The sequence below is a fragment of the Ruicaihuangia caeni genome, from assembly GCF_040536845.1.
Lineage (GTDB): Bacteria > Actinomycetota > Actinomycetes > Actinomycetales > Microbacteriaceae > Ruicaihuangia > Ruicaihuangia caeni.
Map to the genome: position 1 here is coordinate 2,342,794 of NZ_CP159582.1, position 230,686 is coordinate 2,573,479.

The following is a 230,686-nucleotide window of genomic DNA, read 5'->3' on the forward strand; positions in this document are numbered from 1 at the left end:
TGCTCTTCACCGACGGTCTTCCTGAGCTCGACGACGCAGCCGGCTATCGCGGGGCCGTGGCTGCGCGCGCGGCGGGCATCAGCTACCGGCAGCTCGACTACTGGGCACGCACCGACCTGGTGCAGCCGACAGTCAGGGGAGCAGCCGGCTCGGGTTCGCAGCGGCTCTACGGGTTCCGCGACATCCTCGTCCTGAAGCTCGTGAAGCGACTTCTCGACACCGGCATCTCGCTGCAGCAGATCCGCGTGGCGGTCAACCAGCTGCGCGAAGCCGGCATCCATGATCTCGCACAGACGACGCTCATGAGCGACGGTGCGAGCGTGTACCTCTGCACGTCCAACGACGAGGTGATCGACCTCGTCAGCCGCGGTCAGGGAGTGTTCGGCATCGCCGTCGGCAAGGTGCTGCGAGAGGTCGAGACGAGCCTCGTGGAGTTCGACACGGCGCGCGAAGACCCGATGGACGAACTGGCCGCACGCCGCGCGTCACGCTCGAAGACCGCCTGACACACGCCACCCACGAGACGGATGCTTCGGCATCCGTCTCTTTCGTTGCGGCGATGCAGACTGGGTCTGTAAGGCCCTCAGGCCGAAAGCTCGCCAGCGCTGATCGCCGTCGCGGCGATCAGACGAGTGAAACCCCCGCGCAGAAACCGGATGCCGAGACGGCATCCGGCGCTGTCGTCGCGGCGAAGGCCAGAAATGGCCTTCGCTCCAAGCTCCAGCGCGCTACGCGGAAAGCTCGATGCGCCCCGTCCGCACGATTCGCTCGAGCAGCTGGTCGAAGTTATGCGCCATCTCCTGCGCGCTCTCGCCCGGCCACACGTGGAGCGGCTTCGCCGCGCCCTGCGCCTGCTGCAGCGAGGTGCGCTCAGGCAGCTGCGGGCTCAGCACGAGCGGGCCGAACATATCGCGCAGCTCCTTGATGCGGAACTGGTGCTCGAGCGACTGCACGCGGGCGCGGTTCACGATGATGCCGAGCGGCTGCAGCCGAGGGGAGAGGCCCCGGCGGATCTCCTCGATCGCGCGGAGGGCGCGGTCTGCTGCTGCGACCGAGAACAGGCCGGGCTCGGTCACGACCGCGACTCGGTCGCTCGCAGCCCACGCGGTGCGTGTCAGAGCGTTGAGGGAAGGCGCGCAGTCGATGAGAACCAGGTCGTACTCCGACTCGACGTGCGCGAGCGCCTCCTCGAGCTTCCAGATGTCGCGGATGCTCGGGTGGGGTCCGTCGAAGTTGATCGCGGAGGGACTGCCGATCAGCACGTCGACCTTGCCCGGGCGGCCACGAGTCCAGCCGCTCGGCGCGATGGCCTGTCGCACCGTCTTCTCCTTGGGAGAGGTCAGCACATCGGCGATGTTGAGGTGGCCCGCAGCCTGCACGTCCATGCCGGTCGAGACATCCGACTGCGGGTCGAGGTCGACCACGAGCGTGCGAAGACCCTTGGCGAACGCCGCCGACGCAAGGCCCAGCGTGACGGTGGTCTTCCCGACGCCCCCCTTGAGGGAGCTCACGCTCAGTACATGCACGAGAAGAGACGATACCTTCCCGAGACTTAAAAGCCCTAAATCTTGCTGGGAGCGCGTGCGAAACGCGGGGTTCGCCCGATCAGTATGCTCAACCCGACTGGAAGGGGCTCAATGTTCAAGAAGATTCTTGTCGCGAACCGCGGCGAAATCGCTATTCGTGCATTCCGCGCCGCCTATGAACTCGGTGCGCGCACTGTCGCGGTGTTCCCATATGAGGACCGCAACTCGATGCACCGGTTGAAGGCGGACGAGGCGTATCAGATCGGCGAGGTGGGGCACCCTGTGCGTGCATACCTCGACGTGAACGAGATCATCCGCGTGGCGAAGCTCAGTGGCGCAGACGCCATCTACCCGGGCTATGGATTCTTGTCAGAGAACCCCGACCTCGCGCAGGCGGCCGCCGAGCACGGCATCGCGTTCATCGGTCCACCGAAGAGCGTGCTCGACATGGCCGGCAACAAGGTGACCGCCAAAGAGCACGCCGTCGCTGCGGGCGTGCCGGTGCTCAAGTCGTCTCCCGCGACGACCGACGTCGGCGTGCTGCTCGCTGCGGCCGACGAGATCGGCTTCCCCGTCTTCGCGAAGGCCGTGGCCGGTGGCGGAGGCCGCGGCATGCGCCGGGTCGACACGCGTGAGGAGTTGCGTCCCGCACTCGAAGCCGCGATGCGCGAAGCCGGGAGCGCGTTCGGCGACTCCACCATGTTCCTGGAGCAGGCAGTGCTTCGCCCTCGGCACATCGAGGTGCAGGTGCTGGCCGACCAGACCGGCGAGACCGTGCACCTCTTCGAACGCGACTGCTCCGTGCAGCGTCGCAACCAGAAGGTCGTCGAGATCGCTCCCGCGCCGAACCTCAGCGATGAACTGCGGCAGGCGCTCTACCGAGACGCTGTGGCGTTTGCGAAGTCGATCGGCTACGTGAACGCCGGAACCGTCGAGTTCCTCGTCGACACGATCGGCGACCGCGCCGGCCAGCACGTCTTCATCGAGATGAACCCGCGCATCCAGGTCGAGCACACCGTGACCGAAGAGATCACCGACGTCGATCTCGTGCAGTCGCAGATGCGGATCGCGGCAGGGGAGACCCTCGACGATCTCGGCCTGCATCAGTCGGCGATCTCCATGCACGGGGCAGCGCTGCAGTGCCGTATCACCACTGAAGACCCGGCGCAGGGCTTCCGGCCCGACACCGGCAAGATCACCACGTACCGGTCGCCCGGTGGCGCCGGCATCCGTCTCGATGGCGGCACGATCGCCTCGGGCGCCCAAGTGAGCCCGCACTTCGACTCGATGCTCGCGAAGATGACGACCCGCGGCCGCGACTTCGCGTCGGCGGTGCGCCGGGCCCGCCGCGGCCTCGCCGAGTTCCGCATCCGCGGCGTGTCGACGAACATCCCGTTCCTGCAGGCCGTGCTCGACGACCCGGCCTTCATCGAGGGTGACCTCTCCACCGCGTTCATCGATGAACGTCCGCAGCTGCTGAGCGGCAATCGCTCGCGAGACCGCGGCACCAAGATCTTGAACTGGCTCGCCGATGTCACCGTCAACCAGCCGTACGGCTCTGGCGAGGGCCTCATCGATCCCGCCGAGAAGCTGCCCGCCGTCGACTTGGAGGCACCCGCGCCCGCCGGTTCGCGTCAGCGGCTGCTCGAGCTCGGCCCGGTGCGGTTCGCGGCAGACCTTCGAGCGCAACGAGCGCTGGCCGTCACTGACACGACGTTCCGTGACGCCCACCAATCGCTGCTGGCGACGCGCGTGCGCACCAAGGACCTCGCGGCGGTGATGCCTCATGTCGCTCGCCTGACTCCGCAACTGCTGTCGGTCGAAGCCTGGGGCGGTGCGACCTACGACGTCGCGCTGCGCTTCCTCGGCGAGGACCCGTGGGAGCGACTCGCGCTCTTCCGGGAGCAGCTCCCGAACATCAACCTGCAGATGCTCCTGCGCGGACGCAACACCGTCGGCTACACGCCGTACCCGACCGAGGTCACCGACGCGTTCGTGCGAGAAGCGGCGGCCACCGGCGTCGACATCTTCCGCATCTTCGACGCGCTCAACGACGTCGACCAGATGCGCCCCGCGATCGATGCCGTGCTCGCCACGGGCTCCACGGTCGCCGAGGTGGCCCTGTGCTACTCGGGCGACATGCTGAGCCCTGACGAAGATCTGTACACGCTCGACTACTACCTCCGGCTCGCCGAGCGGATCGTGGAGGCCGGCGCGCACATCATCGCCATCAAGGACATGGCCGGGCTGCTGCGCGCGGGCGCAGCGTCGGTGCTCGTCAGGGAGCTGCGAGCCCGCTTCGACCTGCCAGTGCATGTGCACACGCACGACACTGCGGGCGGGCAGTTGGCGACGCTGCTCGCAGCGGCACAGGCCGGCGCGGATGCCGTCGACGCAGCGAGTGCTCCCATGTCGGGCACCACGAGCCAGCCGTCGATGTCGGCGCTGGTCGCGGCGGTCGCGCACACGGATCGCGACACCGGCCTCTCGCTCGACGCGGTCTCCGACCTGGAGCCGTATTGGGAAGCGGTGCGCCGCGTGTACCGTCCGTTCGAATCCGGTCTGCCCGGCCCCACCGGCCGGGTGTACCGCCACGAGATCCCCGGCGGGCAGTTGTCGAATCTGCGCCAGCAGGCGATCGCGCTCGGGCTCGCCGACCACTTCGAGAAGATCGAGGACTGGTACGCCGCAGCGAATCGGATGCTCGGCCGGCCGACGAAGGTCACCCCGTCGAGCAAGGTGGTCGGCGATCTCGCCCTGCACCTGGCCGCCATCGACGCCGACCCGGCCGACTTCGAGCAGAACCCGCAGAAGTACGACATCCCCGACTCGGTGATCGGATTCATGGCCGGCGAGCTGGGCGATCTCCCGGGAGGTTGGCCGGAGCCCTTCCGCTCGAAGGTGCTCGAAGGGCGCACCGTGAAGCTGGGCGTCACCGATCTCACCGACGACGACCGCGCGGCGCTCGGCGGCGAAGCCGCTCAGCGTCGCAGCACCCTCAACCGTCTCCTATTCCCGCAGCCCACCAAGCAGTTCGAGCAGCTCCGCGAGGAGTACGGCGACCTCTCGGTCGTGAGTACGGTCGACTATCTGTACGGGCTCAAGCCGGAGGCCGAGCACGTCGTGCAGATCGAGCCGGGCGTGAACCTCTTCGTGAGCCTCACGGCGATCGGCGAGGTCGACGACAAGGGCCAGCGCAGCGTCATGGCCTCGCTCAACGGTCAGCTGCGTCCGGTTCCGGTGCGCGACCGCTCGGTGAAGGTCGAGGAGCGAGCCGCAGAACGCGCGGATGCGTCGAAGCCCGGCCACGTGGCCGCACCCTTCGCGGGTGTGGTCACGATCCAGGCCACGCCCGGCGCACTGGTCAGTGCGGGGCAGGCGGTCGCGACGATCGAGGCGATGAAGATGGAGGCGTCGATCACCGCCCCCGTGGCCGGCACCATCGTCCGCATCCCGATCGCCGGAACACAGCAGGTCGAGGCGGGTGACCTGCTCGTCGAGATCGAGCCGGCGCGGACCGATGCGCAGTCCCCGGAGCGCGCTGACGGGCAGGAGACCCCGTCGCAGCGGGCATCGTAACTACGATTGGATAGCGGTGGATGCCGTTCGCTTCGGTGAGCGGCGTCCACCGCGACCCGCGTGGATCGCTCGCCGAGTCGGCGAACGTTGCTCGCATCGCCGCGCCGGCCGGGATCGGCTTGCGCTCTCAGTTCCATCGCGCTGCTGCACGGCGGCGAAGGCTCCACACGCCCTCGCCCGATGCCCAGCGCGTTCGCTCGTTCGGAGGACCAGACACCCATGGCTGTGCGCGACATCCGTGTATTCGGAGACCCGGTACTCCGATCACCATCCGATCCGGTCGACCCTGCCGACCCCCGGGTGCGCGCCCTCGTCGACGACCTCGTCGACACGGTGAAAGTGCCTGGCCGGGCGGGCGTCGCCGCCTGCCAGATCGGCGTCAATCTGCGGGCATTCAGCTACAACGTCGACGGTGAGATCGGCTACATCCTCAACCCCGTCATCGCGGAACTCGCTGGTGAGCCCGAGCTGGTCGGCGAGGGCTGCCTCTCAGTGCCGAACCTGTCGTTCCCGCGCCGTCGCTATCCCTTCGCGCGCGTCACCGGCATCGATCTCGACGGCAATCCGGTGGAGCTGCAGGGCGAGGGCCTCATGGCACAGGCACTGCAGCACGAGTGCGATCACCTCGATGGTCACCTCTTCATCGAGGGACTCGAGGGCGAGACGAAGCGCGAAGCGATGCGGCAGATCCGCAACGCGCCCTGGTACTGACGCGGGTACCGGCGCGCCGCGGCTGGCGCCTTCACAGGGAGACGAACGGGCCCGGGCACAAGAAACCTCGTGCCCGGGCCCGTTCGTCGGTTGAGCCGGAGCTCAGTGCGCCAGGGAGTGCCCCTGCGTCTCGGGCTGCGCCGAGTACATCTGCTCGATGACGTCGGCGTAGTCGGCGAGGATGCGGTCGCGCTTGATGCTCAGCTTCGGCGTGAGGTGTCCGGTCGCTTCGCTGAGCTCATCGGTGAGCACCGTGAACTTCCGCACCGATTCCGCCCGCGAGACGCGCTGATTCGCGTCGTCGATCGCGCGCTGCAACTCGGCGAGCACCTTCGGGTGCTTCGCCGCGGTCTCGACGCTCATTCCGGCATCCTCACCATTGTTGTGCAGCCACACCGGGAGCATCTCGGTGTCGAGCGTGATGAGCGCAGACACGAACGGCTTGCGATCGCCCACGACGATGACCTGCCCGACCAGCAGGTTCTGACGGATCGGATCCTCGAGCGCGGCCGGGGCGACGTTCTTGCCGCCGGCGGTCACGATGAGCTCCTTCTTCCGGCCCGTGATGACCAGGTAGCCGTCGTCGTCGAGCTCACCGATATCGCCGGTGTTGTACCACTCGCCGTCGAACGACGCTGCAGTCGCCTCGGGGTTGTTCCAATACCCGGCGAAGACATTGACGCCCTTCACCCAGATGACACCGTCGTCGTCGACACGGATGCCGGTGCCCGGCAGCGCCGGGCCTGTCGTGCCGATCTTGAACTTCGTCACCAGATTCACCGTCGCCGGTGCGGTCGTCTCAGTCAGCCCGTAGCCCTCGAGGATCTTGATGCCGAGGCTCCGGTAGAAGTGGCCGAGGTACAGGCCGAGCGGCGCCGAGCCCGAGACGGCATATTTCACGCGCCCGCCGAGCGCTGCGCGCAGCTTGCTGTACACGAGCTTGTCGAAGAGCGCGAACTGCAGCTTGAGGCCCAGTGGCACCTTGCCGGCGTCGAGCGCCTTCGAGTGCTCGACCGCGACGTGGGCCGCCTTGCGGAAGATGCGGCCCTTGCCGCCGGCCTCCGCCTTCTGCTCCGACGAGTTGTACACCTTCTCGAACACGCGCGGCACGGCGAGCAGGAAGGTCGGCTTGAAGGTCGCGAGCGCCGGGAGCAGCTGCTTGGTGTCGGGCTGGTGCCCGACTCGGACGCCGGCGTGCACCGCGAGGATCGAGATGAAGCGGGCGAAGACGTGCGCGGTCGTGATGAACAGCAGCGTCGATGCGCCCGGGGCCACGACCTCCTTCATCGCCTCCGCGGCGTTCCGCGAGAGCTCGACGAAGTTCGAGTGAGTCAGCACGCAGCCCTTGGGCTTGCCGGTAGAGCCCGAGGTGTAGATCAGGGTGGCCATGTCGGAACCCTTTGCGAGCGAGCGACGGCGCTCGACCTCGGCGTCGTCGACCTCGCTGCCGCTGGCGATGAGCTTGTCGAGATCCCCGAGGTCGATCTGCCAGACCTTGCTGACCTGCGGCACATCGCCGGCGATCTCGTCGAAACGCGCGAAGTGGTCGGCGGTCTCGAGGATCGCCGCGGTCGCACCGGCATCGGTGATGCTGAACTTCATCTGGCTCGGTGACGAGGTCTCGTACACCGGCACCAGCACAGCGCCGGCGAACCAGACCGCGAAGTCGATGAGCGTCCACTCGTATCGGGTCTTCGACATGAGCGCGATGCGTTCGCCGGGCTGGATGCCGGCAGCGATGAACCCCTTCGCGAGTGACCGCACCTGTGCGAGGAACTCGCGCGCCGAGATGTCGTCCCATTCACCGTCTTCCCGCTGCAGCGCGAACAGCGGAGCGTCCGGGGTCTCCTCGACGCGCTTCAGGAGCAGGTCGGTGGTGTTCGCCGCGGGGTCCGCGGGGATGACTGCGGGTACGGAATATTCCTTCACGGGGACTCCTTCGGCACCGTTTCGGCGATAGGGGTACGTACTCTCAACTGTACCGTCCCACTCTTCGCGCGCGCCCGAGGCGCTGGCGCGCGGAGAAGCGGTCAATAGACTCGGTCGGGTGCTGACCATCGGGATCGATATCGGCGGGACCAAGATCGCCGGCGCCGTCGTCGCGAGTGACGGACGCATCGTGGAGGAACGCCGACGAGCCACCCCGGCCGACGACGTCGACGCGGTGCTGGAGGCGATCGCCGGCGTCATCGAAGAATTGGCCGCCACGCATCCCGCCCGCGCGGTCGGAGTGGCCGCCGCCGGCTTCCTCGATGCCCAGCGTTCCCGTATCGTGCAGGCGCCGAACCTCGCCTGGCGGAACGAACCGCTGCGAGAGCGCCTCGAACAGCGCGTGAGCCTGCCGATCGTGCTCGAGAACGACGCCAATGCGGCGGGCTGGGCCGAGTACCGCTTCGGCGCCGGCCGAGGTGTCGCGCATATGACGATGCTCACGATCGGCACGGGCATCGGCGGCGCGATCGTCATCGACGGCAAGCTCTTCCGCGGCGGTTTCGGGGGAGGGGCGGAGCCCGGGCACACTCTCTTCCAGCCCGGCGGACTTCCGTGCGGGTGCGGCGCGGTCGGGTGCTTCGAGCAGTACGGCTCGGGCAGCGCGCTGTTGAGAATGGCAGACGAGGCGGCGGATGCCGCGGGCCCCGGTTCGGCCCTCGCGAGCGCGCGCGGAAGTGAGCCGGTGCTCCCGGCATCCGCTCTCATCCGCCTGCTCGAAGACCGAGACCCGTCGGCGCTCGCGGTGCTCGAGCGTCTCGGAGAGAACATCGGGCGCGGCTGCGCGTCGCTCGGGGCAGTGCTCGACCCGGAACGATTCGTGATCGGCGGGGGAGTCTCCGTCGCGGGCGAGCTGCTGCTCGAACCGATCCGCCGCGCCTACTTCGCGGCTGCGCCGGCCGCAGAGTGGCGGCCACGGCCCGACTTCCGCGTCGCGCAATTCGCGAACGACGCGGGCGTCATCGGAGCGGCTGAGCTCGCCAGGGCAGAAGCACCGCCCTCATAGCGAGGCGTCAGCGCCGCAGTACAGTTGAGCCGTCCGCCGAGAGCAGCGAGGAAACCCGGATGTTCTACTGGTTCATGAAGAACCTGATCGTCGCACCGATTCTGCTCACGCTGTTCAGGCCGTGGGTCGTCGGGCGGGAGCATGTGCCGTCCAAGGGCGCCGTGATCATCGCGAGCAACCATCTCTCGTTCATCGACTCGATCATTCTGCCGATCGTGCTCGACCGGCGAATCTCGTTCCTCGCCAAGAGCGACTACTTCACAGGGCGCGGGTTGAAGGGGTGGCTCACTCGCTCGTTCTTCCTGGCGGCCGGGCAACTGCCGATCGACCGCTCCGGCGGCAAAGCCTCTGAAGCGGCGCTCAACACGGGGCTCCAGGTGCTCGCTGCAGGCGAGCAGCTCGGCATCTACCCGGAGGGCACACGCAGCCCCGACGGCCGGCTGTACCGCGGTCGCACCGGCATCGCGCGCATGGTGCTCGAGGGGCGCGTTCCCGTGGTGCCCGTCGCCATGATCGCCACCGACGAGGTCATGCCGATCGGCAGCCGTTGGCCGAAGATCCGCCGTCTCGGGGTCGTGTTCGGCGAGCCGCTCGACTTCAGTCGTTACCGCGGGCTGGAGGGCGATCGGTTCATCCTGCGCGCGGTGACCGACGAGATCATGCACGAGCTGCGCAAGCTGAGCAATCAGGAGTACGTCGATGTCTATGCGTCGAGCGTCAAGGAGCGCACGCCCTCGTCGAAACGGTGACGCTCCCTGCTCGCGAGTTCGGGGAGGTCGCTCGGGGAGGTCGCTCGAGCCGGCCGCTTGAGCCGGCCGCGGCCCGAATGCTGGGCCACTGAGTGGGACGCGCTCCTATAGGCTTGCTCGAACGTCGCCAGTGCGCGCACGCGTCAATGGGCGCGGCGCCGTCGGCATCCCACCACTCACTCACTGAAGGAATACCCGTGTCGAAGTCCGTACCCGCCATGCTCGCAGATCCGGATCTGTTGGCGGGGCTCGACTATTGGCGCACGCTTCCCATCAAGCAGCAGCCGGCATGGCCGGATGCGGATGCCGTGGGAGCCGTTGTGGCCGAGCTCGCCACCATGCCGCCGCTGGTCTTCGCCGGCGAGGTCGACAACCTTCGAGAGCGCATCGCCAAGGCCGCACGCGGCGAGGCGTTCATGCTGCAGGGCGGCGATTGCGCCGAGACCTTCGCCGGAGCCACAGCGGATCAGATCCGCGACCGGGTCAAGACCATGCTGCAGATGGCCGTCGTGCTGACGTACGGCGCGTCGATGCCCGTCGTGAAGGTCGGTCGCATGGCCGGGCAGTTCGCCAAGCCCCGCTCGAGCGACACCGAGACGCGCGGCGATGTGACGCTTCCGGCATACCGCGGCGACATCGTGAACGGCTACGACTTCACTCCCGAGTCGCGCCAGGCCGACCCCTCGCGAATGCTCCGCGGCTACCACACCTCGGCGTCCACGCTGAACCTGATCCGCGCATTCACGCAGGGCGGGTTCGCCGACCTTCGCGAGGTGCACAGCTGGAACCGGGGCTTCGCGGCGAACCCGGCGAATCAGCGCTACGAGGGGCTCGCCCGCGAGATCGATCGCGCCATCCGTTTCATGGAGGCCGCCGGGGCCGATTTCGACGAACTGCGCCACGTCGACTTCTACTCGAGTCATGAGGGACTGCTCATGGACTACGAGCGGCCCATGACCCGCATCGATTCCCGCACAGGCACGGCGTACGACACCTCCGCGCACTTCATCTGGATCGGCGAGCGCACGCGCGATCTCGACGGCGCGCATGTCGACTTCTTCTCGCGCGTGCGGAACCCTATCGGCGTCAAGCTCGGACCGACGACGACGCCCGACACCATGCTGCGGCTCATCGACAAGCTCGACCCGCAGCGCGAGCCCGGGCGGCTCACGTTCATCACGCGCATGGGCGCCGGCAAGATCCGGGAGGCGCTGCCACCGCTCCTCGAGGCGATCAAGAACAGCGATGCGCAACCGCTCTGGATCACCGACCCGATGCACGGGAACGGCATCACTACGCCGACCGGCTACAAGACACGACGGTTCGACGACATCGTCGACGAGGTCAAGGGCTTCTTCGAGGCACATCGCGCGGTCGGTACGCATCCCGGCGGGCTCCACGTCGAACTGACCGGCGACGACGTCACCGAGTGCATGGGCGGTTCCGAGTTCATCGACGAGGCGACGCTCGCGACGCGCTACGAGTCGCTGTGCGACCCGCGGCTCAACCACAAGCAGTCGCTCGAGCTCGCGTTCCTGGTGGCGGAGGAGCTCTCGAAGCGCTGATGCAGGCGTGCTGCCGGGCCGAGCGGGAACGCCTCGTTCCGGCCCGGCGGCAGCGCGTCAGCTTCGCGGGTCCGCTTCGCCTCCGGCCTCGATGATCGGAATGCTCGAGGTGTGCTGGTACGCCTGAGTGCGCCTCGGGATGAACAGCGCGAGCAGGATGCCGACGACCACGACCGCCGCCCCCATCACGAAGACGGTGCGGTATGCGTCCTCGGTCGGCAGCGGACCGTGCGGCGTATCGATGCGCGACCCCGCCAGGATGAGCCCCACGACGGTGGCAGACACAGCGGAGCCCAGCGTGCGCATCACGGCATTCAGACCGTTCGCCGCGGCCGTCTCAGTGGCCGGCACCGAGTTCATGATCAGCGTCGGCTGGGCTGCGTAGGCGAAGCCCACGCCGATCCCCATGACGGTGCTGACCAGCAGCACATGCCACACCTCGGTGATGAGCAACGCGCCGAGCACGAACGCGAACGCGATCACGGTTGAACCGAGCACCAGGCTCGTCTTGGGGCCGCGAGCGGTCGACAGACGCGCGGCGAGCGGCGAGACGAAGAACATCATGAGGCCGCTCGGCATGAGGCAGAGGGCTGTTATGAGCAGAGGCTGGCCGAGACCGATGCCGTTCACCGTCGGCGCCTCCAGCAGCACCGGCAGCGTCGCTGAGGTCACGAAGAACGCGAAGCCCACGGTGATGGAGGACAGATTTGTGAAGAGCACCGGGCGCCGAGAGTTGACCCGAAGATCGACGAGCGGCGAGGGGTGGCGCAGTTCGTATGCGGCCCAGCCCACCAGCACGACCGCCCCACCCACGAGGAGCGCGAGCGTCGGTGCGCTCGTCCAGCCCCAGTCCGCTCCCTTGGAAACCGCGAGCAGCAGGCAGGTCAGACCGATCATGAGGCCCACTGCACCGAGGTAGTCGAAGCGTCCGGCCGTGCGCAAGGTGCTCACCGGAATGATCCACAGCACGACCACGAAGAGCACGACGCCGGTGAGGGCTGCGGCCCAGAAGAGCACATGCCAGTCGAAGTTCTCAGCGATCATGCCCGCGATCGGCAGGCCGACCGCACCGCCGACACCCAGCGTCGCGCTCACGAGCGCGACCGCTCCAGGCAGGTTCTTCGGATGGATCACGTCGCGGAGCACGCTGATCGAAAGAGCGATCACCCCCAGCGAGATGCCCTGCAGCACGCGGCCCACCAGCATCGGGATGAGCGTGAAAGAGAGTGCCGAGATGAGGGAGCCGGCGACCAGGATCGCCAGCAGCACCAGCACCATACGGCGCTTGCCGTACATATCGCCCAGGCGCCCGCTCACCGGGGTCGACACCGCAGAGGCGAGCAGGGTCGAGATGAGCACCCACTGAGAATCGGCAACCGAGGTGTCGAGCAGCTCGGGCAAGCGGGGGAGCACCGGCACGATGATCGTCTGCATGAAGGCTGCCAGCAGACCGGTCGCGGTCAGCGCCGCGATCATCGCCCGGTCGCTCGGCCTGCGGGTGAGTCGCCTTCGTTCCGCCTCGCTCAGGACCGACTCGCCGGATGGCAGGGATGCCGTCGGCGGAAGTCGTTCCCCCATGCCGGCCGTCACCCGCGGAAGGTCAATTGCACCGTGACCGTGGCGCCCTTGTCGACGCTCGTGCCCCCGGCGGGATCAGTGCTCTCCACCCTGAACTGCCCCGGCGCGACATCGGCGATCGGGCTGTACTTCACCTTGAAGCCCGCGTCTTCGAGCACCTTGCGTGCCTTCGACCACGGCTCTCCGGCCACGTCTGGCACTGCCACCTGCTCGACCCCGCGTGAGGTGATCAGCGTGAGCTCGGCACCCGTGGATATCGGTCCCTCGGGGATGATGGCGCGGATGACGTTCCCCTTCGGAACGGTGTCGCTGTACTCCGAGTCGCCGAGCACGCTGCGCAGCCCCACGGCCTCCAGCGCCTGCTGCGCTTCCTCGGGCGACAACCCTGCCACGTCCGGGATCGGCCCGAGTGAGACGACGAGGGTCGTCTGCTGCAGCTCGCCGTACTCAGTGGCTGAGGCGAGGCTCGAGCCCGCGGCATCCAACAGGTCGATGACCTGCCCGGCGGGCGCCTCGGCATTGAAGTACGTGATGCTCTCCTCGGCGACGGTGAACCCGGCGCCCTCGAGCGCGGGGCGAGCGACGTCCTCCTGCGTGCCGATCACGGTCGGCAGCGGCAGCATCTGCGGCCCGATCGAGAGGAGCAGGGTCACAGTCGTCCCGCGGTTCACGGTGCTGCCGAACGCGGGGTCGGTCGCTGCCACAAGACCGGGTTCGATGAGCGGATCGTGGATCTCGCCGGTCGCCTCGGTGGGCTCGAGTCCGAGTTCGGTGAGAGCATCGCGGGCGGCGTCCGGCGTCAGGCCGGCGAGGGAGTCGGGAACCACAACCTGCGAGCCCGGGCCCGCACCGAACCACCAGCCGGCGCCGACTCCGGCTCCCGCGAGCAGGAGCACGAGCAGCAGCGCGATCCACCCGCGCCGGCGCCGAGCGCGCGTGCGCGTGCCGAGGCGCGCGGCCGGCTCCTCTGCACGGGTCTCCGGCGCGGCCGTCCTCGCGGTTCGGCGAGGACCGAGCACCTGCGTCTCTGCTGTGCTGGGCCCGGTGGCGCCGAGCACGGTCGTGGCGGATGCCGGGAGCACCATGGTCGGTTGCGCGCCGGTCACGGGCTGCGGCGATGACTGCAACAGCTGCTGGACCTCCGTGAGGTGCAGCAGCAGTTCTCCGGCATCCGCGGGGCGCTCGTCAGGGTCTCGAGCGGTCGCCCACAGCACGAGCTCATCGAGCTCGGCCGGCACCCGGTTGTTGACGCTGCTCGGAGCGGGCACCGTGTCGTTCGCGTGCTGGAACGCGATCTGCATCGGCTGCTCGCCCTTGAACGGCTGTTCGCCGGTGAGCATCTCGTACATCATGATTCCCGCCGCGTAGATGTCGCTGCGGGTGTCTGCGATGCCACGCGTCACGAGTTCGGGGGAGAGGTACGCGACCGTGCCGAGCAGTGCCGCGCCGGTGGCGGTGTTGGCCGAAGCGGCGCGCGCGAGGCCGAAGTCGCCGATCTTGATGCGGCCGTCGTCGGCGAGCAGTACGTTCTCGGGCTTCAGGTCACGGTGCACGATGCCGGCCCGGTGCGCCGCCGCGAGCCCTGACAGCACCGCCTCGGCGATGTCCATCGTCTGCTCGGCGGTGAGCGTCGAGTACTCCTGCAGCAGTTCGCGCAGCGTGATGCCGGGCAGGTACTCCATCACGAGGTAGGCCGAGTCGGCATCCTGCCCCTGATCGAACACGTTCACGACGTTGGGGTGCGAGAGCCGGGCCGCGGAGCGCGCCTCCTGAATGAAGCGCTGCGTGAACTGCTCGTCGTCGGCGAGGTGGTGGTGCATGATCTTCAGAGCCACCTGGCGCTCGAGCCGGCGATCGATCGCCAAGTACACGGTCGCCATGCCGCCGCGAGCCACTCGCGAGCGCACCTCGTAGCGCCCATCGATGAGCCGCCCGATCATCGGATCGGTGGTCTGGCTGCTCGTGGTCACCCGTCGAGTCTACGGGCGAGGCACTGATGATACGGGGAGCGACGCTGTGCGCTGAACGGCACTCATGCGCGCCCCGTTCAGCGCAACTCGGAGTACCAGGCGCGGGCGCTCGTCTCCCACTTGGCGTACGCCTCCGGGTGAGCCGAGACCTGCACCGCCTGGGCGGCCTTGGTGAGGGTCATATCCTGCCAGCCGGGGATGTCGAGCAGGCCACGCGTCACGCCCCGGTTGGGGTTCTGCGGGCCTCCGTAGAACAGCTTCGCGGAGTGGGTCGCGTTGAGAATCTGGGCGGGAGTGCCCCACCCGGCGCTCGGCCGCTGCTGGAAGAGGCCGAGCGAGTCGCGGTCGCCGTAGTCGATGTTGCGCAGGCTCGACTCCTGCATCGCGGCGGCGAGCGCGATCACGATGCCGTACTCGGGCACGCCGAGCGAACGGCCGACATCGACGATGATGCGCGCGTTGGCTCGCATCTCGGCGGTCAGCGGGGTCACGGTCTCGCCGGTCTGAACCACCGCTGCAGCCGGGATGGTCAGAGTGCGACCGGCATAGATCATGCTCGACGACGTCAGACCGTTGGCGTCGAGAAGCGCACGAAGCGTCACGCCGGTCTTCTGGGCGATCGCGGTGAGCGTGTCGCCCCGAACGATCGTGTACGTGCCTCCCGCGAGGGTCGAGGGTCCGCTCACGACGGGCGTGGTGGGCTCGGCGGGGGTCGGCGCCGAGACGGTCGGAGCGGCGACCGAAGCGGCGCTGAGCCCCGGGATCGCGATGGTCTGGCCCGGGTAGATGATGCTCGACCAGCTCAAGCCATTGGCAGACAGCAGCGTCTGCGTCGACAGCCCGTGGCGGGCGGCGATGCCGCTGATCGTGTCGCCGGTCCTGATCGTGTAGCGGCTGCCGGAGGAGACGGCGGCGGTGGGCGCCGGCGCCTGCTTCGGCGCGGCGGTCGTTCCATTGGCGAGCTTCAGCACCTGGCCGGGGAAGATCAGCGACTTCCATCCCAGACCGTTCATCGCCAGTACGGATGCCGTGGACAGCCCGAACTTCGCGGCGATACCGCTCACCGTGTCGCCCGACACGACGCGGTAGGTCGAGGGGGCGGCAGCAGCGGCGAGGCTTCCCGTCGTGACCGAGTCCGGTGCGACAGCACCCGCGATCGCCTGGTCGAAGGCCTCGCGCAGTTGCTGCTTCGCGCGTGCACGTTCGGCGGCGGAATCGACGGATGCCGAGGAGGTGCCCCGCTCGGAGTGCGCGTGTCGTTCGTGGTCGCGCTGTTCCAGCCCGTGGGCTGCGCTGATGCCCGTGACGGCGACTGAGCCGGCCACCACGATCGGCACGGTGTTCAGCAGGCTGCGACTCAACGCGTATGAGTCGATCCGCGATGAGCGAGGGAGTGGCTGCGACGCAACGCCCGGCGTGAGGCCGGCGAACACACGGTGCGCATTCGTCGTCGAGTGCTGGTTCTGCTCCATGTCGCGTCCCTTGCTCCTGCTCGCGGCCCCGAGTCGGCGCACGACATCGAATCGGCGCACACGCTCAAACGTGTCACAGAAGATTATTCAAGTCAATCAGAGTGCCTATTGATACCGATGTGATTTGAGTTAACGCGTTCGTAACATAAAGAGGCTCGCCGTGCCCGGGGTACCGCGTGGCACCCTTGTGTTGTGACCGAAACACCCAGTGCAGTCGACCCCGACGTCACCGAGAGCAGCATCCCGAACCCCGAGCCCACGGCATCCGAGCACCGATCGTCTGAGGCGACCGACGGCGACGCGTGGCTGACCGTCCCTGACCTCGTCGAGCTCCTCGGCGTCTCGCCCGGCCGCGTGCGACGGCTCTTCGAGGAGAAGATCCTGCTCGCCACGCGCGTCGACGGCGTGCTCAAGGTGCCCGCGCTGTTCCTTGACGGCGCGGCTCCGCTCAAGGAGCTGCGCGGCACGCTGCTCGTGCTCGCCGACGCCGGCTTTTCCGACGACGAGGCCATGCGCTGGCTGCTGGAGCACGACGAGGTACTCGGCGCGCGGCCGATCGACGCGCTCCGAGCCGGGCGTCGGTCTGAGGTGCGCCGCGTCGCTCAAGCGCTCGGCTTCTGAGCCCCCGGTAGACGTTTGACGCGTCTGTGAGGAGCTGACGCGCCAATGGGGATGCGGGCGTCCGCGTGGAGGATGCGGCCGCCCGCGTGCTTCCTGGGCGGACAGAGCGGCACCTCGGGTTGCGCGCGTCGGAGGCGCCAGTCGGCCTTGGAAGTGTGGTGAGGCGCCGGCCGGCCTTGGAAGTCGCGTGCCTCAGGACTCGCGGCTGGCGACCGAGTCGGCGAGGCGCCTGAACTCACGAGTCGCCGCGGTGCTCAACGGTGCGCCGTCGAGTGCAGCGACGGCTTCGGAGACGTGATCGGCGATCAGGTGCTCCACATCGGCGAGCGCGCCGCTGTCACGAATGGTGGTCTGCAGCATCTCGATCTGATGCTGGTCGAGCGACGGGTCGCCGAGCAGTTCATCGAGCAGTCTTCGAGCCGGTGAGGGGAGCCGGCGCCGTGCGATCGCGATCAGCGTCGTGTGTTTGCCCTCGCGCAGGTCATCGCCCGATGGCTTCCCTGTGATGTGCTCGTCTCCGAACACGCCGAGCACATCGTCGCGCAGCTGGTAGGCCACGCCGAGCGGGAGCCCGAAGTCCCGCAGGGCCGCGAACTGGGCGAGCGAAGCGCCACCGAGACTGCCGCCGATGGCGAGCGGGGCCTCGACCGTGTACTTGGCCGACTTGTAGACGATCACGCGCCTGGTGCGCTCGAGGGAATCCGCTTCGTCGCCGTGCCGCCAGCTCACCTCCTCGAGCATGTCGAGGTACTGGCCCGCGGTGACCTCTGCGCGCATGCGGGTGAACTCCGCGCGTGCCGAGTGCGCGGCATCCGGGCTGCGCAGTGATCGTAGGCCGTCGTCGAGCAGTTCATCGCTCCAGCCGAGCAGCAGGTCGCCCAGGAGCAGGGCTCCTGACTGTCCGAAGTGTCGCCCGTTGCCTTGCCACTCGGCGCCCGCGTGCAGCGACTCGAAGCGCCGATGCGCGGAGGGCATGCCCCGGCGGGTGTCGGAGTTGTCCATGATGTCGTCGTGCACGAGAGCCGCCGCGTGGAACAGCTCGAGCGCGGCCGACGCCTTGACCGCGGCATTGAGATCTGGGTGCTCCGAAGGCTCGGCGAGCGGGTCGAACTCGTCGTAGCCGGTGACCGCCTGCCAGCCCCAATAACAGAACAGCGCGCGGAACCGCTTGCCTCCGCTGAGCAGCGCCCGGCTGAACTCGATGAACGGGTCGAGGTCGGGGGAGATGGCCTGCAAACGGTCGTGGTGGTCGGCGAGGAAGCGGTCGAGTTCGCGCTGAACAAGGTCAACTAACCGCGTACTCTCAGCCACCTGCCTAGCCTAGCCTTGGGGGCGCGCATACAATTGGGTGCACAACACCACGCGTCGAGCCCGAGCAAGAGGGGGTGCGAGATGCCACTGTCTGAGCAGGAGCAGCGTCTCCTGGAGGAGATGGAGCGAAGCCTCTACCAGCACGACGCGGATTTCGTCGCGACGGTCGGGTCGCACCGAGGCAAGCCGAACTACACGATCATCGTGGTCGGCGCGCTCATGGTGCTCGCCGGGATCGGCGTGCTCGTCGCGGGCGTCGCACTGAGCCAACCCATCGTGGGCGTGCTCGGCTTCATCCTCATGTTCGCGGGCGTGCTGCTGATCGTCGCGCCGCCGCGGAAGCTGCAGCGCAAGCCTTCCTCCGGATTCAATGCGTCGAAGCCCGGTGGCTCGGGCAAGTCAGGGTCCAGCTCGTTCATGGACAACCTCAACGATCGGTGGGACCGTCGCGCTGACGGGCGCTGACCCGCATCCCTCCACTTCGAACCACGCCGGCCTTCGGGCCGGCGTTCTGGTTTAACACGCGGCCTCGGCGCGGCCCGACCCGGCCCGGCCCGGCCCGGCCTTGCCGGTAACCCCATATGCCGATAACCCCTTGCCGCTAACGCCTTGCCGTGCGGGTTCGCTGCACACGCGATGGTTGCATCCCGCGCGGCTGCAGCAAACCCTCGCGTGCGCTTGACCGTCGCGCGCTGTGCTGCCTCCGGACGTGCGAGCCCAGCTCCGCGTTCGGCCGCATGCCCCTCCACCGCGCTCCACCGCGCCAATCCAGGGCTAAACCCCAAATTGGGGCGGCGAAAACAGTGAAAACCCTAGAGTTGTGGTTGAGAGTGGAGTAAAGTGGAGGCATTGAATCCCGTGGGCCGGCGGAAGGGGGTGACGCAGTGCTCCTCGGTACGTACGCCCCCAAGCTCGACGAGAAGGGCCGCATCATCCTTCCCGCGAAGTTCCGAGACGAGCTCGGCGACGGAGTCGTGCTGACCCGTGGCCAGGAGCGCTGCATCTACGTCTTCTCGAACGAGGGCTTCGAAGCGCAGCACGACAAGATCCGCGAGGCACCGCTCACGAGCCGCGCGGCGCGAGACTTCTTGCGCCTGTTCCTCTCGGGGGCGAGCTCGGAGGTGCCTGACAAGCAGCACCGCATCACGATTCCCCCGATGCTGCGCGACTATGCGCAGCTCGACCGTGACCTCACGGTCATCGGCGCCGGCAACCGCGCCGAGATCTGGTCGACCGAAGCCTGGAACGAGTACTACGCGGCCCAGGAGGAAGCCTTCTCCAACACCGAGGAGGAGGTGATTCCGGGACTCTTCTGACCCTGTGAGGTGACTCCCAGCCGTTCAGCGCCCTGTCGCACCTTCCCCGGTGACAGGTCGGAATGGATGGGGATCACTCCACAGGATCACGACCCGAACGCTATGGCCCAGTTGCATATCCCCGTACTGCTCGAGCGATGCGTCGAGCTGCTCGCGCCCGCCCTGCAGCACGAGGGCGCGGTCGTCGTCGACGCGACGCTCGGGATGGGCGGCCACTCCGAAGCCCTGCTCGAGCGTTTCCCCGGGGTGACGCTCGTCGGCCTCGACCGCGACCCCGACGCCCTTCGGCTCGCAGGTGAACGGCTCGCTCGCTTCGGCGACCGCGCGCGCCTCGTGCACACGGTGTACGACCGGATGCCTGAGGCCCTCGACTCTCTCGGCATCCGCGCGGTCGACGGCATCCTGTTCGACCTCGGTGTCTCATCGCTCCAGCTCGACCGCGTCGACCGCGGGTTCTCCTATTCCAAGGACGCGCCGCTCGACATGCGCATGGACATGACGAGCGAGCTCACGGCGGCGCGCGTCCTCGCTGAGTACAGCGAGGACGCGCTGCGCCGCATCTTCTTCGAATACGGAGAGGAGCGCCTCGCCGGCCGCTACGCCCGGCGCATCGTCGAGCAGCGCCAGACTCGCCCGTTCACGACCTCGGCGGAACTCGTCGAACTGATCCAGGCGGCGACTCCTGCAGCCGTTCAGCGCGCGGGGCACCCTGCCAAGCGCGTGTTCCAGGCCTTGCGCATCGAGGTCAACCAAGAGCTCGAGGTGCTCAAGCGCGCCATTCCCGCCGCGCTCGACTCACTCGCCGTGGACGGACGCATCGTCGTCATGTCGTACCAATCGCTCGAGGACCGCATCGTGAAGCGCGAACTGCAAGCGCGCACGACCTCGAGCGCACCCGCGGGGCTGCCCGTCGAACTGCCCGAGCACAAGCCGGCGTTCCGCCTGCTCACGCGAGGGGCTGAACGGGCCAGCGCCGAAGAACAGCAGCTCAACCCGCGCGCGACCCCGGTGCGCCTGCGCGCGGCAATGAGGATCAGGAGCACCGCATGAACCTCGCACGCGTACTCGCCGAGCCGCAACCCACGACTCCCATTCCCGCGATCCCCGGCCGCGCGCCGCTGCGCGCCGTCGAGGTTGCGCCCTCGCGGGACCAGCGGAAAGCGAGGCCGCGGACGCTGTACGCGGCGATCACCGTCGCGGGAGTCTTCGGCATCCTCATCGCCCAATTGCTCATGAGCATCGCGCTGGGAGAGGGCGCGTACCAGATCTCGGCGCTGCAGGGCGATCAGAAGCAGCTGGATCGCCGGGCCGAGACGCTCACCGAGCGACTCGATCTGCTCAGCTCGCCGCAACTGCTCGCGACCAGCGCCGAGTCCCTCGGCATGCGCAACGCCACCACCCCGGCGTTCCTGCGCTTGAGCGACGGCGCCGTGCTCGGGGCACCTGCAAGCGCGGGCGTTGCCGCTGGAGCGGTGACCGGCCCGGATGGTCAGCTGCTCGTTGCCAACTCTCTGCTCGAGCAGGGAGTGCTCGCCGGCCAGGGCGTCGCCGCGGCGGGCGCGCTCGACGAGGCGCCGCCGGCAGCGCCCGCTCCCGGCACGTGGGTCGTCGTCGGTGACGCATCTGCCTCAGGCGCGGCAAGTGCATCCGGCGCGGCTGCGACCTCCGATCCGGCGGCCGCAGGCGCGTCGAGCGGCTCGGCAGTCGCCGGCTCAGTATCGTCGAGCACCAGCGGCTTGCCGACGCCGAACACCCACTGACCGGTCGCTTCGTCATTGCGCGAGGCGCGATCAAGTCGGCCGAGGGCCGAACGCCCACGTCGCTCGTCGGTCGGGGCACACAACACGACTACCGATGACGGCACGATTCAAGCACCCGGGAGGCGGAGTCAGGTGAGAGTTCAGGCCAGCCCTGCACGACGGAACCGTGCTCGACTCGCGGTATCGCTGCTGGCCGTGATGATCCTCGCTCTCGGGTTCGTGGTGCGACTCGTCGATATCCAGGTCGTGCGCGCCGCAGAACTCAACTCTGAGGCCGAGGGCAATCGTTCGATCCCCGTCACCACCTACGGCACGCGCGGCGACATCATCGATCGCAATGGCGTGCCGCTCGCAGCGAGCGTGATGCGCTACGACATCACCGCGGCACCGGCGAACATCAGGGACTTCAAGCGCCGGCTCGATGACGGTACGACGCTGACCATCAGCGTCGATCGCGCCCTCGAGGAGATCGCCGCGATCACCGGGCAGGATGCCGCGGCGCTCAAGACGCTCGTGCACGATGCGCTGCGCGACACACCCGACTCGCTCTGGATGCTCGTCGAGAAGGGCATCACCGGCGAGCAGCTCGGCAAGGTGCAGGCACTCCGCATCCCGTGGGTGTACTTCGAGAACCGGCCGAGCCGCACCTACCCGAATGGCGCTGTGGCCGGGAATCTCGTCGGCTTCATCGGCACCGATGGGCCGCAGGCGGGGCTCGAGTACAGCGCCGACACGTGCATCGCCGCGACCAACGGGAGCTCCACGTACGAGCGAAGCGGCGACGGCGTGAGGCTGCCCGGGAGCACCGTCGTGCAGGAGGAAGCGGTCGACGGCGGAACACTGCACCTCACGATCGACTCCGATCTGCAGTGGTTCGCCCAGCAGGCCCTGGCCGAGCAGGCGATGGCGGTCGGCGCGGAGTGGGCCACAGCGACCGTCGTGCAGGTCGACAACGGGCACATCCTCGCCGCCGCCGACTGGCCGAGCGTCGACCCGAACGATGTCAACGCGAGCAACGTGAACGACCTCGGCTCGCGCCTGTTCACCGCACCCTATGAGCCCGGCTCGACCTTCAAGGCGATGACCGTAGCGATGATGATCGACGCGGGGCTGGTCAGCCCGACCACCAAGCTCATCGCGCCCGGACGGTTCACCATCCCCGGCGGCTACGGCGAAATCACCGACGCGTGGGCGCACGACGACCTGCCGTACACGGTTGCAGGCATCCTCGCGAACTCCTCGAACACCGGCATCTCGGTGCTGACCGACATGATGAGCGCGGAGAAGCGCCACGCATACATGGAGGCCTTCGGCGTCGGTTCGAAGACGGCCGTCGGGTTCCTCGGGGAGGATGCCGGCAAGATCACAGACCCCGCGGCCCTCGACGTCATCACGAACTACACGGAGATGTTCGGTCAGGGCATCACCGCGACGAGTGCGCAGGTCGCGAGCATCTACCAGACGCTCGGGAATGGGGGAGTGCGGATGCCACTGACCCTCGTCACCGGATGCGAGCACCCGGACGGCACGATCGATCATCTTCCGCCCACAGACGGTGTGCGGGTGGTCTCGGAGAAGGCCGCCGACGAGACGGTGCAGATCCTCGAGAACGTCATCTCGCAGGGCGGCCTCAGGCATAACGCACAGATCCCCGGGTATCGTGTTGCAGCCAAGACCGGCACCGCCGAGGTCGCGGAGAACGGGCGCTACGGCGGCCAGCGGATCGTCTCGGTCGCCGGGCTGGCCCCGGCCGAAGACCCGAAGTACGTCGTCGTGGTGACTATCGGCAAGCCGGATACGATGAAGACGTCGGCTGCTGCGGCGCCGACGTTCAAGAAGATCATGACCCAGGTGCTCACGACGTACCGCGTCACCCCCTCCACCGTGCCGGCCCCGAACATACCGCTGACATGGTGAGCAGCAGCCCAAGAAAGTGAACGACGTGACCTCACGGATACCACCGGTCTTGCGACCGGAGCATCCTTCATCCTGTTCTCTCTCTCAACTCGTCATCGAGTTCGGTCTCGAGCACCGGGGTTCGCTCGCCGGCCTCGAGGTGACCGGTGTCACGCTGAGCACCGACGATCTGCAGCCCGGCGACCTCTACGTCGGCGTGCAGGGCGCGCACGCGCACGGCGCGTCCTTCGCCGAGAAGGCTCGGGATGGGGGAGCGGTCGCCATCCTGACCGATGAGCGCGGAGCGGAACTCGCCGCGGGCAGCGGGCTGCCGATCATCCTGGTCGACTCGCCTCGCGCGGCACTCGGTGCCGTCTCGGCGTGGGTGTATCGAACGGCCGAGAACCCGCCGCTGCTCTTCGGCACCACGGGGACGAACGGCAAGACCTCCGTCTCATACCTGCTCGAGGCGATCCTGAAGCAGCTCGGGCTGATCACGGGGCTGAGCTCCACCGCAGAGCGCCACATCGGCGAGACGACCGTCGTGAGCCGGCTGACCACGCCCGAGGCGAGCGAGATGCACGCGCTGCTGGCACGGATGCGCGAGCACGAGGTGCGCGCCGTGGCCATCGAGGTCAGCGCACAGGCCCTCAGCCGGCACAGGGTCGAAGGCATCGTGTTCGACGTCGTCGGCTTCACCAACCTCAGCCACGACCACCTCGACGACTACGCCGATATGGAGGAGTACTTCGAGGCGAAGCTCGAGCTCTTCACGCCCGAGCACGCGCGCCGCGGGGTGATCTCACTCGACACGCCATGGGGCCGCCGGGTCGTCGAGGGCTCAAGAGTGCCGGTCACGACCATCACCTCGCTGCCTGACACGGATGCCGAGTGGCGTCTGGAACTGCTCGACGAGCGTGCCGAGTACACCGAATTCACGCTCCACGGTCCGGAGGGTCGTTCGCTGACCACACGGGTTCCGCTCATCGGACGCCACATGGCGGCGAACGCGGGCCTGGCCATCGTCATGCTGGTCGAGGGCGGATTCGAGCTCGAGGCGATCGCCCACGTGCTCGACCGCGACGGCGGGATCGTCGCCTACCTGCCCGGTCGCACCGAGCGTGTCTCGGGCGATCGCGGCCCGACCGTCTACGTCGATTTCGGGCACAGCGCTGACGCGTTCGAGAACACGCTCTCCTCCGTTCGCCGGTTCACCACCGGCCGCACGATCATGGTCTTCGGAGCCGACGGCGACCGCGACCCGAGCAAGCGACTCGAGATGGGACGCGTCGCGGCGGAAGGCTGCGACATCCTGGTGATCACCGACCACCACCCGCGATTCGAGGACCCGGCCTCGATCCGGGCGACGCTCATCGAGGGTGCGCGCATGGCGGAGAACCGGCCGGAGATCCACGAGGTCAGCCCCCCGGAGCAGGCCATCAGGGTCGCCGTGTCGCTCGCTCGCGAGGGAGACTCCATCCTCTGGGCCGGACCCGGCCACCAGGACTACCGCGACATCCGCGGCGTGCGGACCCCGTACTCCGCGCGCGATGAGGCTCGTCGCGCCCTCGCCGAGGCGGGTTGGGCGTGATCGCGCTCACCCTGCACGAACTCGCCGCCGCCATGAGCGGCCGCATCGTGCTCCCCAAGGGAGCAGAACGATCGTCGGTGCTGCACGCCGCTGCGCATGCGGCCGCGACCGAGACTCACCGTGACGAGGCCCACGCGCTCGTTTTCGACGGCTCGGTCGAGACCGACTCACGCCTCGTCGGCCGCGGCTCGATCTTCTTCGCGCTGCCCGGCGAGACCACCGACGGTCACCGCTTCATCGAGCAATCGGTGGATGCTGGGGCCGCATTGGTCGTGGTCGAGCGGGAGCAGGAGCACCTGGAAGTGCCACAGATCGTCGTCGCTGACGGCGTGGTGGCACTCGCTGCGCTGGCGTCGGCCGTGGTCCGCAGGGTGCGCGCCGAGGGCCGGCTGAGCGTCATCGGGATCACGGGCTCGAACGGCAAGACGTCGACCAAGAACATGTTGCGCGCGATCCTCTCCGCAGAGGCGCCCACGGTCGCGCCCGAGGGGTCGTTCAACAACCACGTCGGTGCACCGATCTCCATGCTGCGCATCGACCATGGCACTCGCTACCTCATCGTCGAGATGGGCGCGAGCGGCGCGGGCGAGATCGCGAGGCTCGCGGCGATCGCAGAGCCGGATGTCGGCGTGGTCCTGAAGGTCGGACTCGCACACGCCGGCGAGTTCGGCGGCATCGAGGCGACCCAGCGTGCGAAGCAGGAACTCGTCGAGGCGCTCGGCGAGGACGGAGTCGCGGTGCTCAACGCCGACGACGGTCGAGTCGCGCAGATGGCCGACCATACGCGCGCTCGGGTCGTCTGGTTCGGGCACAGCGCGACGGACGGTCTGACCGCCCGCGACGTCGAGACGTCGGCCGCCGGAACCGGTTTCACCCTGCGGGGCGTCGGCTCCGCAGCCGATGCCGGTGAGCACCACGTGCAGCTCCGCATCATCGGTGAGCACCACGTCATGAACGCTCTGGCCGCGTTGACCGCCGTCCGAGAGCTCGGGGTGCCGCTCGATCGAGCGATCGAAGCGCTCGAAGGGATGCCGCGGGCCGAGCAGTGGCGGATGGAGCTGCTGCCCGAGCGCAACGGCGTGACCGTCATCAACGACGCCTACAACGCCAGCCCCGATTCGACCGCCGCCGCGCTCAAGACGCTCGCGCAATTGACCGCTGACGGTGCGGGACGCTCGGTCGCGGTGCTCGGTGAGATGGCCGAGCTCGGCGAGTTCGCCGACGAGGAGCACGACCGCATCGGGCGGCTCGTGGTGAGACTGAACATCAAGCAGCTCGTGGTGGTCGGCCAGGCAGCACGGCACATCCACAACGCGGCGGGCCTCGAGGGGTCGTGGAGCGGGGAGTCGATCCTCGTCGACACCATCGACGAGGCCGAACGGGTGCTGGAGACCATGCTGCGGCCAGGAGATGTCGTGCTCGTGAAATCGTCGAAGTCTGCCGGGCTCCGGTTCCTCGGCGACCGGATCGCGGGAGTCGAGCGATGATCGCACTACTGCTCGCGGCCGCGTTCGCGCTGACGTTCTCGCTCTTCATGACGCCGCTGTTCGTGCGCCTCTTCCACCGCCTGGAGTGGGGCCAGTTCATCCGCGACGACGGACCGCAGAGCCACCACACGAAGCGCGGCACGCCCACCATGGGCGGCATCGTGTTCATCCTCGGCGCGGTGCTCGGCTATGTGTTCGGGCACGCGTTCGCGCCGAGCGTCCCCTACACGGCGAGCGGCTGGCTCGTCGTGCTGCTGATGGTCGGCCTCGCCATCGTGGGGTTCATCGACGACTTCATGAAGGTACGCAATCAGCGCAGTCTCGGGCTCACCGGGTGGGCGAAGGTCGCCGGACAGGTCATCGTCGCGGTCGTGTTCGCGGTGCTGGCGCTCCAGTTCACGAACGAGCACGGACTCGCACCTGCCTCAACCGCGGTGTCGCTCGTGCGCGACATCGAATGGCTGGACTTCGCGTTCTTCGGCACCGTCATCGGCGGCATCCTGTTCGCCATCTGGGTGATCGTCATCGTCGTCAGCACCTCGAACGGCGTCAACGTCGCCGACGGCCTCGACGGACTTGCGACCGGTGCGTCGATCCTCGCGATCGGCTCGTTCGTCTTCATCGCCTTCTGGCAGTTCAACCAGGCGTGCCACAACCCCGGTCTCGACCCGACAGTCGCCTACAAGTGCTACGAGGTGCGTGATCCTCTCGATCTCGCGGTGATCGCCGCCGCCATCGCGGGGAGCCTCATCGGCTTCCTCTGGTGGAACACGTCTCCGGCTCAGATCTTCATGGGCGACACCGGGTCGCTCGGCCTGGGCGGCGCGTTGGCGGCGCTGGCGATCCTCACCCGCACGGAGCTCCTGCTGGTGCTTATCGGCGGACTGTTCCTCATCGTGACCGGATCGGTCATCGTGCAGCGCGTGTACTTCAAGCTCACCAAGGGCAAGCGCATCTTCCTGATGAGCCCGCTGCACCACCACTTCGAGCTCAAGGGCTGGGCCGAGGTGACGGTGGTCGTGCGCTTCTGGATCATCGCGGGCTTGTGCGTCGCAGCCGGTGTGGGCCTGTTCTACCTGGAGTGGGCGAACCGGTGACCGAGCTCGACGACGGCGCCCGCGAGCCCCGCGACCTGAGCTCGCTCACCAGCTGGCACGCCGATTGGCGAGGCCTCCGGGTCGCGGTCTACGGGCTCGGTGTGACTGGATTCGCCGTGGCGGACACCCTCACAGAGCTCGGCGCTGACGTGCTGGTGCTGGCGGAGCGGGCGTCGGACGACCACCGTCGGCTCCTCGATGTGATCGGTGCGCGACTCTTCGAAGGTGCGCTCTCGGCCCCACCGGCGGCCCTTGTCGACTTCGATCCCGAGTTGGTCGTCGTCTCACCGGGATTCCATCCCGATCACCCCCTGCTCGAATGGGCGGAAGCACAGCGCATCGCGATCTGGGGCGATATCGAACTCGCATGGCGCCTGCGCGACAAGAGCGGCATCGCGGCCGAATGGCTCTGCGTCACAGGCACCAACGGCAAGACCACCACCACGCAATTGACCGCGACCATGGTGCAGCAGTCGGGGCGCCGCGTCGCCCCGGCGGGGAACATCGGCATCCCGGTGCTCGACGCCATCCGCGATCCGCAGGGATTCGATGTGCTCGTCGTCGAGCTGTCGAGCTATCAACTGCACTGGATTAACCGCAACCCAGGCGGTGAGCTCTCTCCGTGGTCGAGCGTGTGCTTGAACATCGCAGACGACCACTACGACTGGCACGGCTCCGCCGAAGCGTATCGTGACGCCAAGGCGAAGGTCTACGACAACACGAAGGTGGCCTGCGTCTACAACAAGGCCGACGTCGCGACGCTTCGCATGGTGGAGAACGCGGATGTCGTCGAAGGCGCGCGTGCCATCGGCTTCGACCTCGGCGCGCCCGGGCCGAGCGATTTCGGTGTGGTCGACGGCATCCTCGTCGATCGCGCGTTCCTCGAGGAACGCCGCACGTCCGCGCTCGAATTGACGACGGTGGGGGAGTTGCAGGCGCTCGGTCTCGGCGCGCCTCATACGGTCGCCAATGTGCTCGCGGCATCAGCGCTTGCTCGATCGGTCGGCGTGACGCCGGCCGAGATCCGCGACGCGCTGAGACGGTTCAAGGTCGACCATCACCGCACCGAGGTCATTGCGGTCGCTGATGAACTGCGCTGGGTCGACGACTCGAAAGCGACGAACCCCCATGCGGCGGATGCGTCGCTGAGCGCGTACCCGTCGGTCGTCTGGGTCGTCGGCGGGCTGTTGAAGGGCGTCGACATCGCACCGCTTGTGCAGCGGCACGCGGCACGGCTGACCGCCGCCATCGTGATCGGCGTCGACCGAGCGGCCGTGGTCGAGGCGTTCGGGCGACACGCGCCGGCGCTCCCGGTCTACGAAGTGGATGAGCCGGAGACTGAACAGGTCATGCGGCACGTCGTGGAGTTCGCAGCGGCCGCCGCCCGACCGGGCGACACTGTGCTGCTCGCTCCCGCCGCCGCATCGATGGACCAGTTCACCGACTACATGGACCGCGGTCGGCGCTTCGCCGAAGCGGTCCGCCGCCATCTGGAAGGGGGCTCGGATGACAACCTCGGCCGAACAGCCCCGCACCCGGAGCACTGAGCCCGAGCAGTCGAGGGGGCGCGGGAGCGAGCCACGTACCGCCGTGGTCGCGATCAAGCGGATCTTCGCCGCCGAAGGCGCGAACTACTTCCTGCTGCTCGGCACCACGATCTTCCTGGTCGTTCTGGGCCTGGTCATGGTGCTCTCATCGTCTGCCGTCGAGTCGTTGCGAGACGGCGGCGGCGGGTTCAGCGGCTTCACCAATCAGGGCCTCTACGCCCTCATCGGCGTGCCGCTGATGCTCGTGGTCTCACGCCTGCCGGTGTCGTTCTTCAAGCGATGGGCACCGATCGGGATCGCCGTCGGCATCGTGCTTCAGCTGCTGGTGTTCACGCCCCTCGGCTGGGGCTATGGCGGCAACAGGAACTGGCTGAGCCTCGCCGGGTTCTCGATGCAGCCCTCCGAGCTCGTCAAGCTTGCGCTCTGCCTCTGGCTCGCCTGGGTGCTCTCGGCGAAGCCCGAGCGGCTGCACGACTGGCGGCAGCTGCTCAAAGTCGTGGCCCCGGTGGCGGCGGCGTCGATCGGCCTGGTGCTCGTGGGCAACGACCTCGGCACGGCGGTGATCATGCTCGCCATCGTGTTCGGCAGTTTGTTCTTCGCCGGCGTGCGGCTGCGCTTCTTGGTGGTCCCGGGCATCCTCATCGGAATGTTCGGCGTGCTGTTCGCGCAGCTCAGCGCCTCGCGCCGCGCGCGTATCGAAGCATGGCTCAGCGGCTGCGAGACCGACTATCTCGACACGTGCTGGCAGGTGCAGCACGGCACGTGGGCGCTCGCCTCCGGTGGTGTGTTCGGTGTCGGTCTCGGAAACTCGCGCACGAAATGGTCATGGCTGCCCGAAGCCGAGAACGACTTCATCTTCGCCATCATCGGGGAGGAGCTCGGCCTGCTCGGGGCCGCTGTGGTGCTCCTGCTCTTCGTGGTGCTCGCCATCGCCTTCGTCCGCATCATCCGCCAGCAGCGCGACCCCTTCTCCCGCATCGTCGCCAGCGGGATCATGGTGTGGGTGATCTCGCAGGCCTTCGTCAACATCGCCGTCGTGCTCGGCATCCTGCCCGTGCTGGGGGTGCCGTTGCCGCTCATCTCGGCCGGGGGTTCCGCGCTCATCACGACGCTCCTCGGCATCGGTGTGGCCCTCGCTCTCGCGCGCAATCGCGCCATGCCCACCGGAGCCGTGGGCGCACCCGCCTCGGAACGGGGCGGCGCTGCATGACCACCTACCTGCTTGCCGGAGGCGGGACCGCCGGCCACGTGAATCCGCTGCTCGCCGTCGCCGACCGGCTGCGCGAGCGCGAACCCGACGCGGAGATCCTCGTGCTCGGCACCGCCGAGGGGCTCGAGGCGCGTCTCGTGCCGGCGCGCGGCTACGAACTGCTCACAATCCCCAAGCTGCCGTTTCCCCGCCGGCCGAATCGGGCCGCGCTCGGCTTCCCGAAGCGGCTGCTCGCGACCGTCGAGCAGACCCGGCGGATCATCCGCGAGCGCCAGGTCGACATCGTGGTCGGTTTCGGCGGGTACGTCTGCCCGCCCGCGTACCTCGCTGCGCGGCGCGAGAGGATCCCGATCGCCATCCACGAGGCGAACGCGAAACCCGGCATCGCCAATCGCCTCGGCAGCCTGCTCACGAAGCATGTCGGCGTCACCTTCCAGCACACCAGGCTCCGCCACGGAACGGTGGTCGGGATGCCGCTGCGCAGCGAGATCGAGACGCTCGACGCGCGTGAGGCCCGCGGCGAGGCGCTCGCGTTCTTCGGGCTCGACGCCGAACGGCCCACGCTGCTGGTGACCGGTGGTTCGACGGGTGCGCGTCGCATCAACGAGACCGTGCGCGAATCGGTCACGCTGCTGCTCGGAGCCGGATGGCAGGTGCTGCATCTCACCGGCGAGCGCGCCCAGCTCGATGACCCCGGCCTCGACGGGTACCGATTGGTCAAGTACGTCGACCGCATGGAGCTTGCGCTCTCGGCCGCGAGTCTTGCGGTGTCGCGGTCTGGAGCGGCGACCGTCACGGAACTCGGGGCGCTCGGCATCCCTGCCGTCTTCGTTCCCTACCCGGTCGGCAACGGCGAGCAGCGATACAACGCCCTCGACATGGTCGAGGACGGCGCTGCCCTGCTGGTGCGCGACGAGGAGTTCACTCCGGCATGGGTGCGCGACCACCTGGTGCCGCTGCTGCTCGACCCGGCGCGCGTCGCCGATATGACAGCACGCGCTCACGCCGCCGGTCGACGAGACGGAGCCGATCGGATGGTGGAGCTCATCCGGAACGCCTTGGCCGACCGCCGAGGCCTGAGCGCGTAAGTTAGTGGCGATGATCAAACCCGACCTCTCGCTCGAACTGCCCGAAGACCTCGGCGCCATCCACTTCGCCGGCATCGGCGGCTCAGGCATGAGCGGCATCGCCCGCTTGTTCATGGGTGCCGGTCACCGCGTGACAGGCTCCGACGTGCGCGATAGTCAGGCGATCGCCGAGTTGCGCGCGATGGGCGCCACCATCACGATCGGCCACGATGCCGCCAACGTGGGGGATGCCGACACGCTGGTCGTCACCGGGGCCCTCTGGGAGGACAACCCCGAGTATCAGTACGCGCTCGCCCACGGCATCCCCGTTCTGCACCGTTCGCAGGCGCTCGCGTGGCTGATCAACAAGCAGCGCCTCGTCGCCGTCGCGGGCGCCCATGGCAAGACGACCTCCACCGGCATGATCGTCACCGCGCTGCTGGCCCTCGGACGGCATCCGAGCTTCGTCAACGGCGGTGTCATCCAGCGTCTGGGCGTGAGTGCCGCGTTCGGAACCGACGAGCTCTTCATCGCGGAGGCCGATGAGTCCGACGGCTCGTTCCTGCTCTATGACACCGCTGTGGCGTTGATCACCAATGTCGACGCCGATCACCTCGATCACTTCGGCACCCACGAAGCCTTCGACGACGCCTTCGTGCAGTTCGCCGCGGGAGTCGACGAGTTCGTGGCGATCTCCTGCGACGATCCTGGCGCGCTGCGCGTGAGCGAGAAGCTCCGCGCCGAGGCACCTCAGGTTCGGCTGCTGACGTTCGGCGAAGCCGCGAGCGCAGATGTGCGCGTGAGCGACATCGCTGAGCAGGGTCCGGTGTCGTTCACGATCCACTGGCGAGGCTCGGAGTACCCGGTCTCGATGCGCGTGCCCGGGCGCCACAACGCGATCAACGCCGCGGGGGCCTTCACGGTGCTGACGGGGCTCGGCATCCCGCCCCACGAGGCCGCTCGCGGCATCGGCGAGTTCGAGGGCACCGGTCGCAGGTTCGAACTGCACGGCGTCGTGCGCGGTGTGAGTGTCTACGATGACTACGCCCACCACCCGACCGAAGTCGCCGCCGCCTTGCAGACCGCGCGTTCAGTGGTCGGCGACGGCCGGATCATCGCGATTCATCAGCCGCACCTCTACAGCCGCACCCGGATGATGGCCGGCGAGTTCGCCGAGACCTACGAACGGCTCGCCGACCACACGGTGGTACTCGACGTGTTCGGTGCGCGTGAGGACCCGGAGCCCGGGGTGACCGGTGAACTCGTCTCGCGCCGATTCCAAGACCCGGAGAACGTCGACTACTTGCCGGATTGGCAGCAGGCAGCCGATCAGGCAGCGCGCATCGCGCGCGAGGGCGACATCATCATGACCCTCAGTTGTGGCGACGTGTACCGCATCATTCCTCAGGTGCTCGAGTCTCTCGAGCGGGTCGAACCTATCGAGCAGTGATGCAGGGGCCACTCACGCTGCGAGCATCGATGTTGCACCCGTCGCCCCGGGGCGCGTCGGTTCCGAGCGCATCGATGCTCTGCGCAGTCGCGCCTTGCAGCGGCACCGGAGCCCGTCGACGGATGCCCCGGTGAGACGGCCCGAGGGGTTCGACGAGGCACCGCCTCAGCCCGTTCCGCCGCAGGACTCTCCGCACGGGTCAGCTCGCGTGCCGCTGGGGGAGCGGCTGCGCCGGCTGAGATCGACGTCGCGACCGGGCCCAGACAGTCAGCGCGCCGGGTCCGAGGTCGACGGCCTGAGTGCGAACGACGCCGATACCCGAGCCCAAGCCGCGCCCATGGTGCAGCGCGACGCTCCTGCTGCTTCGAGTCGGCGAACGGGCGACCCTTCAGCGGGCTCGAACCTGCCTACCGAACCGATCCCCGTGATCGACCCGGCCGCGCAGCCCGCTGCGGCAAGCGCCGGGCGTACGGCTGAGGCGCAGTCCGCGGGCGCCGATGCTCGCGAGCATGCTGAGGCGCCACCCACAGCAGCCGAGCCCGCGGCCGGCTCGCGGCAGCATCCCCTCGCCCCAGGCGAGCGAGCGGAGCGCCGTGCGGCCCGGGCGCTCCGCCGCGCCGAGAGGGCGCGGCGACGCTACGAGCGCGCGGAGGTCCGGCGCTTCACTCGCCGCTCTCGGCGGCGTCGAATCGTCGGGATCACGGTCGGTGGAGTGTTCGCTGCGCTCGTGGGCGCCGTCGCCCTCGCCGTGTTCTCGCCCCTGTTCGCGTTGAAGACCATCACGATCGAGGGAACGCAGCGCATCGACCAAGCCGCCCTGCACGACGCACTCGAACCGCACCTCGGCACCCCGCTCGCGATGCTCGACCACAGCACTCTGCGCGACGACCTCAGCGCCTTCCCGCTCATCCGCTCATTCGTCACAGAGACCTTGCCCCCCGACACGCTCGTGGTGCGCATCGTCGAGCGGGAGCCGATCGCCGCGATCGCCACGGCCGATGGCTTCCAACTCGTCGACCCCGCAGGGGTGGGCGTGCTCTCGAGCGAGGCGCCGGTCGAAGGGATGCCGGTCGTCGACCTGCGAGGGCAGAGCACCGACTCCGTGGCGTTCCGCTCGGTGGTCGAAGTGCTGCTCGCGGCGCCGCCGGAGCTCCGCGGGCGCATCGTGGAGGTCGTTGCGGCGAGCAAAGACGACGTGACCCTCGTGCTCGACGGCATCGGCCAGACGGTCGTGTGGGGGAGCGCTGAGGAGTCAGCGCTGAAGGCCCGTGTGCTGGCTCGGCTCATCGCGACCGTGGAGCCGGGGCGTGCGGGCGAATTCGACGTCTCGGCGCCGACGATCGCGATCTTCCGCCCCGCGTAGCGGCGTCCCCAACGATTTCCTTCGCGACACGCGGCACGCCTCGCGGCGCGCAGTCGCCGTGCCGCCTACCTTCGAAATCAGGAAATGCATACTGAGCATAACTTTAGACCTCAAGTAGAGGTTGAAGGTTCCACCGGAGGCCGAACGTGACCACAAACCAGAACTACCTCGCCGTGATCAAGGTGGTCGGCATCGGGGGCGGCGGCGTCAACGCCGTCAACCGGATGATCGAACTCGGGCTTCGCGGAGTCGAATTCATCGCGATCAACACCGATGCCCAGGCGCTCCTCATGAGCGACGCCGACGTCAAGCTGGATGTCGGGCGCGAGATCACCAGAGGACTCGGCGCAGGTGCCGACCCCGAGGTCGGCCGTCGCGCTGCTGAGGACCACGCCGAGGAGATCGAAGAGGCCCTCGCGGGCGCAGACATGGTCTTCGTCACCGCCGGTGAGGGCGGTGGCACCGGTACGGGTGGCGCCCCGGTCGTGGCGCGCATCGCCAAGTCGATCGGCGCGTTGACGATCGGCGTCGTGACCAAGCCGTTCAGCTTCGAGGGCAAGCGCCGCCAGGCGCAGGCCGAGGCGGGCGTCGCCACCCTCAAGAACGAGGTCGACACGCTCATCGTCGTGCCGAACGACCGTCTGCTCGAGATCAGCGACCGCGGCATCAGCATGCTCGAGGCGTTCGCGACGGCAGACCAGGTGCTCCTCGCCGGCGTGCAGGGCATCACCGACCTCATCACCACTCCGGGTCTCATCAACCTCGACTTCGCCGACGTCAAGAGCGTGATGCAGGGTGCCGGTTCGGCACTCATGGGCATCGGGTCGGCGCGAGGTGCCGACCGTGCGATCAAAGCAGCCGAACTCGCCGTGGCATCGCCGCTGCTCGAGGCGAGCATCGATGGCGCCCACGGTGTGCTGCTGTCGATCCAGGGCGGCTCGAATCTCGGGATCTTCGAGATCAATGACGCTGCCCGGCTCGTGCAGGAGGCCGTGCACGCCGAGGCGAACATCATCTTCGGCGCCGTCATCGACGACACGCTCGGCGACGAGGTGCGGGTGACCGTCATCGCCGCCGGCTTCGACGGCGGAGAGCCGTCGCCCAAGGCGAAGGCCGCCAGGCGCTCCAGCTACCTCGAGGCGGGTCAGAGCGGCACCCAGCAGGGCGGCGGCGCACAGGCAGCAGGCGGCTCGGCCGCGCCTCGAGATGCCGCAACCAGTGCACCCTCGGCTCCCGCGGTCGCGGTGCCGTCGGCGGCTCCCGCGGCATCCGCGGCGCAGGGCAGCTCCTGGGGTTCAGAGCCTGAACTGCCGCGCACCCGCAGCTTCGACCGTGACTTCGACGACGACGGTGAGCTCGACGTGCCCGAGTTCCTCAAGTAGGCAGGTCACGTGGTCGACGAGCAGCTCGCTGCGCGCCTCGAACAGGTGCGTGCCGATATCGCCGACGCGGCACGAGCGGCGGGGAGGGATGCTGCGGAACTCACGACGATCGTCGTGACGAAGTTCCACCCGGCATCCCTGATCCGCGACCTCGTGGCACTCGGCGTGCGCGACTTCGGTGAGAACCGGCATCAGGAGGCGCAGGCGAAGGCCGCGGAGCTTCACGACCTCGACCTCCGGTGGCACTTCGTGGGGCAGCTCCAGACGAAGAAGGCCCGCCAAGTGCGACGCTATGCCGACGTCATCCACTCAATCGACCGTGATGCCCTGGTCGATGCGTTGGCCGAGGGCGACCGCGTTCAGTGCTTCGTGCAACTGAACCTCACCGACGACCCCGCTCGCGGTGGCGTGGCAGACGCCGAGCTCGAGGCGCTGGTCGAGCGCGTGCTCGCTGCGCCGGCCATCGACCTGCTCGGTGTCATGGCCGTCGCGCCGCTCGACGAGGATCCCCGTCGGGCATTCGCGCGGGTGAGGGCTGCGTCGGAGCGGGTACGGAGCCTGGCACCGAATGCCGCGGCCATTTCTGCCGGTATGTCGCACGACTTCGCCGAGGCCATCGCCGAGGGTGCGACACACCTGCGCATCGGATCGGCAATCACGGGAAACCGCCCCGAGCGCCTTTAACCTCGAAGCACGGATCCACCACGGAGGAACAATGGCAAACCCGCTGCGCAAGACCATGGTCTACCTGGGCCTCGCCGACGAAGAGTACGACGACGAGCAGCCGCAGCCCGCTCCTGCCGCCGCGTCGCAGGCTTCGACTCCGCAGCCGAGCGCGCCAGCCCCGGCACCTCAGCAGAGCGCTGCTCCCGCGGGCCGGGCACCGGTCACCCCGCTGCGCCGAGCTTCCGCACCACGACCCACCCAGGCGGCAGAGATGAACGAGATCCTCACGGTGCACCCGCGCCAGTACAAAGACGCGCAGGTCATCGCAGAGAACTTCCGTGAGGGCATCCCGGTCATCATCAACCTGTCGCAGATGACCGAGTCGGATGCGCGTCGTCTCGTCGACTTCTCGAGCGGTCTCACGCTCGGGCTGCGCGGCAAGATCGAACGGGTCACTGCCAAGGTGTTCCTGCTGTCGCCCGAGCACATCGCTGTGAGCGGCGAGCAGCCCGAGGCGGACTCGGACGTCGAGGCCTCGTTCTTCTCGCACCAGTAGTCTGGTGCGGTGATTGTGTCGATCATCGCGAGCGTTCTCTACTACGTCCTACTGGTCTTCCTCCTCGCGATGTGGGCTCGGTTCATCTTCGACTGGGTGCGGGTGCTGTCGCGCAACTGGCGTCCGAAGGGATTCCTGCTCGTGGTCGCCGAGGCGAGCTACACCGTGACCGACCCGCCCATCCGCGCGATCCGCAAGATCATCCCGCCGCTGCGCATCGGTGGGGCCGCGATCGACTTCGGATGGACCATCGTGCTGATCGCCTGCATCATCCTGATGCAGATCATGGTGGCTATCGCGTGACCCCAGACCGAGGGGTTCCGACGCGCCGACACCCGGCGGGAGCGCCTCGAGGGGTCGCGCGCGGGCGCTAGGCTTGTGCGCAGCATCCGCGCATAGGCCGGAAGCCGCTAGCCGTAGCTGGCGATACTGTCTGCGACCAAGACTTGTAAGAGGTGACGGAATGGCGCTCACGCCTGAAGATGTAGTCAACAAGCGGTTCCAACCGACGAAGTTCCGCGAAGGCTACGACCAGGATGAGGTCGATGACTTCCTCGACGAGGTCGTTGTCGAGCTGCGCCGCCTGAACCAGGAGAACGACGAGCTTCGGCAGCGCATCACCGAGCTGCAGGCCGGCGGCGCCGTCGCACCGGTTTCGGTTCCTTCCGCCGCTGAGCCGACTCCCGAACCGGCCGAGCCCGCGCCCGCGACCCCTGTTGCCGGCGACGACATGGCGGGCACGCACAACCTGCTGCAGCTCGCACGCCGTCTCCACGAGGAGCACGTGCGCGAGGGCATCGAGAAGAAGGAAGCCCTCATCGCCGAGGGCCAGGCGACCGCCGACCGTCTCGTGGCCGAGGGCGAGGCGAAGCACCGCCAGCAGCTCGACTCGCTGAACCAGGAGCGCAGCATCCTCGAGCGCCGCCTCGAAGAGCTCCGCAGCTTCGAGCGCGACTACCGCCAGCAGCTGCGCGCCTACATCGAGGGGCAGCTCCAGGAGCTCGACGCAACCAACGGCGCGCCCGCATCGCCTGTCGGGTCCGCTGCCGCACCGAGCGCACCCGTGGGCTCGGCCTCCGCCCCATCGCAGAGCTTCACCGGCTTTGGCGGAGGCGCCTGAGCCCGGGGCGGTCGCGCCGGCGACGAGGCTGAGCGTTCGCTCGCTCGTACTCATCGTCGCCGTCGCCATCGTCGCGTACGCGCTCGACCAGGGCAGCAAGCTCTTCGTCACGAGCTCGCTGCCGCTGGGCGAGGCCGTTCCGGTGCTCGGCCAGGTGCTCGAGTTCAGGTATGTGAAGAATCCGGGCGCCGCGTTCTCGCTCGGCGTGGGCTACACCTGGATCTTCTCGATCGCGGCGGCCGGCGTGGTCGTGTTCGTGCTGCTGTTCGCTCGGAAGATCCGTTCAGCGCGGTGGGCCCTGCTGTTCGGGATGCTGCTCGGCGGCACGCTCGGCAATCTCACCGACCGGCTCTTCCGCGAGCCGAGCTTCGGTCAGGGCCATGTGATCGACTTCATCCAGGTCTGGGGCTTCCCGGCGATCTTCAACGTCGCTGATATCTTCATCGTCTCGAGCATGGTGCTCTTCGTGCTGTTGACCCTGCTCGGAGTGAGCCTCGACGGCCGGCGCCATGCGAGCGAGGCCGTTGCAGGCAGCCCGACCGGGTCGCGCGAACCTGAACCGCCGTCAGGTGCAGAAGACCGCTGAGCGAGCGGTCACGGCATCCGATCATTCATCACCGAACCAGGAGTCGTCACCATGGAAACCCGAAGCCTTCCGGTGCCCGACGGGCTCGAGGGGGAGCGGGTCGACACGGCGCTCGCGCGGCTGCTCGGGTTCTCGCGCAGCTTCGCCGCTGAGGTGGCCGAAGCGGGCGGGGTGACGCTCGACGGCGCGGTGCTGGGGAAGTCCGACCGGCTGCACGCCGGGGCCTGGCTCGAGGTCAGCTGGCGGCCGCGCGAGCAGCCGACGATCGTCCCGACGCTCGTGCCCGAACTCACCGTGGTGCACGATGACGATGACATCGTCGTGATCGACAAGCCGGTCGGCGTGGCGGCCCACCCCGCAGTCGGATGGACCGGCCCGACGGTGCTCGGCGCACTCGCGGGAGCGGGGTTCCGCATCTCGACCTCCGGCGCCGCAGAGCGAGCGGGCATCGTGCACCGCCTCGACGCGGGCACGAGCGGTCTGATGGTCGTGGCCAAGAGCGAGCGCGCGTATACGGCGCTGAAGCGCGCATTCCACGACCGTCAGGTCGACAAGGTGTACCACGCGGTGGTGCAGGGGCACCCCGACCCGCTGCGAGGCACGATCGACGCACCCATCGGCAGGCACCCCTCGTCGAGTTGGAAGTTCGCGGTGGTCGCGGGCGGAAAACCGTCGATCACCCACTACGAGACGATCGAGGCGTTCCCCTCCGCGTCGCTGCTCGAGATCCACCTCGAGACCGGACGCACGCACCAGATCCGCGTGCACATGAGCGCTCAGCGGCACCCCTGCGCGGGCGACGCGATGTACGGCGCCGATCCGACGCTGTCGGCGAGGCTCGGGCTCACACGGCAGTGGCTGCACGCCATGCGACTGGGCTTCAGGCATCCGGGCACGGGCGAACCGGTGGAGTACACGACGCGGTACCCCGACGACCTGCAGCATGCCCTCGATGTCCTCCGTGGCACGTAGGCTGGGAGTCCCTCCCTCGACCGCGCCCCGACCGTCGATCGAACAGCACCACCCGGAGACGACTTGACCGCTCGCGACGATTCCTTCGTGCACCTGCACGTGCACAGCGAGTACTCGATGCTCGACGGCGCGGCGCATGTGAAGCCTCTGATCGAAGCGGCCGTCGACCAGCGGATGCCGGCGATCGCCGTCACCGACCATGGCAACGTCTTCGGCGCCTACGACTTCTGGAAGACGGCGACGTCTGCCGGTATCAAACCCATCATCGGCACGGAGGCGTATCTCACGCCGGGCACGCACCGCACCGATAAGACGCGCGTGCGCTGGGGCAATGGCGGTGAGGACGACGTCTCTGGCGCCGGTGCCTACACGCACATGACGCTGCTGTCGGAGACGACCGAGGGCATGCACAACCTCTTCCGGTTGTCGTCCCTCGCCTCGATCGAAGGCTACTACTTCAAGCCGCGCATGGACCGCGAATTGCTGAGCACCTACGGCAAGGGACTCATCGCGACGACCGGGTGCCCGAGTGGCGAGGTGCAGACGCGCCTCCGTCTGGGACAGTACGAACAGGCCCGTCAGGCTGCCGCCGACTTCCGTGACATCTTCGGTGCGGAGAACTACTTCGCCGAGGTCATGGACCACGGCCTCGGCATCGAACGCCGCATCATGGATGATCTCTTCCGCCTCGCGAAGGATCTCGGCCTGCCGCTGGTCGCGACCAACGATCTTCACTACACGCACGCTCATGACGCCGCGAGCCACGCGGCGCTCCTCTGCGTGCAGTCGGGTTCGACGCTCGACGACCCCAACCGCTTCAAGTTCGACGCCGACGAGTTCTATCTGAAGTCCGCCTCGCAGATGCGGCACCTCTTCCGCGACCACCCTGAGGCTTGCGACAACACGCTGCTCATCGCCGAGCGCTGCACCGTCGAGTTCAACGAGAGCGCGAACTTCATGCCGCGCTTCCCGGTGCCCGAGGGCGAGACCGAGGAGACCTGGTTCATCAAGGAGGTCGAGAAGGGGCTGCACTACCGCTACCCGGCCGGCATCCCCGATGACGTGCGCAAGCAGGCCGATTACGAGGTCGGCGTCATCGTGCAGATGGGCTTCCCCGGCTACTTCCTCGTGGTCGCCGACTTCATCAACTGGGCGAAGAACAACGGCATCCGCGTCGGTCCGGGGCGCGGTTCCGGTGCCGGCTCGATGGCCGCGTACGCCATGCGCATCACCGACCTCGACCCGCTGCGGCACGGTCTGATCTTCGAGCGGTTCCTCAACCCCGATCGTGTTTCGATGCCGGACTTCGATGTCGACTTCGACGACCGTCGTCGTGGCGAGGTCATCAAGTACGTCACCGACAAGTACGGCGACGAGCGCGTCGCGCAGATCGTCACCTACGGCACCATCAAGGCCAAGCAGGCACTGAAAGACGCCTCGCGAGTGCTCGGCTTCCCGTTCGGCATGGGAGAGAAGCTCACCAAGGCCATGCCGCCCGCGGTGATGGGCAAAGACATCCCGCTCACCGGCATCTTCGACCCGGAGCATCCGCGGTACCGCGAAGCGGGCGACATCCGCTCGGTCGTCGAGACCGATCCTGAAGCGAAGACCGTGTTCGACACGGCGCTCGGGCTGGAGAACCTCAAGCGGCAATGGGGAGTGCACGCGGCCGGCGTGATCATGTCGAGCGAGCCGCTGATCGACATCATCCCGATCATGAAGCGCGAGCAAGACGGCCAGATCGTCACGCAGTTCGACTACCCGGCCTGCGAGTCGCTCGGCCTCATCAAGATGGACTTCCTGGGGCTGCGGAACCTCACCATCATCGACGATGCGCTCGACAACATCGAAGCCAACCGCGGGTTCCGCCCCGTGCTCGAAGAGCTCGAACTCGACGACCCAGCCGCCTACGAACTGCTCGCTCGCGGCGACACGCTCGGGGTGTTCCAGCTCGATGGCGGGCCCATGCGCGGCCTGCTGCGGCTCATGAAGCCTGACAACTTCGAAGACATCTCCGCTGTGCTCGCGCTCTACCGGCCCGGTCCGATGGGCGCCGACTCGCACACGAACTACGCGCTGCGCAAGAACGGGCTACAGCCCATCACGCCCATCCACCCCGAGCTCGAAGAACCGCTCGAAGAGATCCTCGGGGGTACCTACGGCCTGATCATCTATCAGGAGCAGGTCATGTCGATCGCGCAGAAGGTGGCCGGGTTCTCGCTCGGCCAAGCCGACATCCTGCGCCGAGCGATGGGCAAGAAGAAGAAGTCGGAGCTCGACAAGCAGTTCGAGGGTTTCAGCGCGGGCATGAAGGAACGCGGCTATTCGGATGCCGCGGTGAAGACCCTGTGGGACATCCTCCTCCCGTTCTCCGACTACGCGTTCAACAAGGCGCACTCGGCGGCATACGGGGTGGTGTCGTATTGGACGGCCTATCTCAAGGCCCACTACCCGGCCGAGTACATGGCCGCACTGCTGACGAGCGTCGGTGATGCGAAGGACAAGCTCGCGATCTACCTCAACGAGTGCCGCCGGATGGGCATCAAGGTGCTGCCGCCCGATGTCAACGAGTCGATCGGCTTCTTCGCCGCCGTGGGCGACGACATCAGGTTCGGTCTGGGCGCGGTGCGGAACGTCGGCTTCAACGTGGTCGAGCTGATCCGCGGGGCCCGCGACGAGAAGGGCCGGTTCTCGTCATTCCACGACTTCCTGGCGAAGATCCCGCTTCAGGCCGCGAACAAGCGCACCGTCGAGTCGCTCATCAAGGCCGGTGCATTCGATTCACTCGGGGCCACTCGCCGCGCGCTGCTCGAGATTCACGAGAGCGCGGTCGAGAGCGCGGTGAAGGTCAAGCGCGACGAGGAGCACGGCAACGTCGGCTTCGACTTCGACTCGCTCTTCGACGAGCCGCAGCAGCACGAGCAGGTGCCCGACCGTCCAGAGTGGTCGAAGCGCGACAAGCTCGCCTTCGAGCGGGAGATGCTCGGTCTCTATGTCAGCGATCATCCCCTCGCAGGTCTCGAGGTGACGCTCGCCAAGCACGCCTCGCACACCATCGCCGACCTCATCGCCGGTGAGACGGTGCGCGAGGGAGAGACCGTGACGATCGCGGGTCTGGTCACGAGCGTGCAGCACCGCGTGGCGCGGTCCTCAGGCAACCAGTACGGAATGGTGCAGGTGGAGGACTTCGGCGGCGAGATCACCGCGATGTTCATGGGCAAGACCTACCAGGAGTTCGCGCCGCTGCTCGAGAACGACAGCATCGTCGTCCTCAGGGCGCGGGTCAATGTGCGCGACGACGGCGTGAACCTGCACGCGGTGAGCATGTTCGTTCCCGACGTGGGGGATGCGCTCGGCTCCGGGCCGCTCACACTGACGGTCCCGGAGCAGTACGCCACCACGACGGTCGTGCACGGTCTGCGCGAGACGCTCGGCCGCCACGCGGGGGAGAACGAGGTGCGCCTGCGAATGGTGAAGGACGACACCGCGCGGCTCTTCGAGTTGCCGTACCAGGTGCAGCTCACGCCCGACCTCTTCGGAGAGTTGAAGAGCCTGCTCGGACCCCACTGTCTCAGCTGAGCGCGGATACGATTGAATCGTCATGATTCAGCGCATCGACCTCCGCGGTCGCACCCTCGACCACGCCGAGCTGCTCGCACTCGTTCCGCGTCCGGATAGCGACGTCAGTTCGGTGGCGCCGCAGGTCGCGGAGCTGATCGCCGACGTGCGCGAGCGCGGCGAGACCGCGCTGCTCGACCAGGCTGAGCGCTTCGATCGTGTGCGACCGGCATCCGTGCGCGTCGACCCTCAAGCGCTCCGTGACGCCGAGGCCGCCCTCGATCCAGCGGTCCGTGAGGCGCTCGAGGGCGCCATCAGCCGCGTGCGACTGGCGACAGCAGCCCAGGTGCCGCCGGCGACCACCACCGAACTCGCACCCGGAGCGGTCATCGAACAGCGCTGGCACCCGGTCTCGCGCGTCGGGCTCTACGTGCCGGGCGGCAAGGCCGTGTATCCGTCAAGCGTCGTCATGAACGTCGTTGCCGCCCAGGTCGCGGGCGTGCGGTCGATCGCGCTCGCGTCGCCTCCGCAGCACGACGCGGGAGCATCGGTGCACCCGACGATCCTCGCAGCGGCCTCGCTGCTGGGTGTCGATGAGGTGTACGCGATGGGCGGCGCCGGCGCCATCGGCGCGCTCGCCTACGGAGTGCCGCAGATCGGGCTCCTGCCCGTCGACGTCGTCACCGGTCCGGGCAATGTGTTCGTCGCAGCGGCGAAGCGGGCCGTGCAGGGCGTCGCGGGTATCGACGCCGAGGCCGGGCCGACCGAGATCCTCATCATCGCCGACGACAGTGCCGATCCCGACTTCATCGCCGCCGACCTCATCAGCCAGGCCGAGCACGATGAACTCGCCTCGTCCGTGCTCGTCACCGACTCGGTGGATCTCGCTGACCGCGTCGAAGCGGCTCTCACCGGTCCTGCCGCGGCGACGCGGCACGCCGAGCGGGTCGGGGTCGCGCTCGCCGGTCGCCAGTCGGCCATCGTCGTCATGGATTCGATCGCGGATGCCGCGGCCTTCAGCAATGCCTACGGCCCCGAGCACCTCGAGCTTCACACCAGTGATGACGACTCCCTGCTCGCGATGATCGACAACGCCGGGGCCATCTTCATGGGCTCCTACTCGCCGGTCAGCCTCGGCGATTACCTTGCCGGTTCGAATCACGTGCTGCCGACCGGCGGCCAGGCTCGATACTCGGCGGGTCTCGGGGCGTACACCTTCCTTCGGCCGCAGCAGATCGTGCGCTACACGCGCGACGGCCTGCGCGAGGTGAGCGAACGCATCGTCGCGCTGAGCGGGGCAGAAGACCTGCCTGCCCACGGCGAGGCCGTGACGGCGCGCTTCAGCAAGTGATTGGCTGCAGCGGAATAGGCTGAAGCACCATGTACTGCCCGTTCTGCCGCCACCCAGACAGCCGCGTGGTCGATTCGCGCACCAGCGATGACGGCTCGTCGATCCGCCGGCGCCGCCAGTGCCCCGAGTGCGGCCGTCGCTTCAGCACGACCGAGACCGCGAGCCTGAGCGTCATCAAGCGCAACGGGGTGATCGAGCCGTTCAGCAGGGAGAAGATCGTCTCGGGCGTGCGCAAGGCGTGCCAGGGCCGACCGGTGACCGACACCGACCTCGCCCTGCTGGCACAGCGGGTCGAGGAGTCGATCAGGCAGGGCGGAGCCTCCCAGGTGGAGGCTAACGACATCGGACTCGCGATCCTGCCTCCGCTGCGCGAGCTCGACGAGGTCGCCTACCTGCGCTTCGCGAGCGTGTATCAGGGCTTCGACTCGCTCGAAGACTTCGAGCAGGCGATCGACGTGCTGCGGAGCGAGCACGCGGCGGCGGCGTCTGCCGACGCGAACGACGAGACCGACTCGACTCCGGTGGCCGGTTCCACCGGTGCGGCGAGCTGACGCATGTACAAGCTGCTCTTCCGCGCGGTCTTGACGCGCCTCGATCCCGAACGCGCCCACCATCTGGCCTTCGCGGTGATCAGGGCGTTGCCTCGTGTCGGCCTGGGTCGTATTGCCGCGCGGGCGTGCGCTCCCGATCCATCGCTCGCGGTGCAGACGCTCGGCCTCCGTTTCGCCTCGCCCTTCGGCCTCGCTGCCGGGTTCGACAAGGACGGCAAGGGCATCGCCGGCCTCGGCCAGCTGGGCTTCGGCCACGTCGAGGTCGGCACGATCACCGCCAAGCCGCAGCCAGGCAATGAACGCCCCCGTCTCTTCCGCCTGCTGGCGGATCGCGCACTGATCAACCGCATGGGCTTCAACAACGAGGGCGCGGCGGCGGCGCTTCCGCGGCTTCGGGCTGCAGCATCCGCCCCGAATCGTCCGGTCATCGGTGTGAACATCGGCAAGTCGCGGGTGGTCGACGTCGACGATGCGCTCGACGACTACCTCGAGAGCACCAGGTCACTCGCGCCGGTCGCCGATTACCTCGTCGTCAACGTGAGCTCGCCGAACACCCCGGGCCTGCGCGGCCTGCAGGAGCTCGAGCGTCTCGAACCGCTGCTTAAGGGTGTGCGCGATACGGCCGGAGCGACTCCGGTGCTCGTGAAGATCGCGCCAGACCTCACCGACGAGCAGGCGGAGCGCATCGCCGCGCTCGTCGTCCGCATCGGCCTCGCCGGCATCATCGCGACCAACACCACGCTCTCTCGTGAGGGACTGCGAACGGATGCCGCGACCGTCGCCGCGATCGGGCCCGGCGGAGTCAGCGGCCCGCCGCTCAAGCACCGCTCGCTCGAGCTGTTGCGCCTGCTTCGCTCGCTGGTACCGGCCGAGCTCTGCATCATCTCGGTCGGGGGCGTTGAAACCGCGGAGGATGTGCGTGAGCGATTGAACGCGGGGGCGACACTAGTGCAGGGCTACACCGGGTTCATCTACCGCGGCCCGCTCTGGGCGAGGCAGATCAACCGCGGACTCGTCCGGCGCGCCGCCTGACGGGTCGGCGCTGATGGCGCCTCGATTCAGTCGACGGAGTCGCTGCATCGAGCGCGCGACTCACACCGCGTAGCGACCGCTCGCTGTGGCCAGTGGCCGGTCACTCGGGGTACTGGCCGCGCTTCACCTGGGGCTTGGGCAGGCGCATCACGCGCATCTGCAGTCCGCGCATGGCCGCGTACCAGCGCACACCGCGCTCGAGGCGGTCTGCTCCGAACTTCGCGCTCAGCTTCCGCCGCACCTGCCACCCGAGGAAGATGCTGTCGAGCACGGCCAGGCCGAAGAACACCCACAGGGCGACCATCGAGATCAGCTGGATCATCGGATCCTGCACGAAGGTGATCACCAGCACGATCAGCATGAGGGGGATCAGGAACTCGCCGACGCTGAACCTCGCATCGACGTAGTCGCGCACCCATCGCTTCTGCGGGCCGCGGTCACGCTCGGGAAGGTAGCGCTCCTCACCGTTGGCCAGACCGATGCGCGCCCGTTCGCGGGCCACGTTGAGCTTCGCCCGGGCCTCGCGCCGCGCCTCTTTGCTCTGATCCGCGACCAGCGGGCGCTTGCGAGCGGCTTCCTGCTGGCGCCGGCTCGGCGTGGGGCGTCCCTTGCCCTCGACGGCCGACGGCTCGTCCGACGGCTTGTCGGCGGGGGAGTGCGAAGCGCGATCAGTTGTCTTAGCCATGAGTCCTCAGAAGTCGGGTCTCCCTAAGATTACCCGCATGACTGCCAACCCCGCCCCGGCCAGCGAGCCGGCACCGGCCGCACAGACCGAATCTTCGCACGGGGCGGATGCCGCGACATCCGGCTCTGTCGCCGACGCGCTTCGCGAGGCCGTGCACCTCGGCCTTCCCTCCACCATCGCCGACTTGAGCGCGCTGGCGCGCATCCCCTCGGTGTCGTGGGACGGCTTCGACCCGGCCGAAGTGCTGCGAAGCGCGAAGGCGGTCAAAGGCCTGCTCGACGGGCTCGGAATCTTCGACAGCGTGCGGATCTCGAGCGCTCCGATCGGAGCGGCACTCAGCGGTGCAGACGCGGTCGGTGGGATCGACGAGCGGCCACACGGGCAGCCGGCTGTTCTGGCAACCCGGGCCGCAAGGAACGGCAAGCCCACTGTGCTCCTCTACGCCCACCACGACGTGCAACCGCCAGGCGATGAGTCGCAGTGGCGAACCCCTCCGTTCCAGCCCACGCTGCACGAGGGGCGGCTGTACGGCCGGGGGACTGCGGACGACAAGGCGGGAATCATGGCGCATGTCGGCGCGATCCGCGCTCTCGTCGAAGTGCTGGGCGAGGACTTCGACCTCGGACTCGCGGTGTTCATCGAGGGCGAGGAGGAATTCGGCAGCCGCTCGTTCAAGAACTTCTTGCAGCAGCATCGTTCCGAGCTCGCCGCTGACGCGATCGTCGTCGCCGACTCGGGCAATTGGGACGCCGACACCCCTGCGCTCACGGTCGGGCTGCGCGGCAATGTGACGTTCAAGCTGCGCGTCGAGACGCTCGACCACGCGCTGCACTCGGGCATGTTCGGGGGAGCAGTGCCCGACGCCATGCTCGCCGCCACCCGATTGCTCGCGACCCTTCATGACGCCGACGGCGCGGTGGCGGTCGAGGGCATGAGTTCGCACGAGCAGCAGACACCCGAGTACTCGGAAACGCAGTTGCGCGATGAATCCGGACTGCTCGAGGGCGTGCAGCCTGTGGGACGCGGCAGCCTTCTCAGCCGCATCTGGGCCCAGCCCGCGATCACCGTCACGGGGATCGACGCGCCGAGCGTGCAGCATGCCTCCAACACGCTGCTGCCGAGCGTGACGGTGAAGGTCAGTGCACGTGTGGCGCCGGGACAGTCCGCGGCATCCGCCTACGAAGCCCTGGAGCGTCACCTGCGCGCGCACGCACCATTCGGCAGTCGGCTCGAGTTCAGCGATGTCGATCTGGGAGATCCGTTCCTCGTCGACACGGAGGGGCCGGCGGTGGCTGCCGCGAAGCAGGCCATGCATGACGCCTGGGGGCGCCCCGCTGTGGAGATGGGCGTCGGAGGGTCCATTCCCTTCATCGCCGATCTCGTCACCATGTTCCCGGATGCCGAGATCCTCGTCACCGGTGTCGAAGACCCCGATTCCAGGGCCCACGCGCCCGACGAATCGCTGCATCTGGGAGTGTTCCACCGGGCGGTCTTGACAGAGGCGTATCTGCTAGCGGCCCTCAACTCGCGCGCGTAGACTGCCAGGCGTCTTCAGAAGGAGAGATCATGACCGATACGACGATGGCTCCCGCGCATGGTGTGAAGCTCAGCACTGCCGCCGCCGACAAGGTGCGCAGCCTGCTCGAGCAGGAGGGGCGCGACGACCTGCGGCTGCGCGTGGCCGTGCAGCCGGGCGGATGCTCGGGTCTCATCTATCAGCTCTACTTCGACGAGCGCCTGCTCGACGGTGACGTGACGGTCGATTTCAGCGGCGTCGAGGTGGTCGTCGACAAGATGAGCGTGCCGTATCTCGACGGCGCGAACATCGACTTCGAAGACTCGATTCAGAAGCAGGGCTTCACCATCGACAACCCGAACGCGGCGGGGAGCTGCGCCTGCGGTGACTCATTCCACTGAGTGCTCATCAGACCTGGTGAAGGGGTGTCGGCCGCACGGCCGGCGCCCCTTTCTGGCTATAGACTGAAGTACGTCGCACTTATTCACAGCACTTTCTGAGGGGTTGACGTTGCGCTCTAATCGCCGTTACCGATGGGCTGCGATCCCGATCGGACTTGGGATCTCGATCGTTCTCGCCGGATGCACGCAGGCGCAGCTGAACGGCTTCTTGCCGGGCTCGACCGAGACCACCGATCACGCCGGGCGCATCGCCGGCCTGTGGGTCACCTCGTGGACGGTGCTCACGCTCGTCGGCCTCATCACGTGGGCGCTCATCCTCTGGGCAGGCGTCGTGTACCGCCGGCGCAAGGGCCAGACCGGTCTGCCCGTGCAGTTGCGCTACAACCTGCCGATCGAGGTCTTCTACACGATCGTCCCCTTCATCCTGGTCATCGGCTTCTTCGCCTTCACGGCGCGCGACCAGGAGGCCATCGAGGCCCCCATCGCCGAGCCCGACGTGCAGATCGAGGTCTTCGGCAAGCGCTGGGCCTGGGACTTCAACTACGTGACAGACGACGTCTACTACCAGGGCGTGCAGGCCCGCGAGACGCGCGACGACAACACGATCGACCCCGAGACGCTTCCGACGCTCTACCTTCCGGTGAACCAGAAGGTAGAGATCAAGATCGAGTCGCGTGATGTCGCCCACTCCTTCTGGATCGTGGACTTCCTCTACAAGAAGGACATGCTCCCGGGCAAGACCAACTACATGTACTTCGAGCCCCTCGAGACCGGCACGTTCGCCGGCAAGTGCGCGGAGCTCTGCGGCGAGTACCACTCGCTCATGCTCTTCAACGTCAAGGTCGTCGAGCAGGACGAGTACGAGGCTTACATCGATTCACTGCGCGCCGAGGGCAATGTGGGTCAGGTCGGTGCCGAATACGACACCAACCAGAACCAGCCCGGCAACGAGAACTTGCGTGGCGGCGAGTAGGGCGGGATAGGACTATGAGCACAACCATGACGAATGCCCCGACCGTGAGCGGCATGACGCCGCGCATGGAGCGCAAGGGCAACATCCTGGTCAAGTGGACGACCTCCACTGACCACAAGACCATCGGGTACATGTACCTGATCACGTCGTTCATCTACTTCTGCCTCGCAGGTGTGATGGCGCTCGTGATCCGTGCGCAGCTCTTCGCGCCGGGCCTCGAGATCGTGGCCACCAAGGAGCAGTACAACCAGCTGTTCACCATGCACGGCACGATCATGCTGCTCATGTTCGCGACGCCGCTCTTCGCCGGCTTCGCCAACGTGATCATGCCGCTGCAGATCGGTGCGCCGGACGTCGCCTTCCCCCGTCTGAACGCGTTCGCGTTCTGGCTGTTCAACTTCGGCTCGCTGCTGGCGGTCGCCGGGTTCCTCACGCCTCAGGGCGCGGCGTCGTTCGGCTGGTTCGCCTACACGCCGCTGTCGAACGCCACCTTCTCGCCGGGCCTCGGTGGGAACCTGTGGGTGCTCGGCCTCTTCATGAGCGGTTTCGGCACGATCCTCGGTGCCGTGAACTTCATCACCACGATCATCACCATGCGCGTTCCTGGCATGACGATGTGGCGGATGCCGATCTTCTCGTGGAACACCCTGATCACCTCGATCCTCATCCTGATGGCGTTCCCCGTGCTGGCCGCAGCGTTGGCCGGCCTCGCGATCGACCGCGTGTTCGATGGGCAGGTCTACAACCCGGCGAACGGTGGAGCGCTGCTCTGGCAGCACCTCTTCTGGTTCTTCGGACACCCAGAGGTGTACGTCATCGCGTTGCCGTTCTTCGGCATCGTCTCCGAGGTCTTCCCCGTGTTCAGCCGCAAACCGATCTTCGGATACAAGACGCTCGTCTACGCGACCATTGCGATTGCGGCCCTGTCCGTGACCGTGTGGGCCCACCACATGTACGTCACCGGCTCGGTGCTGCTGCCCTTCTTCGCGCTGATGACGATGCTCATCGCCGTACCGACGGGTGTGAAGATCTTCAACTGGGTCGGCACGATGTGGCGCGGCTCATTGACGTTCGAGACTCCGATGCTGTGGGCGATCGGCTTCCTGGTCACCTTCACCTTCGGTGGTCTGACCGGTGTCATCCTTGCTTCGCCGCCGCTGGACTTCCACGTCTCCGACACGTACTTCGTGGTGGCGCACTTCCACTACGTGGTCTTCGGCACCGTGGTGTTCGCGATGTTCTCCGGCTTCTATTTCTGGTGGCCGAAGTTCACCGGCAAGATGCTGAACGAGCGTCTCGGCAAGATCCACTTCTGGCTGCTGTTCATCGGCTTCCACACGACCTTCCTGATCCAGCACTGGATCGGTGTGGTCGGCGGTGTGCGTCGTTACGCGACCTACCTGCACGAAGACGGCATCACCTGGATGAACCAGCTGTCGACGATCGGTGCCGGCATCCTCGCCGTCTCGCTCGTGCCGTTCTTCCTGAACGTGTGGATCACGGCGCGCAACGCGCCGAAGGTGACCGTGAACGACCCGTGGGGCTACGGCCGCTCGCTCGAGTGGGCGACCTCGTGCCCGCCGCCTCGCCACAACTTCACGTCGATCCCGCGCATCCGTTCGGAGTCGCCTGCGTTCGACCTGAACCACCCCGAGGTCAACCTGCCCGCACTCGCACCTGCCGGTGCCCCGGCTCGCGGTGCGAACGACGAGAAAGACCGCTGATCCATGAAGAGCAACGTCGTCATCTACTGGACGCTGGCCGTCTTCTTCCTGCTCGTCGCCACGCTGTACACCGTGTGGGCGTACCTGTACTACGGGTACGTCGAGTGGGTGGGTGTCGTCGCGGTCTATCTGCTGGCAGTGCTGTTCGCGTTCCTCGCCTTCTACCTGGGCAAGGTCTACAAGGCTCAGGGCGGTGAGCTACCCGAAGACCGGTACGACGCAAACATCGACGACGGTGACCCCGAGATGGGCCACTTCGCACCTTGGAGCTGGTGGCCGGTGGCACTCGCGGCCGGTGCGGCGACCGTGCTGCTCGGCATTGCGGTGGGTTCGTGGATCGTGCCCATCGGCGTGGCGATCGTTCTCGTGGCGCTGCCAGGGTGGGTCTACGAGCACTACCGCGGCAACTTCGTGCACTGACCTTGGTGCGCTGACGCGAAACCGTTGAAGAGCGGGCGAATCCTTCGGGACTCGCCCGCTCTTCGCCTTTCCAACCAAGAGTCCTGTCGCGTTGCCTGTGGCGCGTTCCTTGCGCAGTGCTGCAGTCCAGGCGACCGGCACCGAATGCCAGAGCGACGGCAAGCGAACCGACCCGGCCGCGGCCAGACAGCGTGACGGGTGCGGCCAGACAGCGTGACGCGTGCGGGCAACGGGCGCGCGCGGCTCAGATGGCCTGGAAGGCGGTGCTGCGAACGCGCGCGCCTGAGAGTCAGTCTCGACGTTGCGTTGGCTCAGCAGCCGGGTCCTGTGGGATTCGTGCCGCAGTGCTCGTCGACCAGCACTGTCTGCGCACTGAGAACCGATACGACGAGGTCGTTCGCAGGAGCGCTCAGCTCTCCAGGAACCGGTTGCCAGGGGCCGCCGGCGTAGCGGTACTCGGCGCTGTAGCGGACAGTGAGCGCGACCGTGAAAGTCCCTGGGGAGCCGTAGGCGTGACTCGTCGAGGTTGGGCTGAACTCGCTGAGTTGCAGCGTGGTCCACGTGGCTCCTGGACCGTGCGCCTGGCGAGTCGCACCGTCACCGTAGCTCCAGTCGTAACGCACGGGTGTGAACCGCACCTCGGCCGGCGCTCCGAGCAGCATCGCGGAGCGCGTGTGCCGCGAAGCCGCTGCGATGAAGTTCGCGTCGAGACCGACGATCGCCCATCCGTCCGGTTCCATCGACTGCCTCGGACGCTCCACGAAGAACGACGCGACCTCCTCGATCGTCACACTCGGACGCCCCGGGATGCCGCCTCTGTCGTCGCCGGTGCTCGGGGGAGCCGCAGCACGGGGCGGCGCCGTGCTGTACACCAAGTCGCAGAGCACTCGACTCCCAGCCCTCGCCCACACCGGGCAAGGCGGCGGAGGCGGCGCCTGCCTGGGTCGCGTTGCCCAAGATGCTTCATCAGTGCCTGTCGAGCTCGGTCGCGTCTGCTGTGCTTCGGCTGCGCCGCCCGCGGCCGGCGCGGCCGCGCGGCCTGGAGAGCTTCTCTTGCCAGACTGGCCTGCGGAGATGCGAACGTCCACACGGTCGCCATTTGCGAGTGCTCGGGAGCTACAGGAGCCGAGTATTTCCGCCGCCGGTGCGCACTGGCCGGCAGTTTGTGACGCTGATGACAGTGGTGCCGATAGCAGCAGCGTGATCAACAGAAGTCTGTGCCAGGCCAACGATCCGCCTCGTCAACGAGAAGCCGCGGTGGCGTGCCGGTCGACACCATTTGGAGGCTGTAAGGCGTCTTGGCGCTGCGGTCAAGGGGCGTCACATCCTCTCCGGCATCGTTGGTAAGCGTCGTCTCCGAAATGTCGAGGCACGCATAGATCGACACATGAGCTAGCCCATCGGACTCGAAGTAGCTCTGGAGTGCCATTGACGCCCATATCGGCGCTCCCTGCATGGCTACACCGTTGCTTGCGAAGTCAGCGTAGGTACCAAGCAGAAGGTCGCTGTGCTCCGCCGTTGCGACCTCACGCATGCGCATCGCATCCTGACCGCCTTCGGAAGCGATTTCGGTTGTGACTTGGAGATATCGCTCCGCGGCTCGCTCGGCCGCAGCAAACGCCTCAGCCTCGGATACGAATACGCTCTCCGCCACCTCGCTGCTTTCGCGGATCTGCGCTGGAGCGGGGGAGCAAGCGCTCAAGAGCACGGCGAGTATCCCAAGGAGCGCCGAGACCCTGGCATTCTGACGTGCGGTGGAGTCCACGCGCTGTGATCTCGGTGGTTTGAAGCGGGGCGAACCGAAGGGCATGCGGCCACGGTAGGGGAGCGGCATCCGGGGTGCAGGAGTTGTCCACACGCACGAGAACGCCCCCGGGGAATGGATCCCGCGGGGGCGTTCTCAGTGGTGACCCGAGGTCACGGTTGCTTCATCACTCGTGGTGGTGTGCGCGCTCCAGCTCGCTCCGGGTGACCGGCTCGATGCGGTCCTCGAAGAACCAGCGCGACAGGCCCGCACGCACGCGCTGTCCGACGGTGATGCGGCCGCGCTCGTTGGGGCGGATCATCAGCGGACGGTACGTCTCGTGCGCGACCAGGCGCCAGCGGTCGTACTCGTTGAGGGGCTCGTGCACCTCGATGTACTCGCCACCGGGCAGACGCACGATGCGGCCGGTCTCGAACCCGTGCAGAGCGATCTCGCGATCCTTCTTCTGCAGCGCCAGGCAGACGCGCTTGGTGATGATGTACGCCGCGATCGGCCCGAGGATGAGCGAGATCTGCAGCGCCACGATCACGCCCTCGATCGTGAGCATGAAGTGCGTTGCCATCAGGTCGGAGCTCGCGCCCGCCCACATGACGCCGTAGAACGTCACACCGGCAGCACCGATCGCGGTACGCGTCGGAGCGTTGCGGGGACGCTCCGCCATGTGGTGCTCGCGCTTGTCGCCGGTGATCCACGCCTCGATGAAGGGGTAGAAGGTGACCAGCACGAGGAAGACCATGATCACGAGGATCGGGATCAGGATGTTCATCGACCAGGTGTAGCCGAGGAACACGAACTCCCAGTGCGGTGGCACCAGACGCAAGGCACCATCGGCGAATCCGATGTACCAGTCGGGCTGCGTACCCGCCGACACTGGCGACGGGTCGTACGGGCCGTAGTTCCAGATCGGGTTGATCGTGAAGACCGAAGCGATCAGCACGATGGCGCCGAACACGATGAAGAAGAACCCACCGGCCTTGGCCGCGAACACGGGGAGGATCGGCGAGCCGACCACGTTCTGGTTCGTGCGACCGGGCGCCGCGAACTGCGTGTGCTTATTCACGATCAGCAGCAGCATGTGCACGCCGATCAGCGCGATCAGGATCGCCGGCAGCAGCATGATGTGCAGCACGTAGAGCCTCGGAACGATGTCGTGGCCCGGGAACTCGCCGCCGAAGAGCAGGTACGAGATCCAGACGCCGATGACCGGCATCCCCTTGACCATTCCGTCGATGATCCGCAGACCGTTGCCCGAGAGCAGGTCGTCAGGGAGCGAGTAGCCGGTGAAGCCCTCGGCCATCGCCAGGATGAACAGCACGAAGCCGATCACCCAGTTGATCTCGCGAGGCTTGCGGAACGCACCCGTGAAGAACACGCGGAGCATGTGCAGCCCGATCGACGCCACGAACAGCAGCGCCGCCCAGTGGTGCACCTGCCGCATGAGCAGACCGCCGCGGATGTCGAAGCTGATGTCGAGGGTCGACGCGTACGCGACCGACATCTCGACGCCCTTCAACGGCACGTACGAGCCCTGATAGTGCGTCGCGGTCATCGACGGATCGAAGAAGAACGTCAGGAAGGTACCGCTCAGCAGAATCGCGACGAAGCTGTAGAGCGCGACCTCGCCGAGCATGAACGACCAGTGGTCGGGGAAGATCTTGCGACCGAGCTCGCGCACGAATCCCGACGCGCTGGTGCGCTCGTCGATGTAGTTCGCGGCTGCGCTCGTGAAGCGCATCCCGGGACCAGGCTTGGTCACGGTATCAGTGGTTGCAGTGCTCAACGCTCACGCTCCCAGAAGCTCGGACCGACAGGCTCGTGGAAGTCGCTCTGCGCGACCAGGTAGCCTTCTGCGTCCACGGTGATCGGAAGTTGGGGGAGGGGACGTGCTGCCGGCCCGAAGATCACTTCGCAGTGGTTCGCCACGTCGAACTCCGACTGGTGGCAGGGGCAGAGCAGGTGGTGGGTCTGCTGCTCGTACAGCGCCACCGGGCAGCCGACGTGGGTGCAGATCTTGGAGTACGCGACGATGCCGTCGTACGACCAGTCCTTGCGGTCCTCGGCTTCGTTGAGCTCCTCAGGACGCAGACGCATCATGAGGACGACAGCCTTGGCCTTCTCCTCGAGGTAGCCATCTCCGTGGCCGAGCTTCGCCAGGCTTTCGGGGATGACGTGGAAGACCGAGCCGACGGTGACGTCGGAGGCCTTGATCGGTGCGCCGCTCGGGTCGAGTGCGAGCCGCGTGCCCTTCTCCCACATGGTGTGGCGGAGCAGCTCGTGGGGCTCGTCGGCGGGTGCGAGGTCGCGGAACAGCACCACAGCGGGGAGCGGGGCCACGACCAGCGCGCCGATGAGGCTGTTGCGGAGGAGTCGACGGCGGGTGAAGCCGGATTCGGCATTCGCCTGCTGGAAGATCTCCACCGCGCGAGCGCGGGTCGCCTCGGTTCCGCGGGTGTCGTGCCGGGGCTCGACCTCCTCGTGGCCGTGCATGAGGGACTTCGCCCAGTTCACAGCACCGAGGCCGATGCCGAACAGGCCGAGCGTGATGCCGATGCCCAGCATGAGGTTGTTCATGCGGGTGGAGGTCATGTTGCCCGGCTCGATGGGCCAGATGAAGTATGCGGCGATAGCGAAGACGCTGCCGATGAGCGAGAGCCAGAACAGCCAGATGATGCGGCGTTCCGCCTTGCGCTCCTGCGCCGGGTCGAGATCGGTGACTCGCTGGTGGTCAACCGGAAGGCCGGGGTTCTCGAACCGGTCGGCCGAGATGACAGCAGTACCGGAAGTGACCGTTCGTGGCTCGCTCAACTCGACAGCCGACCCGTCAGCCGCGCTGTCGTGGTGCTCTGCCATGCTTTTCCCTTTCAAAGAACGTTCGCGGATCGAGATCGCGCGCGACTAGTTGGACCGAGCGGTCAGCCACACGGTGATCGCGACGAGGCCGCCCAGACCGAAGATCCAGATGAAGAGGCCTTCCGAGACCGGGCCGAGGCTGCCGAGGTCGAAGCCGCCCACAGAGGGGTTCTCGCTCACGTAGTCGAGGTACGTGATGATGTCGCGCTTCTCTTCGGGGGAGATGTTCAGGTCGTTGAAGACCGGCATGGCCTGCGGGCCGGTGACCATGGCGCCGTAGATGTACCGCGCGTCGAGCCCCTTGAGCTGCGGGGCCCACTTGCCCTCGGTGAGCGCGCCACCGGCGCCGGCGACGTTGTGGCACATCGCGCAGTTGATGCGGAAGAGCTCGGCGCCCTTCGCGGCATCGCCGGTCGCCTCGAGGAAGCGCTCGTCAGGGAGTGCCGGGCCGGGGCCGCTCGAAGCGACGTACGCGGCCATGGCGTCGATCTGGTCCTGCGTGAACTGCGGCGCCTTGCGGGCCGCCTGCGGGCCCTGGAATGCCATCGGCATCCGGCCAGTTCCCACCTGGAAGTCGACCGCCAGGGCACCCACGCCGACCAGCGCCGGGCCTTCCTTCGATCCTTCGAGGTTCAGCCCGTGGCAGGAGGCGCAGTTCGCCGCGAACAGCTTCTTGCCCTCCTCGATGAGCTGCTCGTTGGCTGCGGCGGCCTGGCTCTCGGCGGTCGCCGTCGTGGTGGCCAGCGCGTAAGCGCCGCCCGTCGTGAGCAGGCCGATCGCCAGGAGCGCGACGGTCGCGAGGGGAGAGCGACGGCCGGTCGACCGGTGCTTACGTGAAATCTTCGCCATGATGCTGTGTCTGTCTTCTCTTTGGTGCGCCGACTGGCTTATCTCAGGAAGTAGATGATGAGGAACAGGCCGATCCACACCACGTCGACGAAGTGCCAGTAGTACGACACGACGATGGTGGTGGTGGCTTCCTTGCGGCCGAAGTTCTTGGCCGCGTATGCCCGCCCGATCGTGAACAGCATGGCGATGAGGCCGCCGATCACGTGCAGGCCGTGGAAGCCGGTGGTGATGTAGAACGCGGAGCCGTAGGCGTTGGAGCTGAGGCTGACGTGCTCGCTGACGAGGATCGCGTACTCGTACGACTGACCGACCACGAAGATGGCGCCGAGGATGTAGCTCAGCCAGAACCACTCGATCATGCCCCACTGGCTCGGCTTCCAGCCGGTGCGGCGTGCCTGGTGGCGCTCCGCCGCGAACACGCCGAACTGCGCGGTCACCGACGAGAGCACCAGGATGACGGTGATCGTCGCCGCGAGCGGCACGTTGAGGACGGAGGTCTCACCCGCCCACAGTTCAGGAGAGGTGCCGCGGAGTGTGAAGTAGATCGCGAACAGGCCCGCGAAGAACATGACTTCGCTGCCCAGCCAGACGATCGTTCCCACAGCGACGACGTTTGGGCGGTTGATCAAGGGCGCGCCCGTCGGCCTGGAGAGAGAGGAGCTGGTCACGTCCTCCATTATGTCGGAAATCTGGGGAGGGGCTGAACCGCGATGCGGCCAGTCCTGATGTTTCCGCATGCAGCCACGCACCCGCTCCAAGAAGGGGGTGTTCGAGGCGCCTCATGGAAGCGTGAGAGGCACGCGAGTCCGGGCATATTGTTGATGCATGTCGTCATCGCCCACCTGGCCAGACCTGCTCACGACGCTGCTCGAAGGGGAGGACCTGAGCATCAGCGAGTCCGCCTGGGCGATGCAGCAGGTGATGGATGGAAAGGCGTCGGAGGCGCAGCTCTCGGCCTTCCTGGTCGCTCTGCGCGCCAAGGGCGAAACGGTCAACGAACTCGTCGGGTTCCGCGACGCGATCATGCACTCGGCGCTGCCGCTCGCGGTCGATCCGATGGCGGTCGACATCGTCGGCACCGGGGGAGACCGTCACGGCACGGTGAACGTTTCGACGATGGCATCAGTAGTCGCCGCTGCAGCCGGCGCGCGAGTGATCAAGCACGGCAACCGCGCGGCGAGTTCGGCGTCAGGCGCATCTGATGTGCTGGCGGCGCTCGGAATCGACCTCACGCTCGACCCGAAGCGGGTAGCGGAGATCCTCGATGAGGCGGGCATCACATTCGCGTACGCGGCGCTCTTCCACCCTGGCTTCAAGCACGCGGGCGCAGTGCGCAAGGAACTCGGCATCCCGACGATCTTCAACTATCTGGGGCCGCTTGTGAACCCGGCCAGAGCGGAGGCCTCAGCCGTGGGCGTCGCCTCGGCGGCGATGCTGCCGCTGATCGCGGGCGTCTTCCAGACGCGCGGCGCGACGGCCCTTGTGTTCCGCGGCGACGACGGTCTCGACGAGCTCACCACGACCGGGCACAGCCAGCTGGTCGAGGTGTCGCGCGGCATGCTCACCGAGCATGACATCGACCCGGCCGACTTCGGGATGCCGCGCGCGGAGCTGAGCGATCTGATCGGCGGCCCGCCGGAGTACAACGCGGAAGTGGCTCGTCGCACGCTGGCGGGGGAGCAGGGTCCGGTGCGCGACATCGTGCTGCTCAATGCTGCGGCAGGCCTCGTCGCATGGGATCTCGCACGCGATCACGAACAGTCGCAGCGACCGATCCGCGAACGCTTCGCCGAGCGCATCGCCGACGCCGCGTCGACGATCGACTCCGGAGCTGCGACGGCCAAGCTCCGGGAGTGGGCTTCGGCAACGCAGCGCTGACCGGCGGCGCACGCGCGCCGGGCAGCACAGACCAGGTCGATCTTGAAGAATATTCCCTGGTGAGGGCGCCAATCGCTCACGGGCGAAGGGCGGCGGATGCTCAGCATCCGACTGTTCCATTTCTGGCCCATGCGGGTTAGCCTGTACAAACAATTCAAGGTTTGGGCACCGTCCGGGCGCTGGAAGCGAATCGACGCGATGCGATGCTCATGTCCGAGCACAATGTGGCCGAGCAGGCCTCGACGACTCACCTCGATGCTGAGTCGCGGCCGGGGAACATGGACAGAGGAACCCCATCGGTTTTCCGCTCGATGAGCCGCTTTTCGCAGTCCCGCCCGGGCGGTGCTCATCCTCTGCGGTGCTCGTCCTCTTGAGTGTGGCTGCAATCGCGCGTCGCGCTTGGCTGCAGTCCGGCTGCGGGGCGTCCTCGTGCGGGGCGTCCTACCTGCGCGACACAGACGACCCGCCGCTTGTCGCCGTGGTTGGCGACGAGACGGTTTCCCTTCACCCGGTGCCCTGTGGGCAGCGCCGAGGTTCGGACGTACGCTGTCGCCATGAGCGAGAAGACGAGCCAACGAGATTCCGGCGACGGCTTCGTGCGGATGACCGATTGGCTGAATGAGAAGCTGTTGAAGGCGTTCGGGCCACCGCCTCTCGGACCTTACGACGACACGCAGGAGAGCGATGTCGTGCAGCGGATGGGGAACGCGACGTGCCCCCTGTGCGACCACCCGATGTCGGAGCACTTCATCGACCACTCCACCAGCAACGCGAAGTTGCTGTGTCCGGTCGATCACAAACCCGTGCACGAGTCGATGGAACGGTTGAACGAGGTCGGCATGCCGAAGCGAGCGAAGAGCGACGAGGCCGATTGAGCTCGACCAGGGCGCACCTATTCGTCGAGCGCCCCCGCCTTGCGCTGAAGCGTCTCGCGTTCCTTGCTGTTCGCCGTGAGCGACGCGGCCGCCAGGAACGCGGCACGCGCTTCCCGCGTCCTTCCGAGTCGCGCGAGCAGCTCGCCACGGACGCTCGGGAGCAGATGGGATGCCGGCAGCGGACTTCCTGAGGCGAGCCGGTCGACCATCTGCAGGGCCCGAGCGGAATCACCAGCCATTGAGACGGCGACCGCCCGATTGAGTTCGACCACCGGGCTCCGGCTGAGTTCTGCGAGCGCCTCGTACAGCAGCACGATCTGCTCCCAGTCGGTGGTGTCGACGGTCGTTGCGGTCGCGTGGCACTCGGCGATCGCGGCCTGCAATGCGTAGTACCCGCGACCCCGGCCCAGCGCATCCGACCGCGCAAGAGCGGCGCTGCCTCGAGCGATGGCGCTCCGATCCCACCTCGATCGATCCTGATCCGCCAGCAGCACCGGCGAGCCGTCCGCTGCCGTTCGCGCAGCGAACCGAGATGACTGGAACTCCATCAGCGCGACCAGCGCGTGGGTCTCAGGTTCGCGCGGAGCCAGACTCGCCAGCATCCGCCCCAGCCGCAATGCCTCGTAGGCGAGTTCCGGCCGCAGCCATCGATCACCGCTGGTGGGGGCGTAGCCCTCCGTGAAGATCAGATAGATCACGGCCAGCACGGCGCGGAGTCGTGGCGGCCAATCGGCCGGTTCTGGTGTCTCGAACGGGATGCGAGCGGCCGCAAGCGTCTTCTTCGCGCGCACGATGCGCTGCTGCACGGCGCTCGTTTGAACGAGGAGCAGTCGGGCGATCTCGTCGGTGGTGAGTCCACCGACGACGCGAAGCGTCAGTGCCACTTGCGCGGGTCGAGCCAGCACCGGGTGGCAGGCCACGAAGATGAGGCGCAGCACGTCGTCTTCGATCGGCTCCCATGCCCGGTCATCCAGAGTCTCGAGGTCGGCGGCGATCGTGCGGTACTTGCCCTCAAGCGTCGCCTGCCGCCTCCAGGCGTCGATCGCCTTGCGCTTCGCCACTGTGGTCAACCACGCAGCGGGATTTCGTGGCACGCCCGTGCTCGGCCACTGCGTCATGGCATCGATCAGGGCATCTTGCGCAAGATCTTCCGCGAGCGCCAGGTCACCGGTGACGCGTGCTATCGCTGCGACGATGCGCGCACCTTCGATCCGCCAGATCGCGTCGATCGAGCGCGTCGATGCGGGAGGGTGAGCGGGTGGAAGGGCCCCGTCATCCATGCCGGGTCCCGCTGCGCGCATGGATCAGGCCGTGCCCAGCTGCTCGCGCCATCCGACCTCTTTCTTCACATACTCGTTCTCGGAGTACGCCTCGAAATCGCGCTCGTCGGTGACCCGCCGCACTTCGAGCTTGGCGCCGGGGCCGAGCGGGCAACGCTTCGCCCACTCCGCCGCCTCTTCGCGGCTGGATACCTGGATGATCCAGAAGCCATTGAACAACTCGTGCGTCTCGCCGTACGGGCCGTCGGTCACGAGGGGCGGCTCGTCGCTGAAGTCGACCACGAAGCCTTCGCTCGGATCGGAGAGCCCTTCACCGGCGAGCAGCACGCCCGCCTCGATCATCGACTCGTTGTACCGCCCCATCTGGTTGATGATCTCTTCGAAGTCGACTTCCTTCGAGGCTTCGATCGCGGCATCGGTCGCGCGCATGATCAGCATGTACTTCATCGTCTGCTCCTTAGAGTCGAGGCGCCCAACACGCCCTCTTACTATTGCGTCGAACGACGGAGTGCGAAATCGACACGGCGAAGAAGAATCTCCGAAAAGACGTCTTGCAGGTGCTGCGTCATCAGAAAAGCGTCGGCTGCATGATGGCTCGGGCGGCCAGAGCAGGCATCTCAGCGGCGATCAAGCCGGTGCTGCGTGCAGTTCGTGGGGTGGCCGAGGCGGCCGGCCCGGGGGAGGGGCGACGACCGGCGGGACGCGTCTGCGCGGCATCCTGCTTGGAAAGCCGGTGCTTCTTGAGCAGAGGCGCGATTCTGGCGGCGAGCTCGGAACGGTACTCCACCGGCGCGTATGAGCTACGCGAATACAGCGACCGATAGTAGGCGACGAGTTCGGGATGCCGTTGCCCGAGCCATTGCATGAACCACTCCCGCGCCCCGGGGCGCAGGTGCAACGCGCCGTACACCACACGGCTGGCGCCCGCGGCGGCAATGCGCGAGAGCGCGTAGTCGAGGTGTTCGCGACTGTCGGTGAGCCGGGGAAGGACTGGCATGAGGAACACCGTGGGGCGCAGCCCCAACTCCGCCGCCGCCGTGATGGAGGCGAGGCGTGCCGAGGCCGTCGGGGTGCCGGGCTCGACCGATTGCTGCAACTCGTCGTCAAAGATCGCGATCGACATGGCGATGTCGACCGGCACCTGCTGAGCGGCCTCGCTCAGCAGTGGGAGATCACGTCGCAGCAGTGTGCCCTTCGTGAGCAGCGACAGGGGAGTGCCGGAGGCCGCGAGTGCCGCGATGATGCCAGGCATGAACCGGTAGCGGCCCTCCGCGCGCTGGTAGGGGTCGGTGTTGGTGCCGAGGGCGACACGCTCCCGACGCCACGACGGTCGTCCGAGCTCGGCCGCCAACACGTCGACGACGTTCACCTTCACGACGATCTGCCGGTCGAAGTCATCTCCTGAGTCGAGCCCGAGGTACTCGTGCGTGCCTCGTGCGAAGCAGTACGTGCAGCGGTGGAGGCACCCCCGCATCGGGTTGATCGTCCAATCGAATGGCATCGAGCTCGACTTCGGCACCTTGTTCAGCGCTGACTTGGCGAGCACCTCGTGAAACGTCACCCCGTCGAAGTCGGGAGTGCGCACCGTGCGCACGAACGTGTCGAGCCGGGCGAGGCCCGGCAGCGCGTTCTCGCTCTCGGTGTCAGTGGAACCGTTGACTGCTTGCCCTGCCCAACGCATACTCGTATTCGAACATACGTTCGAGTCCCTCGCAAGCGTTCCTTGAGCCGGCGGCGGGGGAGTTGGAGAGAGGATGCGCCATGCTGACACAGCCCACCGCGATCGATCCGGAAGGCATGCAGCGCAGTGCGGCGTTTGCCCACGGCATGGTCGCGCCAGCCGGGCCGACGCTGTACATCGGTGGTCAGAACGGGGTGGACGGATCGGGTCGAATGCTGGAGGGGCTCGCCGCGCAGACGCAGCAGGCGCTGCGGAACGTGCTCGCCGTGCTCGAGGCGGCTGGGAGCGGGCCTGACTTCGTGGTCAAGCTCACGATCTATCTCGCGCCGGGCGTTGACGTCAACGAGGCGTACGCGGCCGCCGGCGGAGTGTGGGGTGCGCGGCGCACATCGGTGACGGTGCTGTCGGTCGCGCCGGCGAAGCCGGGTGCGCTCGTCGAGATCGATGCGATCGCCGCGGCGCCCAGTTGATCGACGGTGTGCAGTTGATCCACGGTTGTGCAACGAATCGTGCCTCCTGGGCCGAACAGTGGCCGGCGTCAGTCTGCGCGGGCCGGGACGGGGCAGCGGTCCGCCTCGCCAGACCTGACATAATGGTGATTATCGGCGTCTGTTTCAGTGCTGGAGTTGGGCACGCCGGGCTGTGACAAGTGCACGCACGGCATCATCCGGAATCGGGTTCTCTGGCTGGAATCTGATCGTTCCTTTATCGAGACCGATGCCAGGGTGTCCGTCGAGCTCCGGCGAAACCGCTGTGACGACGTCCGCGCTGTACGGATACACGCCGATGTGCTTCTTCGTGCGCATGACCGAGATCAGCGGCTTGCCGTGCAGCGTGAGCGCCGGCATGCCGTAGCCCTCACCTTGCTCGGCATCTGGAGCGACTTCACGCGCGACTCGATACACGTGCTCGATGATCGCGCGATCGCTGTCAGACAGCGTTGCGACGTAGTCGTCGATGGTTCCCACGTCAGCATCCTGACGCCTGACAGTGCTGCGCGGCAGGCAGCTCGGGCGCAGTATCGAGGCATGAGACGCGTCCATGTGCTCGTGCGCGGGGATGTGCAGGGCGTCGGCTACCGCTTCACGATGCAATCCGTGGCACGAGATTCAGATGTGACGGGCTGGGTGAGGAATCGTCGAGACGGAACTGTCGAAGCCGAAGTGCAGGGCGATTCGCAGCACGTCGACCGCGTGCTCGAGTGGATGTCGGAGGGTCCGCCGGCCGGACACGTCGAGTCGGTCACGGTCACCGATGTGGAGCCGTTCGACGAGTCAGGCTTCCGACTGGTCGCGACGGTGTGACCGACGCAAGGTCCTCATCGTCAGCTCGCCGCCTGCTTCAGCAACGCTTGGATCCGTTTCCTCGCGGCATCCGTCAACTCCGTGATCGCGAACGACGTCGGCCACATCTCGCCGTCATCCAGGTTCGCGCCTTCGTCGAACCCCAGTGTTGAATAGCGCGTACCGAACTTCGCCGCCGCTTGGAAGAAGCAGACGACCTTCCCGTCTTTGAGATAGGTCGGCATCCCATAGCGAAGTTTGGTCGTGAGTTCTGGCACAGTCTCGAGGATCAGCTCGTGAACGCGTTCTGTGAGCGAACGGTCCGGCTCCGGAAGCTCGGCTATCGCCTCTCGTACGGCCTGCTCGGGATCTTTTTTGCTCTTTCCCGAGTGGCTCGTTCTGAGTTCGGCCGCGCGATCCTTCATCGCCTTTCGCTCCGCCTCCGAGAAACTCTCAGATGCGGTGCCATCTGACTGCTTTGCGCTCATCGTGACTCTTCCCTCTCGTGCGATGTGATTTCGCGTCGCTCCCAGTAGGGCGGACCTGCCGAACAGCTAAGCGACCTTGACGTATTCTGCGAGGTGCTTGCCGGTGAGGGTCGAGCGGTCGGCGATGAGCGCCGCGGGCGTTCCTTCGAATACCACTCGTCCACCGTCATGGCCGGCTCCCGGTCCAAGGTCGATGATCCAGTCGGCGTGCGCCATCACCGCCTGGTGGTGCTCGATGACCACGACGGATCTCCCCGAGTCGACGAGCCGATCGAGCAGGCCGAGCAGATTCTCGACATCGGCCAGGTGCAAGCCGGTCGTCGGCTCGTCGAGCACGTAGACCGACCCCTTCTCCCCCATGTGCACGGCAAGCTTGAGCCGTTGACGCTCGCCGCCCGACAGCGTCGTGAGCGGCTGCCCGATGGTGAGGTAGCCGAGGCCCACATCGACGAGCCGCTGCAGGATGGCATGGGCTGCAGGGATGCGCGCCTCCCCCTCCGAGAAGAACGACGCGGCTTCGGTCACGGGCATCGCGAGCACCTCGCTGATGTCGCGGCCGCCGAGCTTGTACTCGAGCACCTCGGCCTGGAAGCGATTCCCGCCGCACTCCTCGCAGGTGGTCTCGACGCCGGCCATCATGCCGAGGTCGGTGTAGATGACGCCGGCGCCCTTGCACGCAGGGCAGGCGCCTTCAGAGTTGGCGCTGAACAGTGCCGGCTTGACGCCGTTCGCCTTCGCGAAGGCCTTCCGGATCGGTTCGAGCAGCCCCGTGTAGGTCGCGGGGTTGCTGCGCCTGGAGCCTTTGATGGCACCTTGGTCGATCGAGACGACGCCGTCGCGTCGCGATACGGAACCGTGGATGAGCGAGCTCTTCCCCGAGCCGGCCACCCCGGTGATGACCGTGAGCACGCCGAGCGGGATATCGACGTCCACGTTCTGAAGATTGTGGGTGGATGCACCGCGCACCTCGAGCGCCCCCGATGGCCGGCGAACGGCATCCTTCACGCTCACTCGATCGTCCAAATGCCGACCCGTCAGAGTGCCGCTCCCTCGCAGGCCGTCGACGCTCCCCTCGAAGACGACCTCTCCCCCGGCTGTACCGGCGCCCGGGCCCAGGTCGACGACATGGTCGGCGATGGCGATCGCCTCGGGCTTGTGCTCCACAACGAGTACGGTGTTGCCCTTGTCGCGCAATTGCAGCAGCAATTCGTTCATGCGCTGGATGTCGTGAGGGTGCAGTCCGATCGTCGGCTCGTCGAAGACGTAGGTGACATCGGTGAGCGACGAACCGAGGTGACGGATCATCTTGGTGCGCTGCGCCTCACCTCCTGAGAGCGTTCCAGACGAACGGTCGAGACTGAGATAGCCAAGACCGATCTCGACGAACGAGTCCAGCGTCTCGCTGAGCGACTTGAGCAACGGAGCGACGGTCGGCTCATCGAGTTCTCGCACCCATTGCGCGAGGTCGCTGATCTGCATCGCGCAGGCGTCGGCGATGCTGAGTCCCTTGATCTTCGAAGACCGAGCCAATTCGCTGAGCCGAGTGCCGCTGCACTCGGGGCATGTGCTGAAGGTGATCGCGCGCTCGACGAACGCGCGGATATGCGGCTGCATCGCCTCCTTGTCCTTGCTCAGGAACGATTTCTGAATCTTCGGGATCAGGCCCTCGTAGGTGATGTTGATGCCGTCGACCTTGATCTTCGTCGGCTCCTTGTGGAGCAGATCATGCAGCTGCTTCTTGGTGAAGTCGCGGATCGGCCTATCCGGATCGAAAAACCCGCTCCCCCGGAAGATGCGCCCGTACCAGCCGTCCATGCTGTAGCCGGGAATGGTCAGCGCGCCCTGGTTGAGCGACAGATTCTCGTCGTACAGCGCACTCAGGTCGAAGTCGGTGACCGAACCGAGGCCCTCGCAGCGAAGGCACATGCCACCGGTGACGCTGAACTCGCGGCGTTCCTTGACGGTAGTACCCGCCCGTTCCATCGTGACGGCGCCGGCGCCGCTCATGGACGCGACGTTGAACGAGAAGGCCTGCGGTGATCCGATATGCGGGCGACCCAGCCGGCTGAACACGATCCGAAGCATCGCATTGGCGTCGGTGACCGTGCCGACAGTCGACCGCGGGTTGGCGCCCAGGCGCTCCTGATCGACGATGATCGCCGTCGTGAGGCCCTCCAGCACGTCCACGTCGGGACGTGCCAGCGTGGGCATGAATCCCTGCACGAACGCGCTGTAGGTCTCGTTGATCATGCGCTGCGACTCGGCGGCGATCGTCGCGAACACGAGGGAGCTCTTGCCGGATCCTGAAACGCCGGTGAAGACCGTGAGTCGCCGTTTCGGGAGCTCGACACTCACGTCCTTGAGGTTGTTCTCGCGAGCGCCCTGCACACGGATCAACTCGTGCGTATCTGCGGGGTGCGCCTGCTCGCGCTCGCGCTTCTCGCTCGGCGAGGTACTGGTGCCGGTCGAGGCAATGCTCATAGGTGTCTCCGTCGGTGAAGAAGTCGTCGCGAGGCGCTGGCCCTGCTGGGCAAAGCGCCGCCGCCGCGGTCTGTCGGGGGTCGGCGTCGCGTTCCGGTCAGTCGCGTCGCTGCTGGATGCGGAGCATGTTGCCGGACGGGTCGCGGAACGCGCAGTCCCGGATGCCGTACGGCTGGTCCGTGGGCTCTTGCACGACCTCTGCGCCGCTCGCCTCCAGCTTCGAGAAGACACCGTCGAGGTCGTCGGTTGCGAGGTTGACGCCGAAGTAGCTGCCCTTCGCCATGAGCTCCAGCAGCATCCGACGCTCATGGTCGGTGATGCCGGGTGCCGCCGTCGGCGGCATGAGCACGATCGCGGTATCGGGCTGATCAGCGGGACCGACGGTGATCCAACGCATGCCCTCGTAGCCCACGTCGTTGCGCACCTCGAAGCCGAGCGTGTCGCGGTAGAACGCGAGCGAGGCATCCGGGTCTGTGTGCGGGAGGAAGCTTTCGTGAATGGTGATGTCCATGTCGATCACGCTACTTTCGCTTCACCTGATGACGCTTCTCGATTCCTGACCGGTCTGGTCACCTGCTTCGCCACGCACGGGGCCATCCCCGCCGTCGACTGAGCGTTCCGTCGATACGCGCTGGGCGGCATGCCGACGAGTTCGGAGAAGCGCGTGCTGAACGTGCCCAGCGACGTGCAGCCGACGGCGAAGCAGACCTCGGTGACGCTGAGATCCCCGCGGCGCAGCAGCGCCATGGCACGCTCGATGCGGCGTGTCATCAAGTAGCTGTAGGGAGACTCGCCGTAGGCGAGCCGGAACTGACGGCTCAGGTGACCCGCGGAGAGATTGACCCCGAGCGCGAGTGCCTCGACATTGAGCGGCTTGGCGTACTCGCGGTCGATCCGATCGCGTACGCGGCGAAGCAGCGCGAGATCGCGCAAGCGCTGGGCCTCAGCCGGCGTGCTGGTCACGTGCGCGATGGTGCCACGGGTGGGCCGGACTTGTCCAGTGATGGCCGACGACGTGCCACCCGTCGGCTGGTGCATTTGGTTATCCCTGAGCGGCTACCGTACGCTCCCGATCAGGCGCACCGCCTCGACAACGGCGTCTTGACGGTGCAGCCGTGCGCCGGGCACGAACGGCCACGCTTGTTCGCCTCGCGACCAGAGGACGAGACGTCGACTCAGCGGTGCGGTGGGAACATCGGCAACTGGATGATGCCGGTGCGGTTCTCGTCGGTCGGCAGGTGACGGCGCCACCAATTGAGGATCAGCTCGAAGCGCTGCAGCCTGTGCCGAGGCCTGCCTGTGCGCGAGAGCTCATGGTTCTCGCCGGGGAACAGCACCAGTTCGGCATCCGTGCCGTGCTCGCGCAGAGCCTGGTAATAGCGCTCGGCCTGATCCACCGGGCACCTCAGGTCGTCTTCGGAGTGCATGATCAGCGTCGGCGTCTTCACGAGATGCGCCCGGTCCTGGGGGTTCTGCGCCGCGACCAGGGTGCGATCAGTGCCCAAGTACTCCTCCCCGAAGAACGTGCCGATGTCGGAGTTGCCCGCGAACGCCGTCGCGTCGAGGAACCCGCGCTCGACGATGGCGGCCTCGAACCGATGCTCGTGCGATGTGATCCAGGCGGTCAGGTAGCCGCCGTACGACCCGCCCATGATTCCCACGCGGCCGCGATCCAGGGTGGGGTGCCGGTCAAGCGCGCCGTCGAGGAACGCGAGCACATCCTGCATGTCGACGGTTCCCATTGCGTGCCGGATGCTGCGCCCATGCCGCTGTCCGTAGCCCGCCGAACCCCGCGGATTGCACATGACGACTGCGTATCCTGCGCTCGCGTACACCTGCGCCTCGTCGAAGAGGGAGTGCAGATACGAGGCATACGGGCCGCCGTGGATGTTCAGCAGCACCGGATGTGGTCCCTCCCCCTCCGGCAGGACCACCCACCCGTGCACCGGGTAGCCGTCACTCGATGCCACCTCGAGCTCGAGCGCACGACGGATGCCTGCCCGCCGCAGGGGGGCTGAGAAGTCTGTGCGCAGGTCGTATCCGCCGTCGCGCAACACCACCAGATCGCCGTAGGTGTGGCCGGCGGCAAGGGTCAGCGCGATACCGCGGCCCTCGGCAAGCGCCTGCGACCCGTTCACCACCACGGCTCCCGATGTCAGCGGAGCCACGCTGGTCGTCGCGGCTCGGTCGCCCTCGCGGTGCTCGACGAGCCGCAACTGCACGGTGCCGCGCGTGAGCTCGTGCACGAGCACGCGATTGTCGTCGAGCACGGTCATGCCGGATGCCGCTTGCAGGTCGACGCTTTCCGCGTCGGTCAGTCGTAGCGCGGGCGATGCGCCGTCGAAGCGATACAGTCCCGTGTTCCGCGCGACGAAGTCCCTCGCAGTGTGGCCGAGTTCCTGGGCGAGGAAGAACAGTGCTCCACCGGGCGCGTGCTCGACGAGCGAGATCGCGCGTGGGGGCTCATCGCCCGTGAGGAGCCGCGGAGTCACCGAACGCCGGTTGAGCGCGATGCGCCACAGGTCGGTTCGCAGGTCATCGTCGCGTGACTCGTGCCTCGCAGCGACCGCGACGATCGATTCGGAGTCGGATCCGAAGCAGAACGCGGTGAAGTGGTACTCCCCCGTCGTGAGTCGACGCGCATCCGGCACGGCCGTCGGATGCTTGGGCTTCGGGTCGCGCACGCCCGGTGCGACCGGGTATACCGGTTCGTCGTTCAGCGCCGGAACGTCGAGCACGAAGAGGCGCATGAACCGGTCACTGACGAACCCCACGCCATCGGCCCGATAGCGGCGCCTGGTGATGTGGCGCGCGGGCTCCGCCGACGGCGGGAGACCGTCGATCGTGCCGTAACGTCCCTCCTCCGGGTCGAACGCTCTGAACGCGATGCGCTTCGAATCGGGAGACCACCGGAACTCGATGACGCCGAGCGCGGTGTCGGTGAGCGGTCTCGGTTCACCGCCCACGGCATCCATGAGCCAGACCTGCGGGTGCTCGCCTGCAGCCGTCGAGCGCAGGAAGGCGACCATGGTGCCATCCGGTGAGAACTGCGGATCGGTGTCACGGAAGCCGCGAGTGATCCGGCGCTGACGGGCGCGGCCGCTCAACGCGACCTCCCACAACTGACCGACGTACGCGTCGGCGCCCAGGTGCGGGTACGTCGCCGAGACGATCGCGCGGTCGCCGCCCGGATGGACGCTCGGCCGCGAGATGCTCTTGAGAAGGGGCAGCTCGTCGGCTCGCAACGCGATCAGTCCTGAGCGCGCTCGGGCTCGAAGGAGGACGTGTCGCCGACAAGCCTGGTGTGGTCTTCGGGCACGGGATCGACGGCCGCCTGGGCGACCTCTGCCGCGAACTCGCTCACGTTGTACAGACGGCCCGCAGAAGCCTTGCGCTGCTCGATCGCGCCGGGGTTCAGGCGCTCGAGCAGGGTCGCGGTGATGGTGCCCTCGATCATGTCGCCTGAGACCACGACGAACTCGATGCCGGCGGCATCCAGCTCGGGGATCAACTCGCGCAGCGCATCTTCACCGGCACGCTTGCTCAGCGCCACGGGAACGTACTCGGGCATCGTCGGAGTGGTGCGGATGAAGTGCGCCTGGTGGCTCGTCACGAACACGACCCTGCTGCCGCGATCGAGCAGCGGGAGCGCACCCTTGAGCGTGTTCACCTGCGCGTCGCGGTTGAGGCGCATGGCGTAGTCCTCACCCATGCCGCTCTCCATGCCACCCGAGGCATTGAGCACCAGGACGTCAAGACCGCCCCACTGCTCCTTGATCTGCCGGAACATCTCGGCGACCGAGTCGGGGTCGGTGAGGTCGGCGCCCACGGCGATCGCGGAAGCGCCGGTGGCCTCGAGCTCGGCGACGAGCTTCTCAGCACGGGCCGCCTTGTTCCGGTAGTTGATCACGACGCTCGCGCCCGCCGCCGCGAAATACCGCGCCGTATCGGCCCCGATCCCTCTCGACGAGCCCGTCACGAGCGCGCGTTTGCCGGCCAGAGCATCGGGAGCGAGAGCAGCGTTCACAGCATCCGACCCTACCCCAGGGAGCGCTGGCGGCCCTGCGATGGCCGGGAGCCGAGGAGCGCTGTCGCACCGCTCTGGTAGTTTCGGGATCACAGCACGCGAGGTGAAGCGGAGGCACTGTCAGCGATGATCGACGTCACCTCGTACCTGTGGATCGTGTGGCTGATCTTCGTGCTGATCTGCGTCATCATCGAGTTGCTCACGCTCGAGTTCACGTTTCTGATGATCGCGTTCGGCAGCCTGGCCGGTCTCGGTGCGAACCTGCTCGGATGGCCCTGGTGGCTGCAGATCGTCGTGGGTGCGGTGGTCGCCGTGCTGCTGATCCTCACCATCAGGCCGCTGCTGCTCAGAGTCATGCGGCGCGGGGCCGACCCGACGCCCAGCAACGTTCCCGCGCTCATCGGCATGCGCGCTCGGGTGCTCGAACCGGTTGACGCGATCAGCGGGCTCGTGAAACTCGCGAACGGCGAGACGTGGTCGGCACGGCTCGCCACAGCATCCGCCGCCGCGCTCGAAGCGGGCAGCTGGGCCACAGTGGAGTCGATCGCCGGTTCGATCGCCATGGTCGCTCCGGGCGAACCGACTCCTGATCCGTCTGCGACGGAAGAGAGGCAATGACCATGCTCTCCCCTAGTGAGTTCATCGGGCAGTTCTTCATCATCGCGTTGCTGGTGGTGCTGGGCGTCTTCGTGCTCGTCGTGCTGATCCGCGCGATCCGCATCATTCCGCAGGCGTACGCCGGCGTTGTGGAACGGCTCGGCAGATATCACAAGACCCTTCAACCGGGTCTCAACGTGCTCGTGCCCTTCATCGATCGGGTGCGCCCGCTCGTCGACATGCGCGAGCAGGTCGTCTCGTTCCCTCCGCAGCCGGTCATCACCGAAGACAACCTGGTCGTCTCGATCGACACGGTCGTCTACTTCCAGGTGACGGATGCCCGGGCCGCCACCTACGAGATCGCCAACTACCTTGCGGCGGTCGAACAGCTCACCACCACGACCCTCCGCAACGTCGTGGGTGGGCTCAACCTCGAAGAAGCGCTGACCAGCCGCGACGAGATCAACAGCAAGCTGCGGATCGTGCTCGACGAGGCGACTGGGAAATGGGGGCTCCGCGTCAGCCGGGTCGAGCTCAAAGCGATCGACCCGCCGCACTCGATCCAGGACTCCATGGAGAAGCAGATGCGCGCGGAGCGCGACCGGCGCGCGGTCATCCTCACGGCCGAGGGCACGAAGCAAGCTGCGATTCTCGAGGCGGAGGGCAGCAGGCAGGCGGCGATCCTCGAGGCAGAGGGCGAGGCCAAGGCGCGCGTGCTGCGGGCGCAGGGCGAGGCCGAAGCGATCACCACGGTATTCCAGGCGATTCACGATGGGCGGCCCGACCCGGAACTGCTCGCCTACCAGTACCTGCTCACGCTGCCGAAGATCGCCGATGGTGCTTCGAACAAGCTGTGGATCATCCCGAGCGAGTTCAGCGAGGCGCTCAAGGGTGTGGGCGAAGGGCTGTTCGGGGCCTCGCAGCGCGCGGCAGCGGCATCGAGCGCGGCAGGCGCCTCGTCGACTACTCCGCCCGGCTCTACTCCGCCCGGCTCTACCCCGATCGTCTGAGCCGATGTACTTCTCACCCGAGCCACCGCGCGTGCTCGCACACCGAGGGTTCTCACTCGAGGCACCAGAGAACACCTTGCTGGCGTTCGCGAAGGCGATCGCCGCGGGTTGCACGCACATCGAGACCGACACGCGGGCGACCGCAGACGGCGTCGCCGTGCTCTGCCACGACCGCACGCTGGAACGCGTGGCAGGCGAGGGCCGGCGCGTGTCGTCGTGCACCATGGACGAGCTCAGAGCGATCGATCTCGGCGAGGGTCAGGGCTTCTGCTCACTGGAGGAGGCCCTCAACGCATTTCCGGAGACGCGGTTCAACATCGACATCAAGTCTGCGGATGCCGTTGGCCCGACCGTCGCCGCGATCATCAAGGCCAAGGCGATCGATCGCGTGCTGGTCACCTCGTTCGACGAGGGCCGGCGGCTGAAGGCAGTCAACATGCTTCCCGGCGTGGCCACCTCAGCGGCGTCGCGGAGCCTCGGTGTCGCGTTGATCGCCGCCAAACTCGGGCTCGGCCAGGTCGTGCGAATGGCGTTCAAGGGCATCGGGGCGGTGCAGGCTCCCGAACGCGCCGGAAGGCTCAAGGTCACCACGCGCCGCGTCATCCGCGCCTGGCAGCGCGCCGGGCTCGAGGTGCACATCTGGACTGTGAACGACCAGCAGCGGATGCGTGAGCTTCTCGACCTCGGCGTCGACGGCATCGTCACCGATCGGCCAGACCTCGCCTTCGAGGTGCTCCGGGAACGCGGCCAGCATCGGCCCTAACGCGATCGCTCGCGCAGCATGCCGGTCCGACGCCGCACGTCGACCACTTCAGTCACCCCTACCGCCTCCGGCCGCCGAAGCATGGAACAAACGCACAGGTGGACGCGTTATACCTATGAGTTGCGTTTCAGGAAGGAGGCCTCAGCATGGCGGATCGCAGTTTGCGAGGTATGAGGCTAGGAAGCCAGAGTCTTCAAAGCGAGGAGGGCGTCGAGTTCTCAGCGCGTCGACGGGTGACCTATCGCGCGGAAGACGGCACGACGTTCGAGGTGGTCTTCGCGGCAGACGCAGAAGTGCCTGAGACGTGGGAGTCGCCGAAGTCAGGCATCGAAGGGCGTCTGGTGGGCGAGGATGGCGAACTCGTCAAGACCGAAGCGGTCGAGGAGAAGCCCGTGCGCACGCACTGGGACATGCTCCTCGAACGGCGTTCGCGAGCAGAGCTCGAGGAACTGCTCGAGGAGCGCCTGCAGATTCTGCGCGCGCGGCGCGGCCAGCAGCAGCAGAAGCTCGGCGCGTGATGGCGTAGCAGCTTCACTCAGCGAATGAAGGGTCAGCTTCGGCTGGCCCTTTTTCGTGCCGCCACGGCGCCCGATGTGGCGAGCCGGGTCACTCCGAGCGCCGCGACCACCAGGACCGACGTGATCGCGATCGTCCACTCGAGCGGCGCTCCGAGACGCAGCGCCGGTGTCTCGGTCGAGCTCAGCGGAATCTCGCGCACCATGGCGTCTTGGGTGTACCACTCGAGTTGATCGAGAGTCGACCCGTCGGGTGCCACGATGGCGCTCGTGCCGACAGTCGAGATGTTCACGACCGTGCGCCCCAGCTCAAGGGCCCGAATGCGCGCGAAGGCGAGCTGCTGCACGCTCTCGTCGGTGCGGCCGAAGTCTGCGTTATTGGTCTGGGCGAAGATCACCTGGGCGCCGTCGCGCACCGACTCCCGCAGCAGGCCGTCGTCGACGATGTCGAAGCAGATGTTCACCCCCACGCGCACACCGGCGGGCAGTTCGAAGACCGAGTCAGTGGTGCCCGGCGTGTACTCGCGCTGGATCAGCCCGATCAGGTCAGGCGCGAGCGGCTCCCAGAACTCGCGGTCGGGAACATACTCGCCGAAGGGCACGGGGTGCCGCTTGTCGTAGATGTCCGCCAGCCCCTCCCCCGGCAGCCATAGCAATGAGCTGTTATGGATGACATCGGGCTCGCGTTCGGTGATGGTGCCGGCGATGAACGGAGCGTCGAACGTGTCGGCCACGAGATCGAACGCCATCGCGGCGTAGTCGTTTCGCAGCGGATCGAGGTCGGAGCCTCCCTCCGGCCAGACGACGAGATCGACATCCTCCCCGCGCAGCGCCATGGTCGCATCGAGCTGGTCGCGCAGGTTGTCGCCGCTGTCTCGCTGCTGAAAGTACCCGGTCTTGCCATTGCCCTGCACTGCAGCGATCCGCAGCTGACCGTCGATGGTCACAGGGAATGCGGGCGTGCCGAGCATCAGGACGAGCACGACGGATGCCGGCACGAACCGTAGCGTCGCCCGCGCCTGCTGCGTCAGCACGGCCTCGATGGCGAGCGCCACGAAGAACACCATCACGAAGCTCACGCCCGAGACCCCGAGCCACGCGAACAGCGTGCCCAGCGGACTCTCCGACTGCGACTGGGCGACCCTTCCCCATGCGAACCCCCCGTACGGCCACACGCTCTGCACCGCCTCCCGGGCGGTCCAGAGCCCGGCGACCAGGGCGGGCAGGGCGATGAGGCGCACCACGATGCGCCGCCGCAACCGCAGCAGCATCCGGTAGGCGATGCCGATCAGCGTCGCCCCGATTCCTCCGAACAGCGCCATGACCACAGAGAGCGCGGCCCAAGGCACCGGTCCGAGGAAGAGCGTGGCCCACTGGATATGCAGGAGGTAGAAGCTGAGGCTGCCGACGAGGCCGATGTGGAACGCCCAGCGCGCGGGTTGATTGCGCAGCGCGAGCAGCATCATGGCGATGCCGAGGAATGCCAGCGGCCAGACGCCCAGGTCTGGGAACGCCGCGTCGAGCACAGGGCCGGAGGCCGCCGCGAGGAGCAGTGCGACCCAGGAAGGGATCGTCGGTCGCGGGTCGAGGGGCAATGGCGTGTTCATCGGGCTCGATCGAGCCTACGCGACACTGCTGTACGCCACGACGCCGCGGCGCACCGCTTCGAGCGCCTGCCTCGCCACCCGGTCGACTGGGGTCTGCGCCACCACTGAGAGCTGGTCGAGCAGGTCGATGGTCTGCTTCGCCCAGCGTACGAAGTCACCTGCAGGAAGATCTGCTTCGCGCAGCACCTCATCGAGACGCCCGCCCTTGGCCCACCGGTGCATCGCGAGGCACAGGCCGGTCGCGAGCGGCTCACTGCCGGGAAGCTTGTGGTCGTGTTCGAGGTCGTCGAGTCTCGCCCAGAGGTCACGCGTCTCGTCGAGCGCTTCTCGGAATCGTCCGCGGGGAAGGTCGGCGTCGTGCTGCGACCCCTCATCTCGTCGAGGCTCGTACACGATGGCCGTCGCCATCGCGGCCAACGAGGGCGCGTCCAAGCCGTCCCAGGCGCCTCGCCGGAGGCTCTCGGCCACCAGGAGGTCGCGCTCTCCGTAGATGCGGCGAAGCGCGCGGCCGTGCTCGTTCAGCACGATGCGCCCGTGCTGGTCTCGTTCGAGATACCCTCCCTCGAGCAGCACATCGACCACGCGGTCGAAGACCTTCGCAACCGCGCCTGTGCGTCCTTTGATCTGCGAACTGAGCCGATCATGCTCGCGCTTGAGACGCCACCAACGCTCCGCCCAGCGGGCATGCGCCTCGCGATCGGCGCAGCTGTGGCACGGATGCTGCCGCATCCGTTTCCTCAACGAGGTCAATTGGCGCTGCCGGCGCTCCCGTTCGCCTCGGCGATCGGCGGGAACGCTCTGTCGCTCCAGGTCGCTGAGCTCGCGCCGCATGGCGGCGTACTCGCGGAAGTCGCCGAGGTGGCACTGCATGGCTTCCTCATACCCGCTCAACGACTGCTCCATCTCGCGCACCTTGCGAGCGAGGTCGACGACGGAACGGTCGGCTTGGAACTGGGCGAAGGAGCTCTCGAGAATGCGCCGAGCCCGTTCCCGACCGAATTGCTCGATCAAGTTCACGGCCATGTTGTACGTCGGTTTGAAGCTCGAATTGAGCGGGTAGCTTCGGCGGGACGCGAGAGCGGCGACGGCCTGCGGGTCGAGCCCTGACATCCATTGGATGACCGAGTGGCCCTCGACGTCGATGCCGCGACGACCGGCTCGGCCCGTGAGCTGCGTGTACTCCCCCGGCGTGATTGGTACGCGGGCTTCGCCGTTGAACTTCTCGAGCTTCTCAAGCACGACCGTGCGAGCGGGCATGTTGATGCCAAGCGCGAGCGTCTCCGTGGCGAACACGGCTTTGAGCAGCTTGCGCTGGAAGAGCTCTTCGACGACCTCCTTGAACGCGGGCAGCAAACCAGCGTGGTGAGCCGCGACTCCGCGCTGCAGCCCGTCGAGCCACTCCCAGTACCCCAGGACGGCGAGGTCTTCGTCGAGCAGGGTTCGGCAGCGCTCCTCGGCGATGGCGCGGATCTCGTCGCGCTCGTGCCGTTCGGTGAGGCTCACACCGGCTCGGAGCACCTGGCGCACCGCCGCGTCGCAGCCGGCTCGGCTGAAGATGAAGAAGATCGCCGGCAGCAGCCGTTTCGACTCGAGCAGGCGGACGACATCCGGGCGGTCCATGCGTTCGAACCGGCCGGGCCCCTGGGGTCCGCGACCGCGATGGCGCCGGTCGCGCGCCGAAGGGTGGCCTCGGCCCGTGCGATCCGCCCGGTTCGCGGCGTTGGTGAGGCGGATCAGTTCGGGATTGACACGGTTCGCCGACACGTGCGCCGGGTCGGTGTCGAAGAGGTCGACGAGCTTGGTGCGCACGAGCACGTGCTGGTCGAGCGGTACCGGACGCTCCTCGGAGACGATCACGTCGGTATCGCCTCGCACAGCCTGCAGCCAGTCGCCGAACTCCTCGGCGTTCGACACCGTGGCGCTCAAGGACACCATGCGCACCTGCCTGGGAAGGTGGATGATCACCTCCTCCCAGACGGCGCCTCTGAAGCGATCTGCGAGGTAGTGCACCTCGTCCATCACGACGAACCGGAGGTCCGGCAGCAGGTCGCTGTCGGCGTAGAGCATGTTGCGCAGCACCTCGGTAGTCATCACCACGATGCGCGCGCTGCTGTTCACCGAGGTGTCGCCGGTGAGCAGGCCCACCTCTTCCGGTCCGTACTCCTCGACCAACTCATGGAACTTCTGGTTGCTCAGCGCCTTCATCGGCGTCGTGTAGAAGACCTTCGCGCGCGCGTCGAACATGGCGAGGAAGACCGCGAACTCGGCGACGATCGTCTTGCCGGCGCCGGTCGGCGCCGCGACCAGCACGCTTCGGCCGGCCTCGAGGCTCTCGCAGGCGGCGAGCTGGAAGGGGTCGAGGTCGAAGCGCTGACGGTCGCGAAACGCCTGCAGCCGAGGGGTCGAACTGCGGCTGCGGGATGCCGCATACCGCTCCGCGGGAGAGAGCGCCTCGGTGCCGGTCATGGTGCCTCCGCAGAGCCGCGGTCGGACCGAGTCATGTGAAGCACCGTGCTCAGGCCTCGGCCAGGCCCGCGTCGAAGGCGGCCGCGTCTCGCTTCGCCATACGACGATCGTGCAGCCAGGCGACACCCGCGGCAATGAAGTAGAGCAGCACCATGGGAATCATGAGGAGGAACATCGACAGCACGTCTGCGGCCGGAGTGGCCATTGCGGTGAACACGGCGATCACGAGCACCGCGACCCGCCAGCCCTTGAGGATGGCCTGAGCGCTGAGCACTCGTGCGAAGTTCAGCAGCACCAGGAAGACGGGGAGCACGAAGGCGACGCCGACCGCGAGCAGGAGCTTGATCGTGAAATCGAGGTAGGTCTTCGCGGTGAGCAGGGAGACGTCTTCAGCCGGGGCGAAGCTCGTGAGCAGCGTGACCATATTGGGCAGCACGAGCCAACCCGCGAGGCAGCCGCCGAGGAAGAGCGGCACCGCGCTGCCGAGGAACCCGATGGCGAACTGCTTCTCGCGGCGCTGCAGAGCGGGCATGAGGAACGCCCAGATCTGGTAGAGCCAGACAGGGCTGGCGATCACCAACCCCACCGCGAACGCGATCTGGAGCCTGGTGTCGAACGCCTCGGTGACATAGGTGTAGCTGATCTCAGCAGTGCGGCCTTGTTCCTCAGCGATCCGCAGCACTGGCTCGCGCAGGCGCGCCCAGACCCAGTCGGCGACGATGAAGCCGCCGACAGCCGCCGCGACGATCGCCGCGGCCGAGATGAAGAGCCGTTTGCGCAGTTCGAGCAGATGCTCGCCGAGGGACATCCTCGCTTCGCGGTTCGAGCTCCGTTTCGCGCGACCCGCCACGCTGCCTACTGCTTCGATTCGGTCTCGGAGGTCGGCGCGTCGCCGGCGCCGGTCTCGGCGTCGCCCTTCTGCTCGGTCTTGACCTCGTTCTTGAAGATCTTCATCGATTGACCGAGGCTGCGTGCGAGGGCGGGCAGCTTGGGAGCGCCGAAGAGCAGCAGGATGATGACCAGCAGAATGATCGCGTGCCAGCCGTTGAGGTTAGCGAACATGGGAGCACATCCTTCGAGTCGTTGCGGTGCCAGCGGTCAGTCTAGCCACCATGGCTGTGGACTCAGGCGTCGTATGCCGCACGCGCGTCGCGCGCCCAAGCGCGCACCGCCTCGCGCGCCTCCGGAGGTGAGAGCACTTCGACGAGTCCGGGAAGCGCTGCAACCTGACGCTTCAAGGTGTGGAAGTGCGCGACCCGGGTCTCCACGCGAACCCGGTCGCCCGCGGCCGCGATATCCGCATCATCGGAGACGAACTCGCCCAGGAGAGGCAGCGCAGCCGGCACGACCTCGAGGGTCACCACCACGCTCGCCTCGGCATCGTTGAACAGCCTGTCGTCCACGAGCCGATGCACGGCTGCGGCTGCGGGTCGCCCGGTGTCTGCCGCCTCGTCGAGAACGCGCACCTCCGACATCCGATCGAGTCGGTACGTGCGCACCGCCTCGCGTTCGACATCCCAACCGCGGAGGTACCAGTCGTTGTCGACCGAATCGACGCGCAGCGGTTCGACCCGTCGCTCGTGTCCCTCCCCCTTGGCGTTGCGGTACCAGAACGCCAGGCGGCGGCCGTCCTCGACGGCCGACCTGATGATGGCAAGCGCCCCATCATCGGTCGAGGCCTCGATCGATACAGCACTGATGGCACCTGAAGCGCCGCGCGAGAGTTTGTCGGTCAGCGATGCGATCGCCGCTCGGTCGGATGCCTCGGGCAGCGCCGCGAGGTATTGCAGCCCCGCGATCAGCGCCGATGCCTCGCGAGCCGAGAGCCGCGGTGCGTCCTCGATCGCGACCAGATTCGTGAGCACGATGATGTCGTCCTGCTCGAAGTCGTCCCAGGCGATGTCGAAGAGGTCGTCGGGCTGGTACGCCTTGGTGGTTCCCGGGACGCCGGTCACGACGAGCAGTCGTACGGCCTCGCGGATCTGGGCCGCGTCGACATCGAAGTGCGCGGCTGCCTCCGCGACCGAGACACGGCCGCGATCACGCAGATACGCGACGAGCGAGAGCAGGAAGGCGAGCTTGTCCTGCGCGTGCGGAAGCCGTGGGTGCTCAGCCATGGTCTCCCCCGACGCGATCGAGCCGTGAGCGCACGGCGCGCTTCAACTCCTCGGGTGCGATGACGACGACCTCCGGCCCGTATGAGCAGAGCTGATCGGCGAGCACAGACAGATCAGTGAAGTGCACGACGAGCAATCCGTCGTCGCGCCTGCTCGTTCCTGGACGTCGGAGCAACCGCGACTCGGCATCCGTGGATGGCTGTGCCTCGAGGAGTGCCGACTGCTCGGCCCAGAGCTTCTCCAGTTCCGCGCGTGATTCCGCGGCGGGATCCCCATCAGGTGCTGGCAGTTCGGTCTTGGTGATGGTGACCGGCGTGGTGATTCGCGACAGCAGGAACGTCTTGCGCCGGCCGGTGCCGGGTTCTTCGGCGTACAGGTGCCAGAGCTCGGCGAACCGCGTGAGAGCGAGCGGTGCGAGCTCGCGCTGGGTCGGCGCGTCCTCGCCCGGCTTGAGGTACCCGAAGCGTACGACGCGCCGCTTCTCGATCGCGGAGCGCAAGGGTTCGAATGCGGCGTCGCGCACCCGGAGCCGAGGCGCGTACTGCAGCGCGAGCTCGGCTGTGTCGACGCCGAGCCCGGAGAGCTTCAGCATCGCGCGGCGCGCCTCGGCCGATGCCGCGCCGTCACGCCACACCATCGCGGCGAGCTTGAGCAGCGCGCTCTCCTCAGGCGTGAACGCGATGTCGTGCGGCAACTCGTACCCGACGCGCGGGATGCGATACCGCGTGTTCTGGTTGTTCCCGGGCTCTCCTGGCGGCTCGAGCGTCTCAAGAGGAACGCCGAGCTCGCGGATGTCGTCCTTGTCGCGCTCGAACTGCCGCTCGAGGTTCGTGAGGTCGCCGCCGAACTCGTAACGCTCGCGGTACCCCTGAACGGTCGAGAGGATCTCGTTCTTGGTGAGCCCGTGCTCGCTCGTGAGCAGGGCCAGCACCAGGCTGAACAGGCGCTCCTCAGCGCGAATCCGCTCGGCCATGCGGCCTCTTACTGGATGCCGAGCACGTCGACGACGTAGACGACGGTCGAATCGGCCGAGGCGCCGCCGGGGCCCGAGCCCTGAGGGAAGCCCTCGGATGGCGGGATCACCGCCACGAGCTGCGACCCGACAGGTGCTCCGACGAGCCCCTTCAGGAGCCCTGGGGCGATGCCCTGGGCGTCGTCCTCGATGTCTTCGATGAGCCAGCTGGCCGGAGCCTTCCGATCCCAGGTCGACTGGAGCACGCGGTTGCGTTCCCAATCGAGCGCCGTGAAGTGCACCACCACGCGGTCGCCCCGCTCGACGACCTCGCCGCCACCGCGCTTGGAGAGGGCGAGCCGCAGGTCGTCTGGAGCCGATTCGTTCGGAAGCGTGATGCCAGGCGTGCCGTCGGGAGCGGTGACGACTGCCGGCATCCCGTTCGTCGCAAGCTGGTCGGGCCCGTTCGCCTTACCGAGGAACGCCCGCTCGACGTCGACGACCGCGATGAGCGTGACATCGTTTCCGATCCCGATGTTCAGCAGCGCATTCTCGCCGTACACCGCTTCGACAGTCGTGGCGGAGGCGATCCGGCCTCCGGGTTTCGCGCACTCGACGATGGAGCCGAAGAAGTCTTCGTCGTCGCCGGCGACGCGGCGCACAGGCTGGTCGGGGTCATAGCTCGTCTCCGTGAGCACCTGGCCGGTCTCGCCCAGATACAGCGTGACCTGCATGTCGACGACCTGGCCCTCTTGGATGCGGTCGCCCTCCCCCTCGACGAGCACTGACCGTTCAGTGTCCTGCGCGATGAGCGGAGTCGGGAAGCTGGCGCGCGGCTGCTGACCGACGGGGCCGGTGGCTTCGACGAGCTCGGATGCCTTGCCGGGTTCGAAAGGGCCGCATCCGTTCGCTGCCGACGAGGATGCCGTGCATGCGGTGAGTGACGCGAGGAGCGCAGCGGCGATGGCGAGCGCTGGGGTCTTGCGCACGAGTCCTACTTTCGATCGAGGCAACAGGTCGTCTCAGTCGTTCAGGCGGTGACCGCCATGACGCGGCCTGGATCCGCACGCCGGCGCGGTCCTGGCTCGCATTACTCTACTGTGCCGGTTTCGTCAGCCGCGCTGCCGCCGGCGGTTGCCAAAGGGATGTGCCCGCCGCCCGACTCCGCTTCTGCGTCAGGATCGCTGTCTCCCTCGCCGCTCGGGATGTGTCGGCGGCGCTCGGCGAGCCGTTGGGCTTCGCGAGCAGCCTTGCGAAGCCGTTTGTCGCTCACGTCCCGCTCCCCGAGTGCCCCCGGCGTCCACAGCTCGACATCCTCTTCTGAGAACTCCGTCTTCGAGGCCCGCCGCTTCAATTGGGGCAGCACCGTGCCAGGGGCGAGCCGACGGGCCGTGACGAGGAAACCGGTGTGACCGACCATGCGGTGATCGGGGCGCACGGCGAGCCCTTCGACGTGCCAGCCTCGAATCAGCGTCTCGAAGGGTTCGGGGTGCGTGTAGTCGCCGCTCGCGCGCATGGCTTCGACCACCCGCGAAAGCTGCGTGACCGTCGCGACGTAGCAGATCACGAGCCCGCCGGGGGCGAGTGCGTCGGATACTGCATCGAGGCACTCCCAGGGAGCCAGCATGTCGAGCACGACGCGGTCGACCGAGCCCGGAGACACAGTGGCCGGCAGAGCCTCGGCCAGATCGCCCACCGTGATCGACCAATTGTCGGGCGCCTCGCCCATGAATGCCGTGACGTTGCCCTCGGCGACCGCCGCGAAGTCCTCGCGCCGCTCGAATGAGAGCAGCCGGCCCTCATTGCCGATCGCCCGGAGCAGCCACAGCGAAAGGGCCCCGGATCCCACACCGGCCTCGACCACGGTGGCGCCGGGGAAGATATCGGCGAACGCGACGATCTGGGCGGCATCCTTCGGGTAGACGATCGCTGCCCCGCGCGGCATGGACATGACGAAGTCGTTGAGCAGCGGACGCAGGGCCAGGTATTCGTCGCCGTTGCTGGCTGTGAGCACCGAGCCGTCGTCACGACCGATGAGCTCGTCGTGCGCGAGCACGCCGCGGTGGGTGTGGAATGAGGCACCCGGCTTCAGCGTGATCGTGTTGAGGCGCCCTTTCGGGCCGGTGAGCTGCACGCGCTCGCCCGGCCGGAACGGCCCTCTGAAGGCCCCCGGCCCGGTTCCGGGAGCCGCGGGCAGGTCAGCGGTCGGCTCGCTCATGCGGCGCGCCGGATGCCGTGCAACTCGGCGAGGTCGGCGAGCACGCGGCCCTCGAGCGTCGGCCACAGCGTGTACACCTCGCTCTCGGGGATCGGCGCGTGCGCGAGCACGCCGATCGCAGTCGCGCCTGCGGCCACCGCGGAGCGCAACCCGGGCTCGGAGTCTTCGATCGCCACCGAGTCGGCCGCGTCGACGCCGATGCTCTCAGCACCGAGGAGGTATGGCTGGGGGTGCGGCTTCGCATGTTCGACGCTGTCGCCGGTCACGATCGCGTCGAACACCTCGAACCCGATCGCCTCGACCACCTGGTCGGCCATGCGTCTGAACGACATGGTCACGAGTGCCATCGGCAGTCCCGCTTCTCGCGCCTCCGAGAGCAGTTCCCTCGCGCCCGGACGCCACGGCACGCGCTCGGCGATCTTCGCCATCACGCGGTCGGTCAACTCGTCGATGATCGCGGCCTCATCCATTGCCACGCCCTTGCTCCGGAGCAGACGGGCAGAGTGCCACAAGCCCTGACCGATGAGCTGCTTCGCGTCATCGATGCCCCATTCGCCGCCGTACTCTCGCACCAGGGCGACCTCGGCTTCCATCCAGTAGGGCTCGGTGTCGACGATGGTGCCGTCCATGTCCCAGAGGATCGCGGCGGGGTTCTGCGTGGTCACGCTCATCGAGTCTAGACGGCGCGCGTCATAGTCTTGAGGGCGCAGGGTCGACCGCGCGCGTAGTCGCCGCGCGGTGGTCCAGTCGAGGTCGCCGTAGAGATGGCGAGGCAAGGAGACCAGTGAGCGATTCACCCGACTTCACCCGAGGCCGACTGCTGGTCATCGCGTTCGAGGGGTGGAATGACGCCGGCGACGCGGCGAGCGGCGCCGTGGCTGAACTGCGCGATCGCTTTCCGCTGCAGCCGGTGTATCAGGTCGAGTCGGAGGACTACTTCGACTACCAGTTCAATCGCCCGATGCTCCAGCGCGACGACTCCGGTGAGCGCGTCATCGTGTGGCCCTCGGTGACGCTGTACGGTCCGTTCGGTGCCGCCGGCGAATTCGGCGCGGATGCCGACACTCAGCGCGAAGCAGCGGTGGTGGCTGGCGAAGAAGCCCCGAGCGCCGAGTCGGCACCCACCGACTTCCAGGGCGAGCTCTTCGTGCTGCTGGGCAGTGAGCCGTCACGCGGCTGGAAGACCTTCACCAACGAGATCCTCGACGCCGCTATCGATCATGGGATCACGGGGATCGTGATGCTCGGTGCGATGCTCGCCGATGTGCCGCACACGCGACCGATCTCGATCTTCGCGACGAGCGAGAACGACGAGACGCGTCGCCGTCTGAACCTCGAGCGCAGCACGTACGAAGGCCCGACAGGCATCCTGAGCGTGCTCGCCGATGCTGCTGAGAGAGCCGGGATTCCGAGCGTCATGGTGTGGGCGTCAGTGCCCCACTACGTGCACAATGCGCCTTCTCCCAAGGCGACTCTGGCGCTGCTTGACAAGCTGCGCGATCTGTTCGGCGTGGAGGTTCCGCGTGAGCGCCTGGTGAACGAGTCGCTCGCTTGGGAGGCGGGCATCGACGCGCTCGCCGACGATGACGACGAGATGTCGGCGTACATCGAGCAGCTCGAGCAGGCGCGTGACACTGTCGAGTCGCCGCTGGCGAGCGGTGAAGCCATCGCCGAGGAGTTCGAGCGCTATCTGCGTCGCCGCGGAGGGCCCGGAGGTGCTGCTGCTGCAGGAACCGGCGGACCGGCGACGGCGCCAGGCGGGCGGATGCCGGGGCTGCCGGATGCCGGCAGCGCCCCGTCGAGCCCGAACGCGCCCGACGACCAAAGCGCAGAGTCAGAAGGTGGTTCGCGCGACGTTGCGGCCGATGACGACAGCGCCGATGACCGCGGCGCGGATGACCGCAGTGCCGACGGCCTCAGCGGCGACGACGACGCTCGCGGCGCAGAACGCGGAGACACCGGCTCTGATGACGCCGACGGCGGCGAGCCGGGCACGGACGATCCGAGCGCCGGTCGCGACTGAGGGGCCCGCCCGCGCAGCGTCACGTCGCAGCGCAACGGGCGGTTGATGTCTTCCCTACAGCTGGATGCCGAGTAACGCCCGGATCGCGTCGAGCTCCACGATCGACGGCGCTCGCCCCGCGGCCACCTGCCGATCGATCGCAGCGATTGCGGCGGGCGTGTCGAGGTCGTGATGCAGCGCGTCGCGCAGTTCGTCGAGCAACCGGAACTCCGGTCGCGCCTCCTGCTTCGTCGCCCACTGCAGCCAGCGCTGCAAGCGGGCCAACGCATCGGCGAGCACCTCGTCGGTCCACTCCCAGTCGGACCGGTAGTGGTGAGCGAGCACCGAGAGCCTGATCGCTCGCGGGTCGACCCCGTCGCGCCGAAGCGCAGAGACGAAGACCAGGTTGCCGAGCGACTTCGACATCTTGGTGCCCTGGTACGCGACCATTCCCGCGTGCGAGTAGATGCCGGCGAGCGGCTTGCCTGTGAGCGCGGCCATGTGACCGGCGCTGAACTCGTGATGCGGGAAGATCAGGTCGGATCCCCCACCGTTGACGGTCACCGGGATGTCGAGGTACTCCCCCGCGATCACCGTGCACTCGATGTGCCAGCCAGGCCTTCCCGCGCCGACTGCGGCCGGCCAGGCAGGCTCCCCGGGTCGCTCCGCGCGCCAGAGCAGCGCGTCGAGCGGGTCGCGCTTGCCGTCGCGTTCAGGATCGCCGCCGCGTTCGGCGGAGAGCTTGAGCATGGTCTCGCGCGAGTATCCCGACTCGTCGCCGAGGCGCCATGGCGTGACCCTCGCTGCCGCAGCGCTGTCGAAGTAGACATCGTCATCGACGCGGTACCCGATCCCCTGCTCGACGAGCTGCTCGACGGCATCTGCGATGGGGTCGATCACCTCGGTCACCGCGATGAAGTGGTCGGGCGGGATGATCGCGAGGGCCGCCATGTCTTCGCGGAACAACTCCGTCTGCTCACGGGCGATCTCGCGCCAGTCGCGGCCGGTGGCGGCAGCCCGCTCGAGGAGCGGGTCGTCGATGTCGGTCGTGTTCTGCACGTAGCGCACACTGAGGCCGGCATCGAGCCACAGGCGGATGAGCGTATCGAACGCGAGGTAGGTGGCCGCATGGCCGATGTGAGTCGCGTCGTACGGGGTGATGCCGCAGACGTAGATCCCCGCCGTGCCGTCGGCCGCGGCTTCGCGCAGTGCGCTGCTCGCGGTGTCGTAGATCACCGGCACGCGGCCGGTGCCGGGCAGTCGGGGAACCGCGGGACGGTTCCAGGACTTCATGCCCCCAGCCTAGAGGGGCTGGAGGACGCCCGTGCTCAGCAGCACGAGCAGAACCGCGCCCAGGAGCACCCGATATACGACGAACGGCATGAACGAGCCGCGTTGGATGTACCGCATGAGGAAGGCGATCACGGCGTAGCCGACCACGAACGCGACGACGGTCGCCACCGCAGTTTCGGCATAGCCGTAGTAGCCGGCGGGCTCCTTCACGCTGTTGACCAGTTCGTAGAGGCCGCTGCCGAAGACGGCGGGCACTGCCAGCAGGAAGGCGTACCGAGCCGCCGCGGGACGGTTGTAGCCCAAGGCACGCCCCATGGTGGTGGTCGCTCCGGAGCGCGAGACTCCTGGGATCAGCGCGAGCGTCTGGGCAAGCCCGAACCAGAGCCCGTGCGGGTAGGTCAGGTCGTCGAGGTCTCGGTCGCGCTTGCCGTACCGGTCGGCGATGCCGAGCAGGATGCCGAAGACGATGAGCACGATGGCGACGAGCCACAGGCTGCGGAACACGGAGCGGATGCTCTCCTGCGCGAGGTATCCGACCACGACGATCGGGATCGTGCCGATGATGATGAGCCAACCCATCCGCACGTCGGGGTCGCCCGGGGCGATGGCGGTCGCGCCAGGACGGGTGGCGTGGCGGGCGCCGCCGCTGTGCACCGCGTCGCGGGCGGATGCCGTGGCATCCGCACTGCTTCTCGGTCGACGCGCACGGGAGCCGCCGAACACCGCGCGGAACCATCGCCCGATGATTCGGGTGATGTCGTTCCAGAAGTAGAGCAGCACCGCGAGCTCGGTGCCGATCTGGGTGATGGCAGTGAAGGTGGCGCCGGGGTCGGTGGCGCTCGGCAGGAGCTCGCCCACGATGCGCAAGTGGGCGCTCGAAGAGATGGGCAGGAACTCGGTGAGGCCCTGCACAAGGCCAAGGATGATCGCCTCGATAAATTGCACGCGGCTCCCGTCAGTGATGCGACGCCCGGGCGCCCGAGCTCAGTAGCTGAGGAGCAGGTCGGTGAGCACCTGCCTACCGAAGGTTAGTGCGTCGAGCGGCACTCGCTCGTCGACACCGTGGAACATCCCCGGGAAATCGAGCTCGGGGGGAAGCTTCAGCGGAGCGAAGCCATACCCCTTGATGCCGAGTGTCGCGAGCGCCTTGTTATCGGTGCCGCCGGAGAGCAGGTACGGCAGCACCTGAGCGCCGGGATCGTGGCGCTGCAGCGTCGAGGTCACAGCGTCGACGAGGGGCCCCTCGAACGGCGTCTCAAGTCCGATGTCGCGATGCAGCACCTGCACTTCGATATCGTCGCCGACGATCTCGCGTATCTGGGCGAGTGCCTCGTCTTCGCCATCGGGGAGCGTGCGGATGTCGATGAGTGCTTCGGCGCGTTCGGGGATGACATTGTGCTTGTAGCCGGCGCTGAGCACAGTCGGATTCGTCGTGGTTCGGAGCGTCGCGCGGATGAACCCGGCGGCGGTACCCGTGGCGATGGCCAGCTCGTCGGGTCCGACCTCTTGCGGGTCGGCTCCGAGCAGCCGGGCGACCTCGTGCAGCAGGCGATCGGTTGTGGCGGTCAAGCGGATCGGCCACTGCTGGCGTCCGAGTTTGGCGACTGCCTCGGCCAGTCGCGTGACGGCGTTGTCTTCGACGAGACGAGAGCCGTGGGCGGCTCTTCCCCTGGCGATGAGCTTCGCCCAGACCAGGCTCTTCTCGCCCGTCTGCAGCAGGTAGGCCCGTTGCCCGTCGAGCGTGATCGAGTAGCCGCCGACCTCGCTGATGGCCTCCGTGGCGCCCGCGAAGAGCTCTGGACGATGCTTCACGAGGTGGCCCGAGCCGAGCACTCCCCCGGCCTCTTCATCCGCGAAAAACGCGATCACGAGATCGCGAGCGGGCCGGCGACCAGACCCGATGATCTCCTGCAACGCGGTGATGATCATCGCGTCCATGTTCTTCATGTCGACCGCGCCGCGTCCCCACAGCATCCCGTCGCGGATCACGCCCGCGAACGGGTCGACCGTCCACTCGGCCGGGTCGGCAGGTACGACATCCAAATGCCCGTGCACGACGAGCGCCGGCTTCGAACGATCAGCACCCTCCACACGAGCGACCACGCTGGTGCGACCGGGCTCGGAGTCGATCAGCTCGGGCTGGAGCTCCAGCGCGCGAAGGTGGGCCGCCATGTATTCAGCCGCTTCGGTCTCGCTGTTCGCGCGGCCCTCGCCCCAGTTCGTCGTGTCGAAGCGGATGAGGTCGCGCGCGATGATGGCCGTCGCGTCGAGCAACTCGTCTGGCTGATCGTGCTCGTGGGCAGTCATACCGCTCACGCTACCGGCAGGCGGCGACACCCGGCCGGCCGCCCCTGTGAAGGCGCCAGCAGGGTCGTGGCAGGGATGCGTCTGAGGCGTCAAAAGGCCTTCGATTTCCGTGCTATCGTCGTACGTCGGCGGGTGAGCAACCCGCTGAAATCACCTGAGTCCGGGTGGCGGAATTGGTAGACGCGCTAGCTTGAGGTGCTAGTGCCCTTTATCGGGCGTGGGGGTTCAAGTCCCCCCTCGGACACCACTTGTCATGAGTCGCGACACCGTTGAGAAACGGGTCGCGACTCGGTCGTTTCGGCGCGGCTTCGGTCGGGTTCTCGAGGCATCGATGTGACCGGCGATCGGCCTGGGGCGGCTCCCACGACCGCCCTAGGGTGAAATCGTGTCTCACTCTCCTTCCTCGGCAGCGTCGGCAGCGTCGGCTCGTGCGACTGCGTCACGACTGCAGGACAACCACGCGTTCCAACTCGCCACGCGCACGGGGTTCGCGGTCAACGGTCTGCTCCACCTGCTCATCGGTGGGATCGCGTTCGGCATCGCCTTCGGCTCCGGCGGTGAAGCGGATCAGGGCGGTGCGCTGAGCGGACTCGCGGCGAGCCCCGGTGGTGTGCTCGTGCTCTGGGTCGTTGCCATCGGGTTGCTCGCGCTCGGGCTCTTCCAGGTGCTCGAGGCGCTCCTGATTCGCGGTACCGACACCACTGCCTGGACCGGCCGAGCTAAGGAAGGCGGAAAGGCGATCGCCTACCTCGCGATCGGGTTCTCCGCGGCAAGCACTGCGATGGGCAGCGGGAGCGACAGCGAGCGCCAGACGCAGGGCATGACCTCGACCCTGCTCTCCACGCCCGGTGGTGTGTTCCTCGTGGTTCTCCTCGGGCTCGGTGTTCTGGCCATTGGCGTGTACTTCATCGTCAAGGGCGCGAACAAGAAGTTCCTGCGAGATATCGCTGCGCCGGCGGGCAAGGCCGGTCGCTCGATCACGATGCTCGGTCGCATCGGATACTTCGCCAAGGGCATCGCAATCGCTGTCGTCGGCATCCTGTTCTGCGTGGCTGCGATCACTTCCGACCCGAGCGAGGCCACCGGTCTCGACGGCGCCCTCAAGTCCCTCGCCGAACTGCCACTCGGGCCGGCGATTCTCACCGTCGTCGCTCTCGGACTCATGGCCTACGGCGTGTACTGCTTCGCCCGCGCGAAGTACGCGCGGCTGTAGCTTTCGCCGGCGAGGGCCACCGGCACGCGTCGGCACGAGTCATCGGCAACTTCGCCGCCTTCGCCTTGACGGACCATCCTCGACCGACTCATAGTCGTGCACGTCATGCGAAGCACACCGTCACCGCCGCGTCGCTGGCCCTCCCTGCTGATGCGGGTTCGGAGCCTCCCTCGGTGGGTCCGCGTCGCTCTCGCGCTGGTGGCCGTCGTTCTGGGCGCCTACCTGATCACACGGCCGACAACGTCACTCGACGTGCTGGCGATCGCCGTCGGCGTCGGCTTCGTGCTGCAGGGCGTGATCGTGCTCGACAGCGAGGATGAGGGACCACCGCCCCGACGTTGGGAGTCGCGTGCACGGGTCGCGGTCGCCGTGCTCTGGGTCTCCGCGGGCGTCTTCGTGCTCTTGTTCCTCGGTCTGACGGTGCGTCTGCTCGCAGAAGTGATCGCGATCGCGCTCGTCGCCAATGGCATCCTCCAACTCATCGGCGCCTTCCGGCGCTCACTCGCCCTCGACGCTCGTATCGCGGCCATCGCATTCGGCGCCGCATCGTTCGGGTTCGGCATTCTGGCGGGCTTCTGGCCCGATATCACGTTGTTGATCGCCGCGGTCGCATTCGGGGCGCAGCTCATCATCTCGGGCATCGCCGAAGGCCGGCACGCCTTGCACGGCGCACCTCCCGAACGCACCTCGACAGCCCGACCGCTTCACAGGTTCGCTCGCACCACTGCGGCAGTGGTCAGCCTCGCGCTGGTGGGCGCGGCAGGTGTTGTGAGCATCGGTCTACGCGGTGCGACACCGGTGGTCGACGAGTTCTACGCGGCCCCACGTGACGTGCCCGACGAGCCGGGGCAACTGATCCGCAGTGAGCCGTTCAGCCGCGACGTGCCGAGCAATGCCACCGCTTGGCGCATCCTGTACACCACCACTCGGGGAGACGGCAGTCCCGCGGTCGCCAGTGGCATCGTCGTCGCGCCCACTGAGGGAATCGGCTACCGGCCTGTCATCGGATGGGCGCACGGCACGACCGGTTTTGCACAGCCGTGCGCGCCGTCACTGCTCGAGCGTCCGTTCGCGTCGGGCACGCTCTTCGTGCTGACACGGGTGATCGAGGCAGGATGGGCGCTTGTCGCCACCGACTACATCGGCCTCGGCACCGCCGGCCCGCATCCGTACCTGATCGGCAGGGACTCCGCGCACGCGATACTCGACGCCCTTCGGGCGTCCCGACAGCTCACACCCGGTTTGATCGGCGGCGAGTCGGTGATCTGGGGACATTCCCAGGGCGGCGGCGCGGCACTATGGGCGGGCGCGCTCGCCGAGGACTACGCGCCGCTGGTCAGCGTCGAGGGCGTCGCGGCACTGGCGCCGGCTTCTGAGTTGAATCGCCTGATCACCCAGCTTTCGCGGGTGCGAGGCGGCAGTGTCATCGAGTCGTTCGCGCTGGCCAGCTTCGCCGCCAACTACCACGATGTCACCTGGCGCGAATACGTCCGGCACGGCGCCGAACCGATCGTGCGAGCGATTTCCGAGCGCTGCCTCGCCGAGCCCGGGGTGCTCATCTCTGGGCTCGAGGGACTTGCCCTTCGCAGGGATCCGGCCGTCTTCAAGAAGAACCCGCTGGCTGGGCCGTTCGGCGCGCGCATCATGGAGAACATACCGCCGGCCACGGTGTCGGCTCCGCTGCTGGTCGCCCAGGGGGAAGCTGACGAGTTGATTCCACCCCGCGTCCAGCAGGCCTTCATCGAGCGGATCCGTGAGGCCGGTCAAGACGTCGACTACCGCACCTACCCGGGACGCGACCACATCACTCTCGTCTATCAGACCTCACCGCTGATGGACGAACTGTTCGCGTGGACCGCCGAACGCTTCGCGGGTGTCGAGGGTGTAGCCGACTGACGAACTACGTTGGGTCAATCAAGCGCTTCCTCTGCTCGAGGAGCCGGATGTACTCGGTGACACGGCGGGCGCGAGTCTCCGGCCGTTTGAGGCTCATGAGCCGGAAGAGGAACGCGAACCGCGCCTGGGCCGACAAGGTCGCGAAGAATTCGGCGGCGCGGGGTGAAGCGTCGAGGGCTGCCTGGAAGTCGTCGGGCACTGCGGCATCCTTCTGCCGGTAGGCCGCCTCCCAACGGCCGTCCGCCTTCGCGCGGTCGATCTCGGCCTGACCAGCGGGGCGCATCCTGCCCTCTCGGATGAGGCGCTCCGCATGCTCACGATTGAGCTGCGACCAGGGACTCCGCGAGCGGCGAGGCGTGAACGACTGAAGCATGTAGTCGTCATCGAGCCGAGCCGATTGCCCGTCGATCCATCCGAAGCAAAGCGCCACATCGAGCGCCTGCGCATACTGGATGCCGGGGGCCGTGCTGTTCTTCTTGCGAAGCTGCAGTCGCACGCCATCGGGCGACGGATCGCCGTCGAGGTAAGCCTCCCAGTCCGCGGTCGTGTGCGGGTGGAAGAGCGGCTTGTCGGCGAACGACACCATGCACGCACGATAGCGAGCGCTGAACCCTCTAGTCACCAGCGGTGACGATCGAGAGGCGCGATGACACGTCGAGGACGAGCGACTTTCGCAGGAGCGACGCGGATGCGGGTTGTCCGCTGGCGCGGCGTCAGGCCTCAGCCCGGTCCTGCCCCCTGCTCGCGGCCACGTCGCGCAGTGCCGGCTCGAGTTCGGGCCAACGGAAGACGTACCCGCTTGCGCTCAAGCGCTCGGGCAGCACCCAACGGCTCTTGAGCACGAGCTCCGGTTCGGTACGCAGCAGCCACATCGCGGGTTCCAGCATCCACCGAAACGCCGGCAGTCCGATGGGCTGCCTCACCACCTTCCGCAGGGTCGCCATCAGTGACCGGTTGTCAGAAGGGTTCGGGCTCGCGACATTGACCGGTCCATCGAGCTCGGGATGCGCGATCACGTGCCGAATCGCCCCGAGCACGTCGTCGATGTGCACCCAGCTGAACCTCTGACGCCCGCGCGTGTGATGCATCGGTGCGCTGCCGTCGCCGCTCGGGTCGGGGCCGATGCCGCGGTACCTGCGGTGCGGAAACCACCAGCCGTCATGCTGCGCGCCACCGAGACCGAGGCGTGCGAGCGCGAGCAGCATCGCAGTAGCCGGACCGTCGCCAAGGACGATCGCGATACGGAGTGCCACGCGACGCGTCTCGGGCAACTCGCCCGCGAAGAACTCCCGCTCCCAGTTGCGCGCCACATCGACCGAGAATCCGGTCCCGTACTCCCCCGCGGTCTCGGTCATCGGTCGATCCATCGCGTGCCGGTAGATCGTCGCGGTGCTGGCGTTGATCCACACTCGGGGCGGTGTCTCGCATGCCGCGATCGCCTCGCGCAGTTCGCGGGTCGTGTCGGTGCGCGAGCGGAGCACCTCGGCGCGATTGCGGTCGGTGTACCGGCAGTTGACACTCTTGCCGGCCAGGTTCACCACGGCGTCGGCGCCTTCCAAGACGCGGCGGATGGAGTCGGAGTCGCCCCAACGCGCGTGCGGCTCGCCCCGGCCGATGCGCTTCACCGTGTAGCCGTGCGAAGCGAAGTCGGCGGTGAGGCTCCGCCCGATGAACCCTGATGCCCCGGCTATCACCGCTGTCTTGGCCACGTCGCGAGCCTATCGGCCCGCCACCCGCTGGGTCAGCGTGCCAGAGTGTCGATAGGCAGTGCCGATGGTCGACAGTTCGCAGCGCCAGTGGCGTGGGAGTCCTCGATACAGTCGTGACACTTCAACCGCACCGAGCAAGGAGCACTATGTCGATGGCGACGACCGAGACCACCCTGGCGACCGTGCCGCACTGGATCGACGGCAAAGAGGTCACGGTTGACGGCGGCCGTACCGCACCCGTGTTCGACCCTGCGCTCGGCATCGCCACGAAGCACGTCGTCCTCGCGGATAGCGCCGAGATCGAGGCGGCCATCGCGAGCGCGAAGGCCGCCTTCCCGGCCTGGCGAGACCTTTCACTCGCGCGTCGACAGGCGGTGCTGTTCAAGTTCCGCGAACTGCTCGACGCGCGCAAGCACGAACTGGCCGAGATCATCACCGGCGAACACGGCAAGGTGCTCTCGGACGCGCTCGGCGAGATCTCACGCGGACAAGAGGTCGTCGAGTTCGCAACGGGCCTGGCCCACCACCTCAAGGGCGAGTTCTCCGAGCAGGTGTCGACTGACGTCGATGTGTACTCGCTCCGTCAGCCACTGGGAGTCGTCGGCATCATCTCTCCGTTCAACTTCCCCGCCATGGTTCCGATGTGGTTCTTCCCCATCGCCATCGCCGCAGGCAACACCGTTGTGCTGAAGCCGAGCGAGAAGGACCCATCAGCCGCCATCTGGCTTGCGAAGCTGTGGAAGGAGGCGGGCCTGCCCGATGGCGTGTTCACCGTGCTCAACGGTGACAAGGCAGCGGTCGACGGGCTGCTCGAGCATCCAGACGTCAAGGCGATCTCATTCGTCGGCTCGACGCCCATCGCCAAGTACGTGTATGAGCAGGGCAGCAAGCATGGCAAGCGCGTGCAGGCGCTCGGCGGCGCGAAGAACCACATGCTGGTGCTTCCGGATGCCGATCTCGATCTCGTTGCCGACTCGGCGATCAACGCCGGTTTCGGCTCGGCCGGCGAGCGGTGCATGGCCATCTCCGTGGTCGTGGCCGTCGAACCCATCGCCGACGACCTCATCGACAAGATCGTCGACCGCATGCGCGGACTGAAGGTAGGAGACGGGCGCCGCAACTGCGACATGGGCCCCCTCGTCACCGAGCAGCACCGTGACAAGGTCGCCTCGTACATCGACATCGCGGCAGCAGACGGCGCAACCGTGGTCGTCGACGGTCGCGGCATCGAGGTGGACGGCGAGGCGGACGGCTTCTGGCTCGGCCCGACTCTGCTCGACAAGGTGCCCACCACTTCGCGCGCGTATACCGAGGAGATCTTCGGCCCGGTGCTCTCGGTCGTGCGAGTGGGCTCGTACGAAGAGGGCGTCGAACTGATCAACAGTGGAGCGTTCGGCAACGGCACGGCGATCTTCACGAATGACGGGGGCGCCGCGCGGCGTTTCCAGCGCGAGATCGAGGTCGGGATGATCGGCATCAATGTGCCGATCCCTGTGCCGGTGGCGACCTTCTCGTTCGGCGGCTGGAAGTCGTCGCTGTTCGGCGACACCAAGGCGCACGGCGCCGAGGGCGTGCGCTTCTTCACGCAGCAGAAAGCCGTGACCGCCCGCTGGCTCGACCCGAGCCACGGCGGCATCAACCTGGGCTTCCCTCAGAACTGACTCAACGCCGCTCCGCCGGAACTGACCGCGAGCCGTGCTGCCAACGGCGGCCGCGGTCAGTACCGGTGGGCACGGGGCCGGCGAGTGAGGTCATTCCCTCGCTGGCGCGGTGAGTTGCAGCGCATTCCACACTTCCGCGCGAGCCGCGAAGGCGTCGAGGTCGAGTCCCAGGAGCGCGCTTGCGAGATCGACCCGGTTGCGGAGGGTGTGCCGGTGCACGCCCAGCGCTCTAGCCGATGGATCCCATGCGCCATTGTGCGAGAGCCAGACCACGAGCGACTCGCGGATCGACTCAGCACCATCAGGATGCCGGTCGAGCGGCTCGAGCAGACGATTCGCGACGGCACGCGCTCCCGATTGCTCGAGCATCCCTAGCAGCCCTTCATCGACCAGTTGGTCGAACCGCACGGCCGGATGGAATGCAGAACTGCGCCGCAGAGCCAGCAATGCCTCGCCCAGCGCATCACTGAACCGGCTCCATTCGGCCGGCGCCGAGAACCCGCTGTGAGCCTGGTGCCCCGACAGCAGTTGCTCGATCCAGCGGGTGTCGTCGGCGTGACAGACGACCAGCGTTCGTCCGTCGCGCTCGCCGAAGAACAGCCGTCCGGGGTTTCGCTCGGCGGCGAGTTCGAGCGTCGCGAGCAGTGCGTCGCCGCTGGGGTCGCCCACGGCATCCTGCCCGCCCATGCTGACGCGCGCGACGCGGATGGGCTCAGCGGGCAGTTCGCCCCATAGAGGACGGACTGAGCTGCGAGCCACGTCGATGGCGCCGGCGAGGAGCAGTTCGAGGATGCCGGAGCGAAGGGTTCTTCGCGCCGTGTCGAGGGCGCGACTCTGCTCGAGCGCGATGCTCGCGAGCGCGATGACGCTCTCGACGAGATCGACGCCTGCTCGATCGAGCTCGGTTCCGGTGCCGACCACCAGCGCACCGCGCACGCTGCCGTGATGGCCGACGGTCTGGATGGTGATCTCGGTGTCCTCGATGGTGATCCTCGCTGCGGCCGCTCGCCCCTTCGACAGCGTTCTGCGCACTGCAGCCGACACCCGTTCGTCGATCGTCGCAGGCACCTGCAGCTGCGCGGGAAAGGCGAGGCGGTCACCGGCCGCGTCGAAGAGCGCGACCCAGCATCCGAGATTGCGTTCGAGCTCCCGCAGGATCGCCGCGAGACCGTCGGGCCGGAGCGCGGCCCTCGCCACAGAGCGCTGGGCGCGCAGTGATCGCTCGAGCTGTTCGCGCTGGTCGCGGTCAGTTGCGTCGCTGACGAGACGGATGATCGCCATGAACGGGGTGCGATCGGCGACTTCGATCAGCGGCAGCCGGTGCTCAGCGCAAGCGTCGATGAGCGCGGGTGGGATGCTGTCGTGCACGATCTGCGTGGCGAACCCGAGCGCGGCGACACCGCAGTCGACGAGCCGCTCGACGTACGGCTGAGCCTCTGCCGGCGCCGGCCCAGCGAATTGGAGGCCGTCGGTGAGCAGGAGGCCATCGGGCTCGAGCCACGGCGTCGGATCGGCCAGGTCGGAGTTGTGCGCCCAGAGCAGCGGGCGCGCGAGCTGGCCGGACGAGAGCTCGGTGGCCGGTTGCAGCCGAAGCCCTTGCGTCGCGAGCAGGGTGCGAAGATCTGCTGACATGGGGCCTTTCGAATGCGGAAGTGTCGATCCGGAGTGATTGACATCGACAGTGTGGCGGTCGCTGTCGGCCGGTCGCAAACCGGAGAATCGTGATCGTCCACGAGTGAGGAGTCCCAGTGAGCATCACGACATCGAAGAGCGACCGCCCCGTCGAGCCCAGCGGCGAGACCAGCCGCGAGTCGCAGGCGGGCCGCGCGCCGCTCCCCGGTGGCAGCAGTCCGATCGTCGAGGCCGACCGCACTCACGTCTTCCATTCCTGGTCTGCCCAGGCGTCGCTTTCGCCTATCGCCATCGCCGGCGGTCTCGGCTGCATCGTCTGGGACGCCGACGGCCGTGAGTACCTTGATCTCTCGAGCCAACTCGTCAACGTGAACATCGGGCACCAGCATCCGCGAGTGGTCGCTGCGATCCAAGAGCAGGCGAGCGTGCTGGCCACCGTCGCCCCCGCGCACGCGAATGCGACCCGAGCGGAAGCGGCACGCCTCATCACTGAGCTCGCCCCTGAAGGCCTCAACAAGGTGTTCTTCACGAATGGCGGCGCCGACGCCAATGAGAACGCCATCCGCATGGCACGGCAGTTCACGGGACGCGACAAGGTCATCTCGCACTACCGCTCGTACCACGGCAACACCGGGTCGGCCATCGCGGCGACCGGTGACTGGAGGCGTGTGCCAAACGAATACGCGCGCGGGCATGTGCATGTCTTCGGCCCCTACCTCTATCGCAGCGAGTTCTGGGCCGAGACGCCCGAACAAGAGGCCGAGCGCGCGCTGCACCACCTCGAGCGCGTGATCCAGGCCGAGGGTCCTTCGAGCATCGCGGCGATGCTCTTCGAGACCGTGCCGGGCACCGCCGGCATCCTCACGCCCCCGCCTGGCTATCTCCGTGGGGTGCGCGAGATCGCTGATCGGTACGGCATCGTGCTGATCCTCGACGAGGTCATGGCCGGCTTCGGGCGCACGGGCGAGTGGTTCGCGTTCGACGGCTACGACGTGCGCCCAGACCTCGTCACCTTCGCGAAGGGCGTGAACTCCGGTTATGTCCCTGTCGGCGGTGTCATCATCAGCGACGCGATCGCGCACCACTTCGACGACACCGTGTTCCCCGGCGGGCTCACCTACTCGGGCCACCCGCTCGCGGCTGCAAGCATCGTCGCGACGATCGAGGCCATGCGTGATGAGGGCATCGTCGCCAACGCCGCTCGTATCGGCGCCGATGTCCTCGGGCCTCGCCTGCGTGAGCTCGCGTCGCGGCACGAACTGATCGGCGAGGTGCGCGGCAAGGGCGTGTTCTGGGCGGTCGAACTGGTCGCGGATCGTGTCACGAAGGAGCCGCTCGCCCCGGCGGAGATGGCACGGCTCAAGAACGAGTTGCTCGCGCTGGGCGTGCTGCCGTTCACTGCCGAGAACCGCCTGCACGTGGTGCCCCCGGCAGCGATCACGGATGCCAAGGCCGAGCGCGGCATCGCGGCGATCGACGCCGCGCTTTCTGCGCTGTCATAGGCGCCCCTGCTGCACTCGACTGCATCGCGCTGCGGCACGACCGCGCAGCGCGATGCAGCATGGGGGCATGTCGCCCGACTCCCCCGAGCACGATGCCGAGCGCGACGACCCGGTCCGGAACTCTGCGAGAGACGAGGCGCTCGACGGTCGCGGCGCCGCGGAGGCGGACCGTACCGAGGAACAGAACGCCCAACGGGCCCCCGAGCAGACCGCCGGCGTGCGGCGCGCTTCGCAGCACCTCGATCTCGCCGCGAAGACCGGTGCCGCGCTGCTCGGCAGCACGGCGCCGGCGATGGAAGTCGTCGACGCCATGCTCGACATCGTTGAGCACGGGGGTGTCGATCATGTCGATGTCGATGTCACCTACAGCCAGATCACGCTGACGCATCGCCCTCGAAGCGGACCGCACTCGGTCGAGCTCGAGCACATCCGCGCGCGTACCTTCGACTACGGACGCTACGTGCACGCCGAGATGCTGGTGCAGCGGTTCCTCAGCGGTGAGCTCGAACTCGACGACGCGCTCGCGCAAGCCGGCCGGTTGCGACGTGACGCCCACCGCTATCCCTGGTGGCTCACGCGTCTGGCTGCGGGTACGGCCGGCGTCACCGCAGCGGTGATCTTCGGCGCTGGATGGATCACCGCGGTCTTCGCGTTCATCGCGAACGTGATGGTCGACTGGCTGTTCGCCCGGCTGAGCTCACGCGCGTGGCCCGTGTTCTTCACCCAGGCGTTCGCGGGCGTCATCGCGGTCGCCGCCGCTGCCGGGGTCAACGCGATCAGCCCGGAGGTCGACTCTTCGCAGGTCGTGGTCTCCGTGATCATCATGATGCTGGCCGGCATGACCTCCACCGGCGGGGTGCACGACCTCATCACGGGCTGGTATCTGACCGGCGTGGGACGGCTCGCCGAAGGGGTGGTCAACACGGTCGGCCTCGTCGTCGGCATCCAGATCGGCATCGCGCTCGCGCATGGTGCGGGCGCCGCGCTCACCATCACGCCCGAGGTGCGGTTCGGCGCAGATCCGCTGCTGCTCACTGCGCTCACGAGCGCGGCGCTCGCTGTGTGCTTCGGCGTCTGGGCACAACTGCCTCCTCGCTCGTTCCCTCTCGCCGCCCTGCTCTCGCTCATCGGATGGGTGCTCTTCGGGGTTGCGATCGATCGGGCCGTCGATCCGGTCTGGGCCTCCGGCATCGCCGCCGTGGTGATCGGGCTCGCCTCTCCGGTCGCCGCGCAGCTCGTCCGAGTGCCGTCGTGGATCCTCGCGAGTGTCGCGATCGTTCCGCTGCTGCCGGGGGTGGCGCTCTATCGGGGGCTCTTCGCCGGCGCGGACGGCGATGTCGGCACGGGGATGCTGCTCCTGCTCTCGGCGCTCGGCACAGCGCTGGTGCTGGCGAGCGGCATCACGCTCGGGCAGTACTTGACGGCGGCGCTCCTGCGTGGACCCTTCAAACTGCGCAGTCGCTTCGTGCCGCAATTCCTCGGACCCTTCAGCACCTCCCGGGAGCGCATCGATCGGCTCAGTGAAGCGCATGACCAAGAAGAGGATGAGCGCTCCGTCGATTGAGCGACATGCGACATGGCCCCAGAGTTGGGGTGCGGAGTTCGGTGGGAGATTCACTACCCGCTACCGTGATTGATCGTGCCGCCACCGTGAAGCTCGCTGCTTCGATCCGGCTCAGCACCGGCTGCTGCGGCATCCGACCCCTTCACTCCTAGGAGCCATTCGTGAGCGAACGCGCGAACACCGCGCCCGCCGGCAACGATCTGCCCGGCGAATCAGACAGCCATCACCGCCGCGGAAGCGGCAGCAACCTGCGCGAGCGATTCGACTCGTTCTTCGAGATCAGCCGCCGAGGCTCGACTCTCGGGCGCGAGGTGCGAGGAGGCCTGGTCACGTTCATGACCATGGCCTACATCGTGATTCTGAACCCGCTGATCCTCGGCGGGTTCAGCGCCGATCAGGCGACGCTCGATGTGGCGGGCGGATGGCTCGAAGCGACGCAGGTCGCCGCCGTCACCGGGCTCACCGCCGGCCTCATGACGATCCTCTTCGGGCTCGTCGCCAACCTGCCGTTCGGCATCGCGGCCGGCCTCGGCATCAACTCGTTCCTCGCGGTGAGCGTCGTCGGCCAGGTGACGTGGGCCGAGGCGATGGGGCTCGTGGTCATCAACGGCCTGATCATCGTGCTGCTCTCGGCGACCAAGCTGCGCGAGATGATCTTCCGGGCCGTTCCCCCGCAGCTGAAGACCGCGATCACCGTCGGCATCGGCCTCTTCATCGCCTTCATCGGGCTCGTGGATGCCGGCTTCGTCCGTTCCAGCGGAGCGGCGTCCCCGCCGGTGCAGCTCGGCGATGGCGGCTCCGTCGCTTCCATCCCGACGCTCATCTTCCTGCTCGGGCTGCTGATCATGGGCATCCTGATGGCGCGCAGAGTCAAGGGTGCGCTGCTCATCGGCATCCTGGTGACCACGGTCGTCGCAGTGATCGTCGAAGCCGTCATGAAGCTCGGCCCCGGGTTCGCGAACCCCGGCGGCTGGAGCCTCAACACGCCCGTCATCCCCGAGCAGATCATCTCGCTCCCCGACTTCAGCCTCATCGGCGCGTTCAGCTTCGGCGCGTTCGAGCGGATCGGCGCGCTTGCGGCGATCATGCTCATCTTCACGCTCGTGTTCACGAACTTCTTCGACGCTGTCGGCACGCTCACAGGGCTCACTCGTGAGGCCGGCCTGCAGGACGCGAAGGGCGACTTCCCGCGGTTGAAGTCGGCGCTCATCGTCGAGGGCGTCGGCGCGGTGGCCGGTGGCGCGACCTCGTCATCGTCGAACACGATCTTCATCGACTCGGCTGCCGGAGTCGGGGAGGGTGCGCGCACCGGTTTCGCGAACGTGGTGACGGGCGTGCTCTTCCTGCTGGCGGTCTTCTTCACTCCTCTCACCCAGGTGGTGCCGCTGGAGGTCGCGGGAGCGGCCCTGGTGGTCGTCGGTGTGCTGATGGCAGCGCAGATCCGCGAGATCGACTGGAGCGAGTTCTCGGCGGCCATGCCGGTCTTCCTGACCATCATCGTGATGCCCCTCACCTATTCGATCGCGAACGGCATCGGCGTCGGCTTCATCACGTGGGTCATCCTGCGGGCGACCGCTGGCAAGGCGCGTGAGATCTCGCCCTTGCTGTGGATCGTCGCGGCGGGCTTCGCGCTGTACTTCGCGCGTGGACCGATCGAGACGCTGCTCGGAGGCTGACGCCCAGCATCCGACGAACGGCACGGCCCGGGACGAATTCCACGTCCCGGGCCGTGCCGTTCAAGGGCCCGATGCGCGTGGTGGCCTTGCAGTAGGGTCGCCTGCATGGACATCGTGCTCGTTCCCGGTTTCTGGCTCGACGGCTCGTCCTGGGAGCGGGTGACCCCAGCACTGGAGCGAGAGGGCCACCGTGTGCATCCCCTCACGCTTCCTGGCCTCGAGTCGGTGGACTCCCCGAGGAGCGGCATCGGTCTGCGCGATCACATCGACGCGGTGGTCGCGCTCGTCGACGCGCTCGATCCCGGCGTGGTGCTCGTCGGCCACTCGGGCGGCGGGGCCATCGTGCACGGCGTCGTCGACGCCCGTCCCGACCGTGTTGCGAGAGCCGTCTATGTCGACAGCGGGCCCCTCGGCGAAGGCGGAGTGATCAACGACCAGTTGCCGGTCGACGGCGACGAGATACCCCTCCCCGATTGGGAGGTCTTCGACGCACCCGACCTTCGCGACCTCGATGCGGAGCTTCGCGAACAGTTTCGGGCGCGTGCCATTCCCCAGCCGCGCGCGGTGGCTCAAGATCAGCAACGATTGAGCGATGAGCGCCGCTTCGATGTGCCGGCCACCGTGATCGCCTGCGAGTTCAGCCGAGCAGAGCTCGAGCAGTGGATCGCCGCCGGCAGCCCGTACATGGCCGAGCTCGCACGCGTCAAGGACTTCGAGATCGTGGAACTGCCGACGGGTCACTGGCCGCAGTTCACCCGACCCGCCGAACTCGCCGAGGCGATCCTTGCGGCGGTGGGCAAGGCCTCGGCTCCTCCCACGGAGGGATCCGCCGTTGCGGCACCGGCATCGGCAGATTCGCTGCGCTGGGAGTCTCGTGCCGTGGTCTCGACGGAACGTCCTGAACGATGGGCGAAGCAACTCGTATCGCACCTCGGCCGCAGAGCGGCCATCGAGGAGACGAGTGAAGGGCGGGCGCTCGCGCTCAGCAAGGGCACCGGCATCGTCGCGACCGGCGACGGCGCGCTCATCCTGATCGCCCGCGGGAGCGACGAAGAGCACACCGCGGCCGTGCAAGACATCCTGCAGCGGCACCTCCTGCGCTTCGCTACTCGCGAGCAGCTCACCATCGAGTGGGAGCCGATCGCACCGACCGACTGATCGGCTCTGCCCACGGATGCCGGTCGCAGTATCACCGAGGTGCGGTCGCGCCGCGAGGGCTACGCTGGCGGCACGTTCCCGTGCGAACTCGCGCGGCCTGAAGATCGAGGTGACCTGTATGACGACTCCAGCACCCATGCGCGTCGACGAAGGCATCGTCATCGCGAAGAATCCTGACGCGTCTCGGTACGAGCTCCGCGATGGCGATCGAGTCATCGGTTTCGCGCACTACTCCGACCGCAATGGCGAACTCGCGTTCGACCACACGGTGGTCGGCAAGGAATACGGCGGCCGAGGACTCGCCACAAGGCTTGCCGAGTACGCCTTCGCCGATGTGCGATCGATGGGTCGCACGCTCGTGCCCATGTGCTCGTTCATCGAGGCTTGGGCTCGCAAGCATCCGGAGTATGACGACATCGTCGTGTGGCCGGATGCCGACGGGCAGGAGCGGCACGAGCGGGCTGCGGAAGGCGGCGCCGCCGAGGCGGCGAGCGGCCGGTGACACTCGCTGAGCGCGTCTATCTCGACAAGCAGCACCGGTCGGCGTTCCTCGCGCTGTCGGCCCTGGCGAAGGAGGCGAAGACCGCTGCGCTGAATGCAGGGCTCGACGAAGTGCTCGTCGAGCTCGTCAACATGCGGGTCTCCCAGCTCAACGGTTGTGCCTACTGTCTCGACGTGCACCATCGCACTGCCCTGCGCGTGGGGGTCACCGAGCAACGGCTCGCGGTGCTGCCGGCGTGGCGTGACACCGCGCTGTTCGATGAGCGGGAGCGGGCGGCACTGGCGCTCGCGGAATCGATCACGCTCCTCCCCGAGCCTGCCGTTCAAGACCGCGAGTACGCCTTCGCCGCGTCGGTGCTCAGCGAGGAGCAGTTATCGGCGGTGAGTTGGGTGACCATCGCGATCGGGTCGATGAACCGCATGTCGATCGCGAGCCGGCATCCGGTGCGGCCGCGATGATCGACGCCGGCCCCTGGCCGCGCATTGAACCGCGAGCGGATCGGACAATGAGGGCGCTTCAAAGACTCCGTTGACACCGACTGGCCCCTGAGTAGCGTTGGCGCCATGGATGCGGCGATCAGCATCGAGGGGCTCGTCAAACGATTCGGCGGCACAGTGGCGCTCGACGGTCTCGATCTCGAGATCCCCGTGGGCGAGGTGCGGGGCTTCCTCGGTCCGAATGGCGCAGGGAAGTCGACCACGATCCGGGTCCTCCTCGGACTGCTGCGCGCCGACGGCGGCGACGTGCGGGTGCTCGGGCACGACCCATGGCGAGAGCTCGTCGACCTGCACCGACGCCTCGCCTACGTGCCGGGCGACGTGACCCTCTGGCCCTCGATCACCGGCGGCGAGGCGATCGACCTGCTCGGCCGACTGCGAGGGGGCCTCGATGAGCGGCGCCGCGCCGAACTGCTCGAGCGCTTCGAACTCGACCCCAGGAAGCACGGACGCACTTACTCCAAGGGAAACCGGCAGAAGGTGGCGATCGTCGCTGCCCTCGCATCGCGCGTCGAACTGCTCGTGCTCGACGAGCCGACGTCGGGCCTCGACCCGCTCATGGAAGCGGTGTTCCAGGACGAGATCCGTCGCGAGAAGGCGGACGGACGCACGATCCTGCTCTCGAGCCACATCATGAGCGAGGCCGAGGCGCTCGCCGACCGCATCAGCATCATCAGAGACGGCCGAGTCGTGCAGACCGGCACACTCGCGGAGATGCGGCAGCAGGCGCAGAACACCGTGCATGCGAGGCTGCGCCGGCCACTGGCCGGTCTTGCCAGGATGCCGGGGGTGCATCGCGTGGTCGAAGACGGCGACACCGTGCGCTTCGACGTCGACACGACCGCCCTCGCACCCGTGATCTCGGCGCTCGGCGCCGCCGACGTCGTAGCCCTGGAGGTCGCGCCACCGTCGCTCGAGGCGTTGTTCCTCAGCCACTACGAGCCGTCCGGCGCGGGTGGGGCCGCTCCTCCCCCACGTGGGACGGCGGCTGAGAGCGAGCGGCGGCACGGTAGGCACGCGGCGCACGAAGCGTCACTCGGATGAGCGCAGCCACCGGCATCCGGCACCTCGTTCCCGTCGGCATGCGCCACGACGGACCTCGTATCGCGCCGTGGGTCATCTTGATCAGCGCGCTGGTGGCCACCTCGGTGCTCGCGTACAACCTGCTCTTCACGGACGCCGCTTCCATCAGGAACCTGACGGTCTCCCTCAGCGCGAACCCCGCATTCAGTCTGCTGTTCGGCCCGGTCGAAGACCTTTCGACGGTCGACGCGTTCACCACCTGGCGCTCCCTCGCGCTCGGCGACTTCTTCGCGGGCATGATGGCCATCTTCATCGTGACGAGGAACAGCCGGGCGCACGAGGACAGCAACCAGGCGGAACTCGTGGCCTCTGGTGTGGTCGGGCGGAGTGCCCGACTGCTCGCGGCAGTCGCGATAGCGGCCGTCGCAGCCGTCGTGCTCGGAATCATCTCCTGGGTCGTGAACATGCTGTGCGGAGGCGAACCGATCGCAAGCCTCTGGCTCTCGTCGACGCTCACGGCAAGCGCTCTCGTCTTCGCGGGCGTCGCGGCGATCACGTCACAACTCGCATCGACCGCCGGCGCCGCGAACAGCATCGCGATCGTCGTGCTGGGTGCGGCCTACCTGCTGCGCGGCATCGCCGACTCGACGCCAGGACTGGAAGAGCTCATCTGGTGGACGCCGCTCGGGTGGGCCGAGCGCGTCGAGCCCGTCGGAGCTCAGGATTGGCGCCCGCTCGTCGCCTGCGTGGGACTCGCGGTCGTGCTCGTCGCGGTCGCGGCACTGCTGCAATCCAGGCGCGACTACGGTGCCGCGCTGATCCCTCAGCGTGCCGGACGCGCGCGCGGCGGACTGGTCGCGAGCAGCTGGGGGCTGGCGCTACGGCTGAACCGCGCCTCCGTGATCGGCTGGCTGATCGGATTCGCACTCATCGGCACCGTGCTCGGCAATGTCGCCGCATCGATCGGAGACGAGTTCACGAAGAACCCGGTGCTGCGGCAGATCATCACCGCGAGCGGAGGCGCGAGCGACGACCTCATCTTCGCGTACATGGCGACGCTGACGCACCTGCTGGCGATCATTGCGTCGGCGTTCGGCGTGCAGGTCATGATGCGCATGTATGCGGAAGAGAGCACGGGGCGCACCGAGGCCGTGCTCGCCGGAGCGATCACGCGCCAGCGCCACCTCGCGGGCCACGCGGCAATTGCCTTTCTCGCGCCGGCTGTCGCATTGGCGCTGGGCACGGCCGCCCTCACAGTGTCGGCGCGCGCCGCCGGCAGCGATGTCGACGCCGGCGAGCTCCTTGTGCAGGGCCTGTTGGCAGTGCCCGCGGTCTGGGTGATCGTCGCGCTGGCGGTCGCGCTGGTCGGAGCTCGCCCCGCCGCGAGGCTGCTCGCCTGGATCGCGGTGGTCGCCATGTTCGGTCTGACCATCCTCGGGCCCACATTCAACCTGTGGGAATGGGTGCTCGCGATCAGTCCCCTCTGGCACATCCCGGATGTCTCGGCTTCGGATGCCGATTGGTGGCAGCTGCTCTGGCTCGCTCTCGTGATCGTGCTCTTCACCGCGATCGGGTTCATCGGGTACCGGCGGCGCGACCTCCGCTTCGGCAAGCCCTGACCCTCGGCCATTGCGCCCCGGGTGCGCGATGGCCGATATGGCGTCGAGCGGGGTGCGCGCTGCGGCTGCAGCCGCTGAGCCGCCTGGTCTCAGGCGTGGATGACGACCACGGCGGTCGGGATATTGACGAGCACGTCGTGGCTGACCGACCCGAGCAGTACGCGGGGCAGGCCGCGACGGCCTCGGTTCCCCACGACGAGCAGGCGCGTGCTCTCGGCTGCGTCGACCAGCGCCCAGGCGGGGTACCCCCGCACGACGCTGCGCTTGATCTCCAGGTCGGGATACTGCTCCGAGAGGCCCGCCAAGGACTCCGAGAGCACGATCTCCTCATCCGACGAGATGCTCGAGACCATATCGTCGCTCGGCAGGTACTCGATCCCCCAACCCGCCGGGAGATCCCACGCGAGCACGGCATGCAGAGGCTCGCCCGAACGATCGGCCTCGGCAGCGGCGAATGCGATCGCCTTGAGAGAGGCCTCCGAGCCGTCGACGCCCACGACGACGCCGCGCCGCTCCGCGCCGTCGGTGGAGGGGATGACCGCCACGGGCGTTGTCACGCTCTGAACGATGTGCAGGCTGCGAGAGCCGAGCATGACGCGCTCGAACCGTGAGGGCTTGTGGGTGCCGATGACGAGCAGATCCGTCTCGGAGGCGCGCTGTCGCAGCTGGTCGACTGGGTCGCCGCGGAGCAGCACATCGCGGATGGCGTCTTCGGCGAGGGCGGGACGCGCCAGCTCGCGCGCGCGTGTGAGCGCCTTGCGGCTCTCGGCGAGGATGAGCTCCTCCGACCAGGTGAGGCGTCCCACCCATTCGTCGTCGATGACGTGCACGAGATCGAGGGTCGCGTGATGATCGGCTGCCCACTTCGCGGCCCAGGCGACAGCCTCGTCGCTGAGACCGGACGGGTCGACTCCGACGGCGACGGTATGAGTTGCCATGGCTCGTTGCTCCCCTCGTGCTGCGACCGCCGCGGCGCGCCGGTTCTGGGTTCAGCATACGCAGCGACCTGCTTCGAGTCTTCGCTTCGGTGATCTGCAGCCCATTGTCAGTAGGCGGTGACACACTCGAACATATGTTCGATACTTGAGAGAGGGAGGTGAAGAATGGTGAGAGCAGCGATGGAGACGGCGGATGCCGTGCGCGAACTCCGCGATCGGATACGGCGGCTTGAACAGCCCCGCTTGCGTGAGCGCACTCTTCCGACGCTTCCCGGGCTGGCTGAACTGCTGCCGGGGGGTGGATTGCGGCCGGGGGCGAGCTATTCGATCGAAGGCTCTGCCCGTCTCGCCATGTCGCTCATGGTCGGGCCTGCGTCGGCAGGCGCCTGGTGCGGGGTCGTCGGCATGCCCGAGTTCGGGGTCGAAGCAGCGGCTGGCGTCGGGCTCGAGCTCGAACGCGTGGTGCTGATCCCCCGGCCCGGCGAGCACTGGCTCGCTGTCACCGCCTCGCTCGCCGATGCGCTCTCTGTGGTGCTCGTCAAACCCACCGCGCGCGTCGGTCATGCGACCGCATCCAAGCTCAGCGCGCGGTTGCGTCAGCACGATGCGGTGCTCATCGCCTTCGGCGATTGGCCTGAGGCAGAGGCCCGCCTACGTCTTGAAGAACCCCGCTGGCAGGGGCTCGGCCAAGGCAGCGGACATCTCACCGATTGCGAGGCCACGGTGACGGCGGTCGATCGTTCCGGGCGATCTCGCAGCGCCAGGTTCTCGGTCGGAGAGGCATCCACAGGCATGTTCGCCGTCGCTTCCGATGAGGTCGTGTCCGGCCGGCTCGAATCCGACACGCTCCACTCCGGTATGCGCGGTTTGTCTGGAGCAGTGCGCGCGGCCGGCCGCTCCCGACTTCAACGGGTCTCTTGAACCGACCTCGAACCGAGTCTCCCGAACCGTCATCAACTGAACTGGGCTCCGAACCACCATGCACCGCTCCGATCACTCCCCCACCCGCACCCTGGTGCTCTGGGTCCCCGATTGGCCCGTGCTCGCCGCCGCGCAAGCGCACGGGGTGCCCGCCGATGCCCCGATCGCGCTTCGGCATCACGGCATGGTGCACGCCTGCTCGAGCGCCGCTCGCGCGGAGGGGGTGAGGCGGGGGCTGCGCATTCGCGAAGCGCAGGCCCGATGCACCTCGCTTCAGGTGTTCGATCACGATCCGGCGCTCGAAGCCAGACTGTTCGAACCCGCGATCACTCGCCTCGAAGCCTCTACTCCTGGGGTGCAGGTGCTGCGTCCGGGGGTATGCGCCATTCGCGCTCGAGGCGTCAGCCGCTACTACGGCGGCGAGCAGGCGGCGGGGCTCGCGCTCGCCGGGCAGCTGGCCGAACTCGTGCCGACAGCATCCGCCGGTGTCGCCGATGGGCCCTTCGCGGCCGAGCATGCCGCGAGGCAGGCCGGTGTCGGCCGTGTGCTGGTCATACCGCCGGGTGACAGTGCCGAGTTCCTCGCGCCCTTGCCGGTGTCGGTGCTCGGCGTGCCCGAGCTCACCGGACTGCTGCAACGGCTCGGCATCCGCACGATCGGTGCATTCGCCGAGCTCGACGCGCTCGATGTCGCTGAACGGTTCGGCGCCGAAGGCCTGCGCCTGCACGGCATCGCCTCGGGCAGTGATGGCAGGCGGGTGCAGCCGCGAGTGCCGCCGGAAGAGTTCGAGACCACGATCGCGTTCGAGCCTGCCGTCGAGCGCATCGACCAGGCGGCCTTCGCGTTCCGTGAGCCCGCCGAGCGGTTCATCGCGCAGCTCACTGCGGCGCGTCTGGTGTGCACAGCGCTGCGCATCGAACTGGAGACCGACGACGGCGGCGGTTCCGAACGCGAGTGGTTGCACCCGCGCACCTTCTCGCCCGCCGAAGTGGTCGACCGGTTGCGCTGGCAGTTGCAGGGCGGTTCGACGGGCAGCGGCCTGCTCTCAGGGCTCGTGCACGTGCGCGTCACGCCGGTCAGTGTCGACTCGATCGGCAACCACGAGCGCGCGCTCTTCGGCGATGTCTCTGATGAGCGGGTGCACCACGCGCTCTCCCGAGTGCAGAGCATGCTGGGGCATGAGGCCGTGCTCACCGCCACCATCGGCGGAGGCCGGCATCTCTCGGAGCGTGCGGTGCTGGTGCCCTGGGGAGAGCGGGCCACGGTGCCCCGCAACCCTGCGCAACCCTGGCCGGGCAGCCTGCCCGACCCGCAGCCCTCGCTGGTCTTCCCTTCCCCGCTGCCGGTCGCGGTGTTCGACGAGCGCGGTGGTGAGGTCAGCGTTGACGCACGCGGCGCACTGTCGGCACCGCCCCACCGCCTCACCACGACGACCGGCGGCACCCGACGGATCGAGAGCTGGGCGGGGCCCTGGCCGCTCGAGGAACGATGGTGGGATGCCGCAGCCGCGCGCCGAGAGTACCGCTTCCAGCTCGTCGACTCGACGGGAGCTGCCTGGCTGCTCGTGCTCGACCAGCACGGGTGGCAGATCGAAGCGAGGTACGACTGATGGGCTGGAACAATCCGCCGATCAGCTGGTCGGAGTACGAGCGGCGCCTCTCCGGGGTGCCCGCATCCGGACGCCCGCCCGGCAATGGCTCGGGCGCGACCGAGCCAGCCGGAGCTCAGCAGCCGATGCAGGCGACGGATGCTGCGAGCACGGCTGGAGCGCCGGCCTCGAGCGCGCGCTACGCCGAACTGCACGCCCACTCGACCTTCAGCTTCCTCGACGGTGCGAGCACTCCCGAGGCCCTCGTCGAGGAGGCGTCGCGGCTCGGCCTGCACGCGTTGGCCATCACCGACCACGACGGACTCTACGGAGCGGTGCGCTTCGCCGAGGCGGCCGAGGAGACATCGCTGCAGACCGTCTTCGGCGCGGAGCTCTCGCTCTCGCTCAGCGCGCCGCAACTCGGGGCCGCCGATCCCGAGGGCGACCACCTGCTCGTACTCGCCCGACGTGATGAGGGCTACCACCGGCTCGCCGCCGCGATCACCGACGCCCAGCTCGCCGGTGGCGAGAAGGGGCGCCCGAGCTACGACCTCGACCAGCTCGCCGAGCACGCCGGCGGCCATTTCAGCGTGCTCACCGGCTGCAGAAAAGGAGCATTGCGTCGCGCGCTCGACCGCGGCGACCACGATGCCGCAAGCGCCGCTCTGGCGAGCCTCGTCGACCGGTTCGGTCGTGACCGCGTCGTGGTGGAGCTCATCGATCATGGGCACCCTCTCGATTCGAGGTGCAACACCGAGCTCGCCCAGCTCGCCGGCGCCTTCGATCTCTCGCTGATCGCCACGGGAAATGTGCACTACGCGACGCCGGCCGAACGGCGCATCGGGGATGCGCTGGCCGCGGTGCGCGCCAGGCGCAGCCTCGATGAGATGGACGGCTGGCTGCCGGCATCCGGTGGGGCCTTCCTGCGCTCCGGCCGCGAGATGGCGGCCCGTTTCGCAGATTTCCCCGGTGCGATCGAGCGCACCGTCGAACTTGCCGACGACCTCGCGTTCCGGCTGCGCAGTCTTCGTCCGGGACTGCCCAAGCAGCAGGTGCCGGAGGGGCACACTCCGATGAGCTGGCTTCGCCACCTCGTCTGGGAGGCCGTGCCGTTGAAGTATCCGAAGCTCACGGATGACGACCGCGCTCGTATCGAGCGCGAACTCGCCGTGATCGAGGAGAAGGACTTCTCCGGCTACTTCCTCATCGTGCATGACATCGTGCGGTTCGCCCGCAGTCGGGGCATCCTCTGCCAGGGTCGCGGGTCTGCAGCGAACTCGGCGGTCTGCTACCTGCTGGGGATCACAGCGGTTGACTCGATCTTCTACCGGCTGCCGTTCGAGCGCTTCCTCTCGAGCATGCGCAACGAGGAACCCGATATCGATGTCGACTTCGACTCCGACCGCCGCGAGGAGGTCATCCAGTACGTCTATGAGAAGTACGGCCGCCGAAACGCTGCGCAAGTGGCGAATGTCATCAGCTATCGCCCGAAGTTCGCCGTGCGAGACATGGCGAAAGCGCTCGGGTTCAGCCCGGGGCAGCAAGACGCATGGTCGAAGCAGGTGGATCGCTGGGGCGCACTGCAGCGCGAGCACACCGACATCCCCGATCAGGTGCTCGACCTCGCCGACGCGGTGCTCACCTTTCCGCGGCATCTGGGCATCCACTCCGGCGGCATGGTGCTCACCGATCGTCCGGTGGGCGAAGTGGTGCCCATCGAGCACGCCCGCATGCCCGGTCGCACAGTGCTGCAGTGGGACAAGGACGATTGCGCATGGATGGGTCTGGTCAAGTTCGACCTGCTCGGCCTCGGCATGCTCGCCGCGCTGCAGTACACGATCGACCTGGTGGCCGAGAGCACGGGTGAGCAGTGGACGCTCGACACCCTGCCGCGCGAAGAGCCGGGCGTGTACGACATGCTGTGCAGGGCCGATGCGATCGGGGTGTTCCAGGTCGAGAGCCGCGCGCAGATGGGGATGCTGCCGAGGCTTCGACCGCGCTGCTTCTACGATCTCGTCATCGAGATCGCGCTGATCCGTCCGGGGCCAATCCAGGGCGGCGCGGTCCACCCCTACATCCGGCGGCGCACCGGTGCCGAGCCGGTCACCTACCCGCATCCGCTGCTCGTCGAATCGCTGGAACGCACGCTCGGCATCCCGCTGTTCCAGGAGCAGCTCATGCAGATGGCGATGGCGGTAGGCGGCTGCACCGCCGAAGACGCCGATCATCTGCGCCGGGCCATGGGCTCCAAACGGGGCATCGAGAAGGTGTCGAAGCTGCGCGACAAGCTCTACGCCGGCATGGCTGCCAATGGGCTTCCTCGCGAGGTCGCCGACAGCGTGTACGCGAAGATCGAGGCGTTCGCGAACTTCGGCTTCGCCGAGAGCCATTCGATCAGCTTCGCCCTGCTCGTCTACGCCAGTTCCTGGTTCAAGCTGCACTACCCGGCGGCCTTCCTCGCAGCATTGCTGCGTGCACAGCCCATGGGCTTCTACTCGCCGCAGAGCCTTACAGCCGACGCCCGACGCCACGGGGTGCGCGTGCTCAGAGCCGACATTCTCCGCTCCGGGGTCGATGCCGGGCTCGAACCGCTCTCGGGGACTGCGGATGCCGCGTCCGCCACCGGCGACGACGCCTGTCTCGCGCTCGAGCAGCCACCCGTCGACGAGTTCGACGAACACGCCGCGCCCGATACGGAACGGCACCGCCGAGACGGGGCCTTCGCGGTGCGACTCGGCCTGGCCGATGTGCGCTCGCTCGGACGGCCGGTGGCCGAGCGCATCGTGTCGGAGCGCACCCGTGGCGGCCCCTATCGATCGATGGAAGACCTGGTCGCTCGCACCGGGCTGAACACCAAACAGCTCGAGGCGCTCGCCACCGCCGATGCGTTCGAGGTGTTCGACCTCAACCGCCGGCAGGCGCTCTGGAACTCCGGCACGGCGTCGCAGCACCGGCCCGAGTATCTCACCGGCGCCACCGCCACCGTGCAGCCGCCGCTCTTCGCCTCCCCTGATCTGCTCGACGATCTTGCCGCCGACCTCAGCAGCACCGGCATCTCACCGGATGATCACCCGCTCCGCCATCTGCGAGAGGCGCTGCAGCGCCGGGGCGTGCTCTCGAGCAGCGACCTCGGTCTGGCCGAACCGGATCGTCGCATCGAGGTCGCAGGGGTGGTCACCCATCGGCAACGCCCCGCAACCGCGAGCGGTGTGACCTTCCTCAACCTGGAGGACGAGCACGGATTGATGAACGTCGTGTGCAGTGTCGGCGTGTGGCAACGGCACCGAAGGGTCGCCCGGGAATCCGGGGCGCTCATCGTCCGCGGCATCCTGCAGCGCAGCGCGGAGGGGGTCACGAGCGTGCTCGCCGATCGTTTCGAGCAGCTACCGCTGGTGACGCCTCATCGTTCGCGCGACTTCCACTGACGCCGCGCGAACGAGGCCCGCGCGCGCGGCGTCAGTTGGTCAGCTGGTCAGCGAACGCTACTCCTCGGTGCTGATACCGAGTTCTTCGAGCACCGCCTCGATATCGGCGACCGAGAGCGGTGTCCAGGGCGAGCCGTCAGGGTTCGAGGAGGCCGCTGCCGGGCTCTCTCCCTGGTTCCACCATTTCGCCTGGAACGGGATGCCGTCGAAGAGCACGCGCGCGTCCTTCTCGTACACGGCCGCGCCGGCCCACTCGGGGTAGGTGCCGTCGGGCAGCGTCGGCGGCTCGACCGGCGTCTCGCCGGGCAGCACCGGACCGATGAGCTCCCACGGCGTCTCCCACTCGACCAGCACGGGGTTATCGGGCAGGTCGCCGCTCGTCCACCACTTCGCGCGGTAGACGTTCCGGTGCCAGACCACCTTGGTCCCCGCGAGATAGGTGCCCTCTTCCGACCAGATCTGGTAGGGGCTCGTCGCCGGGTCGTCGACCAGGTCATCAGGATCGACAGGCTCGAAGGTGGTGATGAGGCCGGCGGCGCGCTCGGCAGTGCCCGAGAGCCCCTTCGCGAGCGCCTGAGCGAAGCGGAAGTCCTTCTGCTCGATACCGCTGCAGGAGTCCGACACCACCGATAGGGTCACGTAGTTCGCGCCGCAGGTTGTGTCGCGATTGAGCGACCACATGCTCATGCGCCCCACGCCCTTCTCGAGCGCGAACGTGTTGAGCATCTCCGCATCCGCCGGCAGGAACACCTCTTCGGCGTTATCGTTCTGCCCGATCATCGGGGTTATCCCGATCTTCGCCCAGACGGCGGCGTCACTCAGAGGGGTGCCCGCGCGAGTGTAGAGCGCACTCAGCTGGCGGTGCGCAGCCTCTGCAGCCCGGATCGAGGCCTCGCCGAGAGTCTCGCCCTTGTCGCGACTCGCGCCGAAGTTCATGGTCATCACGTTCACGCCCGCGAGGTCGACCCCCGCCTCTAGGAACCGGGCGACCGTGTCAGTGCCCTCCTCGGTGAGCCCGAAGGTCGCGCCGGGGAGCGTCAGCCAGACGGCCAGCTCGTCGCCCCCCGCGCGGCGCTCGCTCTGCAGTTCGGCGACCGCCTCCGCGCGGCGCTCTCCGCCGGCGGTGTCGGAGAGGTCGTTGGCCTCGATGTCGAAGTCGACCGTGGTCACCTTGTACCGGTCGATCACCGCTCGATAGGCGTCGCGCAACTCGTCAGGGTCGGTGCACGAGGTGGAGAGCTCGTCATTGTTGAGACCGCCGAACGACACCGTGTACCCGCCACCGGCTTGCTCGAGGCGCACCAGCCTGCGGTCGAGGTCGAGCTGCTCGGCCGCCTCGTCCAGTGAGTAGGCGCCGCCCCAGCTCGGCTCGCACCCCTCTGTCGGATCAGCGACGATGAAGGCGAGCACGACGTCGTTCGCGGCGGCGTCGATGGGCGATTCGAAGGCGTATGACGGAGTCGCGGTGACATCCGCGTACCCAGCGAACCACGCCTCTGCTCCATCGACGGTCCGAGCAGAAGCCCACGCCTTGTACACGAAGAAGCTTCCCGCGATGAGTGCTGACAGCACGATCACCGCGACGATCACCCGCCAGAATGACAGGCGCAGCGTGCCCCCGGCCGTCATGACTTCGCTCCGCTCACCGCTGGCGCGAGGGGCGCGATCCGCAGGTCGCTCGTGCGGTGGACGACCTCGTCGGCTCGGCCGTGATAGAGCACAGCGCGCCAGTCGAGGGTCTCGTCGGATGCGTCGGCCTCCGCGACCGGTGCCTGCTTCGGCTCGCGCGCGATGAAGAGCCAACGCAGCACTCCGCCGAAGAGATCGACCATCGAGGTGCCGATGCCGATGTAGGCCACCGTGATCCAGATCGCGAGCGCGGCGTTGAAGGCCGCGAACAGGGCGTTGCCCCAGTTACCGGCGGTCGCGTCACGCCACAGCGTGAACAGCGAGAAGGCGATGATCAGGTAGGGAGCAAGCACGTACAGCGCCGGCGCCGCGGTGCGGTTCCGCACCTTGGGTGTGCGAGCGAACGGGATCTTGCGGTTGGTGATCGCCTGTTCGATCGACTTGAGCACGCCGGCGAGGTTCACCGGCAGCAAGATCAGATTGAACCCGTAGATGCGCAGCACATCGAGTCGCTTGTAGCCGCAGTATCGCAGGTCGCTCGCCATCGCGATGAAGTACGGAAGAGCGGCGAGCACCACCACGGGGCTCAGCAGCCTGCCGTCGTAGGGGTACGCGAGGAGGAACACCAGTCCGAAGCTCGCCCAGGCGATCGAAGCCATGTAGTTCACGCGGAGGGCGAGCTCGAGCAGGCCCATGTGCTGGCCGCTGCGCCGGCGGTCGCGCACTTGGCGCCACAGCTTCGGCATGATGAGGAGTCCGCCGTTGGCCCAGCGGCGCCGCTGCACGATGAGCGAGCCGAAGTCGGGCGGCGTCGCGCTGTAGCTCAAGCGCTCGGGGTAGTTCACGAGCGTCCAGCCGTGGCTTCCCAGGTCGATGCTCGACTCGGTGTCTTCGATGACCGTGCGGTCCTGCACGAACCGCCGCACGGTGAAGCCGCCGACGGTCTCGGTCTCCACGATGTCAGCGAGCGCTGCCTTCCGGATGACCGCATTGGCGCCGACCCAGAAGGTCGCATTGTGCTTGGTCATGCCCTGGTGCAGCAGGTGCTGCAGATCGGTGGTGGCGCCTGCGAGCCGCTCGATTCGGGTGCTCGCACCGCGGAAGGAGGAGTAGGGCGTCTGCACGACCGCAACGCGCTCGTGCTCCGGCTGCTCCAGCAGGTAGACGAGGCGGAGGCAGTACTCCCGAAGCAGCAGGGAATCCGCGTCGAGCGTCAGCACATAGTCCGAATCCGGAACGCAGAGGTCGCCCGGCCCCGGTTCGTCCACGGGACGGAGGATGGTCCCATCCGGGGTCTCCTCCGGGCGATAGTGGCCGCCCATCAGTCCGAGGTAGGCGTTCAGGTTCATCGCCTTGTTCGCCTCGTGCGATACCGAGGAGTACAGCTTGCGCTCGAAGGTGCCGAGCGAGGCGGTGAAGATCCAGACCAGGCGCCGGTGCAGTTCGCCCATGCGTTCGGCGGTCGGCGCAGAGCGCTCGAGCACCGCCGCGTCGAGCGCCGATGCCGTGAGTTCGAGGTCGTCGGCGAGCCCGCCGAGCACCTGCTCGGTGAAGAACACATCGACGTGGTCGACGATCGGCTCGTTCTGGGCGCGCTGGCGAAGCCATCCGGCCGACCAGCGGTACAGCTCGGCGAGGGTATCCACCGCCGGCGCCTCCACCCAGCCACGATCCGCATACTTCGACTCGAAGTCGCGCAATGCCGACTCGGCGCGGAACCGCGGCTCCTCGAGGGCCGTCTCGATCTCCTCGGCGAGGCGGCGCGACCGCTCGAGTCGTTCCGCCACCGCGGGGTCGGTCGGGTAGGGCGGGTCATCGAGGAGAAGCACGACCCGCATCGAGGGGTACTCCTGGAGCGCTGCAGACCAGAGGGTGGCTCGCACCACCTCGGGCTCCTCGGCGTACGAGGGCACGAGCACCGTGAGGTCGCGGTCCGAATGGCTAAAATGGCGGTCGAGCTCGGCGCGGGGAACGCGTCGGTGGGCTTTGAACCGCTCGAGCGCCCCCTGTCGGGCCACGAGGTACATCAGCGCCGAGAACGTGAGGAACGTCACGACGATCACGTAGCCGATGGCTTCTGTGGTGAACCGGAAGCCACCGTTCCCGTTGTTGATGAACTCGCGCATGATCGTGTAGATCACGTACACCAGCCAGAACACGACCGTCATCACGATCGCGATCCGGCCGAGCGCGATCTTGCGGTCGCTCGGGATCGGGTGCTGCGAGGGCAGCGGGGCGGTCGAGCGCTCCGCACCCCACTGACGGCGACGTGCCGACTTGCCGCCTACGGCGGAGGGGCGCTCCGGCGCCGAAGACGCGCCGGAAGAGGGGTAAGCGGACGGATTCTGGGCAGGGTGGAGCGTATCGGTCAAGGTTCGGGTTCCTTGTTGAACAGCGCCTCTCGAGGAAGCGCCTTGCGATTTTCGGGTGTGTTCGGTTATCGATCTGCGGCACTCGGGGCAGTGCCACCGGACGGGCGTAGAACTTCGGGTTCCGCCCGTCCGTCGTGCTTCGGGTTCAGTGAGGGTTCTGCCATCGCTCGGCTTCGGGGGCCTTTGCGACAGCGATCACGCTACCGTTCCTGAAAGCGTTTCGCGTCCCCTATTCTGCCGACATCGGGCGAAAACGGGGTACAAACATGCCCCCAGTAGGGGGGACCGTGATGGGTCAGTCTCGGGTCAGTCCCGGGTCAGCCACTTCCGAAGCAGGTCGATGCGCGCTTGCAATTGCGCAACGCTCGCCTGCGCGACAGGCGGCCCGCCGGTCGCCCGCCGCACTTCGGCGTGCACCATCGCATGAGGCTGATTCGTGTGCTTCGCCCGGATGCCGACGAGGCTGTTCAGTAGAGCCCGTTGCTCCTTGAGCGTGCGATAGAGAGGCTGCGGCACGTCGTCTTCCCGCTGCTGCGCGGGCCGCTCGCGCATCCGCTTCGACTGCCGCCGCTGCCGGTGCCGGAGCAGATCGCTCACCTGCTCGGGATCGAGCAGCCCAGGAATCCCGATGAAATCGAACTCCTCGGGCGTGCCGGGCACCGCCAGCTGCCCGAACTCGTCACCGTTGTACACGGCCTTCTCGAAGGTGGCGCTCGACTCCAGGGCCTGCCACGTGAACTCCTGCTGGAGCTCGGCCGAGGCCCTCTCCTCGCGGTTGGCCTCGGCGAGCATGGCGTCTTCTTCCGCGAAGAGATCGCCGTCGTCCGACCGCTCACGGTCGAGTGCGTGATCGCGTTCGAGCTCGAGACGGGTGGCGAGCGCGAGCAGCTGCGGCACGCTCGGAAGGAATACGGTCGCGGTCTCGCCCCGGCGCCGGGTGCGCACGAACCGACCGATCGCCTGGGCGAAGAACAACGGGGTGGAGGCGTTCGTCGCGTACACCCCGACGGCCAGGCGTGGCACGTCGACGCCCTCTGACACCATGCGGACCGCGACCATCCATCGCGAGTCCCCCGCCGAGAACTCGTCGATGCGCTCTCCGGCTGTCGCGTCGTCGCTCAGCACCACCGTCGGGGCCTCACCGGTGACCTCGCGAAGGATCGCCGCGTAGGCCTTGGCCGCTGCGTGGTCGGTCGCGATGACGAGGCCTCCGGCATCCGGAACCGCTCTTCGCACCTCGCTCAGTCGCACATCCGCGGCGCGCAGCACGGCGGGGATCCACTCGCCCTCGGGGTCGAGCGCGGTGCGCCAAGCCTGTGAGGTGACGTCCTTGGTGTCCGGCTCGCCGAGGCGAGCCTCCATCTCGTCGCCCGATCGCGTGCGCCAGCGCATGGTGCCCGCGTACGACATGAAGATCACGGGCCGCACGACCCCGTCTGCAAGGGCGCGCCCGTAGCCGTAGTTGTAGTCGGTCTGCGAGGTGCGGATGCCGCGCTCGTCGCGCAGATATCGCACGAACGGGATCGGCGCCGTGTCGGACCGGAAGGGAGTGCCGGTGAGCGAGAGTCTCCGTGTCGCCTGCTCGAACGCCTCACGGATGGCGTCGCCCCAGCTCAGCGCGTCTCCGCCGTGATGCACCTCATCGAGAATGACGAGGCTTCGGCCGGACAGCGTGAGACGTCGATGCACGCTCGCGTTGGTCGCCACCTGCGCATAGGTGATGGCGACGCCGTGATAGTGCCGGCCGTGCGTGCCGTGGCTGTTGCGGAACTCAGGATTGAGACGGATGCCGACGCGGTGCGCCGCGTCGGCCCACTGCTTCTTCAGGTGCTCCGTCGGGGCGACGACGGTGATGCGATCGACCGTGCCGCGCCTGAGCAGCTCAGTGGCGAGTCTCAACGCGAAGGTCGTCTTGCCGGCGCCCGGAGTCGCAGCCGCGAGGAAGTCGCGGGGCTCGCGCTCGAAGTAGGCGTCGAGGGCTTCCACCTGCCAAGCGCGCAGCTTGTCGGCGGTGCCCCAGGGCGCACGTGCCGGGAAGCTCGGAGAGAGGTGCTCGGCCGCGAAATTCCCCATTTGGGGTTGGAGCTGCGGCTGGGCGTTCACTTCAGCAAATGGTAGCCGCGACCGCCGACAAGGTCACACCGGACGGTCTCGATCCGCCTGCTCGCGCGCGTGGTGACGTCTGGCGCCCCCGGGGCCGAGCAATGCCGCGGGCCGCAGAGCGCCCTCCCCGAACTTCGCATTGAGCGCGTCGACGGCGGCTTCGGTGTCGCGCCACGATTCGTCGTCGTCCCAGAGGACGGCGCCGCCCCCGGCATCCGCGGAGAGCTGCTCCGCGCGAACCCCGATCAGGCGTACGCCCTCGCCATGTCGTCCGAGCGCCTCGAGCAGGGTGACCGCCTCCTCGTAGACCCGCCTGCCGAGATCGGTCGGCTCGTTCAGGGTGCGCGACCTCGTGAGCGTCGTGAAGTCGTGAAGGCGCAGCTTCAGGGACACCGTGCGGGCCGCGACATCGCTGCGTCGCAGGCGCTCACCCACGCGGAGCGACAGTCGGAGCAGTTCCCGCTTCAGCGTCTCGGCATCCCTCACGTCAGTCTCGAAGGTCGTCTCATGGCCGATGCTCTTCTCGGCCGAGGCGGTGTCGACGATGCGCGGATCGCGACCCCACGCCAAGGCGTGCAGCCGCGTGGCCCCCGCATCTCCGATGGCCGCGCGCAGCGTCTCGATCGGTACCGCGGCGACATCCGCGACCGTTCTGAGGCCTAGCCTCGTCAGGTGCTCCGCCGTCTTCGGTCCGACACCCCACAGGGCGGAGATCGGCTGCGGATGCAGGAATCGATGCGTGTCGGGCTCGGGCACGATCAGCAGCCCATCCGGTTTCGCCCGGGTCGATGCGAGCTTCGCGAGGAACTTGGTCGGCGCCGCGCCCACGGAGCACGTCAACCCGGTGCGATCCAGCACGCGCCGACGCAGTTCGGTGCCGATCGCGTAGGCGCCGCCGAACAGCGCGCGGGCGCCGGTGATGTCGAGGAACGCCTCATCGATGCTGAGGGGCTCGACGCGCGGGGTGAACTCTTCGAAGATCGCGCGCACCTGACGTGAGAAGTGCTGGTAGCGGTCGAAGTGCGGTTCCAGCACAACGGCATGCGGGCAGCGGCGCAGCGCGACGGCCATGGGCATCGCCGAGTTCACGCCGTAGCGCCGCGCTTCGTAGGTCGCCGCGGTCACGACCGAGCGCGCGCTCGCGTGGCCCACGATCACCGGCTTGCCACGGAGGTCCGGCCGCTCGAGTAGTTCGACGGAGGCGAAGAACGCGTCCATGTCGACGTGCATGATGGTCGCGGTGCGATCGTCGAGCGGCGCTGTGGTCACCTGCCTCGACGAGCCGTCTTGCTTGCTCACGCGAACATCTTCGCACCCGTACGACGCAGAACACCGGGGGCGGGTGCCGGTCGAGCCGGCCACCGCCCCCGGTGTCGATGGCTGTTGCGGACTACGCTCGCTTGCGAGTGAGAGCGCCCCAGATGAGCAGCACGATGATGGCCCCCAGAATGGCGAGCAACCATGTGCCGAGGTCGAAGAATTCGGTGAGGCCGCGGTTGAAGAACAATGAGCCGATCCAGCCGCCGAGGATCGCTCCGACGACGCCCAGCAGCAGCGTCACGAGCCAACCGCCGCCCTGCCGACCCGGCAAGATCAGCTTGGCGATGGCGCCCGCGATGAGTCCGAGGATCAGGAATGCGAGGAATCCCACGGTGTCCTCCCTTTCTCCGGGGTCCGTCGTTGTGGTCCCCGCCTGTGCAAAGAGTGACACGCCGGAAAACATGCGACAAGGGACGCCGTCCCCGCGTATTTGGGAGGCTTGACCCATGACGCAAGTGCACCCATGGACGCGGTACGTCGCGATCGGCGACTCGTTCACCGAGGGGATCGGCGATCCCGAGCCGCGGAGCGTCGGCGGCCATCGCGGGTGGGCCGACCGCGTCGCGGAGGTGCTCGCCCGCAGCCATGACGACTTCGCGTACGCCAATCTGGCCGTGCGCGGCCGCCTGCTGCAGCAGATCATCGACGAGCAGGCCGGCGCAGCCGTGGCACTGCAGCCGGATCTCATCACCGTGTCGGCCGGCGGCAACGACATCATCCGGCCCGGCACCGACCCGGACGAAGTCGCGAGCCGGATGGATGGCCTGGTCGAGACCCTGCGCTCCTCGAACGCGACCGTCGTGCTCTTCACCGGTCCTGATATCGGTCATACGCCGGTGCTCGGCAGGCTTCGCGGCAAGGTCGCCATCTATAACGAGAACCTGCACACGGTAGCTGCCAAGCACGACGCGATCATCGCCGACATGTGGGCGTTGCGCGAGCTGCGCGACGCGCGCATGTGGGCTCCCGACCGGCTTCACTTCTCGCCGCTTGGTCACCACACGATCGCGCGCATGGTGCTCTCGGCGCTGAACGTGCCCAACGATCTCGAACCGATGCAGCCGGAACCGCTCCCCCGGTCCAGCTGGCGGCGCGCGCGTGCCGACGACATCGTCTGGGCCCGGGAGCACTTCGTTCCGTGGGTGATCCGCCGCATCCGGCAACAATCCTCCGGTGACTTCATCACCCCGAAGCGGCCGCTCCCGGGCTTAGTGCGACTCGAAGACGACTGAGCGTCAGCGCGCCGCCCGCGAAGGGCGAGACCGGCTGGATGCCGCGGACGCAGACGATGTGCAGCCCACGTGGAGCGAGGGACTCCCGCCGTTCAGAACAGCTCAGCCGGGTTGGTCAGCCGCCACCAGGGGTCGGGCTCGGAGAGCGCCTCGTCGAGCACGAGTGGCACTTCGACGGTCTCGCCGCCCACAACGAAGGTCGCGACGCCGACCCTCGCCCCGGCCTTTGCACTGCTCAGCGGGGTCGAACTCACCAGCACCGACACGGGGGTGTTCGACCACGCCACGATCGATGCGTCAGCGGCGGCAGTCAGCCGGGTGCGCTCGTCCCAGGCGGTCGAGTACGTGCCGAAAGCTTGTCCTGCCTGCGTCAACGACAACTCCTGGAACCCGCTGCCGGCGCTCGCGAGCGCACTGCGAACCGCGTCGCTCAAGGCCTGCCGCCCCGGTGCTCCGAGTACGACCCCGTGCACGCGCACGCTGTGCTCCCCCACCGGGATGTCGGCCGCGAACAGGAGATTGTGGCCGAAGTCCATGAGCGTGCCGGTCTTCACGCCGATGACGCCAGGGTCGCCGAGCACGGGGTTCGTGTTCTCGTACGGCCCGATGTCGTGCATGCCTCCTTGAGCGATGCCGACGATCTCGGCGATGACCGGATGCTGCATCGCGAGTTCCGCGAGCGGCAGCAGGTGCGCGGCCGACGCCCGATTCGCCGGGTCCAGTCCGGTGCAGTCGACGATCGTGATGCCGGTGAGACCATTGGCGGACAGCCACGCCCCAGCAGCATCCACGTACGCGGCTTCTGAGCCGAACGCCCACGTGACGAGTGTCTCCGCGTAGTTGTTCGCCGAGACCACCAGGAGCAGTTCGAGCAGTTCGTGCTGCGTGAACGCCAGACCCGGGGCGACCGGCCGGACGGACCCATTCCAAGCGAGTTGCTTGTGGTAGTGGTCGAGGTCGGCCGCGGTGGTGGCGATGACCGGTCCCGGCTGCCCTGCTTCGAGCGGGTGCGCATCGAGCACGACGAGCGCCGTCACGACCTTTGCGATGCTGGCGATCGGCAGGGCCTCGGCGCTCCCCGCCGAGGCGAGCAGGCCGACAGGATCGGCATCCGTCGGCACCCCGGCACCCTCCGGCGCGACCGCTGCGCGATCGCCGAACCCCTCGGCGCCGATCGCGCTCGCTCCCCACTCAGGCAGTGCCACCTGGGCCGCGGGGCCGCTCTCGACGGAGTACGGCGCGAGGGTCGCTGCGGCCTCGGGAAGCGGAGCCAGCAGCGTCGCGGGAACATAGGCGCCGACGCCGAGCAGCACCGCGAGCGTGCCGAAGACGGCGAGCCTGCGTCGGAAGTAGATCTGTCGACGGGTCAGCGGCACCGCAACAGTCTAGGCACGAGCCCGGTCGTCAGCGGGTACGCAACTCCCAGAGCGCGACAGCCGCCGCAGAGGCGACATTGAGCGAGTCGACGCCGTGGTGCATTGGGATCCGCACCGCACGGTCTGCCGCAGCCATCGCCGCCTCGCTGAGCCCGTCGCCCTCTGAACCCATGAGCAGTGCGACGCGCTCGGGCGCTTCGGCCGCATACTCATCCAGCGCCACCGCGTCGTCGGTGAGCGCCAGGGCCGCGATCTCGAACCCGGCGCGGTGCAGCACCTCGCCGGCATCCGGCCACTCCGGAAGCCGAGTCCACGGCACCTGAAGCACAGTGCCCATGCTCACGCGCACGCTGCGGCGGTAGAGCGGATCGGCGCAACGCGGCCCGATCAGCACCGCGTCGGCCCCGAGGCCCGCCACAGCACGGAAGCCGGCACCCACGTTCGTGTGGTCGACGATGTCCTCGAACACCACCACACGGCGCGCTCCCTCCAGCAGTTCGGCCGGGTCGGGAAGCCGCGGGCGGTGCATCGCGGCAAGCGCGCCGCGGTGCATCTGGAACCCGGTGATCTGCTCGAGCAACTCGGCGTCCGCCATGAACACCGTCACGTCATGGCCCTCGAGGAATGGCGCGATGTCGCCGAGCCACTTGTCCTGCAGCAGCACCGACCGTGGCCGGTGACCGGCCTCGAGTGCCCGGCGGATGACTTTGGCGGACTCTGCGATGTAGAGCCCTTCGAGCGGTTCACGAACCCGGCGGAGCGCCACGTCGGTGAGGTTCCGGTAGTCGTCGAGTCCCTCGTGCTCGAGGTCGTGCACTTGCTCGATCCGCACCCGCGGCCTCCGCTTCCTCTGCCTGTGACGCCGCTCGGCCGATGGCCGTTCGCCCGCGGCGGCGCCGCGAGCGCGTCCCCGCCGTGCGGAACACTATCGCGCCCTCCGGTGTTATGACTGGTGACCATGAGACACCACGCGCACGCACCGGGCCTCGACGCTTCGCTCGGCGCGCAGGCTGACGCCGCGGCCGACTTGCTCGCCGGGCACCTCGTCGCGGTGCTCACCGGTGCCGGGCTGAGCACCGACTCGGGCATCCCCGACTACCGAGGAGAGGGCGCGCCGAAGCGTGCTCCGATGACATGGCAGACCTTCAGCGGGAGCGAGAACGCGCAGCGCAGGTACTGGGCGGGCGGCCATCTCGGGTGGCGCCGCTTCGCGGCCGCGCAGCCGAACGAGGGTCACCGAGCGCTGGCCGAGCTCGAGCACGAGGGCGTCACCAATGGAGTGATCACCCAGAACGTCGATGGGCTGCACGTGCGCGCCGGTTCGAAGCGCGTGGTGGCCCTCCACGGCAGCGGCGACCGGGTGCGCTGCCTGGCCCACGGCCATGAGCTGCCGCGGGCCGAGATCGAAGCCCAGATCGGGCGGAGCAATCCGTGGCTCGACGCGATGTCGACGGATGCGGCGCTGAACCCCGACGGCGATGCCGAGGTGGCGGCGTACGACAGGCTGGTGCTGCCCCGGTGCCCCGTCTGCGGCGCTGCGATCCGGCCCGATGTCGTCTTCTTCGGCGAGCTCGTGCCGGCAGAGCGTTTCGCCAAGGCCGCGGCGATGGTCGAAGAGGCCAGCGCATTGCTCGTGGCCGGGTCGTCGCTGGCGGTGAACTCCGGCATCCGCATCGTCGAGCGCGCACGGCGCGAGCACAAGCCGATCGTGATCATCAATCGCGGCATCACGCGGGCCGACGGCAGATCGGTGCTCAAGCTCGATGCCGGCACCAGCGAGCTGCTCAGCGCGATTCGCGACCGCTTGCGTCGCTGACGGCGTTGCCGCGCTCGATCGAGCCGAGGCGCTCGACCCTGTCGCCCACTCTGACCGTCTCACCGCTGCTCACCCGTTGGAGCAGCTCCAGCAGGATGCCCGCGGAGCGTTCCCAATCGAACAGGCGGGCCTGCTCGGTTCCCGACTTCGAGGCGGACAACCATGCCGCGTCGTCCTCGAGGGCCCGCAAGGCGGAGGCGACCCCCTGGGCATCATCCGGGTCGAAGTACCGTCCGGCATCGCCGGCGATCTCCCTGAAGATCGGGATGTCGCTCACGACGACGGGCGTGCCGTGCGTCATCGCCTCGACGAGCGGGATGCCGAATCCCTCGTCGCGCGAAGCGTGCACGAGCGCAAAGGCACGCGAGAGCAGCTCGTCGTACTCCTCGTCGCTCACTCCGTCGTGGAACACGAGTGCGCCGGCCGGGGCGAGTTCTTCGTAGTGCCCGCGATCGACATCCGTGATCCCGCTGAGCAGGTGCAACCGATACCCGGGCAGAAGCCGCAGCGCGCGGGCGAGCACCTCGACGTTCTTGTACGGCATGAACGATCCCATGTACACGAGATCGCGGTTCGCCGGCGGTTGGCGCCTCGACCCCTGCTCAGCACCGTCGGGTGCCGTGTCTGCGGCGTTCGGTACGACCGTGATCGAGCGCTTGGTGAGCCGATGCTCGATCATCGAGCGCTTGGTCGTCTCTGAGACCGTCACCACGGCGTCGGCGCCGTTCAGCAGCAGTCGTTGCGGCCACCACGCCAGGTGGTACAGCCGCCACAGCACCCGAACGAACCACGGCAGGTTCCGCGGCGGCATGGGATTGGAGTAGTAGATCAGGTCGTGCAGTGTCGAGACCAGTCGGTAGCGTCGCCCGAGCGAGCCCATGGTCTGCATGGGCGTGAAGACGACGTCGGGCCGCAGCCTGTTCACCTGGAGCGCCACGAAGGGCTCCCGCCACGAGGTCGGCGATGACACCTTGCGCCAGGCGAGCGGCGGCAGCTTCTCCAACTGGCGTTCGTCGCTGATGAGCATGACGAGCGGATGCCGCTTCGCGAGTGCCGCGACGAGGCCCGCCGTGAAGCGGCTGATGCCGTCGTGACGGCCCACGCGCACATACCGGCAGTCGACGATGAGCCTCATCCTTCTGCCATCCGCTCGGGTTCGGCGTGGGACTCGAGACCGAGGAACGACGCGATCTCGCCCGCTGCGAACTGCGGTGCCTCGTAATGGATCAGATGCCCGACGCCGTGCACGACGGCCAGCCGCGGCTCCGCGAAGAGCCGAGCGAGGGTGTGCTGCTTGGGCAGCGGTGTGATCTGGTCGCGATCGGCGGCGATCAGAAGCGTCGGGGCGGCGATCTTGTCGGCGAATTCGCGAACGTCGTGCGACACCGACGCCTTGAATGCCTCGAGCACCACGGCGCGATCTCCGAACGCGCTGAAGTATCGATCGTGCTGGTCATGCACGAACCGGCGAAGCGCAGGATCCCTGCGTGTCGCCATGGCGATGCTCATGACTCGCACGATGAGGCGGTTGCGCAGCAGCGCGAAGCCGAGCCGTTCGGGCAACGCGGCGGCGACCCGGTAGTAGAGCACCGCGAGCCGTGTGAGCACCCCGTTCGGTCCCTCGAGCGCGGGCGCCGCGATCGGGTTCACGAGCATGAGCCTCGATGCGCCGAGGCCATCAGCCGCGGCGGCCGCGACGACGATCGAGCCGAAGGAGTGCCCGAGCACGGGAGAGCCGCCGGCGCCTGCTTCGGCGACGAACGCGCGAAGCCACGCGGCGTAGCCGGCGATGTCATGGCGCCCATCCTGAAACGGCTGCGACTCGCCGAAGCCGGGAAGGTCTGGAATGACGACGCGGAGGCGCCCTGCTCGGATCGATGGCGCGAGACCCGCGACGATGGGCTCCAGGCCGTGGTGGTCGCCTCGGAACCCGTGCACGAAGACCACGGAGGTCGCGGCATCCTCGTCGCCGTACTGCCAATACGCGGTGCGGGCGCCCCTCACCATCGCCTCCCCCCGGAGCACCGGGAGCGTAGCGAGCGCAGCGGCGTAGGGCGAGGGAACGGACATCCGTCAAGTGTATGAGTCGAGAGACGGGGCCACCTGGAGGGGCTCAGCATGCGCGCCTAGACTCGGCGGATATGAGCTTCACCGCGCCCATCACGCTGCCCGGCCTCGCGCTCGACCCTCTGTGGTACAAGCGGGCGGTGTTCTACCAAGTGATGGTGCGCTCCTTCGTCGACAGCAACGCCGACGGCACCGGTGACCTCGAGGGCCTCCTGTCGAAGCTCGACTACCTGCAGTGGCTCGGCGTCGACGCGCTCTGGCTGCCGCCGTTCTTCACGTCTCCGCTCCGCGACGGCGGCTACGACGTGGCCGACTACATGTCGATCCTGCCGGAGTTCGGAACCATCGAGCAGTTCCGCGAACTGGTCACCAAGGCGCACGAGCGGAACATGCGCGTCATCATCGACCTGGTGCTGAACCACACCTCCGACCAGCACGAGTGGTTCAAGCAGTCGCGCAGCGACCCCGACGGGCCGTACGGCGACTTCTACGTGTGGAGCGATACCGACGACAAGTACAAGAACGTCCGCATCATCTTCACCGACTACGAGGACTCGAACTGGGCATTCGACTCCGAGCGGCGCCAGTTCTACTTCCACCGCTTCTTCTCGCACCAGCCCGACCTCAACTTCGAGAATCCAGCCGTGCACGAGGCGATCTTCGAGATCGTGCGGTTCTGGCTCGATATGGGCGTCGACGGGTTCCGCCTCGACGCGGTGCCGTACCTCTACGAGTCGGAGGAGGGCAACGGCGAGGGCGAGCCGCCGACTCATGAGTTCCTGAAGCGGCTCCGCGCGCTGCTCGATCACGAGTACCCCGGTCGCATCCTCATCGCCGAGGCGAACCAGTGGCCCCGCGAGGTCACGGCGTTCATGGGTACGGAAGAAGAGCCCGAATGCCACATGGCCTTCGACTTCCCCGTGATGCCGCGCATCTTCTATGCGCTTCGCTCGCAGCAGGCGGACGAGCTCGTCAAGGTGCTGTCGGAGACGACCGACGTGCCGCCCGGCGCGGGCTGGGGCGTCTTCCTGCGCAACCACGATGAACTCACCCTCGAGATGGTGAGCGAGGAGTACCGCCAGGCGATGTACGGCTGGTACGCGTACGACCCGAGGATGCGGGTGAACGTCGGCATTCGTCGGCGTCTCGCGCCGCTTCTCGACAACTCGCGTCCTGAGCTCGAGCTCGCGCACGCGCTGCTGTTCTCTCTCCCGGGCAGCCCGTTCCTCTACTACGGCGATGAGATCGGCATGGGCGACAACATCTGGCTGCCCGACCGCGACGCGTCGCGCACGCCGATGCAGTGGACTCCCGACCGCAATGCGGGATTCTCGAGCGCCGACCCCGGCAAGCTGTTCCTGCCGGTCGTGCAATCGCTCGTGTACCACTACGGTCACATCAACGTGGAGTCGCAGTTGGCGCAGTCGCGCTCACTGCTGCACTGGGTGCGCAATGTGATCCACGTGCGCAAGGCTCACCCCGCCTTCGGACTCGGCACCATCAGGGTGCTGGAGACGGATCACCCCGGCGTGCTCGCATTCCTCCGCGAGTACGAGGGCTCCGACTCCACCCCGGGAGATGAGCCCGAGCGGATCCTGTGCGTGTTCAGCTTCGTTCACAACCCGGTCTCGGTGCGGATCACGATGCCCGACGAGCCCGGAACCCCGACCTTCGACCTCTTCGGCGGGGCGCGCTTCCCCGACGTGGGCGAAGACGGAGCGCTGTCGTTCACGCTGGGCACGCAGAGCTTCTACTGGCTGCACGTCGGCCAGCCGCGATTCAGCGCCGCGCGCCTCTGATCGCGCGGCCCGGTTGCGGCGCACCGCCTGTCGCGGCGCGGCGATGACGGAGGGCTTCGATACGGTGCCCGTATGGGCGCATCGTGGTTGCAGCAAGTGGGAGTATTCGACCTCGAGACCACGGGCGTCGACGTGGAGACGGCGCGCATCGTGTCCGCGCACGTCGGCGTGCTCGACGACGACGGCAACGTGGTCGAGCAGTTGGAATGGCTCGCCGACCCGGGCGTCGAGATCCCCGAGGGAGCCGCGCAGGTGCACGGCATCACTACGGAACGGGCGAGAGCCGAGGGGCGTGCCGCTGCTGAGGTCGTCGCCGAGATCATCGACGCGCTGCGCGGCCTGTTCGCGCGCGGTGTGCCGGTGACCGTGTACAACGCGCCGTACGACTTCACAGTGCTCGATCGCGAGGCCAGACGGCACGGGATCGAGCCGCTGGCCATCACCGGCACCGTCATCGACCCGCTCGTCATCGACAAGCAGGTCGACCGCTACCGCAGGGGAAAGCGCACGCTCGAGGCCGCCTCCGCGGTGTACGGCATCGAGTTGCTGCGCGCACATGACGCAGGATCCGACGCCATCGCCGCGGGCCGCGTGGCACTCGCCATCATCCGCGCACACGCCGCGCTGCTACCCGCCGACCCCGCCGAGCTGCATCGCTCGCAGGCGATGTGGTCGTCGGAGCAGGCAGCGAACTTCCAGGCGTACATGCGGCGCGTGCGAGACCCTGAGTTCGTCGCGCGAGGCAGTTGGCCGAGTTACTGAATCAGGTGCGGCGAGGGCGACCCCGAACGGGATCGCCCCGCTGCATCAGACGCGAAGAGGCGACCCCGAGTGGGATCGCCCTGCTGCACCAAATGCAAAGAGGCGACCCCGAAGGGGATCGCCTCTTCTGTGCTGGTGCTGCGGCTTACTTGCTGCTGCCGAAGCCCTTGAAGCGCTGGTTGAACTTCTCGACGCGGCCCGCGCTGTCGAGGATGCGCTGCTTGCCCGTGTAGAACGGGTGCGACTCCGAGGAGATCTCGACGTCGATCACCGGGTAGGTCTCACCGTCGAGCTCGATGGTCTTGTCGCTCGTCGCGGTCGAGCGCGTGAGGAACGTGGCGCCCGACGCGAGGTCGCGGAAGACGATCGGCTGGTATTCCGGGTGGATGTCGGTCTTCATGGTGATCCCTTGAGGTTGTGGTTCGTGCTGCGATCGCTCTGCCGAGCGCTTGACCGGAACGCGGTGCAGCGAAATCTACGGCTGTGGAGCCAGCGATCTACATTACCAGATCGAAGGCATAAGGATGCGGTCAGGCAGCGCGGGCGCTGAAGCGTCCGTCGCGCTTGGTGACCTCCAGGTCGAGCCCGAAGGTACGGCCGAGGTGCTCGGCCGTGATCACCTCGTCGACCGGCCCAGAAGCTGTCACGTGACCATCTGCCAGGAGCAGGGCATGCGTGAACCCTGGCGGGATCTCCTCGACGTGGTGCGTGACCATGACGAGCGCGGGCGCCTCCGGGGCGCTCGCGTAGCCGCCGAGCAGTTGCAGCAGCTCTTCACGCGCGCCGAGGTCGAGGCTGGCGGCAGGTTCGTCGAGCAGCATGATCTCCGGGTCGGTCATCACTGCGCGAGCGATCTGCACTCGTTTCTGCTCGCCATCGCTCAGGTCGCCGAAGCGACGCGAAGCAAGCCCGGCGAGGCGCCACTCCTTCAGCACGCGCTGCGCGCGGCGCACGTCGAGATCCTCGTACTGCTCGTTCCACCGGCCGGTGACCGAGTATGCCGCGGTCATGACCGCATCCAGCACCGTCTCGCCAGCGGGGATCCGCCGGGCCATGGTCGACGACGCGAACCCGATTCGGGGACGCAACTCGAACACATCGGTCTTCCCGAGCACTCCTCCGAGCACTTCGGCGCGACCCTGCGTCGGGTGCAGCGCAGCCGCGGCGATGCGGAGCATGGTGGTCTTGCCGGCGCCGTTCGGCCCGAGAATGACCCACCGCTGGTCTTCTTCCACCTGCCAATCGACTGTGTCGAGGATCGCATTGCCCTCGCGGATGACCGAGACACCGGAGAAGTCGAGTACGCGTGACATGGTGCCTCAAGCTTAGGGTGCGCCAGGCGAGCAGGGCCGGAACGACGGACCCGCGATCGTCACGGGGCGCGGCCGTCCTGACCGTTCAGTCGGTTCCGCCCATGAGCGAGCGGTACACCCCAAGCGTTCGGTCGGCGATCCGGTCCCAGCCGAACTCCGCCTCGGCTCTCGCTCGGCCTGCGCTGCCCATGCGCGCAGCGGCCTCGGGGTCGCCGACGACCTCGTCGAGGGCGTCAGCGAGGTCGTGCTCGAAGCGCTCGGGGTCGAGCGGTGTTCCGGTGCCGTCATCGAGCTGCTCCACGGGCACGAGGCGCCCGGTGACACCATCATCCACAACCTCCGGGATGCCGCCAGTGGCCGTCGCTACGACCGCTGCGCCGCAGGCCATGGCCTCGAGGTTCACGATGCCGAGAGGCTCGTACAGCGAGGGGCACACGAACACCGTGGCCGCCGTGAGCAGCGCGGCGAGCTCACGCTGTGCCAGCAGCCGTTCGTGCCACACGACGCCGCCTCTCGATGCCTCGAGTTCCTGCACCTCGCGCTTGACCTCCTCGAGCAGTTCTGGTGTGTCAGGGGCCCCGGCGCAGAGCACGAGCTGCACGTCGGCGGGCAGGTTGCGGGCGGCGCGAAGCAGATGGGGAAGGCCCTTCTGCCGCGTGATGCGGCCCACGAACACGACGCTCGGGCGCTGAGGGTCGACACCGAGACTCCGCACGAGGTCGGGGTCGTCGATGGGCCTCCACCGATCGGTATCGATGCCGTTGTGCACCACGTGCACGCGGTCCTCCGCGATCGCAGGGTAGGAGCCGAGGAGGTCGCGACGCATGCCGTGGCTCACTGCGATCACAGCGTCTGCCGACTCGATGGCAGCGCGTTCGATCCAGCTCGAGACTCGATAGCCTCCCCCGAGCTGCTCGGCCTTCCACGGTCGAAGCGGTTCAAGACTGTGGGCGGTCATCACATGCGGCACACCGTGCAGCAGCTTCGCGAGGTGTCCGGCCCCGTTCGCGTACCAGGTGTGCGAGTGCACCAGATCGGCGCCGCCGGCATCCTGGGCCATCAGCAGGTCGACTCCGAGCGTGCGCAGGGCCGGGTTGGACTGCGAGAGCTCTGCCGGTGCTGCGTACGCGCGTACATCCTCAGCGTGGCGCTCCGCGCCGAAGCATCGGACCCCGACCTCGAACCCGCTCGGGGCCCCGTTGCGGAGCGCCCGCACCAGTTCGTCCACATGCACGCCCGCGCCGCCGTAGATCTCGGGCGGGAACTCGCGGGTGAACACTTCTACGCGCATAGCCAGAACCTAGTCCGCCGGCACGCTCGGGCCTACTGTGGGCGCATGGGGGCGCCCAAGGTGTTCGGCATCGTCCTCGCCGGGGGCGAGGGCAAACGGCTGATGCCACTGACCGCCGACCGCGCGAAGCCGGCCGTGCCCTTCGCGGGCAGCTATCGGCTGATCGATTTCGCGCTCTCGAACCTCATCAACTCAGGGCTGCTGCAGATCGTCGTGCTCACTCAGTACAAGTCGCACAGCCTCGACCGTCATGTATCGCAGGTGTGGCGGTTGAGCGGTGTGCTGAATTCGTACATCGCATCGGTCCCTGCGCAGCAGCGGCTGGGGAAGCGCTGGTTCTCAGGCTCTGCCGACGCCATCTTCCAGAGCCTCAACCTCATCCGCGACGAACGACCGGACATCGTCGTCGTCGTCGGCGCCGACCATGTCTACCGCATGGACTTCGCACAGATGGTCGACGCGCATATCGATAGCGGCGCGGGCGTGACCGTCGCGGCCATCCGACAGCCGATCGGCTTCGCAGACCAGTTCGGCGTCATCGAGGCGGAGCGCGACGACCCGAGCCGGATCGCCCGCTTCCTCGAGAAGCCGAGGGATGCCGCCGGTCTTCCAGACTCGCCCGACGAGATCCTCGCCTCGATGGGCAACTATGTGTTCGACGCCGACGTGCTGATCGACGCTGTCACACGCGACGGCGCGAGGCCGGGCTCGGGGCATGACATGGGCGGCGACATCGTTCCCGATTTCGTCTCGCGCGGTGACGCCGCTGTGTACGACTTCAGGAACAACGAGGTGCCCGGTTCGACCGACCGCGACCGCTCCTACTGGCGCGATGTCGGCACGATCGAGTCCTTCTTCGAAGCGCACCAGGATCTCGTGTCGAAGCTCCCAGTGTTCAACCTCTACAACCGTGCCTGGCCGATTCATAACCAGCAGCTCAATGCTCCCCCGGCGAAGCTCGTGCGCGATGCTTCAGGAGTCGCCGGAACAGCGATCGACTCCCTGGTGTCGCAAGGATGCGTGGTGTCGGGCGCATCGATCAAACGCAGCGTGCTCGGCCCCTGGGTGTCGCTGGACTCGGGCACCGAGGTCGCTGATTCAGTGCTGTTCGAACGGGTCGAGGTCGGCGCGGGGGCCAGAGTGCGCAACGCTATCCTTGACAAAGAGGTCGTCGTCGCGCCCGGTGCCGAGATCGGCTTCGACACCGCCGCGGATCGCGCACGCGGATTCACCGTCACGGAGTCGGGAATCACCGTGGTGGGCAAAGGCTCGCTCGTCGGTTGAGCCGCTCCGCGGTCGAGTGCGGGCGGATGCCGGGGCGACCCGCGGCATCCTGACCACAAGTGAAAGGCCCCTCCCGAATGGCGCGACCCGCCCGGTTCCTCGTCGTGCTCGATGTCGATTCGACGCTCATCGAGAACGAGGTGATCGAACTGCTCGCGGAAGAGGCGGGTTCGCTGGATGAGGTCGCCGACATCACCGAGCGCGCCATGAACGGCGAGCTCGATTTCGCCGCCAGTCTTCGGGCGCGGGTCGCGACGCTCACCGGGCTCAGCACCGGCGTGTTCGAGCGTGCCCGGCAGCGCGTCACCGTGACCAACGGTGCCGAGCGGCTCATCGAGGGCGTGCACTCCGCCGGGGGTCGCGTGGGCGTCGTATCGGGCGGGTTCCACGAGGTGCTTGACCCGATCGCCGAGGAGCTCTCGTTGTGGAACTGGTCGGCGAACCGGTTGGCGGTGCTCGACGACCGGCTCACTGGCGAGGTCGACGGGCCGATCATCGATGCGGAAGCGAAGGCGGAAGCACTGCGCCGCTGGGCGGGCGAGCTCGGCGTGCCGATGTCGCGCACGGTCGCGATCGGCGACGGCGCTAACGATCTGAAGATGATGGCCATCGCCGGGCTGTCGGTCGCCTTCGACGCCAAGGAGCCCGTGCGGCGGGCAGCAGCGGTCTCACTCGATCAGCGAGACCTCGGCCAGGTGCTGCCGCTCCTCGGCTTGCGCTGACGCGCTTCCCCAGCGCTGTGCAGGCCCGCGGTCGTCTTGGAACGGCCTCGTCGAGCCGATGCTCACGGCCGGCCTGTTGATCAGACGCGCCGGCGCTTCGTGGAGGTTCGGGGGTCGCTCAGTGCCCCATGCCGAGGCCACCGTCGACCGGAATGACGGCACCCGAGATGTACGCCGCGTCGTCGCTCGCCAGCCAGGTGATGGCCTTCGCGACCTCTTCCGGCCGGGCGAATCGGCCGGCGGGGATGTTGCGCTTGTACTCGGCCTGCGTCGCCTCCGGGAGCACCGCGGTCATCTCTGTCTCGATGAACCCCGGCGCGACGACATTCGCGGTGATCCCGCGGGAGCCCAGTTCGCGAGTCAGCGAACGTGCGATGCCGATGAGCCCGCTCTTCGACGCCGAGTAGTTGATCTGGCCTGCTGAGCCGTACAGGCCCACCACGCTCGACACGAGCACGACCCGGCCGAACTTCGCCTTCAGCATGCCCTTGGCGGCACGCTTGACCACGCGGAAGGCGCCGCTCAGATTGGTGTCGACCACATCGGTGAAGTCGTCCTCGCTCATGCGCAGCAGGAGCGTGTCGCGCGTCACACCCGCGTTGGCTACGACGACCTCGACCGGTCCGAACTTCTGCTCGACCTCGGTGAACGCGGCGTCGATCGACGCGGCATCCGTCACATCGGCACGCACAGTGAGGCTCCCCTCGGGGCCCTCACCAGAGCGCGCGGTCACCGCGACGCGGTGGCCCTCCGCGAGGAACGCCTCGGCGATCGCGAAGCCGATACCGCGGTTGCCGCCGGTGATGAGCACGGTGCGAGGAGTCGTCGTCATGGATTCGAGCCTATCGTCGGGCCAAGCGGTGCCCTCCCTTCTCTCGGTTCAGCCAAGAGCGCCGAGCGCGAGGTCCCGGCGATCTCGCTCAAACAACAAGGGGTCTGCACGCAGCGCGGCGGCGTACCCTTGGAGCAGACCATGGATCACATCCCCCGATGAAGCACCGCACCGCGATCACGACGCTTCCGCTCTCCCCGGACGAGGAGCGCGGCATCCGCATGCTCAAGTACGGCATTGCGATGGGCGTCAGGCTCGCGTGCGTGATCGCGTGCTTCTTCACCCCGGGCTGGTGGATCCTCGTACCGGCGGTCGGAGCGGTCGTGCTGCCCTACGTCGCCGTCGTGATCGCCAATGTGCAGCGCACGGCTCCAGGCGCTGTCGAACGTCCTGGAGGACTCGTGCGACATGACGACGGCCGGTGGTTCACCGCCGATCAGCAGGATCAGCAAGACCAGCAAGATCAGCCAGGTCAGCAGGGCGCTTCTGGTGAGGGCGATCGATCGTGATCGGACTCGGGGGCGGCCCGGCGGGCCGCGTCTGCTCACGCGCGGGTTGCGGTGCGGCCGCTGCGTGGTGCATCAATTGGCGCAACCCACGCATTCATCCTGAGAGCCGGGTGAAGATCTGGCTCGCCTGCGACGACCATCGGGATTGGTTGCGCGACTACCTCGCCGCACGTGCGTTCCCGGTCGTCGTCACCCCGATCGATGAGCCGCTCGAGCGGCTTCCTGAGGAGACGCCTGCGTGAACCGGCTTCGTTTCGTCATGAATCGCCGCTGGGCCGGGTACCTCGGCGTGGCCGTGCTCTTCGCGATCGCCTGCGTGCTGTTGAGCCGTTGGCAGTGGGCTCGGCTCGACGAGGTGCGCGCCGAGAACGAGCGCGTCGCCCAGAACTGGGATCGCGACGTGCAGCCGGTCGATGAGGTGCTGCCGACGCTCGATGACTGGCACGATGACCTCAAGTGGACACCCGTGGAGCTTCACGGGCGCTACCTCGCCGACGAGCAGTTGCTGGTGAGGAACCGCCCCATGAACGGCCAGCCGGGCTTCGCGGTGGTCGTCCCGTTCAAGACCGACGCCGGGGCGGTCTTCGTGGTCGACCGCGGATGGGTTCCGACCGGCAGTGAGCAGGACGCGCCGGATGCCGTGCCCGCCCCGCCCGCCGGAGACGTCACCGTCGTCGCCCGGCTCAAGCCCGGTGAGCCCACCCTTCCAGGACGCAGCGCGCCCGAGGGTCAGCTCGCTACTGTGCACCTTCCCACGGTCGAGGAGAAGGTCGGTGAGCCGACGTACACGAACGCCTACGGCTTGCTCGCGAGCGAGAGCCCTGCCCCCGCAGAGTCGGCTCCCCTGGCGACGCCGAAACCGCCAGAGGACGAGGGCCCCCACCTCTCATACGCGCTGCAGTGGATCGCCTTCGCCGTGATGGGCTTCATCGGGCTCGGCTGGGCGGTGCGCACCGAGTACCGCATCCGGAACGCCGACGACCCGAAGGTCCGCATGCAGGAGGAGCGCCGCAGCGAGCGGCGCAAGGCCAAGGGCCCGAGCGACGCCGAGATCGAGGACGCGCTCATCGATTCGCACCGCTGACCGGCGGCATCCGAGGTCGCAGCCGGCAGCCCAGCACCAGCCCCGCCCAGCGGCACGTCGCCGCGCACGGGTTGCACGACGTCTCCGTCGGCACTGAACGGCGTCAGGCAAGTTCGACGAGCTCGGCGTAGTCCTTGTTCCAGTGGTCCTCGACGCCGTCCGGCAGGATGAGCACCCGCTCTGGGTTCAGTGCCTCCACGGCGCCCGCGTCGTGGGAGACGAGCACCACCGCGCCGGTGTAGCCCGCGAGCGCCCCGAGGATCTCTTCGCGGCTGGCCGGGTCGAGGTTGTTCGTCGGCTCGTCGAGCAGCAATACATTCGCGCCCGAGACCACGATCATCGCGAGGGCGAGACGGGTCTTCTCGCCGCCGGAGAGCACCCCGGCCGGCTTGAGCACATCGTCGCCGGTGAAGAGGAACGATCCGAGCACACGCCGCGCTTCTGTCTCGGTGAGCTGAGGAGACGCGGAGACCATGTTCTGCAGCACCGTGCGCTTCACGTCGATCGTCTCGTGCTCTTGCGCGTAGTACCCGATGCGCAGGCCGTGGCCGGGCTCGATCGCGCCCGTGTCGGGCTCGTCCACACCGGCCAGCATTCGCAACAGGGTTGTCTTGCCTGCGCCGTTCAGCCCGAGCACGACCACCTTCGACCCGCGGTCGATCGCGAGGTCGACGGCAGTGAAGATCTCGAGCGAGCCGTAGCTCTTGCTCAGATTCTTGGCCTGGAGCGGCGTGCGGCCGCACGCGGCCGGTTCGGGGAAGCGCAGCTTGGCCACGCGGTCGACGGCCCGCACCTCTTCGAGGCCGGCGAGCAGCTTCTCCGCGCGAGCCACCATCTGGTGGGCTGCGGCGGCCTTGGTCGCCTTGGCACCGAAGCGCGCCGCCTGCAGTTGCAGCGCGGTCGCCTTCTTCTCGGCGTTGAGCCGCTCCTTCTTGCGCCGTTCCTCATCGGCTTCGCGCTGGCGGAGGTAGTGCTTCCACCCCATGTTGTAGATGTCGATGACCTGGCGGTTCGCGTCGAGGTAGAAGACCTTGTTGACCGTCTCGCCGACGAGCTCGATGTCGTGGCTGATGACGATGAACCCGCCCGAGTATCCCTTGAGGAACTCCCGGAGCCACACGACCGAGTCCGCATCGAGGTGGTTGGTCGGCTCGTCGAGGATCATCGTGCTCGCATCCGAGAACAGGATGCGGGCGAGCTCGATCCGTCGGCGCTGCCCGCCCGAGAGCGTCTTCAGGGGCTGATCGAGAATACGGTCGGGCAGGTTGAGGTTGCTCGCGATCGAGGCGGCTTCGGCCTCAGCGGCGTACCCGCCGAGGGCGAGGAAGCGGTCGGTGAGCCGTCCATAGCGGTGCATCGCGGCATCCGCGATCGAGGCATCGTCGCTGGCCATCTCCTCGGTCGCCCTCTGCATGCCGAGCACGATCTGGCCGAGCCCGCGGGCATCGAGGATTCTCGTTCGCGCGAGCTGTTCGGGATCGCCGGAACGAGGGTCCTGCGGCAAGTAGCCGATCTCACCCGAGCGGGAGATCGTTCCCCCGGTGGGCAGGGTCTCGCCCGCGAGGGTTCTGGTGAGGGTGGTCTTGCCGGCACCATTTCGGCCGACGAGCCCGATCTTGTCGCCGCGATCGACCCGGAAGTCGACGCCCTCCATCAATAGGCGGGCGCCGACGCGGATCTCGAGGCCTTGTACGGCCAGCACGTCAGATCGAGAAGCCGAGCGCGCGCATCATGTCGCGCCCGTCTTCGGTGATGCGCTCCGGGCCCCACGGCGGCATCCACACCCAATTGATGCGGAACCGCTCCACCACGCCGTCGAGCGACTGCGCGGTCTGCTCCTCGATCACATCAGTGAGCGGGCATCCGGCCGACGTCAGCGTCATGCTGACGACCAGCGCGTCGGCTTCGTCGTCCCACGTGAGGTCATAGATGAGCCCGAGGTCGACGATGTTGACGCCGAGCTCGGGGTCCATGACGTCCTTCAGCGCCTCTTCGACCTGGTCGAAGAGTGCCGGTGCGAGAGCCGAGGTTGCCATGGGCTCAGTTTACGCCGCTGCCGCTGAGGAACCGGTCATAGCCCTCTTCCTCAAGGCGCTCGGCGAGCTCGGGACCACCCTCCTCGGCGATGCGGCCGTCGACGAAGACGTGCACGAAGTCGGGCTTGATGTAGCGAAGGATCCGCGTGTAGTGCGTGATCAGCATGATGCCGAGGCCGTTCGCTTCGCGCGCTTTGTTCACACCGTCGGAGACGATCTTCAGCGCGTCGACGTCGAGTCCGGAGTCGGTCTCGTCGAGCACCGCGAACTTCGGCTTCAGCAGCTCGAGCTGCACGATCTCGTGACGCTTCTTCTCGCCGCCGGAGAAGCCCTCATTGAGGTTGCGCTCCGCGAACGAGGAGTCCATGCGCAGGTTCTGCATGGCTTCACGCATCTCCTTGATCCACGGCCGCAGCGCCGGGGCTTCCCCGTCGATGGCGGTCTTCGCGGTGCGCAGGAAGTTCGCGACCGTCACCCCTGGCACCTCGACCGGGTACTGCATGGCGAGGAAGAGACCGGCGCGGGCGCGCTCGTCCACGCTCATCTCGAGCACGTCCTCACCGTCGAGCGTGATGGTGCCGCTGTCGACGGTGTAGCGCGGGTGACCGGCGATCGTGTAGGCCAGGGTCGACTTGCCGGAGCCGTTGGGGCCCATGATGGCGTGGATCTCGTTGCTGTTCAGCGTGAGGTCGACGCCCTTGAGGATCTGCTTCGCACCCTGATCGGTGTCGATGCTGACGTGAAGGTCCTTGATTTCGAGAACTGACATGTCGTGTGTACTCAATCCTGTTGTTCAGACGGCGACAGTGTCGCTCGGGTCGATGTAGATGGCACCGTCGCGAATCGTGACGACGTAGACGGGCACGGGTTCGTAGGCGGGCAGCGTCAGAGGACGGCCGGTGGTGAGCTCGAACTTGGAGCCGTGGGCCCAGCATTCGAGCGTTCCGTCTTCGACGAAGCCCTCGGAGAGCGAGATGTCGCCGTGGGTGCAGGTGTCTCCGATTGCGTGGATGTCACCCGCCGAGTCCTTCACGACGGCGATCGGCACGCCGTCGATCACGACGCGTTTCGCTTGATTGACCCCGACCTCGTCGAGGCCGCAAGCGCGCGTTGCCGCCATCACGCTCTCCCGCTCGCGGCGACCTCGGCCTCGAGCAGCGCTTCGAGTCGCTCTTCGAGCTCGGCATCACCGATCTGCTGCACGATCTCGAGCAGGAAGCCGAGCACGACGAGGCGTCGGGCCTCGTCCTCCGGCACGCCGCGCGACTGCAGGTAGAAGAGCTGCTCGTCGTCGAAACGGCCGGTGGTGCTGGCGTGGCCGGCGCCTTCGATCTGACCGGTCTCGATCTCGAGGTTCGGGATCGAGTCGGCGCGGGTGCCGTCGCTGAGCACGAGGTTCCGGTTCTGCTCGTAGCTGTCGGTGCCGGGAGCGCTTCGAGCGATGAGGACATCGCCCACCCAGACCGTGCGCGCGCCCTCGCCGTTCAGCGCGCCCTTGTAGTTGACGCGGCTGCGGGTGTTGGGCGCATCGTGGTGCACGAACACGCGCTGCTCGAGGTGCTGCCCGGCATCCGCGAAGTACAGACCGAGCAGTTCGCCGTTCGCGCCCTGCTCTGCGAGGTGGGCCGACGGGTTCACGCGAACCACGCCGCCGCCGAGCGATACCTGGATGTGGCGCAGAGTCGCGTCGCGGCCGATGCGGGCGAAGTGGCTCGCCAGGTGGTGGGCGCTGTCGTCCCACTCCTGCAGCGTCACGACGGTGAGGTTCGCGCCGTCTTCGACGACGATCTCGACGTTCTCGCTGAGCCGCGCGTCGCCGGTGTTCTGCAGCAGCACGAGCGCCTGGGAGTTCGGCTTGGCCGTGATCACGGTGTGCGCGGCACGAGGGGTATCGCCGAGCTGCGAGCGGTCGAGCTTGAAGCGCGAGGGCTCCTCACCCGACACCGTGATCGCGAGCGCCTTGGCGAAATTCGTCCAGGCGTTGGCGGAAGCGCGCTCTTCGGGGATGCCGGCGCGGCCGATACGAGCGTCATCGCGGCCGATCCACTCGACGGTCACGCCGTCGACCGAGGCGTGCTCGATCGGGTATTCGGCTCCGTCGAGCTCGCCGTCGATGAGCTCGCGAATCCGGTCGACCGGCGTGAGCTTCCACTCCTGCTCGCGGCCGGTGACCGGCGGATGCTGGTCGTGCTGCGTCGAGGTGAAGCGCTCCGAGCGCGTCTGAACAGGGACCAGTCCCCATCCGCCGTCGCTGTGCTCCTTGAAACCGTGCTGTCCGGGGGCGGTGGTCGTAGGGGCGGTCATATCAGCCGACGGATCCTTCCATGCTCATCTCGATGAGCTTGTTCAGTTCGAGCGCGTACTCCATTGGCAGTTCGCGCGCGATCGGCTCGATGAAGCCGCGCACGATCATCGCCATCGCCTCGGCCTCTTCGATGCCGCGCGACTGCAGGTAGAACAACTGCTCCTCGCTCACGCGCGACACAGTGGCCTCGTGCCCGAGCTGCACGTCGTCGACGCGGATGTCGATCGCCGGGTACGTGTCGGAACGCGAGATCGTGTCGACGAGCAGCGCATCGCAGTTCACCGTGTTCGCGGAGTGGTGCGCCTTCGCGTCGATCCTCACCTCGCCGCGGTATCCCGTGCGGCCGCCGCCGCGGGCGATCGACTTCGACAGGATGTTCGAGCTCGTGTACGGAGCCATGTGGATCATCTTCGCGCCGGCGTCCTGGTGCTGGCCGGGACCGGCGAAGGCGACCGAGAGCGTCTCGCCCTTCGCGTGCTCGCCCATCAGGAAGATCGACGGGTACTTCATGGTGACCTTGGAGCCGATGTTGCCGTCGACCCATTCCATGGTGGCGCCCTCGTGGGCGACCGCGCGCTTCGTCACGAGGTTGTACACGTTGCTCGACCAGTTCTGGATGGTCGTGTACCGCACCCGCGCGTTCTTCTTCACGATGATCTCGACGACCGCCGAGTGCAGCGAGTCGCTCTTGTAGATGGGAGCGGTGCAGCCCTCGATGTAGTGCACGTAGCTGCCCTCATCGGCGATGATCAGCGTGCGCTCGAACTGACCCATGTTCTCGGTGTTGATCCGGAAGTAGGCCTGCAGCGGGATCTCGACGTGCACGCCCGGTGGGACGTACACGAACGATCCGCCCGACCAGACGGCCGTGTTCAGCGCTGCGAACTTGTTGTCGCCCGACGGGATGACCGTGCCGAAGTACTCCTCGAAGAACTCGGGGTGCTCCTTGAGCGCGGTGTCGGTGTCGAGGAAGAGGACGCCCTGCTCCTCCAGATCCTCGCGGATCTGGTGGTACACGACCTCCGACTCGTACTGCGCGGCGACGCCGGCGACGAGCCGCTGGCGTTCGGCCTCGGGGATGCCGAGGCGCTCGTAGGTGTTCTTGATCTCCTCCGGAAGCTCTTCCCAAGAGCTGGCCTGCTTCTCGGTGGAGCGCACGAAGTACTTGATGTTGTCGAAATCGATCCCGCTGAGGTCGGCGCCCCAGGTGGGCATCGGCTTGCGGTCGAAGATCTTGAGCGCGTTCAGGCGGCGCTGCAGCATCCAGTCCGGTTCGTCCTTCAGGCGCGAGATGTCTTCGACCACCTCATTCGACAGCCCGCGACGAGCTGAAGCGCCCGCCACATCCGGGTCGGACCAACCGAACTCGTACTGTCCAAGACCGTCGAGTTCTGGCCGTTCGATGAGCACGTCAGACATAACTCCCTCTCTTCCCCCGGTTACAACCGATGGGGCTGCTCCGGCATTCCTGACACAGCGAAGCAGCGGGAGCAGACGGTGGCCAGCGCCGGTGCGCGGTTGCTTAGACTTGACGACGACGCTCGGCCCTGATCGGCACGGCGTCAACCCTGACTCCCGGCGATGGCTGTGTTCTTGGAACCCGGCCAATTCTACAGAGAATGCGCTGAAAAGGAACGGAAGGACATCCGGCACGTGACCACGCCCGCCGTGCGGCCCTCACTCCCCCGCCGAGGCCTCGCCGCCCGGTTGCCCGCGACGGTCGACCGGCGCGTGCGGCTGTTCGCCTGGCTCTCGTTCCTGAGCGAGGTGCTCATCATCGGCACCGGCGGCGCAGTGCGTCTCACCGGTTCGGGTCTCGGCTGCCCGACCTGGCCCACGTGCACGCCCGAATCCCTCGTGCCGACCCCCGAGATGGGCATCCACGGGGTGATCGAGTTCGGCAACCGAACCATGACGGGCCTCGTCGGCATCCTGGCGGTCCTGGTGCTCGTGCTCATCTGGCGCTTCCGGCGCCAGCGGCGCGACCTCTTCGTGCTCGCCTGCATCGTCCTCGGTGGTGTGGTTGCGCAGGCGGTCATCGGCGGCATCACAGTGTGGACGGGGCTCAACCCGTTCATCGTGGGCTTCCACTACGTCGCGTCTCTGCTCCTCGTGTGCGTGACAGCAGCGTTCCTCGTCTTCGCCTATGAGCCGGCCGGTCCGAGGGTGCGCACGGTGCAGCGGGGCTTCGCCGCGCTCGCGCACGCGACGAGCGCGGCACTCGCGCTCACCATCGTCTTCGGTGTGATCACCACCGGCGCCGGCCCGCACTCCGGAGACGCGGATGCCGGGCGCAACGGATTCAACGCAGAACTGCTCGAGCATGTGCACGCGTGGCCGAGCTACGCGCTGTTCGCGCTCACTGTCGCGCTGGTGATCGCCTCGTACCGCACGCGCTTCGGCGGTCGTCGTTGGGTGGTCGCCCTGCTGGCGATCGAGCTCGTGCAGATCGGAGTCGGCCTGTACCAGGCGAGAAACGGCTTGCCTGCGCTCTCCGTGGGTGCGCACATGGTGCTCGCGGCGCTCACGGCCGCTGCGATGACCGTGGTGCTGCTGCGCATGAAGCGCCGAGAGCCGCTCGAGCAGACGGCCGCGGCGTAACCCCGCTCGAGCAGACGGCCGCGGCGTAACCCGGCTCGAGCAGACGGCCGCGGCGTAACCCGGCTCGAGCAGACGGCCGTGGCGTTACACCCCGGTCCCCGCTTGACGGTAGGCGCCGCCTGAGCACTTGCGGGCCGCGCCCGCTCGCCAGCGGTCGCCGGCGCCGCTCACGAACCGTGGGTGGCCGCTCATCACTCGCGGGAGCACTGCCGACCCTCCTACGGTCGCGCCATCGACGGCTTCAGGCAGCGCCTGCTCGGCACTTCGGGCAGCATCCGCGCACGGTTCGCCGAAGCCCGCGTCACGAGCCAGGGCAGCGCCAGCCACTGCTTGCGACCAGCGCCGCCCGTTCACCACTGCGGCGGCGTTGTCCCACTCGGTGCGCTAGTGAGGGGCTCCCGTCAGAAGGGCAGTAGCGGGTCGACGCCGACGGCGACGAAGAGCAGCGTCAGGTAGGTGATGCTGGCCTTGAACACGAGCATGGGCTTCGGCTCTTCGCCACGGATCGCCCTGTTGTACAGACAGTGGGTCTCGGCGATGAACCAGAAGCCTGAGCCTGCGGCGACGACGGTGTAGACGATGCCCATGGGCGCGACCGGAACGAGCAGCAGCGAGGCGGCCACGGTGGCCCACGCGTACAGGATCGTCTGCAGCCCCACGGCCGCGCGACCGCGAGTGACCGCCAGCATCGGCACGCTCGCGCTCTCATAGTCGGCGCGGTACTTCATCGACAGCGGCCAGTAGTGCGGTGGCGTCCAGAGGAAGACGACGAGGAACAGGATGAGCGGCGCCCAGTCGACGCGTTCGGTGACCGCGGCCCAGCCGATGAGCACCGGGAAGCAGCCGGCGATGCCGCCCCAGACGATGTTCTGCTCGGTGCGGCGCTTGAGCACCAGGGTGTACACGACCACGTAGAAGAAGATGGCCGCGACCGACAGTGCGGCGGTCAGCGGGTTCGTGAACACCAGCAGCCACACGGTGGAGAGCACCGTGAGCACCCACGAGAAGATCAGCGCAGCTCGAGGGGTGATCTCGCCCGTGACGAGCGGCCGGTTCTCGGTGCGATGCATCAGGCGGTCGATGTCGCGGTCGATGTAGCAGTTGAACGAGCTCGCCGCGCTCGCACTGAGCGTGCCGCCGATGAGCGTCGCGACCACGAGCCAGAGGTTCGGGATGCCGCGCTCGGCGAGGATCATCACGGGCGCAGTCGTCACGAGCAGCAACTCGGTCACCCTGGGCTTGGTGAGCGAGACGTATGCCTTGAGGGTGCGGCGGAAGCCGATGCTCGGACGCTCGGTCGTGCTGGAAACGGCTGCGCTCATTGCTCCTCGAAAACTGCTGATCCGGGTGGCCCGAGTCTAGTCGATGCGTATGTGGGCCTTCCCTATACTTGAGGTTGCTCGCCCGATGGGGTGCGGCATCCCTCGAGGCGGAGTACACCGTCCTCGACGACACCAGCGCCGTGCTGAGTGGAATCCGTGCTGATACCCGTAGGTGGCCGCACGCGAGGATCGACACCGCTCCGGCGCCGCAGAGAAGGGTTGTTATCCAGTGGCAGCACTCGAGTGGGAGTCCATCGACGATCAGGCGGTCGATACGGCGCGCATCCTCGCAGCCGACGCCGTTGAGAAGGTGGGCAACGGACACCCGGGCACCGCGATGAGCCTGGCACCCGCTGCGTATCTGCTGTTCCAGAAGGTGATGCGCCACGACCCCTCCGACCAGCACTGGCTCGGCCGCGACCGGTTCATCCTCTCCGCCGGGCACACATCGCTGACGCAGTACGTGCAGCTCTACCTCGGCGGATACGGCCTGGAACTCGATGACCTCGAGGCGCTGCGCACCTGGGGCTCGAAGACCCCCGGACACCCTGAGTACGGGCACACCGACGGCGTCGAGATCACCACCGGACCTCTGGGCCAGGGCCTCGCGTCGGCTGTCGGCTTCGCGTACGCGCAGCGCTTCGAACGCGGTCTCTTCGACCCTGAGGCCCCTGCCGGCACCAGTCCCTTCGACCACCACATCTACGTGATCGCCAGCGACGGCGACCTGCAGGAGGGCGTGACCAGCGAGGCCAGCTCGCTCGCGGGACATCAGCAGCTCGGCAACCTGGTCGTGATCTACGACAGCAACCAGATCTCGATCGAAGACGACACCGACATCGCGTTCACCGAGGACGTCGCGAAGCGGTACGAGGCCTATGGCTGGCAGGTGCTCACGGTCGACTGGAAGAAGACCGGCGAGTACGTCGAGGACGTAGCCGAACTTCACCGGGCCATCGAAGAGGCCAAGGCGGAGACGAGCAAGCCCTCGCTCATCGTCCTGAAGACCATCATCGGCTGGCCGTCGCCGCACAAGCAGAACACCGGCAAGATCCACGGCTCCGCCCTCGGCGCCGACGAACTCGCCGCGGTCAAGCGAGTACTGGGGTTCGACCCCGAGAAGCACTTCGCTGTCGCCGACGACGTGATCGCGCACACTCGCAAGGCGGTCGACCGGGGCCGCGCGGTACGCGCGGAGTGGCAGAAGGACTTCGACAGCTGGGCCGCCGCCAACCCTGATCGGAAGCAGCTGCTCGATCGTCTGCTCGCCGGTGAGCTGCCCGCCGACATCGACGACGCGCTCCCAGTATTCGAAGCGGGCAAGGACGTGTCGACTCGCGCAGCATCCGGCAAGGTGCTGGGCGCGCTCGGCGCCGCGCTTCCCGAGCTCTGGGGTGGTTCCGCCGACCTGGCGGAGTCGAACAACACGACCATCGAGGGTGCGGCGTCGTTCGTCCCAACCGAGCGCTCGACCGAGCTCTGGAAGGGCGACCCCTATGGCCGGGTGCTTCACTTCGGCATCCGTGAGCACGCCATGGCCTCGATCCTCAATGGCATCGTCCTGCACGGCCCCACCCGCCCCTTCGGCGGCACATTCCTGATCTTCAGCGACTACATGCGGCCTGCGGTGCGCCTGGCAGCGCTCATGAAGGTGCCGTCGATCTTCGTGTGGACGCATGACTCCGTCGCACTGGGCGAAGACGGGCCGACCCACCAGCCGATCGAGCAGCTCTCCTCCTTGCGGGCCATCCCCGGGCTCGACGTGGTGCGGCCCGCTGATGCCAACGAGGTCGCCTGGGCCTGGAAGACGATGCTCACGCGTCGTCACGCCCCGGCAGGCATCGCTTTGACGCGCCAGAACGTGCCCGTGTTCGAACGGGGTGACGGCGATGCTCACGGCGACACGCTCGCCTCCGCGAGCAACGTCGCCAAGGGTGCATACGTGCTCGCCGAGGCCCCAGGCGGTGCGGCTGACGTCATCCTCATCGCCACCGGTTCGGAGGTGCAGCTGGCGCTGGAGGCGCGCGAGCGCCTTGCCAGCGAGGGCATCAACGCACGTGTGGTCTCCGCTCCTTGCCTCGAGTGGTTCGAGGAGCAGAGCGGCGAATATCGCGAGTCGGTGCTGCCGGCATCCGTTCGCGCTCGGGTCTCGGTCGAAGCCGGGCTCGGACTCAGCTGGAGGGGCATCGTGGGAGATGCGGGCCGCAGCGTCTCGATCGAGCACTTCGGTGCCTCGGCCGATTACAAGACGCTGTTCCGCGAGTTCGGAATCACGACGGATGCCGTGGTGTCCGCAGCCAAGGAGTCGCTGGCGGCGCTCTGAGCCCCGCCGGTCAGGAAGGAACCGAGATGTCCGCAACCACCCCCACCCAAGCCCTCTCCGAACTCGGAGTCAGCATCTGGCTCGATGATCTCTCGCGCGAGCGCATCCTCTCGGGAGACCTCAAGCGCCTGATGGACGAGCGCAATGTCGTCGGCGTGACGACCAACCCCACGATCTTCGCCAACGCCCTCTCCAAGGGGCACGCCTACGACCAGCAGGTCGCCGAGCTGGCGAAGCAGGGCGCGGATGTCCAGACGGCGGTGTTCGAGATCACCACTCACGACGTCGCCAGCGCCTGCGACATCATGCGTCCCGTCTACGATGCGACCGACGGCCGTGACGGCCGGGTGTCGATCGAGGTCGAGCCGGGGCTCGCCCACGATGCCGCCGGCACCATCGCCGAGGCCAAGACGCTGTGGGAGAAGGTCGACCGGCCCAACGTCATGATCAAGATCCCGGCGACGGATGCCGGGCTCGAAGCGATCACCGCAGCCACCGCGGCCGGGATCAGCGTCAACGTCACGCTGATCTTCAGCCTCGACCGCTACCGCCAGGTCATCAACGCCTACCTGCTCGGTTTGGAGCAGGCGCGACAGGCCGGTATCGACCTCTCGACCATCCGCTCGGTCGCCTCGTTCTTCGTGTCGCGCGTCGACACCGAGATCGACAAGCGGCTCGAGACGATCGGCACCGACGAGGCGCTGGCGCTCAAGGGCAAGGCCGGCGTCGCGAACGCTCGGCTCGCCTATCAGGTCTTCGAGCAGTCGTTCGAGACCGAGCGGGCTCGAATGCTGCTTGACGCCGGAGCTCACCGCCAGCGCCCGCTGTGGGCGTCGACAGGCGTCAAGGACCCTGCTCTCCCCGACACGCTGTACGTCGTCGAGCTCGCGGTGCCCGACACCGTGAACACCATGCCCGAGAAGACCCTCGAGGCCACCTTCGATCACGCCGAGGTGCTCGGCGACCGCATAACGGGCGAGTACGACGACGCCGAGCGCGTGCTCGACGCCATTGCGGCGCTCGGCATCTCCTACGCCGACGTGACGCAGTTGCTCGAGCGCGAGGGGGTCGAGAAGTTCGGCGCCTCCTGGGATGAGCTCCTGGCGGATCTCGAGGCGGCGCTCGAGGCAGCACGATGACCGTCGAGATCGCGGCGCGGGGCGCCGCCAAGGAGGCCATCGACCGCATCGTGCCGCAACTGGTGGACGATCTCGTCGCCAGCCGGATCACGGCCCAGGACGAGACTCTCTGGGGCCCGGATGCCGAGGCGGAGGCGTCGATCAGGCTCGGCTGGACCGAGGCCGTCGCCGTCTCGGAGCCCCTCGTGGAGGAGATCATCGAGCTTCGCGATCAGCTCCGCGAAGCGGGCGTGAACCACATCGTGCTCGGTGGAATGGGCGGTTCGTCGCTCGCGCCCGAGGTCATCACACGCACACAGGGCGTCGACCTGACGGTGCTCGACTCGACCGATCCCGGTCAGGTGCGAGCGGCCCTCAGTGACCGCCTTGCGACGACTGCGGTGGTCATCTCGTCGAAGTCGGGCAGCACGGTCGAGACCGACAGCCAGAAGCGCGTGTATGAAGCGGCCTTCCGCGAGATCGGGATCGACCCGGCAGAGCGCATCGTCGTCGTGACCGACCCCGGCTCGCCGCTCGATCGTTCCGCCCGCGAAGACGGATACCGCGTCTTCAACGCCGACCCGAACGTCGGCGGCCGCTACTCGGCGCTGACCGCCTTCGGGCTGGTGCCGTCGGGGCTTGCGGGGGCCGACATCCGCGAACTGCTCGACGAGGCCGAGGCCGTGACGCTGCAGCTCGCCCAGGACTCCCCCACCAACCCGGGGCTCATCCTCGGCGCCGTGATGGCTGGGACGAAGCCGCTCAAGGACAAGCTGGTGATCGTCGCCGACGGCACCCATATCCGCGGTTTCGCCGACTGGGCCGAGCAGCTCATCGCCGAGTCGACGGGCAAGCACGGAACCGGCATCCTGCCCGTCGTGGCCGGACCGGACGCGCCTGAGGTGACGCACCCGCCTGCTGATGTGCAGGTCGTGCGCCTGGTGGCGGATGCCGCAGCAACCCGCGAGGTGAACGAGGGCGAAGTCGAGATCTCGGGCTCGCTCGGCGCTCAGCTGCTCGTATGGGAGTACGCGACGGCGGTGGCCGGTCGCCTGCTGGGAATCAACCCGTTCGACCAGCCCGATGTTGAGTCGGCGAAGGCGGCGGCCCGCGGCATGCTCGACGATCGTCCGGCTCCTACTCCGCCGCTGTTCACGGATGACGGCATCGAGGTCCGCGGCGACATCGGTCAAGGGCAGCAGACCCTCGACGGCGCGCTTCAGGCGCTGCTCGGCTCGCTCGGCAGCGACGGATATGTGGCTATTCAGGCCTACACCGACCGCACCGCGTACCCGGAGCTCGAGTCGCTCCGCGACGCCGTCGCGCGTCGCACGGGCCGCCCGGTGACCTTCGGCTGGGGACCCCGCTTCCTGCACTCGACCGGGCAGTTCCACAAGGGCGGTCCAGCAGTGGGCGTGTTCCTGCAACTGCTGGCGCCATCGGCGGATGACGTCGAGATCCCTGGCCGGCCGTTCACCTTCGGCGAGCTCATCGCAGCTCAGGCTGCCGGTGATGCCACGGTCCTGGCCGAGCACGGCGGGCCGGTGCTCACGCTCACGCTGACCGACGTCGCCGCGGGCGCAGCAGCGCTGCGCCGGCTGCTCGGCTGAGTCTGCGCGCGGCCCGCGCCGGACGGCATCCGTTTTCAAGGAGTTCAATGCCCCCCGTGGAGATCACGGCGCAGCACAATCCGCTGCGCGACCCCGCCGATCGGCGACTCAACCGCATCGCCGGCCCGAGTTCGCTCATCATCTTCGGCGTGACCGGAGACCTGTCACGCAAGAAGCTCATGCCGGCGGTCTACGACCTCGCCAACCGCGGATTGCTGCCCGCGGGGTTTGGCCTGGTCGGGTTCGCCCGCCGCGAGTGGGCCGATGAGGACTTCGAGAAGGTCGTGCACGATGCCGTCAAGCAGTACGCGCGCACACCCTTCGACGAGGACGTGTGGCGCCAACTCCGGCAGGGCGTGCGGTTCGTGCAGGGCACGTTCGACGACGACGACGCGTTCGAGCGTCTGAGGACCACGCTCGAAGAGCTCGACCGCACTCGGGGAACGATGGGGAACCACGCGTTCTATCTGTCGATCCCGCCGAAGTCGTTCCCGCAGGTCACGGAGCAGCTCCGCCGCTCAGGGCTCGCGCATGCCCGCGAGGGCGCATGGAGCCGGGTCGTCATCGAGAAGCCGTTCGGCAGCGATCTGCGGAGCGCGCGCGAACTGAACGATGTCGTCGAGTCGGTGTTCCCCTCCGAGTCGGTGTTCCGCATCGACCACTATCTCGGCAAGGAGACGGTGCAGAACATCCTGGCGCTGCGCTTCGCGAACCAGCTGTTCGAGCCGATCTGGAACGCCAACTACGTCGACCACGTGCAGATCACAATGGCCGAGGACATCGGGGTGGGCGGCAGAGCCGGCTACTACGACGGCATCGGCGCGGCGCGCGACGTCATCCAGAATCACCTGCTGCAGCTGCTCGCGCTCACGGCGATGGAAGAGCCCAACTCGTTCGACGCGGCCGACCTGCGCACCGAGAAGGAGAAGGTGCTGGCTGCGGTGCGCCTGCCCGCCGATCTCGCGCTGGGAACCGCTCGCGGCCAGTATGCGAGCGGCTGGCAGGGCGGCGCGAAGGTGGTCGGGTTCCTCGAAGAGGACGGCATGAACCCCGAGTCGACGACCGAGACCTATGCGGCGATGCGACTCGACATCAACACCCGCCGCTGGGCGGGGGTGCCGTTCTACCTCCGTGCCGGCAAGCGGCTCGGCCGCCGGGTCACCGAGATCGCCGTGGTGTTCAAAAGGGCACCGCAGTACCTCTTCGCCGAGGCGCAGACCTCCGAGCTCGGCGAGAACGCGCTCGTCATCCGCGTGCAGCCCGACGAGGGCGTCACGATCCGCTTCGGCTCGAAGGTGCCGGGCGCCGGCATGCAGGTGCGCGACGTGACGATGGACTTCGGCTACGGTCACGCGTTCACCGAAGCGAGCCCCGAAGCATATGAGCGGCTGATCCTCGATGTGCTCCTCGGCGATCCGCCGCTCTTCCCGCGGCACGAGGAGGTCGAGCTCAGCTGGCGCATCCTCGATCCCATTGAGGAGTTCTGGGCGACGCAGGGCCGGCCCGAGCAGTACAGCCCCGGCACTTGGGGCCCCGACTCCGCCGACGCGCTCATGGCGCGCGACGGCCGCAGCTGGAGGCGACCGTGATCATCGATCTGCCCGACACCACCGTGAGCGCCGTGTCGAAGGCGCTCGTCAACATCCGCGAGGAGGGTGGCGCCGTCGCGCTGGGCCGCGTGCTCACACTCGTGATCGCCGCTGCGCTCGGCGAGGAGGAAGAGGCCATCGAGGCCGCCAACGATGCGTCTCGCGAGCACCCGATGCGCGTCATCGTGATCTCGACCGATCCGCAGCGCACCGACGACGGGCAGCCGCAGGCCCGCCTCGATGCTCAGATCCGCGTCGGCGGTGACGCGGGCGCGAGCGAGGTGCTCGTGCTCAAGGCCTACGGCGAGATCGCCGACGACGCTGCGGGGCTCGTGATGGGCCTGCTCCTGCCCGACGCCCCTGTCGTCGCATGGTGGCCCTACAACGCGCCGGAGACGCCGAGTGCATCTCCCCTGGGCCGGATCGCGCAACGGCGCATCACGGATGCCGCGACAGCTGCCGACCCGGCCTCAGCCATCCGCGACCTGGCCGATTCCTACCGGCCCGGTGACACCGACTTCGCGTGGACTCGGCTGACGCTCTGGCGAGCCCAACTGGCGGCAGTGCTCGACCAGCCCCCGTACGAGCCGGTCACCGCGATCGAGGTCGTCGGCGCGGCCGACTCCCCCTCGACGCAGTTGCTCGCCGGCTGGCTCACGCTGCAGCTCGACGCTCCGGTCGAGGTGACGGTGACCGATCCTGCACACGGCCCGAGCGGCATCCGTCGCGTGCAATTGCACCGGCCCTCGGGCGTGGTCACGCTCGAGCGGCCCGGTGCCGGTGTCGCCGTGCTCACGCAGCCCGGTCAGCCCGCCCATGACATCTCGTTGCCTCGCCGATCCCTGCGCGACTGCCTCGCCGAGGAGTTGCGGCGGCTCGACCCCGACGAGGTGTTCGGGGCCGTCATCCGTGAGGGTCTGCCGAGATGCTCCGTGACCACGGTCGCACAGGAAGGAACTACCCCATGAACGATCGCCGAGTAGTCGTGCTCGACGACGCCGATGCGCTGGTCGCAGCGGTCGCGGCCCGGTTCGTCGAATTGCTGAGCGAGGTGCTCGCCGAGCAGGAGATCGCGCACGTGGTGCTCGAGGGCGGGCGGGTGCACCTGCGCACGCTCAGCGCCATCGCCGAGTCGCCAGAGCTCGAGGGCATCGATTGGAGCCGCGTGCACATCTGGTGGGGCGACGAGCGCTTCGTGCCGCACGATGATGCGGAGCGGAATGCCGGGAAGGCGCAGCAGCTGCTGCTCAACCGCATCGACATCCCCCAGTCGAACGTGCACGCCATGCCGGCCTCGGACGAGATCCAGTCGCTCGACGAGGCGGCTGAGCGGTACGCGCAGGAACTCGCCCGCTTCTCAACCGGCGACGACCCCTTCCCCCACTTCGACATCACGTTCCTCGGCGTGGGACCGGATGGCCACACGGCGTCGTTGTTCCCTGGCAAGGATGAGGTGCTCGACAAGGAGTCGACCGTGCTCCCGGTGCGCAACTCGCCGAAGCCTCCGCCCGAGCGGATCACCCTCACCAGGCGAGTGCTCAATGCCTCGCGTCGCGTGATCGCGTCGCTCTCCGGTGACGACAAGGCTGCCGTGCTTGGACTCGCTCTCGCCGGTGCTTCGTACGCCGAGGTTCCCATTGCGGGCGTCAAGGGCCGGCTGTCGACGACGTTCTACGTCGATGAGGCCGCGGCAGCGCAGGTTCCGGAAGAGCTCATCGCCCCCGGTGCCTACTGGACGGCTTCGGATGCGGGCGAGGAGCCGGGACCTGAGGATTCCGCCGACTGAGCGCGGGCCTCTGCTCGAAACGTGAAAGGGCCGGTATCCACACGGATACCGGCCCTCTTCGTGCTCGGCTCGGGCGCTGCGTCGGCGAGACGGTTCGCCGCGCGGCCCTGCGTGACACGCGACGATGCGTGTCAGTGGCCGATCGTCAGGCCGTCGCGCCGCCGGAGCGACGGGCACGGAGCTTCTGCAGAGCCTCCTCGAGCAGCGATTCGGCTTCCTCGTCGCTGCGACGCTCCTTCACGTAGGCGAGGTGCGTCTTGTACGGCTCGTTCTTCGCCAGCTGCGGCGGATTGTCACGGTCGCGACCCGCGGGCAGCCCGGTCGACGGCGAGTCGATGACCTCCGGGATCTCGTCTTCCGGCAGGTTCGCCGCGAAGTACCGCACGGTCTCGTTTCCGAGCGCATCCCAATACGACACGGCGACGCGCTCCGCGTGCACGCCGTGGTCCTGCTCCCCCATCGGTCCGGCGCCGACGCGCGAGCCGCGGATTGCACTACCCCCGATAGCCACGATTCCCTCTCCCGCCGGTCAGACGCCGGCTTCGAACTTGGTGATGAGCCCCAGCAGCACGATGGCCGAAACCCACACGAGCCCGAGCACAACGGTCAATCTGTTGAGGTTGCGCTCAGCCACGCCCGACGATCCGAGGTTCGAAGTGACGCCACCGCCGAACATGTCGGAGAGTCCTCCGCCTCGACCGCGGTGCAGCAGGATCAACAGCGTGAGCAGAAGGCTCGAGATGCCCAGGAGCACCTGGAGCACGACCTGCAGAATTTGCACGCGGAACAGCCTTTCGGGTTGAGGGGCGTGTACCAGTATAGGACGGGCGCGTCGTCACGCCCGGATCACAGGCCGACGTGCTGCCGGTACCGCGCGATGCTTGCGAACTCGGCCACGTCGAGACTCGCTCCGCCGACCAGTGCGCCGTCGATATCGGGCTGTCGCATGAACCCCGCGATGTTGGCGGCTTTCACCGATCCGCCGTAGAGGATGCGAGTGGAAGCTGCGGCATCCTGCCCGAGCGCTTCCTCGAGCGCCGTTCGCAGCGCCTTGCAGACGGTCTGCGCCTGCTCCGGGGTCGCGGGTGTTCCCGAGCCGATCGCCCAGACGGGTTCGTAGGCGACGACGAGGTCGGCGGTCTTCGGCAGGCCCGCGATAGCGGCCTGAAGCTGCGCGACGGGAACGGCACTCGGTCCGTGCTGCTCGAGGTCGTCAGCCGTCTCGCCGACACAGAGCACCGGTACCAGGCCGTTGCGACGGGCCGCAGAGACCTTTGCGGCGACGACCTCGTCGGTCTCAGCGTGGTACTGCCGGCGCTCGGAGTGCCCGACGATGACGTACTTGCACTCGAGCGCCCGCAGGAAGGCTCCTGAGATCTCGCCCGTGTACGCGCCCGAGTCGTGCTGGCTCACGTCTTGCCCGCCGAACTCGAGCGGAAGCTTGTCGGCGGCGATCAGCGTCTGCACGCTGCGCAGGTCGGTGAACGGCGGGAACACCGCGACCTCGACCTGGTCGAAGTCGTGGCGCGCATCCTTCAGACTCCACGCGAGCTTCTGCACGAAAGCGATCGACTGCAGATGGTCGAGGTTCATCTTCCAGTTGCCCGCAATGAGCGGGGTGCGGTTCACTGCCATCCGAGTGCCTCCAGTCCGGGCAGTCGCTGGCCCTCGAGGAACTCGAGGCTCGCGCCGCCGCCGGTCGAGATATGAGAGAAGTCGTCGTCGGCGAAACCGAGTGCGCGCACGGCCGCGGCGCTGTCGCCGCCGCCCACGACGGTGAACCCGCTTGCCGAAGCGAGTGCGCCGGCGACGACACGGGTGCCCTCCGCGAAGCGTTCGAACTCGAACACGCCCATGGGTCCGTTCCAGAACACGGTGCGTGCCGCCTCGATGACGTCAGCGAATCGTTCCGCTGTTTCCGGGCCGATGTCGAGACCGATGCCCGCGGTTCCGAAGCTCGTCTCCTCGATGGCGTCGGATGCCGCGATCTCCGACTGCGCGTCGGCCGCGAACCGCGATGCCACCACGACGTCGCTCGGGAGCACGACCTCGACGCCGAGCCGTTCCGCTTCTGCGAGGTAGCCGCGTACTGTCTCCAACTGGTCTGCCTCGAGGAGGCTCGACGCGACGCGGTGCCCCTGCGCGGCGAGGAACGTGAACAGCATCCCGCCGCCGATGAGCAGGGAGTCGACGCGGGGCAGCAGGTGCTCGATCACACCGAGCTTGTCGGCCACCTTCGACCCGCCGAGCACAACGGCGTAGGGGCGCTCCGGGCGCTCGGTCAGACGCTCGAGCACGGCGAGCTCTCGCTCGATGAGGCGCCCCGCCGCGCTCGGCAGCGCCGCGGCGAGCTCGAAGACGCTCGCCTGCTTGCGGTGGACGACGCCGAAACCGTCGGAGACGAATGCATCGCCGAACGCGGCGAGACGACGCGCGAAGGCTTCGCGCTCGGCATCCGTCTTGCTCGTCTCCTCCGGGTTGAAGCGTAGGTTCTCGAGCACCGCGACCTGACCCGGTTGCAGGGCCTCGACGGTCTGCTGAGCGGATTCGCCGACCGTGTCTCGAGCGAACGCCACATCGTTGCCGAGCAGCTCGCCCAGGCGGTGAGCTGCAGGAGCGAGGCTGAATTCTGCTTGGACCTCGCCCTTCGGCCGGCCGAGGTGCGAGATCACCACGACGCTCGCGCCCGCTGCGATGAGCTCACGAATGGTGGGGAGGGAAGCGCGGATGCGGCCGTCATCGGTGATGAAGCCGTCGCTCAGCGGCACGTTCAGGTCGCAGCGGACCAGTACGCGCTTGCCGGCGAGCTCGCCGAGCGATTCGATGGTGCGCAGTGTCACGCGGGTCTCCTCCTGGTTCGGGCCCCGAGGCACAGGAATGGGGCCGCCTCGCGACGGCCCCATTCATGTGATCAGAGGCGTTCTGCGACGTACTCCGTCATGTCGACGAGGCGGTTCGAGTAGGCCCACTCGTTGTCGTACCAACCCGAGAGCTTCACCTGGTCTCCCACGACGACGAGCATGCCGGCGTCGAAGATCGACGAGTGCGAGTCGCCGACGATGTCGCTCGAGACGATCTCGTCCTCGGTGTACAGCAGGATGTTCTTCAGCGGACCGGCGGCGGCGTCGCGGTATGCCGCCTTGACCTCGTCGGGGCTCACGTGACGCGAGGCGACGACCGTCAGGTCGGTGATCGAGCCGACCGGCACGGGCACGCGCAGAGCGAAGCCGTCGAGTTTGCCGGCGAGTTCAGGCAGCACCAGGCCGATCGACTTCGCGGCGCCGGTGGAGGTCGGGATGATGTTCTCGGCCGCGGCGCGGGCGCGACGCAGATCGCGGTGCGGCCCATCCTGGAGGTTCTGGTCAGCGGTGTAGGCGTGAATGGTCGTGAGCAGGCCGCTCTCGATGCCGAACACGTCGTTGAATACCTTGGCGAGCGGGGCCATGCAGTTCGTGGTGCACGACGAGTTGGAGATCACGTCCATGGTGCTCGCGTCGTACAGGTGGCTGTTCACGCCGTAGACGAAGGTGCCGTCGATCTCGCCCTTGGCGGGCGCGGAGATGACGACCTTCTTCGCGCCGGCCTCGAGGTGCTTCGCCGCATCCGCACGCTTGGTGAAACGGCCAGTGGACTCCACCACGATGTCGACGCCGAGCGCGCGCCAATCGAGCTGGGCGGGGTCGGGGTTCTCGAGCACCTTGATCGAGCGGCCGCCAACGATGATTTCGTCGGCGCTGTGCTCGACGGTCTCGCTCAAGCGGCCGAGCACGGTGTCGTACTTCAGCAGGTGCGCGAGCACGGCGTTGTCGGTGAGGTCGTTCACGGCGACGATCTCGAGATCGCTGCCCTTCGCGAGTGCCGCGCGGAAGAAATTACGGCCGATACGGCCGAAGCCGTTGATGCCGATGCGGACGGACAATGTTTCTCCTGTTGCTCAGGCGCCAGGTGGCGCAAGGGTGGTAGATGCAACTGGCGAGAGGGCCGGGGCGCCGGAGCACCCCGGCCAAGACGCACGCTTACGAAAGTATCAGCAGACCTTGGGTCTTCTCGCGGGCCGCGTCCAGACGCTGCTGCACGTTCTCCCAGTTCACGATGTTCCAGAACGCCTTCACGTAGTCGGCGCGAACGTTCTTGTAGTCGAGGTAGTACGCGTGCTCCCACACGTCGAGCATGAGCAGCGGGACGGTACCGATCGGGAAGTTCGCCTGCTGGTCGAAGAACTGCACGATGATCGGCTTCTGGCCGAGCGAGTCCCAGGCGAGCACTGCCCAGCCGGAGCCCTGCACGCCCATCGCGGTCGCCGTGAAGTGCGCTTGGAACTTCTCGAAGCCGCCGAATGCGTCGTCGATCGCGGTCGCCAGCTCGCCGGTGGGCTTGTCGCCTCCGTCGGGCGACATGTTCGTCCAGAACACCGAGTGGTTCACGTGGCCACCGAGGTTGAAGGCGAGATCCTTCTCGAGGCGGTTGACGTTTGCGAAGTCGTTGTTGTCGCGGGCCTCGGCGAGCTTCTCGAGTGCGGTGTTCGCGCCGGTGACGTAGGCCTGGTGGTGCTTAGAGTGATGCAGTTCCATGATGGCGCCGCTGATGCTCGGCTCGAGCGCCGAGTAGTCATAGGCGAGGTCGGGCAGGGTGTACGCAGCCATCTGTATCTCCTAGCGATTCGAATCCCGCACGTCGAAGCGGCGGGGCGCGTCTTCGAGTCTACTGAGGCGTGCTCGGCTGCGACCGGAATTGGGCGGGAATGCCCAGCCGCTCAGGCCCCGTCGAGGTCGCTGCCCAGTACGGCCTCGGTGCTCGGCACGCCGAGCTCGGCGGCGCGCTTGTCGGCCATCGCCAGGAGACGGCGGATGCGCCCGGCGACTGCGTCCTTCGTCATCGGAGGCTGCGCCTGGTGACCGAGCTCGTCGAGGCTCGCCTCGCGGTGCTGGAGACGCAGCTCGCCCGCGTATCGCAGGTGCTCGGGCACTTCGTCGCCGAGGATCTCGAGGGCGCGCTCGACGCGAGCGCACGCCGCCACAGCGGCCTGCGCCGAGCGACGCAGGTTCGCGTCGTCGAAGTTGACCAGCCGGTTCGCGTTCGCACGCACTTCACGACGCTGGCGCAGGCGCTCCCACTCGTCGACCGTTGCGCTCGCCCCCATGAGCCGCAGCATCGACGCGATCGCCTCGCCGTCGCGGATCACGACGCGGTGCACGCCGCGTACTTCGCGCGCCTTGGCGGGCAGTTCGAGACGGCCGGCTGCGCCCACAAGCGCCATCGCGGCTTCATTGCCCGGGCAGACGAGCTCGAGCGACGCTGAGCGACCCGGGTCGGTCAGCGAACCAGCGGCGAGGAAAGCGCCGCGCCACACGGCTGCGAGCTCTGGCCTGGCGCCCGTGGTCAATCGGTTCGGCAGGCCACGGATCGGTCGACGCCGCGCATCGAGCAGTCCCGTCTGCCGTGCGAGCGTCTCGCCGCCCTCGAGCACGCGCACCAAGTGCGTGCCGCCCCGGCCTACGCCCGGTGTTGAGATGAGGCGGAGCTCGCTGCGCACGCCGTAGAGCTCGGCGATGCTCTGGCGCACTCGGCGCGCAAGCTCGGCGGAGTCGAGCTCGGCTTCGATGGCGATTCGGCTCGAGATCACGTGAAGTCCACCGGCGAAGCGCAGGATGGTCGCGAGTTCCGCTGCCCGCTCCGCTGTCGCAGCGGTGCGCGTGGTGAGCAGTTCTGCTTTGACGTCTGCGGTGAGTGCCACTGGTCTTCCTTTGCTGAGAGCGCGGGTGCGGGATCGGCCGAAGAGTCTATTCTCGGCCAAGATCCCGGTGACGGATGCTGACTCCCACCCCGGGCAGCCCGCGCAGCATGGTCGCGAGCTCCTCGACGAGGGCCACGGAGCGGTGCTTTCCGCCGGTGCAGCCGATGGCGATGGTCGCGTGCCGCTTGTTCTCCCGCTGGTACCCGGCGAGGACCGGTTCCAGCGCGGCCGCGTAGGTGTCGATGAACTGGCGAGCGCCATCCTGCGCCAGCACGTAGTCGCTCACTTGGGGCTCGGTGCCGTTATGGTCGCGCAGTTCAGGCGTCCAGAACGGATTCGGGAGGAAGCGGGCATCGGCGACCAGGTCGGCATCCTGTGGCAAGCCGTACTTGTACCCGAAGCTCACCAGGGTGACCTTGACGCCGGGCGCGTCGGCCTCGGCGAACTTCTCCTGGATCGTCGTGGCGAGCTGGTGGATGTTGAAGTCGGTCGTGTCGATGATGATGTCGCTGGCGTCGCGAAGTTCCGAGAGCCGTCGTCGCTCAGCGACGATACCGTCGAGCAGGGTGCCGTTCTCCTGGAGCGGGTGGGGCCGGCGCACTTGCTCGAAGCGGCGCACGAGGGCGCTGTCAGTGGCTTCCAGGAAGAGCATTCGCACGTTCGAGTTGTCGCGAAGCGCCGTAATGGCTTCTTGCGCATCGGCGAAGAGCCGCCCGCCGCGCACATCGACGACAGCGGCCAACTTGGGGATCGCGCTCCCCGCCTTCTCGGCGAGCTCCGTGAGCGGACGAAGCATGACCGGCGGCAGGTTGTCGACCACGTACCAGCCCAGGTCCTCGAGCGCCTTGGCCACGGTGGACCGGCCCGCGCCCGACATGCCAGTGACGATCAGCAGTTCTTGAGCCGCCGATTGGCCGTTCATGTCGCCCTCTCCCCTGATCGCAGCCTCCAGCCTATCGAGCGTCCGCCGCTGCTTCCTCATCGGGTGCCTCGATCGGCACTCCCCCTTCGGGGGCGGGAGCACGCAGGGCCTTCACGATCGTCTCGGCGAGCACCGGCCCGATTCCCGGCACTTCGGCGACGGCATCGGCCTCCGCGGCTTTCAACCGTGCGACCGAGCCGAAGTGTCGAAGGAGCGACTGAACGCGCCTCGGGCCGAGGCCCGGGATCTCGCCGAGCACGCTCCCGATGTCGCGCCGGCGCTTCTGCCGCTGGTAGCTGATGGCGAACCGGTGGGCCTCGTCGCGCAACCGCTGGAACAGGAAGAGCGCGTCGCTCGTGCGAGGCAGGATCACCGGGAAGTCTTCGCCGGGCAGCCAGATCTCCTCGAGCCGCTTCGCGATGCCGCAGACCGCGATGCCCTCGACTCCCGAATCGGCGAGTGCGCGCGCCGCCGCAGCGACCTGTGGCTGCCCCCCGTCGACGACCAGCAGGTTGGGACGGTAGGCGAATTTGCCCGGCCGTCCGGCCTCGGGATCGGGCTCATCCTGGTCGTCGTCGATGTGTGCGAGCCGGCGCATGAGCACCTGGTACAGCGCTTCGGTGTCATCGGCGTACTCAGGGATGCTGAAGCGACGATAGTGATTCTTCTTCGGGGCACCGTCTTCGAAGACCACCATCGACGCGACGATGTTGGTGCCGGCGAGGTGCGAGACGTCGTAGCCCTCCATGCGCAAGGGCGCCTCGTCAAGCCCGAGCGCCTCTTGAATGTCTGCGAGCGCTTGCGACCGAGCGACGAAGTCGCCCGCGCGGCGCGTCTTGTACACGGCCAGCGTGTGCTTCGCATTCAGCGTCGCCGTCTGCAGCAGTGCGGCCTTGTCGCCTCGTCGCGCCGTCCTCAGACGCACCGCCCGGCCGTCTCGCATGCCGCGCAGCCACTGCTCGAGGGCTTCGCTGTCGTCGGGCAGTTCCGGCACGATGATCTCGCCGGGCGGTTCGTCGTTCTCGTACGCGCTCTGCAATACCGAATCGACGAGCTCGGCGAGGCCGAGATCGAGTTCCTTGTCGACGACCCAGCTGCGCACACCGCGGATGCGTCCTCCGCGCACGATGAACTGCTGCACCGCTGCGGCGAGTTCGTCGTGCTCGATGCCGAAGAGGTCGCTGTTAACCGACTCCGGGAGCACGACGGCGCTCTTCTCGAGCACTGCCTCGAGCGCCAGCACTCGGTCGCGCAGGGTCGCGGCGACCTCGTAGTCCTGGGCGGCAGCGGCATCCTGCATCTGCTTGCGCATGCGCGTGATCACCGAACGGTCGTGGCTGGCCATGAAGGCGACGAACTGGCCGACGATCTCGCGGTGCTCCGCGATCGAGACGCGGCCAGAGCACGGACCGCCGCAACGGCCGATCTGCCCCGGGAAGCAGGGCCGCCCAGAGTCCATGGCCCGCTTGTAGCTCGAATCGGAGCAGGTGCGGATCGGGAACGCCTTGATCATCAGGTCGATCGTCTCGCGCACCGCCCACACCTTCGGGTACGGCCCGAAGTACTTGGCGCCCTTGATGCGGTGGTTGCGGGTCACCATGACCCGAGGGGCTTCGTCGGCGAGCGTCACTGCGAGATAGGGGTATGACTTGTCGTCGCGGAACTTGATGTTGAACGGCGGCTCGAACTCCTTGATCCAGGTGTACTCGAGCTGCAGAGCCTCGATATCGCTCCCCACGACCGTCCACTCGACCGATGTGGCGGTCGTGACCATCCGCCTGGTACGCTCGTGCAGCGTGCGGAGCGGAGCGAAGTAGTTCGACAGCCTCGCGCGCAGGTTCTTCGCCTTGCCGACGTACAGCACGCGGCGGTCGGGTCCGCGGAACCGGTACACACCGGGCGCGGTCGGAATCTCTCCCGGCCGCGGCCGGTAGTCAACCGGGTTGCTCAACCCGTGCGAGTCGAGGACGTGCCCGGTCGAGCCGCGAACGCTGGACTCTGTGGTGCTCGGCACGGGCGCCCTCATGGCTTAAGGATCTCAGCGAGGAATCGACCCGTGTGACTGCCCTTCTTCTTCGCAACCTGCTCGGGCGTGCCGGTGGCCACGACAGTGCCGCCGCCGGATCCGCCCTCGGGGCCGAGATCGATGACCCAATCAGCGCTCTTGATCACATCGAGGTTGTGTTCGATCACGATGACGGTGTTGCCCTTGGCGACGAGCCCCGAGAGCACGAGGAGCAACTTGCGCACATCCTCGAAGTGCAGACCGGTGGTCGGTTCGTCGAGCACGTAGACGCTGCGTCCATTCGATCGGCGCTGGAGCTCGGTCGCGAGCTTGACGCGCTGCGCCTCTCCCCCGGAGAGCGTCGTGGCGCTCTGCCCGAGCCTGACGTAGCCGAGACCGACGTCGACGAGCGTCTTCAGGTAGCGGTGGATGCTCGAGATCGGCTCGAAGAACTCGGCCGCCTCGCTGATCGGCATGTCGAGCACCTCGGCGATGTTCTTGCCCTTGTAGTGCACAGTGAGGGTGTCTCGGTTGTAGCGCGCCCCGCCGCACACCTCGCAGGTGACGTAGACGTCGGGCAGGAAGTTCATCTCGATCTTGATCGTGCCGTCACCGGCGCAGTGCTCGCAGCGCCCGCCCTTCACGTTGAAGCTGAATCGCCCGGGCAAATATCCGCGGGCCTTCGCCTCAGTGGTCTCGGCGAAGAGACTGCGGATCTTGTCGAACACGCCCGTGTACGTCGCCGGGTTCGAGCGAGGCGTCCGGCCGATCGGCGCCTGGTCGACGTGCACGACCTTGTCGAGGTTGTCGAGACCGGTGACGCGAGTGTGCTTGCCGGGGATCTGTCTCGCTCCGTTCAGCCGGTTCGCCAACACCTTGTAGAGGATGTCGTTCACCAGGGACGACTTGCCGGAACCGCTCACGCCGGTGACCGCCGTGAACACGCCGAGCGGGAACTCGACCGTGACGTTCCTGAGGTTGTTCTCGCGCGCACCGACGACTGTGAGGATCCGCTCGCGATCGATGGGACGGCGCTTCTTCGGCACTTCGATGCTGCGCCGTCCACTGAGGTAGTCGCCCGTCACCGAGCGACGGTTGTCGAGCAGGTCGACGTAGCCGCCGGAGTGCACGACCGTACCGCCGTGCTCGCCGGCGCCCGGACCGATGTCGACGATCCAGTCGGCCGTGCGGATGGTGTCCTCGTCGTGCTCGACCACGATCAGCGTGTTGCCCAGGTTCTTGAGCTTCACGAGCGTGTCGATGAGCCGGCGATTGTCGCGCTGGTGGAGACCGATGCTCGGCTCGTCGAGCACGTACAGCACGCCAGTGAGGCCGGAACCGATCTGCGTCGCCAACCTGATGCGCTGCGCCTCACCGCCCGAGAGCGTGCCTGCCGCGCGGGCCAGGTTCAAGTAGTTCAGCCCCACCTCGATGAGGAACTCGAGTCGCAGCCTGATCTCGCGCAGCACCTGCGCGGCGATCCGCGATTGCCGCTCGGTGAGCACGAGCGACTGCATGAACTCGAAGGCGTTGTCGAGGCTGAGGTCGGTCACATCGGCGATGCTCCGGCCGTCGACGAGCACGGAGAGCACCTCTGGCTTCAGTCGCTTGCCCTCGCACACCGGGCACGGGATCTCACGCAGGTACGCCTGGAACCGCTCGCGTTGCACATCGGTCTCGGCCTCGGCGTACTTGCGCTCGATGTACGGGACGACGCCCTCGAACCCGGTGGTGTACTTCACTTCGCGCCCGTAACGGTTGCGCCAGCGCACGCGTACGTCGAAGTCATTGCCCTCGATGACGGCCGCGCGGGCCTCCTCGGGCAGGTCCTCCCACGGTGTGTCGAGGTCGAAGCCGAGCTCCTGCGCCAACCCGTCGAGAAGCTTCTGGAAGTAGCTGTACACGCCCTTGCCCTGTTGCGCCCAGGGCAGGATCACGCCTTCATTGAGGCTCAGCGACGGGTCGCCGATGAGCAGCTCGGAGTCGACCGACATGCGAGTGCCGATGCCCGAGCATTCGGGGCAGGCGCCGAATGGAGCGTTGAACGAGAACGTGCGGGGTTCGATCTCCGTGAGCTGCACGGGATGACCGTTCGGGCAGGAGAGCTTCTCGCTGAAGCTTCGCCACGCGCCGTCGCCCTCCTGGTCGACGAAGTTGACCTTCACGATGCCGTCGGTGAGTGACAGCGCGGTCTCGAGCGAATCGGTGAGGCGCGAAAGGATCTCGTCTGACGCCACGAGGCGGTCGACCACCACAGCGATGTCGTGCTTAACCTGCTTCTTCAGCTTGGGCGGGTCGGCGAGTTGCACGGTCTCGCCGTCGACGATGGCGCGCGAGTAACCAGCGGCGGATAGCTCACGGAAGAGGTCGACGAACTCGCCCTTCCGCTGCACCACGACGGGACTGAGCACCTGGTAGCGCGTGCCGTGCTCCAGTTCCATGAGCTGGTCGGCGATCTGCTGCACCGTCTGGCGCTGGATCTGCTCGCCGCAGGTCGGGCAGTGCGGCACGCCCACGCGCGCCCACAGGAGCCGCATGTAGTCGTAGATCTCGGTGATGGTGCCCACCGTCGAGCGGGGGTTGCGGTTAGTGGACTTCTGGTCGATCGAGACCGCCGGGCTGAGTCCCTCGATGAAGTCGACATCGGGGCGGTCGACCTGCCCGAGGAACTGACGTGCGTACGCGGAAAGCGATTCGACGTAGCGGCGCTGTCCTTCCGCGAAGATCGTGTCGAAGGCCAGCGAGGACTTCCCCGAACCGGACAACCCGGTGAAGACGACCAGCGAGTCGCGAGGGATCTCGAGGTCGACGTTGCGCAGATTGTGCACGCGTGCACCGCGCACGCTGAGCACAGCGGAGGACGGCGCCGTATCGGCTGCGGAGACCGCATGGGCCCCGGCGGGCGCGTGGTCGCTCGTGACCGCCTGGGCACCGGAAGAAGGGGGATTCAGCACTCAGCCAATGTTACGGCGCGCCACTGACAGCGGGCTGACCAGGGGGTTAGCGCACGTGCCCGGCCGCCTCCATCTGCCGCAGTTCCTTCTTGAGATCGGCCACCTCGTCGCGAAGTCGGGCTGCCAGCTCGAACTTCAACTCCCCCGCGGCCGCGAGCATCTGGTCGTTCAGATCGGCGATGATCGTCTCGAGCTCTTCGGCGCCGGATGCCGCCAGGCCCTTGCGGCGGGGAACGGCAGCACCCTTCTTCTTGCCGTCGCGTGCGGCGAGCAACGCGGCGGTGTCGGCCTCTTCGCGAGCGAGCACCTCGGTGATGTCGGCGATGCGCTTCCGAAGCGGCGTCGGATCGATGCCGTGCTCGGCGTTGTACGCGACCTGCTTCTCACGGCGCCGGTTCGTCTCGTCGATGGCGTGGCGCATCGAGTCGGTGACGGTGTCGGCGTACATATGCACCTCGCCCGAGACGTTTCGGGCAGCGCGGCCGATCGTCTGGATGAGAGACGTCGATGAGCGAAGGAACCCCTCCTTGTCGGCGTCGAGGATCGCGACGAGCGATACCTCGGGCAGGTCGAGGCCCTCTCGAAGCAGGTTGATGCCCACGAGCACGTCGTAGATGCCCGCACGGAGCTCTGTGAGCAGTTCGACGCGACGCAGTGTGTCGACGTCGGAGTGCAGGTAGCGTACGCGAACGCCGTGCTCGCCAAGGAAGTCGGTGAGCTCCTCGGCCATCTTCTTGGTGAGGGTGGTCACGAGCACGCGCTCGTCGCGCTCCACACGCAGGCGGATCTCTTCGAGCAGGTCATCGATCTGCCCCTTCGACGGCTTCACCACGATGGCGGGGTCGACCAGCCCGGTCGGACGGATGATCTGCTCGACGATGCTGTCGCTCACGCCGAGTTCATAGCGGCCAGGTGTGGCCGAGAGGTACACCTTCTGACCGACGCGGTCGAGGAACTCCTCCCAGCGCAGCGGCCGGTTGTCGAGTGCGCTCGGCAGACGGAAGCCGAAGTCGACGAGCGTGCGCTTTCGCGATGCGTCTCCCTCGTACATGGCCCCGATCTGAGGCACCGTGACGTGTGACTCGTCGATGACGACGAGGAAGTCGTCGGGGAAGTAATCGAGCAGGCAGTGCGGCGGTTCCCCTGCCTGCCGGCCGTCGATATGGCGCGAGTAGTTCTCGATGCCGTTGCAGAAGCCGATCTGCTCCATCATCTCGAGATCGAAGGTCGTGCGCATGCGCAGACGCTGGGCCTCGAGCAGCTTCCCCTGTCGCTCGAGTTCGGGCAGTCGCTCGGCCAGTTCGGCCTTGATGCTGCCGATCGCTCGCTTCATCGTCTCGGGGCTGGCCGCGTAGTGGGTGGCCGGGAACACCGAGACCGCATCCATCCGCCGGATGACCTCGCCGGTGAGCGGGTGCAGCTCGTAGAGCGCCTCGATCTCGTCGCCGAACATCTCGATGCGGATCGCGTGCTCTTCGTACACGGGGATGATCTCAATGGTGTCGCCGCGCACGCGGAACTTGCCTCGGGAGAAATCGACATCATTGCGCTGATACTGCATCGCGACGAACTCGCGAATGAGGACGTCGCGCGGCACCATCTGGCCGACCTGCAGCGCCACCATGGCGTCGAGGTATTCCTCGGCGGCGCCGAGCCCGTAGATGCACGAGACGGTCGATACGACGACGACGTCGCGCCGGCTCAGGAGCGAGTTCGTGGTCGAGTGCCGCAAGCGCTCGACCTCGGCGTTGATCGACGAGTCCTTCTCGATGAAGGTGTCGGTCTGCGGAACGTACGCCTCTGGCTGGTAGTAGTCGTAGTAGCTGACGAAGTACTCGACTGCGTTGTTGGGCAGGAGTTCCCGGAACTCGTTCGCCAACTGGGCCGCAAGCGTCTTGTTGTGCGCGAGCACGAGCGTGGGGCGTTGAACCGCCTCGATGAGCCACGCGGTGGTCGCAGACTTTCCGGTACCGGTCGCCCCGAGCAGCACGACGTCGGTCTCGCCAGCATTGATGTGGGCTGCAAGCTCGGCGATCGCCTGCGGCTGGTCGCCGCTCGGCTTGTACTCGCTGACCACTTCGAAGGGGCGCACTGAACGGGTGGGTTGCACGGTTCCAGGGTACGCCGCTCCCCCGACAGTGCGCTGGATCGGGCGCCGCTCCCCCTGGGACGGCGCGGAGGTCAGCCGCTGCGGGAAGTCGAGTCAGCCGCGGCGGTCTCGTGCTTGAGTCGGGCCCAGAGGGCGTCGACCTGCTCGAGCGTTCGAGCGACGGGACCGTCGTTCCGGATGACGATGTCCGCCGCAGCGAGACGGTCAGCGTCGGAGGCCTGTGAGGCGATCCGACGTTCGGCGTCGTCACGCGACAGCCCGCGGTGCTCCACCATGCGCTGCAGGCGGAGTGCGGCGGGTGCATCGACGACGACGATGTGATCGAACGGGAGTTCGTGAGCGCGTCCCGCTTCGACGAGCAGCGGCACGTTGTACACCACGACGGCGTCGGGGTCGGCGTCGCTTGCCTCCGCGATGCGCTCCGCGACGCGCTGCTTGACAGCGGGGTGAACGATCGCGTTGAGGCGGTCGAGTCGCTGCCGGTCGCCGAACACGAGCGCCCCGAGCGCGGGTCGATCGAGCGAGCCGTCTGGGCGCAGAACCCCCTCGCCGAAGGCCTGTCTGATCGCCTCGAGCGCTGGCGTGCCGGGCTCCACCACTTGGCGGGCGATGACGTCGGCGTCGATGTGCACGGCCCCGAGGGACTCAAGGCGGTCGGCGACAAGGGACTTGCCCGACGCGATCCCGCCGGTGAGGCCGATCAGCAGCATCCGTCAACTCTAGCGACGGTGCCACAATGGCGCGTACGAGATGAACGTCGCGCCGGATGAGTGTCGTGCCGGATGAGAGGGGGCCGCGTGCTCGAGATCCTGACGGGAGCCGGGCTGGCGATCGCGGCCGGCATGAACGCATACGTGCCATTGCTCGCGCTCGGCGTGGCGGACCGGTTCATCGGAGCCGTGGACCTGCCTGCCGCGTGGCAATGGCTGTCGAACGAGTGGGTGCTCGGCGTGCTCGGACTGCTGCTGGTCGTCGAGATCGTCGCCGACAAGATACCGCTGGTCGATTCGGTGAACGACTGGCTGCAGACGATCATCCGGCCCACGAGCGGAGGAATCGTGTTCGGCAGCGGCGTCGCCTCCGAGACTGTCGCAGTGACCGATCCGGCAGAGTTCTTCTCCTCCGACCGGTGGGTGCCCATTGCGATCGGGGCAGGCCTCGCCCTGACGGTGCATGTGGTCAAGGCGCTGGCCCGTCCGGCGCTCAATACGCTCACCGCCGGCGCCGCCGCACCCGTCATGAGCACCCTGGAGGATATCGGCAGCGTACTGCTCACGCTCGCGGCGATCGTGCTGCCGATCCTCGTGATCGCGGGCGTCGTGTTCGTCGTCGTCGCGGGGCTCTTCGTGGTGCGACGGGTGCGTCGAACCAGGCGGCCGACGCCGGTCTGATGGGGAGCCGCCTGGCCGAGCGCGCGGTCAGGGCTTTCCTGTGACGAAGTCGGCAAGGTGTGCGATCGGGGACGTGGTCTCGCGCCCGGCGAGTTCGCTCTGGTCCGCCATGCCGTAGGCCGCGTACAGCGTTTTCGTCGCGATCCACCGCAGCGGCTCGGGCTCCCATCGGCGCACCCGGTGGTTCACCCACGGCAGATCGACGATATCGGTGCTGCGCTCGAGGATCAGGTCGGTGAGGGTGCGGCCCGCGAGGTTCGTCGAGGTGACTCCGGTGCCGACGTAGCCGCCGGCCCAGGCCATGCCGGTCTGGCGTTCGAGACCGACAGTGGCCGCCCAGTCGCGCGGCACTCCGAGTACGCCGGACCACAGGTGATCGATGCGCGCGCCCGCGGCTTGCGGGAAGAGCCGGTAGAGGATTTCGCCGAGGGTCGTCGCGGTGATGGCCTGCGTCGATCCGTCATTGTCGGTCTGCGAGCCGTACCGGTAGGGCACGCCGCGGCCGCCGAGGGCGATGCGGTCGTCAGCGGTGCGCTGCGCGTACATGTAGACGTGTGCGAAGTCGCCGAGCACCTCGCCCTGGTTCCAGCCCAGCTGATCCCACACTTCGGCAGGGAGCGGCTCGGTGGCGATCAGCGACGAGTTCATGGGGAGCCAGGTGCGTCGCTCGCGCTTGAGGCGCGCGGTGAAGCCCTCGGTCGCACGGACGACGATGTCGGCCGTGACCACTCCGCGTGATGTGCGGAGGGTGCGCGGCTCGATCTCCTGCACCCTGGTCTGCTCGTAGATCCGCACGCCGAGCCGCTCGACCGCGTCGGCGAGTCCGGCGGCGAGCTTCGCGGGTTGAATCCGAGCTGCGTGCGGATGCCACACCGCTGCGCGCGTGTTCGCGACGTTGATCTTCGACTGCGCCTCGGGGGCCTCGAGCAGTCGGAGGTCGGTGTGGTTCCACGACTGCTCCGCCGCGGCGAACGCCCGGAGCCGCCGTTCCTGCGCCGGGGTGTAGGCGACATTGAACTCGCCGCCCTTGACGACGTCGGCGTCGATTCCCTCCGCACGCGTGACACGGATCACCTCGTCGACGGTCGCGTTCATCTCGCGCTGGAAGCGTTCGGCTGCGTCTCGGCCATGGCTGCGCAGGTATTGCGTGCGTCCGCCGGTGATCGAGTTCGTGAGCCAGCCGCCGTTCCGGCCCGATGCGCCGTAACCGGCGTGCTCCTGTTCGATGATCGCGATGTCGAGGTCGGGCTGTGCTTGCTTGAGATAGTAGGCGGTCCACAGCCCGGTGTACCCGGCGCCGGCGATCGCCACGTCGCAGCGCGCGTCGCCCGGCAGTGGAGCGCGGCTCGCCGGCGCGCCGATCGTCTCCCACCAGTGGGAGACGCGGCCGTTGATCATTCCTGGGTGGGCGGTATGTGCGGGCATGGTTCTTTCAGTTCGAGGCGAGCAGGTGCTGTGCGGCGCGACGGCCGCTGCGGAGCGCGCCCTCGATCGTGCCGGGGAACTCCGGGTCGAGATCTCCGCCGACGAGCTGCAGCCGGGGCGAGCCGGCGATGAGGCCGTCGAGGGTCGCGTACTGGCCGGGCCGCGGCACGAACCATGTGCCTCGCGCGTACCGGTCGGCGTTCCAATTGTGGCTCGTGCGTGCGCGGATCGTCGCGCGCGGAACGTAGTTCGCGCGCAACTCCGACTGCAGTTCGTCGGTGCCGAGCACGCCATCGGCCGAGGGTGCGAGCCCGACACAGAGCATGCCGCCGTCGGCGAGCCGCTCCTCCGAACGGAAGTACCCGTATGGCCCGTGCGAGCCGAAGACGCGGAAGTGCTCCTCGACTCCGTCGAGGATGAGCCAGTCCTTGTGCGAGGCACCCGCGTGCCCGGCCGCGGCGAGCTCGGCGTATTCCCCGAGCACGCCCGGTTCGAGCGAGAGATCGCGCAGGCAGTTGAGCGGGAGCGCGACGACGACGTGCCGGGCAGAGAGTGCTGGCCCGGCATCCGTCGCCACGCGGAGGCGGTCGCCAGAACGGGCGATTCCTGTGGCGCCGACACCGAGCCGCACATCGGCGGTGCTCCGCTCCGCGAGCGCCGTCACGAGCGTGCGGGTCGTGCCCTCAATCTGGGTGCGGTAATGCTCAGGGTCCGCGATGTCGTCCGGCGGAAGGAGCAGATGATCGGCATCGACCGTTTCGAGCGGGGCCCCGGCGAGGTATCGCTGCGTGGCGCGCAGCCAGTCCTCGATGAGCGCACTCATGGGTGCATCGCCCGACCGGGCGGATTCGAGAGCCCGCTCAGCCGAGACGGGCATCGGCTCCCTTCCGACGAACCCGCCGAGACGGGCGAGCGCGGCCTCGAGCTCGCCTCGCTCCCCGAGCGTCAGCTGTTCGCGGTTCGCGGTGCCGTCGCGGAAGTGCGTCAGCCAGCGGGCGGGCTCGGGAGAGTCGAGCGTGCCGATGCCGAGTTCACGCAGCAGCCCGAACGACTCGGTGAACGATGGGAGCAGCCAGGTGCCGCCCAGGTCGATGCGGCGGCCCGCGGGCTTCCAGTACTCGCCGTGGGTGCGCCCGCCGAGTCGGCCCTGCGCCTCGAGCAGCGTGACGGCGCGTCCCGACTCGCGGAGGGCATCGGCGGTGGCGAGCCCTGCGAGCCCGCCACCGAGCACGAGCACATCCGTATCGATGCTCACCGTGCGGGCACCCGTGTCCGCACGCCCCGGAAGGCGAGGTAGTAGACGACTCCCGAGACGATCGCGCTCGGGATGCTGGCCCCAAGGAATCCGAACCCATCACGCGGCACATACGCGATGGGGTCGAAGACGACGAAGAACACCACCATGCCGACGATCATCGCGGCGAACCCGGCGATATTGAAGCCGCCCGAGTACCAGTAGCTGCCGCCGCGAGTGGTTGAGTACAGGCCGCTCGCGTCGAGCGACTGCTTGCGGATGACGAAATAGTCGACGATCTGAATGCCGCAGATCGGGGCCATGAGCACGCCGGAGAACGCGAGGAAGGTCGGGTACGAGGCGAGGAACGCGTCACCGAAGAAGATCGAGACGATGAGCACGGGCACGAGCGTGAGCACCGTCGCGCCCCGCCAGCTGATGCGCGACTCGATGCCAGGGGTCTGCTTGAGCGCGAGCACGCTCGTGTAGGTGCCGACCATCATGGTGCCGATGTTCGCGAAGAAGAGGAAGAGCAGCCCGCCGAGGCCGAACCACACCCCGCCGGTGTTCGCGAGCAGGAAGACCGGGTTGCCGCCCGAATCCGGGAGCATGAGCATGGTCATGACCCCGAGGCCGCAGACGAGCGACATGATGACGCCGAGGCCGAGCAGGCTCGGCGCAATCGCCGAGTTAACGCTGCGGCTGTACCGCGTGATGCTTCCGAGGTACGGCCACCACGACAGACCGCTCGCGACACCGAGTTCGACGATGATCATCACGTTCAGGTGCGACTGCTCGAACGGCGCGAGCGGTTCCGCGGCTACGATCGCCTCCCAGCCGAAGGTCGTGAGCAGGAACACGAGCATGAGGATCCCGAGCAGGATCACCGCGACGGTGATGACCGGCCCCGCCCACCTGAGCGCGCCCGCGCCGCGGCTCACGATGACGAATACGAGTGCCACTGCAAGCACCAGGATCGCGATCTGGGCGAACTGGGCGGCGCCATCTGGGAGCACCCCCATGGTCTGCATGGTGGCCGATGCGGATTGCATGAGCACGATGGCGAGCACGGAGTTCCAGCCGATGAGCGTCGCGAAGACGAGGATCACCCCGAAGACGCTGCCGCGCACTCCGAACGAGGGGCGGAGCGAGCGCACCGCTTCCAGCCCGTAGCGCTGCGAGACTGGCAGGGCCGCGAGTAGCACGAGGAACAGCCCGATGAGTACGCCGGCCATGGTCGTGATGATGCCCTGGACCGTGCCGAGGTAGTACGCGACCGTCGCGCCGGCGACGAAGCTCCACGTCGCGATCGCCGCGGAGGTGGTGTTCCCGAACGTCGCGAGGAACCCCCATTTCTTCTCCGCGCGGGTGAGCGGCATGGTCGAGGTGTCGGTGAATTCGCGCTGCCGAGTCATGCGAGCGAGCTCCCCACCGCGATGAGCGCGATGACCGGAATGATGAGGGTGAAGACGGAGAGCGAGAGCAGCTGCCCGCCGGTGAATCGCCCGTGGAGCGCTTCGTCGGATTCGAGCACCGTGAGCACGTCGTCGTGTTGCATCGCTGTACCAATCTGTGAGTGGTGAGTGGTGAGTGGTGAGGGGTCAGGGGCGTGAACTGGAAGCCGCCATCGGCGCTGGGGTGGAGTCGTGGACGATCCGGCCGTCGACGATGGTGGCGACGATCTCGATAGCGATGAGTTCTTCGGGGCTGGCGGCGACCGGATCACCGCCCCAGATCGTGAGATCGGCGACCGCGCCCGGCGCGAGCAGGCCCCGATCCATGTATCCCCGAGCCTGTGCCGGCCACAGCGTGTAGGCGCGGAGCGCTTCATCGCCGGTGAGCCGCTGATCGGGTTCGAACACGTGGGCCGATGCCGATTCGGGCGCGTGACGGCCGCGTGCCCACGCCATGCCGATGCGAGGGTCGTAGTGCGCGACCGGCCAGTCGGAGCCGAGCACCACTCGCGTGCCGGTGTCGAGCACGGCCCGCACTCGGTAACCGGTGCCGGCGCGAGTGCCGAGTCGCGCCGCCCAGTTGTCGCTCAGATCGGGCGCGCGCCACTGCATGTGGAGCGGCTGCATGGAGGCCGTGATGCCCGATCCCGCGAGCGCCGTGAGATCTTCGTCGGCGAGTACCTCGAGATGCTCGATCGAGTGAGCCGGCGACCCGTCGCGCTCGGCGAGGCCCCGATACGTCTCGAGCACCTGATTCACTGCGAGATCGCCGACGGCGTGCGTCGCGATGAGCATGCCCGCGTCGTGATATGCGCGCACGACCTCTTGGAAGCGACCCCAGTCCGGCCAGAAGGCGTGCTCGCCGTCGCCGCAGGCATCGGCCTCGTGGAGCAGCGCCGTTCCGGTGTCGATGACACCGTCGCTGAACAGCTTGACCGCGTTGGTCTCCCAGAGGGTCCCTCGTCGATCCTTCGCTGCGATGACGCGGGTGATCGCCGCGTCATCGTCGTGCACGGCGTGCCAGTGGTGCACGACGAGTCGCTGATCGAGCTCTCCGCGCGCTTCGATTTCTTCGATGAGGTCGACTGTTCGCGGCTTGCCGTCCATGATCGCGCCGCCGGTGAGTCCGACCGCCGTGAAGCGCCGGAACATATCTCGAAGTCGGTCTCGCTCCTCGTCGTGCCCGAGGGGAGGGATCACGTCGAAGACGAGTCGATACGCCGTGGACTCGCGAAGCTCTCCGGTGAGTTCGCCCGCCTCGTCGACGACCAGCTCGGACGTGTCATCGAACCGCGGACGGTTCACGATCCCCGCCGCTGCGAGCGCCGCCGGATTGGCGATCGCCGTATGCAGGTCGTAGAACATGGCCGCGAACGGCCGGCCATCGCAGGCGTGGTCGAACAGTCTGCCGTTCACTCCCGTGTCGGCGAAGGCGTCGAACTCGAGATTCCAGCCGACGACCCAGGCGCCCGGAGGCAGTGTCGCAGCGTAGGCGGCGGTGGCCGCCTGCAGTTCGCTGACGGTGTCGATTCCGCCGAAGTCAATGCCTCGGGTCAGTTCGGCCGCCCAATGAGGATGGGTGTGCGAGTCGAACAGGCCGGGGGTGATCACCGCGCCTTCGAGGTCGCGCACCTCGATGCCGAGGTCGCGCGCCCGCGCGCTCACGTGCGCGTCGCGGCCGAGCAGCGCGATCCGTCCGCCGGTCACGAGCACCGCGGTCGCTTCGGCGTCCGCTTCGGTGTTGGTGATGAGCTGCGCGTTCACAAGCGCCAGGTCACGAGTGACCACGGGACTCCTTCGTCCGCCGGAAATAATCTTCACGATGAAGATATAGGCGGCGAAGGATGCTGTCAACGCGCCCTTGGCGTGCGGCTCAGACTCCTCGGACCAGACTCAGCGCGACCTTCCGAACGCGTGCGCGGATCGCATCGGAACCGAGGTCGCGCTGCGGCAGCGAGGCCTCGAGTCGCGGGAAGTCGCCCTGTTCGATGGCCTCGGACGAGAAGAGCGTGCTCCATGACGTCTGCTCGAAGATGAGCGAGAACACGCTGTGCTCGACATCGAGCAGCAGCTGCAGTGCCGGAGCGCCGGTGAGCCCTGCCCGCTCGGCCCGCGCGAGGAACGACTCGTACACCCGCAGGGTCGTCGGGTCGGTGATGCGATGCAAGAAGAAGACAGAGCTCGCCTGCCTGAGCGGGCTGAACGCCAGGTAGTAGGTGTCAGCGAAGCGTACGACGGCGTCGTGCCAGTCGTCGGTCTCGAACACGCGGAGGTCGACTGCCGCACACAGCACGCTCCGGGCAGCGTTCACCGCGTCGGAGAGCGTGCTCACGTGGTGATACAGGCTCTGCGAGCGCACCCCGAGCTCCGCCGCGATCTTGGACATCGAGAGTTCCCCGGCGCCGAGGGTGCTCAGCACGCGCACCGTCGCCTCGCCGATCATCTCGCGGTCGATGGTGCGGGTGCCACGTTGCGGCCGGCCCGGCCTCCTTGCTGAGGTGCTCATGATTCCGACAGTCTGCCATCCGCGTCGAGGCGCGATGGACAGGCGCCGCCACGACCCGTGCCCTCGAACAGAAGCGGCCGGCCCCCGTGGGGGGACCGGCCGCTTCACTGAACGTCTAGGCTCAGTTGTTGCTGGAGAGCTTCTCGCGAAGCGCGGCCAGCGACTCGTCGTCGGCGAGCGTGCCGGCGCCAGCCGACTCGCTCGTGAACGAACCGCTTGCAGCCGCACCGCCGAAGTCGGCCTCGGCAGCCATGGCGGCCGCGACCTGCTTCTTGTGGGCCTCCCAGCGAGCCTGGGCGGCAGCGTATTCCTGCTCCCACTTCTCGCGCTGGGTCTCGAAGCCTTCCTTCCACTCGTTCGTCTCCGGGTCGAAGCCCTCGGGGAACTTGTAGTTGCCCTGCTCGTCGTACTCGGTGAGCATGCCGTAGAGCGCCGGGTCGAACTCGGTGCCCTCGGGGTCGACGCCCTCGTTGGCCTGCTTGAGGCTGAGCGAGATGCGGCGGCGGTCGAGGTCGATGTCGATGATCTTCACGAAGACCTCTTCACCCACCGAGACGACCTGCTCCGCGAGCTCGACGTGCTTCGAGGAGAGCTCGGAGATGTGCACGAGGCCCTCGATGCCGTCGGCGACGCGAACGAACGCACCGAAGGGCACGAGCTTCGTGACCTTGCCCGGCGCGACCTGGCCGATCGCGTGGGTGCGGGCGAACACCTGCCACGGGTCTTCCTGAGTCGCCTTCAGCGAGAGCGACACGCGCTCGCGGTCGAGGTCGACCTCGAGGATCTCGACGGTGACCTCCTGGCCCACCTCGACGACCTCGCTGGCGTGCTCGATGTGCTTCCAGCTGAGCTCGGAGACGTGCACGAGACCGTCCACGCCGCCGAGGTCGACGAACGCACCGAAGTTGACGATCGACGAGACGACGCCCTTGCGGACCTGGCCCTTGTGCAGGTTGTTGAGGAAGTTCGTGCGGCTCTCGCTCTGCGTCTGCTCGAGGAGCGCACGGCGCGACAGCACCACGTTGTTGCGGTTCTTGTCGAGCTCCAGGATCTTCGCCTCGAGCTCCTGGCCCAGGTACGGGGTCAGGTCGCGCACGCGGCGCAGTTCGATGAGCGAGGCGGGGAGGAAGCCGCGCAGGCCGATGTCGACGATCAGGCCGCCCTTGACGACCTCGATGACCTGGCCGGTCACGACGCCGTCGGCTTCCTTGATCTTCTCCACATCGCCCCAGGCACGCTCGTACTGAGCGCGCTTCTTCGACAGGATGAGGCGGCCTTCCTTGTCTTCCTTCTGGAGGACGAGGGCTTCGACCGTGTCGCCGACCTTGACGACCTCGTTCGGGTCGACGTCGTGCTTGATGGAGAGCTCGCGGGAGGGGATGACACCCTCGGTCTTGTAACCGACGTCGAGGAGCACCTCGTCACGGTCGATCTTGACGACGGTGCCCTCGATGAGGTCGCCGTCATTGAAGAACTTCAGAGTCTTCTCGACCTCGGCGAGGAAGTCATCAGCAGATCCGATGTCGTTGATCGCGACCTGCTTGGGCGCCTTGGTCGTTGCGGTTGTCATGTAGTTAGTGCTCCGTAGTGGACATTTATCGGGCCGTTGAACCTCATCTGTCGAGACGACAACGGCGGGTGGGTAGTGAAAGTGCGCACAAAGCGACTCCTCAGCCTATCGTCTCGGGCCTTGCTGTCTCAAGTCACCGCTGACCTGAAGGGGCGTTGAAGTGCCGCTGAAGCAACAGTGATCGACTCTCGCCTCTCGGGGCGCCTGGTCCTATGCTGTGAGCACCCGAACAGGCCTTTGCATACCCGATGAGGAGGCCGCGATGAGCGATGACGCTCTGCCCCGTGTTCCTTCTGCGCCCTCAGCTCCCCCTGGCGAGGCCATTCCCGCCCGCTGGAGGGAAGCGCGCCCAGGAGTGATACGAATGCCGGGCGCTCTGTCGCGACTCGGGCCCCCGGCGCAGGCCGCCGCGATCGTATTCGCGATCGCTGCGCTGTGCCGCTTCGTCGGCACGTTGATCGTGGAGGACGCTCCTGCCCTGTTCACCGTGCTCGCGATCATCGACTCGCTCGCGGTCGCCGCCGGATGGGCGATCTTCGCGCTGAGCGGGCTGACCGCCGGCAGCAAGGTCGCGCGCATCGCGGCATGGGCGCTCGCGGCGCTCTTCGCGGCGGTGCTCGTGTCGGGGCTGCTGACGCTGATCATCCCCGAAGCCTTCTTCGCCACCGGCATCCTCGCGTGGATCATCCTGGCCGCCGGCGTTGTGCTGGGCATCGCGATGTCGCGCGATACGAGCCTCCCCCAGCGGTTCCGGATGCTGCCCCTCGCGTACTTCGTCATCTTGATCGCCTGTGTGCCGATCTTCGCCGGAGAGCCCGAGCTCGCGAGCTACTCGAACGCCGTCATTCTGCTGCTGTTCGCGCTATGCCTGTACTTCGTCGACCGCCGGGATACCGCCGCGCAGCCGGGAGGCGACGCAACGGGGCCGGCATCTGTGAACCGCGTGTCCTCGGCTGAAGGCTCGGTTCGTCCTGTCGACGATTCTCCCCCCGACGGAGCCCCCGCGTCCTTGCCCGATGGCGCAGCCGCGCCGGCCGCTCCGAAGACGCCTTCGCTCGCCAACGCGTTATCTCCGCCTGATCCTGCCTCGCGCGCGCCGGTCCCCGGCTGGTACGACGATCCGCTCCAAGAGCGTGCGCTGCGCTGGTGGGACGGATCCGCTTGGACGCGCGAGGTCCGCGACGACGCGACTGAACGGCGCGACGCGCCTGGTGGGGCGTGATGGTCGATGTCCGAGCGACCGAGACCCCCGTTCGACGATCCTGACTTCGACGGCGTGCTCGTCGAGGTCGTCGCGCAGTTCGGACGCCGCATCGTCGACCGCCCGGAGCGGCTCCGGGCGGTGCTCGCCGACACCGTGGGCACCGCTTCAGCGACGGCGGAGAGCGACGCAGCGCTGCGCGCGCGCATCGATGCGATCGTCACCGCCTCGGCCTTGGGAGTGGCCTCCAGCATCCGAGACTCCGATCCGGCTGTCGCAGCCACACCCGATGAGATCCGCGCCTGGTTCGACCAACTGGTGCAGGCGGGGCTCTCGCTGCGCGATGCCGCGCTGGCCGCGCACAGCTGGGCGACGGCGTTCAACGCCTCGGCCACCGCGCAGATGACCGAGGAGGTCAGCGACCAGCTCTCGCAGTCGGAACCCGCCGCCGAGGATGTCGCAGACCGCGATGTCACAAACTGCGCGGCCGTGTCGGCCTCGGCGAGCAGCACGGGCGCAGCCGGCGCCGGTGCGGATGCGACGGCCGACAGCGGAGCGATGCCGCAGACGGTGCTCGGTCCCGAGTTCGACGAATCGCGAACAGTCGGCGTGGAGGGCAGCGTGCTCGTCGCACCCGCGCCGACCGATCCGGCACTCGCTGCGCTCGCGCCTCCCCAATCAGCACCCACCCGCAGTCTCCTGCAGCCGCCTGCTCCACAGCATCATCAGCCTGTGCCAAGGAATCATCAGCCTGTTCCACAGGGGTTTCGGCCGTCGCTCGAGCAGCTCGCCCTGCTCGCGCCTCCGAACGGCGCACCGGCAACAGGCCTCGAGGCGCCCGCGGGCCCGATTACCCGGCGTGCCCCCCGACCCGCTTCGGCTCCATCCGCGCCCGGCGCCCGTGGGTGGCCGATGTGGCTGCGGACGCCCTGGCCCGCCGTGGTCGCGGGGGCCCTCGCACTCGCGGCAGCGGCGATCACGGTGCCGATCATCTTGGGAGGGCCTCCCCCACCGCCTGAGCCCGGTGAGCTCACCGCCAGCGCCGGCGCCCTGTTCACCGAGGGCGAGGTCGCATTGTTCGTGCTCGACGAGGATGCACTTCGCTCGATGTCGCCCGCATCGACTGACATCTCGGCTCCCTCCGATTGGGGCGTCACCGAAGTCACCCCGGCTGAGACCACAGCCAGCGCTGCTGAATGCGCGCCTCTGCTGTGGTACTCACCCGGCACGAACGGCACCGGGGTCAACGCAGCGGCGAGCGGCAGCTCGGTGTACGGCGGATATGCCTGGAACGGCTACGACGGCTCCGTCACCTCATACGGACGCATCTACCCCACGCCAGAGATCGCGGCCGGCGCGCTCCGCGCACTCGCGCCGGCCTCGTGCGAAGCCGGGTTCGAGACCACCTCGAAAGGAGAGACACTGACTCCTGTTGTCGATGTGCAGGATGTGTTCACGTACGAGGGCGGGATCGAGGTGCTCGAGACCGGGCTGGCCTTCGGCGACCGCACCGAGTTTCGGGTTTGCGGTCGCGACCTGAACCTCGTCGTCTGCCACTGGACAGTCGAGCTTCCGGAAGGCAGCGCTGGACCATCGATCGCAGCACTGGTGAACGCATTCGTTGACACAGCCAACGCATACCAGCCGCTGATGGGGCGGGGGTGAGCGACATGGGGATGCTCAGCCCGCGTGATCGCTGGCCGCTCATCAACCTCGCGTCCGTGGTCGCAGCGGTGCTTGTCGCAGGCACCCTGTCGGCCTGGGCATGGTACGCCGCCCAGCGGAGCCCGATCGATCCGGTCGCCGCCGCCGAGACGGTACTGCTCGACGAATCCAATGTCACCAGCGTGCTGCTCTCCGCGGACGAACTCGCGCCCATCGTCGCCGTCACAGGCGGAGAGGTCACCCCGCGCGAGAACCTCGCTGCTGTTGAGATCGTGCCGACCGAGCTCGATCCTGCGTGCCGACCGATCTTCTGGCCTCAGAGCCGCCCGGTCGCACAGCGCGGCACCGATCAGAGCTCGTTCCATGAGACCGGCGGATTCGCGAGGGCCATCGACCGTGCCGACGTGTTCCGCAGCGCCGAAGCCGCCGAGCGCCGATTCGACGAGCTGCTCACCGCGTTCGCCGACTGCCCTGAACTCACCTATCGGGTCACCACCTCGACCGCGACCTACACCCGCACCAACTCGGCAGAGTTCGATGCCACCCGGTTGCTGCCGACGATCCAGTTGGAATCGGCTCTGTCGTACACGATCGAGGCGACCGACTACCTGCAGGTGTTTCGGACGACCATCACACGGCTCGGCAACACGCTCGTCACGTTCTCGACCGCGTACTTCGACGACACCGAACCGCCGGCTGAGGACGACTCGTTGCGCGAGGACCAGTACCAGAAGCTCATGGTTCGAGCCGAGCGCGTCGCGAAGGCTTGGAACAATGGGTGAGGGGGAAGCGCGCCGGCTAGGGCTTGAGCGGTTTCGCGGGAGCCGGTCAGCCCGCATCCGTCGAGATGACGAACCGCGACCGGCCCACGATCAGCTGCGCGCCCTCGATGAGCGCCACGGTCTGACCGGGTCGCACCACCAGCGGCGCGTGGCCGATCCGCTCCAACCGCCACGGGTCGTCGCCGACATGCCGAAGCCCCCACATGCCGCGCTCCTCGTCGTGCACGACGACGCCCACCGCGGTGGCCAGATCGTAGTCACGCGCGATGTGGTGGCGTGTGAGCTGCGTGCCCTGGTTGAGCGTGATCGAGCTCCGCTCCCCCAGAAGGCGAACCGGCGCGTCGAGCGGCCTGCGGCACGACGCGCACCGGCTCACGGCACCCGCATCGCTGAGATGCTGCTCCCCGCACCACCCGCACTCGTGCAACCCATCGCGCAATCGGGTGAGCGCCGCACGCCAGACGCTCTCCCGCACTCTGCGCGACGGGTCGTGAAGCCCTGCGGTGAAGGTCTGCGTGAACAGGGCCTTGATCGACTCCGGCAGCCGCTGCCAACGGGCAAGCGGTGCCGGCTGCGTGGCCGGATCGGGCCGGTTCCTCTCGTCGGCCGGGTCAAAGATGAACAGCGGATGCCGGCCGAGGAGGTCGAGCTCTCCATCCCGTCCGCGGTGCTCGCTCTCGAGACCCCCGATGAGCGGATGGTGCCGCGCCAGGATGAAGAACAGCAGCACCGCCAGCGAGTGAAGGTCGCTCTGCGCCGACGGCAGCGCATCGCCGCGAATCACTTCGGGCGCCATGAACCGTCTGGTGCCGAGCACCGCGGTGTACGAGGCGCCGTCGACGCCGACGTTGTCGTTGTCGCATACGAGCGCATCACCCGTCGTCGGGTCGAAGAACACATTGCCGAAGCTGATGTCGCGATAGCACAGTCCCTCGACGTGCAGCAGCAGGAATGCGTGAGCGAGCCCGGTGCACAGCGCGAGCGACAATCGCGGCGGCGCCCCGACGCGCCCGAGCAGGAGGTCGCCGACAGGACGGAAATGCTCATCGCGGAGCGGCATCACATAGCCGAAGCCCCCGGCATCCGGATGCGTGACCAACTCGAGCGGCCAGAGGAACATCAATCCGGGCGCCCCCCGCGTGATGAGCCGCTCGATCGCATCTCGCTGCCGAGGAGTGGCTGCTCGATCGTGGTACCACTTCAGCGCAAGCGGCTCGCTCGCTGCGCCGGCGGTACCGTCGGCGTCGTCGACGGTGTAATCACCGTGTGCTGCCGGCAGCGGATCGAGCCGGTGCACCGATCCCTGCCCGCCCTCGCCGATGAGCGGGCCCAGCCGCCAGGCGCCGCCGGTGCGCGGCAGGTTGATCACGGCGCCTTCCTGCAGCATGCGCCAAGGATCGCACATGAGAGGCGGGGCGACCATGGTCGATGAGCTCCCCGTCATGGCGCGTCAGCCGCTGCACTGCTTCTTGCTGCTCGACTGCTCGGGCTCGATGGCGTCGGACGGGAAGATCCAGGCACTCAACGCGGCGGTGCGCGAGGCGCTCCCGCATCTGCGCGAGGTCGAGTCGGCGAACCCCCACGCGCAGTTGGTCGTACGGGCGATCGCGTTCTCCACCGACGCCCGCTGGCACCTCGCCGAGCCGACACCGGTCGAGCAGCTCGACTGGCGCCCCGTCACCGCGGGCGGCTATACCGACCTGGGTGCCGCGATCGACCTCCTGCTGCCGGAACTCGAGACTCCCCCGATGCCACCCAACGCCCTTCCGCCGGCGATCGTGCTCGTGTCAGATGGGATGCCTACCGACGACTACGAGCACAGCCTCGAGGCACTGCTGCACAGCGAGTGGGGCGCGCAGTCACTGCGCGCCGCCATCGCGATCGGGAAGGACGCGGATCGCGCGGCACTCGCCGCGTTCATGGACGGGGCGGCGCCGCTCTCAGCGAGCGACCCGGAGCAGCTCGCCGGTGCGCTGCGCTGGGCCACCTCGCGGGCGACGCAGCTCGCATCGACCCTGTCGGAATGGGTGGACCGTGCCCATGCTCCGCGCGCGGTGGACGGCGATGTCGAGGAGGCGGTGTGGTGAGCCCGCCGCAGCAGAGGGCGATGAGCGGCTTGCCCGCACCTGGCGTAGCGCTGCTCGGCCCGCTCGAGGTGCGCTCCTTCGCCGGGGTTGTCGCGCTCGGCGGGGAGAAGCTGCGCGCGGTGCTGGCGCTGCTGCTCCTCGAGCATCGTCGCGTGGTCGCAGCGGCTGACCTCATCGATGCGGTGTGGGCGGAGTCGCCCCCGCCGACCGCCACGAACGCCGTGCAGGTATACGTCACCGGCATCCGAAAGGCTCTGCGCCAGGCCGGGCTCGCTGACGCGCTGGGCACGACCGGGCGCGGCTACCGACTCGATCTTCCCGATGGCGCGATCGACCGCGATGTGTTCCTCGACGCCCGGGCGCGCGCATCGGCGGCGATCGCGAGTGGTCGTCGCGACCTCGCGGCGGACGAGTACCGCGCGGCGCTCTCGATGTGGCGCGGACGCGCCTTGAGCGATGTGCAGACGGTCGCCGCTGTGCGCTCGCAGGCCGAGCAATTGGATGAGCTCGAGCGCGCGACTTTCGAGTCGTACGCGGCGAACGAACTGGCCCTCGGTCGTGCCGCCGAAGTGCTGCCCGCACTCGCCGAGCGCGGTGCTCGGGAGCCTGTGCGGGAATCTCTGTGGGCGCTCATCGCCCTCGCCCAGTACCAATCCGGGGCGCAGGCCGCAGCGCTCACCAGCCTGAAGCGCGTCAAGACGGCGCTGTGGGACCAGCTCGGCGTCACCCCGGGCACGCGACTGCGGATGCTCGAGACAGCGATCCTTCGACACGATCCCGGGCTGCTGGTTCCGGCGAGTTCAGCCGCCGTGCATGGGTTGGCGGAGCGCGCGATCGATCGCCGTGTGGTTGCGACCATGCCGCCGGGCGACGACGAACGGACCGTGACCGTGCCGGTTGAAGACCCAGAGGTGGTCAGCGCCGCGCTCGAGCTCCCCGATGGCACGACCACCAGGGTCGGCGGCGAGCCGGTGCTGCTCGGCCGTGCCACGGGGTGCGACGTGGTGCTCGCCGACCCCTCTGTGAGCGCGGTGCATGCGCGGATCCGCGCGGTGCGCGGGGCGCATGTGGTCGAGGATTTCGGTTCGAGGAACGGCACGCTCGTCAACGGCGAAGCGGTCGCCAGAGCGCAGCTCGCCGACGGCGATGAGCTCGTGCTCGGCCGCTGCCTACTGCGCTATCGAGACGAGTCTTCGGCTGGCGCGGATGCCGGAGGCTGAGCGGTGACCGGCGTGGCGGTGATGGGCGCGCCCGCAGAGGGGTCGATCCGAAGATCGCCCCACGTCGTCGGCAGGCGGTGACTCGACGACAGGCGGTCCGGGCTGCCCTTCGCGGTGGCCGTCGTGGGGTTCGACGGCCATGAGACCTGCATGTGCACCGGTTCGCCGCTTGCGATAAGATAGCCCCGGCCTGATGCCCTGGGGGCGGGTGCTCGTTGGGGCAGTCGCACATCGAAGAGCGGCGCGAGGTCGACGAAGTTCGACAGCACCAGCGCATGGCGCAGACTGCCGAGATACCGCACCCAGGGGTCGAACGAACGCACCCAGTCGGCGGCCCTGGCCGATACGGCGATGAGCAGTCCGCGTTCCCGGCCCGTGCGGAGCAGTCGTTCGAATCGATCGCCCAGGTCTCCCACGAGCTCGTCGGCGTCGTCGATGACCAAGAGGGCGGGCGCTGGTGCCGCGGGCCCGTGGGCGTGGGCCTCCAGCCGGTTGAGCAGCGAGTCGAGTTCCCGCCTGCCGTGCGCGATCCGTACGGTCGACTCGAAGGCATCGAGAGGCCCCGGGCGTATCGCGGCCAGGTGCACCGAGGTTGCCTGTGCGGCGGCGATCACGGCCGCGACCGTCGCGGCGAGGGCGGTGCTGCGTCCGCTGCCCTGTTCGCCGAGCACGACCAAGTGGGCTCCCGCGCGGGTATCGAGCAGCACCGGCTCGAGTTCCGGCCCGCCGACCCCGAGTACGGGAAGACCCGGATGCGCGGCGAGGAGCGCGGACTGCTCCACTAGCCGCGGCATCCGTTCGATGCCGCGTGGGAGGGCGGTGGACGATGTGCTGGCCGCGATGCTGCGCAGCATCTGCTCGTCGGTGTAGGCGAGCTGCAACTCGATGGGGCCGGATGTCATCGCCCGGCCGGCGATGGGCGGCGGCAGGTCGTCTGCCCCCGGGCGCCAATCGATCGCCAGCGCGTCGCTGCGATCGACGAGCCTGAGCATGAGGCGATGACTGAAGGAGCCGAAGACACCGAGGCGGAGGTCGGTCGGTTGCGAGGTGCTCATGGCCACGTGAACCCGTGCTGCACGACCGTTCGCGATGATCCGATGCAGCGACTCGAGCGCGCTCGCATCGCCGTCGCCGAGGGTCTCGCGCACCGCCACATAATCGTCGATGAGCAGGAGCACGGTGGCACCCGACTCGGAAGCGGTGGCACCCGATCGCCTAGCCTCGATGAGGGCCTGAAGGCGCGCGAGCATGCGGCGCACACGCTCATCGTCGTCGACCTGCACGACCGCTGCGGCGTGCGGCAGCAGCTCAAGCGCGCGGAGCGAGTGCTCACCGGTCAGGGCGTAGAGGTGCAGTGTGTCGGGTGGTGAACGGTGCGCCAGCGCCGCGGCGACGGTGACCAGTGCGGCGGATCTGCCTGAACCGGGCGCGCCGGTCAACAGCAGGTGCGAGGCGCTCAGATCAACTGTGAACACCGCTTGCGATTGTTGTTGCACGAGATCGGATCGGCCGAGCGGAACAGTCATCGGCATCGGGGCGGCGGACTCGGAGCGGGCCCAATGGTGCGTCAGCTGCGCCTCGTGCTCGTCGAGCACCTCACCGAGCGGGAGCACGCTCGACAGCGGTGGCAGCCAGAGCCTGGGTGCCGGGGCTTCCTGCGCGGCGGCCATCTCACCGGTGGCCTCGGTGAGGAGTGCATCTAGTTCGCTCGGACCGTGAGAGACAGCAGTCGGGTGCGTGTGAGCCGCACCACCGGCATCCGCGAAGGGCTCGATCGAAACGCCCCGGCCGGCGGAGTCGAGCGGCACGGTGACCCGGGCGCACTGGAACGCGGTGGTGCGCTGTTCCGCTCCGCGCCTCAACAACACTCTTCCAGGACGATCGATCGGCAGCCGCGCCGCCTCATCCGTGCCGAGCAGTTCACGAGACTCCGATTCGTTCACCACTCGCAGGCAGAGCCAGAGATTGGTGTTCGCGCGGATCGCAGGGGTGATCACTCCCCCGGGGCTCTGGGTGGCGAGCAGAAGATGCACGCCGAGGCTGCGCCCCTGGCTCGCCACGGTATCGAGCCGGCTCTTCACCTCGGGCTGCTGTTGCACGAGCAGCGCGAACTCGTCGATCACCACCAGGAGGGAAGGGACAGCGCCATCGGGCTCACCCGCGGCGCGGTATGCGCCCAGGTCTGCGCATCCCGCTCGGGCGAGCACCGACTTGCGGCGTCGAAGCTCGGATTCGAGCGCCGTGAACGCCCGTCTCGCAAGCGACGCATCGCCCTCGAGATCGGTGACGACACCGGCAGTGTGCGGCAGATCTGCGAACCTGGCGAAGGTCGCACCTCCCTTGAAGTCGATCAGGAACAGCGCGAGCTCTGAGGCGCGATGCGTGCCCACGAGGGCTGCAAGCAGCGAGGCGAGCACTTCGCTCTTTCCCGAGCCCGTCGTGCCGGCGATGACACCGTGAGGGCCGTCGTGCGCGAGATCGACCATGACCGGATCGCCGTCGTCTCCAACTCCGATCGCGACGGACAGATCATGCCGCATCCTCGCCGCCCGAGCTGCAGCGAGGTCGATCGAGCCGTGCCGACGGATGCCTGCCAGCTCGAGCAGCGTCATCGTTCCAGCAGCGCCCGGCTCCCGCAGCCTGGGGTCGCGCAGCCGACCGATGTCGCGTGCAAGGCGGACCGCCGGCTCCCGCGCGATCGAGACCGGGTCGAACTGGCCGATCGGCGCACGTTCGTAGGCGCCATGCACCGCGATTACGCCTGCTGCGAAGACCGCGCGCACCGTTGCTTCGACCGGGAGCGACCGTGCCTCATCCGCGAGCACGACGAGCAGTCCGTCATCGTGTGTCCAGCTCTGCAGCAGGCGGTCGATAGCGGACTCGCGATCGACGAGCGCCTCCCTGGTGATCACGACGAGACGTTTGACCGCCTGCTGCTCGTTGTGCGGCCGTTGCCGGCGTTGCACGATGGCTTCGACCAAGCGCTCGGCGAGCCGGCGCGTGTCTTCCCTGTCGCGACCGAGCGTGACTGGAGCCACCGCGTGGTCGGCGAGCAGATGGGGCAGCCAGCGGGCCCAGTCCCACCCATCGTCGGTCGCGAGCAGCGTCAGGCTCAGCGACGATGGAGCGTGCAGCACTGCGGCCTCGAGCAGAAGGTGCGCGACGAGTGAGTCGACCTGCCGCGCCGGCCCTGCGATTCCCAGCACGCCCCCCGCCGGAGCGGGAACTGGGCCTCGCGGCAGCAGACGCTGGGCGCCGGCCCGCTGGGCCGCGTCGGCCAGTGATCCGGTTTCCGCACCGGGCGTCGTCTCAACGCGCACTGCGGCCTCCCGGACACCGCCCCCGAGCGTCAGCGCGAGGAAGTCGGCATCCCTAGGTCGGCGGCACCAGAGGCGCGCATCGTGGCGCTCGATGAGCTGCTCCCATTCGGAGGCTGGCGGGGCGTTCATGCGGGCGCGGTCGGCCTCGGCGATGATCGCGGCATCCACGCGTTCCTGAAGCCGGTCGAGCCGCTCGAGGAAGGATGCCGCCTGTGCGCGCCGCCGGGAGTGCTCGGCCAGGATGCCGAACCCCATCGTGCCCAGTCCCGCGATCGCCCCGAATAGGGCGAAGAGCCAGTTGCCGGTGACAGCGCCCAGGGCGAGTCCGCCGACCACGCCCAACGCGCCGCCTCCGAGCTGCCAGAGCAGACCGCGACCCCGCAGCGTTGCTTGCTCAGGCGGTCGCGGAACCTGAAAGTGCTCCCCTGGTGACGCCTGGGCAGCATCGAGCCGTGGGGTGATCTCGATCACATGCTCCACCCGTTCGGCGACCGACGGGACGACTTCGCCAGGAAATCCTGCGCGAGCGACGGTGCACGTGTCGCCGCGCGCGAGCGGCGCAGCGACCCACTGGTCATCGGGGTGCAGCAGCAATCCGTCGTCGGCTCGGTACAAGGTCCACGCCTCCAGGGCGGGCGAGAGGGTGTGCTCGCGTGCGGAGTCGAGTCCCAGCCACTCCGCGAGAGCGGACGCGACATCTCGCACTCGCACGCTCTCACCGGTGCGCACCCGCACGGCGCGCTCGAGGCCCGCGACGACACCGTCGACGGGTTCGGCTCGGATGAGCAGTTCGAACACGTTGGGCAGGGGGTCGGCACCGGCGGTCGCCAGTAGCCGGTAGCCGGAACCACGCAGCAGCAACTCATCCCCTGGGCGCAGTGCGTGCGCTCCGTCGAGTCGCCGGCCGTGCAGTGACACTCCATTGCGCGAGCCGAGGTCTGTTGCGACAACCGTCGACCCCTCACGCCGCAACTGCAGGTGCCGACGAGACACTGCGGGATCGTCGACCACGATGTCTGCGCGCCGGCCGATCACGACGGTCGCGGAGTCGGGGACCGTGATCGGAGTGCTCGTGCCGTCAGGTGCGAGGAGTTCGAGGCGCGGACCGGGCTCGATCGTGAAGCGGCGTCCCTCGAGCAGGAGCAGCGAGGTGTCGCCGAGGCGCGCCACCGTTCCTGGCGTGAACGAGACCGGCTCGTCGACTTCGCGGCCGTTGAGGAGGGTGCCGCCGCTCGAGCCGGCATCCGCGATCGTCGCGGAGCACCCGGCATCCGTTTCATGCAGCGCGATCACCGCGTGGAACCGCGACACCCGCTCATCTTTCAGCGCCAAGCCGGCGCCGGAGCGTCCCACCGGAAGCCGGCCGTCGAGGCGCGCCTGAGCACCGCAATCGGGTCCGGCGATCACCCGTACGGCCAAGCAGGCGCTGTGCATGCCACCAACCCTCCGTCGCGTCGGTGGGTCGACCCTACCGCCGCTTCGCTGAGGCGGTCCATGCCCGTGCAAGGCGTGCTTAAGCGTGGTTTCAGGGGTCGGGTCTGCAATTGGTCAACCGACCGCCGGAGCCTCCGCGCGGCGGCAGCACGAAGGAGACGATCATGGCCATCAGCGGCGACCTCGAGCAACTGTTCGCGCTGCAGAACACGCTCACGCGCAACAGCGGCACGGTCGAGGAATTGACGACATCAATCAGGAACGAGCTCAACAACGTGCGTTGGGAAGGACCGGCTGCCGATCGTTTCCGCGCCACGTGGACGGGCGAGTTCGAACCCGGGCTGCGCCGGCTTCGCGAAGCGATCGACGATGCCGCGGCTGAGGTCAGCCGGCGTCGCGAAGCGCTCGCTCAGGCCGGCAACTGACGTTCGGGAGCCCCACGATGACCTCGGTGCAGGAGAACCCTGCCGCGCTCCGGCAGACGGCATCGACGATCAGGTCGATCGCCGATGAGCTCTGCGGGTACACGGCCGGCGTGGTCTCGTTCTCGCGGAACCTCGGCTACGAGGGTCCCGCCGCCGATGTCTACTACGACGTGCTGCAGCGATCGCACAACGGCGTGCACTCGGAGGCGGAGAGCCTGTACCGCCTGGCGGCGAGGCTCGAGGCCGGCGCCGATGAGGCGGAGATCAGGATCAGGGCGGAATCGATATGAACACCATTGCGCGGTGGAGTGTGCGCACGGTGCACGATGCCGAGCTCGTGCCACACGGCATCCGGGTCGAGCACTCGTCGGTGCCCGCCATCGCAGGGCTCGAGCTCTCGGATGTCGCCGCATGGCAGATCGGCGCCGTCGCCGATCACCGCGCGGCACTGAGCGTCGGCTCGGGCGAAGCCAGCCCGGTCGGTCCTGCTGGTGCTCGGCTGCACCGCTTCGAGTTCCTCGAGCACGGCGTTCCGCGGCGTGGCGTCGCGCTCTTCGCCACGATCGGCGACACCGTGCACTGGGTCGTGGCGGATGCCGAGGCCGACCATGAGGAGGACGCCCTGCTCGCAGCGGCCGTCGCCTGGCTCGCGGCGCAAGCCAGTGTGCTCGTGAGCGCGCTGGAACTCCGCGTGCTCACGGATCTGCTCGGACTCGATCAGGTCGCGTTCGTCGGAGCACGCTGGTATCTCGGGCTGCCCGAGCAACAACGGACCGCAGTCTCCGCCGACGTCTTCGGTGGGCTACTGCGGCGGGGCATGCTCTCAGGTGACCCCGAGTCGCCGCTGGCAGAACACGCCGACGGCCTGGTGCGAACGGTGCTCGACGGCGATCACATCGTCGTCATAACGATTACCGAGGCGGGCGGTGAGACGGAGGTGGCCGTCGCCGCCCGATCAACAGACGAGTGGATGCTGCTGCGCGCGGAACCGGACGGCATGCTGAGGCTGACACCGGTATTCGGAGCGATCGGAGGGGAACTGGCGGGGTTGGTCGGCATGACGACGCTGATCGAGCACGCCACTGCGCTCGACCCCGGCCGCCGGCGTCACACCACCATCGAACAGGTGCGTCACGAACTCGCCGGTGGCTCGGACCTCTGGCGGGGCGCGCTCGGCGTCCACGCCATTCGCCGAAGCGGGGCCGGTCTCGAGTCGGTCGAGCACAGTTGGCTGCTCGACTACGCCGGCGCGGTGTGGCGGGTCGACGCCTCGCTGGAGCGAGGCGACGTCACGCTCGAACCGGTCGGGGTCGCCGACGTGCTGGATGGGCTCCATGAGGCTTCCACGGGAGCCGAGACGCTGGAGGAAGCATCATGACTTGGATCAGGATCGACCCCGCCCAAGCCCTGCTGGTGGGCGTCAAGATGATCGACAGCGCCCTGAACGGAAATGCCGCGCTCGACAGGCTCGGCGCGCTCGCGGGCACTCCCGGCCTGGGAGCGTATGCCGCTGCCGTGGAGTCGGAGACGCTCGGCGCTCGCACTCGTATCGCGCGGTTCAACCAGGACTGGATCGATCAGGGCACCGACATGCTCGCGCGCACCAACAAGCTCCTGGCCGACCAGCGGGCCGCATCGATGGTGGGCACCGTCGGTTCGGTCAGCGCAGCGATCATCGGTGGGCTCGGCACGCTCGGCGGCGCACCGACTTCGTTCTCGCCCACGGTCATGGGCGGGTTCTCGTCGTACACCGGCTCGGCGATGCCCTCGATAGCCAGCATCGTAGGCGGGACGACAGTTGGTGGCACCGGGCCGTCATTCGGCTCGACCACAATGTCGATCAATTCCGGAGCCGGCAGCGGTCCGATGGCCCTGGCCGCTGTCGTTCAGAAGCGTCAGGAGGCGATGCGCGCGAAGCTCGATGCCGCGTCGCGGGCGGGTGCTGCCGGCGCGCGGACCTCGAACGACCTGGGGGTGCAGGCCGTCGTCAATTCGCAGACCATCAAGCAGTACTGGAACACGATCGGGCGCATCGACGCGAGCCAATCGCTGATTCTGGCCCCCTCGGGATCGCGCATCAACTCGTCCGGTAGCGTCAGCGCCGGCTACCAGTCGGTCGGGAGCTACGGCTCGGTGAAGATCGAGGCACCGATCTACCGCGACAAGTACGGGCGCGGCATCCCCTGACGCAACGGGCGGTCACCCGGCCGCGAGCAGTGCACTCCGCAGCGTGTCGAGGCCGATGCCGCCGATGTCGAGTGCGCGCTTGTGGAACGCCTTGTCGTCGTAGGCCGACCCCTCGCGACGGCGGATCTCATCCCGCAGCTGCTCCCAGATGCGCTGGCCCACCTTGTACGCGGGCGCTTGGCCCGGCCAGCCGAAGTAGCGGTTCACTTCGAACCGCACGAACGCCTCTTCCATGTTGACGTTCCGCTTCATGAAGTCGAAGGCGTAATCGAAGTCCCAGGTTCCCGCGCCGTCAAGCCGCGGCTTGCCCAGGTGCACTCCGATGTCGAGCACGACGCGGGCCGCCCGCATCCGCTGCGCGTCGAGCATCCCGAGCCGGTCACCCGGATCGTCGAGATAGCCGAGTTCCTCCATGAGACGTTCGGCATACAGGGCCCAGCCCTCGGCATGGCCGCTCGTGCCCGCCAGCTGTCGCCGCCATGTGTTGAGGCTGTCGCGGTTGTAGACCGCCTGGCCGATCTGCAGGTGGTGGCCCGGCACTCCCTCGTGGTACACCGTCGTCGTCTCGCGCCAGGTATTGAACTCCGTCACGCCCTCGGGCACCGACCACCACATCCGACCGGGACGGCTGAAGTCGTCGCTCGGCCCCGTGTAGTAGATGCCGCCCTCCTGCGTGGGGGCGATCATGCACTCGAGGCGGCGCACCGGCTCTGGGATGTCGAAGTGCGAGCGTGCGAGTTCGTCGACCGCGCGGTCGCTGAGCTGCTGCATCCACTCGCGCAGCGCCTGGGTGCCGGTCAGCCTCCTCGCCGGGTCGGCGTCGAGGCGTGCGATCGCCTCGGCCACTCCCCCACCAGGAACGATGGTTGCGGCCACCCGCTCCTGCTCGTCGGTCATTCGCGCGAGCTCTTCGATCCCCCACTCGTAGGTCTCGTCGAGGTCGATGGTGGCGCCGAGGAACGAGCGGGAGCATAGGGAGTAGAGCTCTCGGCCGATCGCGTCGGTCTCGGTGGCGGCGGGCGCCAGTTCCTGTTCGAGGAAGTCGGCGAGCCGCAGATAGGCCGCGGCAGAGACCTCTGCGCCGCGAGCGAGGTCGCTGCGCATGGAATCGGGCAGGGCGGAATCACCGGCCGTCGCGTTCTCCGCGAACTCGAAGAAGAAGCCGTCGCTCGCGCCGTAGCGGCGAGCTTGGGTTGCGACCTCCGCCACCTGGCGGCGAGCCGGAACCTGCCCCGACGCGATGCCCTCGCGCAGCGTTTCGATATACCCGTCGATCGCGCCGTCCAGCGTGTTCATGCGGCTGGCGATCGCCTCCCAATCGCCGACGGTGGCGTGCGGCATGAGATCGAAGATGTCGCGGATGCCCTGGGCCGGCGACGCGATGACGTTGAGGTCGCGCCGATGCAGGCCGGCCTCGTGACGCTCGACATCGAGTTGCAGGGAGGCGCCGAGATCCGCCTTGGTGACCTCGTCGACCGCGTCGACAGGCGCCTCGGCCTCGAGCTCGGCGAGCGTCGCGCGAGTCGCCTCCATGCGCTCGGCGTGTCCCCGAGGCGAGAAGTCCGCGAACTCTCCGGTTCTGCCGGGCAGCCCCACCCAGATCGCCACATCGGGATCGAGGCGAGCGAGGGTCTGCACCCAGTCCTCCGCGATCGCATCGATGCGAGTGGGAACCCGAACTGACGCCGCCGGACGCTCCTTCCCCGCCGAATCGCCCACCAACGCGGTCATGCGTCGAGGTCCGACTCGAGAAGGCTCACAAGCTCATCGAGCGCGGCATCCGCGCCATCGCCGTCCGCGCTCAACGTCACCTCTTCACCATGGCCGACGCCCAACGACAGCACTCCGAGGATGCTCGCGGCGTTCACGCTCCGGCCGGCACCGTTGGTGATCGTCACGACGAGCGGCGCTTTCGCTGCGGCGGCCTGGCTGAAAGTCGCTGCAGGCCGGGCGTGCAGTCCGACTGATGAAGCGACGGTGACGGTGCGTTCGGGCATGGTGCTCCTCTCGGATGCCGCGGTGGAAGACGGTGAGGATCAGTGGGCCGCGGCGTCCCAGTCTGTTCCGGTGCCGACCTGCACGTCCAGGGGCACGCTCAACTGCGCTGCCGATCCCATGCGCGTGCGCACGATCTCGGTGAGGGTCTCGAGCTCACCGGGGGCGACTTCGAAGATGAGTTCGTCGTGCACCTGCAGGAGCATCCGCGACGAGAGCTGCTGCTCGTTGAGGTCGGAGTCGATGCCGAGCATCGCGATCTTCATGATGTCGGCTGCGGAACCTTGGATCGGCGAGTTGAGCGCCGCCCGCTCGGCGTTCTCGCGCAGCACCCGGTTGGGCGAGTGCAAGTCGGGAAACGGCCGCCGTCGCCCGAAGATCGTCTCGGTGTACCCGTCAACGCGCGCCTGTTCCACCACGTTACGGAGGTAATCACGCACCGCTCCGAAGCGCACGAAGTAGTCGGTCATCAGTTGCTTCGCCTCGGCGGTCTCGATGCGGAGTTGCTTCGAGAGCCCGAACGCACTCAGCCCGTAGGCGAGTCCGTATGACATGGCCTTGACCTTCGTGCGCATGGTCGGCGTGACATCTTCCGGGGAGACGCCGAAGATGCGCGCTCCTACGAAGCGGTGGAGGTCTTCCCCCTCGTTGAACGCCTCGATCAGCCCGGGATCGCCGGACAGGTGCGCCATGATGCGCATCTCGATCTGCGAGTAGTCGGCCGTGAGCAGGCTCTCGAAGCCCTCGCCGTAGGTGAACGCGGAACGGATGCGGCGGCCGACCTCGGTCTTCACCGGGATGTTCTGCAGGTTCGGGTCGTTCGACGAGATGCGGCCGGTGCTCGTGCCGGTCTGGTCGTACGTCGTGTGAATGCGTCCGTCGTCGGCGATGCTCTTCTCGAGCGTTTCCACGATCTGGTTCAGCTTCGTCACGTCGCGGTGCTGCAGGAGCAGCCCGAGGAAGGGGTGCGGCGCCTTCTCCTGAAGGTCGGCCAACGACGCAGCATCCGTCGAGTACCCGGTCTTCGTCGCTCGCGTCTTCGGCATGCCGAGCTCTTCGAAGAGCAACTGCTGCAACTGCTTCGGCGAGCCCAGGTTGATCTCGCGGCCGATGACGTCGAACGCGCTGGAAGCATGATCGGCGGCGGATGCCGAGAGGCTGCTGCCCAGCGCGCGCAGGCCGTCGCGGTCGACGCTGACGCCGGTCAGCTCCATGCGACCGAGCACCGGCACCAGCGGCAGTTCGATCTCGCGCGCGACCCGAGTCGAGCCGTCATCGAGCCTGTCGGCGATCGCATCGACGAGGCGCAGGATGTACCAGGCCTCGGTCGCCGGACTGACGCCTTCCTGCTCGGGCAGCAATTGGTTCGGGTCGCCTTCGGGCAGGGTCTCGCCCAGGTGGTCGTACACGAGCGTCGCGAGGTCGTCGTGCTTGAACGACGGCCGCAGCAGCCACGCGGCGATCATGGTGTCGTACATGATGCCGTTCAGGGCGAGCCCGACTGCGTCGAGCGCCTTGTACTGGCGCTTCGAGGCGTGCATCGCCTTCGGTGACGCGCTCGCCAGCCAGCGTTCGAGCGCTGCGTAGTCGGGCCGGCCCGGAGCCCAGGGCACGTAGACGGAGTCGTCCTGGGTCGCGATGCCGAATCCTGCGAGCCCCGAGGGACCGAACTCGAGCTGCAGCCCGAGGGGCGTCGTGCCGCCCGCCGACGCGCGATCGAGCCACAGGGCCAGTTCCTCGTCGACCATGGTGCGAACGACGGGCGTCGGAGGGATGCCAGGGGCATCGTCGACCGGCGCGATGGGTGCGACGGCATCCGTGACGCCCTCCTCGCTCGCGAGCTTGAGAACGCGTTCGAGCAGCGTGCGGAACTGCAGACGATCGAACACCGCGCGTACCGCGGCCGGGTTGATCGGGGCGCGGGCGAGATCATCGGGGCCGAGCGGAAGCTCGACGTCGCGGACGAGCCGGTTCAGCCGGCGGTTGCGCTCGGCACGGTCACGTTGATCGCGGAGGTTCTGGCCGACCACGCCCTTGATCTCGTCGGCGCTCGCGAGAAGGTTCTCGAGGCTGCCGTACTGGTTGATCCACTTCACCGCGGTCTTCTCGCCGACCTTGTCGATGCCGGGGAGGTTGTCGCTCGTCTCGCCGACAAGCGCCGCGATCTCGGGATACTGGTGCGGTTCGACGCCGTAGCGCTCGACCACCGCGTCGCGGTCGTAGCGCTTCAGCTCGGATACTCCGCGCGCGTTCGGGTACAGCAGGGTGATGTCATCGTCGACCAGCTGGATGGTGTCGCGGTCGCCGCTGACGACGAGCACGTTGTAGCCGGCATCCTTGCCGCGAGTGGCGAGCGTGGCCAGGATGTCGTCGGCTTCGTAGTCCTCCTTGCTCAGCGTGCGGATGTTCATCGCCGCGAGCGCCTCTTCGAGCAGCGGAACCTGACCCATGAACTCCGGCGGGGTCTCTCCGCGGGTGCCCTTGTAGTCGGCGTACTCGCGAGTTCGGAACGAGTAGCGCGAGATGTCGAACGCGACCGCGAGATGCGTCGGGCGCTCCTTCTGCAGCAGGAGCAGCAGCATGGAGAGAAAGCCATGGATGGCGTTCGTGTGCTGCCCGTCTCGCGTGACGAAACTGTCTACTGGAAGCGCGTAGAACGCGCGGAATGCCAGCGAATGGCCGTCGACGAGCAGGAGGGTAGGCTTTGCGGAGTCCGACACAGGGCAAGCCTAGCTGCGGGTACTGACACGGACTCGATGCCAGCGCAGCCCAGGCTGAGCGGCGTCCTCGCAGAGGGGCAGTACCGTGCAGAGGTGCCGAAAGGCGCCGCAGAAGGTCATCGTCGAACGGAGCCGGTCATCAACGTCGCACGCGATTCGTCCGCCTACACCCGTGTCGGCGGCGCGCTCACGCAGAAGATGGGCATCGAAGTGCTCGAGCTCACCGCCGCGCACTCGGTGGCGCGGATGCCGGTCGAGGGCAACACCCAGCCGCTCGGGCTGCTGCACGGCGGCGCGCATCTGGTGCTCGCAGAGACGCTGGGGTCGCTTTCGGCAGCGGTGCACGCCGGTCCGGGGCATTACCCCGTCGGCATCGAGATCGGCGCGTCGCACACCGGGTCGGTCCGCGAAGGGTGGGTGATCGGCACCTGCGACGCCATCGCGCTCGGACGCACCCTCGTCACGCACGAAGTGGTGATCCGGGATGAGGCCGGCCGCCGGCTGTCGACCGTGCGGATCACGAATCTCATTCGCGAGGTGCGCGAGTAGCGCAGCAGCGCTTCCCGGACTTGCGCTGTCTGAACCGCGCGCGTCGCGGACCGCTTACTTCTCGCCGAGCTGCTCGATGATCGTCTTTGCGACGTCGTGCATCGTGAGACGGCGGTCCATCGACGCCTTCTGGATCCAGCGGAACGCCTCGGGCTCGGTGAGCCCCATCTTGTCGTTGAGCAGGCCCTTGGCACGGTCGACGAGCTTGCGGGTCTCGAACCGCTCGACGAGGTCGGCGACCTCGGACTCGAGCGCGATGATCTGCTGGTAGCGGCTGAGCGCGATCTCGATGGCGGGGATCAGGTCGTTGGGGGTGAACGGCTTCACCACGTAGGCGAGTGCGCCGGCCTCGCTCGCGCGCTCGACGAGCTCCTTCTGGCTGAACGCGGTGAGCAGCACGACGGGCGCGATGTGGTTCTTGGTGAGCCGTTCGGCTGCCGAGATGCCGTCGAGCTGCGGCATCTTCACGTCCATGACCACCAGGTCGGGGCGCAGCTCTGTCGCGAGGGCGACGGCGGTCTCCCCGTCACCGGCTTCGCCGACGACCTCGAAACCGTTGTCGCGCAGCGTCTCGACGATGTCGAGTCGGATGAGCGACTCATCCTCCGCGACGACGACTCGACGGGGTGCAGTGGCGGTTGATTCCTGGTCGTTCACGCCCTAAAGCCTACGGTATCGTTGCGATCGGCGCTGTCCCGAGCAACCTGCTCGATGGTGCGCGCCGGTGTGGCGGAACGGCAGACGCGGAGCACTCAAAATGCTTTGTCCGAGAGGACGTGTGGGTTCGAATCCCACCACCGGCACCAATTGCCGCTGAGTCGCGGCGCCGGTGACATCCGGCGCCGCGACTCAGCGAATTTCCTGGGCGTGCTGTGGCGCTGCTATTGCGCCCAGACGGGCGCGGCGCGGTTCACTGCGTCGCCGATCCGGTGGACGCGGATGTCGTTGGTCGAGCCCGAGATGCCGGGGGGCGATCCGGAGATCACGACCACCTTGTCGCCGACCTTGGCGAGGCCCTTGCCGAGCAGAATCTCGTCGACCTGCTTGAACATGTAGTCGGTGTGGGTGACCGGGTCGACCAGGAACGATTCAACGCCCCACGTCAGCGACATCCGGCGCATGATCTCCGGCAGCGGCGTGAACGCGAGCATCGGCAATGGGCTGCGAAGCCGTGACATCCGGCGCACCGAGTCTCCGGACTGCGTGAAGACGCAGAGGTACTTCGCGTCGACGAACTCGGCGACCTCGGTGGCGGCGAGCGTGATCGCCCCGCCCTGCGTCTTCGGCTTCACACCGATCGGGATGATGCGCTCGAGGCCGTGCTCCTCGGTGGAGTTGATGATGCGCGCCATCGTCTTCACCGTCTCGACCGGATACGCGCCCACGCTGGTCTCGCCCGAGAGCATGACCGCGTCACAGCCGTCGAGCACCGCATTGGCGCAGTCCGAGGCCTCGGCCCTGGTGGGGCGCGGGCTCGAGATCATCGATTCGAGCACCTGCGTCGCGACGATCACTGGCTTCGCCATGCGGCGGCAGAGCTCCACGGCGTGCTTCTGCACGATGGGGACCTGCTCGAGCGGCAGTTCGACGCCGAGGTCTCCACGCGCGACCATGATGCCGTCGAACGCATCGATGATCGCCTCGAGGTTCTCGACCGCCTGCGGCTTCTCGATCTTCGCGATGACCGGCACGCGGCGGCCGCTCTCGTCCATGATCGCGTGCACGCGCTCGACATCGCGCGCGTCCCGCACGAACGACAGCGCGATGTAGTCGGCGCCGAGGTCCATCGCCCAGCGGAGGTCGGCCTCGTCCTTCTCGCTCATGGCTGGAACGCTCACGGCGACACCGGGAAGGTTGATGCCCTTGTTGTTCGACACCGGTCCGCCGACGACGACCTCGGTGGTCACCACAGTGCCGTCGGTCTCGAGCACCTTCAGTGCGACTCGGCCGTCGTCGATCAACAGCGGATCGCCCGGCTTCACATCGCCGGGGAGACCCTTGTAGGTTGTGCCCGAGAGCTCGCGGGTTCCGACGACATCCTCGATCGTGATCTTGAAGATGTCGCCCTCGGCGAGCTCATACGGGCCCGCTTCGAACTTGCCGAGCCTGATCTTCGGCCCCTGCAGGTCGACGAGCACCGCGACCGGCCGACCGACGTGCTTGGCGGCGCCGCGCACATTGGCGTATACCTCCTCGTGCACGTCATAGCTGCCGTGACTAAGGTTCAGCCGGGCGACGTCGACTCCCGCTTCGATGATCGACCTGACGTTCTCATACGACGAGGTGGCCGGGCCGATGGTCGCTACGATCTTGGCGCGTCTCATGGATTCCTTCACTGCGGAGTGATTCGAGGGCGCCACCCGTGGGAAGTGGCACCGACGTGGGCGATGGCCCGGGCGCCGCCGTCGATGGCGAGCGTGTCGTCTCTCACGCTAGCCATCTCGACCGGATGCCGCAGCACGACCTACCGGCCCACGTCGAATATCAGCCTAGGCATCCAGCGCGATAGGGCGGTCATCCGGTCGCACGGGCGACGGCAGGGTGGTAGAGCCCTCCAGGTGCCGGTCGATCGCGGCTGCAGCCGCTCGGCCCTCAGCGATCGCCCACACGATCAACGACTGGCCCCGACCGGCATCGCCCGCGACGAACACCCCTGGCTCGGCGGTCTGGTACTCCGCGCCGCGAGCGAGGTTTCCACGTGCATCCGCCGCGAGTTGCCACTCACTGTCGATCGTGCCGCGTTCGGGACCGGTGAAGCCAAGGGCGAGCAGCACGAGATCGGCCGGGATCTCGCGCTCAGTACCGGGTTTGGGCACGCGCCGGCCATCGACGTACTCGGTCTCGGCGACCTTGACCGCTCGCACCTGGCCCGCCGCATCGCCGAGGAACTCGACGGTCGAGGCCAGGAAGACCCGCTCGCCGCCCTCCTCATGAGCCGATTGCACTTCGAACAGCGTCGGCGACATGGGCCAGGGCTGATCCGCTGAACGCTCCTCCGGGGGCCTGCGCCCGATGGCGAGCGTCGTGACGCTGATAGCCCCCTGTCGGTGGGCGGTGCCGATGCAGTCGGCGCCGGTGTCTCCCCCTCCGAGCACGACGACATGCTTGCCCGCCGCAGTGATCGCAGGTCCCTCCGCCGGCCGCCCGTCGCGGACGGCATCGGCGTTGGCCCGGTTCTGGCCGACGAGGTACTCCATCGCGACATGCACGCCGCCGAGGTCGCGCCCGGGGACCGCGAGCTCGCGAGGCACGGTCGCACCGGTGGCGATCAGCACTGCGTCATAGCGCCGGCGCAGTTCGCTCCACGAGATGTCGACGCCGATCTCCACGCCCGGCCGGAATCTCGTGCCCTCCGCCTCGAGCTGGGCGAGTCTCGCGTCGAGATGGTGCTTCTCGAACTTGAACTCAGGGATGCCGTAGCGCAGCAGTCCCCCGATGCGGTCGTCGCGCTCGAACACTACGACGGTGTGACCGGCCCGGGTGAGCTGCTGGGCCGCCGCGAGACCCGCGGGCCCGGACCCGACGATGGCGACCGTGTTCCCGGTCAGCCGGTCAGGCGGCTGCGGGGCCACCCAACCGCGGTCCCACGCCTCATCGATGATGGACACTTCGACCTGCTTGATGGTGACGGCTGGTTGGTTGATGCCGAGCACGCACGCGGACTCGCACGGCGCCGGGCACAGCCTTCCCGTGAACTCGGGGAAGTTGTTCGTCTTGTGCAGGCGCTCGCTCGCCTCGCGCGCGTCGCCGCGCCACATGAGGTCGTTCCACTCCGGGATGAGGTTGCCAAGCGGACAGCCCTGGTGGCAGAACGGCACTCCGCAGTCCATGCAGCGCCCCGCCTGACGTCGCAACTGGGACGGATCGCCCTGTTCGTACACCTCGCGCCAGTCCATGAGCCGCACGGGCACGGGGCGCCGAGCGGGAAGCTCACGCTCGGGCGTGTTCAGAAACCCTCGTGGATCAGCCACGGGTCACCTCCAGAATCCGTTCCCAGGTATCCGCGCCGTCGGGATCGATTCCCCGCTCGAGGGCGGCTCGGCGGACCGAGACGACCGCCGCCCAATCGCGAGGCACCACCTTGGTGAGCCGCGCGAGCGCCTCATCGAAGTCGGCCAGCATCCGCCCCGCCACCGGTGATGCCGTCTCGTTCGCGTGCTGGTGCAGCAGCTCGCGCACGGTTGCAGCGTCAGACTCGTCGAGCGGTGCGAGGCCGAGCTCCCCGGAGGTCAGCATCTCCCGGTTCACCGCGTCCCGTCGCAAGTCGGCGATGTACGCGATCCCGCCCGACATGCCGGCGGCGAGGTTCCTGCCGGTGGGCCCGAGGATGAGCGCTGTGCCCCCGGTCATGTACTCCAGCGCATGATCGCCGACACCCTCCACGACGGCGGTCGCGCCGGAGTTGCGCACAAGGAACCGCTCGCCGACCGTGCCTCGGATGAAGAGGCTGCCGCTCGTGGCTCCGTAGCCGATCACATTCCCCGCGATGACGTTGTGCTCGGCCGCGAAGCGCGCCCTCGGGTCGGGCCGCAACGCGATCCGACCCCCTGACAGCCCCTTGCCCACGTAGTCGTTCGCCTCGCCCTCCAGCCGCAGGGTGATGCCCCCCGGTAAGAATGCGCCGAGCGACTGGCCTGCGGATCCGCTGAGCCGGATGTCGATGGTGCCCTCGGGCAGGCCGCGCTCCCCCCGGGCCGCGGTGACAGCATGGCCGAGCATCGTTCCGACTGCGCGGTCGGTGTTCGCGACGGGCAGGTCGAGCGAGAGCGGCTCGTTGTGCTCCAGAGCGGCGGATGCGGCGGCGATGAGACGCGCGTCGAAATGCTCGTCCAGCCCGTGCTGCTGCTCCCGCATCCGGCGTCTCGGCGAACCGGCCGCGTCCACGGGAAGATGCAGCACCGGCGCGAGATCCAGCCCGGAAGCCTTCCAATGCCGCACCGCTCGGTCGACATCGAGCAGATCGGCCCTGCCGACCGCTTCATCGATCGATCGGAGGCCGAGCGCTGCGAGGTGCTCGCGCACTTCCTGCGCGATGAACTCGAAGAAGTTGACGACGAACTCCGGTTTTCCCGTGAAGCGCTCGCGCAGCGCGGGGTTCTGCGTCGCGACGCCGACGGGACAGGTGTCCAGGTGGCAGACCCGCATCATGATGCAACCCGTCACGACGAGCGGTGCGGTGGCGAAGCCGAACTCCTCCGCGCCCAGCAACGCGCCGATCACGACATCCCTGCCGGTCTTCAGCTGCCCATCGACCTGGACGGTCACTCGATCGCGAAGCCCGTTGAGCATGAGGGTCTGCTGCGTCTCGGCAAGCCCGAGCTCCCACGGGGTGCCCGCATGCTTCAGCGAGTTGAGCGGGCTCGCCCCGGTGCCCCCGTCGTGGCCGGATACGAGGACCACATCGGTCAACGCCTTGGCGACCCCGCTGGCGACGGCTCCGATCCCGGACTGGCTCACCAGCTTCGTGTGGATGCGAGCATTCGGGTTGGCGCGCTTGAGATCGAAGATCAGCTGCTTCAGGTCTTCGATCGAGTAGATGTCATGGTGCGGCGGTGGGGAGATGAGACCCACCCCGGCGGTCGCGTGCCGGGTGCGCGCGACCCATGGGTACACCTTGCCCGGGGGAAGTTGGCCGCCCTCCCCCGGCTTCGCGCCCTGTGCGAGCTTGATCTGGATGTCGTCGGCGTGAGTGAGATACATGCTCGTCACGCCGAAGCGCGCCGAGGCGACCTGCTTGATAGCGCTGCGGCGCTCCGGGTCGAGGAGCCGTTCGACATCCTCGCCGCCTTCGCCGGTGTTCGACTTGGCACCGAGCCGGTTCATGGCGATGGCAAGCGTCGTGTGCGCCTCCTCCGAGATCGAGCCGTAGCTCATCGCGCCCGTGGAGAAGCGCCGAACGATCGACTCGACCGACTCGACTTCTTCGATCGGGATCGGATGCTGCGCTTGCTTCAGCCGGAACAACCCGCGCAGTGTCATCAGGTGCTCGGACTGCTCGTCGACGCGGCGCGTGTACTGCTTGAAGATGTCGTAGCGGCGGGTGCGGGTCGAGTGCTGCAGCCGGAACACCGTCTCAGGGTTGAACAGGTGCAACTCGCCGTCTCGGCGCCACTGGTACTCGCCGCCGGTCGCAAGGCGCTCGTGAGCGTTCGCCGCGGGATGCTCAGGATAGGCAGAGCTGTGACGGCGCAGGTTCTCTTCGGCGATCACATCGAGTCCGACTCCGTCGAGACGGCTCACGGTGCCCGTGAAGTAGCGATCGACGAGGTCTTGGCTGAGCCCGATCGCCTCGAAGGTCTGGGCCCCCGAGTACGAGCTCACGACAGAGATGCCCATCTTCGACATGATCTTCATCACGCCCTTGCCGAGCGCGGTGATGACGTTGCGCACCGCTTCGTCGACCGTGATGTCGCTGATGACCCCGCGACGCACCAGGTCTTCGCAGGTCTCCATCGCCAGGTACGGGTTCACCGCAGACGCCCCGTAGCCGATGAGGAGTGCCACATGGTGCACCTCGCGCACATCCCCCGCTTCGGCGATGAGGCCCACGGTGAGGCGGCGGCCGGTGCGGACGAGGTGATTGTGCACGGCCGACACCATGAGCAGAGACGGGATGGGCGCGAGATCCTTGTTGGAGTCGCGATCCGAGAGCACGAGGAACTCGGCACCCTCCTCGAGCGCCTCGTCGACTTCGCGGCACATCTCCTCGAGACGCCGTTCCATGGCATCGATTCCGGCATCGAAGCGGTAGAGGCCCCGGATGGTTCGGGTCACCCGGTTGTTGGGCCGTGGGTCGATGTGCTGGATCTTCGCGAGTTCGTCGTTGTCGATCACGGGGAAATCGAGGATCACCTGGCGCGTGTGCTTCGGCCCCGCGCTCAGCAGATTTCGTTCGGGACCGATGCTCACGCTCATCGAGGTCACCACGGCTTCACGGATCGAGTCGAGCGGCGGGTTCGTGACCTGTGCGAAGCTCTGCGTGAAATAGTCGAAGAGCAGTCGCGGCCGTTGCGACAGCACCGCGATCGGTGTGTCCGATCCCATGGCCCCGATCGGCTCGGCTCCATCGCGCGCCATCGGCGCGAGCAGCATCCGCACCTCCTCCTCGGTGTAGCCGAAGGTGCGTTGACGTCGCGTCACCGACGCAGTGGTGTGCACGATGTGCTCGCGCTCCGGCAGGTCTTGCAGGCGGATGCGCCCCGCGTCGAGCCATTCGCTCCACGGCGCGGATGCCGCGAGCTGCGCCTTGATCTCCTCGTCCTCGAGGATGCGGCCGGCCTCGGTGTCGACGAGGAACATGCGCCCTGGTTGCAGTCGTCCCTTGCGCACGATCGTCGCGGGATCGATGTCGAGCACACCGGCCTCGCTCGCCAGCACGACGAGCCCGTCATCGGTCACGAGGAAGCGACCGGGGCGAAGACCGTTGCGATCGAGCGTCGCGCCCACCAGCGCTCCGTCGGTGAAGGTCAGCGCTGCCGGCCCATCCCACGGCTCGATGAGCATGGAGTGGAACTCGTAGAACGCGCGCTGCGCTGGTGGGAGCGCCGTCTGGTTCTCCCACGCCTCGGGCACCATCATCAGCATGGCGTGCGGCAGGCTGCGACCGGAAAGAGTCAGCAGTTCGAGCACCTCGTCGAATGACGCCGAGTCGCTACCGCCCTCAGTCACGATCGGCAGCAACGACTCGAGATCGCCGAGGAGGTCTGAGGCGAGTTGCGACTGTCGCGCACGCATCCAGTTGCGATTGCCCTGCACCGTGTTGATCTCACCGTTGTGGGCCATCATGCGCAGCGGCTGCGCCAGCGGCCACGACGGGAAGGTGTTCGTCGAGTAGCGCGAGTGCACGATCGCGAGCCTGGATTCGAACCGCTCGTCGCTCAGGTCAGGGTAGAACGGCTCCAACTGGAGCGTCGTCACCATGCCCTTGTAGGTGATCGTGCGGCTGCTGAGCGATGCGAAGTACGCGCCAAGTTCGTGCTCGGCACGCTTGCGGAGCCGGTACACGAGCCGGTCCAGCTCGAGTCCGGCTGGGGCGGGCCCTGCATGGCCTGAGGCGCAGACGAAGAGCTGCTCGAATGAGGGCATGGCCGCACGCGCGAGCTCCCCGAGCACCCCGGGCTTCACCGGGACCGCTCGCCACCCGAGCAGCTCGAGGTGCTCTTCCTCGGCGATTCGTGCGATCCCGGCTTTGACCACGGCGCGCTCTGCGCGGTCGGCGGGGAGGAAGCCGATCCCGACGGCGTAGTGGCCTCGCGGGGGCAGCGGAAACGCCGTCTGAGTCCGCAGGAACTCATCGGGCACCTGCGTCAGGATGCCGGCGCCATCACCCGTGCCGGCGTCTGACCCCACTGCGCCGCGGTGCTCGAGGTGCCGGAGCGCGTCGAGCGCGAGCCGCACGATGTCGTGGCCGGCATGCCCGCGCAGCGTGGCGACCATCGCGAGGCCGCAGGCGTCGCGTTCGAAGCGTGGATCGTAGAGGCCCTGTGCCTCGGGCATGTCGCGCGCACCGGGTGCGGCGCTGCGGTGTTGGGGGCGGCGTTCCGTGCGGCCGTATGGCGTCGGCGGAGTGGACTGGGACATGGTGTCGTCCTCAGGGGTCGGTGGTGCGCCGCCGTCCCGAGGCTCTGAGCGGCCAGGGCCGGCGGAAAGTCGCACCATCGGCGATCCGGATCGCGCCCGAATGGGTGAACGTCGGCGCGACGTGCGATCCGGTGGTCCGTCGTCGAACAGCGGTCGTCGAAGAGTCGACGCCGATGCGTGCGCGCCCGGTTGCTGAGAACCGAGCGTTCGCGTGGCGACGGATGCTGATGCGTGGCGCTCCGGTCATGACCGGAGCGGGCGGGGCGCTACGCCTTGGGTGCGGACCCGCCCGAAGCGGAGGAGTCGACCAGTTCGGCGGGTGCGGCATCCGCGGTCGCCGTGAAGTCTTCCTCGCTGTAGACGTCAGCGTTCGCCTCGGCTGAAGGAGGCAGCCACACGCGACCGGGCACGTAGGGGCCGGGCTCGAAGCCGGGGTGGCGGCGACCCTGCACCCACATGATGACGATGCCGAGCACGATGGCGGCGAAGGCGGCCCACACGTTGACCCGGATGCCGAGGATGACCTCACTGGGGTCGATGCGGATCGACTCGAACCATGCGCGACCGAGGCCGTACACGATCAGGTACAGACCGAGCACGCGGCCCCACTGCAGTCGGTACTTGCGCTCGAGGAAGAGGATCAGGGCGACTCCGGCGAGGTTCCAGAGCACCTCGTAGAGGAATGTGGGGTGGAACAGCGTGCCCGCCGGGAGTCCCACCGGAAAGGCGGGATTGGTCGACTCGATCTCGAGCCCCCAGGGGAGGTCGGTCGGCACGCCGAAGAGCTCGTGGTTGAACCAGTTGCCGAAGCGCCCGAACGCCTGCGCGAGCAGGATGCCGGGAGCCACCGCATCCGCGAAGGTCCAGAAGCGGATGCCGGTCATGCGGCAGCCGATCCAGGCGCCGATCGCACCGCCGATCAGCGAGCCGAAGATCGCGATGCCGCCCTCCCAGATGAAGAACGCAGACCACGGGTTCTGCCCGTTGAAGTAGTCGTCCGGGTGGGTGAGCACGTGGTACGCGCGCGCTCCGATGATGCCGAGCGGCACGGCGAAGAGCGCGATGTCGAGCACCACGCCGGGCTCCGCGCCGCGCTTGGTGAGGCGCCGGCTGGTCATCACCGTCGCGACGATGATGCCCGCGAGGATGCACAACGCGTAGGTGTGGATGTTGAACTGCAGCCCGAAGAGGTCGAAGCTGAAGACCCGCCAAGCCTCATCCGGGCTCGGGATGCTCAGTGGTGCGATCACGCTTCGGTCGCCTTTCGGTCAGTTCGTGCGGGTGGCGGCCGAAACCGCTCGCAGGATTGGAGTCTACTTGCCGTCGGCCAGTGCTCGCGCCGTGCGGGCGAGGCCCGCTACACCGTCGTCGGCGAGCGACTTCACCAGCGCTGTGCCGACGATGGCGCCGTCGGCGTACTCGAGCACTTGGCTGACCTGGTCGGCGTTCGATACGCCGATTCCGACACACGTGCGCTCGGCCCCTGCGTCGCGAAGCCGCGAGACCAGTCCGCGAGCCGCAGCGTCGAGATCTTGACGGAGTCCGGTGATGCCCATCGTCGACACCGCGTAGACGAAGCCGCGCGTCGCTTGCGCGATCTCGCGCAGCCGCTCATCCGTCGACGTAGGGGCCGCCAGGAACACTCGGTCGAGGCCGGTGCGGTCGCTCGTGGCGATCCAGTCGGCGGCCGAGTCAGGCGTGATGTCGGGAGTGATCAGGCCGCAGCCGCCGGCATCCGCGAGAGCATCGGCGAAGCGATCCACGCCGAACTGCACAACCGGATTCCAGTAGGTCATGACCAGTACGGGCACGTCGACGCGTGACCGCACCGCCTCGACCGCGGTGAAGAGGTCACGAAGACGGAATCCGTTCGCAAGCGCCTTCTGCGTCGCCTGCTGAATCACGAGACCGTCCATGACCGGATCGGAGTACGGCACGCCGAGCTCGATCGCGTCGACCCCATTCTCAGCAAGAGCCACAGCCGCGTCGATGCCCGTCTGGAGGTCCGGGAAGCCTGCGGGCAGATAGCCCACGAGCGAGCCCTCGCCGCGCGCGATGCGCTCGTCGAGCACCTCGCCCACTGATCGCGCTTTCACGCCTGCACCGCTCCTTCGTCGAAGAGGTCGAACCAGCGCCCGGCGGTCGCCACATCCTTGTCGCCGCGGCCGCTGAGGTTCACGAGAACGATGCCCTCGGGCCCGAGCTCGCGCGCCAGGTCGAGTGCGCCCGCGAGGGCGTGCGCCGATTCGATCGCGGGGATGATGCCCTCGGTACGGCTGAGCAGGCGGAGCGCGTCCATCGCCTGGGTGTCGGTGATCGGCCGGTACTCCGCCCGGTGGATGTCGGCGAGCCAGGAGTGCTCGGGGCCGACACCCGGGTAGTCGAGACCCGCGGAGATCGAGTGCGACTCCTGAGTCTGGCCGTCTTCGTCTTGTAGCAGATAGCTGCGCGCGCCGTGCAGGATGCCGGGCCGGCCCTTGCCGATCGCTGCCGCATGCCGGGGAGTGTCCACGCCATCGCCGGCCGCTTCGAACCCGTACAGCTTCACGTCGGCGTCGTCGAGGAACGCGTGGAAGATGCCGATCGCGTTCGAGCCGCCGCCGACGCAGGCTGCAACGGCATCCGGGAGTCGTCCGGTGCGATCGAGCACCTGCTGCCGCGCCTCCTCGCCGATGATCTTCTGGAAGTCGCGCACCATGACGGGGAATGGATGCGGGCCCGCCGCAGTGCCGAAGACGTAGTTCGTCGTCTCGACCGTCGTGACCCACTCGCGGTAGGCCTCATTGATCGCGTCTTTGAGGGTGCGGGAGCCGGTCTTGACCGACACGACCTCTGCGCCGAGCAGCCGCATCCGGGCCACATTGAGCGCCTGGCGCTGAGTGTCCACCTCGCCCATGTAGATGGTGCATTCCAGGCCGAACAGCGCGGCAGCGGTCGCGGTCGCGACACCGTGCTGCCCGGCGCCAGTCTCGGCGATGACGCGGGTCTTGCCGAGGCGCTTCGTGAGCAGGGCCTGGCCGAGCACATTGTTGATCTTGTGCGACCCGGTGTGGTTGAGGTCCTCGCGCTTGAGGATGATGCGCGCACCGCCGGCGTGCGCCGCGAAGCGCGGCACCTCCGTGATGATCGATGGCCGGCCCGTGTACTCGCGGTGCAGAGTTGCGAGCTCGTTCTGGAAGACCGGGTCGTTCTTGGCCTCTTCGTACGCTGCTGCGATCTCATCGACAGCGGCGATGAGCGCCTCGGGCATGTAGCGCCCGCCGTACTCGCCGAAGTAGGGGCCGCGCTGGTCGCGCAGGTGGGTCTGGTGCTGCTGGGTCTCGCGCTGTTGGGACTCGTGCTCTGCCATCAGACCGCCAGGAATTCTTGCAGTCGCGCGACCGGGTCTCCCCCGGTGACGAGTGCCTCGCCGACCAGCACTGCGTCAGCGCCGGCGGCCCGGTAGTGCGCTACATCGGATGCCGAGAGCACCGCCGACTCGGCAATCTTCACGACGCCGGCCGGGTACCTGTCGACCAAGCGACCGAAGAGGTCGCGGTCGAGCTCGAACGTGCTGAGGTTGCGGGCGTTGACGCCGACGAGCTTGGCCTCGAGTGCGAGGGCTCGGTCGAGCTCCTCCGCTGAGTGGGCCTCGACGAGCGCTGCCATGCCGAGGTCGGTGATGAGTCGGTACAGCGATCGCAGTGTCGCGTCATCGAGCGCAGCCACGATGAGCAGCACGATGTCGGCACCGGCGGCGCGTGCCTCGAGCACCTGGTACGGGTCGGCGATGAAGTCCTTGCGCAGCACGGGCACAGAGACGCGATCTCGCACTGACTCGAGGTCGCCGAGCGAGCCGCCGAACTTGCGGCCCTCGGTGAGCACGCTGATGGCGCTTGCGCCACCCCGCTCGTAGTCGGCCGCCAGCGCTGCCGGATCGGCGATGGTCGCGAGCGCACCCCGTGAGGGCGAGGCGCGCTTGACCTCGGCGATGATCTTCACCCGCTCGGCGGGCGCAAGAGCGGCGACGGCATCCAGTGCCGGAGTGCGTGCGAGGGCTGCGCGCTCGACCTCTTCGAGCGAGCGCACGCTGCGGCGGCCGGCGGCGTCTTCGACGGCACCGGCGACAAGCTCTGACAGCACTCTAGGAATGCACCTTCGGCTGGTACTTGTCGCCGTTCACGCCGTACCCGGCCTTCGCGAGCACCCAGCCCACGATCAAGCCGACCACGAGGAGCGCGGCGGAGGCCCACACGAGCCAGGACATGTCGAACCAGAAGGCGAACGTGCCGATGATGAAGGCGGCCAGCATGATCACCACGGCCGTCCAGGCGGCGGGTGAGTTGCCGTGGCCGGGGTCATTCGCTGCAGACACAGTGCTCCTTGGGTCGTCGTCTACGGGGGCCGCTTCAGTCTATCGCGCAGTCGGGTCGTCGCCGCCGCTGAGCGCGTCCCAGTCGCCGATGGCATCACGGGGAGGCTCCGCGCCGCCGTCACGCCGTGCTCTCGCGCCCTGGTCGTCGGCGCGTTCGAAGCGCTGGCCCGAGCGGGGCCACTTGCGTGCGGTGGCGAGCACGAACGCGCCGTGCAACACGCACAGGCCGCCACCGATGATGGCGATGACGGGCCAGGCGGTCCACGCGACGTCGCCCAGCAGCGCGGCGACCGATTCGGATCCAGTGACCCCGGTGAGCTTGGTTACGGCAGGCGCGGCCGTTGTCGCGGCGCTCGAGAGAGCGAACGCGGTCGATGCGATGACCGTGACTCCGATTAGCGCCTGCAGCACCGCCAGCACGACCCGGAACACGACCCCCGCAAGGGTCAGTGCGGCGGCAAGCGCGAGGGCGGCGAGCCCCAGCGCGGCGAGTGCGGGTGCGGCATCCGATCCGGTGAGCTCAACGGTCGCACCGGTGGTGAGGTCGACGTTCGCCCACGGCTGGGTCCATGCAAGCAGCAGCAGGCCCGCGATCGCGAGACCGCCGACGATCGCGATGAGCCTCATGCGTCTCGCCGTCGACGGCGGCCGAGCGGCGGCACTGTCGCTCATCAGCGCACCCGGCGCATCGCGTTCGCGATGGCGACCGCACGGAGGGGCGCGGCGGCCTTGTTCTGAGTCTCGATGTGCTCGGTCAGCGGATCCGACTCGGCCACGAGTCCGGCGCCGGCCTGCACCCGCGCCACCCCGTCGGCGATCATCATGGTGCGGATGGCGATCGCGACATCCGCATCGCCCGCGAAGTCGAAGTATCCGACGACGCCTCCGTAGGGCCCGCGCTGCGCGACTTCGAGCTCATCGATGATCTGCAGCGCGCGCGGCTTCGGAGCGCCCGAGAGCGTGCCTGCGGGGAAGGTGGCGCGGAAGGCATCGATGGCGTTCTGGCCGTCGCGGAGGTCGCCTTCGACCGACGATACGAGGTGCATGATGTGGCTGAAGCGCTCGATCTGCATGAACTCGGTGACCTCGACCGTGCCGGCCTTGCAGACCTTCGACAGGTCGTTTCGAGCCAGGTCGACGAGCATAAGGTGCTCGGCTCGCTCCTTCTCGTCGTGCAGCAGCTCCTCTGCGAGAGCGACGTCGTGCTCAGGCGTGTCGCCGCGCGGACGAGAGCCCGCGATCGGATGCGTGAACGCGCGTGACTCCACCACCTTCACGAGGGCCTCGGGCGACGAGCCCACGATCGAGTACGGGTCGCCGTCGACGGTTTCGAGCGCGAGCAGGTACATGTAGGGGCTCGGGTTCAGCACGCGCAGCACGCGATAGACATCGAGTGGATCGGCATGCGCCTCGTGGTCGAAGCGCTGCGAGATGACGACCTGGAACACGTCGCCGTCTCGGATGTGCTCCTTCGAGCGCACGACGGCCGCCTGGAAGTCCTCCGGCGAGATGCGCGGGTGCGGCGATGGCGACGCCGCCATATCGACCTCGCCGAGCCAGGTCTCGGTCGGCTTGGCCAGGCCCTGCTGCAGCCGGTCGAGGTCGGCCTGCGCGTCGGCCCACAGTCGCTCTTCGTCGTGGGTGCCGTCGCCGAGCACGCTCACGATGAGCAGCACGCTCCCGGTGCGGTGATCGAGCACGATGAGCTCCTTGACGAAGCTCATGGCCTGGTCGGGTGCGTCGAAGTCGGCCGGAGGCGCGTCGGGCAGCCGCTCGAGTTGACGGACCGCATTCCACCCGATGAAGCCGACGAGTCCGCCGGTGAGCGGCGGGTGGCCCGGCTCGCGGGGCGTCGCCCAGCGCTCGTGCAGCGCCGACAGTGCGTCGAGCGGCGCCGTGGGCGCGTCCGTGCCGAGCGCGCGTTCCGCCGCGAGCCCGTAGTCCATCCAGCGAGCAGTGCCATCGTGCTCGGTCAGCACACCGAAGCTCGAGACTCCGACGAAGCTGTAGCGAGACCAGATTCCGCCCTGCGCGGCCGATTCGAGCAGGAAGCTGCCCGGGCGATCCTGCCCGAGCTTGCGGTACACCCCAACAGGGGTCTCCCCGTCGGCGAAGAGCTCGCGGATCACTGGCACCACGCGGTGCCCCGCTTCGAGACGCCGCGCGAAGTCATCGCGTGTGGTGGTGCCGAGCACGGTCAGGCTCCTTCCCCGCCAAGTGCTGGCGTGAGTGGGTCGACGTCGAAGCAGGCGTGGGCGCCGGTGTGGCAGGCGGCGCCCACCTGGTGCACTCGCACGAGCAGCGTGTCGCCATCGCAGTCGAGCGCGGCGGCGCGCACGTACTGCGCGTGGCCCGAGGTGTCGCCTTTGCGCCAGTACTCCTGGCGGGAGCGGCTCCAGAAGGTGACGCGGCCCTCGGTGAGCGTGCGGCGCATCGCCTCGGCATCCATCCAGCCGAGCATGAGCACCTGCTCGGTGCCCTCTTCCTGGATGATGGCGGGCAGCAGGCCTCGTTCGTCGAAGCGGGCTCGAGCGACAGCGGCTTCGGCGTCAGTACTGGGCCGACGCCCTTGCTCGTCATCGTGCGGTTCGCTGTTCATCGCACCGAGACCCCCTCGTCGCGCAGCGCCTGCTTCACCTGGCCGACGGTGAGCTCGGCATTGTGGAAGACGGATGCCGCGAGCACCGCGTCGGCGCCGGCCTTCACGGCCGGAGCGAAGTGCTCGAGCCTGCCGGCGCCGCCTGAGGCGATCACCGGCACGCGGCTGAGCTCGCGCATGGCCGAGACGAGCTCGAGGTCGAACCCCTCTTTGGTGCCGTCAGCATCGATCGAGTTGACCAGCAACTCGCCTGCGCCGCGATCGATCGCCTCGCGCGCCCACGCGAGCGCATCGAGATCGGTCTCCCGGCGTCCGCCGTGCGTCGTCACCACGAATCCCGACTCGGTGCGCAGGCTGCGCTTCACATCGAGCGAGAGCACGAGCACCTGCGACCCGAACCTGTCGGCGATCTCGCTGAGCAGCTCGTGCCGGGCGATCGCGGCGCTGTTCACGCCGATCTTGTCTGCGCCACTCGCGAGCAGCCGGGCGACATCCTCAGTGCTGCGCACTCCCCCGCCGACCGTGAGCGGGATGAAGACCTGCTCGGCGGTGAGCCGAACCATGTCGTAGGTGGTCGCGCGGTTCTCGACGGTCGCGGTGACGTCGAGGAAGGTGATCTCGTCTGCGCCCTGCTCGTAGTACTTGCGCGCGAGCTCGATCGGATCGCCGGCGTCGCGCAGGTTGAGGAAGTTGACGCCCTTCACGACCCGGCCGTCTGCGACATCCAGGCATGGAATGACCCGCGTCGCGACGTCCATCGAACGCTCGCTCGCAGGTGCCGGAATCGCCGAAGTCGTCTCCACGGGAACCTCCTCGATCGAAACCGTGCTCATCAGATTCTCGCGGCGTGGATCGGTGTCACGAGAATCGCCCTGGCACCGAGGTCATAGAGCTCATCCATCACCTGGTTCACGACCTTGCGAGGCACCATGGCGCGCACTGCGACCCACGCGGGGTCGCGCAACGGTGAAACGGTTGGCGACTTCAGGCCAGGGGTGATCGCTGAGGCCTGCTCGATGAGATCGGCGGGCAAGTCGTAGTCCATGAGCACGTACTGACTCGCGACCATCACACCCTGCAGACGCCGCTTGAGCGTCTCCAGACCGTCGAGCTCTGGCTTCGAGCTGATCAGCACTGCCGCCGACTCGAGGATGACGGGACCGAAGATATCGAGGCCCTGCTTGCGCAAAGTGGTGCCGGTCGAGACCACATCGGCGACAGCATCCGCAACACCCAGGCGCACGGCCGATTCGACCGCGCCATCGAGCTTCACGAGGTGCGCCTTGACACCGTGGCGCTCGAGGAAGGCTCCGACGAGGCCGACGTAGCTGGTGGCGACCCGCACGCCCTCGAGGTCTTCGAGACGGTGGAAGTGCCCGGCCGGGCCGGCGAACCGGAACGTCGACTCGCCGAAGTCGAGCTCTGCCGCCTCGAGCGCTTCGGAGCCGGAGTCGAGCAGCAGGTCGCGGCCGGTGATGCCGACGTCGAGTGCCTGCGAACCGACGTAGGTGGCGATGTCGCGGGGGCGAAGGTAGAAGAACTCCACGTCGTTGCGTGGGTCGGAGACGATGAGCTCCTTGGGGTCGCGGCGGGTGGCGTACCCCGCCTCGTGCAGCATCTGCACAGCGGTGTCTGAGAGCGACCCCTTGTTGGGCACGGCTATGCGCAACATGTCACGTTCATTTCTCGCCGCTCGCTTGCGGCGCTGGTGTGGCTGACGGATGACGGAGCGTGATCACAGATGTCGATACACGTCATCGAGCGTCAGGCCCTTCGCGAGCATGAGCACCTGGAGGTGGTACAGCAGCTGCGAGATCTCTTCGGCGGTCTCGTCGTCGCTCTGGTACTCCGCCGCCATCCAGACCTCGGCGGCCTCCTCGACGATCTTCTTGCCGATGGCGTGCACGCCCGCGTCGAGCTGAGCCACCGTGCCGGAACCCGCCGGCCTGGTCTCAGCCTTCTCGCGCAGCTCGCCGAAGAGGTCGTCGAAGGTCTTCACAGCAGTCAAGGCTAGCGGAGCGCGACTGCGCGCCGGTTCGGTGGGCCGCGGCTCACGCTCGAGCGGTCGCCTCAAGCATGACGCACCGACGTCGCCGGCCTGGGTTCGACGCGGTGGCGCTGGGAGAGCCCCGCCACCGCGTCGAGCCCCGGCCGCGACCTAACGCTCGAAGCGCGTCAGCTGACGCCGAGGAGGTCGATCACGAAGACGAGGGTGCGGCCCGAGAGGCGGTGTCCGCCGCCGGCGGGGCCGTAGGCCATGGCGGGCGGGCAGACGAGCTGGCGGCGGCCGCCGACACGCATGCCGGGAATGCCCTCCTGCCAGCCCTTGATGAGGCCTTGCAGCGGGAAGGTGATCGACTCGCCGCGGTTCCAGCTCGAGTCGAACTCCTCGCCGGTCTCGAAGTCGACGCCGACGTAGTGCACCTCGACGCGGGCGCCGGGGGTCGCCTCGGGGCCGTCGCCGACCTCGAGATCGGTGATGACGAGCTCGTCGGGTGCGTCGCCCTCGATGAAGTCGATCTCGGGCTTGGTCTTGTCTGCCATGGTTCCGTCCATTCGGTTGTGGTGGGCAGGGTCTGTGGTGCGGCGGCAGCTGCGCAGCGGGTGCGTCGGGCGGATGCCGCAGCGTCAGCGGTGCGCGTGCGTGTGCGCCTCGGCGGCGGCACGCAACGCGGCGATGTTCTCGGTCGGGTCGCCGCTGTTGTAGACGCTGGAGCCGGCGACGAAGGTGTCGGCCCCGGCATCCGCGGCGACCGTGATGGTGTCGGCGGTGATGCCGCCATCGACCTGCAGCCACACCGAGAGCCGCTCACGCTCCACGATCTCGCGTGCGCGCCGCAGCTTCGGCATCATTTCGGCCATGAATGACTGGCCGCCGAAACCGGGTTCGACCGTCATGATGAGCAGCTGGTCGAACTCTGGCAGCAGTTGGAGGTACGGCTCGACATCGGTGCCGGGCTTGAGGGCGATACCGGCGCGCGAGCCGATCTCGCGGAGGCGCCGGGCGAGCTTCACCGGGTCGTCGGCCGCCTCGGCGTGGAACGTCACGGATGCCGCGCCGAGCTCGGCATAGCCGGGCGCCCAGCGGTCGGCATCCGCGATCATCAGGTGCACGTCGAGCGGAATCGGCGACACGTCTTGGATGCGCTGCACCATCTGCGGGCCGAAGGTCAGATTCGGCACGAAGTGGTTGTCCATCACATCGACGTGCACGAGGTCTGCCGTGGCGATCCGGTCGAGCTCGGCCTGCATGTTCACGAAGTCGGCCGACAGGATGCTCGGATTGATGCGCACGGTCACCTGCCCACCTTAGCCAGGCCGTGCACCGGTGCTCGATTCCGTCGGCTGCGACCTCAGTCGGCCGACTTGGTGAGCAGCTGGATGAACATGGCGTCGGTGCCGTGACGATGCGGCCAGAGCTGCACATGCGAGCCTTCGCCCTCGTTCGATCCGACTGGGAGATCGAGCGGATGCCGCGCTATCCCGTCGAGCACGGCTCGAGTGTCGAGCCTCTGCACCTTGCCACCGGCGCGGCGCACGGCGTCATCGACGATGAACCGCGTCTCGGCGAGGTGCGGGGAGCAGGTCACATAGGCGAGCACTCCCCCGGGCTTCAGCGCGGTGATGGCACCGTCGAGGAGCCGCGACTGCAGCGCGGTGAGCGCGGGAACATCGCGAGGCTGCTTGCGCCAGCGCGCTTCGGGTCGCCGGCGGAGCGCGCCGAGTCCGGTGCACGGTGCATCGAGCATGATGCGGTCGAAGGCGTCTGGCATCTCGGCGGCGAGCTCGGCGCCGTCGCGCTCGAGCACCGGGGGTGCCGGGTCGAACGGTGCGAGTGCGGTGCGCACCAGGCCGGCACGGGCGGGCACCAGTTCGTTCGCGGTCAGCGTGGCACCGCCCAGTGCTGCTTCGGCAGCCAGCAGCGCCGCCTTGCCGCCGGGGCCCGCGCAGAGATCGAGCCAGTGCTCACCGGGCTGCACCGGCCGGGCGCGGCTGAGCGCCAGGGCAGCGAGTTGCGAGCCCTCATCCTGCACGCGCGCGGTGCCGTGCCGGACCGCGGCCAGCCGCGCTGGGTCACCCGACGGTGCGGCGGCTCCGACCGGCGAGTAGGTAGCAGCGGCGAGCGGCTGCTCGACTGCGTCGTCGTCGTGCGGAAGACCGGGAAGCAGCGCAAGGCTCACGCGCGGCGCGGCGTTGTCAGCGTTGAGAAGCGCCTCGAGCTCGTCGACGCGTTCCTCGGCCGCGAGCGCCTGTCGAAGCGCTCGCACGACCCAGGCAGGGTGCGAGTGCTCGATCGCCAGTCGCTCGTCGGGGTCGGTGACACCCTTGAGCAGTTCGGCACGCCAGCCCGCGGCGTCGAGGGAGGTGATGCGGCGAAGCACTGCGTTGGCGAAGCCTCCTGCTCCTCCACCGGCGTTCGCTCGAGCGAGGGAAACACCCTGGTCGACTGCGGCGTGGGCTCCGACTCGCATGCCGAGCAGTTGGTGCGCGCTCAGGCGAAGCGCGTCGAGCACCGGGGCGTCGATCTTCTCGACAGGGCGTCCGGATGCCGCGGCGATCACCGCGTCGTAGAAGCCGAGGCCGCGCAGTGTGCCGTACGTGAGCTCGGTGGCGAACGCCGCGTCGTTGGGAGCGAGGCCGGAACGCGCGAGGCGAGGCGGCAGGAGCAGGTTGGCGTAGGCATCCGAATCGGTCACAGCGCGGATCACCTCATAGGCGATGCGCCGGGACGGCTCGACCCGCCGCTGCTGCTCGGCCGATGCTCCGCGGGGCCGAGGGCCTCCCGAGCGGTCCCGTTGGGGGCCGCCTCTGCGAGTACCACCGTTCGATCGCTCCTGGCCGCTGCTGCGCCTCCGATCGCGGTGTCCGCCCGATGCGTTCACTGTGCCTGCTCCGGCCGGTGACCGCGCCACCAGTCGGCGGCGCGCATGGGCTTCCGGCCCGCCGGCTGCACCTCGAGCAGTTCGATCGGCGTCGTGCCGGTGCCGGCCAGCAGTGCGCCGTCGTGAAGGCGGAGCGCGCCCGGTGCAAGGTCAGGCATCCGATCGTCCGCAACGTGCAGTGCCGCACGCAGCACCTTGAGCCGGGCGCCGTCGACTTCGGTGAACGCTCCCGGTTCGGGCGTCACTCCGCGCACCCGGTTGTGGATCGAGCGCGCGTCGAGCTGCCAGTCGATGCGCGCGTGGCGCTCGGTCGGCTTGGGCGCGAGGGTGACATCTCCCTGCTGCGGAAGGGCCCTCGCCTCGCCGCGCGCGATGGCATCGACCACTTCCGCCAGCAGGCGCGCTCCGGAGTGCGAGAGCCGCTCGAGCAGTTCGCCGGCGGTGTCTGCGCTGCCGATCGGCTCGGTGAGGTGTCCGTACACGTCGCCGGCGTCGAGCTCCTCGACCAGTTGGAAGACGCAGGCTCCAGTGATGTCGTCGCCCGCCATGATCGCGTGCTGAACCGGCGCGGCCCCTCGCCAGCGCGGCAGCAGTGAGAAGTGCAGGTTGATCCAGCCGAGGCGCGGGACGCTGAGCAGCGGTTCTCGCACGAGTGCGCCGTACGCGACGATCACGCCGAGGTCGGGTCGCAGTGCAGCGATGCGCTCCCCCGCCTCGTCGTCGAGGCGGTTCGCCTTCAGCGTCGGGATGCCGAGCTCATCCGCACGCGCACCGACGGGTGTCGGAGTGATGACGCGCTTGCGACCGAGCGGCGAGTCGTGGCGGGTGATGACGCTCTGCACCGTGTGGGGACTTGCCGAGATCGCGTCGAGCGACGGCACGGCGACAGCCGGGCTGCCGGCAAAGACGATTCTCAACGGATCCACCGTTCGATTCTCCCCGACCTTCGGCGTGCGCGGGGACTGCACGCGAATGGCGGCGTCGTCAACCGGATATCACCGCTCTTGCACAGTCTCACGACTTTGCCCGCTCAGAAAGCGACGGCGGCAGAGCTGCCAGCGGCGGGACCACTACTCGGTGAAGGGATCCGGGTCGTCGAACCGAACGCGCAGCAATGGCGTCTGCGAGCGATTCCTCGGCTGCCCGGGAACGGGCTTGCGTTTCGCTGTCGCTGCCCGGATGACGGAGGCCTTCAGCGACTGCGCGACTCTCACACCTGCGCCGTAGTCGAAGCGCACGATAGCCCGCGCGACCCCTGGCTCAGTCACGACTGGACCGAGCACATCGGAGTGCGGTTCGTGTCGTGCGCCGTCGCCATGCTGGTCGGAGCCCGCCACGTCGCGTTCGAGCTCTGTGATCGCGCGCTCGACAACGTCGCTCCGGCCGGTCAGTGTCGCGACGCGCACTGCGGGCGGAAACCGAAGCCGACGACGGTCGCCCAGTTCACGTTCGGCATGGCGGTCGAATCGCCATAGTGCGAAGTCTGTGGCGATGTCACCGTCGACGCCGACGAGCATCACGGGAGCACCATCAGCGGCGAGGGATGCCGCATGGCTCCACCATCGGAGGCAGTCCTCAGCAACGCGAAGGCTTTCGCGGGCGAGCATCGAGGCCCCGTCGAGCAGCAGCACCGCGCGGTAGCCGCCGTCGGCGATCGGCTCGGCTCCGCGCGTGGCGACCACGAGCGCGGGTTTGCCGTCGACGCGCTGCAAGGGGCGTTCTCCGTCGGCGACTCGCACGAGCGCGCCCGGAAAGGCGCGGCCGAGGTCATCGGCCGTGCTCACACTGCCCGAACCCGCACGGCGCATTCGAGCGCCATCGCAATGCGGGCAGCGCCAAGCGGCAGCGAGGGCCCCGCACCAGCGGCACACCGGGGGCGACGACGCCGAACGCTGCACGAAGGGGCCGTCGCAGCGCTGGCAGTGGGCGGTGCGTGCGCAATCAGCGCAGACGAGTCGCGGCGCGAATCCCGGCTGTGCGACTTGCACGAGCACCGGTCCCTCCTTGACGGCGGCGGCAGCGGCCTGCCACGCCGTCGAGGGGATGCGGGCCGTGTCGGCGATTCGATCGCCGCTGCGCTGCAGCGCGGTCAGCACGATGCGCGGTGCGTGTTGTGGTGCTGCCGTCTTCGGCTGCACCCAGCCGATCTCGACGAGTCGCTGCACATCGGTGGTGCGCGTATGCCCGGCGAAGATGAGCGCGCAGTCCTGAAGCTGCTGCCGGATCAGCGCGACATCGCGTGCGTGCACGGCCGGAGTGTGCGGTTCTGCGAAGAGCGGGTCGCCGTCGTTCCACATCGCGATCAACCCAAGATTCGCTGCCGGTGCATAGAGGGCGACGCGGGTTCCCACGATCACGAGCGCTTCGTCGTTGGGAGACGCCGTCTCGAGGCATCGGAGGTGTGCGCGATAGCGCTCCGTTCCGGTTTGCCGGGCGTCGGCGCGCACGACTCGGTCGGCCGGAAGACGGTCCAGCAGGGCGGTTTCGAGCGCGGCCTGATCGCGATAGTCGGGCACTGCGATGATGGCGGTGCGTCCGGCTGCGATAGTGGCCGTCGCCGCGTCGGCGAGCATCGCAGCCCAGCGCGGCACCCAAGTGCCGTCACCGGTCTGCTGCACTCCCGCAGGTGCCGCTATGGCGACGCGCGAGCGCTCCTCGACAACAGCCGCGAGTCCCGCGTCGAGCGCGCCGGAGGACGCCTCGGCATCCGTGTTCCGATCGGATGCCGGCTCGGGCGCTCCGCTCACTGAAGGAGCACGCTCCCCGCCTCGACGCTCCAACCACGTGCGCTCGGCTCGCACATACCGACGCGGCACAGCCAGCCGCAGCACATCGGAGGCAGTGCCGGCCGCGCGGTCGGCCACCCTGCGCGCGAGCTCCCAAATCTCCGGCGCCAGCGCCGGCACGGGTGACACGACATCGTCGAGTTCACTCAGCACGCCGTCGTAGTCGACGGCATCCGTCAATTCGACGAGGTAGCCGTCAGCGATCCGACCGGCGCTGCGAAGCGGTACTCGGACCCGCACCCCCGGCCGTGCTTGGCCGACGAGCGTCTCGGGCACTTCGTAGTCGAAGAGCCGGTCGAGTTGCGGCAGAGGCGAGTCGAGCACGACCCGAGCGATCGTGCGGCCACCCTCGACGGTGGTCATCAGAGGCCCGCGGCGCGGCGCAACTCCTCGACCCGGTCAGTGCGCTCCCACGTGAACTCGGGCAATTCGCGGCCGAAGTGGCCGTAGGCGGCGGTCTTGGCGTAGATCGGACGCAGCAGATCGAGTGCCTTGATGATCGCGGCTGGGCGCAGGTCGAACACCTCGGTGATCGCGCGGGTGATCACCTCGTCTGAGACATGGCCGGTGCCGAACGTCTCGACGTAGAGCCCGACCGGCCGGGCCTTGCCGATCGCATAGGCGACTTGCAGTTCGAGCCGGTCGGCGAAACCAGCGGCGACGGCGTTCTTCGCGACCCAGCGCATCGCATAGGCGGCTGAGCGGTCGACTTTCGAAGGGTCTTTGCCGCTGAACGCACCGCCACCGTGGCGGCTCGCGCCGCCGTAGGTGTCGACGATGATCTTGCGACCGGTGAGTCCGGCGTCGCCCTTCGGACCGCCGATCTCGAACCGACCAGTCGGGTTGACCAGCACCCGCACATGAGAGATGTCGAGCGACAACGTCTCGAGCACCGGGCGCACCACAACGGCCTCCACGCGCTCGCGCAGCTCGTCCGTTGAGATGTCGTGGTCGTGCTGCGTCGAGACCACGACCGTCTCCACGGTGCGGGGCACCGTGCCCTCGTACCCGATGGTCACCTGCGTCTTGCCGTCGGGACGCAGGAACCGGAGCTCACCCGACTTGCGCACGTGAGCTAGCCGCTCGGCCAGTCGGTGCGCCAGCCAGATCGGCAGGGGCATCAACTCTGGAGTCTCGTTCGTCGCGTAGCCGAACATGATGCCCTGATCGCCGGCGCCCTGCAGATCGAGCGCGTCGGTGCTCGACTCCTCACGCGCCTCGAACGCGTGGTCGACGCCTTCGGCGATATCGTGCGATTGCTCGCCGATCGACACGGTGACGCCGCACGACCTGCCGTCGAACCAGACGTCGGAACTCGTGTAGCCGATGTCGGTGATGGTCTTCCGAACGATCGCCGGGATGTCGACGTAGGTATCGGTGGTCACTTCACCCGCGACGTGCACCAGGCCCGTGGTCACGAGAGTCTCGACCGCGACCCGAGCGGAGGGGTCCTTCTCCAGGAGCGCATCGAGGATCGCATCGGACACCTGGTCGCAGATCTTGTCGGGATGACCCTCGGTGACGGATTCCGAGGTGAAGAGGCGCAGGGCGGTCATTGATGATTCCCGATCGTCAAGGGCGTGAAGGTGGGGTCAGCGTGGCTCTCCGTTGCTGCTCGATCCGCTCGTCGCCGGGTGCCAGAAGGGACGCCCGATGCTGCGGCTGCGCGCCGGTTCAGCCGATTGCGTCGAGGATACGGTCGGCCACCGACATCTTGCTCCCCGAGGCCTCGGCAACTATATCGCCGCCCCGATCGAGCACGATGATCTCGTTGTCATGCGACGCAAAGCCGCGGTCCCACCCGACGACGTTGACGACGAGGAAGTCGCAGCCCTTGGCGTCGAGCTTCTTCCTCGCGAGCGCAAGGAGCGCGTCTCGATCCGGCTCGGTCTCGGCGGCGAAGCCGACGACTAGCCTGCCCTCGGCGCGCTTCTCAGCGAGCTCCTTGAGGATGTCGGGGTTGCGCACCAGGCGGAGCGAGAGCTCGTCTCCCTGCTCATCCTTCTTGATCTTGCCCTCGCTGATCGCTGCCGGCCGGTAGTCGGCGACCGCAGCGGCCATGATGACGACATCCGCCTCTGCAGCGAGTGCGACTGCCGCTTCGCGGAGCTCAGCCGCGGTCGAGACGGGAACGAGTTCGACCTCGGAGGGCGCGGCGGTCTCGAGGTTCGCCGCGATGAGGGTCACCGTGGCACCACGCCTGGCTGCGGCACGGGCGATCGCGACTCCCTGCCGTCCGCTCGAGCGGTTGCCGAGGTAGCGCACGGGGTCGAGCGGCTCTCGCGTGCCACCGGCGGTGACCACGATGCGACGACCGTGCAGGTCGCCCTGCTCGACCGCTGCAAGGGCCGCCGCGACGATCTCGTCCGGCTCGCTCATGCGACCGGGGCCGGTGTCGGCGCCGGTCAGTCGGCCGCTCGCTGGCCCCACGATGACGGCGCCGCGTTCGATCAGTGCTGCGATGTTCTTCTGCGTCGCCGGATGCTGCCACATCTCGGTGTGCATGGCGGGCGCAATGACGAGGGGCGCGGTGCTCGCGAGCACCGTGTTGCCGAGCAGGTCGTCCGCGAGCCCGTTCGCGAGCTTGGCGATGGAGTTTGCGGTCGCCGGCGCGATGACGATGAGGTCGGCGCGCTGTCCGAGGGCGACGTGCCGCACCTCGTCGACTCCCTCGTACAGGTCTGCGGTCACGGGGTTGCGACTGATCGCCTCGAGCGTCGGCAACCCGATGAACTCGAGGGCGGATGCCGTCGGCACGACGTGCACGTCATGCCCGGCCAGCACCAGCGAACGCACCACCTGCACGGCCTTGTAGGCCGCGATCCCCCCGGTGATCCCGACGACGACGCGAAGCGCGCGTCGATCAGTGCTGCTCGTCACGCGACCTCCCCCGCCCGCGCCGGTGGATGACTCAGGCGACGGGCTTGAGGACGAGCTTGTCCTCATTGATCTCGTGAAGCGCCACCGAGAGCGGCTTGTCGTCGATCGTCGAGTCGACGAGCGGGCCGACGTTGTCGAAGAGCGAGCCTTCGTGCAGGTCGGCGTAGTAGTCGTTGATCTGGCGCGCGCGCTTCGCGGCGAAGATCACGAGCTGGTACTTCGAGTCGACGCGCGAGAGCAGTTCGTCGATCGGCGGGTCGATGATTCCGGTCTGTCGGTCAGCCAACGGGGTACTCCTTGATCGATGGATCCGCGATCGGCTGAGCCGATCATTCGAGCGGTGGTTGCCGGACGGTGGCCCGGTTCCCCGCGAGAAAAACGGACGCGCTCACACGCCGAGACGGCGCTCAGTCGCGAGGCGCTGCCAACAAGTCTACGACCTCCTGCGCGGCGCGGCCCACCTCGTCGTTCACGACCCGGTAGTCGAACTCGTCCTGCGCCGCAAGTTCGATCTTCGCGGTCTCGAGCCGGCGAGCCTGTTCCTCGCTCGTCTCGGTGCCGCGGCCGATCAGGCGGCGGACGAGTTCCTCCCAGCTGGGCGGCAGCAGGAAGACGAGCTGTGCCTGCGGCATGGCCTGCCGCACCTGTCGCGCGCCCTGCAGGTCGATCTCGAGCAGCACATCGCGTCCCGAGTCGAGCGCAGCGTCGATCGGCGGGCGCGGGGTGCCGTAGCGGTAGGCATTGTGCACGGTCGCCCACTCGAGGAACTCGTGCCGTTCCAGCATCCGATCGAACTCTTCATCGCTCACGAAGTAGTAGTGCCGGCCGTGCTCCTCGCCCGGGCGCGGCGGACGAGTCGTGGCGGAGATGCTCAGCAGCACATCGGGGTGGTACTCGCGGATGTGCGCGGAAACGGTGCCCTTGCCGACGGCCGTGGGGCCGGCGAGCACCAGCAGGTTGCCGCGCCGTGCCGAGCGGTCCTCGCGCGCCTCGAGGAAGTTCCGGAGGCGGACGCGCTGTCGCACGCCGAGACCCCCCAGCCGCTTCGATTCGGCGATCCCAAGGCGCTCCATGATGCGGGCGGTACGGGTCGGCCCGAGCGTCGGGATGCTGGAGAGCAGTTCACGCACGCGAAGGCTGGCCTCTGCGGTGGCGGCAGGGTCGTTCCAGGCCTTCTCGGCGACCTCGAGCGGGCTGCGGGCGCGCGTCGCGATTGCCCGCTTCACCTCTGCACGCGCACGCCTCGCCGCCACTGCGGCGCGCGACGCGGCGGCACGGTCGACATCGGGCGGCGTCATGCGAGGCATTCGGACACCTCCGCCGAGTGCCTGCGCACGGCTTCCGCGAGGCGCTCCGGCCCGACCTGCAGCACGCTGCGCGAGACCGACACGAGCGCGGTGTCGGCAAGCGGACCGAAGAGGCGGCGGATGTCGCTGAACTGCGCGCCCTGATGACCGAACCCCGGCGCGAGCACCGGAGTACCGGCCAGCCGGTGCGGGTCGATCCCATAGGCGCCCAGCTCTACGGTCGCTCCGAGCACGAGCCCGAACGAGCCGGGGATGCGCGCATGATTCCAGCCCGAGACCTCATGCGCGATGGCGGCCGCTACGGTCTCTCCCGTGCCCGGCACGATCGCCTGCTGCAACCCGAACGACTCGGGGTTCGAGGTCGCGGCGAGCACGAAGAGACCCTTGCCCTGAGCGGTTGCCAGAGCCCGCACGGCGTCGAGCGACCCCGCTCCTTGGTACGCGCTCACCGTCATGGCGTCGGCTTCGAGGGGCGAGCCGATGGAGAGCCAGGCCCGCCCGTACGCCTCAACCGTCGACCCGACGTCGCCGCGCTTCGCATCGGCGATGACGATGAGCCCGGCGTCCCGCGCCTCGGCCAGCACGGCCTCCAGCGCGCTGTACCCGGTTGCGCCGTGACGTTCGAAGAACGCCACCTGCGGCTTGATCGCGCACGCCTGACCCGCTGCTGCCTCGACCGCACGCAGACCGAAGTCGCGGACGCCGCGCGCGTCGTCGGGCAGTTCCCACGCCTCGAGCAGCCACGGGTGCGGATCGATCCCGACGCAGAGGTGCCCACGCTCGGCGAACGCGGCGGCGAGCCTGTCGCCGAACGGCGTCACGCCGAGTTGCTGCACATCGTGCCGGTGCTGGAGCGGGTCAAGCACTGGCCACCTGCTTCTGGCGACGCTGTTCGTAGTCCTGCAGGCTGGTGACCTCGAACGGCTCATTCGCCGTCTCGAGCGAGGCGACCGCCGCGTTGAACTGGGCGATCGTGGTGAAGATCGGCTTGTCGGCCGCCACAGTCGCCATCCGGATCTCGTAGCCGTCGGCACGAGCGCTCCGACCGCTCGGGGTGTTCACCACGATGTCGATCTCGCCGTTGTTGATGAGGTCGACCACTGTCGGGTGGCCGTCTGCGCTGGTCTGCCCCTCGAAATGCTTGCGCACGATGTCGGCATGGATTCCGTGTCGGCTGAGAACCTCCGCCGTGCCTGCGGTCGCGACGATCCGGTAGCCCATCTGCTGCAGGCGCAGCACAGGCAGCGTGACGCCTCGCTTGTCGCGGTCGGCGACGGATACGAAGACGGTGCCGGATGCGGGGAGCCCTCCATAGGCCGCCTCCTGGCTCTTCGCGAACGCCCGCGGGAAGTCGGCGTCGATCCCCATCACCTCGCCGGTCGAGCGCATCTCCGGACCGAGCACCGAGTCGACGATGCGGCCCTCCGGAGTACGGAAGCGCTTGAACGGCAGCACGGCCTCCTTCACCGACACCGGGGTGTCGAGCGAAACGTCGGAGCCGTCCTGAGTCGGAAGCAGGCCCTCAGCGATCAGTGAGTCGATGCTCTCTCCGGCCATGACTCGGGCCGCGGCCTTCGCGAGCGGAATGCCGAGCGCCTTCGAGACGAACGGCACCGTGCGTGAGGCGCGAGGGTTGGCCTCGAGCACGTAGAGCACGTCTTGGCCGATCGCGAATTGCACGTTGAGGAGGCCGTTCACGCCGACGCCTTCGGCGATGCGCTCGGTCGCCTCCCGCACGCGTCGCACCACGTCGCGTCCGAGGGTCACCGGCGGCAGCGTGCACGCGGAGTCGCCGGAGTGGATGCCGGCCTCCTCGATGTGCTCCATGATGCCGCCGACGTACAGCCGCTCGCCGTCGTAGAGCGCGTCGACGTCGATCTCGATGGCGTCGTCGAGGAAGCGGTCGACGAGCAGCGGCTGACCGGGCCCGATGATCGCCTGATCGCCGACACGATCGAAGTAGCCGCGCAGCGAATCACTGTCATACACGATCTCCATGCCGCGACCGCCGAGCACATAGCTGGGGCGCACGAGCACCGGGTAGCCGATCTCCTCGGCGACCGCGACGGCCGTGTCGACGTCGATGGCGGTGCCGTTGCGCGGGGCGAGGAGCCCGCCTTCATCGAGGATGCGGGAGAACTCGCCGCGCTCCTCGGCCAGGTCGATCGCTTCGGGCTGCGTGCCGAGAATCGGCACGCCCGCGGCCTTGAGCCCCTTCGCGAGCCCGAGCGCGGTCTGGCCGCCGAGTTGCACGATCACACCGAGCAGCTCGCCCGAGCGGCTCTCGGCGTGGATCACCTCGAGCACGTCCTCCAGCGTGAGCGGCTCGAAGTAGAGCCTGTCGCTCGTGTCGTAGTCGGTCGAGACGGTCTCGGGGTTGCAGTTGATCATGATCGACTCGAAGCCGGCGTCGTGCAGTGCGAACGACGCGTGCACGCAGCTGTAGTCGAACTCGACGCCCTGGCCGATGCGGTTGGGCCCTGAGCCGAGGATCACGACCTTTTTGCGCTCGCTCGGCATCACCTCGGTCTCGAGGTCATAGCTCGAGTAGTGGTACGGGGTGAGCGCCGGGAACTCGCCCGCGCACGTGTCGACCGTCTTGTACACGGGACGGATGCCGAGTTCGTGGCGGATCGCTCGCGCCTCGCTCTCGGTGAGCCCGCGCAGCTCGCCCACCTGGGCGTCGCTGAACCCGTGGTCCTTGGCGAGCATGATGGTCGCCTCGTCGAGCTCTGCAGCCTGGCGCACCTGCTCGGCGACCTCATTGATGAGCACGATCTGGTCGATGAACCAGGGGTCGATGGCGGTGGCCTCGAACACCTCGTCGATCGTGGCGCCGGCGCGAAGCGCCTGCTGCACCGTGACGATGCGCCCATCGGTCGGCGTGCGAGCGATGTCGAGCAGCTCGCGCTTGTCGCCGGGTTCGCCGCGCCAGTGGAAGCTCGATCCGCGCTTCTCGAGCGAGCGCAGCGCCTTCTGCAGTGCGGTGGCGTAGTTGCGACCGATCGCCATGGCCTCGCCGACCGACTTCATGGTGGTCGTCAGCGTGGGGTCGGCGAGCGGGAACTTCTCGAATGCGAAGCGCGGCACCTTGACGACGATGTAGTCGAGTGTCGGCTCGAAGGATGCGGGCGTGACCCGGGTGATGTCGTTGGGGATCTCGTCGAGGCGGTAGCCGATGGCGAGCTTCGCCGCGATCTTCGCGATCGGGAAGCCGGTCGCCTTCGAGGCCAGGGCGCTGGAACGCGAGACGCGAGGGTTCATCTCGATGACGATGACGCGGCCGGTCGCCGGGTCGACCGCGAACTGGATGTTGCATCCGCCGGTGTCGACACCGACGAGCCGGATGATCTCGATGCCGATGTCGCGCAGGTTCTGGAACTCGCGGTCGGTGAGCGTGAGCGCCGGGGCGACGGTGATCGAGTCACCGGTGTGCACGCCCACGGGGTCGACGTTCTCGATGGAGCAGACGACGACCGTGTTGTCGGCTGTGTCGCGCATGAGCTCGAGCTCGTACTCCTTCCACCCGAGGATCGACTCCTCGAGCAGCACCTCGGTGGTGGGGCTCTGGTGCAGCCCGTCGGCCACCATGCGCTCGAGCTCCTCGCGGTTGTACGCGAAGCCGGAACCGAGCCCGCCCATGGTGAACGAGGGCCGGATCACGAGCGGGTAGCCGAGGTCCTCGGCGAACTCCACGGCCTGCTCCACCGTGTGCGCGATGTGGCTGCGTGCGACATCCGCGCCCGCCTCGATCACGAGGTCCTTGAAGAGCTGGCGGTCCTCGCCCTTCCGGATGGCTTCGACGCGCGCGCCGATCAACTCGACCCCGTGCTTGTCGAGGATCCCCTCCTCATGCAGCGAGATCGCCGCGTTGAGGGCGGTCTGCCCGCCGAGCGTCGGGAGCACGGCATCCGGCCGCTCCTTCTCGATGATGCGCTCGAGCACCTCCGAGGTGATGGGCTCGATGTACGTGGCGTCGGCGAAGTCCGGGTCGGTCATGATGGTGGCCGGGTTCGGGTTCACCAGGATGACTCGCACGCCCTCCTCGCGCAGCACACGGCACGCCTGGGTGCCCGAGTAGTCGAACTCAGCGGCCTGGCCGATGACGATCGGGCCGGACCCGATCACGAGGACGCTGCGGATGTCGTCGCGCTTTGGCATTACTGGTTGTCCTTCTGGTCGTCGTCCGACGCGGTGCGGTGCACGCGGCTCGCGACGAGGTCGCGGAAGCGGTCGAAGAGGTAGTTGCTGTCGTGGGGGCCGCTCGCGGCCTCAGGGTGGTACTGCACGCTGAACGCCGGGATGTCGAGCGCCTGCAGGCCTTCTACGACGCGGTCGTTGAGTCCGAAGTGGCTCACCTCGACGCGGCCGAACCCGGCCGGGGATTCGACGGTCTCACCGATCGGTGCGTCGACGGCGAAGCCGTGGTTGTGGCTCGTGATCTCGACTCGTCCGGTCTGCTGATCGAGCACGGGCTGGTTGATGCCGCGGTGCCCGAACGGCAGCTTGTAGGTTCCGAAACCGAGGGCGCGCCCAAGCAGCTGGTTGCCGAAGCAGATGCCGAAGAACGGCAGGCCGGCGCGCAGCACCCCCTGCAGCACCTCCACCTGGTCGTCGGCGGCGGCCGGGTCGCCGGGGCCGTTCGAGTAGAAGACTGCAACCGGGTCGATGGCCAGGATGTCATCGAGCGTGGAGTCCTGCGGCATGACGTGCACCTCGAAGCCGCGAGCGGTCAAGTAGTGCAGCGTGGAAGCCTTCACGCCCAGGTCGAGCACGGCGAGTCGGCCGAGTTGCTCCCCCTCTGCGGGCAGCACGTAGGTCTCGCGCGTCGAGACCAGCGCCGAGAGGTTCTGGCCGGCCATGCTCTCCGAGCTGGTGACCGCTGCGAGCTGCTCGGCCGGGTCGAGCGCTGCTTCCTCGCCGCTGAAGATGCCGGCGCGCATGGCGCCCACATCGCGCAGGCGTCGCGTGATCGCACGGGTGTCGACCCCGCGGATGCCGATGATGCCGTGCGCGACCAGGTCGTCGTCGAGCGTGCGTTCGGCGCGGAAGTTCGACACGACGCGGGAGGGCTCGCGCACGACGAACCCGCTGACCCAGATGCGGTTCGACTCCGGGTCTTCGTCGTTCATGCCGGTGTTCCCGATGTGCGGCGCGGTCATCACGACGATCTGGCCGGCGTAGCTCGGGTCGGTGAGCGTCTCCTGGTATCCGCTCATGCCGGTGGCGAATACGGCTTCACCGAGCACGCGACCGGACGCGCCCCAGGCCTGGCCGGTGAAGCGGCTGCCGTCTTCGAGGACGAGTACTGCGGTGTTGGTGGTTTCGATGGTCACTGGGGTCGACTCTCTTGTGCGTCGGATCGTGTGTCCGGGATCAGGGTTCGGATATCGGCGACCACATCGTCGAGGTCGGTGCGGTCGGTGAGGCGGAGGTAGCTCTCCACCGGTGCGCCGCCGAGCAGCCACCCGATGAGCAGCAGGCCTCCCGGCTCGACCACTCGATCGATGGTCCACGTCGCGCGGCCGGCGCCGACGAGGTGGTCAGCGGGGATGAAGACGGGTGCGCTCCCCGCGAGATCCAGCGTGATGCCGGTCTCGAGCACCTCGAGCGCGCCGCGGGCGCGGAACCCGAGGCCGCGGACCGCCACGCGCTCGAGCGGCTTGCCGGCGGCGGTCGTCGCGACATACAGCACGGGCACGGAGCGGAGCGATCGCCCCGGCTCGCTGGGCGCCTCCAGCGGAGCTCCGAGCGCACCCTGCCGGCGCACCCGGTTGCGCCAGCCGAGCGCCATGAGGCCGAGCAGCACCGCGCCGAAGGCGAGTGCGATCCACGCGTACACCCACTTGTCCACGGTTCAGCGCCCCCTCGCGGCAGCAGCCGAGGCCGCGACCCGCTCGACGTCGACGAGCTCGCCGTCGAGCACGGTGGGGTACCCCTGGTGCACCGTCGCCACCACCCGTCCCGGCAAATTGCGGCCGAGGTACGGCGTGTTCACGCTCTTGCCCCGGAGATCGCTCGCATCGAAGACGCGTGACGCGTTCGGGTCGTACAGCGTGAACTCTGCGGCACTCCCCGGCGAGAACGGGCTGTCGTACCCGCTGAGCCGGCCGATGCGAGCGGGCGCCGACGAAAGGACTCGCGCGACATCGCTCCAGTCGAGCAGCCCGGTGTCGACCAGCGACGACTGCACCACAGGCAGGGCCGACTCTAGGCCGACCATGCCGAAGGCGGCCTCATCCCAGGCGCACTCCTTCGCCTCCGCGGGGTGCGGCGCGTGATCGGTGGCGACGATGTCGATGGTGCCATCGGCGACGCCGGAGCGAAGCGCTTGCACATCGTCGTCGCTGCGCAGCGGTGGATTCACCTTGTACCGGGTGTCGTAACCGGAGACGAGCTGGTCGGTCAGCAGCAGGTGGTGCGGCGTGACCTCGGCTGTCACCTGAACTCCGCGAGTCTTGAACCAGCGGATGAGCTCGACCGAGCCGGCCGTCGAGACATGGCAGATGTGGATGCGCGCGCCGACGTGCTGCGCCAGGAGCAGGTCGCGGGCGATGATCGCCTCCTCGGCCATCGCCGGCCACCCGACCAGGCCGAGTTCGCTCGAGAGCGCGCTCTCGTTCATGGTCGCGTTCTCGGTCAGCCTCGGTTCTTGCGCGTGCTGGGCGATGACCCCACCGAAGCCCTTGACGTACTCGAGCGCGCGTCGCATCAGCAGCGCGTCTGAGACGCACTTGCCGTCATCCGAGAATACGGTCACGCCGGCTCGGCTGCGGGCCATAGCGCCGATCTCGGAGAGCTGCCGGCCCTCGAGCCCGACCGTCACGGCGCCGATGGGCCGGACGGTCGCGTAGCCGTGCTCGACCCCGAGCGAATGCACCTGTTCCACGACGCCCGCCGTGTCGGCCACCGGGTGGGTGTTGGCCATGGCGAACACCGCAGTGAAGCCTCCGATCGCGGCCGCGCGCGTGCCCGTCAGCACGGTCTCGCTCTGCTCGGAACCGGGTTCTCGCAAGTGGGTGTG

Annotated in this window: 198 protein-coding genes, 2 tRNA genes and 1 pseudogene (2 of these 201 running past the window's edge); 89 read left to right on the forward strand and 112 right to left on the reverse strand. The window is 67.9% G+C overall.

The window, feature by feature from the left end:
* Positions 1–506 carry the 3' portion of a MerR family transcriptional regulator gene (locus ABV606_RS10965; protein WP_281488012.1) on the forward strand. The gene continues 46 nt to the left of window position 1, outside the view, so 506 of the gene's 552 nt are visible here — the last part of the coding sequence; its start codon lies off the left edge, out of view; it ends in the stop codon at positions 504–506.
* A gap of 222 nt (positions 507–728) precedes the next feature.
* Here the strand turns inward: ABV606_RS10965 and ABV606_RS10970 are convergent, their stop codons facing one another.
* Positions 729–1,526 (reverse strand): ParA family protein, encoded by a 798-nt coding sequence (locus tag ABV606_RS10970; RefSeq protein ID WP_281488011.1) that lies wholly within the window; start codon positions 1,524–1,526, stop codon positions 729–731.
* Between the two features lie 111 nt (positions 1,527–1,637).
* Here ABV606_RS10970 and ABV606_RS10975 point away from each other — a divergent pair, with 111 nt between their 5' ends.
* Together ABV606_RS10975 and ABV606_RS10980 are read left to right on the forward strand one after the other, a co-directional pair.
* A complete protein-coding gene (locus tag ABV606_RS10975; protein WP_353987757.1) occupies positions 1,638–5,105 on the forward strand; it encodes a pyruvate carboxylase in 3,468 nt (1,155 codons plus the stop codon).
* A 219-nt stretch (positions 5,106–5,324) separates the two neighbouring features.
* Positions 5,325–5,816, forward strand: a complete 492-nt coding sequence (locus ABV606_RS10980; protein ID WP_281488009.1) for a peptide deformylase — start codon at positions 5,325–5,327, stop codon at positions 5,814–5,816.
* A 102-nt stretch (positions 5,817–5,918) separates the two neighbouring features.
* Here ABV606_RS10980 and ABV606_RS10985 read toward each other — a convergent pair whose 3' ends face one another.
* Positions 5,919–7,745 carry an AMP-dependent synthetase/ligase gene (locus ABV606_RS10985; protein ID WP_353987758.1) on the reverse strand — a complete coding sequence of 609 codons (1,827 nt, stop codon included), beginning with the start codon at positions 7,743–7,745 and terminating at the stop codon, positions 5,919–5,921.
* 118 nt (positions 7,746–7,863) lie between these two features.
* Between ABV606_RS10985 and ABV606_RS10990 the strand changes: the two genes are divergently transcribed.
* The 3 genes from ABV606_RS10990 (at position 7,864) to ABV606_RS11000 (ending at position 11,125) form a co-directional block, all read left to right on the forward strand.
* Positions 7,864–8,811 (forward strand): ROK family protein, encoded by a 948-nt coding sequence (locus tag ABV606_RS10990; protein WP_353987759.1) that lies wholly within the window; start codon positions 7,864–7,866, stop codon positions 8,809–8,811.
* A 59-nt stretch (positions 8,812–8,870) separates the two neighbouring features.
* On the forward strand, positions 8,871–9,560 hold the full coding sequence (locus ABV606_RS10995; protein WP_353987760.1) for a lysophospholipid acyltransferase family protein: 690 nt from the start codon (positions 8,871–8,873) through the stop codon (positions 9,558–9,560).
* A 218-nt stretch (positions 9,561–9,778) separates the two neighbouring features.
* On the forward strand, positions 9,779–11,125 hold the full coding sequence (locus ABV606_RS11000) for a class II 3-deoxy-7-phosphoheptulonate synthase (RefSeq protein ID WP_281488138.1): 1,347 nt from the start codon (positions 9,779–9,781) through the stop codon (positions 11,123–11,125).
* Positions 11,126–11,182: 57 nt separating this feature from the next.
* Here the strand turns inward: ABV606_RS11000 and ABV606_RS11005 are convergent, their stop codons facing one another.
* From ABV606_RS11005 to ABV606_RS11015, 3 genes are all read right to left on the reverse strand, one after another.
* Positions 11,183–12,715, reverse strand: a complete 1,533-nt coding sequence (locus ABV606_RS11005) for an MFS transporter (protein ID WP_353987761.1) — start codon at positions 12,713–12,715, stop codon at positions 11,183–11,185.
* Complete coding sequence (gene pknB, locus ABV606_RS11010) at positions 12,712–14,643, reverse strand: Stk1 family PASTA domain-containing Ser/Thr kinase (RefSeq protein ID WP_435415567.1); 1,932 nt, start codon at positions 14,641–14,643, stop codon at positions 12,712–12,714. Before pknB ends, ABV606_RS11005 begins: the two co-directional genes overlap by 4 nt.
* A 107-nt stretch (positions 14,644–14,750) precedes the next feature.
* The gene (locus tag ABV606_RS11015; RefSeq protein ID WP_353987763.1) at positions 14,751–16,145 is read right to left on the reverse strand and encodes a muramidase family protein; all 1,395 of its coding nucleotides are present in this window, start codon (positions 16,143–16,145) and stop codon (positions 14,751–14,753) included.
* A gap of 306 nt (positions 16,146–16,451) precedes the next feature.
* Here ABV606_RS11015 and ABV606_RS11020 point away from each other — a divergent pair, with 306 nt between their 5' ends.
* A complete protein-coding gene (locus tag ABV606_RS11020; protein WP_353988826.1) occupies positions 16,452–16,766 on the forward strand; it encodes an Rv2175c family DNA-binding protein in 315 nt (104 codons plus the stop codon).
* Between the two features lie 192 nt (positions 16,767–16,958).
* On the opposite strand, the gene ABV606_RS11025 is transcribed toward ABV606_RS11020, so the two are convergent.
* The gene (locus tag ABV606_RS11025; protein WP_353987764.1) at positions 16,959–18,077 is read right to left on the reverse strand and encodes a polyprenyl synthetase family protein; all 1,119 of its coding nucleotides are present in this window, start codon (positions 18,075–18,077) and stop codon (positions 16,959–16,961) included.
* Positions 18,078–18,158: 81 nt separating this feature from the next.
* Between ABV606_RS11025 and ABV606_RS11030 the strand changes: the two genes are divergently transcribed.
* From ABV606_RS11030 to ABV606_RS11145, 24 genes are all read left to right on the forward strand, one after another.
* Positions 18,159–18,542, forward strand: a complete 384-nt coding sequence (locus ABV606_RS11030; protein ID WP_353987765.1) for a DUF3040 domain-containing protein — start codon at positions 18,159–18,161, stop codon at positions 18,540–18,542.
* Positions 18,543–18,961: 419 nt separating this feature from the next.
* Positions 18,962–19,393 carry a division/cell wall cluster transcriptional repressor MraZ gene (mraZ, locus tag ABV606_RS11035; RefSeq protein ID WP_353987766.1) on the forward strand — a complete coding sequence of 144 codons (432 nt, stop codon included), beginning with the start codon at positions 18,962–18,964 and terminating at the stop codon, positions 19,391–19,393.
* Between the two features lie 102 nt (positions 19,394–19,495).
* Entirely contained in the window at positions 19,496–20,443 is a 948-nt protein-coding gene (gene rsmH, locus ABV606_RS11040; protein ID WP_435415057.1) for a 16S rRNA (cytosine(1402)-N(4))-methyltransferase RsmH, read from the forward strand.
* Positions 20,440–21,153: a hypothetical protein gene (locus ABV606_RS11045; RefSeq protein WP_353987768.1), complete on the forward strand. Its 714-nt coding sequence runs from the start codon at positions 20,440–20,442 to the stop codon at positions 21,151–21,153. Before rsmH ends, ABV606_RS11045 begins: the two co-directional genes overlap by 4 nt.
* Before the next feature lie 132 nt (positions 21,154–21,285).
* The gene (locus tag ABV606_RS11050; protein WP_281487997.1) at positions 21,286–23,070 is read left to right on the forward strand and encodes a peptidoglycan D,D-transpeptidase FtsI family protein; all 1,785 of its coding nucleotides are present in this window, start codon (positions 21,286–21,288) and stop codon (positions 23,068–23,070) included.
* A gap of 25 nt (positions 23,071–23,095) precedes the next feature.
* A complete protein-coding gene (locus ABV606_RS11055) occupies positions 23,096–24,640 on the forward strand; it encodes a Mur ligase family protein (RefSeq protein WP_281487996.1) in 1,545 nt (514 codons plus the stop codon).
* Positions 24,637–26,127, forward strand: a complete 1,491-nt coding sequence (locus tag ABV606_RS11060) for a UDP-N-acetylmuramoyl-tripeptide--D-alanyl-D-alanine ligase (RefSeq protein ID WP_281487995.1) — start codon at positions 24,637–24,639, stop codon at positions 26,125–26,127. Before ABV606_RS11055 ends, ABV606_RS11060 begins: the two co-directional genes overlap by 4 nt.
* Positions 26,124–27,224, forward strand: coding sequence for a phospho-N-acetylmuramoyl-pentapeptide-transferase (gene mraY, locus ABV606_RS11065; RefSeq protein WP_353987769.1), 1,101 nt, complete (start codon positions 26,124–26,126; stop codon positions 27,222–27,224). The genes ABV606_RS11060 and mraY overlap by 4 nt, the downstream gene beginning before the upstream one ends.
* On the forward strand, positions 27,221–28,771 hold the full coding sequence (gene murD / locus ABV606_RS11070; protein ID WP_281487993.1) for a UDP-N-acetylmuramoyl-L-alanine--D-glutamate ligase: 1,551 nt from the start codon (positions 27,221–27,223) through the stop codon (positions 28,769–28,771). Before mraY ends, murD begins: the two co-directional genes overlap by 4 nt.
* Positions 28,731–29,981 (forward strand): putative lipid II flippase FtsW, encoded by a 1,251-nt coding sequence (gene ftsW / locus ABV606_RS11075; RefSeq protein ID WP_281487992.1) that lies wholly within the window; start codon positions 28,731–28,733, stop codon positions 29,979–29,981. Before murD ends, ftsW begins: the two co-directional genes overlap by 41 nt.
* On the forward strand, positions 29,978–31,069 hold the full coding sequence (gene murG, locus ABV606_RS11080; RefSeq protein ID WP_353987770.1) for an undecaprenyldiphospho-muramoylpentapeptide beta-N-acetylglucosaminyltransferase: 1,092 nt from the start codon (positions 29,978–29,980) through the stop codon (positions 31,067–31,069). Before ftsW ends, murG begins: the two co-directional genes overlap by 4 nt.
* Before the next feature lie 10 nt (positions 31,070–31,079).
* Entirely contained in the window at positions 31,080–32,498 is a 1,419-nt protein-coding gene (murC, locus tag ABV606_RS11085; protein ID WP_281487990.1) for a UDP-N-acetylmuramate--L-alanine ligase, read from the forward strand.
* Positions 32,499–32,835: 337 nt separating this feature from the next.
* A complete protein-coding gene (locus ABV606_RS11090; RefSeq protein WP_353987771.1) occupies positions 32,836–33,861 on the forward strand; it encodes an FtsQ-type POTRA domain-containing protein in 1,026 nt (341 codons plus the stop codon).
* Between the two features lie 146 nt (positions 33,862–34,007).
* A complete protein-coding gene (gene ftsZ, locus ABV606_RS11095) occupies positions 34,008–35,243 on the forward strand; it encodes a cell division protein FtsZ (RefSeq protein ID WP_281487988.1) in 1,236 nt (411 codons plus the stop codon).
* A 9-nt stretch (positions 35,244–35,252) separates the two neighbouring features.
* On the forward strand, positions 35,253–35,927 hold the full coding sequence (locus ABV606_RS11100) for a YggS family pyridoxal phosphate-dependent enzyme (RefSeq protein ID WP_353987772.1): 675 nt from the start codon (positions 35,253–35,255) through the stop codon (positions 35,925–35,927).
* 31 nt (positions 35,928–35,958) lie between these two features.
* A complete protein-coding gene (locus ABV606_RS11105; RefSeq protein ID WP_353987773.1) occupies positions 35,959–36,465 on the forward strand; it encodes a cell division protein SepF in 507 nt (168 codons plus the stop codon).
* Between the two features lie 9 nt (positions 36,466–36,474).
* Positions 36,475–36,768: a YggT family protein gene (locus tag ABV606_RS11110; RefSeq protein WP_281487985.1), complete on the forward strand. Its 294-nt coding sequence runs from the start codon at positions 36,475–36,477 to the stop codon at positions 36,766–36,768.
* Between the two features lie 160 nt (positions 36,769–36,928).
* Positions 36,929–37,585, forward strand: coding sequence for a DivIVA domain-containing protein (locus ABV606_RS11115; protein WP_281487984.1), 657 nt, complete (start codon positions 36,929–36,931; stop codon positions 37,583–37,585).
* Positions 37,569–38,171: a signal peptidase II gene (gene lspA, locus ABV606_RS11120; protein ID WP_353987774.1), complete on the forward strand. Its 603-nt coding sequence runs from the start codon at positions 37,569–37,571 to the stop codon at positions 38,169–38,171. The genes ABV606_RS11115 and lspA overlap by 17 nt, the downstream gene beginning before the upstream one ends.
* Before the next feature lie 51 nt (positions 38,172–38,222).
* Positions 38,223–39,143 carry an RluA family pseudouridine synthase gene (locus ABV606_RS11125; protein WP_281487982.1) on the forward strand — a complete coding sequence of 307 codons (921 nt, stop codon included), beginning with the start codon at positions 38,223–38,225 and terminating at the stop codon, positions 39,141–39,143.
* Between the two features lie 117 nt (positions 39,144–39,260).
* Positions 39,261–42,722: a DNA polymerase III subunit alpha gene (gene dnaE / locus ABV606_RS11130; RefSeq protein ID WP_422785355.1), complete on the forward strand. Its 3,462-nt coding sequence runs from the start codon at positions 39,261–39,263 to the stop codon at positions 42,720–42,722.
* A gap of 22 nt (positions 42,723–42,744) precedes the next feature.
* Positions 42,745–44,052, forward strand: a complete 1,308-nt coding sequence (gene hisD / locus ABV606_RS11135) for a histidinol dehydrogenase (protein ID WP_281487980.1) — start codon at positions 42,745–42,747, stop codon at positions 44,050–44,052.
* 29 nt (positions 44,053–44,081) lie between these two features.
* The gene (nrdR, locus tag ABV606_RS11140; protein WP_353987775.1) at positions 44,082–44,603 is read left to right on the forward strand and encodes a transcriptional regulator NrdR; all 522 of its coding nucleotides are present in this window, start codon (positions 44,082–44,084) and stop codon (positions 44,601–44,603) included.
* 3 nt (positions 44,604–44,606) lie between these two features.
* The gene (locus ABV606_RS11145; RefSeq protein ID WP_353987776.1) at positions 44,607–45,635 is read left to right on the forward strand and encodes a quinone-dependent dihydroorotate dehydrogenase; all 1,029 of its coding nucleotides are present in this window, start codon (positions 44,607–44,609) and stop codon (positions 45,633–45,635) included.
* Positions 45,636–45,735: 100 nt separating this feature from the next.
* Here the strand turns inward: ABV606_RS11145 and ABV606_RS11150 are convergent, their stop codons facing one another.
* Positions 45,736–46,320, reverse strand: a complete 585-nt coding sequence (locus tag ABV606_RS11150; protein WP_281487977.1) for a DUF3043 domain-containing protein — start codon at positions 46,318–46,320, stop codon at positions 45,736–45,738.
* Between the two features lie 37 nt (positions 46,321–46,357).
* Between ABV606_RS11150 and ABV606_RS11155 the strand changes: the two genes are divergently transcribed.
* From ABV606_RS11155 to ABV606_RS11175, 5 genes are all read left to right on the forward strand, one after another.
* Entirely contained in the window at positions 46,358–47,857 is a 1,500-nt protein-coding gene (locus ABV606_RS11155; RefSeq protein WP_281487976.1) for a dipeptidase, read from the forward strand.
* A 29-nt stretch (positions 47,858–47,886) separates the two neighbouring features.
* Positions 47,887–48,237, forward strand: a complete 351-nt coding sequence (gene erpA, locus ABV606_RS11160; protein WP_281487975.1) for an iron-sulfur cluster insertion protein ErpA — start codon at positions 47,887–47,889, stop codon at positions 48,235–48,237.
* A gap of 109 nt (positions 48,238–48,346) precedes the next feature.
* The gene (gene ctaC / locus ABV606_RS11165; RefSeq protein ID WP_281487974.1) at positions 48,347–49,210 is read left to right on the forward strand and encodes an aa3-type cytochrome oxidase subunit II; all 864 of its coding nucleotides are present in this window, start codon (positions 48,347–48,349) and stop codon (positions 49,208–49,210) included.
* A gap of 26 nt (positions 49,211–49,236) precedes the next feature.
* On the forward strand, positions 49,237–50,934 hold the full coding sequence (ctaD, locus tag ABV606_RS11170; RefSeq protein WP_353987777.1) for an aa3-type cytochrome oxidase subunit I: 1,698 nt from the start codon (positions 49,237–49,239) through the stop codon (positions 50,932–50,934).
* A 3-nt stretch (positions 50,935–50,937) separates the two neighbouring features.
* Positions 50,938–51,354 (forward strand): cytochrome c oxidase subunit 4, encoded by a 417-nt coding sequence (locus tag ABV606_RS11175; RefSeq protein WP_353987778.1) that lies wholly within the window; start codon positions 50,938–50,940, stop codon positions 51,352–51,354.
* Between the two features lie 311 nt (positions 51,355–51,665).
* Here ABV606_RS11175 and ABV606_RS11180 read toward each other — a convergent pair whose 3' ends face one another.
* From ABV606_RS11180 to ctaE, 6 genes are all read right to left on the reverse strand, one after another.
* A complete protein-coding gene (locus ABV606_RS11180) occupies positions 51,666–52,226 on the reverse strand; it encodes a PKD domain-containing protein (protein WP_435415569.1) in 561 nt (186 codons plus the stop codon).
* Positions 52,227–52,558: 332 nt separating this feature from the next.
* A complete protein-coding gene (locus tag ABV606_RS11185; protein WP_281487970.1) occupies positions 52,559–53,164 on the reverse strand; it encodes a hypothetical protein in 606 nt (201 codons plus the stop codon).
* Between the two features lie 121 nt (positions 53,165–53,285).
* The gene (gene qcrB, locus ABV606_RS11190; RefSeq protein WP_281488136.1) at positions 53,286–54,854 is read right to left on the reverse strand and encodes a cytochrome bc1 complex cytochrome b subunit; all 1,569 of its coding nucleotides are present in this window, start codon (positions 54,852–54,854) and stop codon (positions 53,286–53,288) included.
* A 41-nt stretch (positions 54,855–54,895) separates the two neighbouring features.
* Positions 54,896–55,969: a cytochrome bc1 complex Rieske iron-sulfur subunit gene (gene qcrA, locus ABV606_RS11195; RefSeq protein WP_281487969.1), complete on the reverse strand. Its 1,074-nt coding sequence runs from the start codon at positions 55,967–55,969 to the stop codon at positions 54,896–54,898.
* Positions 55,970–56,014: 45 nt separating this feature from the next.
* Positions 56,015–56,818 carry a cytochrome bc1 complex diheme cytochrome c subunit gene (gene qcrC, locus ABV606_RS11200; protein WP_281487968.1) on the reverse strand — a complete coding sequence of 268 codons (804 nt, stop codon included), beginning with the start codon at positions 56,816–56,818 and terminating at the stop codon, positions 56,015–56,017.
* 38 nt (positions 56,819–56,856) lie between these two features.
* Entirely contained in the window at positions 56,857–57,495 is a 639-nt protein-coding gene (gene ctaE, locus ABV606_RS11205; RefSeq protein WP_281487967.1) for an aa3-type cytochrome oxidase subunit III, read from the reverse strand.
* Positions 57,496–57,643: 148 nt separating this feature from the next.
* Here ctaE and trpD point away from each other — a divergent pair, with 148 nt between their 5' ends.
* Together trpD and ABV606_RS11215 are read left to right on the forward strand one after the other, a co-directional pair.
* Positions 57,644–58,696 carry an anthranilate phosphoribosyltransferase gene (gene trpD / locus ABV606_RS11210; RefSeq protein WP_353987780.1) on the forward strand — a complete coding sequence of 351 codons (1,053 nt, stop codon included), beginning with the start codon at positions 57,644–57,646 and terminating at the stop codon, positions 58,694–58,696.
* A 554-nt stretch (positions 58,697–59,250) separates the two neighbouring features.
* Positions 59,251–59,571: a hypothetical protein gene (locus ABV606_RS11215; RefSeq protein WP_353987781.1), complete on the forward strand. Its 321-nt coding sequence runs from the start codon at positions 59,251–59,253 to the stop codon at positions 59,569–59,571.
* Positions 59,572–59,588: 17 nt separating this feature from the next.
* On the opposite strand, the gene ABV606_RS11220 is transcribed toward ABV606_RS11215, so the two are convergent.
* The 3 genes from ABV606_RS11220 to ABV606_RS11230 all read right to left on the reverse strand — a co-directional run bounded on the left by ABV606_RS11220 (position 59,589) and on the right by ABV606_RS11230 (position 62,532).
* A complete protein-coding gene (locus tag ABV606_RS11220) occupies positions 59,589–60,851 on the reverse strand; it encodes an RNA polymerase sigma factor (protein ID WP_353988827.1) in 1,263 nt (420 codons plus the stop codon).
* Between the two features lie 24 nt (positions 60,852–60,875).
* Positions 60,876–61,298 carry a YciI family protein gene (locus ABV606_RS11225; protein WP_353987782.1) on the reverse strand — a complete coding sequence of 141 codons (423 nt, stop codon included), beginning with the start codon at positions 61,296–61,298 and terminating at the stop codon, positions 60,876–60,878.
* Positions 61,299–61,419: 121 nt separating this feature from the next.
* Positions 61,420–62,532: an Rv2578c family radical SAM protein gene (locus ABV606_RS11230; protein ID WP_353987783.1), complete on the reverse strand. Its 1,113-nt coding sequence runs from the start codon at positions 62,530–62,532 to the stop codon at positions 61,420–61,422.
* Between the two features lie 80 nt (positions 62,533–62,612).
* On the opposite strand from ABV606_RS11230, the gene ABV606_RS11235 reads away from it, so the two are divergent.
* Positions 62,613–63,002, forward strand: coding sequence for a RidA family protein (locus ABV606_RS11235; RefSeq protein ID WP_353987784.1), 390 nt, complete (start codon positions 62,613–62,615; stop codon positions 63,000–63,002).
* Between the two features lie 144 nt (positions 63,003–63,146).
* On the opposite strand, the gene ABV606_RS11240 is transcribed toward ABV606_RS11235, so the two are convergent.
* Positions 63,147–63,500: an iron chaperone gene (locus tag ABV606_RS11240; RefSeq protein ID WP_353987785.1), complete on the reverse strand. Its 354-nt coding sequence runs from the start codon at positions 63,498–63,500 to the stop codon at positions 63,147–63,149.
* A gap of 60 nt (positions 63,501–63,560) precedes the next feature.
* Here ABV606_RS11240 and ABV606_RS11245 point away from each other — a divergent pair, with 60 nt between their 5' ends.
* Positions 63,561–63,836 (forward strand): acylphosphatase, encoded by a 276-nt coding sequence (locus tag ABV606_RS11245; protein ID WP_353987786.1) that lies wholly within the window; start codon positions 63,561–63,563, stop codon positions 63,834–63,836.
* 20 nt (positions 63,837–63,856) lie between these two features.
* Here the strand turns inward: ABV606_RS11245 and ABV606_RS11250 are convergent, their stop codons facing one another.
* The 6 genes from ABV606_RS11250 to ABV606_RS11275 form a co-directional block, all read right to left on the reverse strand.
* On the reverse strand, positions 63,857–64,240 hold the full coding sequence (locus ABV606_RS11250; protein ID WP_353987787.1) for an iron chaperone: 384 nt from the start codon (positions 64,238–64,240) through the stop codon (positions 63,857–63,859).
* Positions 64,241–64,369: 129 nt separating this feature from the next.
* Positions 64,370–66,784, reverse strand: a complete 2,415-nt coding sequence (locus ABV606_RS11255) for an excinuclease ABC subunit UvrA (protein ID WP_353987788.1) — start codon at positions 66,782–66,784, stop codon at positions 64,370–64,372.
* 97 nt (positions 66,785–66,881) lie between these two features.
* Positions 66,882–67,295, reverse strand: a complete 414-nt coding sequence (locus tag ABV606_RS11260; protein ID WP_353987789.1) for a VOC family protein — start codon at positions 67,293–67,295, stop codon at positions 66,882–66,884.
* A 5-nt stretch (positions 67,296–67,300) separates the two neighbouring features.
* Positions 67,301–67,747 carry a helix-turn-helix transcriptional regulator gene (locus tag ABV606_RS11265; protein WP_281487956.1) on the reverse strand — a complete coding sequence of 149 codons (447 nt, stop codon included), beginning with the start codon at positions 67,745–67,747 and terminating at the stop codon, positions 67,301–67,303.
* A 212-nt stretch (positions 67,748–67,959) separates the two neighbouring features.
* The gene (locus tag ABV606_RS11270; RefSeq protein WP_353987790.1) at positions 67,960–70,029 is read right to left on the reverse strand and encodes a S9 family peptidase; all 2,070 of its coding nucleotides are present in this window, start codon (positions 70,027–70,029) and stop codon (positions 67,960–67,962) included.
* 5 nt (positions 70,030–70,034) lie between these two features.
* On the reverse strand, positions 70,035–70,811 hold the full coding sequence (locus ABV606_RS11275) for an SDR family oxidoreductase (RefSeq protein WP_281487954.1): 777 nt from the start codon (positions 70,809–70,811) through the stop codon (positions 70,035–70,037).
* A 126-nt stretch (positions 70,812–70,937) separates the two neighbouring features.
* On the opposite strand from ABV606_RS11275, the gene ABV606_RS11280 reads away from it, so the two are divergent.
* The 4 genes from ABV606_RS11280 to ABV606_RS11295 all read left to right on the forward strand — a co-directional run bounded on the left by ABV606_RS11280 (position 70,938) and on the right by ABV606_RS11295 (position 73,699).
* The gene (locus ABV606_RS11280) at positions 70,938–71,429 is read left to right on the forward strand and encodes an NfeD family protein (protein ID WP_281487953.1); all 492 of its coding nucleotides are present in this window, start codon (positions 70,938–70,940) and stop codon (positions 71,427–71,429) included.
* A gap of 2 nt (positions 71,430–71,431) precedes the next feature.
* Positions 71,432–72,418 carry an SPFH domain-containing protein gene (locus tag ABV606_RS11285; RefSeq protein WP_353988828.1) on the forward strand — a complete coding sequence of 329 codons (987 nt, stop codon included), beginning with the start codon at positions 71,432–71,434 and terminating at the stop codon, positions 72,416–72,418.
* A gap of 4 nt (positions 72,419–72,422) precedes the next feature.
* Positions 72,423–73,181, forward strand: a complete 759-nt coding sequence (locus ABV606_RS11290) for a glycerophosphodiester phosphodiesterase family protein (protein WP_281487952.1) — start codon at positions 72,423–72,425, stop codon at positions 73,179–73,181.
* Between the two features lie 146 nt (positions 73,182–73,327).
* The gene (locus ABV606_RS11295; protein ID WP_281487951.1) at positions 73,328–73,699 is read left to right on the forward strand and encodes an RNA polymerase-binding protein RbpA; all 372 of its coding nucleotides are present in this window, start codon (positions 73,328–73,330) and stop codon (positions 73,697–73,699) included.
* 32 nt (positions 73,700–73,731) lie between these two features.
* Here ABV606_RS11295 and lnt read toward each other — a convergent pair whose 3' ends face one another.
* From lnt to ABV606_RS11340, 9 genes are all read right to left on the reverse strand, one after another.
* A complete protein-coding gene (lnt, locus tag ABV606_RS11300; RefSeq protein WP_281487950.1) occupies positions 73,732–75,303 on the reverse strand; it encodes an apolipoprotein N-acyltransferase in 1,572 nt (523 codons plus the stop codon).
* Between the two features lie 15 nt (positions 75,304–75,318).
* Positions 75,319–77,769, reverse strand: a complete 2,451-nt coding sequence (locus tag ABV606_RS11305) for a DEAD/DEAH box helicase (RefSeq protein ID WP_353987791.1) — start codon at positions 77,767–77,769, stop codon at positions 75,319–75,321.
* A 49-nt stretch (positions 77,770–77,818) separates the two neighbouring features.
* Positions 77,819–78,577: a twin-arginine translocase subunit TatC gene (gene tatC, locus ABV606_RS11310; RefSeq protein ID WP_281487948.1), complete on the reverse strand. Its 759-nt coding sequence runs from the start codon at positions 78,575–78,577 to the stop codon at positions 77,819–77,821.
* 47 nt (positions 78,578–78,624) lie between these two features.
* On the reverse strand, positions 78,625–78,831 hold the full coding sequence (gene tatA, locus ABV606_RS11315; RefSeq protein ID WP_281487947.1) for a twin-arginine translocase TatA/TatE family subunit: 207 nt from the start codon (positions 78,829–78,831) through the stop codon (positions 78,625–78,627).
* Positions 78,832–78,893: 62 nt separating this feature from the next.
* Positions 78,894–79,886 (reverse strand): helix-turn-helix transcriptional regulator, encoded by a 993-nt coding sequence (locus ABV606_RS11320; RefSeq protein ID WP_353987792.1) that lies wholly within the window; start codon positions 79,884–79,886, stop codon positions 78,894–78,896.
* Positions 79,879–80,859, reverse strand: a complete 981-nt coding sequence (locus tag ABV606_RS11325) for a helix-turn-helix transcriptional regulator (RefSeq protein WP_353987793.1) — start codon at positions 80,857–80,859, stop codon at positions 79,879–79,881. Before ABV606_RS11325 ends, ABV606_RS11320 begins: the two co-directional genes overlap by 8 nt.
* A gap of 8 nt (positions 80,860–80,867) precedes the next feature.
* Entirely contained in the window at positions 80,868–81,827 is a 960-nt protein-coding gene (locus ABV606_RS11330; RefSeq protein WP_281487944.1) for an FKBP-type peptidyl-prolyl cis-trans isomerase, read from the reverse strand.
* A 101-nt stretch (positions 81,828–81,928) separates the two neighbouring features.
* The gene (locus tag ABV606_RS11335) at positions 81,929–83,056 is read right to left on the reverse strand and encodes a tRNA (adenine-N1)-methyltransferase (protein WP_353987794.1); all 1,128 of its coding nucleotides are present in this window, start codon (positions 83,054–83,056) and stop codon (positions 81,929–81,931) included.
* Positions 83,053–83,721 carry an HAD family hydrolase gene (locus ABV606_RS11340; protein ID WP_435415075.1) on the reverse strand — a complete coding sequence of 223 codons (669 nt, stop codon included), beginning with the start codon at positions 83,719–83,721 and terminating at the stop codon, positions 83,053–83,055. The genes ABV606_RS11335 and ABV606_RS11340 overlap by 4 nt, the downstream gene beginning before the upstream one ends.
* Before the next feature lie 119 nt (positions 83,722–83,840).
* On the opposite strand from ABV606_RS11340, the gene ABV606_RS11345 reads away from it, so the two are divergent.
* The gene (locus tag ABV606_RS11345) at positions 83,841–85,079 is read left to right on the forward strand and encodes a PAC2 family protein (protein ID WP_353987796.1); all 1,239 of its coding nucleotides are present in this window, start codon (positions 83,841–83,843) and stop codon (positions 85,077–85,079) included.
* Between the two features lie 54 nt (positions 85,080–85,133).
* Here ABV606_RS11345 and mshC read toward each other — a convergent pair whose 3' ends face one another.
* Genes mshC through ABV606_RS11360 form a run of 3 tightly spaced genes read right to left on the reverse strand, consistent with a single transcriptional unit; the run spans position 85,134 to position 88,658 of the window.
* Positions 85,134–86,351, reverse strand: coding sequence for a cysteine--1-D-myo-inosityl 2-amino-2-deoxy-alpha-D-glucopyranoside ligase (gene mshC / locus ABV606_RS11350; RefSeq protein WP_353987797.1), 1,218 nt, complete (start codon positions 86,349–86,351; stop codon positions 85,134–85,136).
* Positions 86,352–86,360: 9 nt separating this feature from the next.
* Entirely contained in the window at positions 86,361–87,296 is a 936-nt protein-coding gene (locus ABV606_RS11355; RefSeq protein WP_353987798.1) for an undecaprenyl-diphosphate phosphatase, read from the reverse strand.
* Positions 87,297–87,335: 39 nt separating this feature from the next.
* Positions 87,336–88,658, reverse strand: a complete 1,323-nt coding sequence (locus ABV606_RS11360; RefSeq protein WP_353987799.1) for a M20/M25/M40 family metallo-hydrolase — start codon at positions 88,656–88,658, stop codon at positions 87,336–87,338.
* Positions 88,659–88,816: 158 nt separating this feature from the next.
* Here ABV606_RS11360 and ABV606_RS11365 point away from each other — a divergent pair.
* From ABV606_RS11365 to ABV606_RS11375, 3 genes are all read left to right on the forward strand, one after another.
* Positions 88,817–88,905, forward strand: a tRNA-Leu gene (locus ABV606_RS11365).
* 138 nt (positions 88,906–89,043) lie between these two features.
* Positions 89,044–89,871, forward strand: a complete 828-nt coding sequence (locus tag ABV606_RS11370; RefSeq protein ID WP_353987800.1) for a DUF1206 domain-containing protein — start codon at positions 89,044–89,046, stop codon at positions 89,869–89,871.
* 198 nt (positions 89,872–90,069) lie between these two features.
* Positions 90,070–91,767: a lipase family protein gene (locus tag ABV606_RS11375; RefSeq protein WP_353987801.1), complete on the forward strand. Its 1,698-nt coding sequence runs from the start codon at positions 90,070–90,072 to the stop codon at positions 91,765–91,767.
* A 4-nt stretch (positions 91,768–91,771) separates the two neighbouring features.
* On the opposite strand, the gene ABV606_RS11380 is transcribed toward ABV606_RS11375, so the two are convergent.
* Together ABV606_RS11380 and ABV606_RS11385 are read right to left on the reverse strand one after the other, a co-directional pair.
* The gene (locus tag ABV606_RS11380) at positions 91,772–92,353 is read right to left on the reverse strand and encodes a YdeI/OmpD-associated family protein (RefSeq protein WP_353987802.1); all 582 of its coding nucleotides are present in this window, start codon (positions 92,351–92,353) and stop codon (positions 91,772–91,774) included.
* A gap of 127 nt (positions 92,354–92,480) precedes the next feature.
* Positions 92,481–93,476, reverse strand: coding sequence for an epimerase (locus ABV606_RS11385; protein ID WP_353987803.1), 996 nt, complete (start codon positions 93,474–93,476; stop codon positions 92,481–92,483).
* 152 nt (positions 93,477–93,628) lie between these two features.
* Here ABV606_RS11385 and ABV606_RS11390 point away from each other — a divergent pair, with 152 nt between their 5' ends.
* Positions 93,629–95,137 (forward strand): CoA-acylating methylmalonate-semialdehyde dehydrogenase, encoded by a 1,509-nt coding sequence (locus tag ABV606_RS11390; protein ID WP_353987804.1) that lies wholly within the window; start codon positions 93,629–93,631, stop codon positions 95,135–95,137.
* 90 nt (positions 95,138–95,227) lie between these two features.
* On the opposite strand, the gene ABV606_RS11395 is transcribed toward ABV606_RS11390, so the two are convergent.
* Positions 95,228–96,769, reverse strand: a complete 1,542-nt coding sequence (locus tag ABV606_RS11395) for a PucR family transcriptional regulator (protein WP_353987805.1) — start codon at positions 96,767–96,769, stop codon at positions 95,228–95,230.
* Between the two features lie 116 nt (positions 96,770–96,885).
* On the opposite strand from ABV606_RS11395, the gene ABV606_RS11400 reads away from it, so the two are divergent.
* From ABV606_RS11400 to ABV606_RS11440, 9 genes and pseudogenes are all read left to right on the forward strand, one after another.
* The gene (locus tag ABV606_RS11400; RefSeq protein WP_435415081.1) at positions 96,886–98,271 is read left to right on the forward strand and encodes an aspartate aminotransferase family protein; all 1,386 of its coding nucleotides are present in this window, start codon (positions 96,886–96,888) and stop codon (positions 98,269–98,271) included.
* 67 nt (positions 98,272–98,338) lie between these two features.
* Entirely contained in the window at positions 98,339–99,835 is a 1,497-nt protein-coding gene (locus tag ABV606_RS11405; RefSeq protein ID WP_353987806.1) for a threonine/serine ThrE exporter family protein, read from the forward strand.
* A gap of 248 nt (positions 99,836–100,083) precedes the next feature.
* The gene (locus tag ABV606_RS11410; protein WP_281488133.1) at positions 100,084–101,511 is read left to right on the forward strand and encodes an NCS2 family permease; all 1,428 of its coding nucleotides are present in this window, start codon (positions 100,084–100,086) and stop codon (positions 101,509–101,511) included.
* 105 nt (positions 101,512–101,616) lie between these two features.
* A pseudogene (locus ABV606_RS11415) lies at positions 101,617–102,312 on the forward strand (alpha/beta fold hydrolase); the annotation flags it as partial.
* A 78-nt stretch (positions 102,313–102,390) separates the two neighbouring features.
* A complete protein-coding gene (locus ABV606_RS11420; RefSeq protein ID WP_353988830.1) occupies positions 102,391–102,669 on the forward strand; it encodes a DUF2218 domain-containing protein in 279 nt (92 codons plus the stop codon).
* Positions 102,670–102,787: 118 nt separating this feature from the next.
* Positions 102,788–103,171: a GNAT family N-acetyltransferase gene (locus tag ABV606_RS11425; protein ID WP_353987807.1), complete on the forward strand. Its 384-nt coding sequence runs from the start codon at positions 102,788–102,790 to the stop codon at positions 103,169–103,171.
* Entirely contained in the window at positions 103,168–103,629 is a 462-nt protein-coding gene (locus ABV606_RS11430; RefSeq protein ID WP_281487930.1) for a carboxymuconolactone decarboxylase family protein, read from the forward strand. Before ABV606_RS11425 ends, ABV606_RS11430 begins: the two co-directional genes overlap by 4 nt.
* 105 nt (positions 103,630–103,734) lie before the next feature.
* Positions 103,735–104,712 (forward strand): ABC transporter ATP-binding protein, encoded by a 978-nt coding sequence (locus ABV606_RS11435; protein WP_353987808.1) that lies wholly within the window; start codon positions 103,735–103,737, stop codon positions 104,710–104,712.
* Positions 104,709–106,310, forward strand: coding sequence for an ABC transporter permease (locus tag ABV606_RS11440; RefSeq protein ID WP_353987809.1), 1,602 nt, complete (start codon positions 104,709–104,711; stop codon positions 106,308–106,310). Before ABV606_RS11435 ends, ABV606_RS11440 begins: the two co-directional genes overlap by 4 nt.
* 89 nt (positions 106,311–106,399) lie before the next feature.
* On the opposite strand, the gene ABV606_RS11445 is transcribed toward ABV606_RS11440, so the two are convergent.
* The gene (locus tag ABV606_RS11445) at positions 106,400–107,248 is read right to left on the reverse strand and encodes a universal stress protein (protein WP_353987810.1); all 849 of its coding nucleotides are present in this window, start codon (positions 107,246–107,248) and stop codon (positions 106,400–106,402) included.
* A 165-nt stretch (positions 107,249–107,413) separates the two neighbouring features.
* Here ABV606_RS11445 and ABV606_RS11450 point away from each other — a divergent pair, with 165 nt between their 5' ends.
* From ABV606_RS11450 to ABV606_RS11460, 3 genes are read left to right on the forward strand one after another with little or no spacing between them, the layout of a single operon-like run.
* A complete protein-coding gene (locus ABV606_RS11450) occupies positions 107,414–108,169 on the forward strand; it encodes a hypothetical protein (RefSeq protein ID WP_353987811.1) in 756 nt (251 codons plus the stop codon).
* Between the two features lie 58 nt (positions 108,170–108,227).
* Positions 108,228–109,778 (forward strand): DNA polymerase Y family protein, encoded by a 1,551-nt coding sequence (locus ABV606_RS11455; RefSeq protein WP_353987812.1) that lies wholly within the window; start codon positions 108,228–108,230, stop codon positions 109,776–109,778.
* Positions 109,778–113,182: an error-prone DNA polymerase gene (locus tag ABV606_RS11460; RefSeq protein ID WP_353988831.1), complete on the forward strand. Its 3,405-nt coding sequence runs from the start codon at positions 109,778–109,780 to the stop codon at positions 113,180–113,182. Before ABV606_RS11455 ends, ABV606_RS11460 begins: the two co-directional genes overlap by 1 nt.
* Positions 113,183–113,239: 57 nt before the next feature.
* Here ABV606_RS11460 and ABV606_RS11465 read toward each other — a convergent pair whose 3' ends face one another.
* The 5 genes from ABV606_RS11465 to ABV606_RS11485 form a co-directional block, all read right to left on the reverse strand.
* On the reverse strand, positions 113,240–114,811 hold the full coding sequence (locus ABV606_RS11465; RefSeq protein ID WP_353987813.1) for a chitinase: 1,572 nt from the start codon (positions 114,809–114,811) through the stop codon (positions 113,240–113,242).
* A complete protein-coding gene (locus ABV606_RS11470; protein WP_353988832.1) occupies positions 114,808–116,838 on the reverse strand; it encodes a glycosyltransferase family 2 protein in 2,031 nt (676 codons plus the stop codon). Before ABV606_RS11470 ends, ABV606_RS11465 begins: the two co-directional genes overlap by 4 nt.
* A gap of 651 nt (positions 116,839–117,489) precedes the next feature.
* Complete coding sequence (locus ABV606_RS11475) at positions 117,490–119,256, reverse strand: DEAD/DEAH box helicase (RefSeq protein WP_353988833.1); 1,767 nt, start codon at positions 119,254–119,256, stop codon at positions 117,490–117,492.
* 63 nt (positions 119,257–119,319) lie between these two features.
* Positions 119,320–120,585: a DNA polymerase IV gene (locus ABV606_RS11480; RefSeq protein ID WP_353987814.1), complete on the reverse strand. Its 1,266-nt coding sequence runs from the start codon at positions 120,583–120,585 to the stop codon at positions 119,320–119,322.
* 91 nt (positions 120,586–120,676) lie between these two features.
* Entirely contained in the window at positions 120,677–120,937 is a 261-nt protein-coding gene (locus tag ABV606_RS11485) for a GlsB/YeaQ/YmgE family stress response membrane protein (protein WP_281487922.1), read from the reverse strand.
* Positions 120,938–121,052: 115 nt separating this feature from the next.
* On the opposite strand from ABV606_RS11485, the gene ABV606_RS11490 reads away from it, so the two are divergent.
* A complete protein-coding gene (locus ABV606_RS11490; protein WP_353987815.1) occupies positions 121,053–121,838 on the forward strand; it encodes an SGNH/GDSL hydrolase family protein in 786 nt (261 codons plus the stop codon).
* A 92-nt stretch (positions 121,839–121,930) separates the two neighbouring features.
* Here ABV606_RS11490 and ABV606_RS11495 read toward each other — a convergent pair whose 3' ends face one another.
* Together ABV606_RS11495 and ABV606_RS11500 are read right to left on the reverse strand one after the other, a co-directional pair.
* Positions 121,931–123,214 carry a D-alanyl-D-alanine carboxypeptidase family protein gene (locus ABV606_RS11495; RefSeq protein WP_353987816.1) on the reverse strand — a complete coding sequence of 428 codons (1,284 nt, stop codon included), beginning with the start codon at positions 123,212–123,214 and terminating at the stop codon, positions 121,931–121,933.
* A 28-nt stretch (positions 123,215–123,242) separates the two neighbouring features.
* A complete protein-coding gene (locus tag ABV606_RS11500; RefSeq protein WP_281487919.1) occupies positions 123,243–124,046 on the reverse strand; it encodes a TrmH family RNA methyltransferase in 804 nt (267 codons plus the stop codon).
* A gap of 126 nt (positions 124,047–124,172) precedes the next feature.
* Here ABV606_RS11500 and ABV606_RS11505 point away from each other — a divergent pair, with 126 nt between their 5' ends.
* Complete coding sequence (locus ABV606_RS11505) at positions 124,173–125,030, forward strand: Sir2 family NAD-dependent protein deacetylase (protein WP_353987817.1); 858 nt, start codon at positions 124,173–124,175, stop codon at positions 125,028–125,030.
* Here ABV606_RS11505 and ABV606_RS11510 read toward each other — a convergent pair.
* On the reverse strand, positions 124,999–126,165 hold the full coding sequence (locus ABV606_RS11510; RefSeq protein WP_353987818.1) for a glycosyltransferase family 4 protein: 1,167 nt from the start codon (positions 126,163–126,165) through the stop codon (positions 124,999–125,001). The genes ABV606_RS11505 and ABV606_RS11510 overlap by 32 nt on opposite strands.
* Positions 126,162–127,100, reverse strand: a complete 939-nt coding sequence (locus ABV606_RS11515) for an alpha/beta fold hydrolase (RefSeq protein WP_353987819.1) — start codon at positions 127,098–127,100, stop codon at positions 126,162–126,164. The genes ABV606_RS11510 and ABV606_RS11515 overlap by 4 nt, the downstream gene beginning before the upstream one ends.
* 71 nt (positions 127,101–127,171) lie before the next feature.
* On the opposite strand from ABV606_RS11515, the gene treS reads away from it, so the two are divergent.
* Positions 127,172–128,896, forward strand: coding sequence for a maltose alpha-D-glucosyltransferase (gene treS, locus ABV606_RS11520; protein ID WP_281487915.1), 1,725 nt, complete (start codon positions 127,172–127,174; stop codon positions 128,894–128,896).
* A gap of 72 nt (positions 128,897–128,968) precedes the next feature.
* Positions 128,969–129,658 carry a 3'-5' exonuclease gene (locus ABV606_RS11525; protein ID WP_353987820.1) on the forward strand — a complete coding sequence of 230 codons (690 nt, stop codon included), beginning with the start codon at positions 128,969–128,971 and terminating at the stop codon, positions 129,656–129,658.
* A gap of 145 nt (positions 129,659–129,803) precedes the next feature.
* Here ABV606_RS11525 and ABV606_RS11530 read toward each other — a convergent pair whose 3' ends face one another.
* The 3 genes from ABV606_RS11530 to glgA form a co-directional block, all read right to left on the reverse strand.
* On the reverse strand, positions 129,804–130,058 hold the full coding sequence (locus ABV606_RS11530) for a type B 50S ribosomal protein L31 (RefSeq protein WP_281487913.1): 255 nt from the start codon (positions 130,056–130,058) through the stop codon (positions 129,804–129,806).
* 130 nt (positions 130,059–130,188) lie between these two features.
* Positions 130,189–130,971: an ABC transporter ATP-binding protein gene (locus ABV606_RS11535; protein ID WP_353987821.1), complete on the reverse strand. Its 783-nt coding sequence runs from the start codon at positions 130,969–130,971 to the stop codon at positions 130,189–130,191.
* Positions 130,972–131,056: 85 nt separating this feature from the next.
* The gene (glgA, locus tag ABV606_RS11540; RefSeq protein WP_353987822.1) at positions 131,057–132,262 is read right to left on the reverse strand and encodes a glycogen synthase; all 1,206 of its coding nucleotides are present in this window, start codon (positions 132,260–132,262) and stop codon (positions 131,057–131,059) included.
* A gap of 45 nt (positions 132,263–132,307) precedes the next feature.
* Here glgA and glgC point away from each other — a divergent pair, with 45 nt between their 5' ends.
* Entirely contained in the window at positions 132,308–133,546 is a 1,239-nt protein-coding gene (gene glgC, locus ABV606_RS11545; protein WP_353987823.1) for a glucose-1-phosphate adenylyltransferase, read from the forward strand.
* A gap of 77 nt (positions 133,547–133,623) precedes the next feature.
* The gene (gene serB, locus ABV606_RS11550) at positions 133,624–134,268 is read left to right on the forward strand and encodes a phosphoserine phosphatase SerB (protein WP_281487909.1); all 645 of its coding nucleotides are present in this window, start codon (positions 133,624–133,626) and stop codon (positions 134,266–134,268) included.
* Positions 134,269–134,386: 118 nt separating this feature from the next.
* Here the strand turns inward: serB and fabG are convergent, their stop codons facing one another.
* Complete coding sequence (fabG, locus tag ABV606_RS11555; RefSeq protein ID WP_281487908.1) at positions 134,387–135,100, reverse strand: 3-oxoacyl-ACP reductase FabG; 714 nt, start codon at positions 135,098–135,100, stop codon at positions 134,387–134,389.
* Between the two features lie 158 nt (positions 135,101–135,258).
* Here fabG and ABV606_RS11560 point away from each other — a divergent pair, with 158 nt between their 5' ends.
* The 3 genes from ABV606_RS11560 to ABV606_RS11570 all read left to right on the forward strand — a co-directional run bounded on the left by ABV606_RS11560 (position 135,259) and on the right by ABV606_RS11570 (position 136,693).
* Positions 135,259–135,609 (forward strand): DUF3099 domain-containing protein, encoded by a 351-nt coding sequence (locus tag ABV606_RS11560; protein ID WP_353987824.1) that lies wholly within the window; start codon positions 135,259–135,261, stop codon positions 135,607–135,609.
* Positions 135,610–135,719: 110 nt separating this feature from the next.
* A complete protein-coding gene (locus ABV606_RS11565) occupies positions 135,720–135,851 on the forward strand; it encodes a hypothetical protein (protein WP_340309583.1) in 132 nt (43 codons plus the stop codon).
* Positions 135,848–136,693, forward strand: coding sequence for an SURF1 family cytochrome oxidase biogenesis protein (locus ABV606_RS11570; RefSeq protein WP_353987825.1), 846 nt, complete (start codon positions 135,848–135,850; stop codon positions 136,691–136,693). Before ABV606_RS11565 ends, ABV606_RS11570 begins: the two co-directional genes overlap by 4 nt.
* A 103-nt stretch (positions 136,694–136,796) precedes the next feature.
* On the opposite strand, the gene ABV606_RS11575 is transcribed toward ABV606_RS11570, so the two are convergent.
* From ABV606_RS11575 to sufB, 6 genes are read right to left on the reverse strand one after another with little or no spacing between them, the layout of a single operon-like run.
* Positions 136,797–138,395 (reverse strand): ABC-F family ATP-binding cassette domain-containing protein, encoded by a 1,599-nt coding sequence (locus tag ABV606_RS11575; RefSeq protein ID WP_353987826.1) that lies wholly within the window; start codon positions 138,393–138,395, stop codon positions 136,797–136,799.
* A 1-nt stretch (position 138,396) separates the two neighbouring features.
* Complete coding sequence (locus ABV606_RS11580; RefSeq protein WP_281487903.1) at positions 138,397–138,729, reverse strand: metal-sulfur cluster assembly factor; 333 nt, start codon at positions 138,727–138,729, stop codon at positions 138,397–138,399.
* A 4-nt stretch (positions 138,730–138,733) separates the two neighbouring features.
* Positions 138,734–139,498 carry a Fe-S cluster assembly ATPase SufC gene (gene sufC / locus ABV606_RS11585; RefSeq protein WP_281487902.1) on the reverse strand — a complete coding sequence of 255 codons (765 nt, stop codon included), beginning with the start codon at positions 139,496–139,498 and terminating at the stop codon, positions 138,734–138,736.
* 24 nt (positions 139,499–139,522) lie between these two features.
* Positions 139,523–139,849 carry a non-heme iron oxygenase ferredoxin subunit gene (locus ABV606_RS11590; RefSeq protein ID WP_353987827.1) on the reverse strand — a complete coding sequence of 109 codons (327 nt, stop codon included), beginning with the start codon at positions 139,847–139,849 and terminating at the stop codon, positions 139,523–139,525.
* The gene (sufD, locus tag ABV606_RS11595; RefSeq protein WP_353987828.1) at positions 139,849–141,033 is read right to left on the reverse strand and encodes a Fe-S cluster assembly protein SufD; all 1,185 of its coding nucleotides are present in this window, start codon (positions 141,031–141,033) and stop codon (positions 139,849–139,851) included. The genes ABV606_RS11590 and sufD overlap by 1 nt, the downstream gene beginning before the upstream one ends.
* 1 nt (position 141,034) lies before the next feature.
* The gene (sufB, locus tag ABV606_RS11600) at positions 141,035–142,453 is read right to left on the reverse strand and encodes a Fe-S cluster assembly protein SufB (RefSeq protein ID WP_281487899.1); all 1,419 of its coding nucleotides are present in this window, start codon (positions 142,451–142,453) and stop codon (positions 141,035–141,037) included.
* A gap of 234 nt (positions 142,454–142,687) precedes the next feature.
* Between sufB and ABV606_RS11605 the strand changes: the two genes are divergently transcribed.
* The gene (locus ABV606_RS11605) at positions 142,688–143,635 is read left to right on the forward strand and encodes a COX15/CtaA family protein (RefSeq protein WP_435415094.1); all 948 of its coding nucleotides are present in this window, start codon (positions 142,688–142,690) and stop codon (positions 143,633–143,635) included.
* A gap of 401 nt (positions 143,636–144,036) precedes the next feature.
* On the opposite strand, the gene ABV606_RS11610 is transcribed toward ABV606_RS11605, so the two are convergent.
* Entirely contained in the window at positions 144,037–144,957 is a 921-nt protein-coding gene (locus ABV606_RS11610) for a heme o synthase (protein ID WP_353987829.1), read from the reverse strand.
* A 229-nt stretch (positions 144,958–145,186) separates the two neighbouring features.
* On the opposite strand from ABV606_RS11610, the gene tkt reads away from it, so the two are divergent.
* From tkt to pgl, 6 genes are read left to right on the forward strand one after another with little or no spacing between them, the layout of a single operon-like run.
* Entirely contained in the window at positions 145,187–147,280 is a 2,094-nt protein-coding gene (tkt, locus tag ABV606_RS11615) for a transketolase (RefSeq protein ID WP_353987830.1), read from the forward strand.
* 26 nt (positions 147,281–147,306) lie between these two features.
* Entirely contained in the window at positions 147,307–148,419 is a 1,113-nt protein-coding gene (gene tal / locus ABV606_RS11620) for a transaldolase (RefSeq protein ID WP_281487896.1), read from the forward strand.
* Positions 148,416–150,008 (forward strand): glucose-6-phosphate isomerase, encoded by a 1,593-nt coding sequence (locus tag ABV606_RS11625; RefSeq protein ID WP_353987831.1) that lies wholly within the window; start codon positions 148,416–148,418, stop codon positions 150,006–150,008. The genes tal and ABV606_RS11625 overlap by 4 nt, the downstream gene beginning before the upstream one ends.
* Positions 150,009–150,055: 47 nt before the next feature.
* Entirely contained in the window at positions 150,056–151,597 is a 1,542-nt protein-coding gene (gene zwf, locus ABV606_RS11630; RefSeq protein WP_281487894.1) for a glucose-6-phosphate dehydrogenase, read from the forward strand.
* Entirely contained in the window at positions 151,594–152,565 is a 972-nt protein-coding gene (locus tag ABV606_RS11635; protein WP_353987832.1) for a glucose-6-phosphate dehydrogenase assembly protein OpcA, read from the forward strand. Before zwf ends, ABV606_RS11635 begins: the two co-directional genes overlap by 4 nt.
* A complete protein-coding gene (pgl, locus tag ABV606_RS11640) occupies positions 152,562–153,383 on the forward strand; it encodes a 6-phosphogluconolactonase (RefSeq protein ID WP_353987833.1) in 822 nt (273 codons plus the stop codon). The genes ABV606_RS11635 and pgl overlap by 4 nt, the downstream gene beginning before the upstream one ends.
* 145 nt (positions 153,384–153,528) lie before the next feature.
* Here the strand turns inward: pgl and ABV606_RS11645 are convergent, their stop codons facing one another.
* The 12 genes from ABV606_RS11645 to coaE all read right to left on the reverse strand — a co-directional run bounded on the left by ABV606_RS11645 (position 153,529) and on the right by coaE (position 167,818).
* Positions 153,529–153,894: an RNA polymerase-binding protein RbpA gene (locus ABV606_RS11645; RefSeq protein WP_281487891.1), complete on the reverse strand. Its 366-nt coding sequence runs from the start codon at positions 153,892–153,894 to the stop codon at positions 153,529–153,531.
* Between the two features lie 18 nt (positions 153,895–153,912).
* Positions 153,913–154,164 (reverse strand): preprotein translocase subunit SecG, encoded by a 252-nt coding sequence (gene secG, locus ABV606_RS11650; protein WP_281487890.1) that lies wholly within the window; start codon positions 154,162–154,164, stop codon positions 153,913–153,915.
* A 65-nt stretch (positions 154,165–154,229) separates the two neighbouring features.
* Positions 154,230–155,018, reverse strand: coding sequence for a triose-phosphate isomerase (gene tpiA, locus ABV606_RS11655; protein WP_281487889.1), 789 nt, complete (start codon positions 155,016–155,018; stop codon positions 154,230–154,232).
* A complete protein-coding gene (locus ABV606_RS11660) occupies positions 155,009–156,223 on the reverse strand; it encodes a phosphoglycerate kinase (protein ID WP_353987834.1) in 1,215 nt (404 codons plus the stop codon). The genes tpiA and ABV606_RS11660 overlap by 10 nt, the downstream gene beginning before the upstream one ends.
* Positions 156,224–156,294: 71 nt before the next feature.
* Positions 156,295–157,302, reverse strand: coding sequence for a type I glyceraldehyde-3-phosphate dehydrogenase (gap, locus tag ABV606_RS11665; RefSeq protein ID WP_353987835.1), 1,008 nt, complete (start codon positions 157,300–157,302; stop codon positions 156,295–156,297).
* Positions 157,303–157,399: 97 nt separating this feature from the next.
* Positions 157,400–158,026: a superoxide dismutase gene (locus ABV606_RS11670; RefSeq protein ID WP_353987836.1), complete on the reverse strand. Its 627-nt coding sequence runs from the start codon at positions 158,024–158,026 to the stop codon at positions 157,400–157,402.
* A 110-nt stretch (positions 158,027–158,136) separates the two neighbouring features.
* Positions 158,137–159,117, reverse strand: a complete 981-nt coding sequence (whiA, locus tag ABV606_RS11675; RefSeq protein ID WP_353987837.1) for a DNA-binding protein WhiA — start codon at positions 159,115–159,117, stop codon at positions 158,137–158,139.
* 46 nt (positions 159,118–159,163) lie between these two features.
* Positions 159,164–160,039: an RNase adapter RapZ gene (gene rapZ / locus ABV606_RS11680; protein ID WP_281487884.1), complete on the reverse strand. Its 876-nt coding sequence runs from the start codon at positions 160,037–160,039 to the stop codon at positions 159,164–159,166.
* 31 nt (positions 160,040–160,070) lie between these two features.
* Positions 160,071–161,990 (reverse strand): excinuclease ABC subunit UvrC, encoded by a 1,920-nt coding sequence (gene uvrC, locus ABV606_RS11685; RefSeq protein ID WP_353988835.1) that lies wholly within the window; start codon positions 161,988–161,990, stop codon positions 160,071–160,073.
* Positions 161,991–162,061: 71 nt separating this feature from the next.
* Positions 162,062–164,896 carry an excinuclease ABC subunit UvrA gene (gene uvrA / locus ABV606_RS11690; RefSeq protein ID WP_353988836.1) on the reverse strand — a complete coding sequence of 945 codons (2,835 nt, stop codon included), beginning with the start codon at positions 164,894–164,896 and terminating at the stop codon, positions 162,062–162,064.
* Positions 164,897–165,044: 148 nt separating this feature from the next.
* On the reverse strand, positions 165,045–167,108 hold the full coding sequence (gene uvrB, locus ABV606_RS11695) for an excinuclease ABC subunit UvrB (RefSeq protein WP_281487883.1): 2,064 nt from the start codon (positions 167,106–167,108) through the stop codon (positions 165,045–165,047).
* A gap of 71 nt (positions 167,109–167,179) precedes the next feature.
* On the reverse strand, positions 167,180–167,818 hold the full coding sequence (gene coaE / locus ABV606_RS11700) for a dephospho-CoA kinase (RefSeq protein WP_281487882.1): 639 nt from the start codon (positions 167,816–167,818) through the stop codon (positions 167,180–167,182).
* A 72-nt stretch (positions 167,819–167,890) separates the two neighbouring features.
* Here coaE and ABV606_RS11705 point away from each other — a divergent pair, with 72 nt between their 5' ends.
* The gene (locus ABV606_RS11705) at positions 167,891–168,499 is read left to right on the forward strand and encodes a DUF4126 domain-containing protein (protein WP_281487881.1); all 609 of its coding nucleotides are present in this window, start codon (positions 167,891–167,893) and stop codon (positions 168,497–168,499) included.
* A gap of 27 nt (positions 168,500–168,526) precedes the next feature.
* On the opposite strand, the gene ABV606_RS11710 is transcribed toward ABV606_RS11705, so the two are convergent.
* The 7 genes from ABV606_RS11710 to rpsA form a co-directional block, all read right to left on the reverse strand.
* Positions 168,527–169,897, reverse strand: coding sequence for an NAD(P)/FAD-dependent oxidoreductase (locus ABV606_RS11710; protein WP_281488125.1), 1,371 nt, complete (start codon positions 169,895–169,897; stop codon positions 168,527–168,529).
* Between the two features lie 34 nt (positions 169,898–169,931).
* Positions 169,932–171,179, reverse strand: a complete 1,248-nt coding sequence (locus ABV606_RS11715) for a flavin monoamine oxidase family protein (protein WP_353987838.1) — start codon at positions 171,177–171,179, stop codon at positions 169,932–169,934.
* A complete protein-coding gene (locus ABV606_RS11720; protein ID WP_281487879.1) occupies positions 171,176–172,573 on the reverse strand; it encodes a cytosine permease in 1,398 nt (465 codons plus the stop codon). The genes ABV606_RS11715 and ABV606_RS11720 overlap by 4 nt, the downstream gene beginning before the upstream one ends.
* Positions 172,570–172,716 (reverse strand): hypothetical protein, encoded by a 147-nt coding sequence (locus ABV606_RS11725; protein WP_281487878.1) that lies wholly within the window; start codon positions 172,714–172,716, stop codon positions 172,570–172,572. Before ABV606_RS11725 ends, ABV606_RS11720 begins: the two co-directional genes overlap by 4 nt.
* Before the next feature lie 43 nt (positions 172,717–172,759).
* A complete protein-coding gene (locus ABV606_RS11730; protein WP_353987839.1) occupies positions 172,760–174,400 on the reverse strand; it encodes an amidohydrolase in 1,641 nt (546 codons plus the stop codon).
* 85 nt (positions 174,401–174,485) lie between these two features.
* The gene (locus ABV606_RS11735; RefSeq protein ID WP_353987840.1) at positions 174,486–175,118 is read right to left on the reverse strand and encodes a TetR/AcrR family transcriptional regulator; all 633 of its coding nucleotides are present in this window, start codon (positions 175,116–175,118) and stop codon (positions 174,486–174,488) included.
* Between the two features lie 121 nt (positions 175,119–175,239).
* Positions 175,240–176,688 (reverse strand): 30S ribosomal protein S1, encoded by a 1,449-nt coding sequence (gene rpsA / locus ABV606_RS11740; protein ID WP_353987841.1) that lies wholly within the window; start codon positions 176,686–176,688, stop codon positions 175,240–175,242.
* Between the two features lie 364 nt (positions 176,689–177,052).
* Here rpsA and ABV606_RS11745 point away from each other — a divergent pair, with 364 nt between their 5' ends.
* The 3 genes from ABV606_RS11745 to ABV606_RS11755 are packed head-to-tail and all read left to right on the forward strand — an operon-like array spanning position 177,053 to position 180,336.
* Entirely contained in the window at positions 177,053–177,910 is an 858-nt protein-coding gene (locus ABV606_RS11745; protein ID WP_281487874.1) for a DUF2510 domain-containing protein, read from the forward strand.
* 6 nt (positions 177,911–177,916) lie between these two features.
* Positions 177,917–179,554, forward strand: a complete 1,638-nt coding sequence (locus ABV606_RS11750) for a hypothetical protein (protein ID WP_353987842.1) — start codon at positions 177,917–177,919, stop codon at positions 179,552–179,554.
* 5 nt (positions 179,555–179,559) lie between these two features.
* Positions 179,560–180,336 (forward strand): sensor domain-containing protein, encoded by a 777-nt coding sequence (locus ABV606_RS11755; RefSeq protein ID WP_353988837.1) that lies wholly within the window; start codon positions 179,560–179,562, stop codon positions 180,334–180,336.
* Positions 180,337–180,382: 46 nt separating this feature from the next.
* Here ABV606_RS11755 and ABV606_RS11760 read toward each other — a convergent pair whose 3' ends face one another.
* The gene (locus ABV606_RS11760; protein WP_281487871.1) at positions 180,383–181,723 is read right to left on the reverse strand and encodes a protein kinase domain-containing protein; all 1,341 of its coding nucleotides are present in this window, start codon (positions 181,721–181,723) and stop codon (positions 180,383–180,385) included.
* A 16-nt stretch (positions 181,724–181,739) separates the two neighbouring features.
* On the opposite strand from ABV606_RS11760, the gene ABV606_RS11765 reads away from it, so the two are divergent.
* Together ABV606_RS11765 and ABV606_RS11770 are read left to right on the forward strand one after the other, a co-directional pair.
* Positions 181,740–182,423 carry a vWA domain-containing protein gene (locus ABV606_RS11765; RefSeq protein ID WP_353987843.1) on the forward strand — a complete coding sequence of 228 codons (684 nt, stop codon included), beginning with the start codon at positions 181,740–181,742 and terminating at the stop codon, positions 182,421–182,423.
* Entirely contained in the window at positions 182,420–183,643 is a 1,224-nt protein-coding gene (locus tag ABV606_RS11770) for a BTAD domain-containing putative transcriptional regulator (RefSeq protein ID WP_353987844.1), read from the forward strand. Before ABV606_RS11765 ends, ABV606_RS11770 begins: the two co-directional genes overlap by 4 nt.
* Here ABV606_RS11770 and ABV606_RS11775 read toward each other — a convergent pair.
* Complete coding sequence (locus ABV606_RS11775) at positions 183,601–188,397, reverse strand: FtsK/SpoIIIE domain-containing protein (protein WP_353987845.1); 4,797 nt, start codon at positions 188,395–188,397, stop codon at positions 183,601–183,603. The two genes, ABV606_RS11770 and ABV606_RS11775, sit on opposite strands and share 43 nt — an antisense overlap.
* A gap of 164 nt (positions 188,398–188,561) precedes the next feature.
* Here ABV606_RS11775 and ABV606_RS11780 point away from each other — a divergent pair, with 164 nt between their 5' ends.
* From ABV606_RS11780 to ABV606_RS11795, 4 genes are read left to right on the forward strand one after another with little or no spacing between them, the layout of a single operon-like run.
* Positions 188,562–188,822, forward strand: coding sequence for a WXG100 family type VII secretion target (locus tag ABV606_RS11780; RefSeq protein ID WP_281487867.1), 261 nt, complete (start codon positions 188,562–188,564; stop codon positions 188,820–188,822).
* A gap of 17 nt (positions 188,823–188,839) precedes the next feature.
* On the forward strand, positions 188,840–189,112 hold the full coding sequence (locus ABV606_RS11785; RefSeq protein ID WP_281487866.1) for a hypothetical protein: 273 nt from the start codon (positions 188,840–188,842) through the stop codon (positions 189,110–189,112).
* Positions 189,109–190,200, forward strand: a complete 1,092-nt coding sequence (locus ABV606_RS11790) for a hypothetical protein (protein WP_353987846.1) — start codon at positions 189,109–189,111, stop codon at positions 190,198–190,200. Before ABV606_RS11785 ends, ABV606_RS11790 begins: the two co-directional genes overlap by 4 nt.
* Positions 190,197–191,009 (forward strand): hypothetical protein, encoded by an 813-nt coding sequence (locus tag ABV606_RS11795; protein WP_353987847.1) that lies wholly within the window; start codon positions 190,197–190,199, stop codon positions 191,007–191,009. The genes ABV606_RS11790 and ABV606_RS11795 overlap by 4 nt, the downstream gene beginning before the upstream one ends.
* Positions 191,010–191,021: 12 nt before the next feature.
* On the opposite strand, the gene ABV606_RS11800 is transcribed toward ABV606_RS11795, so the two are convergent.
* Genes ABV606_RS11800 through polA form a run of 3 tightly spaced genes read right to left on the reverse strand, consistent with a single transcriptional unit; the run spans position 191,022 to position 195,724 of the window.
* Positions 191,022–192,740, reverse strand: coding sequence for a DUF885 domain-containing protein (locus ABV606_RS11800; protein WP_353987848.1), 1,719 nt, complete (start codon positions 192,738–192,740; stop codon positions 191,022–191,024).
* A complete protein-coding gene (locus tag ABV606_RS11805; RefSeq protein ID WP_281487862.1) occupies positions 192,737–193,006 on the reverse strand; it encodes an HPr family phosphocarrier protein in 270 nt (89 codons plus the stop codon). The genes ABV606_RS11800 and ABV606_RS11805 overlap by 4 nt, the downstream gene beginning before the upstream one ends.
* A gap of 39 nt (positions 193,007–193,045) precedes the next feature.
* Positions 193,046–195,724, reverse strand: a complete 2,679-nt coding sequence (gene polA / locus ABV606_RS11810) for a DNA polymerase I (protein WP_281487861.1) — start codon at positions 195,722–195,724, stop codon at positions 193,046–193,048.
* A 36-nt stretch (positions 195,725–195,760) separates the two neighbouring features.
* Between polA and ABV606_RS11815 the strand changes: the two genes are divergently transcribed.
* Positions 195,761–196,273 carry a PaaI family thioesterase gene (locus tag ABV606_RS11815; RefSeq protein ID WP_281487860.1) on the forward strand — a complete coding sequence of 171 codons (513 nt, stop codon included), beginning with the start codon at positions 195,761–195,763 and terminating at the stop codon, positions 196,271–196,273.
* 54 nt (positions 196,274–196,327) lie between these two features.
* Here ABV606_RS11815 and ABV606_RS11820 read toward each other — a convergent pair whose 3' ends face one another.
* Positions 196,328–196,930: an ANTAR domain-containing response regulator gene (locus tag ABV606_RS11820; protein ID WP_281487859.1), complete on the reverse strand. Its 603-nt coding sequence runs from the start codon at positions 196,928–196,930 to the stop codon at positions 196,328–196,330.
* A 63-nt stretch (positions 196,931–196,993) separates the two neighbouring features.
* On the opposite strand from ABV606_RS11820, the gene ABV606_RS11825 reads away from it, so the two are divergent.
* Positions 196,994–197,079: transfer RNA gene (locus ABV606_RS11825), tRNA-Leu, on the forward strand.
* Between the two features lie 75 nt (positions 197,080–197,154).
* Here ABV606_RS11825 and pyk read toward each other — a convergent pair.
* From pyk to ABV606_RS11965, 28 genes are all read right to left on the reverse strand, one after another.
* Positions 197,155–198,597 carry a pyruvate kinase gene (pyk, locus tag ABV606_RS11830; protein WP_353987849.1) on the reverse strand — a complete coding sequence of 481 codons (1,443 nt, stop codon included), beginning with the start codon at positions 198,595–198,597 and terminating at the stop codon, positions 197,155–197,157.
* Positions 198,598–198,762: 165 nt separating this feature from the next.
* A complete protein-coding gene (locus ABV606_RS11835) occupies positions 198,763–200,244 on the reverse strand; it encodes a glutamate synthase subunit beta (protein WP_353987850.1) in 1,482 nt (493 codons plus the stop codon).
* Positions 200,237–204,769: a glutamate synthase large subunit gene (gene gltB, locus ABV606_RS11840; protein ID WP_353988838.1), complete on the reverse strand. Its 4,533-nt coding sequence runs from the start codon at positions 204,767–204,769 to the stop codon at positions 200,237–200,239. The genes ABV606_RS11835 and gltB overlap by 8 nt, the downstream gene beginning before the upstream one ends.
* Before the next feature lie 350 nt (positions 204,770–205,119).
* Positions 205,120–206,103, reverse strand: a complete 984-nt coding sequence (lgt, locus tag ABV606_RS11845; protein ID WP_281487856.1) for a prolipoprotein diacylglyceryl transferase — start codon at positions 206,101–206,103, stop codon at positions 205,120–205,122.
* A 63-nt stretch (positions 206,104–206,166) separates the two neighbouring features.
* The gene (trpA, locus tag ABV606_RS11850; RefSeq protein WP_281487855.1) at positions 206,167–206,949 is read right to left on the reverse strand and encodes a tryptophan synthase subunit alpha; all 783 of its coding nucleotides are present in this window, start codon (positions 206,947–206,949) and stop codon (positions 206,167–206,169) included.
* On the reverse strand, positions 206,946–208,202 hold the full coding sequence (gene trpB, locus ABV606_RS11855) for a tryptophan synthase subunit beta (RefSeq protein WP_353987851.1): 1,257 nt from the start codon (positions 208,200–208,202) through the stop codon (positions 206,946–206,948). Before trpB ends, trpA begins: the two co-directional genes overlap by 4 nt.
* The gene (trpC, locus tag ABV606_RS11860) at positions 208,202–208,975 is read right to left on the reverse strand and encodes an indole-3-glycerol phosphate synthase TrpC (protein ID WP_281487853.1); all 774 of its coding nucleotides are present in this window, start codon (positions 208,973–208,975) and stop codon (positions 208,202–208,204) included. Before trpC ends, trpB begins: the two co-directional genes overlap by 1 nt.
* Before the next feature lies 1 nt (position 208,976).
* Positions 208,977–209,207 carry a DUF6704 family protein gene (locus ABV606_RS11865; protein WP_281487852.1) on the reverse strand — a complete coding sequence of 77 codons (231 nt, stop codon included), beginning with the start codon at positions 209,205–209,207 and terminating at the stop codon, positions 208,977–208,979.
* A gap of 39 nt (positions 209,208–209,246) precedes the next feature.
* Complete coding sequence (locus ABV606_RS11870) at positions 209,247–209,834, reverse strand: Trp biosynthesis-associated membrane protein (RefSeq protein ID WP_353987852.1); 588 nt, start codon at positions 209,832–209,834, stop codon at positions 209,247–209,249.
* 44 nt (positions 209,835–209,878) lie between these two features.
* The gene (locus ABV606_RS11875; protein WP_353987853.1) at positions 209,879–211,402 is read right to left on the reverse strand and encodes an anthranilate synthase component I; all 1,524 of its coding nucleotides are present in this window, start codon (positions 211,400–211,402) and stop codon (positions 209,879–209,881) included.
* Positions 211,403–211,404: 2 nt separating this feature from the next.
* Complete coding sequence (gene hisI / locus ABV606_RS11880) at positions 211,405–211,806, reverse strand: phosphoribosyl-AMP cyclohydrolase (RefSeq protein ID WP_353987854.1); 402 nt, start codon at positions 211,804–211,806, stop codon at positions 211,405–211,407.
* Positions 211,803–212,564: an imidazole glycerol phosphate synthase subunit HisF gene (hisF, locus tag ABV606_RS11885; RefSeq protein WP_353988839.1), complete on the reverse strand. Its 762-nt coding sequence runs from the start codon at positions 212,562–212,564 to the stop codon at positions 211,803–211,805. The genes hisI and hisF overlap by 4 nt, the downstream gene beginning before the upstream one ends.
* A gap of 74 nt (positions 212,565–212,638) precedes the next feature.
* A complete protein-coding gene (gene hisG, locus ABV606_RS11890; RefSeq protein WP_281487848.1) occupies positions 212,639–213,478 on the reverse strand; it encodes an ATP phosphoribosyltransferase in 840 nt (279 codons plus the stop codon).
* 63 nt (positions 213,479–213,541) lie between these two features.
* Complete coding sequence (locus ABV606_RS11895; RefSeq protein ID WP_353987855.1) at positions 213,542–213,805, reverse strand: phosphoribosyl-ATP diphosphatase; 264 nt, start codon at positions 213,803–213,805, stop codon at positions 213,542–213,544.
* 176 nt (positions 213,806–213,981) lie between these two features.
* Positions 213,982–214,350, reverse strand: a complete 369-nt coding sequence (locus ABV606_RS11900; RefSeq protein ID WP_281487846.1) for an FKBP-type peptidyl-prolyl cis-trans isomerase — start codon at positions 214,348–214,350, stop codon at positions 213,982–213,984.
* 84 nt (positions 214,351–214,434) lie between these two features.
* Positions 214,435–215,106, reverse strand: a complete 672-nt coding sequence (gene rpe / locus ABV606_RS11905; RefSeq protein ID WP_353987856.1) for a ribulose-phosphate 3-epimerase — start codon at positions 215,104–215,106, stop codon at positions 214,435–214,437.
* A 53-nt stretch (positions 215,107–215,159) separates the two neighbouring features.
* Positions 215,160–216,503, reverse strand: coding sequence for an RsmB/NOP family class I SAM-dependent RNA methyltransferase (locus tag ABV606_RS11910; protein ID WP_353987857.1), 1,344 nt, complete (start codon positions 216,501–216,503; stop codon positions 215,160–215,162).
* Between the two features lie 182 nt (positions 216,504–216,685).
* The gene (gene fmt, locus ABV606_RS11915; protein ID WP_281488121.1) at positions 216,686–217,606 is read right to left on the reverse strand and encodes a methionyl-tRNA formyltransferase; all 921 of its coding nucleotides are present in this window, start codon (positions 217,604–217,606) and stop codon (positions 216,686–216,688) included.
* A gap of 153 nt (positions 217,607–217,759) precedes the next feature.
* Complete coding sequence (locus ABV606_RS11920; protein WP_353987858.1) at positions 217,760–219,838, reverse strand: primosomal protein N'; 2,079 nt, start codon at positions 219,836–219,838, stop codon at positions 217,760–217,762.
* Positions 219,838–221,031: a methionine adenosyltransferase gene (gene metK, locus ABV606_RS11925; RefSeq protein ID WP_281487843.1), complete on the reverse strand. Its 1,194-nt coding sequence runs from the start codon at positions 221,029–221,031 to the stop codon at positions 219,838–219,840. The genes ABV606_RS11920 and metK overlap by 1 nt, the downstream gene beginning before the upstream one ends.
* A 118-nt stretch (positions 221,032–221,149) precedes the next feature.
* On the reverse strand, positions 221,150–222,355 hold the full coding sequence (coaBC, locus tag ABV606_RS11930; protein ID WP_281487842.1) for a bifunctional phosphopantothenoylcysteine decarboxylase/phosphopantothenate--cysteine ligase CoaBC: 1,206 nt from the start codon (positions 222,353–222,355) through the stop codon (positions 221,150–221,152).
* A 31-nt stretch (positions 222,356–222,386) separates the two neighbouring features.
* Positions 222,387–222,641 carry a DNA-directed RNA polymerase subunit omega gene (gene rpoZ, locus ABV606_RS11935; protein WP_353987859.1) on the reverse strand — a complete coding sequence of 85 codons (255 nt, stop codon included), beginning with the start codon at positions 222,639–222,641 and terminating at the stop codon, positions 222,387–222,389.
* 121 nt (positions 222,642–222,762) lie between these two features.
* Entirely contained in the window at positions 222,763–223,662 is a 900-nt protein-coding gene (gene gmk, locus ABV606_RS11940; RefSeq protein ID WP_281487840.1) for a guanylate kinase, read from the reverse strand.
* Positions 223,650–224,528 carry an orotidine-5'-phosphate decarboxylase gene (gene pyrF / locus ABV606_RS11945; protein ID WP_353987860.1) on the reverse strand — a complete coding sequence of 293 codons (879 nt, stop codon included), beginning with the start codon at positions 224,526–224,528 and terminating at the stop codon, positions 223,650–223,652. The genes gmk and pyrF overlap by 13 nt, the downstream gene beginning before the upstream one ends.
* On the reverse strand, positions 224,521–227,823 hold the full coding sequence (carB, locus tag ABV606_RS11950) for a carbamoyl-phosphate synthase large subunit (RefSeq protein ID WP_353987861.1): 3,303 nt from the start codon (positions 227,821–227,823) through the stop codon (positions 224,521–224,523). Before carB ends, pyrF begins: the two co-directional genes overlap by 8 nt.
* Positions 227,823–228,998: a glutamine-hydrolyzing carbamoyl-phosphate synthase small subunit gene (gene carA, locus ABV606_RS11955; RefSeq protein WP_353987862.1), complete on the reverse strand. Its 1,176-nt coding sequence runs from the start codon at positions 228,996–228,998 to the stop codon at positions 227,823–227,825. Before carA ends, carB begins: the two co-directional genes overlap by 1 nt.
* Complete coding sequence (locus ABV606_RS11960) at positions 228,995–229,516, reverse strand: hypothetical protein (RefSeq protein ID WP_353987863.1); 522 nt, start codon at positions 229,514–229,516, stop codon at positions 228,995–228,997. Before ABV606_RS11960 ends, carA begins: the two co-directional genes overlap by 4 nt.
* Before the next feature lie 3 nt (positions 229,517–229,519).
* On the reverse strand, positions 229,520–230,686 hold the 3' portion of the coding sequence (locus ABV606_RS11965) for a dihydroorotase (RefSeq protein WP_353987864.1). 162 nt of this gene lie beyond the right edge of the window; only the last 1,167 of its 1,329 coding nucleotides appear in the window; the start codon falls outside the window, past its right edge; its stop codon occupies positions 229,520–229,522.

Excerpts from the sequence above, each read along its gene's own strand:
- fabG (WP_281487908.1), bottom strand. The coding sequence starts at position 135,100 with ATGACGACGACTCCTCGCACCGTGCTCATCACCGGCGGCAACCGCGGT.
- sufC (WP_281487902.1), bottom strand. The coding sequence starts at position 139,498 with ATGTCAGTTCTCGAAATCAAGGACCTTCACGTCAGCATCGACACCGAT.
- hisG (WP_281487848.1), bottom strand. The coding sequence starts at position 213,478 with ATGTTGCGCATAGCCGTGCCCAACAAGGGGTCGCTCTCAGACACCGCT.
- ABV606_RS11510 (WP_353987818.1), bottom strand. The coding sequence starts at position 126,165 with ATGAGGCTCATCGTCGACTGCCGGTATGTGCGCGTGGGCCGTCACGAC.
- qcrB (WP_281488136.1), bottom strand. The coding sequence starts at position 54,854 with ATGCGCTTCACGAGCGCAGCCGCGAACTACATCGACGAGCGCACCAGC.
- ABV606_RS11105 (WP_353987773.1), top strand. The coding sequence starts at position 35,959 with ATGGCAAACCCGCTGCGCAAGACCATGGTCTACCTGGGCCTCGCCGAC.
- ABV606_RS11395 (WP_353987805.1), bottom strand. The coding sequence starts at position 96,769 with ATGTCAGCAGATCTTCGCACCCTGCTCGCGACGCAAGGGCTTCGGCTG.
- ABV606_RS11115 (WP_281487984.1), top strand. The coding sequence starts at position 36,929 with ATGGCGCTCACGCCTGAAGATGTAGTCAACAAGCGGTTCCAACCGACG.
- ABV606_RS11805 (WP_281487862.1), bottom strand. The coding sequence starts at position 193,006 with ATGCCCGAACGCACCGTCACCGTCGCTTCATCAGTCGGACTGCACGCC.
- ABV606_RS11745 (WP_281487874.1), top strand. The coding sequence starts at position 177,053 with ATGCCGGGCGCTCTGTCGCGACTCGGGCCCCCGGCGCAGGCCGCCGCG.
- ABV606_RS11460 (WP_353988831.1), top strand. The coding sequence starts at position 109,778 with ATGGGCTGGAACAATCCGCCGATCAGCTGGTCGGAGTACGAGCGGCGC.
- ABV606_RS11470 (WP_353988832.1), bottom strand. The coding sequence starts at position 116,838 with ATGTACCTCGTGGCCCGACAGGGGGCGCTCGAGCGGTTCAAAGCCCAC.
- ABV606_RS11725 (WP_281487878.1), bottom strand. The coding sequence starts at position 172,716 with ATGCAACACGACGACGTGCTCACGGTGCTCGAATCCGACGAAGCGCTC.
- ABV606_RS11785 (WP_281487866.1), top strand. The coding sequence starts at position 188,840 with ATGACCTCGGTGCAGGAGAACCCTGCCGCGCTCCGGCAGACGGCATCG.
- mraY (WP_353987769.1), top strand. The coding sequence starts at position 26,124 with ATGATCGCACTACTGCTCGCGGCCGCGTTCGCGCTGACGTTCTCGCTC.
- pknB (WP_435415567.1), bottom strand. The coding sequence starts at position 14,643 with ATGATCGGGCGGCTCATCGATGGGCGCTACGAGGTGCGCTCGCGAGTG.
- ABV606_RS11305 (WP_353987791.1), bottom strand. The coding sequence starts at position 77,769 with ATGACCGGCACCGAGGCGCTCTCTCCCGCGGAGCGGTATGCGGCATCC.
- dnaE (WP_422785355.1), top strand. The coding sequence starts at position 39,261 with ATGCTCGACGGCGCGGCGCATGTGAAGCCTCTGATCGAAGCGGCCGTC.
- pyk (WP_353987849.1), bottom strand. The coding sequence starts at position 198,597 with ATGAGACGCGCCAAGATCGTAGCGACCATCGGCCCGGCCACCTCGTCG.
- ABV606_RS11155 (WP_281487976.1), top strand. The coding sequence starts at position 46,358 with ATGACTGCCAACCCCGCCCCGGCCAGCGAGCCGGCACCGGCCGCACAG.
- hisF (WP_353988839.1), bottom strand. The coding sequence starts at position 212,564 with ATGGACGTCGCGACGCGGGTCATTCCATGCCTGGATGTCGCAGACGGC.
- rsmH (WP_435415057.1), top strand. The coding sequence starts at position 19,496 with ATGGCCCAGTTGCATATCCCCGTACTGCTCGAGCGATGCGTCGAGCTG.
- ABV606_RS11230 (WP_353987783.1), bottom strand. The coding sequence starts at position 62,532 with ATGCGTTGGGCAGGGCAAGCAGTCAACGGTTCCACTGACACCGAGAGC.
- ABV606_RS11815 (WP_281487860.1), top strand. The coding sequence starts at position 195,761 with ATGCCAGCGCAGCCCAGGCTGAGCGGCGTCCTCGCAGAGGGGCAGTAC.
- carB (WP_353987861.1), bottom strand. The coding sequence starts at position 227,823 with ATGCCAAAGCGCGACGACATCCGCAGCGTCCTCGTGATCGGGTCCGGC.
- murC (WP_281487990.1), top strand. The coding sequence starts at position 31,080 with ATGATCAAACCCGACCTCTCGCTCGAACTGCCCGAAGACCTCGGCGCC.
- ABV606_RS11705 (WP_281487881.1), top strand. The coding sequence starts at position 167,891 with ATGAGAGGGGGCCGCGTGCTCGAGATCCTGACGGGAGCCGGGCTGGCG.
- pgl (WP_353987833.1), top strand. The coding sequence starts at position 152,562 with ATGAACGATCGCCGAGTAGTCGTGCTCGACGACGCCGATGCGCTGGTC.
- rapZ (WP_281487884.1), bottom strand. The coding sequence starts at position 160,039 with ATGAACGGCCAATCGGCGGCTCAAGAACTGCTGATCGTCACTGGCATG.
- ABV606_RS11320 (WP_353987792.1), bottom strand. The coding sequence starts at position 79,886 with ATGGCTGAGCACCCACGGCTTCCGCACGCGCAGGACAAGCTCGCCTTC.
- ABV606_RS11250 (WP_353987787.1), bottom strand. The coding sequence starts at position 64,240 with ATGAAGGATCGCGCGGCCGAACTCAGAACGAGCCACTCGGGAAAGAGC.
- ABV606_RS11610 (WP_353987829.1), bottom strand. The coding sequence starts at position 144,957 with ATGAGCGCAGCCGTTTCCAGCACGACCGAGCGTCCGAGCATCGGCTTC.
- ABV606_RS11235 (WP_353987784.1), top strand. The coding sequence starts at position 62,613 with ATGCTGACACAGCCCACCGCGATCGATCCGGAAGGCATGCAGCGCAGT.
- tpiA (WP_281487889.1), bottom strand. The coding sequence starts at position 155,018 with ATGGCAGTGAACCGCACCCCGCTCATTGCGGGCAACTGGAAGATGAAC.
- ABV606_RS11490 (WP_353987815.1), top strand. The coding sequence starts at position 121,053 with ATGACGCAAGTGCACCCATGGACGCGGTACGTCGCGATCGGCGACTCG.
- ABV606_RS11765 (WP_353987843.1), top strand. The coding sequence starts at position 181,740 with ATGAGAGGCGGGGCGACCATGGTCGATGAGCTCCCCGTCATGGCGCGT.
- ctaE (WP_281487967.1), bottom strand. The coding sequence starts at position 57,495 with ATGGAGGACGTGACCAGCTCCTCTCTCTCCAGGCCGACGGGCGCGCCC.
- ABV606_RS11245 (WP_353987786.1), top strand. The coding sequence starts at position 63,561 with ATGAGACGCGTCCATGTGCTCGTGCGCGGGGATGTGCAGGGCGTCGGC.
- ABV606_RS11670 (WP_353987836.1), bottom strand. The coding sequence starts at position 158,026 with ATGGCTGCGTACACCCTGCCCGACCTCGCCTATGACTACTCGGCGCTC.
- ABV606_RS11795 (WP_353987847.1), top strand. The coding sequence starts at position 190,197 with ATGACTTGGATCAGGATCGACCCCGCCCAAGCCCTGCTGGTGGGCGTC.
- ABV606_RS11325 (WP_353987793.1), bottom strand. The coding sequence starts at position 80,859 with ATGGCCGAGCGGATTCGCGCTGAGGAGCGCCTGTTCAGCCTGGTGCTG.
- ABV606_RS11260 (WP_353987789.1), bottom strand. The coding sequence starts at position 67,295 with ATGGACATCACCATTCACGAAAGCTTCCTCCCGCACACAGACCCGGAT.
- glgC (WP_353987823.1), top strand. The coding sequence starts at position 132,308 with ATGGGGGCGCCCAAGGTGTTCGGCATCGTCCTCGCCGGGGGCGAGGGC.
- ABV606_RS11535 (WP_353987821.1), bottom strand. The coding sequence starts at position 130,971 with ATGTCACGCGTACTCGACTTCTCCGGTGTCTCGGTCATCCGCGAGGGC.
- sufD (WP_353987828.1), bottom strand. The coding sequence starts at position 141,033 with ATGACCGCCCCTACGACCACCGCCCCCGGACAGCACGGTTTCAAGGAG.
- ABV606_RS11750 (WP_353987842.1), top strand. The coding sequence starts at position 177,917 with ATGTCCGAGCGACCGAGACCCCCGTTCGACGATCCTGACTTCGACGGC.
- ABV606_RS11720 (WP_281487879.1), bottom strand. The coding sequence starts at position 172,573 with ATGACTCGGCAGCGCGAATTCACCGACACCTCGACCATGCCGCTCACC.
- sufB (WP_281487899.1), bottom strand. The coding sequence starts at position 142,453 with ATGTCTGACGTGCTCATCGAACGGCCAGAACTCGACGGTCTTGGACAG.
- trpD (WP_353987780.1), top strand. The coding sequence starts at position 57,644 with ATGTCGTCATCGCCCACCTGGCCAGACCTGCTCACGACGCTGCTCGAA.
- ABV606_RS11780 (WP_281487867.1), top strand. The coding sequence starts at position 188,562 with ATGGCCATCAGCGGCGACCTCGAGCAACTGTTCGCGCTGCAGAACACG.
- ABV606_RS11790 (WP_353987846.1), top strand. The coding sequence starts at position 189,109 with ATGAACACCATTGCGCGGTGGAGTGTGCGCACGGTGCACGATGCCGAG.
- ABV606_RS11390 (WP_353987804.1), top strand. The coding sequence starts at position 93,629 with ATGGCGACGACCGAGACCACCCTGGCGACCGTGCCGCACTGGATCGAC.
- ABV606_RS11515 (WP_353987819.1), bottom strand. The coding sequence starts at position 127,100 with ATGTCCGTTCCCTCGCCCTACGCCGCTGCGCTCGCTACGCTCCCGGTG.
- ABV606_RS11220 (WP_353988827.1), bottom strand. The coding sequence starts at position 60,851 with ATGGATGACGGGGCCCTTCCACCCGCTCACCCTCCCGCATCGACGCGC.
- ctaD (WP_353987777.1), top strand. The coding sequence starts at position 49,237 with ATGACGAATGCCCCGACCGTGAGCGGCATGACGCCGCGCATGGAGCGC.
- ABV606_RS11175 (WP_353987778.1), top strand. The coding sequence starts at position 50,938 with ATGAAGAGCAACGTCGTCATCTACTGGACGCTGGCCGTCTTCTTCCTG.
- ABV606_RS11360 (WP_353987799.1), bottom strand. The coding sequence starts at position 88,658 with ATGACTGCCCACGAGCACGATCAGCCAGACGAGTTGCTCGACGCGACG.
- gltB (WP_353988838.1), bottom strand. The coding sequence starts at position 204,769 with ATGCCCGAGGCACAGGGCCTCTACGATCCACGCTTCGAACGCGACGCC.
- ABV606_RS11440 (WP_353987809.1), top strand. The coding sequence starts at position 104,709 with ATGAGCGCAGCCACCGGCATCCGGCACCTCGTTCCCGTCGGCATGCGC.
- ABV606_RS11185 (WP_281487970.1), bottom strand. The coding sequence starts at position 53,164 with ATGCCCTTCGGTTCGCCCCGCTTCAAACCACCGAGATCACAGCGCGTG.
- glgA (WP_353987822.1), bottom strand. The coding sequence starts at position 132,262 with ATGCGCGTAGAAGTGTTCACCCGCGAGTTCCCGCCCGAGATCTACGGC.
- ABV606_RS11590 (WP_353987827.1), bottom strand. The coding sequence starts at position 139,849 with ATGGCGGCAACGCGCGCTTGCGGCCTCGACGAGGTCGGGGTCAATCAA.
- ABV606_RS11030 (WP_353987765.1), top strand. The coding sequence starts at position 18,159 with ATGCCACTGTCTGAGCAGGAGCAGCGTCTCCTGGAGGAGATGGAGCGA.
- ABV606_RS11455 (WP_353987812.1), top strand. The coding sequence starts at position 108,228 with ATGCACCGCTCCGATCACTCCCCCACCCGCACCCTGGTGCTCTGGGTC.
- mshC (WP_353987797.1), bottom strand. The coding sequence starts at position 86,351 with ATGAAGTCCTGGAACCGTCCCGCGGTTCCCCGACTGCCCGGCACCGGC.
- ABV606_RS11505 (WP_353987817.1), top strand. The coding sequence starts at position 124,173 with ATGAGACACCACGCGCACGCACCGGGCCTCGACGCTTCGCTCGGCGCG.
- ABV606_RS11255 (WP_353987788.1), bottom strand. The coding sequence starts at position 66,784 with ATGAGCATTGCCTCGACCGGCACCAGTACCTCGCCGAGCGAGAAGCGC.
- erpA (WP_281487975.1), top strand. The coding sequence starts at position 47,887 with ATGACCGATACGACGATGGCTCCCGCGCATGGTGTGAAGCTCAGCACT.
- ABV606_RS11870 (WP_353987852.1), bottom strand. The coding sequence starts at position 209,834 with ATGAGGCTCATCGCGATCGTCGGCGGTCTCGCGATCGCGGGCCTGCTG.
- trpB (WP_353987851.1), bottom strand. The coding sequence starts at position 208,202 with ATGGCAGAGCACGAGTCCCAACAGCGCGAGACCCAGCAGCACCAGACC.
- ABV606_RS11045 (WP_353987768.1), top strand. The coding sequence starts at position 20,440 with ATGAACCTCGCACGCGTACTCGCCGAGCCGCAACCCACGACTCCCATT.
- hisI (WP_353987854.1), bottom strand. The coding sequence starts at position 211,806 with ATGAACAGCGAACCGCACGATGACGAGCAAGGGCGTCGGCCCAGTACT.
- ABV606_RS11530 (WP_281487913.1), bottom strand. The coding sequence starts at position 130,058 with ATGAAGACCGACATCCACCCGGAATACCAGCCGATCGTCTTCCGCGAC.
- ftsW (WP_281487992.1), top strand. The coding sequence starts at position 28,731 with ATGACAACCTCGGCCGAACAGCCCCGCACCCGGAGCACTGAGCCCGAG.
- ABV606_RS11445 (WP_353987810.1), bottom strand. The coding sequence starts at position 107,248 with ATGGCAACTCATACCGTCGCCGTCGGAGTCGACCCGTCCGGTCTCAGC.
- ABV606_RS11710 (WP_281488125.1), bottom strand. The coding sequence starts at position 169,897 with ATGATCAACGGCCGCGTCTCCCACTGGTGGGAGACGATCGGCGCGCCG.
- ABV606_RS11425 (WP_353987807.1), top strand. The coding sequence starts at position 102,788 with ATGACGACTCCAGCACCCATGCGCGTCGACGAAGGCATCGTCATCGCG.
- ABV606_RS11125 (WP_281487982.1), top strand. The coding sequence starts at position 38,223 with ATGGAAACCCGAAGCCTTCCGGTGCCCGACGGGCTCGAGGGGGAGCGG.
- gmk (WP_281487840.1), bottom strand. The coding sequence starts at position 223,662 with ATGCCTCGCATGACGCCGCCCGATGTCGACCGTGCCGCCGCGTCGCGC.
- hisD (WP_281487980.1), top strand. The coding sequence starts at position 42,745 with ATGATTCAGCGCATCGACCTCCGCGGTCGCACCCTCGACCACGCCGAG.
- ABV606_RS11625 (WP_353987831.1), top strand. The coding sequence starts at position 148,416 with ATGACCGTCGAGATCGCGGCGCGGGGCGCCGCCAAGGAGGCCATCGAC.
- ABV606_RS11380 (WP_353987802.1), bottom strand. The coding sequence starts at position 92,353 with ATGGTGTCGTTCGCCGACAAGCCGCTCTTCCACCCGCACACGACCGCG.
- ABV606_RS11290 (WP_281487952.1), top strand. The coding sequence starts at position 72,423 with ATGTACTTCTCACCCGAGCCACCGCGCGTGCTCGCACACCGAGGGTTC.
- ABV606_RS11090 (WP_353987771.1), top strand. The coding sequence starts at position 32,836 with ATGGTGCAGCGCGACGCTCCTGCTGCTTCGAGTCGGCGAACGGGCGAC.
- ABV606_RS11775 (WP_353987845.1), bottom strand. The coding sequence starts at position 188,397 with ATGCACAGCGCCTGCTTGGCCGTACGGGTGATCGCCGGACCCGATTGC.
- ABV606_RS11280 (WP_281487953.1), top strand. The coding sequence starts at position 70,938 with ATGATCGACGTCACCTCGTACCTGTGGATCGTGTGGCTGATCTTCGTG.
- ABV606_RS11800 (WP_353987848.1), bottom strand. The coding sequence starts at position 192,740 with ATGACCGCGTTGGTGGGCGATTCGGCGGGGAAGGAGCGTCCGGCGGCG.
- ABV606_RS10975 (WP_353987757.1), top strand. The coding sequence starts at position 1,638 with ATGTTCAAGAAGATTCTTGTCGCGAACCGCGGCGAAATCGCTATTCGT.
- nrdR (WP_353987775.1), top strand. The coding sequence starts at position 44,082 with ATGTACTGCCCGTTCTGCCGCCACCCAGACAGCCGCGTGGTCGATTCG.
- ABV606_RS11735 (WP_353987840.1), bottom strand. The coding sequence starts at position 175,118 with ATGAGCACCTCAGCAAGGAGGCCGGGCCGGCCGCAACGTGGCACCCGC.
- tatA (WP_281487947.1), bottom strand. The coding sequence starts at position 78,831 with ATGTTCGCTAACCTCAACGGCTGGCACGCGATCATTCTGCTGGTCATC.
- qcrA (WP_281487969.1), bottom strand. The coding sequence starts at position 55,969 with ATGGCAGAGCACCACGACAGCGCGGCTGACGGGTCGGCTGTCGAGTTG.
- coaE (WP_281487882.1), bottom strand. The coding sequence starts at position 167,818 with ATGCTGCTGATCGGCCTCACCGGCGGGATCGCGTCGGGCAAGTCCCTT.
- ABV606_RS11450 (WP_353987811.1), top strand. The coding sequence starts at position 107,414 with ATGGTGAGAGCAGCGATGGAGACGGCGGATGCCGTGCGCGAACTCCGC.
- ABV606_RS11335 (WP_353987794.1), bottom strand. The coding sequence starts at position 83,056 with ATGAGCGAGCCGACCGCTGACCTGCCCGCGGCTCCCGGAACCGGGCCG.
- ABV606_RS11150 (WP_281487977.1), bottom strand. The coding sequence starts at position 46,320 with ATGGCTAAGACAACTGATCGCGCTTCGCACTCCCCCGCCGACAAGCCG.
- tatC (WP_281487948.1), bottom strand. The coding sequence starts at position 78,577 with ATGTCCCTCGGCGAGCATCTGCTCGAACTGCGCAAACGGCTCTTCATC.
- ABV606_RS10995 (WP_353987760.1), top strand. The coding sequence starts at position 8,871 with ATGTTCTACTGGTTCATGAAGAACCTGATCGTCGCACCGATTCTGCTC.
- ABV606_RS11920 (WP_353987858.1), bottom strand. The coding sequence starts at position 219,838 with ATGACCACCGTCGAGGGTGGCCGCACGATCGCTCGGGTCGTGCTCGAC.
- ABV606_RS11015 (WP_353987763.1), bottom strand. The coding sequence starts at position 16,145 with ATGGAGCAGAACCAGCACTCGACGACGAATGCGCACCGTGTGTTCGCC.
- ABV606_RS11900 (WP_281487846.1), bottom strand. The coding sequence starts at position 214,350 with ATGGCAGACAAGACCAAGCCCGAGATCGACTTCATCGAGGGCGACGCA.
- ABV606_RS11525 (WP_353987820.1), top strand. The coding sequence starts at position 128,969 with ATGGGCGCATCGTGGTTGCAGCAAGTGGGAGTATTCGACCTCGAGACC.
- ABV606_RS11560 (WP_353987824.1), top strand. The coding sequence starts at position 135,259 with ATGAAGCACCGCACCGCGATCACGACGCTTCCGCTCTCCCCGGACGAG.
- ABV606_RS11215 (WP_353987781.1), top strand. The coding sequence starts at position 59,251 with ATGAGCGAGAAGACGAGCCAACGAGATTCCGGCGACGGCTTCGTGCGG.
- zwf (WP_281487894.1), top strand. The coding sequence starts at position 150,056 with ATGCCCCCCGTGGAGATCACGGCGCAGCACAATCCGCTGCGCGACCCC.
- ABV606_RS11755 (WP_353988837.1), top strand. The coding sequence starts at position 179,560 with ATGGGGATGCTCAGCCCGCGTGATCGCTGGCCGCTCATCAACCTCGCG.
- serB (WP_281487909.1), top strand. The coding sequence starts at position 133,624 with ATGGCGCGACCCGCCCGGTTCCTCGTCGTGCTCGATGTCGATTCGACG.
- metK (WP_281487843.1), bottom strand. The coding sequence starts at position 221,031 with ATGACCGCCCTGCGCCTCTTCACCTCGGAATCCGTCACCGAGGGTCAT.
- ABV606_RS10980 (WP_281488009.1), top strand. The coding sequence starts at position 5,325 with ATGGCTGTGCGCGACATCCGTGTATTCGGAGACCCGGTACTCCGATCA.
- ABV606_RS11295 (WP_281487951.1), top strand. The coding sequence starts at position 73,328 with ATGGCGGATCGCAGTTTGCGAGGTATGAGGCTAGGAAGCCAGAGTCTT.
- ABV606_RS11000 (WP_281488138.1), top strand. The coding sequence starts at position 9,779 with ATGCTCGCAGATCCGGATCTGTTGGCGGGGCTCGACTATTGGCGCACG.
- ABV606_RS11475 (WP_353988833.1), bottom strand. The coding sequence starts at position 119,256 with ATGGGGAATTTCGCGGCCGAGCACCTCTCTCCGAGCTTCCCGGCACGT.
- ABV606_RS11465 (WP_353987813.1), bottom strand. The coding sequence starts at position 114,811 with ATGACGGCCGGGGGCACGCTGCGCCTGTCATTCTGGCGGGTGATCGTC.
- qcrC (WP_281487968.1), bottom strand. The coding sequence starts at position 56,818 with ATGGCGAAGATTTCACGTAAGCACCGGTCGACCGGCCGTCGCTCTCCC.
- rpsA (WP_353987841.1), bottom strand. The coding sequence starts at position 176,688 with ATGACAACCGCAACGACCAAGGCGCCCAAGCAGGTCGCGATCAACGAC.
- ABV606_RS11405 (WP_353987806.1), top strand. The coding sequence starts at position 98,339 with ATGTCGCCCGACTCCCCCGAGCACGATGCCGAGCGCGACGACCCGGTC.
- tal (WP_281487896.1), top strand. The coding sequence starts at position 147,307 with ATGTCCGCAACCACCCCCACCCAAGCCCTCTCCGAACTCGGAGTCAGC.
- ABV606_RS11285 (WP_353988828.1), top strand. The coding sequence starts at position 71,432 with ATGCTCTCCCCTAGTGAGTTCATCGGGCAGTTCTTCATCATCGCGTTG.
- ABV606_RS11225 (WP_353987782.1), bottom strand. The coding sequence starts at position 61,298 with ATGAAGTACATGCTGATCATGCGCGCGACCGATGCCGCGATCGAAGCC.
- murG (WP_353987770.1), top strand. The coding sequence starts at position 29,978 with ATGACCACCTACCTGCTTGCCGGAGGCGGGACCGCCGGCCACGTGAAT.
- ABV606_RS11435 (WP_353987808.1), top strand. The coding sequence starts at position 103,735 with ATGGATGCGGCGATCAGCATCGAGGGGCTCGTCAAACGATTCGGCGGC.
- ABV606_RS11760 (WP_281487871.1), bottom strand. The coding sequence starts at position 181,723 with ATGCTGCAGGAAGGCGCCGTGATCAACCTGCCGCGCACCGGCGGCGCC.
- ABV606_RS11145 (WP_353987776.1), top strand. The coding sequence starts at position 44,607 with ATGTACAAGCTGCTCTTCCGCGCGGTCTTGACGCGCCTCGATCCCGAA.
- ABV606_RS11580 (WP_281487903.1), bottom strand. The coding sequence starts at position 138,729 with ATGGCAACCTCGGCTCTCGCACCGGCACTCTTCGACCAGGTCGAAGAG.
- treS (WP_281487915.1), top strand. The coding sequence starts at position 127,172 with ATGAGCTTCACCGCGCCCATCACGCTGCCCGGCCTCGCGCTCGACCCT.
- lnt (WP_281487950.1), bottom strand. The coding sequence starts at position 75,303 with ATGAACACGCCATTGCCCCTCGACCCGCGACCGACGATCCCTTCCTGG.